Annotated in this window: 187 protein-coding genes and 13 pseudogenes (2 of these 200 cut by a window edge); 126 read left to right on the top strand and 74 right to left on the bottom strand. The window is 67.3% G+C overall.

The window, feature by feature from the left end:
• From Atro_RS13040 to Atro_RS13120, 17 genes are all read left to right on the top strand, one after another.
• Positions 1–868, top strand: partial view of a DUF6402 family protein gene (locus tag Atro_RS13040; RefSeq protein ID WP_497922871.1) — the 3' portion only. 41 nt of this gene lie to the left of the window's left edge; 868 of the gene's 909 nt are visible here — the last part of the coding sequence; the start codon falls outside the window, past its left edge; its stop codon occupies positions 866–868.
• Complete coding sequence (locus tag Atro_RS13045) at positions 852–1,265, top strand: hypothetical protein (protein WP_497922873.1); 414 nt, start codon at positions 852–854, stop codon at positions 1,263–1,265. The genes Atro_RS13040 and Atro_RS13045 overlap by 17 nt, the downstream gene beginning before the upstream one ends.
• Positions 1,266–1,299: 34 nt before the next feature.
• On the top strand, positions 1,300–3,105 hold the full coding sequence (tssF, locus tag Atro_RS13050; RefSeq protein ID WP_497922875.1) for a type VI secretion system baseplate subunit TssF: 1,806 nt from the start codon (positions 1,300–1,302) through the stop codon (positions 3,103–3,105).
• Positions 3,069–4,088: a type VI secretion system baseplate subunit TssG gene (tssG, locus tag Atro_RS13055; protein ID WP_497922877.1), complete on the top strand. Its 1,020-nt coding sequence runs from the start codon at positions 3,069–3,071 to the stop codon at positions 4,086–4,088. The genes tssF and tssG overlap by 37 nt, the downstream gene beginning before the upstream one ends.
• 5 nt (positions 4,089–4,093) lie before the next feature.
• Positions 4,094–6,646: a type VI secretion system ATPase TssH gene (gene tssH, locus Atro_RS13060; protein ID WP_497922879.1), complete on the top strand. Its 2,553-nt coding sequence runs from the start codon at positions 4,094–4,096 to the stop codon at positions 6,644–6,646.
• Between the two features lie 10 nt (positions 6,647–6,656).
• On the top strand, positions 6,657–8,171 hold the full coding sequence (locus tag Atro_RS13065; protein WP_497927678.1) for a sigma-54 interaction domain-containing protein: 1,515 nt from the start codon (positions 6,657–6,659) through the stop codon (positions 8,169–8,171).
• Positions 8,172–8,235: 64 nt separating this feature from the next.
• A complete protein-coding gene (locus tag Atro_RS13070; protein WP_497922880.1) occupies positions 8,236–8,373 on the top strand; it encodes a type VI secretion protein in 138 nt (45 codons plus the stop codon).
• A 22-nt stretch (positions 8,374–8,395) separates the two neighbouring features.
• Complete coding sequence (tagH, locus tag Atro_RS13075; RefSeq protein WP_497922881.1) at positions 8,396–9,580, top strand: type VI secretion system-associated FHA domain protein TagH; 1,185 nt, start codon at positions 8,396–8,398, stop codon at positions 9,578–9,580.
• Positions 9,577–10,047, top strand: a complete 471-nt coding sequence (gene tssJ / locus Atro_RS13080; protein ID WP_497922883.1) for a type VI secretion system lipoprotein TssJ — start codon at positions 9,577–9,579, stop codon at positions 10,045–10,047. The genes tagH and tssJ overlap by 4 nt, the downstream gene beginning before the upstream one ends.
• Before the next feature lie 3 nt (positions 10,048–10,050).
• On the top strand, positions 10,051–11,382 hold the full coding sequence (gene tssK, locus Atro_RS13085; RefSeq protein ID WP_497922885.1) for a type VI secretion system baseplate subunit TssK: 1,332 nt from the start codon (positions 10,051–10,053) through the stop codon (positions 11,380–11,382).
• A 3-nt stretch (positions 11,383–11,385) separates the two neighbouring features.
• Positions 11,386–12,246 (top strand): type IVB secretion system protein IcmH/DotU, encoded by an 861-nt coding sequence (gene icmH / locus Atro_RS13090; protein ID WP_497922887.1) that lies wholly within the window; start codon positions 11,386–11,388, stop codon positions 12,244–12,246.
• Positions 12,243–15,689: a type VI secretion system membrane subunit TssM gene (gene tssM / locus Atro_RS13095; protein ID WP_497922889.1), complete on the top strand. Its 3,447-nt coding sequence runs from the start codon at positions 12,243–12,245 to the stop codon at positions 15,687–15,689. The genes icmH and tssM overlap by 4 nt, the downstream gene beginning before the upstream one ends.
• Positions 15,689–16,408 carry a PP2C family protein-serine/threonine phosphatase gene (locus Atro_RS13100; protein ID WP_497922890.1) on the top strand — a complete coding sequence of 240 codons (720 nt, stop codon included), beginning with the start codon at positions 15,689–15,691 and terminating at the stop codon, positions 16,406–16,408. The genes tssM and Atro_RS13100 overlap by 1 nt, the downstream gene beginning before the upstream one ends.
• Entirely contained in the window at positions 16,405–17,325 is a 921-nt protein-coding gene (locus tag Atro_RS13105; protein WP_497922892.1) for a serine/threonine-protein kinase, read from the top strand. The genes Atro_RS13100 and Atro_RS13105 overlap by 4 nt, the downstream gene beginning before the upstream one ends.
• Positions 17,326–17,335: 10 nt before the next feature.
• A complete protein-coding gene (locus Atro_RS13110) occupies positions 17,336–19,363 on the top strand; it encodes a type VI secretion system Vgr family protein (protein ID WP_497922894.1) in 2,028 nt (675 codons plus the stop codon).
• Positions 19,364–19,508: 145 nt separating this feature from the next.
• Positions 19,509–21,884 (top strand): hypothetical protein, encoded by a 2,376-nt coding sequence (locus Atro_RS13115; protein WP_497922896.1) that lies wholly within the window; start codon positions 19,509–19,511, stop codon positions 21,882–21,884.
• On the top strand, positions 21,881–22,390 hold the full coding sequence (locus Atro_RS13120; RefSeq protein ID WP_497922898.1) for a hypothetical protein: 510 nt from the start codon (positions 21,881–21,883) through the stop codon (positions 22,388–22,390). The genes Atro_RS13115 and Atro_RS13120 overlap by 4 nt, the downstream gene beginning before the upstream one ends.
• 119 nt (positions 22,391–22,509) lie before the next feature.
• Here the strand turns inward: Atro_RS13120 and Atro_RS13125 are convergent, their stop codons facing one another.
• From Atro_RS13125 to Atro_RS13140, 4 genes are all read right to left on the bottom strand, one after another.
• Positions 22,510–23,289: a hypothetical protein gene (locus Atro_RS13125; RefSeq protein ID WP_497922900.1), complete on the bottom strand. Its 780-nt coding sequence runs from the start codon at positions 23,287–23,289 to the stop codon at positions 22,510–22,512.
• Between the two features lie 639 nt (positions 23,290–23,928).
• Complete coding sequence (locus Atro_RS13130; RefSeq protein WP_497922901.1) at positions 23,929–25,092, bottom strand: polysaccharide deacetylase family protein; 1,164 nt, start codon at positions 25,090–25,092, stop codon at positions 23,929–23,931.
• A gap of 16 nt (positions 25,093–25,108) precedes the next feature.
• A complete protein-coding gene (locus tag Atro_RS13135; protein ID WP_497922903.1) occupies positions 25,109–26,842 on the bottom strand; it encodes an NADase-type glycan-binding domain-containing protein in 1,734 nt (577 codons plus the stop codon).
• Between the two features lie 136 nt (positions 26,843–26,978).
• The gene (locus tag Atro_RS13140) at positions 26,979–27,365 is read right to left on the bottom strand and encodes a bacteriohemerythrin (RefSeq protein ID WP_497922905.1); all 387 of its coding nucleotides are present in this window, start codon (positions 27,363–27,365) and stop codon (positions 26,979–26,981) included.
• Between the two features lie 675 nt (positions 27,366–28,040).
• On the opposite strand from Atro_RS13140, the gene Atro_RS13145 reads away from it, so the two are divergent.
• Positions 28,041–29,393, top strand: coding sequence for an OprD family porin (locus Atro_RS13145; protein WP_497922907.1), 1,353 nt, complete (start codon positions 28,041–28,043; stop codon positions 29,391–29,393).
• A gap of 81 nt (positions 29,394–29,474) precedes the next feature.
• Here Atro_RS13145 and Atro_RS13150 read toward each other — a convergent pair whose 3' ends face one another.
• Positions 29,475–30,014 (bottom strand): DUF3299 domain-containing protein, encoded by a 540-nt coding sequence (locus tag Atro_RS13150; RefSeq protein ID WP_497922909.1) that lies wholly within the window; start codon positions 30,012–30,014, stop codon positions 29,475–29,477.
• Between the two features lie 216 nt (positions 30,015–30,230).
• On the opposite strand from Atro_RS13150, the gene pbpG reads away from it, so the two are divergent.
• On the top strand, positions 30,231–31,181 hold the full coding sequence (gene pbpG / locus Atro_RS13155; RefSeq protein ID WP_497922911.1) for a D-alanyl-D-alanine endopeptidase: 951 nt from the start codon (positions 30,231–30,233) through the stop codon (positions 31,179–31,181).
• Here pbpG and Atro_RS13160 read toward each other — a convergent pair.
• The 3 genes from Atro_RS13160 to purE all read right to left on the bottom strand — a co-directional run bounded on the left by Atro_RS13160 (position 31,163) and on the right by purE (position 33,091).
• On the bottom strand, positions 31,163–31,408 hold the full coding sequence (locus tag Atro_RS13160; RefSeq protein ID WP_497922913.1) for a GlsB/YeaQ/YmgE family stress response membrane protein: 246 nt from the start codon (positions 31,406–31,408) through the stop codon (positions 31,163–31,165). The two genes, pbpG and Atro_RS13160, sit on opposite strands and share 19 nt — an antisense overlap.
• 88 nt (positions 31,409–31,496) lie before the next feature.
• On the bottom strand, positions 31,497–32,582 hold the full coding sequence (locus tag Atro_RS13165) for a 5-(carboxyamino)imidazole ribonucleotide synthase (RefSeq protein ID WP_497927679.1): 1,086 nt from the start codon (positions 32,580–32,582) through the stop codon (positions 31,497–31,499).
• 17 nt (positions 32,583–32,599) lie between these two features.
• Positions 32,600–33,091 (bottom strand): 5-(carboxyamino)imidazole ribonucleotide mutase, encoded by a 492-nt coding sequence (purE, locus tag Atro_RS13170; protein WP_497922914.1) that lies wholly within the window; start codon positions 33,089–33,091, stop codon positions 32,600–32,602.
• Positions 33,092–33,305: 214 nt separating this feature from the next.
• On the opposite strand from purE, the gene Atro_RS13175 reads away from it, so the two are divergent.
• Positions 33,306–34,298: an asparaginase gene (locus Atro_RS13175; RefSeq protein ID WP_497922916.1), complete on the top strand. Its 993-nt coding sequence runs from the start codon at positions 33,306–33,308 to the stop codon at positions 34,296–34,298.
• Between the two features lie 13 nt (positions 34,299–34,311).
• Here the strand turns inward: Atro_RS13175 and Atro_RS13180 are convergent, their stop codons facing one another.
• Together Atro_RS13180 and Atro_RS13185 are read right to left on the bottom strand one after the other, a co-directional pair.
• On the bottom strand, positions 34,312–34,728 hold the full coding sequence (locus Atro_RS13180; RefSeq protein ID WP_497922918.1) for a PA0061/PA0062 family lipoprotein: 417 nt from the start codon (positions 34,726–34,728) through the stop codon (positions 34,312–34,314).
• 32 nt (positions 34,729–34,760) lie between these two features.
• Positions 34,761–35,180, bottom strand: coding sequence for a PA0061/PA0062 family lipoprotein (locus Atro_RS13185; protein WP_497922920.1), 420 nt, complete (start codon positions 35,178–35,180; stop codon positions 34,761–34,763).
• 177 nt (positions 35,181–35,357) lie between these two features.
• On the opposite strand from Atro_RS13185, the gene Atro_RS13190 reads away from it, so the two are divergent.
• Both Atro_RS13190 and Atro_RS13195 read left to right on the top strand, forming a co-directional pair.
• The gene (locus Atro_RS13190; RefSeq protein ID WP_497922922.1) at positions 35,358–36,458 is read left to right on the top strand and encodes an aminopeptidase; all 1,101 of its coding nucleotides are present in this window, start codon (positions 35,358–35,360) and stop codon (positions 36,456–36,458) included.
• Positions 36,455–36,742 carry a DUF1161 domain-containing protein gene (locus Atro_RS13195; RefSeq protein WP_497922924.1) on the top strand — a complete coding sequence of 96 codons (288 nt, stop codon included), beginning with the start codon at positions 36,455–36,457 and terminating at the stop codon, positions 36,740–36,742. Before Atro_RS13190 ends, Atro_RS13195 begins: the two co-directional genes overlap by 4 nt.
• A 9-nt stretch (positions 36,743–36,751) precedes the next feature.
• Here Atro_RS13195 and Atro_RS13200 read toward each other — a convergent pair whose 3' ends face one another.
• From Atro_RS13200 to Atro_RS13215, 4 genes are all read right to left on the bottom strand, one after another.
• A complete protein-coding gene (locus tag Atro_RS13200) occupies positions 36,752–37,330 on the bottom strand; it encodes a gamma carbonic anhydrase family protein (RefSeq protein ID WP_497922926.1) in 579 nt (192 codons plus the stop codon).
• A 72-nt stretch (positions 37,331–37,402) separates the two neighbouring features.
• The gene (locus Atro_RS13205; RefSeq protein ID WP_497922928.1) at positions 37,403–39,757 is read right to left on the bottom strand and encodes a TonB-dependent siderophore receptor; all 2,355 of its coding nucleotides are present in this window, start codon (positions 39,755–39,757) and stop codon (positions 37,403–37,405) included.
• A gap of 173 nt (positions 39,758–39,930) precedes the next feature.
• Entirely contained in the window at positions 39,931–40,923 is a 993-nt protein-coding gene (locus Atro_RS13210; RefSeq protein WP_497922930.1) for a FecR domain-containing protein, read from the bottom strand.
• Positions 40,907–41,437, bottom strand: a complete 531-nt coding sequence (locus Atro_RS13215) for a sigma-70 family RNA polymerase sigma factor (protein ID WP_497922932.1) — start codon at positions 41,435–41,437, stop codon at positions 40,907–40,909. The genes Atro_RS13210 and Atro_RS13215 overlap by 17 nt, the downstream gene beginning before the upstream one ends.
• 202 nt (positions 41,438–41,639) lie before the next feature.
• Between Atro_RS13215 and prlC the strand changes: the two genes are divergently transcribed.
• The 5 genes from prlC (at position 41,640) to Atro_RS13240 (ending at position 47,718) form a co-directional block, all read left to right on the top strand.
• Positions 41,640–43,721 carry an oligopeptidase A gene (prlC, locus tag Atro_RS13220; RefSeq protein ID WP_497922934.1) on the top strand — a complete coding sequence of 694 codons (2,082 nt, stop codon included), beginning with the start codon at positions 41,640–41,642 and terminating at the stop codon, positions 43,719–43,721.
• A gap of 9 nt (positions 43,722–43,730) precedes the next feature.
• Positions 43,731–44,012 (top strand): YheV family putative zinc ribbon protein, encoded by a 282-nt coding sequence (locus Atro_RS13225; RefSeq protein ID WP_497922936.1) that lies wholly within the window; start codon positions 43,731–43,733, stop codon positions 44,010–44,012.
• Positions 44,005–44,784 (top strand): DUF1835 domain-containing protein, encoded by a 780-nt coding sequence (locus Atro_RS13230; protein WP_497922937.1) that lies wholly within the window; start codon positions 44,005–44,007, stop codon positions 44,782–44,784. The genes Atro_RS13225 and Atro_RS13230 overlap by 8 nt, the downstream gene beginning before the upstream one ends.
• Positions 44,785–45,297: 513 nt before the next feature.
• Entirely contained in the window at positions 45,298–46,041 is a 744-nt protein-coding gene (locus Atro_RS13235) for a carbonic anhydrase (protein ID WP_497922939.1), read from the top strand.
• A 132-nt stretch (positions 46,042–46,173) separates the two neighbouring features.
• Positions 46,174–47,718, top strand: a complete 1,545-nt coding sequence (locus Atro_RS13240; RefSeq protein ID WP_497922941.1) for a SulP family inorganic anion transporter — start codon at positions 46,174–46,176, stop codon at positions 47,716–47,718.
• A 73-nt stretch (positions 47,719–47,791) separates the two neighbouring features.
• On the opposite strand, the gene Atro_RS13245 is transcribed toward Atro_RS13240, so the two are convergent.
• The gene (locus Atro_RS13245; protein ID WP_497922943.1) at positions 47,792–48,442 is read right to left on the bottom strand and encodes a hypothetical protein; all 651 of its coding nucleotides are present in this window, start codon (positions 48,440–48,442) and stop codon (positions 47,792–47,794) included.
• 444 nt (positions 48,443–48,886) lie between these two features.
• On the opposite strand from Atro_RS13245, the gene coxB reads away from it, so the two are divergent.
• The 4 genes from coxB to Atro_RS13265 are packed head-to-tail and all read left to right on the top strand — an operon-like array spanning position 48,887 to position 53,120.
• Positions 48,887–50,062: a cytochrome c oxidase subunit II gene (gene coxB, locus Atro_RS13250; protein ID WP_497922945.1), complete on the top strand. Its 1,176-nt coding sequence runs from the start codon at positions 48,887–48,889 to the stop codon at positions 50,060–50,062.
• A 13-nt stretch (positions 50,063–50,075) separates the two neighbouring features.
• Complete coding sequence (gene ctaD / locus Atro_RS13255; RefSeq protein ID WP_497922947.1) at positions 50,076–51,668, top strand: cytochrome c oxidase subunit I; 1,593 nt, start codon at positions 50,076–50,078, stop codon at positions 51,666–51,668.
• A gap of 1 nt (position 51,669) precedes the next feature.
• Positions 51,670–52,218, top strand: a complete 549-nt coding sequence (locus Atro_RS13260; protein ID WP_497922949.1) for a cytochrome c oxidase assembly protein — start codon at positions 51,670–51,672, stop codon at positions 52,216–52,218.
• An 11-nt stretch (positions 52,219–52,229) separates the two neighbouring features.
• Positions 52,230–53,120 carry a cytochrome c oxidase subunit 3 gene (locus Atro_RS13265; RefSeq protein ID WP_497922951.1) on the top strand — a complete coding sequence of 297 codons (891 nt, stop codon included), beginning with the start codon at positions 52,230–52,232 and terminating at the stop codon, positions 53,118–53,120.
• A 177-nt stretch (positions 53,121–53,297) separates the two neighbouring features.
• Here Atro_RS13265 and Atro_RS13270 read toward each other — a convergent pair whose 3' ends face one another.
• On the bottom strand, positions 53,298–53,501 hold the full coding sequence (locus Atro_RS13270; protein ID WP_497927680.1) for a twin transmembrane helix small protein: 204 nt from the start codon (positions 53,499–53,501) through the stop codon (positions 53,298–53,300).
• A gap of 31 nt (positions 53,502–53,532) precedes the next feature.
• On the opposite strand from Atro_RS13270, the gene Atro_RS13275 reads away from it, so the two are divergent.
• The 5 genes from Atro_RS13275 to Atro_RS13295 all read left to right on the top strand — a co-directional run bounded on the left by Atro_RS13275 (position 53,533) and on the right by Atro_RS13295 (position 57,628).
• Complete coding sequence (locus Atro_RS13275; RefSeq protein ID WP_497922953.1) at positions 53,533–54,300, top strand: SURF1 family protein; 768 nt, start codon at positions 53,533–53,535, stop codon at positions 54,298–54,300.
• Positions 54,275–54,862, top strand: coding sequence for a PA_0111/PP_0108 family redox-active disulfide protein (locus tag Atro_RS13280; RefSeq protein ID WP_497922955.1), 588 nt, complete (start codon positions 54,275–54,277; stop codon positions 54,860–54,862). The genes Atro_RS13275 and Atro_RS13280 overlap by 26 nt, the downstream gene beginning before the upstream one ends.
• A 41-nt stretch (positions 54,863–54,903) precedes the next feature.
• Complete coding sequence (locus Atro_RS13285) at positions 54,904–55,974, top strand: COX15/CtaA family protein (protein WP_497922956.1); 1,071 nt, start codon at positions 54,904–54,906, stop codon at positions 55,972–55,974.
• Positions 55,975–56,076: 102 nt separating this feature from the next.
• Positions 56,077–56,976, top strand: coding sequence for a heme o synthase (gene cyoE, locus Atro_RS13290; protein ID WP_497922958.1), 900 nt, complete (start codon positions 56,077–56,079; stop codon positions 56,974–56,976).
• Between the two features lie 19 nt (positions 56,977–56,995).
• On the top strand, positions 56,996–57,628 hold the full coding sequence (locus tag Atro_RS13295; RefSeq protein WP_497922960.1) for an SCO family protein: 633 nt from the start codon (positions 56,996–56,998) through the stop codon (positions 57,626–57,628).
• Between the two features lie 30 nt (positions 57,629–57,658).
• Here Atro_RS13295 and Atro_RS13300 read toward each other — a convergent pair whose 3' ends face one another.
• From Atro_RS13300 to Atro_RS13315, 4 genes and pseudogenes are all read right to left on the bottom strand, one after another.
• Positions 57,659–58,933: an OprD family porin gene (locus Atro_RS13300; RefSeq protein ID WP_497922962.1), complete on the bottom strand. Its 1,275-nt coding sequence runs from the start codon at positions 58,931–58,933 to the stop codon at positions 57,659–57,661.
• Positions 58,934–59,096: 163 nt separating this feature from the next.
• Positions 59,097–60,442: pseudogene (locus Atro_RS13305) on the bottom strand (c-type cytochrome).
• Between the two features lie 11 nt (positions 60,443–60,453).
• Positions 60,454–62,228: pseudogene (locus Atro_RS13310) on the bottom strand (GMC family oxidoreductase).
• A gap of 2 nt (positions 62,229–62,230) precedes the next feature.
• On the bottom strand, positions 62,231–62,941 hold the full coding sequence (locus tag Atro_RS13315) for a gluconate 2-dehydrogenase subunit 3 family protein (protein ID WP_497922964.1): 711 nt from the start codon (positions 62,939–62,941) through the stop codon (positions 62,231–62,233).
• Positions 62,942–63,433: 492 nt separating this feature from the next.
• Here Atro_RS13315 and Atro_RS13320 point away from each other — a divergent pair, with 492 nt between their 5' ends.
• Both Atro_RS13320 and Atro_RS13325 read left to right on the top strand, forming a co-directional pair.
• Positions 63,434–64,417 carry a zinc-dependent alcohol dehydrogenase family protein gene (locus Atro_RS13320; RefSeq protein ID WP_497922966.1) on the top strand — a complete coding sequence of 328 codons (984 nt, stop codon included), beginning with the start codon at positions 63,434–63,436 and terminating at the stop codon, positions 64,415–64,417.
• A gap of 62 nt (positions 64,418–64,479) precedes the next feature.
• Complete coding sequence (locus Atro_RS13325; RefSeq protein ID WP_497922967.1) at positions 64,480–66,192, top strand: bifunctional metallophosphatase/5'-nucleotidase; 1,713 nt, start codon at positions 64,480–64,482, stop codon at positions 66,190–66,192.
• Between the two features lie 57 nt (positions 66,193–66,249).
• Here the strand turns inward: Atro_RS13325 and Atro_RS13330 are convergent, their stop codons facing one another.
• The 4 genes from Atro_RS13330 to Atro_RS13345 form a co-directional block, all read right to left on the bottom strand.
• Complete coding sequence (locus Atro_RS13330; protein WP_497922969.1) at positions 66,250–66,636, bottom strand: hypothetical protein; 387 nt, start codon at positions 66,634–66,636, stop codon at positions 66,250–66,252.
• 85 nt (positions 66,637–66,721) lie between these two features.
• Complete coding sequence (gene znuB, locus Atro_RS13335) at positions 66,722–67,510, bottom strand: zinc ABC transporter permease subunit ZnuB (RefSeq protein ID WP_497922971.1); 789 nt, start codon at positions 67,508–67,510, stop codon at positions 66,722–66,724.
• Entirely contained in the window at positions 67,503–68,276 is a 774-nt protein-coding gene (gene znuC / locus Atro_RS13340; protein WP_497922973.1) for a zinc ABC transporter ATP-binding protein ZnuC, read from the bottom strand. The genes znuB and znuC overlap by 8 nt, the downstream gene beginning before the upstream one ends.
• The gene (locus Atro_RS13345) at positions 68,273–68,758 is read right to left on the bottom strand and encodes a Fur family transcriptional regulator (protein ID WP_497922975.1); all 486 of its coding nucleotides are present in this window, start codon (positions 68,756–68,758) and stop codon (positions 68,273–68,275) included. The genes znuC and Atro_RS13345 overlap by 4 nt, the downstream gene beginning before the upstream one ends.
• 62 nt (positions 68,759–68,820) lie before the next feature.
• On the opposite strand from Atro_RS13345, the gene Atro_RS13350 reads away from it, so the two are divergent.
• The 4 genes from Atro_RS13350 (at position 68,821) to Atro_RS13365 (ending at position 76,092) form a co-directional block, all read left to right on the top strand.
• Positions 68,821–69,720 carry a zinc ABC transporter substrate-binding protein gene (locus tag Atro_RS13350; protein WP_497922977.1) on the top strand — a complete coding sequence of 300 codons (900 nt, stop codon included), beginning with the start codon at positions 68,821–68,823 and terminating at the stop codon, positions 69,718–69,720.
• Between the two features lie 99 nt (positions 69,721–69,819).
• Positions 69,820–70,755 carry a transglutaminase family protein gene (locus tag Atro_RS13355; protein ID WP_497922979.1) on the top strand — a complete coding sequence of 312 codons (936 nt, stop codon included), beginning with the start codon at positions 69,820–69,822 and terminating at the stop codon, positions 70,753–70,755.
• A gap of 22 nt (positions 70,756–70,777) precedes the next feature.
• Positions 70,778–75,352: a ribonucleotide reductase barrel domain-containing protein gene (locus Atro_RS13360; protein WP_497922981.1), complete on the top strand. Its 4,575-nt coding sequence runs from the start codon at positions 70,778–70,780 to the stop codon at positions 75,350–75,352.
• 56 nt (positions 75,353–75,408) lie between these two features.
• Entirely contained in the window at positions 75,409–76,092 is a 684-nt protein-coding gene (locus Atro_RS13365; protein WP_497922983.1) for a TSCPD domain-containing protein, read from the top strand.
• A gap of 61 nt (positions 76,093–76,153) precedes the next feature.
• Here Atro_RS13365 and Atro_RS13370 read toward each other — a convergent pair.
• Positions 76,154–77,119 (bottom strand): annotated as a pseudogene (locus tag Atro_RS13370) (integron integrase).
• A gap of 158 nt (positions 77,120–77,277) precedes the next feature.
• Here Atro_RS13370 and Atro_RS13375 point away from each other — a divergent pair.
• From Atro_RS13375 to Atro_RS13415, 9 genes are all read left to right on the top strand, one after another.
• Positions 77,278–77,589: a hypothetical protein gene (locus Atro_RS13375; RefSeq protein ID WP_497922987.1), complete on the top strand. Its 312-nt coding sequence runs from the start codon at positions 77,278–77,280 to the stop codon at positions 77,587–77,589.
• A gap of 93 nt (positions 77,590–77,682) precedes the next feature.
• On the top strand, positions 77,683–77,955 hold the full coding sequence (locus Atro_RS13380; RefSeq protein WP_497922989.1) for a hypothetical protein: 273 nt from the start codon (positions 77,683–77,685) through the stop codon (positions 77,953–77,955).
• A gap of 641 nt (positions 77,956–78,596) precedes the next feature.
• Positions 78,597–78,893 (top strand): hypothetical protein, encoded by a 297-nt coding sequence (locus tag Atro_RS13385; RefSeq protein ID WP_497922991.1) that lies wholly within the window; start codon positions 78,597–78,599, stop codon positions 78,891–78,893.
• Positions 78,894–78,980: 87 nt separating this feature from the next.
• Positions 78,981–79,271: a hypothetical protein gene (locus tag Atro_RS13390; protein WP_497922992.1), complete on the top strand. Its 291-nt coding sequence runs from the start codon at positions 78,981–78,983 to the stop codon at positions 79,269–79,271.
• A 468-nt stretch (positions 79,272–79,739) separates the two neighbouring features.
• Positions 79,740–80,933, top strand: coding sequence for an IS4 family transposase (locus tag Atro_RS13395; RefSeq protein ID WP_497922994.1), 1,194 nt, complete (start codon positions 79,740–79,742; stop codon positions 80,931–80,933).
• A 280-nt stretch (positions 80,934–81,213) separates the two neighbouring features.
• Complete coding sequence (locus Atro_RS13400; protein ID WP_497922996.1) at positions 81,214–81,732, top strand: metal-dependent hydrolase; 519 nt, start codon at positions 81,214–81,216, stop codon at positions 81,730–81,732.
• A 43-nt stretch (positions 81,733–81,775) separates the two neighbouring features.
• Entirely contained in the window at positions 81,776–82,255 is a 480-nt protein-coding gene (locus Atro_RS13405; RefSeq protein WP_497922998.1) for an HNH endonuclease, read from the top strand.
• Positions 82,256–82,347: 92 nt separating this feature from the next.
• Positions 82,348–82,713, top strand: a complete 366-nt coding sequence (locus Atro_RS13410; protein WP_497923000.1) for a hypothetical protein — start codon at positions 82,348–82,350, stop codon at positions 82,711–82,713.
• Positions 82,706–83,134 (top strand): hypothetical protein, encoded by a 429-nt coding sequence (locus tag Atro_RS13415; RefSeq protein ID WP_497923002.1) that lies wholly within the window; start codon positions 82,706–82,708, stop codon positions 83,132–83,134. Before Atro_RS13410 ends, Atro_RS13415 begins: the two co-directional genes overlap by 8 nt.
• Before the next feature lie 32 nt (positions 83,135–83,166).
• Here Atro_RS13415 and Atro_RS13420 read toward each other — a convergent pair whose 3' ends face one another.
• From Atro_RS13420 to Atro_RS13430, 3 genes are all read right to left on the bottom strand, one after another.
• Positions 83,167–84,360 carry an IS4 family transposase gene (locus Atro_RS13420; protein ID WP_497922994.1) on the bottom strand — a complete coding sequence of 398 codons (1,194 nt, stop codon included), beginning with the start codon at positions 84,358–84,360 and terminating at the stop codon, positions 83,167–83,169.
• 202 nt (positions 84,361–84,562) lie between these two features.
• Complete coding sequence (locus tag Atro_RS13425) at positions 84,563–84,964, bottom strand: helix-turn-helix domain-containing protein (protein ID WP_497923003.1); 402 nt, start codon at positions 84,962–84,964, stop codon at positions 84,563–84,565.
• A gap of 2 nt (positions 84,965–84,966) precedes the next feature.
• Positions 84,967–85,254 (bottom strand): type II toxin-antitoxin system HigB family toxin, encoded by a 288-nt coding sequence (locus Atro_RS13430; protein ID WP_497923008.1) that lies wholly within the window; start codon positions 85,252–85,254, stop codon positions 84,967–84,969.
• A 284-nt stretch (positions 85,255–85,538) separates the two neighbouring features.
• On the opposite strand from Atro_RS13430, the gene Atro_RS13435 reads away from it, so the two are divergent.
• The gene (locus Atro_RS13435) at positions 85,539–86,381 is read left to right on the top strand and encodes an alpha/beta fold hydrolase (protein WP_497923011.1); all 843 of its coding nucleotides are present in this window, start codon (positions 85,539–85,541) and stop codon (positions 86,379–86,381) included.
• 81 nt (positions 86,382–86,462) lie between these two features.
• On the opposite strand, the gene Atro_RS13440 is transcribed toward Atro_RS13435, so the two are convergent.
• Positions 86,463–87,413 (bottom strand): homoserine kinase, encoded by a 951-nt coding sequence (locus Atro_RS13440; RefSeq protein WP_497923013.1) that lies wholly within the window; start codon positions 87,411–87,413, stop codon positions 86,463–86,465.
• Between the two features lie 16 nt (positions 87,414–87,429).
• Complete coding sequence (locus Atro_RS13445; protein WP_497923015.1) at positions 87,430–87,714, bottom strand: DUF2782 domain-containing protein; 285 nt, start codon at positions 87,712–87,714, stop codon at positions 87,430–87,432.
• Positions 87,715–87,779: 65 nt separating this feature from the next.
• On the opposite strand from Atro_RS13445, the gene polA reads away from it, so the two are divergent.
• Positions 87,780–90,524 (top strand): DNA polymerase I, encoded by a 2,745-nt coding sequence (gene polA, locus Atro_RS13450; RefSeq protein WP_497927681.1) that lies wholly within the window; start codon positions 87,780–87,782, stop codon positions 90,522–90,524.
• Positions 90,525–91,001: 477 nt separating this feature from the next.
• Here the strand turns inward: polA and Atro_RS13455 are convergent, their stop codons facing one another.
• Both Atro_RS13455 and Atro_RS13460 read right to left on the bottom strand, forming a co-directional pair.
• Positions 91,002–91,400, bottom strand: coding sequence for a hypothetical protein (locus Atro_RS13455; RefSeq protein ID WP_497923017.1), 399 nt, complete (start codon positions 91,398–91,400; stop codon positions 91,002–91,004).
• A 378-nt stretch (positions 91,401–91,778) separates the two neighbouring features.
• Positions 91,779–92,072: a hypothetical protein gene (locus tag Atro_RS13460; RefSeq protein WP_497923019.1), complete on the bottom strand. Its 294-nt coding sequence runs from the start codon at positions 92,070–92,072 to the stop codon at positions 91,779–91,781.
• Between the two features lie 389 nt (positions 92,073–92,461).
• Here Atro_RS13460 and trhP point away from each other — a divergent pair, with 389 nt between their 5' ends.
• Positions 92,462–93,823, top strand: coding sequence for a prephenate-dependent tRNA uridine(34) hydroxylase TrhP (trhP, locus tag Atro_RS13465; protein ID WP_497923021.1), 1,362 nt, complete (start codon positions 92,462–92,464; stop codon positions 93,821–93,823).
• A 1-nt stretch (position 93,824) separates the two neighbouring features.
• Here trhP and Atro_RS13470 read toward each other — a convergent pair whose 3' ends face one another.
• The gene (locus Atro_RS13470; protein ID WP_497923023.1) at positions 93,825–95,993 is read right to left on the bottom strand and encodes a putative bifunctional diguanylate cyclase/phosphodiesterase; all 2,169 of its coding nucleotides are present in this window, start codon (positions 95,991–95,993) and stop codon (positions 93,825–93,827) included.
• A gap of 123 nt (positions 95,994–96,116) precedes the next feature.
• Between Atro_RS13470 and uvrD the strand changes: the two genes are divergently transcribed.
• The 3 genes from uvrD (at position 96,117) to Atro_RS13485 (ending at position 100,292) form a co-directional block, all read left to right on the top strand.
• The gene (uvrD, locus tag Atro_RS13475; protein WP_497923025.1) at positions 96,117–98,294 is read left to right on the top strand and encodes a DNA helicase II; all 2,178 of its coding nucleotides are present in this window, start codon (positions 96,117–96,119) and stop codon (positions 98,292–98,294) included.
• A 438-nt stretch (positions 98,295–98,732) separates the two neighbouring features.
• A complete protein-coding gene (locus Atro_RS13480; RefSeq protein ID WP_497923027.1) occupies positions 98,733–99,299 on the top strand; it encodes a TetR/AcrR family transcriptional regulator in 567 nt (188 codons plus the stop codon).
• A gap of 147 nt (positions 99,300–99,446) precedes the next feature.
• Positions 99,447–100,292, top strand: a complete 846-nt coding sequence (locus Atro_RS13485) for a Tim44 domain-containing protein (protein ID WP_497923029.1) — start codon at positions 99,447–99,449, stop codon at positions 100,290–100,292.
• 46 nt (positions 100,293–100,338) lie between these two features.
• On the opposite strand, the gene Atro_RS13490 is transcribed toward Atro_RS13485, so the two are convergent.
• Together Atro_RS13490 and Atro_RS13495 are read right to left on the bottom strand one after the other, a co-directional pair.
• On the bottom strand, positions 100,339–101,733 hold the full coding sequence (locus tag Atro_RS13490) for a diguanylate cyclase (protein ID WP_497923031.1): 1,395 nt from the start codon (positions 101,731–101,733) through the stop codon (positions 100,339–100,341).
• Positions 101,734–102,099: 366 nt separating this feature from the next.
• Entirely contained in the window at positions 102,100–102,429 is a 330-nt protein-coding gene (locus tag Atro_RS13495) for a four-helix bundle copper-binding protein (RefSeq protein WP_497923033.1), read from the bottom strand.
• A gap of 199 nt (positions 102,430–102,628) precedes the next feature.
• Between Atro_RS13495 and Atro_RS13500 the strand changes: the two genes are divergently transcribed.
• Entirely contained in the window at positions 102,629–103,036 is a 408-nt protein-coding gene (locus Atro_RS13500; protein WP_497923035.1) for an SMI1/KNR4 family protein, read from the top strand.
• 17 nt (positions 103,037–103,053) lie between these two features.
• On the opposite strand, the gene Atro_RS13505 is transcribed toward Atro_RS13500, so the two are convergent.
• Entirely contained in the window at positions 103,054–104,283 is a 1,230-nt protein-coding gene (locus tag Atro_RS13505; RefSeq protein WP_497927682.1) for a nucleoside recognition domain-containing protein, read from the bottom strand.
• A gap of 122 nt (positions 104,284–104,405) precedes the next feature.
• On the opposite strand from Atro_RS13505, the gene wrbA reads away from it, so the two are divergent.
• From wrbA to Atro_RS13520, 3 genes are all read left to right on the top strand, one after another.
• Positions 104,406–105,002, top strand: a complete 597-nt coding sequence (wrbA, locus tag Atro_RS13510) for an NAD(P)H:quinone oxidoreductase (protein WP_497923037.1) — start codon at positions 104,406–104,408, stop codon at positions 105,000–105,002.
• 233 nt (positions 105,003–105,235) lie between these two features.
• Entirely contained in the window at positions 105,236–106,624 is a 1,389-nt protein-coding gene (locus Atro_RS13515; protein ID WP_497923039.1) for a diguanylate cyclase, read from the top strand.
• Positions 106,624–106,824 carry a diguanylate cyclase domain-containing protein gene (locus Atro_RS13520; protein ID WP_497927683.1) on the top strand — a complete coding sequence of 67 codons (201 nt, stop codon included), beginning with the start codon at positions 106,624–106,626 and terminating at the stop codon, positions 106,822–106,824. Before Atro_RS13515 ends, Atro_RS13520 begins: the two co-directional genes overlap by 1 nt.
• Before the next feature lie 57 nt (positions 106,825–106,881).
• Here Atro_RS13520 and Atro_RS13525 read toward each other — a convergent pair whose 3' ends face one another.
• Positions 106,882–107,196: a c-type cytochrome gene (locus Atro_RS13525; protein WP_497923041.1), complete on the bottom strand. Its 315-nt coding sequence runs from the start codon at positions 107,194–107,196 to the stop codon at positions 106,882–106,884.
• Between the two features lie 269 nt (positions 107,197–107,465).
• Here Atro_RS13525 and Atro_RS13530 point away from each other — a divergent pair, with 269 nt between their 5' ends.
• Entirely contained in the window at positions 107,466–107,900 is a 435-nt protein-coding gene (locus Atro_RS13530) for a hypothetical protein (protein WP_497923043.1), read from the top strand.
• A 33-nt stretch (positions 107,901–107,933) separates the two neighbouring features.
• Here Atro_RS13530 and Atro_RS13535 read toward each other — a convergent pair whose 3' ends face one another.
• Positions 107,934–108,689, bottom strand: a complete 756-nt coding sequence (locus tag Atro_RS13535; RefSeq protein WP_497923045.1) for an alpha/beta hydrolase family protein — start codon at positions 108,687–108,689, stop codon at positions 107,934–107,936.
• Positions 108,676–109,790: pseudogene (locus Atro_RS13540) on the bottom strand (DUF3182 family protein). The gene Atro_RS13535 and the pseudogene Atro_RS13540 overlap by 14 nt, the downstream one beginning before the upstream one ends.
• 202 nt (positions 109,791–109,992) lie before the next feature.
• Between Atro_RS13540 and Atro_RS13545 the strand changes: the two are divergent.
• Positions 109,993–110,466 carry a PA2171 family ribosome-binding persister protein gene (locus Atro_RS13545; RefSeq protein ID WP_497923046.1) on the top strand — a complete coding sequence of 158 codons (474 nt, stop codon included), beginning with the start codon at positions 109,993–109,995 and terminating at the stop codon, positions 110,464–110,466.
• A 69-nt stretch (positions 110,467–110,535) separates the two neighbouring features.
• Here the strand turns inward: Atro_RS13545 and Atro_RS13550 are convergent, their stop codons facing one another.
• On the bottom strand, positions 110,536–110,760 hold the full coding sequence (locus tag Atro_RS13550; protein ID WP_497923048.1) for a hypothetical protein: 225 nt from the start codon (positions 110,758–110,760) through the stop codon (positions 110,536–110,538).
• 144 nt (positions 110,761–110,904) lie between these two features.
• On the opposite strand from Atro_RS13550, the gene Atro_RS13555 reads away from it, so the two are divergent.
• Positions 110,905–111,402, top strand: coding sequence for an MgtC/SapB family protein (locus Atro_RS13555; RefSeq protein ID WP_497923050.1), 498 nt, complete (start codon positions 110,905–110,907; stop codon positions 111,400–111,402).
• A gap of 2 nt (positions 111,403–111,404) precedes the next feature.
• Here the strand turns inward: Atro_RS13555 and Atro_RS13560 are convergent, their stop codons facing one another.
• Complete coding sequence (locus Atro_RS13560) at positions 111,405–112,337, bottom strand: copper resistance protein B (protein WP_497923052.1); 933 nt, start codon at positions 112,335–112,337, stop codon at positions 111,405–111,407.
• The gene (locus Atro_RS13565; RefSeq protein WP_497923054.1) at positions 112,334–114,205 is read right to left on the bottom strand and encodes a copper resistance system multicopper oxidase; all 1,872 of its coding nucleotides are present in this window, start codon (positions 114,203–114,205) and stop codon (positions 112,334–112,336) included. Before Atro_RS13565 ends, Atro_RS13560 begins: the two co-directional genes overlap by 4 nt.
• A 227-nt stretch (positions 114,206–114,432) precedes the next feature.
• On the opposite strand from Atro_RS13565, the gene Atro_RS13570 reads away from it, so the two are divergent.
• Positions 114,433–114,765 (top strand): ElaB/YgaM/YqjD family protein, encoded by a 333-nt coding sequence (locus Atro_RS13570; protein WP_497923055.1) that lies wholly within the window; start codon positions 114,433–114,435, stop codon positions 114,763–114,765.
• Between the two features lie 13 nt (positions 114,766–114,778).
• On the opposite strand, the gene aroE is transcribed toward Atro_RS13570, so the two are convergent.
• Positions 114,779–115,591: a shikimate dehydrogenase gene (gene aroE, locus Atro_RS13575; RefSeq protein ID WP_497923057.1), complete on the bottom strand. Its 813-nt coding sequence runs from the start codon at positions 115,589–115,591 to the stop codon at positions 114,779–114,781.
• A gap of 203 nt (positions 115,592–115,794) precedes the next feature.
• Positions 115,795–116,709, bottom strand: coding sequence for an oxygen-dependent coproporphyrinogen oxidase (gene hemF / locus Atro_RS13580; protein WP_497923058.1), 915 nt, complete (start codon positions 116,707–116,709; stop codon positions 115,795–115,797).
• A gap of 195 nt (positions 116,710–116,904) precedes the next feature.
• Between hemF and Atro_RS13585 the strand changes: the two genes are divergently transcribed.
• The gene (locus tag Atro_RS13585; RefSeq protein WP_497923060.1) at positions 116,905–117,882 is read left to right on the top strand and encodes an NADPH:quinone reductase; all 978 of its coding nucleotides are present in this window, start codon (positions 116,905–116,907) and stop codon (positions 117,880–117,882) included.
• Positions 117,883–118,147: 265 nt separating this feature from the next.
• On the opposite strand, the gene tsaC is transcribed toward Atro_RS13585, so the two are convergent.
• Positions 118,148–118,705: an L-threonylcarbamoyladenylate synthase type 1 TsaC gene (gene tsaC, locus Atro_RS13590; protein ID WP_497923061.1), complete on the bottom strand. Its 558-nt coding sequence runs from the start codon at positions 118,703–118,705 to the stop codon at positions 118,148–118,150.
• A 339-nt stretch (positions 118,706–119,044) separates the two neighbouring features.
• On the opposite strand from tsaC, the gene Atro_RS13595 reads away from it, so the two are divergent.
• Both Atro_RS13595 and Atro_RS13600 read left to right on the top strand, forming a co-directional pair.
• Positions 119,045–119,857 carry an IS5 family transposase gene (locus tag Atro_RS13595; RefSeq protein ID WP_497923063.1) on the top strand — a complete coding sequence of 271 codons (813 nt, stop codon included), beginning with the start codon at positions 119,045–119,047 and terminating at the stop codon, positions 119,855–119,857.
• Positions 119,858–119,963: 106 nt separating this feature from the next.
• The gene (locus tag Atro_RS13600; protein WP_497922317.1) at positions 119,964–121,064 is read left to right on the top strand and encodes an IS630 family transposase; all 1,101 of its coding nucleotides are present in this window, start codon (positions 119,964–119,966) and stop codon (positions 121,062–121,064) included.
• Between the two features lie 38 nt (positions 121,065–121,102).
• Here Atro_RS13600 and dprA read toward each other — a convergent pair whose 3' ends face one another.
• Both dprA and Atro_RS13610 read right to left on the bottom strand, forming a co-directional pair.
• The gene (gene dprA, locus Atro_RS13605; RefSeq protein WP_497923064.1) at positions 121,103–122,197 is read right to left on the bottom strand and encodes a DNA-processing protein DprA; all 1,095 of its coding nucleotides are present in this window, start codon (positions 122,195–122,197) and stop codon (positions 121,103–121,105) included.
• Between the two features lie 91 nt (positions 122,198–122,288).
• Positions 122,289–123,317, bottom strand: a complete 1,029-nt coding sequence (locus Atro_RS13610) for a LysM peptidoglycan-binding domain-containing protein (protein WP_497923066.1) — start codon at positions 123,315–123,317, stop codon at positions 122,289–122,291.
• A 153-nt stretch (positions 123,318–123,470) separates the two neighbouring features.
• Between Atro_RS13610 and def the strand changes: the two genes are divergently transcribed.
• The 4 genes and pseudogenes from def to trkA all read left to right on the top strand — a co-directional run bounded on the left by def (position 123,471) and on the right by trkA (position 127,693).
• Positions 123,471–123,977, top strand: a complete 507-nt coding sequence (def, locus tag Atro_RS13615) for a peptide deformylase (protein WP_497923068.1) — start codon at positions 123,471–123,473, stop codon at positions 123,975–123,977.
• Between the two features lie 57 nt (positions 123,978–124,034).
• Positions 124,035–124,979 (top strand): methionyl-tRNA formyltransferase, encoded by a 945-nt coding sequence (gene fmt / locus Atro_RS13620; RefSeq protein WP_497923069.1) that lies wholly within the window; start codon positions 124,035–124,037, stop codon positions 124,977–124,979.
• Between the two features lie 2 nt (positions 124,980–124,981).
• A pseudogene (rsmB, locus tag Atro_RS13625) lies at positions 124,982–126,306 on the top strand (16S rRNA (cytosine(967)-C(5))-methyltransferase RsmB).
• A gap of 13 nt (positions 126,307–126,319) precedes the next feature.
• On the top strand, positions 126,320–127,693 hold the full coding sequence (gene trkA, locus Atro_RS13630) for a Trk system potassium transporter TrkA (protein WP_497923071.1): 1,374 nt from the start codon (positions 126,320–126,322) through the stop codon (positions 127,691–127,693).
• Between the two features lie 49 nt (positions 127,694–127,742).
• Here trkA and Atro_RS13635 read toward each other — a convergent pair whose 3' ends face one another.
• The 3 genes from Atro_RS13635 to Atro_RS13645 all read right to left on the bottom strand — a co-directional run bounded on the left by Atro_RS13635 (position 127,743) and on the right by Atro_RS13645 (position 130,261).
• Positions 127,743–128,555: an IS5 family transposase gene (locus tag Atro_RS13635; protein WP_497923063.1), complete on the bottom strand. Its 813-nt coding sequence runs from the start codon at positions 128,553–128,555 to the stop codon at positions 127,743–127,745.
• A 127-nt stretch (positions 128,556–128,682) separates the two neighbouring features.
• On the bottom strand, positions 128,683–129,570 hold the full coding sequence (locus tag Atro_RS13640) for a lysophospholipid acyltransferase (RefSeq protein WP_497923073.1): 888 nt from the start codon (positions 129,568–129,570) through the stop codon (positions 128,683–128,685).
• A gap of 106 nt (positions 129,571–129,676) precedes the next feature.
• Entirely contained in the window at positions 129,677–130,261 is a 585-nt protein-coding gene (locus tag Atro_RS13645) for a DNA-3-methyladenine glycosylase I (protein ID WP_497923075.1), read from the bottom strand.
• Between the two features lie 85 nt (positions 130,262–130,346).
• Between Atro_RS13645 and glyQ the strand changes: the two are divergent.
• The 5 genes and pseudogenes from glyQ to Atro_RS13670 all read left to right on the top strand — a co-directional run bounded on the left by glyQ (position 130,347) and on the right by Atro_RS13670 (position 135,891).
• Positions 130,347–131,293, top strand: a pseudogene (gene glyQ, locus Atro_RS13650) (glycine--tRNA ligase subunit alpha).
• A complete protein-coding gene (gene glyS / locus Atro_RS13655; RefSeq protein ID WP_497923077.1) occupies positions 131,290–133,347 on the top strand; it encodes a glycine--tRNA ligase subunit beta in 2,058 nt (685 codons plus the stop codon). The pseudogene glyQ and the gene glyS overlap by 4 nt, the downstream one beginning before the upstream one ends.
• A 3-nt stretch (positions 133,348–133,350) precedes the next feature.
• Entirely contained in the window at positions 133,351–133,893 is a 543-nt protein-coding gene (gmhB, locus tag Atro_RS13660) for a D-glycero-beta-D-manno-heptose 1,7-bisphosphate 7-phosphatase (RefSeq protein WP_497923079.1), read from the top strand.
• A 4-nt stretch (positions 133,894–133,897) separates the two neighbouring features.
• Positions 133,898–134,659: a lysophospholipid acyltransferase family protein gene (locus tag Atro_RS13665; protein WP_497923081.1), complete on the top strand. Its 762-nt coding sequence runs from the start codon at positions 133,898–133,900 to the stop codon at positions 134,657–134,659.
• A 233-nt stretch (positions 134,660–134,892) separates the two neighbouring features.
• A complete protein-coding gene (locus Atro_RS13670) occupies positions 134,893–135,891 on the top strand; it encodes a hypothetical protein (protein ID WP_497923083.1) in 999 nt (332 codons plus the stop codon).
• A 108-nt stretch (positions 135,892–135,999) separates the two neighbouring features.
• Here the strand turns inward: Atro_RS13670 and hmuQ are convergent, their stop codons facing one another.
• From hmuQ to dnaA, 5 genes are all read right to left on the bottom strand, one after another.
• On the bottom strand, positions 136,000–136,305 hold the full coding sequence (gene hmuQ, locus Atro_RS13675) for a heme-degrading protein HmuQ (protein ID WP_497923085.1): 306 nt from the start codon (positions 136,303–136,305) through the stop codon (positions 136,000–136,002).
• Positions 136,306–136,457: 152 nt separating this feature from the next.
• Positions 136,458–138,878: a DNA topoisomerase (ATP-hydrolyzing) subunit B gene (gyrB, locus tag Atro_RS13680; protein WP_497923087.1), complete on the bottom strand. Its 2,421-nt coding sequence runs from the start codon at positions 138,876–138,878 to the stop codon at positions 136,458–136,460.
• Between the two features lie 5 nt (positions 138,879–138,883).
• Positions 138,884–139,984 (bottom strand): DNA replication/repair protein RecF, encoded by a 1,101-nt coding sequence (recF, locus tag Atro_RS13685; protein ID WP_497923089.1) that lies wholly within the window; start codon positions 139,982–139,984, stop codon positions 138,884–138,886.
• Positions 139,985–140,002: 18 nt separating this feature from the next.
• On the bottom strand, positions 140,003–141,106 hold the full coding sequence (gene dnaN, locus Atro_RS13690) for a DNA polymerase III subunit beta (protein WP_497923091.1): 1,104 nt from the start codon (positions 141,104–141,106) through the stop codon (positions 140,003–140,005).
• A gap of 31 nt (positions 141,107–141,137) precedes the next feature.
• A complete protein-coding gene (gene dnaA / locus Atro_RS13695) occupies positions 141,138–142,577 on the bottom strand; it encodes a chromosomal replication initiator protein DnaA (protein ID WP_497923093.1) in 1,440 nt (479 codons plus the stop codon).
• Between the two features lie 571 nt (positions 142,578–143,148).
• Between dnaA and rpmH the strand changes: the two genes are divergently transcribed.
• The 33 genes and pseudogenes from rpmH to Atro_RS13860 all read left to right on the top strand — a co-directional run bounded on the left by rpmH (position 143,149) and on the right by Atro_RS13860 (position 182,718).
• Entirely contained in the window at positions 143,149–143,283 is a 135-nt protein-coding gene (gene rpmH, locus Atro_RS13700) for a 50S ribosomal protein L34 (RefSeq protein WP_003458028.1), read from the top strand.
• Between the two features lie 14 nt (positions 143,284–143,297).
• Positions 143,298–143,690: a ribonuclease P protein component gene (rnpA, locus tag Atro_RS13705; RefSeq protein ID WP_497923097.1), complete on the top strand. Its 393-nt coding sequence runs from the start codon at positions 143,298–143,300 to the stop codon at positions 143,688–143,690.
• Positions 143,683–143,928: a membrane protein insertion efficiency factor YidD gene (gene yidD, locus Atro_RS13710; RefSeq protein ID WP_497923099.1), complete on the top strand. Its 246-nt coding sequence runs from the start codon at positions 143,683–143,685 to the stop codon at positions 143,926–143,928. Before rnpA ends, yidD begins: the two co-directional genes overlap by 8 nt.
• A 2-nt stretch (positions 143,929–143,930) precedes the next feature.
• The gene (gene yidC, locus Atro_RS13715; protein ID WP_497923101.1) at positions 143,931–145,604 is read left to right on the top strand and encodes a membrane protein insertase YidC; all 1,674 of its coding nucleotides are present in this window, start codon (positions 143,931–143,933) and stop codon (positions 145,602–145,604) included.
• Positions 145,605–145,670: 66 nt separating this feature from the next.
• The gene (gene mnmE, locus Atro_RS13720) at positions 145,671–147,038 is read left to right on the top strand and encodes a tRNA uridine-5-carboxymethylaminomethyl(34) synthesis GTPase MnmE (protein WP_497923103.1); all 1,368 of its coding nucleotides are present in this window, start codon (positions 145,671–145,673) and stop codon (positions 147,036–147,038) included.
• Positions 147,039–147,542: 504 nt separating this feature from the next.
• Positions 147,543–149,434, top strand: a pseudogene (mnmG, locus tag Atro_RS13725) (tRNA uridine-5-carboxymethylaminomethyl(34) synthesis enzyme MnmG).
• Positions 149,434–150,081: a 16S rRNA (guanine(527)-N(7))-methyltransferase RsmG gene (rsmG, locus tag Atro_RS13730; RefSeq protein ID WP_497923105.1), complete on the top strand. Its 648-nt coding sequence runs from the start codon at positions 149,434–149,436 to the stop codon at positions 150,079–150,081. Before mnmG ends, rsmG begins: the two are co-directional and overlap by 1 nt.
• Before the next feature lie 18 nt (positions 150,082–150,099).
• On the top strand, positions 150,100–150,888 hold the full coding sequence (locus tag Atro_RS13735) for a ParA family protein (RefSeq protein ID WP_497923107.1): 789 nt from the start codon (positions 150,100–150,102) through the stop codon (positions 150,886–150,888).
• 9 nt (positions 150,889–150,897) lie between these two features.
• A complete protein-coding gene (locus tag Atro_RS13740; RefSeq protein ID WP_497923109.1) occupies positions 150,898–151,782 on the top strand; it encodes a ParB/RepB/Spo0J family partition protein in 885 nt (294 codons plus the stop codon).
• A 132-nt stretch (positions 151,783–151,914) separates the two neighbouring features.
• Positions 151,915–152,313, top strand: coding sequence for a F0F1 ATP synthase subunit I (locus Atro_RS13745; RefSeq protein ID WP_497927684.1), 399 nt, complete (start codon positions 151,915–151,917; stop codon positions 152,311–152,313).
• 15 nt (positions 152,314–152,328) lie between these two features.
• Positions 152,329–153,146: pseudogene (gene atpB, locus Atro_RS13750) on the top strand (F0F1 ATP synthase subunit A).
• Between the two features lie 57 nt (positions 153,147–153,203).
• Positions 153,204–153,440 (top strand): F0F1 ATP synthase subunit C, encoded by a 237-nt coding sequence (gene atpE, locus Atro_RS13755; RefSeq protein WP_460428875.1) that lies wholly within the window; start codon positions 153,204–153,206, stop codon positions 153,438–153,440.
• A gap of 93 nt (positions 153,441–153,533) precedes the next feature.
• Positions 153,534–154,004 (top strand): F0F1 ATP synthase subunit B, encoded by a 471-nt coding sequence (locus tag Atro_RS13760; RefSeq protein WP_497923111.1) that lies wholly within the window; start codon positions 153,534–153,536, stop codon positions 154,002–154,004.
• A 12-nt stretch (positions 154,005–154,016) separates the two neighbouring features.
• Positions 154,017–154,553 carry a F0F1 ATP synthase subunit delta gene (locus tag Atro_RS13765; RefSeq protein WP_497923113.1) on the top strand — a complete coding sequence of 179 codons (537 nt, stop codon included), beginning with the start codon at positions 154,017–154,019 and terminating at the stop codon, positions 154,551–154,553.
• 15 nt (positions 154,554–154,568) lie between these two features.
• A complete protein-coding gene (gene atpA, locus Atro_RS13770; protein WP_497923115.1) occupies positions 154,569–156,113 on the top strand; it encodes a F0F1 ATP synthase subunit alpha in 1,545 nt (514 codons plus the stop codon).
• A 50-nt stretch (positions 156,114–156,163) separates the two neighbouring features.
• A complete protein-coding gene (gene atpG / locus Atro_RS13775) occupies positions 156,164–157,027 on the top strand; it encodes a F0F1 ATP synthase subunit gamma (protein WP_497923117.1) in 864 nt (287 codons plus the stop codon).
• Positions 157,028–157,058: 31 nt separating this feature from the next.
• On the top strand, positions 157,059–158,435 hold the full coding sequence (atpD, locus tag Atro_RS13780) for a F0F1 ATP synthase subunit beta (protein WP_497923119.1): 1,377 nt from the start codon (positions 157,059–157,061) through the stop codon (positions 158,433–158,435).
• 78 nt (positions 158,436–158,513) lie between these two features.
• A complete protein-coding gene (locus Atro_RS13785) occupies positions 158,514–158,942 on the top strand; it encodes a F0F1 ATP synthase subunit epsilon (RefSeq protein WP_497923121.1) in 429 nt (142 codons plus the stop codon).
• Between the two features lie 505 nt (positions 158,943–159,447).
• Positions 159,448–160,911, top strand: coding sequence for an SrfA family protein (locus tag Atro_RS13790; RefSeq protein WP_497923123.1), 1,464 nt, complete (start codon positions 159,448–159,450; stop codon positions 160,909–160,911).
• A 16-nt stretch (positions 160,912–160,927) separates the two neighbouring features.
• On the top strand, positions 160,928–163,906 hold the full coding sequence (locus Atro_RS13795; protein WP_497923125.1) for a virulence factor SrfB: 2,979 nt from the start codon (positions 160,928–160,930) through the stop codon (positions 163,904–163,906).
• A gap of 790 nt (positions 163,907–164,696) precedes the next feature.
• Positions 164,697–167,426, top strand: coding sequence for a putative virulence factor (locus tag Atro_RS13800; protein ID WP_497923127.1), 2,730 nt, complete (start codon positions 164,697–164,699; stop codon positions 167,424–167,426).
• Positions 167,427–167,429: 3 nt separating this feature from the next.
• Positions 167,430–168,461: a hypothetical protein gene (locus tag Atro_RS13805; RefSeq protein ID WP_497923129.1), complete on the top strand. Its 1,032-nt coding sequence runs from the start codon at positions 167,430–167,432 to the stop codon at positions 168,459–168,461.
• A 17-nt stretch (positions 168,462–168,478) separates the two neighbouring features.
• Positions 168,479–170,461 carry a vWA domain-containing protein gene (locus Atro_RS13810; RefSeq protein WP_497923131.1) on the top strand — a complete coding sequence of 661 codons (1,983 nt, stop codon included), beginning with the start codon at positions 168,479–168,481 and terminating at the stop codon, positions 170,459–170,461.
• A gap of 820 nt (positions 170,462–171,281) precedes the next feature.
• Entirely contained in the window at positions 171,282–171,989 is a 708-nt protein-coding gene (locus Atro_RS13815) for an ABC transporter ATP-binding protein (RefSeq protein ID WP_497923133.1), read from the top strand.
• Complete coding sequence (locus Atro_RS13820) at positions 171,979–173,202, top strand: ABC transporter permease (RefSeq protein ID WP_497923135.1); 1,224 nt, start codon at positions 171,979–171,981, stop codon at positions 173,200–173,202. The genes Atro_RS13815 and Atro_RS13820 overlap by 11 nt, the downstream gene beginning before the upstream one ends.
• Positions 173,195–174,766 carry a formylglycine-generating enzyme family protein gene (locus Atro_RS13825; RefSeq protein ID WP_497927685.1) on the top strand — a complete coding sequence of 524 codons (1,572 nt, stop codon included), beginning with the start codon at positions 173,195–173,197 and terminating at the stop codon, positions 174,764–174,766. Before Atro_RS13820 ends, Atro_RS13825 begins: the two co-directional genes overlap by 8 nt.
• Before the next feature lie 21 nt (positions 174,767–174,787).
• Positions 174,788–175,510 (top strand): hypothetical protein, encoded by a 723-nt coding sequence (locus Atro_RS13830; protein WP_497923137.1) that lies wholly within the window; start codon positions 174,788–174,790, stop codon positions 175,508–175,510.
• A 3-nt stretch (positions 175,511–175,513) separates the two neighbouring features.
• Positions 175,514–176,011: a hypothetical protein gene (locus tag Atro_RS13835; protein ID WP_497923138.1), complete on the top strand. Its 498-nt coding sequence runs from the start codon at positions 175,514–175,516 to the stop codon at positions 176,009–176,011.
• Between the two features lie 18 nt (positions 176,012–176,029).
• Positions 176,030–177,835 carry a VWA domain-containing protein gene (locus Atro_RS13840; RefSeq protein WP_497923140.1) on the top strand — a complete coding sequence of 602 codons (1,806 nt, stop codon included), beginning with the start codon at positions 176,030–176,032 and terminating at the stop codon, positions 177,833–177,835.
• Between the two features lie 168 nt (positions 177,836–178,003).
• Positions 178,004–179,368 (top strand): bifunctional UDP-N-acetylglucosamine diphosphorylase/glucosamine-1-phosphate N-acetyltransferase GlmU, encoded by a 1,365-nt coding sequence (glmU, locus tag Atro_RS13845; RefSeq protein WP_497923142.1) that lies wholly within the window; start codon positions 178,004–178,006, stop codon positions 179,366–179,368.
• A gap of 173 nt (positions 179,369–179,541) precedes the next feature.
• Complete coding sequence (locus Atro_RS13850; protein ID WP_497923144.1) at positions 179,542–180,306, top strand: DeoR/GlpR family DNA-binding transcription regulator; 765 nt, start codon at positions 179,542–179,544, stop codon at positions 180,304–180,306.
• Between the two features lie 13 nt (positions 180,307–180,319).
• Complete coding sequence (gene glmS, locus Atro_RS13855) at positions 180,320–182,155, top strand: glutamine--fructose-6-phosphate transaminase (isomerizing) (RefSeq protein WP_497923145.1); 1,836 nt, start codon at positions 180,320–180,322, stop codon at positions 182,153–182,155.
• Between the two features lie 120 nt (positions 182,156–182,275).
• A pseudogene (locus Atro_RS13860) lies at positions 182,276–182,718 on the top strand (YqaA family protein).
• Between the two features lie 17 nt (positions 182,719–182,735).
• On the opposite strand, the gene Atro_RS13865 reads toward Atro_RS13860, so the two are convergent.
• Positions 182,736–184,496, bottom strand: coding sequence for a fatty acyl-AMP ligase (locus Atro_RS13865; RefSeq protein WP_497923147.1), 1,761 nt, complete (start codon positions 184,494–184,496; stop codon positions 182,736–182,738).
• Between the two features lie 970 nt (positions 184,497–185,466).
• On the opposite strand from Atro_RS13865, the pseudogene Atro_RS13870 reads away from it, so the two are divergent.
• The 5 genes and pseudogenes from Atro_RS13870 to Atro_RS13890 all read left to right on the top strand — a co-directional run bounded on the left by Atro_RS13870 (position 185,467) and on the right by Atro_RS13890 (position 190,861).
• A pseudogene (locus tag Atro_RS13870) lies at positions 185,467–186,986 on the top strand (TolC family protein).
• Positions 186,979–188,112: an HlyD family secretion protein gene (locus Atro_RS13875; protein ID WP_497923148.1), complete on the top strand. Its 1,134-nt coding sequence runs from the start codon at positions 186,979–186,981 to the stop codon at positions 188,110–188,112. The pseudogene Atro_RS13870 and the gene Atro_RS13875 overlap by 8 nt, the downstream one beginning before the upstream one ends.
• Positions 188,102–189,144 (top strand): annotated as a pseudogene (locus Atro_RS13880) (DUF2955 domain-containing protein). Before Atro_RS13875 ends, Atro_RS13880 begins: the two are co-directional and overlap by 11 nt.
• Positions 189,145–189,156: 12 nt before the next feature.
• Positions 189,157–189,600 carry an ion channel gene (locus Atro_RS13885; protein ID WP_497923150.1) on the top strand — a complete coding sequence of 148 codons (444 nt, stop codon included), beginning with the start codon at positions 189,157–189,159 and terminating at the stop codon, positions 189,598–189,600.
• A gap of 151 nt (positions 189,601–189,751) precedes the next feature.
• A complete protein-coding gene (locus tag Atro_RS13890; protein WP_497923151.1) occupies positions 189,752–190,861 on the top strand; it encodes an AI-2E family transporter in 1,110 nt (369 codons plus the stop codon).
• A gap of 13 nt (positions 190,862–190,874) precedes the next feature.
• Here Atro_RS13890 and Atro_RS13895 read toward each other — a convergent pair whose 3' ends face one another.
• The 10 genes from Atro_RS13895 to Atro_RS13940 all read right to left on the bottom strand — a co-directional run bounded on the left by Atro_RS13895 (position 190,875) and on the right by Atro_RS13940 (position 204,133).
• A complete protein-coding gene (locus Atro_RS13895) occupies positions 190,875–191,462 on the bottom strand; it encodes a PqiC family protein (protein WP_497923153.1) in 588 nt (195 codons plus the stop codon).
• Positions 191,459–193,075 (bottom strand): PqiB family protein, encoded by a 1,617-nt coding sequence (locus Atro_RS13900; RefSeq protein ID WP_497923155.1) that lies wholly within the window; start codon positions 193,073–193,075, stop codon positions 191,459–191,461. The genes Atro_RS13895 and Atro_RS13900 overlap by 4 nt, the downstream gene beginning before the upstream one ends.
• Positions 193,068–193,694 (bottom strand): paraquat-inducible protein A, encoded by a 627-nt coding sequence (locus tag Atro_RS13905; RefSeq protein ID WP_497923156.1) that lies wholly within the window; start codon positions 193,692–193,694, stop codon positions 193,068–193,070. Before Atro_RS13905 ends, Atro_RS13900 begins: the two co-directional genes overlap by 8 nt.
• Positions 193,691–194,305, bottom strand: a complete 615-nt coding sequence (locus tag Atro_RS13910) for a paraquat-inducible protein A (RefSeq protein ID WP_497923158.1) — start codon at positions 194,303–194,305, stop codon at positions 193,691–193,693. Before Atro_RS13910 ends, Atro_RS13905 begins: the two co-directional genes overlap by 4 nt.
• 1 nt (position 194,306) lies before the next feature.
• Positions 194,307–197,516, bottom strand: a complete 3,210-nt coding sequence (locus Atro_RS13915; protein WP_497923160.1) for an efflux RND transporter permease subunit — start codon at positions 197,514–197,516, stop codon at positions 194,307–194,309.
• Positions 197,513–198,808 (bottom strand): efflux RND transporter periplasmic adaptor subunit, encoded by a 1,296-nt coding sequence (locus Atro_RS13920; protein ID WP_497923162.1) that lies wholly within the window; start codon positions 198,806–198,808, stop codon positions 197,513–197,515. Before Atro_RS13920 ends, Atro_RS13915 begins: the two co-directional genes overlap by 4 nt.
• 14 nt (positions 198,809–198,822) lie before the next feature.
• Positions 198,823–199,605: an enoyl-ACP reductase FabI gene (fabI, locus tag Atro_RS13925; RefSeq protein WP_497923163.1), complete on the bottom strand. Its 783-nt coding sequence runs from the start codon at positions 199,603–199,605 to the stop codon at positions 198,823–198,825.
• Between the two features lie 18 nt (positions 199,606–199,623).
• A complete protein-coding gene (locus tag Atro_RS13930; protein WP_497923165.1) occupies positions 199,624–200,808 on the bottom strand; it encodes an acetate/propionate family kinase in 1,185 nt (394 codons plus the stop codon).
• 4 nt (positions 200,809–200,812) lie between these two features.
• Positions 200,813–201,766 carry a phosphate acetyltransferase gene (locus tag Atro_RS13935; RefSeq protein WP_497923166.1) on the bottom strand — a complete coding sequence of 318 codons (954 nt, stop codon included), beginning with the start codon at positions 201,764–201,766 and terminating at the stop codon, positions 200,813–200,815.
• Positions 201,767–201,967: 201 nt separating this feature from the next.
• Positions 201,968–204,133, bottom strand: coding sequence for a DUF3141 domain-containing protein (locus tag Atro_RS13940; RefSeq protein WP_497923168.1), 2,166 nt, complete (start codon positions 204,131–204,133; stop codon positions 201,968–201,970).
• Positions 204,134–204,375: 242 nt separating this feature from the next.
• Between Atro_RS13940 and Atro_RS13945 the strand changes: the two genes are divergently transcribed.
• Complete coding sequence (locus Atro_RS13945) at positions 204,376–204,735, top strand: DUF5064 family protein (RefSeq protein WP_497923170.1); 360 nt, start codon at positions 204,376–204,378, stop codon at positions 204,733–204,735.
• 2 nt (positions 204,736–204,737) lie between these two features.
• On the opposite strand, the gene Atro_RS13950 is transcribed toward Atro_RS13945, so the two are convergent.
• Together Atro_RS13950 and Atro_RS13955 are read right to left on the bottom strand one after the other, a co-directional pair.
• On the bottom strand, positions 204,738–205,430 hold the full coding sequence (locus tag Atro_RS13950; protein ID WP_497923171.1) for a DUF3313 domain-containing protein: 693 nt from the start codon (positions 205,428–205,430) through the stop codon (positions 204,738–204,740).
• A 132-nt stretch (positions 205,431–205,562) separates the two neighbouring features.
• Positions 205,563–206,219 (bottom strand): glutathione S-transferase family protein, encoded by a 657-nt coding sequence (locus Atro_RS13955; RefSeq protein ID WP_497923173.1) that lies wholly within the window; start codon positions 206,217–206,219, stop codon positions 205,563–205,565.
• A gap of 119 nt (positions 206,220–206,338) precedes the next feature.
• Between Atro_RS13955 and Atro_RS13960 the strand changes: the two genes are divergently transcribed.
• Together Atro_RS13960 and Atro_RS13965 are read left to right on the top strand one after the other, a co-directional pair.
• On the top strand, positions 206,339–206,653 hold the full coding sequence (locus Atro_RS13960; RefSeq protein ID WP_497923175.1) for a TetR/AcrR family transcriptional regulator: 315 nt from the start codon (positions 206,339–206,341) through the stop codon (positions 206,651–206,653).
• A complete protein-coding gene (locus Atro_RS13965; RefSeq protein WP_497923177.1) occupies positions 206,626–206,889 on the top strand; it encodes a hypothetical protein in 264 nt (87 codons plus the stop codon). The genes Atro_RS13960 and Atro_RS13965 overlap by 28 nt, the downstream gene beginning before the upstream one ends.
• Before the next feature lie 64 nt (positions 206,890–206,953).
• Here Atro_RS13965 and Atro_RS13970 read toward each other — a convergent pair whose 3' ends face one another.
• The 5 genes and pseudogenes from Atro_RS13970 to Atro_RS13990 form a co-directional block, all read right to left on the bottom strand.
• Complete coding sequence (locus Atro_RS13970) at positions 206,954–207,925, bottom strand: tripartite tricarboxylate transporter substrate binding protein (RefSeq protein ID WP_497923180.1); 972 nt, start codon at positions 207,923–207,925, stop codon at positions 206,954–206,956.
• Positions 207,926–208,152: 227 nt separating this feature from the next.
• Positions 208,153–209,124: a tripartite tricarboxylate transporter substrate binding protein gene (locus Atro_RS13975; RefSeq protein ID WP_497923182.1), complete on the bottom strand. Its 972-nt coding sequence runs from the start codon at positions 209,122–209,124 to the stop codon at positions 208,153–208,155.
• 233 nt (positions 209,125–209,357) lie between these two features.
• Positions 209,358–210,356, bottom strand: a complete 999-nt coding sequence (locus Atro_RS13980; RefSeq protein ID WP_497923184.1) for a LacI family DNA-binding transcriptional regulator — start codon at positions 210,354–210,356, stop codon at positions 209,358–209,360.
• A gap of 98 nt (positions 210,357–210,454) precedes the next feature.
• Positions 210,455–211,932, bottom strand: a pseudogene (locus Atro_RS13985) (glycoside hydrolase family 32 protein).
• A 98-nt stretch (positions 211,933–212,030) separates the two neighbouring features.
• A complete protein-coding gene (locus Atro_RS13990; RefSeq protein WP_497923186.1) occupies positions 212,031–213,314 on the bottom strand; it encodes an MFS transporter in 1,284 nt (427 codons plus the stop codon).
• Between the two features lie 262 nt (positions 213,315–213,576).
• Between Atro_RS13990 and Atro_RS13995 the strand changes: the two genes are divergently transcribed.
• On the top strand, positions 213,577–215,199 hold the full coding sequence (locus Atro_RS13995; protein ID WP_497923187.1) for a carbohydrate porin: 1,623 nt from the start codon (positions 213,577–213,579) through the stop codon (positions 215,197–215,199).
• 572 nt (positions 215,200–215,771) lie between these two features.
• A complete protein-coding gene (locus Atro_RS14000; protein ID WP_497923188.1) occupies positions 215,772–217,793 on the top strand; it encodes a glycoside hydrolase family 97 protein in 2,022 nt (673 codons plus the stop codon).
• Positions 217,794–217,883: 90 nt separating this feature from the next.
• On the opposite strand, the gene trhA is transcribed toward Atro_RS14000, so the two are convergent.
• A complete protein-coding gene (gene trhA, locus Atro_RS14005; protein ID WP_497923190.1) occupies positions 217,884–218,501 on the bottom strand; it encodes a PAQR family membrane homeostasis protein TrhA in 618 nt (205 codons plus the stop codon).
• Between the two features lie 276 nt (positions 218,502–218,777).
• Here trhA and Atro_RS14010 point away from each other — a divergent pair, with 276 nt between their 5' ends.
• The 6 genes and pseudogenes from Atro_RS14010 to Atro_RS14035 form a co-directional block, all read left to right on the top strand.
• Positions 218,778–219,101: an Arc family DNA-binding protein gene (locus Atro_RS14010; protein ID WP_497923192.1), complete on the top strand. Its 324-nt coding sequence runs from the start codon at positions 218,778–218,780 to the stop codon at positions 219,099–219,101.
• A 183-nt stretch (positions 219,102–219,284) separates the two neighbouring features.
• Positions 219,285–220,618 (top strand): annotated as a pseudogene (gene nhaA, locus Atro_RS14015) (Na+/H+ antiporter NhaA).
• 133 nt (positions 220,619–220,751) lie between these two features.
• On the top strand, positions 220,752–224,210 hold the full coding sequence (recC, locus tag Atro_RS14020) for an exodeoxyribonuclease V subunit gamma (protein ID WP_497923194.1): 3,459 nt from the start codon (positions 220,752–220,754) through the stop codon (positions 224,208–224,210).
• Positions 224,207–227,914 carry an exodeoxyribonuclease V subunit beta gene (gene recB / locus Atro_RS14025; protein WP_497923196.1) on the top strand — a complete coding sequence of 1,236 codons (3,708 nt, stop codon included), beginning with the start codon at positions 224,207–224,209 and terminating at the stop codon, positions 227,912–227,914. Before recC ends, recB begins: the two co-directional genes overlap by 4 nt.
• The gene (gene recD, locus Atro_RS14030; RefSeq protein WP_497923198.1) at positions 227,911–229,983 is read left to right on the top strand and encodes an exodeoxyribonuclease V subunit alpha; all 2,073 of its coding nucleotides are present in this window, start codon (positions 227,911–227,913) and stop codon (positions 229,981–229,983) included. Before recB ends, recD begins: the two co-directional genes overlap by 4 nt.
• Before the next feature lie 120 nt (positions 229,984–230,103).
• Positions 230,104–230,686 carry the 5' portion of a LysR substrate-binding domain-containing protein gene (locus Atro_RS14035; RefSeq protein WP_497923199.1) on the top strand. 125 nt of this gene lie beyond the right edge of the window, so 583 of the gene's 708 nt are visible here — the first part of the coding sequence; the start codon lies at positions 230,104–230,106; its stop codon lies off the right edge, out of view.

Genomic DNA, 230,686 nt, shown 5'->3' on the forward strand with positions numbered 1-230,686 from the left:
TCATATGCAGTGGACGCAGAGTGCGCGCCTGATGCGCAAGTGGTTTGCAGCCCCAGCTCATGAAATGCCAAAAGCAGTCAAATTAGGGGACATACGAGCGAATACCTTGCCCCCTGCACAGTTGCTGACAGACCTGCCCTTCGACTGGTTGCTGAGTGCTTCGAATCGCGTGAAGCCCCTTGTAGAAGAGCATGTGGCCCAACTGACGTCTGTCACGGAGTTCAGCCCCCTGGTCGGACGCCTGAAAACCCCGCTCGATCAGCTCTCCAAGGGCCTGATGATGCTAATGACGCGCCTGAGGCGACTTGGCTTGCTGGACCCGCAAAAACGCACCCTGAAGAGCTACTACCTCGACCTGGGCGATTACAACGCAATGCAGTTGGAGGACGCGATCCAGTTCAATCTCTTCAAGGTTGGCTCGACCACTTGGGAGAAGGCGACGGATACGCTGGATGATGTTTACGGTGCCCTCGGCAGCTTCATCATCAAGATTGCCGCTACCAAGCTCAGGACCATAGCCAGCGATTACGGATACGCGGCCATCAAGATCGAGGAGATTGGCCTGTACGTACGCGATACCTACGACTTCCTCAACGTTGGCAAAGACCAATTGCTGGGCTACTGGAGCAAGAGAGGCGTGATCCGGCCAAGTCCCATCGATTACTTCGCCGAGCCCAGCTATATCGACATGAATGACGTTCGTCACTTCAAGGTTACCAACGGCAGCTTCAACAGCTACCGCAAAAAGTACAACAAGGGTGGCGACTTCCTCGTCTTCTCCACCATCAAACGCTATCCCGTCTCCATCATCGTGCATTTGAGCATCACCGATTTCGACGAATACAGAGCCCGTGCAGGGCTGGCCTGAGGACAACATGCCACGAAGGACTCTCTACAAGGCGTTTGCCATCCTCATGGCAATCTTGGCGCTGGTTCCTACTACCGCCTGGCTGTACGTGAAGCTCACTCTGAGCAGGACCACGATGCCCTATCACTCGGTATGGAGCGATACGGGCGCCTGCCGCATCGATGCCTATATCCCCAACTACGCCAGCCTTGGCGTGCCAGGCCGGTTGATCCAGTTGTTCAGCAGTGAGGCCTTCTTCCGGGTGTACCGCCAGGATGGCGCCCTATTGAAAAGCTCGGAATGGCTTCTCTGGCAGCGTGAATTCGCAGAAGACGAAGCGGCGAAATGGATTTACGGCCATGCCATCTACCCGACAGGCGATGGCTACCGGGGCTGGACCCTGCCGGCGTGCGGCTGAGCCCGATTCCGGCACATCAATCAAGGACCGATGCATGTCGTTCAACCACTACTACCAGAGCGAACTCAGCGCCCTGCGCCAGCTCGGCAAGCGTTTCGCCGAGCGCAACCCCGCGCTGGCGCCGTTTCTCGGGCAGGGCGCGCGCGATCCGGATGTGGAGCGCCTGCTGGAGGGATTCGCCTTTCTCACCGGACGGCTGCGGCAGAAGCTCGACGACGAGCTGCCGGAGCTGACCCATTCGCTGATGCACCTGCTCTGGCCAAACTGCATGCGCCCGCTGCCGGCCTTCGCCATGCTGCAGTTCGAGCCCTTGCAGCGCCCGGGTCCGGCGCTGGTAGTCCCGCGCGGCACACCGGTGGAGGCGAAGCCGGTGCAGGGGGTGAGCTGCCGCTTCCGCACCGCCACCCCCTGCGAGGTGCTGCCGCTGGCGCCGAGCGGACTGGATTATGCCGTGCAGGGCGACGGCGCGCTGCTCGTCCTGCGCCTGGGCATGACCGCCGATGGCCACCTCGGCGAACTGGATCTCGAACGCCTGCGCCTGCACCTGGCCGGCGAGCCTTACATCGGCCAGTCGCTCTACCTCGACCTGCTGCGCCATCTGGACGGCATCCGCCTGAGCCTGCTCGACGGTGCCGGGCAGCCCCTCGCCGACGCCCAAGGGCAGCCGCTCGGCGTGCTGCAGCTCGGCGCCGACTGCCTGCGGCCGGTCGGTTTCGCCGAGGACGAGGCGCTGATCCCCTATCCGCTGAACAGCTTCCGCGGTTACCGCCACCTGCAGGAGTTCTTCGCCTTCCAGGACAAGTTCCTGTTCGTCGGGCTGCACGGCCTGGAGGCCATCGGCCGTCTGCCGGCGGAGCTGCTCCGGCAGGCCCGCGGCCTGGAGCTACGCTTCGCGATCCGCCAGGGCGGTGCCCGGCGTAGCGACGCCCGGCGCATCCATCCGACGCTGGACAACCTGCGCCTGTACTGCACCCCGGTGGTCAACCTGTTCGCCCACGACGCCATCCCGATCCGCCTGGACGGCCGCCAGGACCAGTACCTGCTGCGCCCGGCCGAGTTCGAGCCACAGCACGGCGAGGTATTCTCGGTGGACCGGGTCACCGGCTGGCAGCCGGGCGGCATGGGCTACGTCGACTACGTGCCCTTCGAATCCTTCGAGCACGATCCAAGCTTCGACGTGCCGCAGGCCCGCCCGCACTACAGCGTGCGCCAGCAGCCGTCGCTGCTCGGCGATGGCCTGGAAACCTGGCTGAGCTTCGGCGCGCGCTCCTTCGAGCGTCAGGAGACGCTGTCCGTCGAGCTGACCTGCAGCAACCGCAACCTGCCGCTGCAACTGGCCGCCGGCGACATCTGCCGGCCCGCCGAGGGCACGCCACAGGCCCTGCGCTTTCGCAACCTCGGCACGCCGACGCCGAGCTATGCGCCGCCGCTGGATCGCGACCTCCTCTGGAAGCTGATCAGCAACCTGTCGCTCAACTACCTGTCGCTGGCCAACGTCGAGGCGCTCAAGGCGATCCTCGAAACCTACGACCTGCCGCGCCACCACGACCAGCAGGCGGCGAGGGTCGGCCGGCGTCGCCTCGACGGCCTCAGGCGCATCGCCCACCGCCACGTCGACCGCCTGCATCGCGGCCTGCCGGTGCGCGGGGTGCGCACCGAACTGGTCATGGACCCCGACTGCTACCTGGGCGAGGGCGAGCTGTTCCTGTTCGCCTCGGTGCTCGACGAATTCTTCGCCCTGTATGCCAGCCTCAATTCCTACCACGAGCTGCTGGTGCAAAGTACCCAAGGAGAGGTGTACCGATGGACGCCACGCATGGGCCGGCAGCCCCTGCTCTGAGCCTGAACCGCCTCGGCCAGGGCATTCGCGAGTACCGCCTGTTCCAGGGCGTGCTGCTGGTGCTGGAGCGCCTGCGGGCCGCGCATCCTGGGCTGGACGAAGAGGCCCTGTACCGGCGCCTGGAGTTCCGCGCCAACCCGAGCCTGGGCTTTCCCGGCAGCGATCTTGAGCGCGTCGAGTTCTTCGAGGAGCGGGGCGAGCTGCGCGCACGGCTGTACCTCAACCTGGTCGGCCTGTCTGGCGCCGGCTCGCCGCTGCCGGCCTTCTACGGCGAGCAGGCCCTCGGCGACGGCAGGGCCGGCAATCCGACCCGCGACTTTCTCGACCTGTTCAACGACCGCCTGCAGCGCCTGCTGCTACCGATCTGGCGCAAGTACCGCTACCGCGCACGCTTCTCCAGCGGCGCCGCCGACCCCTTCTCCGCCCAGCTGTTCGCCCTGCTCGGCCTGGGCGGCGAGACCATCCGCCAGGCCGAGGACCTCAACTGGAAGCGCCTCCTGCCCTACCTCGGCCTGCTCAGCCTGCGCGCCCATTCGGCGGCGCTGATCGAGGCGGTGCTGCGCTACTACTTCAAGCACACCGAACTCGGCATCGAGCAGTGCCTGGAGCGCCGCGTGGAGATCCTCGCCGAGCAGCAGAACCGCCTCGGCCTGGCCAACAGCCGTCTCGGCGACAGCCTGGTGCTCGGCGAGCGGGTACGCGATCGCAGCGGCAAATTCCGCATCCACATCCGCGCGCTCTCCTGGACGCGCTTCCACGACTTCCTGCCGATCGGCGACGGCCATGCGCCGCTGCGCGCCCTGGTGCGCTTCACCCTGCGCGATCCGCTGGACTACGACATCCGCCTGCAGCTGCGCCGCGACGAACTCCGCGCGCTGCGCATCGGCGCCGGCAACCCCTGCCGCCTGGGCTGGACCAGTTGGCTCGGTCACGAGCGGGCCGACGGCCTGGTGACCCTGGGCGGCGCGACTCATCAAGGATAGAGAGAATGCTCAACGTCGACTTGCAACAGCTGGTACGGACCCTCGACGCCGACAGCCGCCGCGACCTGGAAGGTGCCGCCGAACGCTGCGTGGCCCGCGGCGGCAGCCAGGTACTGGTGGAGGACCTGCTGCTCGGCCTGCTCGAGCGCCCGGACGGCCTGCTCGGTCGCGCCCTCGCGGACGCCGGGATCGAGCCCGGCGAGCTGGCCCTGGCACTGCAGCCGCGCAGCGAGGCCGGCGCCTCGCGCAATCCGGTGTTCGCCGCCGCCCTGCTGCAGTGGTTGCAGGCTGCCCTGCTGCAGGCCAGCCTGGAGCTCGGCCAGAGCCGGATCGACGATGCCGCGCTGCTTCTCGCCCTGCTGCGCAACCCGTTGCAGCATGCCGGCACCCGCTACCAGGCGCTGCTCGCCCGGATCGACGCGGATCGCCTGCGCGACTTCGCCCTCGCCCGCCAGGCGCCGGGTGGCGCAGCGGTCACGGAGTCGATGCTGGCGCGTTTCACCCACGACTACACCGCCCAGGCCCGCGAAGGCCGGCTCGACCCGGTGCTGTGCCGCGACGGGGCGATCCGCCAGCTGATCGACATCCTCGCCCGGCGGCGCAAGAACAACCCCATCGTGGTCGGCGAGGCCGGGGTCGGCAAGACCGCACTGGTCGAGGGCCTGGCCCTGCGCATCGCCGCCGGCGAGGTGCCGCCGGCGCTCCAGGGCGTCGAGCTGCGTGGCCTGGACCTGGGCCTGCTGCAGGCCGGCGCCGGGCTCAAGGGCGAGTTCGAGCGGCGCCTGCAGGGGCTGATCGACGAAGTGCAGGCCGCGCCACAGCCGGTCATCCTGTTCATCGACGAGGCCCATACCCTGATCGGCGCCGGCGGCCAGGCCGGCACCGCGGATGCTGCCAACCTGCTGAAGCCGGCGTTGGCCCGCGGCGCGCTGCGCACCATCGCCGCCACCACCTGGGGCGAATACCGCCGCTACTTCGAGAAGGACCCGGCGCTGGCGCGGCGCTTCCAGCCGGTCTATCTGCACGAGCCGACGCTGGACGAGGCGGTGACCATTCTGCGCGGCCTGGCACCGGTCTACGCACAGAGCCACGGCCTCTACCTGCGCGACGACGCGGTGGTCGCCGCCGCCGAGCTGTCGGCGCGCTACCTGCCCGGCCGCCAGTTGCCGGACAAGGCGCTGGACGTGCTGGACACCGCCTGCGCGCGGGTGCGCATCGGCCTGGCCGCGGCACCCGGAGCCATCGAGCGGCGGCGCGGCGAGCTCGCCGAGGGCGAACGCCGCCGGCAGGCCCTGTGCCACGACCGGGACGCCGGGCTGACGATCGACGCCGAAGCCCTGGTCGCGCTGGAGGAGCACCTGGCCAGGCTGCGCAACGAACTGCAGGCGCTGGAGAATGACTGGGGCGTCCAGCGCGCGCTGGCCGAACGGCTGCTCGAACGGCGCCGGCAATATACCGGGGCGGACGACGCGGAGCGGGCCGTGCGCCAGGACGAGCTGCACCAGGTCCAGGCCGAGCTGGCCGCCGCCCAGGCCGGGCAGCGGCTGGTCAGCTTCGAGGTCTGCCCGCGGCTGGTCGCCGAGGTGATCGCCCAGTGGACCGGCGTGCCGCTGGAGCAACTGGCCGGCGAGCACAGCCAGCGCATCGCCCGCTTCGCCGACGACCTGCGTCGGCGCCTGCGCGGACAGGATCAGGCAGTGCAGGTCCTCGACCGCGCGCTGCGCGCCGGCGCCGCCGGGCTGAAGCGCGCCGACGCGCCGCTCGGCGTGTTCCTCTTGGTCGGCCCGAGCGGCGTCGGCAAGACCGAGACCGCCCTGGCCCTGGCCGACCTGCTCTACGGCGGCGAGCGTTTCCTCGCCACGCTCAACATGGGCGAGTTCCAGGAAAAGCACAGCGTCGCCCGGCTGATCGGCGCACCGCCCGGCTACGTCGGCTACGGCGAGGGCGGCCTGCTCACCGAGGCGGTGCGCCAGCGGCCCTACTCGGTAATCCTCCTCGACGAGGTGGAGAAGGCTGACCCCGAAGTGCTCAACCTCTTCTACCAGATCTTCGACAAGGGCCTGGTCACCGACAGCGAAGGGCGGCAGATCGACTTTCGCAACTGCCTGATCCTGCTCACCTCCAACCTCGCTGGCGAGCGCATCGTCGAACTCTGCGCCGAAGGCCGGCCCGCCGTCGAGACGCTCGAGCAGGCCATCCGCCCGCTGCTCGCCCGGCACTTCAAGCCGGCGCTGCTGGCGCGCATGCAGGTGGTGCCCTACTACCCGCTGGACGCCGAACGGCTGCGCGAGCTGGTCGAGGTCCAGCTGGCGCGCCTCGGCGAACGCTTGCAGCGCCGCGGCCTCGCCTTCAGCCACAGTCCGGCGCTGGTCGGCTACCTGGCAGAGCGCTGCGCCCGGGATGACGGCGGCGCCCGCACGATCGAGCGACTGATCGAGCGCCACTTGCAGCCCTTGGTGGTCGACCGCCTGCTGGCGGCGATGGCCGGCGGCGAACTGCTCGAGCGCGTGCATGCCACCCTTGACGGCCAGGGAGGGCTGGTCTGTGAATTCGCCTGAACTGTCGCCGTTGTTCGCCTGCATCCCGCAGCCCTTGCGCTACGCCGAAGCCCTGCTCGGGCACTACGCCCGCCTGGCCCGCGCCGGCGGTACCGCCGCCCTGCAGGACGGTCTGGTGCGGGCGGCGGCCCAGCTGTCCGCCTGCGAGCTGGGCCAGCTGTACCTGCTCGATGCCGGCCACAGCCGTCTGGAGCTCGTCGCCCAGTGGCTGGATGGCCTCCTGCAGGCACTGGAGAGGCCCGCTCTGTCCAGCGACTACGCCGGCGGACAGCTGCTGCAATACTGCCTGTGCCAGAACCGTAGGCTCTGCCTGGACGAGCTGGACGCCGGCCTCTACCCGAGCGACTTCCTGCCCGAAGGCCTCCAGCCCTGGCGCAGCCTCATGTGTCTGCCGCTGACCGGCGGCCAGGGAACGGCCGCCGGCCTGCTGCTGGTTGCCAGCCGGCGGCCCCGCGAGCTGCAGGGCTTCGCCGACTCCCTGGCGCAACTCGGAGCCTTCGCCCTCGCCCAGCGCCGGCTGCTCGGCCAGTTGCACGCCCCTCGGAGCGAGCCGGCTACGCAGCGCCCGGACGCGCTGCCGTCCAGCGCCGACTACGGACTGATCGGCGACAGCCGGGCGATGCGCGATGTCTACCGGCTGATCGGCAAGGTGCTGCACAACCCGGTCGGCGTGCTGCTCACCGGCGAGACCGGCACCGGCAAGGAGCTGGTGGCCCGCGCCATCCACGACTGCGGCCTGCGCCGCAGCAAGGCCTTCGTCGCGCAGAACTGCGCCGCGCTGCCGGAGAGCCTGCTGGAGAGCGAGCTGTTCGGCTACCGCAAGGGCGCCTTCAGCGGCGCCGACCGCGACCGGCCGGGGCTGTTCGACGCCGCCGACGGCGGCACCCTGTTCCTCGACGAGGTCGGCGACCTGCCGCCGCTCCTGCAGGCCAAGCTGCTGCGCGTGCTGCAGGAGGGCGAGGTACGCCCGCTGGGCGCCACCGCGGCCCACCGGGTCGACGTGCGCATCGTCGCGGCCACCCACCGCGACCTGCGCGCCCTGGTCGAGCAGGGACGCTTTCGCGAGGACCTGTTCTACCGCCTGGCGCATTTCCCCATCGCGCTGCCGCCGCTGCGCGCGCGCGACCAGGACATCCTGCGCCTGGCCCGCCACTTCGCCGCCAAGGCCTGCGCCTTCCTCGGCCGCGACGCCTGCCGCTGGTCCGATGCCGCGCTGGAGCAGTTGGCCGCCTACGCCTTCCCCGGCAACGTGCGCGAGCTCAAGGGCCTGGTGGAGCGCGCCGTACTGCTCTGCGAGGGCGGCGAGCTGCTGCCCGAGCACTTCGACCTGCAGCGTGGCCCCGAGGACCAGGACAGCACCCTGAACCTGCGCCAGCGCCTGGAGCGCGTCGAGCGCAACCTGCTGCTCGACAGCCTGCGCAAGAACGGCGGCAACCAGAGCCAGGCCGCCCGCGAGCTGGGCCTGCCGCGGCGCACCCTGTTGTACCGCATGGAGCGGCTGAGCATCCGCGCAGCGGACATATGAGCCCATGCCCGTCTGCCTGTTCCACGTGAAACAACCATCACGTGTCACCGCTGGAGAATTGCCCATGAAACACCGCTACAGGTCCGTCGCCCTGCTGGTCCTGGCCCTCGGCCTCGCCGGCTGCGGCGGCAACTACCGCTTCGACGACCACCAGTACCGTCCGCTGGGCGATCCGCAGGCGCTCGAGCGCGGTCGGCGCTAGAAGCAAAGAAGGAAGACAGACCATGGAACTGGTTCTCGAAGTGGTCGGCGCAGCGGAACGGGCGCCGGATATCCCAAGCAGCAAGACCTTCGGCCGGGCCGGCGGCACCATCGGCCGGGCCGCGGACTGCGACTGGATGATCCCCGACCGCCGGCGCATCCTCTCCGCCCACCACGCTGCGGTGAGCTGGCGCGACGGCGCCTTCTACCTGACCGACACCAGCAGCAACGGCATCCGCCTCAAGGCCGGCGGCGCCAGCCTGGACAAGGGCTGCCCGCAGCGCATCGAGCACGGCTGCATCTACTGCCTGGGCGATGTCGAGATCCGCGCACGGCTGCTGCAGGACACGACCTTCGAGGCCGAGGTCGGCCGTCCGCAGCCGGCCGGCAGCCTGATCCCCGACGATGCCTTTCTCGAGCTCGATCCGCTCACCGCGCTAGCGGAGCCGGTGCCGTTCTCCGGCGCGGAGGACGACTTCGCCCTGCTCGTTCCGCTGCCCGCATCGCCCGGCCAGCCCCATGACGCAGCGCGCATCGAGCGGGAAAGCCTGCTGCTGCCGGAGCTGGTGGCGGCGGAAAGCCAAGCGTTGCCGGAGTCGCCTGCGACACGACACTCGGCCGACTTCTGGACGCGCTACGGCGCGGCCCTCGGTATCGACCTCGGCGAGTTCGACGAAGACGCCCGCCAGGCACTGGCACTGGAAGCTGCGCGCCTGCTGCGGCACAGCGTCGGCCAGCTGCAGCAGGCCCTGCGCACCCGCAGCGAGCTGAAGAACGAGCTGCGCCTGGCGCAGACCACCCTCCAGAATGCCGGGCACAACCCGCTCAAGCACGGCGCCGACAGCGCCGAGGCGCTGAACCTGCTGCTGCGCGACCGGCGGCCCGGCCAGCTGCCCGCGGCACAGGCGGTCAGCCGCGCCTTCCGCGACCTGCAGGCGCATCAGGTGGCGCTGCTCGCTGCCAGCCGCGCGGCGCTCGGCGGCCTGCTCGACCAGTTCGCCCCGGAGCGGCTGATCCCGCGCTTCGAGCGCGAGCGCAAGCCGTTCATCGCCACCGCCGGCGGCCGCTGGCGCGCCTACTGCCGTCTGCACCGGAGCCTGGCGCGCGACGACGAATGGCGCGAGCGGCTGCTCGCCCGCGATTTCGCCCGGACCTACGAAGAACAGGTGCGCCTGATCGCCACCCTCGACACCGACCTGCAAGGATGACCCCCATGCTTCGCCCCCTCCTTCCCGCCCTGCTGCTAGCGCTCGGCGGCTGCTCGGCGCTGTCGCCCCATTCCGGGCTGACCAAGCTGGACCTGGATCTCGCCGCCGGCGACGGGCTCAATCCCGACCTGCACGGCCGGCCCTCGCCCATCGTGCTGCGCCTGGTGGAGCTGCGCCATCCGGTGGCCTTCGAGAACGCCGATTTCTTCAGCCTCTACCAGCGGCCGAAGGAGACCCTGGCGCCGGACCTGGCGGCCCTGGAGGAGCTGGAGCTGCGCCCCGGCGAACGTCGCGAGCTGAAGCTCTCGGTGCAGCCGGGCAGCCGCTATCTCGGCGTGCTCGCCGCCTACCGCGACCTGCCGGACAGCGCATGGCGCTACGTCGTCCCTCTCGCGGAACGGGAGCGCAACCGCATCGCGCTGGCGCTCGGCACGCACGGCATCGAACGGCAGCCGGCGGAGGACTGACCCATGCCCCAGCACAAGGTGATCTGGCAGGAGGGCATGCTCCTGCGTCCCCAGCACTTCCAGCAGAGCGACCGCTACCACGACGAGCAGCTCAGGACCCGCACCCGCCTGCTGAGCGGCCATGCCTGGGGCTTCTCCGCCCTGGAGATCGACCGCCAGTTCCTCGCCCTCGGCAAGCTGGTGGTGAGCGCCGCCAGCGGCATCCTGCCCGACGGCAGCCTGTTCGAGATCGACGCCGCCGGCGAGCCGCTGGCCGTCGACGTGCCGCCGAACAGCGCCGGGACCCCGGTGTACCTGGCGCTGCCGCTGGTCACCGGCAACCGCATCGAGATCCGCCGCGCCGAGCAGCAGGACGTGCAGGCGCGTTACGTCGCCCACGACCAGGAGGTCGCCGACTGCAATGCCGGCGACGACGCCAGCAGCGCGGTCGCCACCGCCCGCCCGGACCTGCGCCTGCTGCTCGGCGAGGCCCGCGGCGAGCAGGCCTGGGTGCGCCTCAAGCTCGGCGAGATCCAGGACAGCGGCCCGGACGGGGCCATCGTTCTCGATCCGCGGTTCGTGCCCACGGTCCTCGACGTACAGGCCTCGCCCTGGCTGCAGGCCTGTCTCAAGGAGGTGATCGGCATGCTCGCCCAGCGCGGCGACGTCCTCGCCGAGCGCATCCGCGCCACCGGCAGCGTCGGCGGCGCCGAGGTCGGCGACTTCCTGATGCTGCAGCTGATCAACCGCCACGAACCCGTGCTGCGCCACCTTCTCGGCCTCGAGCGGGTACATCCGGAGCTGCTCTACCGCGAGTTGCTCGGCCTGCTCGGCGAGCTGGCGACCTTCTCCAGCGAAAGCAAGCGCCCGCGTCTGGACGGCCGCTACCTGCATGCCGACCAGGGCGCCTGCTTCCGCCAACTGCTGGAGGCGCTGCGCCAGGTGCTGTCGATGGTGCTCGAACAGCACGCCATCGAGCTGCCGCTGCAGCAGCGCCAGTACGGCGTGCGCGTCTCGCCGCTGCACGACCACCGGCTGCTCGGCACGGCCACCTTCGTGCTCGCCGCCAGCGCCCAATGCGATCCGGAAGAGTTGCGCACGCGCCTGCCGGCGCACCTCAAGGCCGGCGCCGTGGAGCGCATCCGCCAGCTGGTCAACCTGCACCTGCCGGGCATCCGCGTCCGGCCGCTGCCGGTGGCGCCGCGGCAGATCCCCTTCCATGCCGGCAAGACCTACTTCGCCCTGGAGCCCGCGGCCGAGGAGCTGGCGCAGCTGGAGCACTCCGGCGGCTTCGCCTTCCACGTCTCCGGCGAACTGCCCGGGCTGGAACTGAAATTCTGGGCGATCAGGAGCTGACCGATGATGCGCGACATGGACCACGCCGGGGACGACCGCACGGTGATCCTCGACCGCCGGGGCGAGGCCCCGGCGCACAGCCCGCTGACCGACTTCGCCGCGCCGCCGCGCTACGAGGAGCTGGAAGAGCGGATGATCTACGCCGCCCGCCTGCGTCCGGCGGAGCCTTTCAACCCCGGCCTCAATCCGCTGGCCGGCGCCGCCGCCGAGCTGCTCGCCGAGACGGTGCGCCTGCGCCACGCCGAACAGGCCGAGGACCTGCACGCGCTCAACCGGCGCCTCGGCGACGAACTCAAGCTGTTCGAGCAGCGCGCCCTGGAGGCCGGCGTCGAGAACAGCGCGGTGATGGCCGCCCGCTACGTGCTCTGCACCCTGCTCGACGAGGCGGTGGTGAGCACACCCTGGGGCGACGAAAGCGAGTGGTCGCAGATGAGCCTGCTGAGCCGCTTCCACAACGAGACCTTCGGCGGCGAGAAAGTCTTCCGCCTGCTCGAGCGCCTCGGCCGCAACCCGGTCAAGCACCTGGCGCTGCTCGAACTGATCTACCTGTGCCTGGCGCTCGGCTTCGAGGGCCAGTACCGCGTGCTGCCGCGCGGCATGCTCGAACTGGAGGCGATCCGCGACGCCCTGTACCGGCAGATCCGCCAGCTGCGCGGCGACGTGCCGCGGGACATCTCGCCGCACTGGCAGGGCCTGGAGGACGGTCGCCGGCGTCTGGTGCGCCTCGTCCCCGGCTGGCTGCTGGCGCTGTCCACCCTGCTCTGCCTGACGCTGCTCTACGGCGGCTTCGCCTGGGTGCTCGGCGAGCAGCGCGAACGCGTGCTGCAGCCGTTCCAGGCATTCGCGGGGGAGCAGAAGCCATGAGGAAGCTCTTCGCCACGCTCGTCGCCGGTCTCCGCCGCACCTGGGTGTGGAGTCTCTGCCTGCTGCTGCTCGCGGCCCTTCTCGTCTGGCACGCCGGCCCGCTACTGGCCGTCGCCGACTACAAGGTCTGGGCGTCGCCGACCAGCCGGCTGTCGAGCATCGCCCTGCTCTGCCTGGCCTGGGGGCTGTCGCTGGTCTTCGCCGGCTGGCGCGCCCGCCGCCGCCAACTGGCCGCGGAGGCCGACGACGAGGCCCGCGAGCGCCTGCGCCGCGAGGGGCTGATCGGCGAGGAACAGGCCGCCCTGCAGCAGAATTTCCACGACGCCCTGCGTACCCTCAGGGGCGCCGGACTGCCCTGGTACCTGCTGCTCGGCCCCCAGGGCAGCGGCAAAACCAGCCTCCTGGATTTCTCCGGGCTGGAGTTCCCGCTCAACCGCGGCGACGTCGGGCGCCTGACCCACGAGATCGCCGGCACCCGCCACGCCCAGTGGTACTTCGGCGAGCGCGCCGTACTGATCGACAGCCCCGGCCGCTACCTGACCCAGCCCGAGCCATCGGTCGACGGCGCGGCCTGGCACGCCCTGCTCGAACTGCTGCGCCGGCGCCGTGCCCGTCCGCTCGACGGCGTGCTGGTCAATGTTCCCCTGGCCTGGCTGGGCGAGGCCAGCGAGACCGAACTGGAAAGCCTGGCCCGGCAGATCCGCCAGCGCCTGCACGAGCTGCACCGCCGCCTGGGCGTCGAGCTGCCGGTCTACCTGGTGCTCGGCAAAGCCGACCGGCTGCCCGGCTTCGACGAGTGCTTCGATGCGCTGTCGCGCGAGGAGAGCGAGCAGGTGTTCGGTGCCAGCTTCCGCCGCGAGCAGGACGGCACCGCCGCCGCGGTGGTGCGCGGGGAGTTCGAGGCGCTGCTGCGCCGGCTCAACGACCAGCTGATCGCCCGCCTGCATCAAGAGCGCGACAGCCGCCGGCGCGGGCGCATCCTCGACTTCCCCCGCCGGCTCGGCCGGCTCGGCGAGCGCCTGTGCCTGTTCGTCGAGCTGGCCTTCGCCGGCAACCGCTACCAGCGCGCCAGCCGGCTGCGCGGCTTCTACCTGACCAGCGCGCCGCACCTCGACCTGCAGCTCGACCCGCTGACCGCCGGCATCGGCCGCCAACTGGGCCTGTCCGGCAACCTGCCGAGCCTGCGCCACGGCCGTGCGCGCTTCATCCGCCGGCTGCTGGAGCGGGTGATCTTCGCCGAAGCCGGACTGGCCGGGCTCGACCCGCGCCGGCAGAGGCGCCTCGATTGGGGCCAGCGCGGCCTCTACGCCGGCGCCCTCGCCTGCCTGGCGCTGGTCGGCGCCTTCTGGGCCAACGGTTTTGCCGCCAACCACCAGCGCCTCGAACAGCTGCGCGCCGGCGCCGAACGCCTCGAACGCGCACGCCAGACGCTCGGCGCCCGCGACGAGGCCCGCGAGAGCCTGGCGGCGCTGGATGCCAGCCATGCCGCGACCCGGGTGTTCCCGCCGGCCGGCGAGCTGGCCTGGCTGCAGCGCGGCGGCCTGTACCAGGGCGGCGCGGTCGCGCCGATCCTGCAGCGTGCCTACCGCCGTCAGTTGGAGGAGCTGCTGCTGCCGCGCGTCGCCCACCAGCTGGAGGCGCAGATCCGCGCCGGCCTCGGCGACCGCGAGCGCCTGCTGGGCAGCCTGCGCGCCTACCTGATGCTGAATCTGGAGGAGCGCCGCGACGCTGACTACCTCAAGGACTGGCTGGCCGCCGACTGGTCGCAACGCCATCCGGGCGATGCCAGCGCCCAGCGCGGCCTGAACGAGCACCTCGCCCGCCTGCTCGCCGAACCCTTCGCCGCCTACCCGCTCGATCAGCGCCTGCTCGCCCAGGCCCGCGAGGCGCTGCGCCGCGAGTCGCTGGCGGCGGTGGTCTACCGCATGCTCGGCGAACAGGCACGCCGCCTGCCCGACTACCGCCTGGCCGCGAAGCTCGGCCCGCAGGGCGCGCTGATCCGCGGTGCCGACCAGCCGATCCCCGGCTTCTACACGCAAAGCGGCTACCGGCAGTTCTTCGTCGCCCAGGGCGCCGGGCTGGTGCGCGGCCTGCTGCGCGACAACTGGGTGCTCGGCGAGAGCGAGGAGCTGAGCGGCAAGGACTTCGAGCGCCTGCTGACCGAGCTGGAGCAGCTGTATCTGCGCGACTACGCCAACCACTGGGGCGAGATCCTGGCACGGCTGTCGCTGGAGCCCTTCGACGACCTGGCGCAGGGCGCCGGGCAGCTGGCCGGGCTGGGCGCGGCCAGCTCGCCGCTGCTCGCCCTGCTCCAGGAGGTGCGCGACAACACCCGCCTGGACGGTCCTGCGCCGCTCGCCGAGGCACTGGAGAAGATCCCGGCAGTGCCCGGCAAGACCGCCGCGGAGCTGGCGCCGCACCCTGCGGACAGCGCGCGCCAGACTCTGGAGCGGCGCTTCGAGCCCCTGCACCGGCTGCTCGACGACGCCGGCAGCGCCGCGCCCGAGCTGGCCGCCACCCTGCAGGCGCTGGACGCCCTGCAACTGCAGCTGGCCGGCCTGGTCCAGGCCGGTGCGCCCGAGCAGGCCGCCTTCGAACAGGCCAGGGCGCGCCTGGGCGGCCGGCGCGACGCCATCGACCGGCTGCAGGACGGTGCCGCGCGTCTGCCGCAACCGCTCGGCAATGCGCTGGCGCTGCTCGCCGGAGACGCCTGGCGGCTGATCCTCGCCGGCGCCCACCAGCACCTCGAGCAGCGCTACCGCAGCGAGCTGTACGCCGTCTACCGCGACTCGCTGCGCGAGCGCTACCCGTTCGACGCGGCCAGCGAGAGCGAGGTGGCGCTGGCCGACTTCCGCGCCTTCTTCAAGGTCCGCGGCGTCGCCGACAGCTTCTTCGAGCGCTATCTGGAGCCTTTCCTCAGCGGCAGTCCCGGCCAGTACCGCCTGCGCCAGGTCGACGGCCGCGGCCTGCCGCTGTCCGCCGAGTTCCTCGCCCAGCTGGGCCGGCTGCGCGGCATCCAGCGCAGCTTCTTCGCCGAGAACCCCGAGGAGCCCACGGTGCCGTTCCGCCTGGAACCCTACGCGCTGGATGCGAGCCTGGGCCGCGCCGAATTCCGCCTCGGCGACCGCCAGCTGGAATACCGCCACGGCCCCATCGTACCGGAAGTCTTCCGCTGGCCGGTGGAAGCCGGCGACGGACGCGCCAGCCTGGTGGTCGAGGAACTCGGCGGGCGGCGCGTGGGCATCGAGCGCAGCGGCGGCCCCTGGGCGCTGTTCCGCCTGCTCGAGCTGCTGGAGGTCGACCACCACCAGGGCCGCGACGTGCTGCTGCTCAAGGCCGACCTGGAGGGCCGCCAGGCGCGCTACCTGCTGCACAGCCAGCGCTCGCCGAACCCCTTCGATCTCGCCCTGCTGCGCGACTTCCAGCTGCCGGCGGCGCTGTGATGACGGCGCTCGCATCCCCCTGGCGCAGCGCCGCCCGCAGCGAGACCGGCAAGGTCCGCGCCTGCAACGAGGATGCCGTGCTGGAACGGCCCGGCGCCGGCCTGTGGGCGGTCGCCGACGGCATGGGCGGGCACGCCGGCGGCGCCCTGGCCAGCCGGCTGATCGTCGACCGCCTGACCGGCCTGGCCCTGGAAGGCGGCCTGCCGACGCGCCTGGCGCAGGTCCGCCAGTGCCTGCAGCAGGCCAACCGCCAGCTGTTCCAGGCGGCGACCCATGCCGGCGGACCGACCGGCAGCACCCTGGTCGCCCTGCTGGCCGCCGGCCCGCGCGCCGTCTGCCTGTGGGCCGGCGACAGCCGCTGCTACCTGTGGCGCGGCGGCCGCCTCTACCAGCTGTCGCGGGACCATTCCCTCGAACGGCAGCTGATCGACCGCCAGGGTCTGCGCCCGCAGCAGGCGGCCCGCCATCCGGATGCCCAGGCGCTTACCCGTGCGGTCGGCGCCAGCGAGCGTTTGGTGCTGGACAGCCTGGAGCTGGAGACGCTGCCCGGCGACCGCTTCCTGCTCTGCAGCGACGGCCTGCATCGCAGCCTGAAGCCTGTGGATCTCGGCACCGCCCTCGATTTGCCCCTCGCCACGCTGGCCATCGAGCGCCTGTTCGCGCAGGTGCTGGCCGGGCCGGCGCGGGACAACCTCAGCGCCGTGGTGATCCGCCGATGAGCCTGCCGCCCTCCTTCGCTGTCCGCCCGGCCTGCGGCGAACTGCCCGCGCTGGTCGCCGGCCGCTACCGCATCGAGCGGCTGCTCGGCGTCGGCGGCATGGGCGCGGTATATCGCGCCCGCGACCTGCTGCGCGAGCAGTTCGGCGATCCGGAACCCGTGGTGGCGCTGAAGACCCTCGCCGCGGACTTCGCCGAGCATCCCGACGCCGACGCCCTGCTCCACGCCGAGTTCGCCCTGACCAGCCGGCTGCATCACCCGCATGTGGTGCGCGCCCACGCCTTCGACCTCGACCCGGCCAGCGGGCGCGCCTTCTTCACCCTGGAACTGCTGCGCGGTCCCTGCCTCGACCGGTTGCTCGACGAGCGCCCCGAGGGCCTGCCCTGGGCCGAGCTGGGCGAAATCGCCGTGGCGCTGGCCGGAGCCGTGGCGCATTCCCACCGCCGCGGCGTGCTGCACGGCGACCTCAAGCCGGGCAACGCGATCCTCGCCGAGGACGGCCTGCGCCTGATCGACTACGGCCTCGGCCAGCCGCTGCCCGGCGCGCTGCCCGGCCTGCCGCGCCTCGACCGCGAGCGCTTCGCCGCCTGGACGCCGTGCTACGCCGCCCCGGAGCTGCTCGACGGCGCGCCGCTCAGTGCCGCCGCGGACGTCTTCGCCCTCGCCTGCCTGCTCTACGAGCTCGCCGCCGGCCGCCATCCCTTCGCCCGTCTCGATGCCCGCCAGGCCCGCGAGCAGGGGCTGGACCGCCGGCTCGTCTGTCCGCCAAGACTGCCGCCGCACTGCTGGCCGGCCCTGCGTACCGCCCTGGCCTTCGACCCGGCCAAGCGGCGCATCGACGCCGCCGCCCTGCAGGCCGCCTTCCGCACGCCCGCCTCCGGCCGCCTGCGCCGCTGGCTGCGCCTCGGCCACCGATAAGGAAACCGCCATGTTCGCCCCGGCCAACCAACCCCGTTTCATCCTGACCATCGACGGCCTCGACCACGACTTGCAGGTGCTCGAATTCAGCGCCCGCGAGGCCATCGGCCAGCCCTACCGCGTCGACCTCGAACTGATCGGCGAACGCCCCGACCTCGACCTGGAAAGCCTGCTGCACCGCCCGGCCTTCCTCGCCTTCGCCCCGCACGGCGGCGGACTCCACGGCCTGGTCCACGCCGCCGCCCAGGGCGAGTCCGGCCGCCGCCTGACCCGCTACCGCCTGAGCCTGGTGCCGCGCCTCGCCTACCTCGCCCAGCGGATCAACCAGCGCATCTTCCAGCAGCTTTCCGTGCCGCAGATCCTCGCCCGGCTGCTGGCGGAGCACGGCATCCTCGACGGCGACGCCTGCGCTTTCCGGCTCGGCGCCCAGTACCCGGCGCGCGACTACTGCGTGCAGTACGACGAATCCGACCTGCACTTCCTGCAGCGCCTGTGCGAGGAGGAAGGCATCCACTACCACTTCGAACACCGTCCGGACGGTCATCTGCTGGTGTTCGGCGACGACCAGACCGCCTTTCCGACGCTCGCCCCGACCGCCTATCGGCAGGACAGCGGACTGGTCGCCGATGCGCCGGCGATCAAGCGCTTCGGCGTCCGCCTGGAAACCCGCCCCTCGCGGGTGACCCGCCGCGATTACGACTTCGAACAGCCGCGCCTGCGTCTGGAAAGCGCCTTTTCCAGCGAACTCCAGCCAGACCTGGAAGACTACGACTACCCCGGCCGCTTCACCGACCGCACGCGCGGCAAGCAGCTGTCCCGCCGCGCCCTGGAACGCCACCGCTGTGACTACCGGCTCGCCGAGGGCCAAAGCGACCAGCCCCTGCTGGCCAGCGGGCACTTCCTCGAGCTGAGCGGTCATCCCCGCGCCGACTGGAACCGGCTCTGGCTGCTCGACGCGATCCACCATGAGGGCAAGCAGCCGCAGGTGCTGGAGGAATCCGTCAGCTACGACACCGATGCCGAGGGCGGCTTCCAGCAGGGCTACCGCAACCGCTTCACCGCCACCCCCTGGGACGCGCCGTACCGCCCGCCGCTGCGCCATCCCAAGCCGCGCATCCTCGGCAGCCAGACCGCGGTGGTCACCGGACCGGCCGGCGAAGAAATCCATTGCGATCAATACGGCCGGGTCAAGGTGCAGTTCCACTGGGACCGCGAGGGCCAGGCCGACGACGCCACCAGCTGCTGGCTGCGGGTGTCGTCGAGCTGGGCCGGCGACCACTACGGTGGCATCGCCATCCCGCGCGTCGGCATGGAGGTGCTGGTGACCTTCCTCGAGGGCGACCCGGACCAGCCGCTGATCGCCGGCTGCCTCTATCACGCCGAGCACCCAACGCCCTACGAACTGCCGGCGCACAAGACCCGCAGCCTGTTCAAGACTCTCAGCAGTCCCGGCGGCGAGGGCTACAACGAGCTGCGCATCGAGGACCGCAAGGGCGCCGAGCAGATCTACATCCATGCCCAGCGCGACTGGGACCAGCACATCGAGCACGACCAGAAGATCCGCGTCGGGAACGAGCGCCACGACACCGTCGAGGCCAGCCGCTACACCGAGCTGAAGGCCGAGGAACACCTGACCGTGCATGGCGAGCGCCGCATCGAGCTCAAGGCCGACGACCACCTCTGCATCCACCGGGACCAGCACCTCAAGCTCGGCAACGGCCAGTTCGTCGAGGCCGGCCAGGAAATCCACCTCAAGGCCGGCACGAAGATCGTCCTCGAAGCCGGCAGCGAACTGACCCTGCAGGCCGGCGGCAGCTTCATCAGGCTCGACGCCGGCGGCATCACCCTGGTCGGCCCGCTGGTGAGGATCAACTCGGGCGGCAGCCCTGGCCGCGGCGCGGGCATCGCCCTCGAGCTGCCGCTGACGCCCGGCGCGGCGGACCGGGATCGGGCGGGCAGTCCGCTCGACAGTGCGCTGGCCAACCCGCCCGCCAGCGACCCGGCGAAAGGCCCGCGCATGCTGAACTTCTCCGGCTGAATGCCGATACGGAAAACCCTGCCAAGCAAGGACTGCCATGAGCGACACCCCCGCAATCGGCAACTGGAGCCTGCCCTTCCCCGGCGACGCCAGTGCCTTCGACTACCTCGCCGCCCTGGCCGACGCCGGCAGCGGCAGCTACCCCATGGGCCGCAACGGCCTGTGGCACGGCGGCATCCACTTCGACGGCCATACCGCCGCGCACCTGGACCAGTCCGGCGTGCGCTGCATCGCCGACGGCGAGGTGATCGCCTACCGCATCGACGCGCGCTATCCGCACAGCGAATACGGAGCCGGCGACGGCGGCACGCCGGCGCCCTTCTCCACCGGCTTCGTGCTGGTCAGGCACCGCCTGCAGGCGCCCGCCATCGGCGAAGACAGGCCGCCGGCGCTGACCCTCTACAGCCTCTACATGCACCTCAAGGACTGGGAAGGCTATCGGGCGGAGGGCGCGGCCGCCCCGCCGCCCTTCCTTGGCGAGCCCCTCTACCGGATCAAGGCGGACAAGGCCTGCGACCCCATCCGCGGCCTGCGCGTGCGCGCCGGGCGCAAGGGCACGGCGGAGCATGCGACCGTTCTGGCCCTGCTGCCCAAGGGCTGCCAGGTGCGGCTCGGCGAGGCCGACCGCGAGCGGCCGCAATGGCGCAAGCTGATCGCCCTTCTCGAAGGACGCGCCCTGCCCGACCTGCCGGCAGGCCGCGAGGGCTGGGTGTTCGGCGGCGAACTGCAGGGCACCGACGATCCCGATGTGTTCCTGGTCGGCGAACGGGCCAACGACATCGAAACCGGCCTCGCCCCCGGCAAGGGCCTGAACCTGCGCCGCGACGGCAGCGGCGAGCGCGACGACCCGATCGTCGCCGTGCTGCCCGCAGGCGCGGTGTTCACCCTCGGCGCGGGCAGCGGTGCCTATCGTCCGCTCGGGACCGTCGTCGAGGGCGGCGACGGCCTGTGCAACCTGCACGGCCATGTGCATTTCGCCTCGCTGGAGCCGGCCGGAACCAGCACGCCCACGCTCGATCGCGTGCAGGTGCTGGAGCGCCCCTGGCCGATCAAAGCCGGCGAGCCGATCGGCCACCTCGGCCTCTATCGGGATCACGACGGCAGCGCCCAGCCCCGGCTGCACCTGGAAGTGTTCAGCTGCGACGACGTGCCGGCCTTCGTCCACCGAAGCCGCGCCTGGGCCGCCCGCCTGCCGGACACGGAAAAGACCCTGCTCAAGGTACACAAGGGCGCCAGCAAGCTGATCCCCCACCGTGCCGGCATCGACGCCGACCATCCGCCCAGGCCTAGCGACGAGGGCGTGACGGTCGGCGTCGACCTGATCCTGCCGCAACGCCTGCTGGACAGCCTGCCGGCCGAACGCAGGATTCGTGTCGACAGCGCCGCGGCGGGCTCGGTCAGCCACTGGTGGTGCCTCGACAACCTGCTGGCCGACACGGACGGCAAGCCCATCGACGGCTGGCTGGCCGAGCAGGAGCTGATCACCACCCGCCACAGCCCCTGGGAGTGGGAAGGCTTCGACTTCATCGAGGAAACCGGCCGCCCCCTCGGCGAACTGGCCCACCGGCTCGACGCCGACGGCCGCCTGAGCGACGAGGAAAAACCGAACTACCAGGCGCAGATCGACCTGGCCGACCAGGGCCCGATCAGGAGCCGCCTCCACGACCTGATCGACCGTGACGGCGACGGCAAACTCGCCCCCCACGAAATCGCCACCGCCCTGCGCAAACCCTGGATCGCCCAATCCCTCGCGCAACTGATCATCCGCCATGAAAGCGAGTGGTTCTGGAATCCGGGGAAGTGGGACGAACTCGATCCGTTGATGGAGCACTCGCCGAAAACGCGCAACCCGAACTGGGAAAGCGAGAAGCGGCGGATCGAGAAGCTGGCGTGGTGGAGTGAGCTGGCGGGGAGGTATGGGATTGGGGCGGACGGAGTGGGGTGGAATTTTCATCCAATTGCCGTCATATCCTCAACTACTGTCGATATAAGAGAAGCGAGAATTCGTGCCTTTCTGCGGATGATCCGAGTAGGAGAAGGAACTGTAGGAAACCGTGGCTATGAAAAACTTTTTGGTGGTAGCTCATTTATCAAAGACCATGGGAAGACCTTTGATGATCACCCTCAAATAAAAATAAAGAAAAGTGGCTATAACTCCTCGGCCGCAGGGGCATATCAGGTAATGGGGTATACTTGGGCAGATAATAAAATGATAAATGTAAGAAGAAAATTAGAAATCAAAGATTTCACACCAGAATCCCAAGATAAATTTTGTGTCGCCCTTTTGAAATATAAAGTTAGAGGCAAGACGCTTGATGCAATAATTAATGACAATACTAAAGAGGCAATTGAAAACAGTAGCTGGGAGTGGGCAAGCTTGCCACCGGGACGCTATGGACAACCTATCGAGAGCATGTCGCAAGCTCTATCTAACTACGAGAGTTTTTTTAAAGAAGAGCTTTTAGGGCGTTCTGACCTCCATTTAAAGTCGGGCTTTTTGAGAGAATTCATTGACAGATGAAAGAATGTAATATAAAGACACTAACACCCCATGTACTGCTAACTTTGGCAATATATGGTTGTGCCAACGTAGTTGTGGCCTTAGAGGCCATATCAAGCGGGGCAATGGCAGAAAAAACTACCGAGGTACCTCCGCTCTCTGTGTTCACGGGAAGATGGTCGCCTGATTGCGAAAAAGTTGGCGGAATAAATATATATCACGAAAGCCTCATATTGATTGAGGTTAACTCAAATCAGATATATATAAAATCGCATGGTGAGCAAAGTCAAAAAATATTATCAATTTTTCTTGACGAGCCTGATGATCTTGGAAGGGGAGGAATGATGCTGCCTTGGGATGAATTTTCGAATGAAAAACCTATCGCCAATATGGCCCTAAGCTCCAAAAATCACGTACAAGTTGATTGGCATGGCTTCTACAACAAGAAAACCAATGTCTATGAGTGGATTACAGAGCCAGATTTTGCAGGAGATAATTTATCAACCACATTTAACAAGTGCGAATAGAGAAGTGGCGTAACTACTAAGTGTGGCTTCTCAGCTAAATGTGCTGCATTCGGAATTTGTAGTCGATCGGCCAATAAAATTGGTGCCCTGAGCAGTTTCACTCAGGGCAATAAGGTAAACTAAAATCCGTATTCAATCACATCAATAAGGCAGACCAATTTTCGAAAGTAAGTTGCATATGCAGAAACATCTGATCTTAAATTTTCTTTATTTGCCACAAGAAAATCCTTAACAGCAGAAATATCGATATTTTGATCATCTTGAAACGGAATAATCAGCGGGGCTTTTTCTGCTGTGGTACCTGCAATGATTTCTATGGTTGTCTTACCTTTGAATTGATTCTCAAATTGCTTTCTGTATTGCCCAATGCGGTAGTCTTTTCTTTCGGTCTTGCTGAGGATGGCCTCAATTTCTGAAAACTCTGAAGTTCTGAGTTCATCCAGAGATTTAATTCCTACTGCTCTTAGATATTTGTATCCAGGGATATACTTATTTGGCCTCTTTAAGAATGTTGGGTAAACCTCTCTCAGTAGTTCGGCTGCATCATATTTGCTTTTATCATTTATTATGTCTGAGAATACATCATCGATTGTAACGCCTTTATATCCTTGTTTGGATAGCCCCTCTTGCTCTTTGGCAACTCCAACCCCAACAACAAACTCTACGTCATCTTTATTGTCAATTTGATCAATATTTAAAACTGCAAGCTTTGTTTCTGGGTTGTTTGATTTTACGAGATCATACATTTGCTCTTTACAGTAGCGCAGTATACGAGCTGGAATTTTTCTTTTTGTACTCTCAATGGCCTCGTAAACATCTAGAAAATTAGATGTTCGTATGACTGTTATGTTTAGACGAGTTTCCCCGATTGCAATAAGTGAGCCTTGAAAGGAGTCCACCATATCTCATTGAAGTCTCGCGCCATCTCGCTTGCAGCTTTCGGTAGGTCCTGATTATGTTGAGATGAATAGTAGCCAAACTCCTTTATTGCTTTACAGAACCTTTTTAATAGTTCATCCCATTGTTCAAGCCCAATATATCTACGTGAGAACCCTGATCCAATAAATAGAAAAGGAGCTCCACTGCTTTGAGCTAATAATCGGGTTAAGCTTAAAGTTATATGTGAGGCCATTGATCAATCACCCCTGGAAGCCGTATTTCAATTAGCCATTCTCAAGTAGAAGAGGGCTGTTCATTGATATTTAGCAATAAAGATTATTGTGTTATAAACAAAATTCTCTTGTTTTAGTGAGTGTACATATAGCTCGACATGGTAGGGCCTATATTTTTACTCTGCAAGCCACAGCAATTTTATAGTTTGTATTTCGATTTTATGCAATTCAGCAACTTACTTTGCTTATATAAAATTTTCATCCTTAGGCGTTTTTATTTCGGTCGCGGAGCAGGTTCTTGTACTTTTCAAGTAGAACTTTATGAAGGTGCCACACAGAACTTTCTAGAGCAGAGCTCATGATCTAATCGTTTATTCTCGCAATAATTAGATCACCAGTAATGCTAGTCAAGTGCGGCTCCGGCCGTCAGATTTTGGCCTTGGTATCCACCTCCCCACACCCCACCATCGCCAACCCGCTCTTCTCCATGAATGCCCCGATCCCCGGCAGAGCCGCGCGGGCCTTGGGGTGGATGTCGTGGAACAGCAGGATGCCGCGGCGCCAGAGCAGCATCAGGGTGATCAGGCGGTCCTGCATGGCGGCGGGCTGCAGTTTGGCGTTCCAGTCCTGGGAGTCGATGTTCCACAGCACCACGCGGCCGTCGCGGGCCTTCAGATAGGCGACCTGCTCCGCGTTGCGCTGTCCGTAGGGCGGGCGGAACCAGGCGCCGCCGGCCGGGCCGGCGGGCTGGACGCGGGCGATCAGGCGGGCGGTCTTGTCCAGCGAGTCCTGCCAGCCGGCCAGTTTCTGGTGGGGTACGTGGCTGTAGCCGTGGGAGGCCAGGCACTGGCCCTGGTAGCGCTCGCCCAGGCTGGCGGCGGATTCCCTGGCCAAGCGCCGTTCGAGGTTTTCGCCGAGGACGAAGAAGAAGGCGCCGGCGCCGCGTTCGCGCAGCCAGTGCAGCAGCCGCTCGGTCTCGTCGTTGCCCGAGGGGCCGTCGTCGAAGCTCAGGGCGAACTGCCGGTCGGGCAGTTCGAAGCCGTTCAGCTCGCTGCCGTCCAGCCGGGCGATCTCGCTGGTGATGCGCGGGAACAGTGCGGCCAGGCGGACCTGCTCGTAGAGATAGGTGGCGTGGAAGCCTTCGGCGGCCTGCCGCCAGGCCTGGGTCGTCGCGTCCCCCGTGGCCTGGCCGGCCAGTTGCACCAGCGCCGGCCAGTCCGCGGCCGGCGGGCAGGTCGCCTCGCCGTCGCAGCCGCGGCTCGCCGCCCGGTAGTTGGCCAGCAGGCGCCGGCGGGTTTCCTCCAGCCAGCGGGCGACGCCCTCGGCGTTGGGCGTCTTCACCCCGGTGAAGGTCTGGATGGCCGCCGTGTCGGCCAGCGGCGTGCGCTCGATGACCCGCACCAGGGCGAGGATCTCCTGGCGCGAAGCCCGGTCGAAGCGCTGCGGGCTGTCGATGCTTTCCGGCCAGAGCGTGCGGTCGTAGCTAGCGAGCTTCGCCGGTCCCGCCGCCGAGGCTCCGGTACAGAGCAGCGCCAGCAGGGTGCCGGCCAGCCAGGGCCCGAGCGGCCGGGTTGTGCGCGAACGGCTCATGCGCTTCCCTCCCCGCTCAGCGGCCGAGTCTTTCGTTCATGCGGGCGATGGCCTTGTCGTACACCGGGTTGGCCTTGTAGTTCTGCGCCCACAGGAAGTTCTGCAGCGCCTGCTCGAACTTGTTCTGCGCCTCGAAGATCCGCGCGATGTTGTAGTGCGAGCTGGCCAGCACGCTGTCGCGGGTGGTGCCGCGCGCCAGGGCGATCGCCTGGCGGTTGGCCCAGATGGCGTCGGCGAACTGGTTCTGCCGCTGGTAGGCCAGGCCGAGGTTGCTGAAGGCCTGGGCGTAGGTGGGGTCGTTCTTCAGCGCTTCCTTGTAGTAGAACACCGCGTCGTCGTATTTCTTCGCGTGGTAGAGCGTCTCGCCCTGCTTGTTCTGTTCCTGCGCGAGCTTGGCGGTGCGGCGGATGTCGTGGGCGCGGGCGATGGGCTCGACGAGCGCGGCGCCGTTGAACAGCTCGATCTCGGCCAGGCCGTTGTCGCCGCTCTGCGCGTCCTCCAGCACGACCTTGAAGCGCGACACCTGCAGCGGCGCCTCGAGGGCGAAGGCCTGCGCGGTCTGGCCCGGCTTGAGGTCGTAGAAGCGCTTGTCCTCGTCGTTGATCAGCACGCCGACGCGGCGGAGCGTGCTGCCGGCCGGCAGGGTCAGGGCGAAGCGGTCGATGCTCTGCGGCGCGGCGAAGTTCAGCGCCACCCATTCGCCGACGCCGGCGCCGGACACGCCCTCGGCCCAGGCGCTGGCCGGGTTGCCGTCGATCGCGTTGTGCGGCGCGAAGCGGCTGTCGATGCCCTGGAAACCGTCGACCCGCGAGGAGGCGCTGACCCAGCTCGGCGCCTGGTACTGGGAGACGCCGCTGCCCTCGCTGGCGCCTTTCACGGCGACTTCCAGCGCCCGCCAAGTGTTGTCGTAGTCCGGGCGGCTGGTGGTCAGGGTCAGGCGGTAGTTGCTGGCCGAGCCGCCGGCGATCTGCTCGACGATCCGCTTGAACTGCCCGGAATCCTTATCGTAGAAGCTGCCGGCCAGGGCATCGGCCATCCAGCGGTACTGGTCGAGGTTCGGGCCGACCACGTTGAGCACGGCGCCGAGCTTCTTCAGGTCGGCGAGCACTTCCTGAGTCGTCAGCGGGGTGACGACATCGGCGCTGTGGAAGGAGGCGTCGGTGATCAGCACGAACACCTTGCGCCGCGCCGGGTCGTGGCTCAGCGCGGTGACGCCGTAGCGCAGGGCCTCCAGGGCGTTTTCCGGCTCGTCGCCGCCGCCGTCGGCGCGCAGGGCCGCCACCGCGGCCTTGAAGTCGCCGGCCGAGGCGGTGAAGTCCACCTTGTGGCGCAGTTCGTCGCCGAAGGAGATCAGCGCGAAGCGGTAGTCGAACCCGGAGGTCTGGACGATGTTGGCGAATTCCAGAGTGCGCTGGATCAGCCCGTCGATCTCCTCGGCCATGCTGCCGGTGTCGTCGAACGCGAAGACGAAGTCCACGCCGCGCGCGTCCGCCGTCTCCGGGGTCAGGCTCTCGACGCCGACGATCACCGTCTCGCGCAGATCCTCGGTGACGCTGAAGTGCTCCTTGGTCAGCCCCTGGATCGGCGCGCCGGTTTTGGCGTCGCGGACGTTCACGTCGACGCTGAGGGTCGGGAAGCGGCTGGCGACCGGCTGGATAAGGACCTCCGCCGTGCCGGCGGCCTGGGCGACGCCGGCGGCGAGCAGGGCCAGGACGAAGACGGATCGATGGAGGGTGCGAGACGGGAACATGACGGCTCCTTGTCGGGGGAAGAGGTAAAGGGACGATGCTTGAAGGCCGCCCGGGAGCGGGCGGCGGCAGGCGGCAATTATCTGGTCCCGGCGTGGGCAGCGTTGCCGGGCAGCCGGCGGATTTGTGCGCGGGGTCTCAGCCGTGCTGGCGGAGATGGACCACCAGGGCGCTGTCCATGGTCTTGGCGTGCAGGTCGAACCACGCGGGCAGGCTGTCGTTCAGCCAGGCGCGGGCCATCTGCGCGCGGCCGGCCGCGGCGCGCTGGCAGAAGCGGTCCATGTCGCCGAGGATGCGCTGGTGATTGGCGCGGTGCTCGCCGAAGGCGGGATAGGCGGAGGCCTGCATCTTCGCCTCCTCGTCGGCGAAGTGGCGGCTGGTGTGCTCGAACAGCGCCTTGAAGGCATCGGCGAACGCCGCTCCCTGGGCATTCGCGGCGGCCAGGCAGAGTGCGAGAAATTCGCGGTGGGTGTGGTCGATCGCCTCGTCGCCCAGGGCGTAGCTGTCCTGGAAGCGCTCCAGCATTTCTTGGGGGTCGGCATGGCGGAGGGTCCTTGTGTGGCAGGGCGCACGCAGGATACGGCAAGCCCGCGACCGGCGCACGGCGCCATCCGCCGAGCCCGGATAACCAAGGGCGCGGCGTCTTTTCCTCGGCCTCGTCAGGCCGCCGGGCGGTTCAGTGTCGTATTGCCATCATCGGCCGACACGCTTTGTCGCGTTGTATACAAACGAACATATCGCCTACGAGATCGGCGTATACGCGACATGCCGATACCCTTCCTAAAACGACATACATTGTTGATTTTAATGAACTAAATATTTAAAATTTATTTCAGGCATATGTATTGCATAAATGCGCCAAACAGGAATGGCATAGCCGGATATATAAAAAAGGGATGCCGGCTTCGCAGCGGTGGCGGGAAGGACGCAGTCGCCCGGAGCCTCCTGGCAGGCAGGCTGTAGCGAAGGAATCAGCGCGAGCATATCGCTCGCGATGCATTTTGCTTGCCGCTTGCGCCGCATCGGCGCGGAGCGTTCGTGATCCACATCAAGAGAATGATTTATTTTCGCCAGAAAATATCAATCTCAATTTTCAAATTGAAACACAAATGTCATTTTCAGCCGCCGGCGCGCAGCACTCGCCCGGATGGGGCCGGCCCATGGACAACGTGCATTTATTCATCGGAGAACAAGGAACACATGAACAAGTCCACCCTGACCCTGGCCGTGACGGCGGCCGTCCTGAGTCAGACCTTGCCGCAACAGGCCGGCGCCGCGGGATTCTTCGAAGACAGCAAAGCCACGCTCAGCACGCGTAACTTCTACTTCAATCAGGACATCCGCAACGAAGATCGCGCCGGTTCCGAGGAATGGGGCCAGGGCTTCGTGCTCGACTACCAGTCCGGCTTCACCGAAGGCCCCGTCGGCTTCGGCCTCGACCTGCTGGGTTCCTACGGCCTGCGCCTGGATGCCGGTGGCGATGCCGACAAGAGGAATGCGCTCACCGAGTCCGATCGCGTTCCGGGACAGGTCTTCCCGCTGGAAAGCAACGGCAAGGCCAAGCGCGACTTCGGCCGTCTTGGCGTGACCGGCAAGATGCGCTTCTCCAAGACCCTGGTGCAGTACGGCACCCTGCGCCCGCGCCTGCCGGTGGTGATCGCCAACGACGGCCGCCTGCTGCCGCAGACCTACGAGGGCGGGCAGGTCACCGTCAACGAGCTGAAGGACTTCACCTTCGTCGCCGGCAAGCTGGAGCACTCCACCGAGCGTAACTCCAGCAACAGCGACAGCCTGTCCATCGAGGGCTCGAACAGCGGCAGCGTTGCCCAGGCCAGCAACGAGTTCTACTACGGCGGCGCCGACTACCGGGTCAACAAGGACCTGACGCTGCAGTACTACTACGGCAACCTGCGCGACTTCTACAAGCAGCACTTCTTCGGCCTGCTGCACAACTGGGCGCTGCCGGTGGGCTCGCTGAAGACCGACCTGCGCTATTTCAGCAGCGATTCCGACGGCGAGAACGGCAGCGCCTCCGGTCGCGCCGAGGGCTACCGCGCCAACGGTTACTGGAGTGCCAACTCCTCCAACCGCTACGAAGTGGACAACCACCTGTGGAGCGCCCTGTTCACCTACAGCCTGGGTGGCCACTCGCTGGGCGCCGGCTATCAGAAGATCACCGGCAACAGCGACTTCCCGCACCTCAACCAGGGCGCGGGCCGGGTGCTCTACCTGATCACCGACGCCCAGGTGCACAAGTTCCACAACGCCGGCGAGAACACCTGGGTGGTCAAATACGCCTACGACTTCGCCAAGGTCGGCGTGCCGGGCCTGAAGGCCGGCCTGAACTACTTCAGCGGCGACGACATCGACGCCGCCGGCAGCGACCGCCGCGAATGGGAACGCGACTTCCGCCTGGATTACACGGTGCAGTCCGGGGCGCTCAAGGGTCTGGGTCTCACCTGGATGAGCGCCGCCTGGCGCGGCAACGACGTCAACCAGCGGGACATTGACGAGAACCGCCTGATCGTCAACTACAGCATCCCGCTGCTCTGATCCCGTCCCCGCCGAGATCGCAGGGACGCGATTTCATCCCGGGTGTCCGCCGGCGCAACGCCGGCTCGCCGCCCGTCTCCGCTACAGCGCCTCTTCCTCGACTGGCTGCACTCCGCTCGCCTCGATGGCATAGGCGGCGTCCGCCAGGTCGTTACTGACCTTCTCCACCCGCAGCTTGCCGTCCACCCACAACGGGATCGAGATGTCCTCCACGCGGATGCCCTTCGGATAACGGACCAGGACGATCTGGTTCGGCGGCGGCGGCGGCAGGTGGATGCAGGCGCCGGGATAGGGCACCAGGAAGAAGGTGGTGCTGCGCCCCTGGCCGTCGTTCTCCAGCGGCACCGGATAGCCGCCCAGGCGGATCTCCCGGCCGTTCAGCGCCGGCACCGTCTTCGCCGAGTACATCACCGCCGGCAGATCCCTGGCCTTCTGCTTGAGACCGCCCTTGGCGGTGAAGTCGCCGTCGGCTTCCGGGGTGTCGTGGCTGATGTCCGGCATGTCCTCCAGAGCCTGGCGGTCGTCGGCGGGCATCAGCTCCAGCCAGTCCAGCTCGGGCGGCTCGGCATGCGACAGGGAGCTGGCGAGAAGCAGGGTGAAAAGGAACGATGATCGGCGCATGGAATCGAATCGGCGAGTGATAATGATGAGAAGGAGGGAACTGCAGCGGCATCATGGCATCGAGCGAAGCGCCGATAAAGGGCAGCGCCGCGGAAACTGCCAGAGAGCCGCCGGCCTTTTCGTCTGCTGGCGTTGAAAAGCAGCGGCGTTTGGCTATACCGCATAAAATGACGTCCAGGCGTCAGTTCCCACGCATCCCACCGGCGAGTCATGCGCATGAAAACCCATTCCCCGATCCTAGCCCTCCTGCTGGCCTGTGCCTGCGTGCTCGTCATGCCCACTGCCCGGGCCGTCGACAAGACCCCGCCGACCCGCACGCCACCGCCCCTGGAACTGGCCTCCGCCAGCGCCCTGATCGTCGACCTGGACAATGGCAAGGAGTTGTTCGCCAGCCATCCAGACGTGGTCGTGCCGATCGCCTCGATCAGCAAGCTGATGACCGCCGTGGTGACCCTGGATGCCGCACAGCCGCTCGACGAAGTGATCCCGGTCCTCATCCACGACACCCGCGAGCTGCGCGGCGTCTACTCGCGGGTGCGGGTCAACAGCCACATCAGCCGCCGGGAGATGCTGCGCCTGGCCCTGATGTCCTCGGAGAACCGCGCCGCGGCGAGCCTGGCGCACAACTATCCGGGCGGCCACGCGCGCTTCGTCGCGGCGATGAACGCCAAGGCGCGCGCGCTGGGCATGCGCAGCACGCGCTTCGTCGAGCCGACCGGCCTGTCGGAGCTGAACGTCTCCACCGCCCGCGATCTGGTGCGGCTGCTCAGGGCCGCGCGCCAGTACCCGCTAATCCGCGAGCTGAGCACCACGGCGAGCCGCAGCGCGTATTTCCAGAAGCCGAACTACGTGCAGAACTTCAACAACACCAACCCCCTGGTGCGCAATCCCGCCTGGCGCATCGAGGTCACCAAGACCGGCTTCATCAACGAGGCGGGCCACTGCCTAGCCATGCTCGCGGTGGTGCAGAACCGGCCCGTGGCCATGGTGCTGCTGAACACTCTCGGCAAGCACTCCCATGTCGGCGATGCCACCCGCGTGCGGCGCTGGCTGGAAACCGGCAAGACCACGCCGGTTCCCCTGGTGGCCCAGCGTCACAAGCAGCGGAAGCTGCTGGAATGGCAGAAAACCCAGGCCACCGCCACCGCTCAGGACTTGCGCAGATAGCCGTAGATCACCAGCAGGAGAATGGCGCCGATCACCGCGCCGATGAAGCCGGCGGCCTCGCCGGCGCGGTAGATGCCCAGCGCCTGGCCGCCGTAGGTAGCCAGGAGCGAGCCGCCGATGCCGAGCAGGATGGTCATGATCCAGCCCATGGCCTGCCTGCCCGGCATGAGGAAACGTGCAACCACGCCGACCAGCAGGCCGATGAGGATGGTGCCGAGGATGCCCATCGCAGAGCCCTCCCAGAAGTCCGTACCCCCCTCAGCCTAGTCAGGCTCCGGCACGCCCGCCATCAAGGCAGCTGGCCATGGGTGCGGCTCAGTCCCTGGCGATCAGCGCCTCGACGTCCTCGATACGCGCCTCGAGGGTCGCCAGGTCCTTGCTGCGCAGGGTGGCGTGGCCGACCTTGCGCCCGGCCTTGAAGGCCTTGCCGTAGTGGTGCAGGTGGCAGTCGGCGATGGCCGCCACCCGGTCCACCGGCGGCACCGTGCCGATGAAGTTGAGCATGGCGCTCTCGCCGACCTTGGCGGTCGAGCCCAGCGGCAGGCCGGCCACCGCGCGCAGGTGGTTCTCGAACTGGCTGCACTCGGCGCCTTCGATGGTCCAGTGCCCGGAATTGTGCACCCTAGGAGCGATCTCGTTGGCCTTCAGGCCGCCGTCGACCTCGAAGAACTCGAAGGCCAGCACGCCGACGTAGTCGAGCTTCTCCAGCACGCGGCCGACGTAGTCCTCGGCCAGCGCCTGCAGCGGGTGCCCGCTGCTGGCCACCGACAGGCGCAGGATGCCGCTCTCGTGGCTGTTGTGCACCAGCGGGTAGAAGCGCGTCTCGCCGTCGCGGCCGCGCACGGCGATCAGCGACACCTCGCCGCTGAAGGGCACGAAGCCTTCGAGGATGCACGGCACGCTGCCCAGCTCGGCGAAGGCGCCGGCGACATCCGCAGGCTGGCGCAGGACCTTCTGGCCCTTGCCGTCGTAGCCCAGGGTGCGGGTCTTGAGCACCGCCGGCAGACCGATCTCGGCCACCGCGGCATCGAGGTCGACCTGCGAATGGATGTTGGCGAATTCCGGGGTGGGGATGCCCAGGCTCCTGAACAGGCTTTTCTCGAACCAGCGGTCGCGGGCGATGCGCAGCGACTCGGCGGAGGGGTAGACGGGGACGAACTGGGAGAGGAAGGCCACGGTTTCGGCCGGCACGCTCTCGAACTCGAAGGTGACCAGATCGACCTCGTCGGCCAGCTGGCGCAGGTGGTCCTGGTCGCCGTAGTCGGCGCGGATGTGCTCGCCGAGGGCGGCCGCGCAGGCGTCCGGCGCCGGGTCGAGGAAGGCGAAGTTCATACCCAGCGGGGTGCCCGCCAGGGCCAGCATGCGACCCAGCTGGCCGCCACCGATCACGCCGATCTTCATCTTGAGGCTCCCCTTGCTCACGCGTCGCGCGGATCCGGATTGTCGAGCACGGTACGGGTCTGCTCGTCGCGGAAACGCTTGAGCGCCTCGTGGTACTGCGGGTGCTTGGCGCCGAGGATGCTGGCGGCGAGCAGCGCGGCGTTGATCGCGCCGGCCCGGCCGATGGCCAGGGTGGCGACCGGCACGCCGGCCGGCATCTGCACGATGGAGAGCAGCGAGTCGACCCCGGAGAGCATCGACGACTGCACCGGTACGCCGAGCACCGGCAGGTGGGTCTTGGCCGCGCACATGCCCGGCAGGTGGGCGGCGCCGCCGGCGCCGGCGATGATCACCTGGATGCCGCGCGACTCGGCCTGCTCGGCGTACTGGAAGAGCAGATCCGGAGTGCGGTGGGCGGAAACCACCTTGACCTCGTTGGGGATGCCCAGCTTGTCCAGCATCTCCACGGTGTGACAGAGGGTGCTCCAGTCCGACTTGGACCCCATGATCACGCCTACCAGTGCGCTCATCGTCGTGCCTCTTCGTTGGCGCCCGCAGGCGCGTCAAAAAACAACAAGCCACGCTGGCAGGGCGTGGCTTGGCGGGGGACGAACCTTTCCGGATTTGAGAGAGGCTCGCATTATCAAGCGGCGGAGTATAACCCAAAGGAGAGCGCGGAAGTGCAGACGCGTGGACCTCCCGTCCGGGTTACCATGCCCGTTCCACCTTTTCCGAGATCAGGCCATGTCCACCATCAACCGACTCATGGTCCTCTACAGCGGCGGCACCATCGGCATGCAGGCCAGCGCCCGCGGTCTGGTGCCGGCCGCCGGTTTCGACGCGCGCCTCAACGAACGGCTGGCCGCCGAGCCGCAGCGACGCATGCCGCCCTGGCGCTACCGCGAGCTGAGCCCGCCGATCGACAGCGCCAACATGAACCAGCACCACTGGCTGGCCCTGCGCGATGCCGTCGTCGCCGCGGTCGAGGAGGACGGCTGCGACGCCGTGCTGCTGCTGCACGGCACCGACACCCTGGCCTACAGCGCCGCGGCGCTGAGCTTCCTGCTGCTCGGCCTGGGCGTGCCGGTTGTATTGACCGGCGCCATGCTGCCATCGGACGCCTCGGGCAGCGACGCCTGGGACAACCTGTTCGGCGCCGTGGAGGCCCTCGCGCAAGGCGTGGCGCCCGGCGTGCACCTCTACTTCGGCGGCCGTCTGCTGCACGGTGCCCGCGCCACCAAGCTGGGCAGCGCGACCTTCGGCGCGTTCGCCGAGCTGCCGCGCCAACGCCACGGCAGCCGCGCCGCCGTCCTGCCCGCCACACTTGACTACCGGCGAATTCGCCAGCCGGTGAGCCTCGCCGTGCTGCCGCTGTTCCCCGGCCTGCAGGCGGCGCAGCTGCGCGCCCTGCTCGGCAGCGGCGTGCAGGGCCTGCTGCTGGAGTGCTACGGCAGCGGCACCGGTCCCTCGGACGACGCCGACCTGCTCGCCGCGCTGCGCGAGGCCCGCCGGCGCGGCACGCTGCTGCTCGGCATCAGCCAGTGCCCGCACGGCCACGTGGCGTTCGGCACCTATGCCGCCGGCAACGCCCTGCACGAGGCCGGACTGGTCGGTGGCGATGGCATGACCCGCGAGGCGGCGCTCGGCAAGCTGTTCGCCCTGCTCGGCGCCGGCCTCTCGGCGGACGAGGCGGAATACTGGCTGGCACAGGACCTGTGCGGCGAGTGCGCCGACTAGCGGAGTGCGCCCCTCAGTAGAACCCGCAGTGGAGCACCTCGGCCTCGGCCAGCTCCCGCCCGCTGCTGTCGTAGAGCACGGCGTAGACCTGGGTCGCCATGGCCCAGGCTTCCAGCCGGTAACGCTGTCCGGCGGCGAAGCTCGGATAGCGCAGGCGCAGCCAGCAGCTGGTGGCCTGCGGATTGCGGCCCGTCGGGGTGCCTTGGTAGTAGTAGCGGTAGATCGCCTCCAGCTCGCGGGCGCCGGGGCCGACCTGGAAATAGCGGCCATCGCTCAGCCGCCGGCCGTCCAGCCGCTCGGCCATCAGCAGGCTGGTCACCTCGCGGGCCTCCAGCTCGACCCAGGCCATCCGCGGGTCCGGCTCGGGCAGCGGACTGGCACAGCCGGCCAGCAGCAAGGGCAGGATCAGCCAGAGGAGTCGTCCGGACATGGGCAGCCTCGCGGGAAAGACGCGGCCAGACGTCAGGCGCCGTTGCCGCAGCCACTCTCCCGACCGCTCGCCACCATCCGGCGCTGGTCGTCGTAGAGTCTGGCCCAGGCGCGGAAACCGACGTCGCCGACCTCCAGACTATACCGCTGGCCGGCGATGAATTCCTTGTAGTTCAGGCGAATCAGGCAATTGCGCTCGTAAGACGCGCTGCCCGGGCCGATGTTGCTGCCCGCCACCTCGAAGCGATAGCGCATGCCCAGCTCGTGGGCGCCGGGGCTGACCTGGAAGAAGCGGTGATCGTCCAGCGCCTTGCGGTCCACCTCGGCGGCGCGCAGCGAATGGGGCTCCGGCGGATTCAGCTCGATCCAGGCCTGGCCGGGATCGTGTCGCGGCAGCAGCAGGTTGCAGCCGCCGAGCGTCAGCAGACAGGGAAGCAGGAGGAGAACGCGCATGATGAAGCTCCGGGATGTCGTGATTATGGAACCGGTGGGCACTGGAAAAACCGGACCGGCTCCCGCCACATCGAAGCCCGGATTGTCCGTCTGCTGCCTGTACACTCCCTTGTGCACGGACGAGCGAAACGCTCGCCTCTCCTTCTTGAACGCCTGCAGGGCCACCGGGTTCACCGGATGAAATTTTTCAGCTCACTCGACAACCTTACCCTGCGCGGGGTTCCCCTGGTGCTAGCCGTCTGTCTGAACGGCTGTTCCACTTTCGACTATTACCGTCACCTGGCCAGTGGCCAGCTCGAACTACTGCGCCGCCGCGAGCCGGTCGCCACGCTGGTCGCCGACCAGGCCCGCGACCCCGTGCTGCGCCAGCGCCTCGCCCAGGCCCAGGCCGCGCGCACCTTCGCCAGTGCGCGGCTCGGCCTGCCGGACAATGCCAGCTACCGCCTCTATGCCGATCTCGGCCGGCCCTATGTGGTGTGGAATCTCTTCGCCACCGAGGAGTTCTCAGTCGAGCCGCAGCGCCACTGCTACCCGATCGCCGGCTGCGTCGCCTATCGCGGCTTCTACCAGCTCGGCCGGGCGCGCGGCGCGGCGGCGCTGCTGCGCCAGCAAGGCCTGGACACCTACGTCGGCCCGGTGGAGGCCTACTCGACCCTCGGCTGGTTCGCCGACCCGATCCTCGCCGGCATGCTGCGCCACGGCGACGACGAACTGGCCGCGCTGATCTTCCACGAGCTGGCCCACCAGCGGCTCTACGCGGCGGGCGACACCGCCTTCAACGAATCCTTCGCCAGCTTCGTCGAGCGCGAGGGGCTGCGCCAGTGGCGCGCCAGCCGCGGCCTGCCGCCGCCGGACGAGCGCCGCGCGCGGTACGGCGAACAGTTCGCCCGCCTGGTGCTGGACAGCCGCGAACGTCTGCGGAAGCTCTATGCCAGCGGCCGGCCGGCGGACGAGCTGCGCCGGGGCAAGGCGGCCGAATTCGACGCGCTGCGCCGGCGCTACCGGAGCCTGCGCGACGGCGAATGGCAGGGCGAGCGTCGCTACGACGCCTGGATCGAAGGCCCGCTGAACAACGCCAAGCTGCTGCCGTTCGGCCTGTACGACGGCTGGGTGCCGGCCTTCGCGGAAATATTCCGCCGCGCCGGCGAAGATTGGCCACGCTTCTATGTCGAAGCCGAACGCCTGGCGCAGCTGCCCGCCGCCGCGCGCGAGCGACGCCTGGCCGAACTGCAGGCCGGCGCGCCATCCTCCCTCGCCACCCAGGAGAGCACACCATGAACAGATACTGCCTTGCCCTCGCACTGCTCCTGCCGAGCGCCCCGCTGCTGGCGGCGACCAAGCCCTGCGCGGAGCTCAAGGAGGAGATCGAGGTGAAGATCCAGGCCGCCGGCGTGACCTCCTACACCCTGGAGATCGTGCCCAACGCCGAAGTGACCGACCGCAACCTGGTGGTCGGCAGCTGCGAGGGCGGCAGCAAGAAGATCATCTACCAGCGCAACGACGGCAGCCGCCGGCGCAGCGAAACGCCGGCGCCCGCGCCGGCGGATATTCCGGCCGATTGAGGCGGCGCCTCAGTCCTCGTGGTCGGCGAGCAGGTGCGGCTCCTTCACCGGCAGGTACTGTTCCGCCAGGTGCTGGTCCTTCAGCCGCACGTAGTTGTCGGCGCTGTAGCGGAAGAAGCCGCGCTCCTTGTCGTTCAGCGGGCGCGCCTGCTTGACCGGGCTGCCGACGTACAGGAAGCCGCTCTCCAGGGTCTTGCCCGGCGGCACCAGGCTGCCGGCGCCGATGATCACCTCGTCCTCGACCACCGCGCCGTCCAGCACGATGGCGCCCATGCCGACCAGCACGCGGTTGCCGATGCGGCAGCCGTGCAGGGTCACCTGGTGGCCGACGGTGACGTCGTCGCCGATCTCCAGCGGGTAGCCGTCCGGGTTGAACGGCCCGGCATGGGTCACGTGCAGCACGCTGCAGTCCTGGATGCTGGTGCGCGCGCCGATGCGGATGCGGTGCACGTCGCCGCGGATCGCCACCTGCGGCCAGACCGAGCTGTCGGCGCCGATCGCCACGTCGCCGAGTACCACAGCGGTGGGGTCGACGAAAACCCGCTCGTCCAGCGTCGGGGTGATGCCCTGGAAGGTTCTGATGCTCATGCCGAAGACTCCATGTGGGGAAGCCGTATCGTCCCGAACTGGCCCGGCGGGCGCAATAGCGCGGGCCGCCGCTCAGAAGTCCACGGTCGCCGACAGCGTCGCGGTGCGCGCCGCGCCCCAGGACACCCGGTTGCTGGTGCCGCCGCTGGAGATGAAGTATTTCTTGTCGGTCAGGTTGTCGACGTTCAGCTGCAGCTCGGTCTTCTTGCCGATCACGTCCGGCAGCGTCCAGGTGACGAAGGCGTCGTAGGTGGTGTAGCCGGGCAGCTCGAAGCTGTTCGCCGAGTCGCCCTCGCGCGAGCCGACGTAGCGGGCGCCGCCGCCGAGCCGTAAGGCGCCGGGCAGCAGGCTCTGCGGCAGGTCGTAGGAGAGGAACAGGCCGGCGACGTTGTGGGCGACGTTGACCAGCTCGTTGCCCTCGTTGGCCGGCGAATCCTCGAGCACCTCGGTATCGGTGTAGGCGTAGTTGGCGACCAGGTTCCAGCGCTCGCCCAGCTGCCCGTTGAGGCTGGCCTCCAGGCCCCGCGAGCGGGCCTCGCCGATCGCCCGGGTGACCTGCTCGCCGTTGATGGTCTCGGTGGTCTGGATGTTTTCCTTGCGGATGTCGAACAGCGCGACCAGGCCCGACAGCCAGCCGTTGTCGTAGCGCAGGCCGATCTCGTACTGGCGGCCCTCTTCCGGGTCGCTGCCGCTTTTCACCAGCGTGCCGGAGGCGATGACGTTCGGCTTGTAGGATTCGCTGTAGTTGGCGTACAGCGAGAACTCGTCGTCCAGCTTGTAGACCAGGCCGACGAAGGGCAGGTTCTTGCTCTTGTTCAGGTTGGTGCCCATCTGGCTGGGAATGCCCGACCAGTCCCGCTGCCGGAAGCGCTGGTGGCGCAGGCCCAGGGACAGGACCCAGCGCTCGCCGACATGGATGTTGTCCTTGACGTAGGCGGACAGCATGCGCACCCGCGAGCGCTGCTGGCTGTTGCTCGGGTTGACCACCTCGTCCTGTTTCAGGTTGCCGTAGTGCGGCGCATCCGGGTCGAAGCCCCAGGTGTTGGGGCCCTGGTAGAAGAAGCCGTTCGACTCGTCGTGACGCTCGTGGTCGGCGCCCAGGGCCAGTTCGTGGCGCAGTCCGCCCAGCTCCAGGTCGTTGAGCCAGTCGAGGGACGCATAGTTGCGGGTCCGCTCGACGTCCGGATTGCTGCGAAAACGCCGGCGCAGCTCGCCGGTCGCCGGGTTGTAGGCGTTCGGATCGGCCTGGTAGTCGCTGTAGGCGTTCTCGTTCCAGCCATAGTTGAAGCGCAGCCGCGAGGTATCGGAAAAGCGGTACTCCATGGCCAGGCTGGCGTATTGGCGCTGGCCGTCGATCCGCGTCCAGTGCTCGTCGAGCCGGTGCTGGCGGTCGCCGACCGCATGGCCGTTATAGAAGAAGGCGCCGCGGTCGAGGACCGAGGTGTAGTCGGAATACTCGTAGGACAGGTTGGCCGAGAACGCCTCGCTCTCGAAGGCCAGCGACGGCGCGACCAGCTTGTCGCGGTTGACGCCGTAGTTGCGCCAGTAGTCCTCGTCCTTGTGCTGGCCGATCAGGCGAAAGGCGAAGCCGCTCTCGCCCAGGGGGCCGGACAGATCGAAATAGCCGCTGCCGCCGCCTTCGCCGGACAGCTGCCCGCCCAGGGTGCTGCGCCACTGGTAGGTCGGCTTCTTGCTGATGACGTTGATCACCCCGCCCGGCTCCTGCATGCCGTAGAGCAGCGAGGCCGGCCCCTTGAGCACCTCGACCCGTTCGGTGGTGACGCTGTTGTAGTTGCGCCCTTCGCTGGTGCGGATGCCGTCGCGCAGGACCCCGCCGTCGCTGCCGTTGCCGAAGCCGCGCTTGACCAGTGAGTCCTGGGTGCCGCCGAAGCTGTTGCCGACGGTGATGCCGGGGACGAACTTGATGGTCTCCTCCAGATCGCTCACCGCGAAGTCGTCCAATACCTGCCGGTTGACGCTGTAGGCGGTCTGCGTCTGCTCCAGGAAGGGCGTCTCGAACTTGTCGCCGATGGCGCTCTCCGCGGCCCGGTAACTGCTGTCCTCGCCGGCCTCGCTGACGCTGATCGCCTCCAGCGCCATGCCGCCGCCGGTTTCCGCCAGGGGCTGCACCTCGTAGTGGCCGGCGCGGGTCGGCACGGCCTGCAGCCCGCTGCCGCCGAGCAGGATGGCCAGCGCCTGCTCGACCGTATGGCGGCCCTCGAGCGGCTGGCTCCGCTTGCCGGCGGTGAGCGTGGCGTCGCCGGCCAAGTAGATGCCGGCCTGGGCGGCGAACTGGGTGAGCCGCTCGGCCAGCGGGCCGGCGGGAATGGCGTAGTGCTGCAGCTGTTCCTGCTCGGCGGCCTGTGCGGCGCCGGCGCCGAGCAGGGCCGGCACCGCGGCCAGGGCGAGGGGAAGGGCCAGCGTCAACGGGGCGAGGGGAAGCGGGAGCGGAGGGCGTGGCGTGGTGACATGGGATTTCCCTTACTGCATTCGGTCGGCGCGAGGCCGTTGTCACCAACCAATTCGGACGAGCCGGCAAAACCGGAAGGGAAAATGAGAATTTTTATTAATTTCTTCGAAGGACGGGACGATGAGGCGGCTCACCGCCGCGCGTCGAGGCTCGTCCACCAGGGCAGCGGGCGGTGGATGGCGATCGGCAGGGCGCTTTCCAGCATGGCCAGGACCTGCTCGCTGTCGTGCAGCGGATAGGTGCCCATGACGCGCAGGCCGGCGACTTCCGGGGCGACCCCCAGGTGCCCGCGGTGGTGGCGGGACAGCTCCTCGACGAACTCCGCCAGGGGGAGGTCGTCGGCCACCAGGAGGCCGAGGGTCCAGGCCTGGCGGGCCGCCGCCGCCGGCTCGCCGGCACCGATGGTCCGGCGGTCGAAGCGCAGTTGCTGCCCGGCTTCGACGATGCGCGTGGCACCGCTGTCGGCGGCGCGCACCTTCACCGCGCCCTCGAAGACCGCCATCCGGGTGAAGCCGTCCTGCTGGGTCACGCTGAAGCGCGTGCCCAGCGCCCGCAGGCTGCCCTGCGCGGTGTCGACGACGAAGGGCCGGGGCTGCGCAGCGGTGTCGATCAGCACTTCCCCGGCGAACAGGTGCAGGCGCCGCCGCTCGGGCCGGTAGTCGGCGTCCAGGGCCGTGGCGCCGTTGAGCCACAGGTGGGTGCCGTCGGCGAGGACGAAGTCGCGCAGCTCGCCGGTCGCCGTGCGGTAGTCCGCCTGCCAGGCCATCAGCAGCTGCGGCAGAGGCGTGGCGCGCCAGCCCAGCCAGCCGAGCAGGGCGCCGCCCGACAGCACGCCCAGGGTGCGCAGCGCCTGGCGGCGGGAGAGATCCGTGCGGCGCGCCGCGCGCAGGGTCCGCGCGGCCGCGTCGCCGTCCTCCTGCAGGGTCGCGAAGCGCCGGGCGACGCGCTCCACGTACTGCCAGGCCTGGCGGTGCGCCTCGCTTTGCCCGTGCCAGCGCCGCCAGGCCTCGCCGGCGGCGGCGTCGTGCGGATCGGCGTGCAGCCGGGCGTACCAGTCGGCGGCCTGCTGGAGGATGGCGTGACTGGGTTTCGGCCCGGACAAGGGGTCAGACGAGTGCTTCATCGAGTTCGGCCTCGAGCAGCAGGCACTGGTACATCGCCTGGGCCATGTAGGTGGTCACGGTGCGCTCGGACACCCCCAGGCGCTCGCCGATGGCCTTGTAGCCGAGGCCTTCGAGCTGGGCCAGGAGGAAGGCCTCGGCGACCTTCTCCGGCAGGCGGGCGAGCATCGCATGCACCTGCTGCAGGGCTTCCAGCACCAGGGCACGGTGTTCCTCCGAGGGCGCCACGGCCTCGGGGCGGCCGGCCAGCACCTCCAGCCAGGCCTGCTCGACCTGCCGGCGCCGCCAGAAATCCACGCAGGCGTTGCGGGACATGGTATGCAGGCAGGCGCGGGCATGGCTGTCGCTGTCGAAGCGCCGCGGCCGGGCCAGCAGGCGCAGGAACACGTCGTGGGCCAGATCGGCGGAATCGCAGGCATCGCCCAGCCGCCGGTACAGCCAGGCGCGTATCCAGCCGTGGTGCTCGGCATAGTAGTGCGCCACCTGTTGCCGATAGGTCGTGTCGAGGGTCGACATGGCCGCTTACCGTCCGCTTGTCTGGGGATACAAATAAGATGAATTCTCATCTTATGCGGCCAATGCTTAGCAAGCAATGCATATACCGACATCCGGACATACGGTACGGAGCGATCCGCCGGCCAATCCGGAGTCCCCGCCACGGAGCGGCGATGCGCCAACAGTAGTATCCTTGCTGCGCTGTCGGGAATTTCTCATTACCATGGCTGGCGAACCTACCGATTCAGGGGCACCTGCCGTGACTGCCAGCAATCCTCTTCTGCAAGCTTTCGACCTGCCGCCCTATTCCGCCATCCGTCCGGAACACGTCGAGCCGGCCATCGACCAGATCCTCGCCGACAACCGCGCGGCCCTCGCGCAGATCCTCGCCGAGCAAGGCGGCGCGCCGAGCTGGAACGGCCTGGTGCTGGCGCTCGACGAGCTGGGCGAGCGCCTCGGCCGGGCCTGGAGCCCGGTCAGCCACCTCAACGCGGTGCGCAACAGCCCCGAGCTGCGTGCCGCCTACGAGGCCTGCCTGCCCAAGCTGTCCGCCTACTGGACCGAACTGGGCCAGAACCGCGCCCTCTGCGACGCCTACAAGGCCCTGGCCGCCAGCCCCGCGGCCGAAGGCTTCGACGTGGCGCAGCAGACCATCCTCGACCACGCCCTGCGCGACTTCCATCTGTCCGGCATCGACCTGCCCGAGGAACAGCAGAAGCGCTACGGCGAGATCCAGATGCGCCTGTCCGAGCTGACCAGCCGCTTCTCCAACCAGCTGCTCGACGCCACCCAGGCCTGGACCAAGCACATCACCGACGAGGCCGCGCTGGCCGGCCTGACCGACTCGGCCAGGGCGCAGATGGCCCAGGCCGCCCAGGCCAAGGGGCTCGACGGCTGGCTGATCAGCCTGGAGTTCCCCAGCTACTACGCGGTGCTGACCTACGCCGACGACCGCGCCCTGCGCGAGGAGCTCTACGCCGCCTACTGCACCCGCGCTTCCGACCAGGGGCCGAATGCCGGGCAGTTCGACAACGGCCCGCTGATGGAGCAGATCCTCGACCTGCGTCGCGAGCTGGCCCAGTTGCTCGGCTACCCGAACTACGCCGAGCTGTCGCTGGCGACCAAGATGGCCGACTCCGGCGAGCAGGTACTGACCTTCCTGCGCGACCTGGCCGCGCGCAGCCGGCCGTTCGCCGAGAAGGACCTGGCCGAACTGCGCGCCTTCGCCGCCGAACAGGGCTGCGCCGATCTTTCCAGCTGGGACGTCGGCTACTACAGCGAGAGGCTGCGCCAGGCCCGCTACAGCATCTCCCAGGAGCAGCTGCGCGCCTACTTCCCGATCGACAAGGTGCTCGGCGGCCTGTTCGCCATGGTCCAGCGCCTCTACGGCATCGAGATCCAGGAGCTTGCGGATTTCGACACCTGGCATCCGGACGTGCGCCTGTTCGAGATCCGCGAGAACGGCGAGCACGTCGGGCGCTTCTTCTTCGACCTCTACGCGCGGGCCAACAAGCGCGGCGGTGCCTGGATGGACGGCGCCCGCGACAAGCGCCGCAACGCCGCCGGCGAGCTGATCAGCCCGGTGGCCAACCTGGTCTGCAACTTCACCCCGGCGGTGGAAGGCAAGCCGGCGCTTCTCACCCACGACGAGGTGACCACCCTGTTCCACGAGTTCGGCCATGGCCTGCACCACCTGCTGACGCGCATCGAGCACGCCGGCGCCTCCGGCATCAGCGGGGTGCCCTGGGATGCGGTGGAGCTGCCCAGCCAGTTCATGGAGAACTGGTGCTGGGAGCCGGAAGGCCTGGCGCTGATCTCCGGGCACTACGAGAGCGGCGAAGCCCTGCCCGCCGACCTGCTGGAGAAGATGCTGGCGGCGAAGAACTTCCAGTCCGGCATGATGATGGCGCGCCAGCTGGAGTTCTCGCTGTTCGACTTCGAGCTGCACGTCCACCACGGCGACGGCCGCGGCGTGCTCGAGGTGCTCAAGGGCATCCGCGACGAGGTTTCGGTGATGCAGCCGCCGGCCTACAACCGCTTCCCCAACAGCTTCTCGCACATCTTCGCCGGCGGCTACGCGGCCGGTTACTACAGCTACAAGTGGGCGGAAGTGCTCTCCGCCGACGCCTTCTCGCGCTTCGAGGAGGACGGCGTGTTCAACCCCGTCACCGGCAGCGCCTTCCGCGAGGCGATTCTGGCCCGTGGCGGCTCGCAGGACCCCATGGTGCTGTTCGTCGACTTCCGCGGCCGCGAGCCGTCGATCGACGCCCTGCTCCGTCACCTTGGCCTGGGCGCGGCGGCCTAAGAGGAAATCATGAGCGGACACAAGAAGCAGTTCATCGCCGGCGCCGTGTGCCCGGCCTGCGAAACCATGGACACCGTGCGGATGTGGAACGTCGACGGCGTGCCGCACCGCGAGTGCGTGTCCTGTTCCTTCGCCGACATCCTCAACGCCGAGGGCCTGTCGGTGCCCCTCGAGCTGGGCACCCGGGTGAACCAGGCCGAGGCGGCGCCGGCCGACCCCGGCCCCGCCGCGCCCAAGGTGCACACCGCGCAGTTCTTCCCCAATCCGAAGCTGAAGAAGCCCCATGACTGACGGCTGGCACCTGGTCTGCGGCGACCTCGCCGCCGAGGCCGTCCGGCCTCTGCTCGGCGCGGCGGCGCGGATCGAGGTGCTGCACGACGACCTGGCGGTCGGCCCGCTGCTGGATGTCGACGAGCCGCCCTGCGCGCTGCGGGCGGCCTTCTGGGAAAGTGTCTGGCCGCCCGGCTCGCCGCCGCCGGCCTTCGCCGTGCAGCTCGCCGAAGAAGCCGAATGGCTGGCCGCCCTGGCCCGCCAAGCCGAGCCTGTGACGGTCTGGCACGGCGACAGCGCGTCCGAGCAGCTGCTGCTGGCGCGGGTCGCCGCACTGCTCGAGCGCGCGCCGCTGCCCCTGCGCGAAGCCGCCTGCGGCACCGGCGACAGCGGGGTACGCCGGCGCCGCGCGGTATCCCAGTGCGCGCCGCAGCAGCTGCGCGACGCCCAGCGTCAGAGCCGCCCGCTGTCCGCCAAACGCCGCGCCGCGCTGGCCGGACAGTGGCGCCAGGCGACGGCGGAGAACGGCGGCGTGCGCCGCTGGCGTGACGGCGCCTTCCACTCCGAGGACTACCGGCTGGTCGATGGCATGCTGCTGTGCCTGTGCAGCCGCGACTGGCAGCCATTGCCGCCGCTGCTCTCCCAGGCGATGCGCTGCTGCAGCGGCTTCTTCGCCACCGACCTGTTGCTCGCCTGGCGCCTGCGCGAGCTGGCCCGCCAGGGCCGCGTCGAGTTCGCCGGAACGCCGCAAACTGACTTCGCCCATCTGCGCGTGCGTCGGCTGGCCGATTGACTTGGCCTTTTATCCCGATAACGGGAAATAACTTCCCGCCAAGTTGTAAATATTCGCAACTAGTCAATAAGCCGTTCTGTAAGAAAATATTTAAACGGCTCGACCCGATGCGCCGGCAGAAAGTTGCCTATATGTAAGAAAATGTAAGCCGCGTTTTTATTGTTCGCCGCCGTACAAAGCATGGCGGCACGCCCGAGTGCCTCCCTGGAGGACAGGCACCATGCGGGTTATGGCTGAACGCCAGTACCATTAAGCAGTGCCTGTCTCTAAAGTCGGCGGGATGCCGCTCGGTTGCATTCAGTTTCATTTAAGTTGTGTAGCCGGCTATTCAGTTTCACTTAATTTATGGGCCTGCGCATTCAGCTTTATTTAAGTGCGATGACGCAGGCTGCTTCCATGGAGGGCACCCGAGTGCCCCACACCCGAGCTGTGCCGAGTCCGTCGTGTCGATTCGTCATATGCAAGAGTGAATACGAGCCTTGCCCCTTTTCCGCTACCCAGGGAGGTTATGCCATGAACCACTTCTCAGGACAGAGCCCGTCGCAGGGAGCGACCGAGGCCCGCACCGAATCCGAAAACGCCGACGTGGCGCTGCGGAACATCGTCGAGGGCTTCCACCGTTTCCGTACCGAAGTCTTCCCGCAGCAGGCGGAGTTCTATCGCGTCCTGGCCAACGGCCAGCGTCCGCGGGCCATGTTCATCACCTGCGCCGACTCGCGCATCGTCCCCGAACTGATCACCCAGAGCTCGCCCGGCGACCTGTTCGTCACCCGCAACGTCGGTAACGTGGTGCCGCCCTACGGGCAGATCAACGGCGGCGTGTCCACCGCCATCGAATATGCGGTGGCGGCGCTCGGCGTGCACCACATCATCGTCTGCGGCCATTCCGACTGCGGCGCCATGAAGGCAGTGCTCGATCCGCCGACGCTGAAGAGCATGCCCACCGTCAAGGCCTGGCTGCGCCATGCCGAGGTGGCCAAGACCGTGATGCAGGAGAACCTCTGCAGCTGCGCCGGCCGCGAGCCGCTGGAGGTGCTCACCGAGGAGAACGTGGTCGCCCAGCTCGACCACCTGCGCACCCACCCCTCGGTGGCGGCGCGCCTGGCCAGCGGCCAGTTGTTCATCCACGGCTGGGTCTATTCCATCGAGACCGCCGAAATCAAGGCCTACGATGCCGAGCAGGGCTGCTTCCGGCCCCTCGACAGCGAGGGTTCGATCCCCATGGCTACCCCGCGCCCGCGCTTCCACCAGCGCTGACGCCAGCGGAAGTCCGCCAGGCCGATCCTTGCCGATCGGCCTTGTTTTTTATCTCGTCCGTTCCCCGGTGCCGGGCCGCCGCCCTGCGCCGCGGGAGAGTCATGTCCCGCCCTTATACGGAAGGAGCCCCCCATGAACCTCGAAACCCTGAAATCCACCCTGCCACGGGACGCCATGGCCTCCGTGGTGGTCTTCCTGGTCGCCCTGCCGCTGTGCATGGGCGTCGCCATCGCCTCCGGCATGCCGCCGGCCAAGGGCCTGATCACCGGCATCATCGGCGGCCTGGTGGTCGGCGCCCTGGCCGGCGCGCCGCTGCAGGTCAGCGGCCCGGCGGCGGGCCTCGCCGTGCTGGTCTTCGAGCTGGTGCGCCAGCACGGCATCGCCATGCTCGGGCCGATCCTGCTGCTCGCCGGGCTGATCCAGCTCGTCGCCGGGCGCCTGCGCCTGGGCTGCTGGTTCCGCGTCACCGCCCCGGCGGTGGTCTACGGCATGCTGGCGGGGATCGGCATCCTGATCATCCTGTCGCAGCTGCACGTGATGCTCGACGCCTCGCCGCAGGCCTCCGGCCTGAACAACCTGCAGGCCTTCCCGGCGGCGCTGGTCGATGCCCTGCCGTTCGGCGACGGCGACGGCTGGGCCGCCGGCCTGCTCGGCCTGTTGACCATCGGCAGCATGTGGCTGTGGGACAAGCGCAAGCCGGCCAAGCTGCGCTTTCTGCCCGGCGCGCTGATCGGCGTGAGCCTGGCGACCCTGCTCAGCCTGATCTTCTCGATGGACGTGCGGCGGGTCGAGGTGCCGGCCAACCTGGGCGATGCCATCGACTGGGTGCAGCCGGCCGACCTGCTGCAGCTGCTGACCGACCCGACCCTGCTGATCGCGGCGCTGACCCTGGCCTTCATCGCCAGCGCCGAGACCCTGCTCTCCGCCGCCGCGGTGGACCGCATGCACCAGGGCCCGCGCGCCGACTTCGACCGCGAGCTGACCTCCCAGGGCGTCGGCAACATGCTCTGCGGCCTGCTCGGCGCCCTGCCGATGACCGGGGTGATCGTACGCAGCTCGGCCAACGTGCAGGCCGGCGCCGTCACCCGGATGTCCGCCATCCTCCACGGCCTCTGGCTGCTGGCCTTCGTCCTGCTGCTGACCGCGGTGCTGCAGAGCATTCCGGTGGCCAGCCTGGCCGGCGTGCTGGTCTACACCGGGGTCAAGCTGGTCGACCTCAAGGCCCTGCGCGGCCTCGGCCGCTACGGCCGGATGCCGATGTTCATCTACGGCGCCACGGCCCTGGCGATCGTCTTCACCGACCTGCTGACCGGGGTGATGATCGGTTTCGCCCTGACCCTGGCCAAGCTCGCCTGGCGCGCCTCGCGGCTGAAGATCAACCTGGTCTACGACGAGGACGGGCGCACCGCGGAGCTGCGCATGGTCGGCTCGGCGACCTTCCTCAAGGTGCCGGAGCTGTCCCGCGTGCTGGCCTCGGTGCGTCCGGGCACCCAGCTGCACGTGCCGCTGGAGCACCTGAACTACATCGACCACGCCTGCATGGAACTGCTCGACGAGTGGCGCGCCGCCAGTGCGGCCAACGGCTCCGAGCTGGTGCTCGAGTCGCGCGCGGTGAAACGCCGTCTGGAAGGCCGGGTGCGCACCACGGTCGGCATCGGCAGCGCCGGCACGGCCTGAGTGGACCGGCCGCTCCCCACCGGGAGCGGCCCCGGCCACCCGGCAATCCTCTCCTCCCCTCCGCTCCTGCGCCTCAGCCAGCCACCCGGCTCAGCTGCAACTCCACCCCGAACTGCCGCGACAGGCAGGGCCAGGCCTGCCAGGCGGCGACGGTCTTGGGATTGCTCAGGCGGGCGCGGTAAGAGTCCAAGGACACCTGCTCGAACAGGGTATTGCCGAGCAGGCCGTTCACCGCCAGGTGCACGGCCTCGTCCAGCCGGTTGGCGAAGTCCTCGCCGATCAGCCGGTGGGCGATCAGGTTGGCCACCGTGGTGTCCAGGGGGATCAGCGGCTGGCCGATGAAGCCGATGTAGCGGTCGTTGATCTCCTCGACCAGGCGGTGCGCCAGATAGGCCTCGTCGAGCAGGCCGGCGAGGCCTTCCTGCCCTTCCAGCATCTCCGGCGGACTGAGGAAGAAGTGCTCGGCCACCTTCAGCACCGGCTTGATCTGCGCCTCGATGCCGGCTTCGCAGGCGACCGCATGGGCCGCTTCGAGCAGCTCCGGCACCTGCTCCAGATAACCATCGACGAACTGGGTCAGCACAGCCAGCGCGTTCTCCTCGGGCAGGCAGATCGCGGGGTGCAGACACTGCATCCGGCTTTCCAGCTGGCGGGCGAGCAGGCCGTGACGGGCTTCGTGCTGGCGGGCTTGCTCGATCAGCTGGCGCAAGGCTGGAATATTCAAGGGCAGGACTCCTCGGGCTTCTGCGGTAGGGCAGCCTCCCTGGCCATTGGATAGATGAGCTTAGGGGACGTTGGCGTTTTGCCGTGAGCCTGGGCCGAAACGCCAACACCCCCTAGGTTAGACGCCCGTTCCGATCGCCGCTATTGGCCAATGGCCGTCTCGGGCCGCAAAAAATCCTCGCCAAGCCGGCGCTGTCTATACTCGACTCGAAACATGCTTACCGGAGTAAGGCCCGACTGCACCGCAGGCCGGGGTTCTGCGGTAGCGGGTCGCGGGAAAGGGAAGGCCGGCACTACGGACGACATGGAAACCTGGCGCACCAGTTTCCAGGCGCCCCGACGCCGGCGGTTTCCGGCGGCCCGTCCAGGTCGAAAGGCCTGGCAGCAGCACCCTGCGTCGACGGTTCCGCCAGCGGGATTAAAAGAACGATAAGGGGAACCCGCAATGATGCGACATCCACGACTCTGGATGGGTCTTCTGTCGTGCTCGGCCCTGTCCCAGGCACAGGCCGCCTGGGATGTGAACATGCGGCCGGGAGTCACGGAAGTCAGCCGTTCCGTCTTCGATCTGCACATGACCATCTTCTGGATCTGCGTGGTCATCGGCCTGCTGGTGTTCGGCGCGATGTTCTGGTCGATGTTCGCGCACCGCCGCTCGCGCCATCCGCAGCCCGCCCACTTCCACGAGAACACCCGGGTCGAAGTGCTGTGGACGGTAATCCCGCTGCTGATTCTGATCGCCATGGCGGTACCGGCGACCCGCACCCTGCTGCACATCTACGACCCCTCCGAGCCCGACCTGGACATCCAGGTCACCGGCTACCAGTGGAAATGGCACTACAAGTACCTGGGCGAGGACGTGGAGTTCTTCAGCAACCTGGCCACCGACCGCAACGCCATCGGCGGCCAGGCGCCCAAGGACGACCACTACCTGCTGGAGGTCGACCAGCCGCTGGTGATCCCGGCCGGGGCCAAGGTGCGCTTTTTGGTCACCGCGGCGGACGTCATCCATTCCTGGTGGGTGCCGGAGCTGGCGGTGAAGAAGGACGCCATCCCCGGCTTCATCAACGAGGCCTGGACCCGCGTCGTCGAGCCGGGCCTCTACCGCGGCCAGTGCACCGAGCTGTGCGGCAAGGACCACGGCTTCATGCCGGTGGTGGTGGAGGTCAAGGCCCCCGCCGACTACGCCGCCTGGCTGGCTGCCCGCAAGGCTGCCGCCGCCGAGCAGAAGGCGGCGGCCGGCAAGGTCTGGACCCTGGAGGAGCTGGTCGCCCACGGCGAGCAGGTCTACAAGACCAGCTGCGCCGCCTGCCACCAGTTGACCGGCGAGGGCCTACCGCCGGCGTTCCCGGCCCTCAAGGGCTCGAAGATCGCCACCGGGCCGAAGGAAGGCCACATGAACATCGTCATCAACGGCAAGCCGGGCACCGCCATGGCCGCCTTCGGCAAGCAGCTGTCCGACGTCGACCTGGCCGCGGTGATCAGCTACGAGCGCAACGCCTTCGGCAACGCGGTCGGCGACAGCGTCACCCCGCAGGACATTCTCGCCTTCCGCCAGGCCCAGGAGGCCGGCCAGGGCATGCAACCCGGCCAACCCCAGCCCCAGTCCCAGCCCCAGTAGAGGAGAGGCCACGATGAGCGCAGTGATCGAGCCGGGCCACGCCGGCCATGACGAACACCCGCACGGTCCGGCCCCGGGCCTGATGCGCTGGGTGCTGACCACCAACCACAAGGACATCGGCACCCTGTACCTGTGGTTCAGCTTCACCGCCTTCCTGCTCGGCGGCAGCATGGCCATGGTGATCCGCGCCGAGCTGTTCCAGCCGGGACTGCAGATCGTCCAGCCGGAATTCTTCAACCAGATGACCACCATGCACGGCCTGATCATGGTCTTCGGCGCGGTGATGCCGGCCTTCGTCGGCCTGGCCAACTGGATGATCCCGCTGATGATCGGCGCGCCGGACATGGCCCTGCCGCGGATGAACAACTTCAGCTTCTGGCTGCTGCCGGCGGCCTTCGGCCTGTTGGTCAGCACCCTGTTCATGGAGGGCGGCGGGCCGAACTTCGGCTGGACCTTCTACGCGCCGCTGTCGACCACCTACGCGCCGGAGAGCGTGACCTTCTTCATCTTCGCCATCCACCTGATGGGCATCAGCTCGATCATGGGCGCGATCAACGTGATCGCCACCGTGCTCAACCTGCGCGCGCCGGGCATGACCCTGATGAAGATGCCGCTGTTCGTCTGGACCTGGCTGATCACCGCCTTCCTCCTGATCGCGGTGATGCCGGTGCTGGCCGGGGTGGTGACCATGATGCTGATGGACATCCACTTCGGCACCAGCTTCTTCAGCGCCGCCGGCGGCGGCGACCCGGTGCTGTTCCAGCACGTGTTCTGGTTCTTCGGCCACCCCGAGGTGTACATCATGATCCTGCCGGCGTTCGGCGCGGTCAGCTCGATCATCCCGACCTTCAGCCGCAAGCCGCTGTTCGGCTACACCTCGATGGTCTACGCCACCGGCGCCATCGCCTTCCTGTCGTTCATCGTCTGGGCGCACCACATGTTCGTGGTCGGCATCCCGGTGACCGGCGAGCTGTTCTTCATGTACGCCACCATGCTGATCGCCGTGCCCACCGGGGTGAAGGTGTTCAACTGGGTGTCGACCATGTGGCGCGGCTCGCTGACCTTCGAGGCGCCGATGCTGTTCGCCGTGGCCTTCGTCATCCTGTTCACCATCGGCGGCTTCTCCGGGCTGATGCTGGCCATCGCCCCGGCCGACTTCCAGTACCACGACACCTACTTCGTGGTGGCGCACTTCCACTACGTGCTGGTGCCGGGGGCGATCTTCGGCATCTTCGCCTCGGCCTACTACTGGCTGCCCAAGTGGACCGGGCACCTGTACGACGAAACCCTGGCCAAGTGGCATTTCTGGCTGTCCTTCGTCGGCATGAACCTGGCCTTCTTCCCCATGCACTTCGTCGGCCTGGCCGGGATGCCGCGGCGCATCCCCGACTACAACCTGATGTTCGCCAACTTCAACATGCTCTCCAGCCTCGGCGCCTTCCTGTTCGGCGCCACCCAGCTGTTGTTCCTGTACATCGTCATCAAGTGCATCCGCGGCGGCGAGCCGGCTCCGGCCAAACCCTGGGACGGCGCCCACGGCCTGGAATGGTCGGTGCCCTCCCCTGCCCCGTACCACACCTTCAGCACCCCGCCGGAGGTGAAGTGACATGGACGACGGCCTGCCCACCGGCCGGCTGGTCCGCCGCCTGCTGCTGGTGGCGGCGGCGATGTTCGCCTTCGGCTTCGCCCTGGTGCCGCTGTACGACGTGATGTGCCAAGCCTTCGGCATCAACGGCAAGACCGCCGGCGCCTGGCAGGGCGCGCAGGCGGCGGACGACTCGCGCACCGTGCGCGTGCAGTTCCTCGCCAGCAATGCCGCCGGCATGAGCTGGGAATTCCACCCGCTGCAGGACGAGCTGGAGGTGCATCCCGGCGCCAGCAACCAGATGCTGTTCGTCGCCCGCAATCCGAGCGACCGGCCGATGACCGCCCAGGCCATTCCCAGCGTCGCCCCGGCGCGGGCGGCGGCCTGGTTCCACAAGACCGAGTGCTTCTGCTTCACCCAGCAGGTTCTCGCGCCGGGCGAGCGCATCGAGATGCCGGTGCGCTTCGTCATCGACCGCGACCTGCCGGCCGACGTGCGGCACCTGACCCTCGGCTACACGCTGTTCGACATCACCGGACGCCACGGCCTGCAGGCCCCCGACGCCCGCTAAGGAGAACGACCATGTCGACGACCCACGAGCACTACTACGTTCCCGCCCAGAGCAAGTGGCCGATCATCGCCAGCCTCGGCCTGCTGACCACCGTCTTCGGCCTCGGCAGCTGGTTCAACGACCTCAAGGCCGGCCGCGACGAGCTGTCCGGCCCGCTGATCTTCTTCGTCGGCGCCCTGCTGATCGCCTGGATGCTGTTCGGCTGGTTCGGCAACGTGGTGAAGGAAGGCCGCGCCGGCCTCTACAGCGCGCAGATGGACCGCTCGTTCCGCTGGGGCATGAGCTGGTTCATCTTCTCCGAAGTGATGTTCTTCCTGGCCTTCTTCGGCGCGCTCTTCTACATCCGCTACTGGACCGGCCCCTGGCTCGCCGGCGAGGGCGACAAGGGCGTCAGCCACATGCTCTGGCCGAACTTCCAGTACACCTGGCCGCTCCTGGAGAACCCCGATCCCAAGCAGTTCCCGGCGCCGAAGGGGACCATCAGCGCCTGGTCGCTGCCGCTGGTCAACACCGTCCTGCTGGTGTCCTCCAGCTTCACCGTGACCTTCGCCCACCATGCGCTGAAGGACGGCCACCGCCAGAAGCTGAAGCTCTGGCTGGCGCTGACCATCCTGCTCGGGGTGACCTTCCTGATCCTGCAGGCCGAGGAATACATGCACGCCTACCAGGAGTTGGGGCTGACCCTGGGCTCGGGGATCTACGGCGCGACCTTCTTCATGCTCACCGGCTTCCACGGCGCCCACGTGACCATCGGCGCAATCATCCTCACGGTGATGCTGTTCCGCGTGCTGCGCGGCCACTTCACCGCCGAGGAGCATTTCGGCTTCGAGGCGGCGAGCTGGTACTGGCACTTCGTCGACGTGGTGTGGATCTGCCTGTTCGTCTTCGTCTACGTGCTGTGAGCATGAGATGGGACGGGACGTAGGGTGGGTAACGGCGCAGCCTTACCCACCAGAACCAAGGTGCTTGGTGGAAAACTCGCACAGCGATTTTCCACCGAACGGAACCTCCACGGTGGGAAAGACCTACGGTCGTTTCCCACCCTACGAAACTGCAACGTTTGGCGGGTTGCAGCCGTCCTACCAGGTCACATGGGACACCAGCTGGCCGCTGTAGAGGCCCCAGGCGGCCAGCGCCAGGGTCAGCGCGGCCAGGCCGACCCGCAGGTACAGGGCGTGCAGCAGCCGGCGGGTGTGGCCGGCGTCGCGGACCAGGAAGAACAGGCCGCCGAACAGGCTGGCCAGCGTCGCCAGCAGCGACAGGACAATCGCCACCTTGAGCAGCATGGATGGCTCCGGGAGGTAAGGGGGATGCGTGCAGTATAGTTCGCCGTCGAAAGCGACCGGCCGCCTGCCGTGGCGCCGCTTCCGGCCCGGCTGGGCGCCGAGCCTGCTGGTCGCGCTGCTGTTGCCGGCGCTGCTCGGCCTGGGCGTCTGGCAGCTGTCGCGGGCCGAGGGCAAGCGCGCCCTGCTCGCCCAGTTCGAGGCCCGCCGCCAGGCCGCACCGGTCGCCTTGATCGAGCTGGAAGCCGCCGGCACGCCGACCTGGCAGCGGGTGCGCCTGCACGGCCGCTTCGACGCGCAGCACAGCCTGCTGCTGGACAACCGCATCCGCGCCGGCCGGCCCGGCGTCGAGCTGCTGCAGTCCTTCCGCGACGACAGCGGCCAGTGGCTGCTGATCAACCGCGGCTGGCTGCCCTGGCCCGACCGGCGCGTCCCGCCGGCCTTCGCCACCCCGGACGAGCCGCTGGCGCTGACCGCCTGGGTCTACCGCTCGCCCGGCAACCCGTTTCTGCCGGAAGGCCGCGCCGGCGACGCCTGGCCGCGGCTGATCAATCGGGTCGATGCCGACACGCTCTGGCGCGAACTGGGCCGCGCCGGCCTGCCCGTCGAGCTGCGCCTGGAGCCTGGCCCCGCGGCCTACGCCGTGGACTGGCCGGTGCTCGCCATGGGCCCGGAGAAGCACCTGGGCTATGCGGTGCAGTGGTTCGCCCTGGCCGCCGCCCTGCTCGTCCTGTTCGTCTATCTCGGCATCCACAACGCACGGGAGACCTCGCATGCCGTCACTCGCCACCCGGACTGAATCATTAGCCTCGCCCCGCCGCGGCCGCCTGCAGCTGCTCGCGCTCCTCGCCGTGGTGCTCGGCCCCATGCTGCTGGCCGGCGCCATGTACCACTGGCGCTTCTGGGTGCCGGAGGGGCGCACCTACCACGGCACGCTGATCGGCACCGGCCAGAGCCGCGCCGAGCTGGGCGTGGTGCCGGCCGAGGCCGGCGCGCCGCGCTGGGAGTTGCTGGTCACCGCCCCGGCCGAATGCGCCGAAGACTGCCGGCAGCTGGTCTACCTGGCCCGGCAGATCCATATCGGCCTCGGCCGCGAGGCCGACCGCGGCGCGCATGCCTTGGCCGTAGGCCAGCCGCTGGACGCTGCGGAGGCGGCGCGGCTGGCGCGCGAATACCCGCAGCTCGGCCACTACCGCCTGGAGCGCGCGGCCTACGAACAGGCCGCACCGGGGCTGCCCGGCGCGCAGCTGTGGATCGTCGACCCGCTCGGCAACCTGGTGCTGCGCTACCCCGCCGGCGCCGACGGCAAGGGCGTGCTGGAGGACCTGCGCCTGCTGCTCAAGCTGTCGAAGATCGGCTGAGCGGAACGACGCAACGGATCGACGATGAAAGGGAGATCGCCATGGACACAGCTCGCAAGCCGGGCTTTCGCCTGGCCCTGTTCGCCACCCTGCTGGCCTTCGCGGTGGTGCTGCTCGGTGCCTACACGCGCCTGACCCACGCCGGGCTCGGCTGCCCGGACTGGCCGGGCTGCTACGGCTTTCTCGCCGTGCCGAGCAGCGAGGCGCAGCTGGCGCATGCCGAGCGGCACTTTCCCGACGCGCCGGTGGAGGCGGAAAAGGGCTGGAATGAGATGATCCACCGCTACTGCGCCGGCACCCTGGGCCTGCTGATCCTCGCCCTGGCGCTGCAGGCGCTGCGCCGCCGGGCCGACCCCGGACAGCCGCGCGGCCTGCCGCTGGCGCTGCTCGGGGTGGTGGTCGCCCAGGCGCTGTTCGGCATGTGGACCGTGACCCTCAAGCTCTGGCCGCAGGTGGTGGTCGCCCACCTGCTCGGCGGCATGACCACCCTCGCCCTGCTCTTTCTGCTCGGCCTGCGCCTCTCCGGCAGCGTCCCCGCCCTGCCCTCCCCGGCGCTGGGGCTGCGCGCCCTGGCCGGCGCCGCGCTGGCGCTGGTCGTCGGGCAGATCGCCCTGGGCGGCTGGGTCAGCAGCAACTACGCGGCGGTGGCCTGCCTCGATCTGCCCACCTGCCACGGCCAGTGGTGGCCGGCAGAAGCGGACTTCGCCAACGCCTTCCACCTGACCCAGGCCATCGGTCCCAACTACCTGGGCGGCATGCTCGACGGTCCGGCGCGCACCGCCATCCACCTGAGCCACCGCCTCGGCGCCCTGGCCGTCGCCCTGACGCTCATGGTGCTGGCCTGGCGGCTGTGCCGCCACGGCCTCGGTTGGCTCGCCGCCCTGCTGCTCGCCGCGCTGCTGCTGCAGATCGGGCTGGGCATCGGCAACGTGCTCTGGCGCCTGCCGCTGCCGCTGGCGGTCGCCCACAACGGCGGCGCCGCCCTGCTGCTGCTGAGCCTGGTGCTGGTCAACTACCGGCTGCGCGTGCAGCCGGTGCGCGATTTCGCTGGCTCCCGCGCTCCGGCGTGGGCGCCCCGGACAGGACGCTCCGCCTCTGCAGACCTGAGGTGAGAAGCGCGGAGCGTCCCGGGTTGCGGGTTCCCGTCCGGGAGCGTGGGAACGATCCACGCCGCCGGCTTTGCAGGACAAGAACGACAACAAGGAGAAACGACCATGGCCATCCTACTCGCCACCCGCAGCCCGCGGGCCACCTGGCGCGACTACCTGGAGCTGACCAAACCCAAGGTGGTGCTGCTGATGCTGATCACCTCGCTGGTCGGCATGTTCCTCGCCTCCCGCGCCGGCGTGCCCTGGACGGTGCTGATCTTCGGCAATCTCGGCATCGGCCTCTGCGCCGGCGCGGCGGCGGCGGTCAACCATGTGGTCGACCGGCGCATCGACGCGCTGATGGCGCGCACCCGCCGCCGGCCGCTGGCCGAGGGCCGCGTCGCGCCGGCCGCCGCGCTGGGCTTCGCGCTGGCGCTGGCCGTCGCCGGGATGGCCCTGCTGCTGACCTTCACCAACCCGCTGGCGGCCTGGCTGACCCTGGCCTCGCTGCTTGGCTACGCGGTGATCTACACCGGCTTTCTCAAGCGCGCCACGCCGCAGAACATCGTCATCGGCGGCCTGGCCGGCGCCGCCCCGCCGCTGCTCGGCTGGGTCGTGGTGAGCGGCCAGCTGTCCGCCGAGCCGCTGCTGCTGATGCTGATCGTCTTCACCTGGACCCCGCCGCACTTCTGGGCGCTGGCCATCCACCGCAAGGCCGAGTACGCCAAGGCCGAGATCCCCATGCTGCCGGTGACCCACGGCGAGGCCTACACCAAGCTGCATATCCTGCTCTACACCCTGGCGCTGCTGGCGGTGAGCCTGCTGCCCTACGCCATCCACATGAGCGGCCCGCTGTATCTGGCCGGCGCGCTGCTCCTGGGCCTGCGCTTTTTGCACTGGGCCTGGGCGCTGTACCGGGACAGCAAGCCCCATGCGGCGATCCTCACCTTCAAGTTCAGTATCAAGTACCTGTTCCTGCTGTTCATCGTCCTGCTGGTGGATCACTATCTGCCGCTGACGCTCTGACCTGCCCAGGATTGCCCCTATGACCCGCCTCCAGAAGACCGTGCTCATCCTCGTCGCCGTGATTGCCGCAGTGATCGGTCTGACCTTCTCCAAGGTGCTGAACAGCCCGCGTTCGGCCGATCCGGCACAGTTGCTGGAGGCCGGCATCGTCCTGCTGCCGCAGGGCCGCAAGCTGCCGCCGGTCAGCCTGACCGACCAGGACGGCCAGCCGTTCCGGGTCGACGGCCTCGCCGGCAAGTGGAGCCTGGTGTTCTTCGGCTACACCTTCTGCCCGGACATCTGTCCGACCACCCTCGCCCAGCTGCGCCAGCTCGAAGACCGGCTGCCGGAGGCGACCCGCGAGCGCCTGCAGGTGGCGATGGTCAGCGTCGACCCGCAGCGCGACACCCCGGCGCAGCTCAAGCAGTACCTGGCCTTCTTCGACCCGGACTACCGCGGCCTGACCGGCGAGCTGGCGAACATCCAGCAGCTCGCCAACGCCCTGGGCATCCCCTTCATTCCCGGCGACACCGGCCGCGAGAACTACACGGTGGACCACAGCGGCAACCTCGCCCTGCTCGGCCCGGACGGCACCCAGCGCGGCTTCGTCCGCGCCCCGCTGAACGTCGCCAAGCTGGCCGAGCGCCTGCCGCAGCTGGTCGAGCAGCCCTGAGGGCCGGCGCCCGCGGGCGAATCCCACGCTTCAGAACAGCGACAGCGGGTACTGGACGATCAGCCGGTTGTCGTCGAACCGGTTGTTCGCCCCCCAGTCGCGGCGCACCGTCGAGTTCCGCCAGCGCAGGGTCAGGTTCTTCGCCGGGCCGCTCTGCACCACGTAGCTGAGCTGGGTCTCGCGGTTCCACTCCTCGCCGTCGTCGACCGTGCCGGCATGCACGTTGGTGCCCTTGATGTAGCGGGTCATCAGGGTCAGGCCGGGGACGCCCAGGGTGGCGAAGTCGTAGTCGTAGCGCGCCTGCCAGGAGCGTTCGCGGGCGTTGTCGAAGCTGCCGTTGTAGCTGTCGTTGGCCGCCGTGCCGCCGCTGGTGCCGTTGACCCGCAGCCAGCGGTCGTCGCCGGTGACCCGCTGCAGGCCCAGGTAGAAGACGTGCGCGCCGTGCTTGAGCGAGAACAGCCCGGAGAGCAGCGTGTTGTCCAGGTCGCCGGCCTGGGCGCTGCCGTCCTCCTCGCCGTCGAAGTAGCCGATATTGGCGCCGAGGCTCCAGTCCTTGCCCAGCGGCTGGGTGTGCACGAGCTGGAAGTAGCGCTGCTTGTAGATGTCCTCCAGCTGGCCGAACCAGGCGCCGACGGTGGTGCGGTTGTCGTTGAAGGCGTATTCGGCGCCGGCGAAGCTGAAGCGGTCGGAGGTGACCGTGGCGTTGCCGACCCAGCTCATGTCGTTGAGGCTGCTGTCGTCGCGCGGGCTGTTGCCGCGAAAGCGCCCGCCGTAGACCGTCAGGTTCCTGATCTCCTTCGAGGTGAGCATGCCGCCCTGGAAGGTCTGCGGCAGCGAGCGGCCGTCGTCGGAGCGCAGGATCGGCAGAATGGGCGACCATTCGCCGGCTTTCACCTCGGTCTTCGAGAAGCGCAGCTTGCCGGCCACTGCCAGGCGGCCGAACTGGTCGGCCGGGTCGCCGTCCTTGCCGACGGGGAGCAGCTGGGTGCCGCCGGTGCCCTTGCCGCCGTCGAGCTTGACCGACCAGAGGCCGAGGACGTCGATGCCGAAGCCGACGGGGCCTTCGGTGTAGCCGGACTGCAGGTCGAGGATGAAGCTCTGGGTCCATTCCTCGGCCTTGCTTCGGGTAGCGCTGTCTTTGACGAAATTACGATGAATGTAGAAGTTGCGCAGGGTCAGGACGCCCTGGCCGTCTTCCAGGAAGTCGGCCAGGACGGGTTCGCCGGGAAGCAGGCCGGCGAAAACCAGGGGCAGCGCGGAAGCGAGGGGGCCGGAGCGCAAGGAGTCATTCCTGTTCTTCAGCATTGTTGTGATGTTCCAGTGCGGGTTCGATGACGAAAAAAATTCGCACCTTCCCCTCCGCGGCGGCGGATGAGTCGTGCGGCAAGGAAAGGCCCGGCAGTTGCTGCCGGAGCCGTGGTCGAGCGCGAAGCGCTCCGGGCGTCCGGCCGGACGCCCGGAGGCCGCCTCAGTGCTGCGGCGCCAGCGCCGTATGGGGATCGGGGATCTGCCCCAGGGCCGGCACGTCGAGCTCCGCGCGCAGGTGCCCGACCTGCTCGGCGCTCACCGGTGGCGCCTGGTTACCCCAACTGGTGCGGATGAAGTTCACCACGTCGGCGACCTGGTGGTCGTTCAGGCGCCAGCTGAACGGCGGCATGGTGAAGGTCGAGGGCGCCTGGTGGGTGGCTGGCAGGGTGTCACCCTTGAGCACGATGTGGATCAGCGAGGTGGCATCGTCGCCGTTGACCACCGGGTTGCCGGCCAGCGCCGGGAACACCCGGGCGTAGCCCTGGCCGTCGGTACGGTGGCAGGCGGCGCAGTTGTCGATGTAGAGCGCGGCGCCGGTCTTGCTGTCGTCGCCGTGGTACAGCGCCTTGCTCACCTTCTCGTCGTAGGCGTACGCCTTGTCGCCGGGGTTGGCCGCCGGCAGCGACTTCAGGTAGCGGGCGATGGCGGTGAGGTCGGCGTCGCTCATGTACTGCATGCTGTGCACCACCACCTCGGACATGCCGCCGAACACCGCCGTGCGGTCGGTGCGTCCGGTGCGCAGGAACTGCACCAGCTCGGCCTCGCTCCAGCTGCCGATGCCGGTCAGCTGGTCGCCGCGCAGGCTCTTGGCGATCCAGCCTTCCAGCGGCGCGCTGCCGGCCAGGAAGTCCGGCCCCTCGCCGGCGCTCAGGGCCTTCTCCTGCATGCCGATGCCGCGCGGGTGTGGCAGGCACCGCAGTGGCCGAGCCCGTCGACCAGGTAGGCGCCGCGCGCCAGCAGTGGGTCCTGGCCCTTGGCAGGCGCCGCGTCCTGGCCTCCGGCCGGCGCGAAGTCCTTCACCGCGGGCGCGAAGGTCCAGCGCCAGAAGGTCAGCGGCAGGCGCATCGACAGCGGCCATGGGATAGCGCTGTCTTTGTTGGCCTGCTGAACCGGCGCGACGCCCTGCATGAAGTAGGCGTAGAGCGCGCGCATGTCCGGCTCGGTGACCCGCGCGTAGGACGGATAGGGCATGGCCGGATAGAGGGTATAGCCCTGCTTGGCGATGCCGTGGCGTACCGCCAAGTCGAAGTCCTCGAAGCTGTAGTCGCCGATGCCGGTTTCCCGGTCCGGGGTGATGTTGGTGGAGAACAGGGTGCCGATCGGCGTTTCCATCGGCAGGCCGCCGGCGAACGGCTGGCCGCCCTTGGCGGTGTGGCAGGCCACGCAGTCGCCGGCGCGGGCCAGGTATTCGCCTTTCTTCAGCAGCTCCGGGTCGGCCGTTTCGGCAGCCGCGGCGCCGAGCGCGAACAGGGCCGACAGGCCGAACAGGTAGGGGGTCAGTTTCATCGTCGCGCTCCTCACGCCTGGACCAGCGGGCCGGGGTTCTTCAGGTACTGCTCGCGGATCGCCTTGGCCGACCAGTAGGCCAGCGCCGCCACCAGGCCGGTGGGGTTGTAGCCGGTGCCCTGGGGGAACGCGGAAGCGCCGATGACAAAGACGTTGTGCACGTCCCAGCTCTGCAGGTAGCGGTTGACGGCGCTGGTCTTCGGGTCGCTGCCCATGATCGCGCCGCCGAGCAGGTGGGTGGTCTGGTAGGCACGGGTGTTGAAGTGGTCGCCGAAGTTCTTGACATGGACGGCGACGGCCTTGGGACTCATCGCGTCGGCGATCTTGCGCATCTGCTCGGTGACGTAGCGCGTCATCTTGTATTCGTTTTCCTTCCAGTCGAAGGTCATGCGCAGCAGCGGCTGGCCGTAGGCGTCCTTGTAGGTGGGGTCGAGGTCCAAGTAGTTGTCGCGGTAACTCATGTTGCTGCCGTGGGCATCCATCGACAGGGTGTGGGTGTAGGCGTCCTTCGCCGCCTGCTTCCAGCCGCTGCCCCAGGTCGGCGCGCCAGGCGGCAGGGCCAGGCCGCGGATCGGCTTGCTGCCGGCCTGGTTGACCCAGAACGGCGAGCCGCCGACAAAGCCCAGCGGGCCGTGGTCGAAGTTGTCGGCGTTGAAGTCGTCCACCGCCACGCCGCCGCCGCCGGTGCCGATGAAGGGGTTGGTGTGCACGTCGCGGTCGAAGAAGGCCTTGATGGTGGCCATGTTCTGGTAGGCGAAGTTCTTGCCCACCACGCCTTCGCCGGTGCGCGGGTCGTACGGCTTGCCGATCCCGGACAGCAGCATCAGGTGCACGTTGTGGAACTGGAAGGCGCTGACGATCACCAGGTCGGCCGGCTGGACGATCTCGCGGCCCTGGGCGTCGACGTAGGTGACGCCGGTGGCGCGCTTGCCGTCGCTGTCCAGATTGACCCGGAGCACGTTGCTGTTGGCGCGCAGCTCGAACAGCTCGCTCTGCTTCAGCGCCGGCAGGATGTTCAGGTTCGGCGAGGCCTTGGAGTACATGTAGCAGGCGTAGCCGCTGCAGAAGCCGCAGAAGTTGCACGGCCCCATCTGCACGCCGTAGGGGTTGGTCCAGGGCCGGAGGCGTTGGCCGCGGGCATGGCGTAGGGATGCATGCCGACTTCCTCGGCCGCCTTGCGGAACAGGTGGGCGGAGTGGACGTCCTTCAGCGCGGGCAGCGGGAAGTTGTCGGAGCGGTCCGGGGCGAAGGGGTTGCCGTCGCCGACCACCTGGCCCTTGACCTTGTAGGCGCTGCCGGAGGTGCCGAAGACCTTCTCGGCGAAATCGAAGTGCGGCTCCAGTTCCTCGTAGCTGACGCCGTAGTCCTGGATGGTCATGCCCTCGGGGATGAAGCCCTTGCCGTAGCGCTCCTCGTAGTGACTGCGCAGGCGCAGCTCCTCGGGCATGATCCGGAAATGCACGCCGGACCAGTGAAGGCCGGCGCCGCCGACGCCGTTGCCGGGCAGGAAGGCGGAGAGCTGGCGGTAGGGCAGCGCGGTGCCGTCGATGCCGTGGCGGATGGTCACGGTGCTCTTCGACAGATCTTGGAACAGCTTGCCGCGGCTGTTGTAGGTCAGCTCGTCGAGGGTGTTGGGGTAGGCGCCGTCGGGATAGGTGTCCTGGTGCGGGCCGCGCTCCAGGGCGACCACCTGCAGGCCCGCCTCGGTCAGCTCCTTGGCGAGGATCGAGCCGGCCCAGCCGAAGCCGACCACCACGGCGTTCACGGGTTTGAGTGTCGTTGCCATGTTCAGCCTCGTTCTCCGGAAATCGAAACCGGCGGGAAGGGATATTTCTCGTTGCGGTCCACCCAGTCCATGAAGTCGGCGCGGGCGCCGGGGAAGCCCACCAGCTTCCAGCCGGCCAGGCCGCGGTTGCCGCCGTGGATCGGGTCGGCGAAGAAGCCCTCGCGGGTGTTCTGCCAGAGCTGGCCGAACAGCAGGGCGGACGGCAGGTCCTGCAGATCGATCCGGCCGCCTTCCAGCTGGTGCAGCAGGTCGTCCTGGGCGGCCGGCTCCAGCTCGGCGAAGGCCTTGCCGTGCTGGCTCTGGCACCAGCGATCCAGCGCGGCGATGCCGATGCGGTAGATGTCGCGCGGCACCAGCTTCAGCTGGTGGCCGAACTCCGGCGCGGCGTCGGCGGCGAAGGGCGCCTGCATGTACCAGAGGTTGCCGTGGCCGTAGGCGGTTTCCAGCTGGCGGTCGATGAACTCCGGCACGCCGGCCTCGACTGCGCCGGGGCCGTTGGCGTCGCTGGGGATCAGGCGGGCCACGGCGGCATTGACGAAGGCCCACTCGGCCGCCGTGAAAAAGCGCGGCCGGTAGGGATTCTGCAGGGTGGGGGCGGCCTGGCTGGCGACCGTCGTCGCTACGCCGTAGCCGGCCACGGTGATCGCCGGAATCACCGCCAGGGTTTTACGCAGGAAGTCGCGTCGGCCATTGAAGGCCTTGTCGTCGGGCATGGGACACCTCATTGCTCGCGGTACATCCCAGTCGCGGTCTGGACTGGTCGAGTTGAACGAACTTGTCGCGCGTCCCTGCATGACGAAAGGTTTCAGCCAGGAAAGGGCCTGCCGGCCGCGTACGGGCTTTTTCCGATGACGCGCCCTGAGATTCCCGCTGCAAGACCACCGGCAGGCGGAAGCGAAGGCGGACGTTCCAGAAGGGCCGTATGGGAGCGAGTCATGGCGCCGGCCGCGTCGCCGAGAAGGCTCCGGCCGTGGACGAACAGGGGGGATCGTGCGTGGATCTGGGCCTCTTCTTAGCGGCGGAGGCTTCTTCCAGGATTGAAACCGGTTTCATTGAACAATAAAAAACGTCGCAAAGATAGCGCTATCTTTGAAAAAATCGTCGGAAATGCGCCCTTCGGAGCACCGCCTCGGTGAATAGCGCTGCCACGCGGCCTGTCGATATCCCTATGCTGAGGGGAACCCACAGCAAGAAGGAGATCGCGGATGCGCGCCATGGTGCTCGAAGCGGTCGGCCAACCCCTGGTGCTGCGCGAGCTGCCCGCCCCGCAGCCGGGACCGGGCGAGCTGCGCGTGCGGGTCGGCGCCTGCGGGGTGTGCCGCACCGACCTGCACGTGGTCGATGGCGAGCTGCCGGCGGTGCGCCCGCCGGTCATTCCCGGCCATGAGATCGTCGGCCGGGTGGACGCCCTCGGCCCGGGCGTCGAGGGCTTCGCGCTCGGCCAGCGGGTCGGCATTCCCTGGCTGGGGCACACCTGCGGGCAGTGCTGGTACTGCCGGCACGAGGCGGAAAACCTCTGCGACGCGCCGCAGCTCACCGGCTACACCCGCCCCGGCGGCTACGCCGAGCAGGTGATGGCCGACGCCCGCTTCGCCTTCGCCCTGGGCGAGGACGGCGATGACGTGGCCCTGGCGCCCTTGCTCTGCGCCGGGCTGATCGGCTGGCGCTCGCTGGTCAAGGCCGGCCCGGCCCGGCGCTTGGGCCTCTACGGCTTCGGCGCCGCGGCGCACATCGTCATGCAGGTGGCGCGCTGGCAGGGCCGCGCGGTGTACGCCTTCAGCCGGCCGGGCGATACCGCCGCCCAGGATTTCGCCCGCGCGCTCGGCGCAGTCTGGGCCGGCGGCTCGGACCAGTTGCCGCCCGAGCCGCTGGATGCGGCGATCCTCTACGCGCCGGCCGGCGAGCTGGTGCCCGCCGCCCTGCGCGCGCTGCGCAAGGGCGGCCGGGTGGTCTGCGCCGGCATCCACATGAGCGACATCCCGAGCTTTCCCTACGACATCCTCTGGGAGGAGCGCGAGGTGATCTCGGTGGCCAACCTGACTCGCCGGGACGGCCTCGACTTCTTCGCCGTCGCCGCGCAGGCCGGCATCCGCACGGAAACCCACCGCTACGCCCTGGAGGATGCCAACCGGGCACTGGACGACCTGCGCCACGGGCGTTTCCAGGGCGCGGCGGTGCTGGTGCCCTGAGCGGCAGGCGAAGCGAACCAAGCCCAGGCATACTGCGGCGACACCGTCCGCGAGTCCAAGGCATGCCGATCTCCCTTTCCCTCGTCCGCGCCGTCGGCCTGCCGCTCGCCCTGGCCCTCGGCGGCTGCAGCCAGCTCCCCGCGCCCGCCGCGGCGCCGCTCGAAGTCAATCTGGCGGTGATCAACGACCTGCACGGCCATCTCCAGAGCGGCCCCTTCCGCTACCCGCAGCCGGCCGGCGGCGAAACCACCCGCGAGGCCGGCGGCATCGATGCCCTGAGCGGCCTGCTCGCCGAGCTGCGCCGCCAGGACCCGGAGCTGCTGTTCGTCGGCGCTGGCGATCTGATCGGCGGCAGCCCGCCGGTCTCCGACCTGTGGGCCGACGAGCCGACCCTGCAGGCACTGGACCTCATGGGCCTGGATGTCTCCGCGGTCGGCAACCACGAGCTGGACAACGGCCGGCAGGAGCTGCTGCGGCAGGTCCACGGCGGCTGCGCCTCGCCGCGTCCGGACAGGGCCTGCCGCTTCGATGGCGAACATCGCGGCACGCGCTTTTCCTACATCGCCGCCAACCTGATCGACAGCGCCAGCGGCCAACCGCTGTTCGCCCCCTACCGCATCGAGGAGGTGCGCGGCCTGAAGATCGCCTTCGTCGGTGCGGTGACCGCCGACCTGGCCTCCCTGGTTCGCCGCAGCAGCATGCAAGGGCTGCACACCCTGGACGAGGCCGAGGCGATCAACGCGCAGATTCCCGCGCTCGAGCGGCAGGGCGTCGCGGCCATCGTCGCCGTGGTGCACAGCGGCGGGCACACGGCCGAAGCCTTCGACCGGCCGGACTGCGCCGACCTGCGCGGCGACATCGTCGAAGTGGCCCGGCGGCTCGATCCGCGGGTCGATCTGCTGATCAGCGCCCATACCCATCAGGGCTATCTCTGCCGGGTCGACGGCCTGCCGGTGACCCAGGCGGCCTCCTATGGCCACCTGCTCACCCACCTGACCCTGCGCATCGACCCGGCCAGCCGGCAGCTGCTCGGAGTGGAGGCGCGCAATCTGCTGGTCGATCCGCAGCGTTACCCGGGCAGCGCCGAGGTGACGGCGCTGAAGCAGGCGGTCGAGCAACGCGGCCGGGACATCCTCGCGCGGCCGATGGCCCGCCTGGGTGCCAGGCGCGTGCCCCGCACGTTCGACGCCGCCGGCGAGTCGCCCATGGGCGATCTCATCGCCGATGCGCAGCTGGCGGCCACCCGGCACCTGGGCGCCCGGGCGGCGCTGACCAACCCGGGCGGCATTCGCGGCGAGCTGGCGCTGGGGCCGGGCCAGAGCCGGGTCAGCTTCAGCCAACTGGTCACGGCACAGCCGTTCGACAACCCTCTGGTCGTGCTGACGCTGCGCGGCGCCCAGCTGCGCGAGCTGCTCGAGCAGCAGTGGCACGGCGGCGAATTCCGTCCCTTGCAGGTATCCGCCTCGCTGAGCTACCGCTGGGACGCCGCGCGTCCCCCCGGCCAGCGCGTGCTGCCCGGCAGCCTGCGGATCGACGGCCGGCCGGTTCGCGATTCCGCGCCGTACCGCATCACGGTGAATGCCTTCCTGGCCGACGGCGGCGATCATTTCGAGGCGCTGACCCGCGCCACGGAGCGGCTGGACACCTCGATCAAGGATCGGCAGGCGCTGATCGACTACCTCCAGGCGCGCGACCGCAGCGGCGAGCCGGCCGGGCGCGGCGAGTCGGCCCGGCGCATCGACAAGGTCGGCACGGCCGTCGCTACGGGGCGGTAGGGGGGACTGATGCTTGCGCCGGCCCGCCTGAAGCACGGGCCGGCACGGGGTCCTGCGTCAGGGCTTGCCGCTGGCGCCGTTCTGGCGCGGCAGGTTCAGCGACGGGGCCTTGGGCATCAAGGCGCGGGCATTGCCCAAGGCAGTGGCGGCGCCACTCATGTCGCCGCGCTCGATGGCCTGTTCGCCGCGCTTCAGCCAGGCTTCGGACAGGCGCCGCTGGTAGGTCTCCACGGCAGGGCCGGGCTGCTCGGCCTGCAGGCGCTTGAAGCTGGCGGTGGCGGCGGGCAGGTCGCCTGCGCCCAGCTGCCGCTCGAACTCCTGGCTGAGACTCGGCGGCTGCGGCGGCGGCGCGGTGTCGGCGGGCTCCGTCGTCCCACGCTGGCAAGCGGCAAGCACGAGCGGCAGCAACAGCGGGGCAAGGTAGCGAAGGAGCGGCGCGGGCATGACAGGGTTCTCTGGCCATTTTTCCCGCCCACTCTACACCTGCCGCCGGCACATCAGGAAGCAGACCCTACCAAGGCCGCGAAGTTCAGCCGGCGCGCCGCGGCAGGGCGAGGCTGGCGAGGAACAGCGCGGCCGCGGAAACCACGATCGACGGCCCGGCCGGGGTGTCCTGGAACCACGACAGCGACAGGCCGGCGCAGACCGCGACCACCCCCAGGACACTGGCGCCGGCGGCCATCTGCTCGGGGCTGCGGGCGTGGCGCTGGGCCGCCGCAGCGGGGATGATCAGCAGCGAAGTGATCAGCAGCACGCCGACGATCTTCATCGCCACCGCGATCACCAGGGCGATCAGCAGCATCAGCGCCAGGCGGATGCCGGCCACCGGCAAGCCCTCCACCCGCGCCAGCTCCTCGTGCACGGTGATCGCCAGGAGCGGCCGCCACAGCGGCACCAGCAGCAGCAGGACCGCCGAGCTGCCGCCGAGAATCCAGGCCAGATCGGCCGGGCCGACTGCCAGCAGGTCGCCGAACAGGTAGCTCATCAGGTCGATGCGCACGTCGTCCATGAAGCTCAGCACCACCAGGCCGAGCGACAGGGTGCTCGGCGCGAGGATGCCGAGCAGGGTGTCCGAGGCCAGCGCCTGGCGCTGCTGCAGGGCTACCAGCAGCACGGCGAGCAGCAGGCAGCCGGCGATCACCGCCAGGGTCGGGCTGACGTCGAGCAGCAGGCCGACGGCCACGCCGAGCAGCGCGGCGTGCGACAGGGTGTCGCCGAAGTAGGCCATGCGCCGCCAGACCACGAAGGAGCCGAGCGGCCCGGCGACCAGCGCCAGGGCCAGCCCGGCGAGCAGGGCGTTGAGCAAAAAATCAGCCATGGTTGCAGTCGGGACCGTGTACGTGGGGTTTCTTCAGCACCACGCCGCCGTGCAGGTCGTGGGCGTGGTCGTGATGGTGCTGGTAGAGCGCCAGGCTGCGCGCCGCCTGGCCGAACAGGGCGACGAAGGCCGGGTCGCCGCTGACCTGCTCGGGCCTTCCGGAGCAGCAGATGTGGTGGTTCAGGCAGACCACCTGGTCGGTGGTGCTCATCACCACGTTGAGGTCGTGGGAAACCATCAGCACGCCGCAGCCGTGGCGCTCGCGCAGCCGGGTGATCAGCCGGTACAGCTCGGCCTGGCCGGCCACGTCGACGCCCTGCACCGGCTCGTCGAGGACCAGCAGCTCGGGCTCGCGCAGCAGCGCGCGGGCCAGCAGCACGCGCTGCAGCTCGCCGCCGGAGATGCTCTGCAGCGGGCTGTCGACGACCTGCGCCGCGCCCACCTCGAGGAGCGCGGCCAGCGCGGCGGCGCGGTCGACGCCGGGCACCAGGCGCAAAAAGCGCAGCACCGTCAGCGGCAGGCTGGGATTGACCTGCAGCTTCTGCGGCATGTAGCCGATGCGCAGCTGCGGGCGGCGCCAGAGCGTGCCGGCGTCGGGCTTCAGCAGGCCGAGCACGACGCGCACCAGGGTGGTCTTGCCGGCGCCGTTGGGGCCGATCAGGGTGACGATCTCGCCGGGCTGCACGCACAGGTGCACGTCGCGCAGCATGTCCCGGCCGGCGAAGGCGACGCGCACGCCGTCGAGGCGGATCAGGCTGTCGCTCATGGCGCGCCCTGGCAGCGGGCGCAGAGGCCGACCACTTCCACGGTCTGTCCCTCGACGCGGAAACCCAGGCCCCGGGCGCTGTCGAGGATGCTGTCGCTGATCGTCGAGCGCTCCAGCTCGATGGCCGCGTGGCACTGCCGGCAGATGAAGAACTGACCCTGGTGGGCGTGAGCCGGGTGGTCGCAGCCGACGAAGGCGTTGAGCGAGGCGATGCGGTGCACCAGACCGTGCTCGAGGAGGAAGTCCAGCGCCCGGTAGACGGTCGGCGGCGCCGCGCGGCGGCCGTCCTGCTCGCTCAGCACGGCGAGGATGTCGTAGGCGCCGAGCGGCCGGTGGCTCTGCCAGACCAGCTCCAGCACGCGCCGGCGCAGGGCGGTCAGGCGCAGACCGTGACGGGTGCAGAGCGTTTCGGCCTCGGCCAGGGCCTGCTCGATGCAGTGACGATGGTCGTGGGGCTGACAGGCCAGCGGCGGAGTGGTCATGGGCGACGTCCGGTTATGGGGACGTTATTCTATTACATTTTAGACTTGGGGGATCGCCCGCCATGTTCCGTCCACTCGTCGCCCTGCTGTTCGCCGGCTGCATGGCCTCGGCAGCGGCCGAAGTGCGCCTGCTGACCAGCGTCAAACCCCTGCAGCTGATCGCCGCCGCCGTACAGGACGGTGCCGGCAGCCCCGAAGCATTGCTGCCGCCCGGCGCCTCGCCGCACCACTACGCGCTGCGGCCCTCCGACGTGCGCGCGCTGCGCGAGGCGACGCTGTTCTACTGGATCGGCCCGGACCTGGAAGGCTTCCTGCCCAAGGTGCTGGACGGGCGCAGCCAGCCGAGCCTGGCCGTGCAGGCGCTGCCCGGCCTGCAGCTGCGCCATTTCGCCAGCGAGCCGGCGGCCGGCCAGGACGAACACGATCACGCCCACCGCCCCGGCAGCCTGGACGCCCACCTCTGGCTGCTGCCGGCCAACGCCCGGCTGATCGCCGCGCGGATGGCGAGCGACCTGGCCGCCGCCGACCCGGCCAACGCCGCGCGCTACCAGGCCAACCTGGCGGCCTTCGAGACGCGCCTGGACGAGCTCGACCGGCGCCTCAGGGCACGTCTGGAAAAGCTCGCCGGCAAGCCCTACTTCGTCTTCCACGAAGCCTACGACTACTTCGAGGCCGCCTACGGTCTCGCCCATGCCGGGGTGTTCAGCGTTTCCCCGGACGTGCAGCCCGGTGCCCGCCAGGTCGCCCAGATGCGCCAGCGCCTGCAGGACGCCGGGCCGACCTGCGTGTTCAGCGAACCGCCGCTGCAGCCGCGCCTGGCGCAGACCCTGAGCGCCGGCCTGCCGGTACGCCTGGCCGAACTCGATCCGCTGGGCAGCGGCGTGGCGGTCGGGCCGCAGGGCTACGAGCAGCTGCTCGAGCGTCTCGGCGAAGGGCTGGCCGGCTGCCTGGAGACGCTGTAGCCGTTCGCGCCGTGCCGGTCGCAGCACCGGAACCGCGACGCCCCCCGGCAGTCCCACTCAGAATGGCAGGCCGCCGCCCGCGGCGAAAAGGAGGGGGACATGCAGCGCTACAAGATCGTTCATCGCACCCATTACGGCTTCACCGCGCCCGTCGAACTGGGGCCGCACTCGCTACTGCTGCGCCCGCGCGAGGGCCACGAGCTGCGCATCGAGTCCTCGAAGCTGGACATCGCGCCCACCCCGGCCAGCCTGAGCTGGTACCGCGACGTGGAGGACAATTCGGTGGCCATCGTCACCTTCGAGGAGCCCACCGAGCAGCTGACCATCGAGAGCGAGATCGTCATCCAGCAGTACAACGAGTCGCCGCTGGACTTCATGGTCGCCGACTATGCGGTGAACTACCCGTTCGTCTACAAGCCTGAGGACCGGCTGGTGCTCTCGCCCTACATGAATTCCGCCGAACACACCGGCAGCGACCAGCTCACCGAGTGGCTCGGCCAGATCTGGCAGCCCGGCGAGCCGATCCAGACCTACGCCCTGCTGCAGCGGATCAACGAGCACATCCCCAAGGCGCTGACCTACCAGATGCGCGAGGAGCCCGGCGTGCAGGGCGCGGTGGAAACGCTCGCGCTGGGCACAGGCTCGTGCCGCGACTTCGCCAACCTGTTCATGGAGGCGGCCCGGCTGCTCGGCCTGCCGGCGCGCTTCGTCAGCGGCTACCTGCATGTCGAGCCGGACGGCCTGCAGGGCGGCTCGACCCACGCCTGGGCCGAGGTCTACCTGCCGGGCGCCGGCTGGAAGGGCTTCGACCCGACCCACGGGGAAGTGGTGGGCACCAACTACATCGCCGTGGCCATGGCGCACCTGCCCGAATCGGTGCCGCCGGTGGCCGGCTCCTTCGTCGGCCCGCTGGGCGCGGGGCGGCTCGAAGTGGGCGTCTGGGTGACCCGCGAGCCGCTGTCCGAAGCGCAGGCGCAGGAGCTGGAGAAAGCCGAACCGCCCGAGCTCAAGGACGTGAAACCGGCGAAAAAATAAGGGAATCCCCGCGAGGCCGAGCATGGCGAAGCACGGCGAACCCCTGGCGCAGGGCCTGGACGGCATTCCCCTGCAAGCCGCTGCCGAAGACATCTGGGCGCAGAAGTACCGGCTGGTCGAGCCGGACGGCACGCCGGTCGACGCCGACCTCGACGCCACCTGGCAGCGGGTCGCCCGCGCCCTCGCCGACATCGAGGCCGAAGACCTTCGCGAGCACTGGTACGGACAGTTCCTCTGGGCCCTGCGCAACGGCGCCATCCCCGCCGGGCGGATCGTCGCCAACGCCGGCGCCCAAGGCCGCAAGCCGGCCACCTCGACGATCAACTGCACCGTCTCCGGCATCGTCCACGACGCCATGGACGACATCCTCGCCAAGGTCCGGGAGGCCGGGCTGACGCTGAAGGCCGGTTGCGTTGCCCCGGACACCTGGGTCGTCACCGAGCACGGCGTGGTGTCGGCCCGGCGTGCCGCCGAAGAGCGCCATGCCCGCATGCTCTGCTACGACCGCGCTGTCGGGCGCTTCGAGATGCGCCCCGTCGAACGGCACCTGATCACCCGGGTAGCACCTTCGGAGCAAATCGAAATCGTCTCGAACGGGGTTCACCTCAAGACCTCCGTCCGGCATCCGGTCCTGGTCTACCGCAATGATCGGCTGAGCTACGTGCGAGCCGACGAGGTCCGTGCGGGCGATGCCCTGGTTCACCACCGCTTCGCCTGGGAGGCCGACCGCAGCCATGCGCTGCACGCCTGGTTCGCGGGCGCTCATCTGGGCGACGGCTGGGCTCATGAAAAGCGCTTCCACTACCGGGAAAACCGTCGGGCATGGTTGGAGAAGGCCCGGAGCGCTGGCCGCCGCCTGATTTTCAAGATACTGGCCGCGGAGCGCGAGGTGATCGAGCGCTATGCCGCTTTCTTCCAGACCTTCTGCGGCTCGCGAGCCAAGGTCGTGGCCACGGCCACGCCGAAGGGGACCCCGGTCTGGTGTTATACCGTGGCCAGCTTCGAGGCCGGCAAGGCCGTCGCGCTGATCGACGGCAAGATCGGCAGGAAAAGTGCCGCCCTGCGCGTACCGGCCTGGGTGTCGGTCCATCCCGAACGACATTTCCTGCCGTTCCTCGCCGGCCTGATCGATACCGACGGAACGGTCGGCACCGAGCACGGCAGCGTGATCATCGCCATGCAGAGCCCTGCCTTTGCCGAACAATTGAAAGGCCTGCTGGGGCTGTTCGGCGTACAGGCCTGCATCAGGCTGCGCAAGCCGCGTGAACACCTCTACGACGGCAATCTCATTCGCGACGGCGGCGGTGCCATGCTGAAGATCAGCGATTCGACCTTTCTCGCCAGGGTGGCCGAGTTCATGGCCGACAGCGGCAAGCGCAGGCGTATCGCCGAACATGCCAGCCAGTCGGGGCAATACGACCACTACTGCCTGCCCGCCCGGCTCGCCCAGGCGCTGAGCGCGGAAGCGGAATGCCTTGGCCATCGCGAGCGGCAGGCGCTCGGCTTCTATCACGGCTACCACCGCAAGGGTGCCATCAGCCGCATCTGGCTCGATCGCTGGAGCCTGCGCTTTCCGCACCTGCGCGCACTCATCGACTTCGCCCGCACCTTGCGCCCGGTGAGCGCCGTTCGCCACAACCTGGACATCGGCGAAACCTTCTACGACTTCACCGTTGAAAAGCACCACAACTATCTGGCCGGCGAGAACGGCCTGATGGTCATCCACAACTGCGGCATCGGCTACGAATTCTCCACCCTGCGCCCGCGCGGCGCCTTCGTCTCCGGCGCCGGGGCGCACACCAGCGGGCCGCTGTCGTTCATGGATATCTTCGACAAGATGTGTTTCACGGTCAGCTCGGCGGGCGGGCGGCGCGGCGCGCAGATGGCCACCTTCGACGTGGCCCACCCGGATGTGCGCGAGTTCATCTGCGCCAAGCGCGAGGACGGCCGCCTGCGCCAGTTCAACCTGAGCCTCTTGATCACCGACGAATTCATGCAGGCGGTGGAGAGCGACGCCGAGTGGCCGCTGGTGTTCCCGGCGCACCCCCGCGAGGCCGAGGCGCTGGACTTCGACGACCCGCAACAGGTCCTGTGGCGCGACTGGCCGACCCACGAGGACTACCGCGTGCGCGACGACGGCAAGGTGGCCTGCAGGGTCTACGGCAAGGTCCGCGCCCGCCACCTGTGGGACATGCTGATGGCCTCCACCTACGACTTCGCGGAACCCGGCTTCATCCTCGTCGACCGGGTCAATCAGATGAACAACAACTGGTGGTGCGAGGAGATACGGGCGACCAACCCGTGCGTGACCGGCGAGACCCGGCTGGCGACGCAGTACGGCCTGGTGCCCATCGCCGAACTCGAGCGCCGCGGCGTCGCGCTGGAGGTGGCCGTGGACCGCCGCTGCCTGGCCGAGAACGCCCGCGGCGTCACCTGCCGCCCGGCCAGGCCGGCCTTCCTCAGCGCTGGCTGCGCCCCGGTCTGGCGGGTGGTCACCGCGGACGGCTACGCGATCCGGGCCACCGAATGGCACGACTTCTATACCGAGCGCGGCAAGCTGAAACTGCGCGACCTCAAGGTCGGCGACCGGCTGCTGATCCAGTCCGGCAAGGGCCTGTTCGGGCAGGAAGGCAGCGAGGAACTGGGCATCCTGCTCGGCCTGATCGCCGGCAACGGGCACTTCACCCAGCGCGGCAAGGGCCAGCGGGCCGCCATCGTCAGCCTGTGGGGCGAGGAGCGGGCGCTCGGCGAGCCGGTGGCGGCCTGGGTGAATGCGCTGACCGCCAGTCTCGGCGGCCGTCGCCGGGTGTCGGCCATCGCCGTTCCCCAGCGCAATCAGGTGTTCGTCCGCTCGAACCTGCTGGCGCACCTGCTGGAGCATTACGGCTTCACTGCGGCGACCAAGCTGCGCGTGCCCGAGGTGGTCTGGCGCGGCAGCGAGGCCTGCGTGCGCGGCTACCTGCGGGCGCTGTTTCAGTGCGACGGCACAGTCAATGTTTCCAGTGCTCGGCAGAGCTGCTCGATACGCCTGGCCTCCAGCTGCGAGGTGCTGCTCAAGGAGGCCCAGCAACTGCTGGCCAACTTCGGCATCTACTGCTGCGTCCGCCAGCGGCGGGCCGCCAGCCGGCGCCGCTTGCCGGACGGTCGTGGCGGACAACGGGAATACGCCTGTCAGGCCGACTTCGAGCTGATCGTCGACGGCGAGTCGCGCGAGCGCTTCATGGCCGAGATCGGCTTTCTGCTGCCGAACAAGACCGAACGCTACCGCACCTGGGCGCAGGGCCGGCCGCTGCGCAAGACCCAGCGCTTCAGCTCGCCGATCGCCGCCATCGAGTGCGCCGGCATCGAGCCGGTCTACGACACCACCCAGCCCGATGGCAACGCGGTGATCTTCAACGGCCTGGTAACCGGACAGTGCGGCGAACAACCGCTGCCGCCCTACGGCGCCTGCCTGCTCGGCTCGGTCAACCTCACCCGGTTCGTCGAGCATCCGTTCACGGTCAGGGCGCGCTTCGACTGGGAACGCTTCCGCCAGGTGGTGCGCATCTTCACCCGCCTCCTGGACAACGTGGTGGAGATCAACAACCTGCCGCTGGCGGCGCAGCGCCGCGAGATCCTCGACAAGCGCCGCCATGGCATGGGCTTTCTCGGCCTCGGCTCGGCGCTGGCGATGCTCCGGCTGCGCTACGGCAGCCCCGAGTCCTGCGCGCTCACCGAGCAGGTGGCCCGCGAGCTGGCGCTGGCCGGCTGGCAGGTGGCGCTGGAGCTGGCCAGGGAGAAGGGCCCGGCGCCGCTCTTGGCGCAGGACTTCGAGGTCACGGCGAAGATGCTCCGCCAGCGCCCGGAAATGGCCGCCGACGGCTACCAGGTCGGCGACCGGGTGCCCGGCCGCGTGCTGCACGCGCGCTACTCGCGCTACATGCAGCGCCTGGCCGAGATCGCCCCCGAACTGGTCGCCGCGCTGGCCGAGCAGGGCGCGCGCTTCACCCACCACAGCTCCATCGCGCCGACCGGCACCATCAGCCTGAGCCTGGCCAACAACGCTTCCAACGGCATCGAGCCGAGCTTCGCCCAGCAGTACTCGCGCAACCTGATCCGCCCCGGGCGCAAGGCCAAGGAAAAGGTCGAGGTGCTGAGCTACGAGCTGCTCGCCTACCGCGCCCTGGTCGACCCGCAGGCGCAGCCGGGCGGCGACGATCCGGCGCACCGGCTCCCCGAGTACTTCGTCAGCGCCGACGACATCGGTCCGACCCAGCACGTGGACATCCAGGCGGCGGCGCAGAAGTGGGTGGACTCGTCGATCTCCAAGACCGCCAACGTGCCCACCGACTACCCCTTCGAGGCGTTCAAGGACATCTACCGCTACGCCTGGCGCCAGGGCCTCAAGGGCTGCACCACCTTCCGCTTCAACCCGGCGGCCTTCCAGGGCGTGCTGGTCCGCGAGGCCGACCTGGAGAACACCCTGTACCGCTTCGAGCTGGAGGACGGCAGCGTAGTCGAACTCCGGGGCAACGAGCTGGTGGAGTACGACGGCGAGGTGAACACCGCCGCCAACCTGTTCGACGCGCTGAAGGAAGGCTATTACGGCAAGTATTGAAGGCGTTTCCGCACCCGTGCCGGGGCGGCGCCTCCGTGGGGAGGCTGGAGAACACCATGACCGTCAGGATCACGCAGCGCATCAAGAGCTTCCAGGTGGTCGACGAGCGCCTGCGGCCCGCCGCGGAAACCGAGGCCGGCAAGCCGCCCGAGCAGCTCGACGAGCATCTGGAACGCCCGGAGGTGCTGATCGGCGTCACCTACAAGATCAAGTCGCCGCTGTTCGAGCACGCCCTCTACGTGACCATCAACGACATCCTGCTCAACGCCGGCACCCGCTTCGAACAGCGCCGGCCCTTCGAGATCTTCATCAACTCCAAGGGCATGGAGCATTTCCAGTGGATCGTCGCGCTCACCCGGATCATGTCCGCGGTATTTCGCAAGGGCGGCGACTGCACCTTCCTGGTCGAGGAACTCAAGGCGGTGTTCGACCCGCGCGGCGGCTACCTGAAGAAGGGCGGCCTCTACATGCCCTCGATCGTCGCCGAGATCGGCGCCGTGCTGGAGCGTCACCTGATCGCCATCGGCCTGCTGCGCGGCCACGCGCCGGACGAGGCCCAGCGCCGCTACCTGGCCGAAAAGCGCGCCGCCTACGAAGCCAGCCAGGGCGCCGCCGCCCTGGAGCCCGGCGAAGGCTTTCCGCCCGGCGCGCAACTCTGCGGGCAGTGCCATACCCAGTCGGTGGTGCAACTGGAAGGGTGCACGACCTGCCTGAATTGCGGGCATTCGAAGTGCGGGTGAGGGAAATCGAGGGGTAGGGTGGATGACGCTCTGCTCATCCACCGAGAGGAAGGCGGAAAGCTCAAGGCCGATCCAGCGGACTCAGCACACCCAGACCGCCCCGGTTGAGCACATGGGTGTAGATCATGGTGGTCTTCACGTCCGCATGGCCGAGCAGCTCCTGCACGGTACGAATGTCCTGCCCGCTCTCCAGCAGATGGGTGGCGAAGCAGTGACGCAGGGTGTGCGGCGTGGCCGGCTTGACGATTCCCATCTCCCGCACGGCGCTCTTGAAGGCCCGCTGCACCCGCTTCTCGTCCATATAGTGACGGCGCTTGATGCCGGAACGAGGATCGACCGAGCGGCCGGGAGCCGGAAAAACGTATTGCCAGCCCCATTCCTTCGCGGCGTTCGGATACTTGCGCGCCAGGGCGAACGGCAGATAGACCTCGCCGAAACCCTCGGCAAGATCGCGCTCGTGCAAGGCCTTCACACAGTCGAGATGCCGTTTCAGCGGCTGACTCAACCGGCTCGGCAGCAAGGTGAGGCGGTCCTTCATGCCCTTGCCGTCCCGGCCCAGAATCTCGCCGCGCGCGAAATCCACGTCCTTCACCCGTAGACGCATCGCCTCCATGAGGCGCAGACCTGAGCCGTACAGCAACCCCGTGACCAAGGCCAGCTCGCCCTCGAAACAGGCCAGCAGCCGCTGCGTTTCCTCGCGGGACAGGACGACCGGCAAGCGCTCGGGCCGCCTGGCGCGAACCACGTCGTTCAGCTAGGGAAGATCGATGGCCAGGACATGCCTGTAGAGAAACAACAGAACAGCCAGCGCCTGATTCTGCGTGGATACCGCCACATTCAAATCCACCGCGAGATGCGACAGAAATCGCTCCACCTCAGGAGCGCCCATTTCCGTCGGATGACGCAAGTTATAGTAACGGATAAAATCCTGCACCTACTTAATATAAGCGGTTTCAGTACGGATTGAATAATGACGAATACGGATTTGTTCGCGCAGCCGGTCCAACAACTTGGGCTTGCCGTCCATGGTGTATAACTCCCTGAAAGAACACCAGCCTCCTGCTGGAGGCCGCAGGCTACAAGGGAGCTGCCAGCAGCGGCAAGGGAATGTTATGCACCAGATGGTGTGTTTGTTCACACCATTTGGTGTCGAATAGTAGTTAGGGTTATATAAAGGTGCAGCAAATGGAAATCACTAGGCGCGGCTCTACATATAACTACGGAAAGCGCACGGCATCACTCAGCAATGCCCGCTTTTCATGCGACAAAACTCTGGCATCAGTAATCATTGAGTCAAGCAACGTAAAGGACTTTACCGGCGAATCGCATCATGACTACACCGTGGTATTAAGTGCTGATGAGCTAGTGGAAATTTTCAATGTGCTAGCTGCATCAGCAATGGCTGCCCCGGAAAAATTTGAAAGTATTTTGTCTCCTGCTCTAAAGTCTCTAATTAAACTTGGCCATGTTGCTTCTGGCACAGTGAGAAATCCCTAACTAGCGGTTCAAGTCGTTCGCTGCGCTCACTGGGACGCCCGCGTACCGCGGTCGCCCCTTAACCAAACGTTGTACACCTAAAAGGAGCAAGCAGTGCTGCCACAGCCAGAATTGACATGGATACACTTCATTGCTGTCTCAGGCGCAGTACTGGTCATGCTGTACGGCTTGAATATTGTTTACAAGCGCATAAAAGCCAAAGGCCAGGGTTTCGGCCCTAACTCTCTCAAGGCAATTGGTGTTGTGCTGTTCATTCCAACAGTTTTGATTCTTGCAATACTGGCAAAGTTTCAGACCGAAACACTTGCGGCTCTTCTTGGCACCGTTGCCGGGTACGTGCTCTCAAACAGTAAACCCGAGGAGTAGGCGTACAACAATGCGCTCAAATCGCTCACTTCGTTCGCTGGGACGGGCTAAAGCCCGCCCTTTAGCTTAATCGTTAGAGTTCACTAGACGCATGTGCCATATTCAAAGGTCTAAAGGAGCAAAGGTTGCCTTTGTCTTTGCCTGTCCAGGGCGGTATGAAGAAAGTGCCGGCCATCCATGCGCGGGGGCAACTGGAGATAACTTGGATTCTGCAATCAGCAGTCTGCATGCGTTGAGGAGTGATATCTTTACATCACCAGATCGCAAGGGGTATCTGATTACGAATGCGTGGAGCACTGTCGAATACAAAAAAAGACGCAGCGTTCATTGCCTACGCTTCTAGAGGTTCTTGCTCGCAGTAATATCGAAAGGCTGGCAGGAGAGCTTGCCGGCATAGAGCTAGTAATCGCTTGTGGGGAGCACGCAAAAATCTCGGTAGCTATATGCCAAGAATATCTTGATCTTGCCGCGGCAAGCATATATGTATGCCATTTGGGACAGCGCGCAATAAATGGCCTTGGCGTTGATAATTCTGCAAGAATTAATAGGTGGGTTCAGGATGTCGTGTGTGAACTCTAACAACTCGTCCCAGCCGACGCCCGGCTCGCCGGCCGCGGCTGAACTCCACCGTTAGGAGTCATATGTCTTTCGCGATTCTCAACTCTGATGGAGATCATTTAGGCTTTCTGCTCCTTGCGGGCGAAGGCGACTCCGGAGACTGTATTTTTAGGTCGCTTCCTGCTAAATCTGAGTTATTCGATTCGGAGCCAAGCGAAGTGCTTTATTACTTACAGGAGCAAGGCGAATTCTCTTGGCGCAGACATGCCGAACAAATTGAAGTTTCAGGCCCCAGCCAAGTAGTCGTTGTTTCAATAAATGATCAAGTGCTCTTGGTAGGCAGGGTTGCATTCAAGGTGGTGCCTCTCAATGCCTCCTAACATCCCGGTCAAAGTCGCTCCCTCCAGTCGCTGGACGCGCCGCGAGCGGCGCGCCCTTTACCTTCAACGTTATAAGGCTAGAGAAGCATGAGTGACGAATATAAGTTCGTTGAGTGCTACACACACGGCAAACAACAAGCAACATACGTTTGCCAACACATCTTGCAAACCCTGAAAGATGGGAAGCCCAGAGGCTTTTGGTCAGCAGAACCGGAGCCGGGAGACGAGCGACCAGATTCATGGTGCACTGCCTGCGAAGAAAAGGTTAATAGCTTCGGCGGGGAATGGAATGATGAGTCGGAAGCATTTGCTGGTGTAACGTTGCTGTGTGGCGCCTGCTACGATCGCGCAAAAGAATTAAATAGGAAAATATCATAATCGTGCAAAAGCCTTATAACAAATCGCTCAACCTCGTTCGCTGCGCTCACTGGACTCGCAAAAGCTACGCTTTTGCTCGCCGGTTAGCTTAATCGTTATGTGGGCAAAAATGGAGAGTAATCTATGCATGGATTTCGCGCACTAAGACATCCTCGCTACTGGGCTAAATTTTTCGCAATCGCCATATGGAGCGTAGTTATCTGTACCTATATCTGGTTTTTCTCTTACCTCGGCGGCAGTGATCCCACTCCAGGGGAAAAATGAATTCAAATATCTATATCCGTGATTATTGGTGGAGTAGGTCTTAGCTATCTAGAAAAGCTTTATATAGTGCCCTATGAGAGATTTAGCTTTGAGCCTGAGTAATCCCCAGAAATTTTCCCGGAAAATCAATTAGGTAGGGCTTGAAGAGGCCTGCATGGACGGGCACGTTGGTTGTCGCCAAACAAAAACAGCGTCCCCAGCCCCATGCAGACCGTCCAATTCTTGCACGATGCCTTCGCCAAGGCACTCCTCACGATCCATGCCCGCCGTCTCGAAGCCCTGATGGCCGCGGTGGCCGCCCTGCTGCAAGGCCGCTGCCTGAACCTGACCGCGCTGGGGCGCTTCCTGCCCGGCTCTGCCTATCCCAGGCATGCCATCAAGCGGGTCGACCGCCTGCTCGGCAATCGGCAACTGCAGGCCGAGCGGGGGTTGTTCTACTGGGCCATGCTCCGCGCCCTGCTGGGCTCGCTCAAGCATCCGTCGATCCTGGTGGACTGGTCGCCGATCGATGCCGCCGGCAAGCTGTTCCTGCTGCGCGCCGCGATCCCGCTGGCCGGACGTTCGCTGCCGGTCTGCGAAGTCGTCCATCCGCACGAGGGCTGCCCGCGTTGCCAGAAACGCCTGCTCGAGGCCCTCGCGGCGATGCTGCCGGCCGGCTGCACGCCCATCCTGGTCACCGATGCCGGTTTCCGGCGGCCCTGGTTCCGGGCCGTCGAAGCCATGGGCTGGCATTACGTCGGCCGTGTGCGCAATCGCGACCTGTGCCGATTCGGCGAGCAGCCCTGGCAGCCGGTGAAAAGCCTGTACGCCCTGGCCTCGGCATCGCCTAAACGGCTCGGTTGCCTCGAGATGACGCGCTCGGCGCCTTGGTCCACCCCACTCTACGCGGTGAAGCAGGCGCCGCGGGGGCGCAAGCACCGGCGCGTCACCGGAACCGTGGCCCGGGACAAGCGCAGCCGGCAAAACGCGCAGCGCGAAAGCGAGCCCTGGCTGCTGGCCAGCAACCTGCCCGGGACGCAGTGGAATGCCGCACAGGTCGTGGCGATCTACAAGCGGCGCATGCAGGTCGAGGAAGGCTTCCGCGACCTGAAGAGCCATCGGCTGGGGTTCGGCCTGGAGCTGCATCGAAGTCGCTGCCCGCGGCGCATCGAGATCCTGCTGCTGATTGCCGTGCTGGCCAACTACGCACTGTGCCTGCTGGGCCTGCAAGCCCGGGAGGCAGGGCACGAGCGGCGCTTTCAGAGCAACAGCGTCAAGGACAGGCACGTGCTGTCGCTGTGGCGGCTGGGACTGGAGTATGCACGCACTTATGCGGGAGACATTTCCCGGGAGAGGCTGCGGGAGCTGGAGTTGGCTCTGCGGCGGGAGGTCCACCGGCAAACGCAGGAACGGGGGTGATTTTGTGGGGATCACTCAGGCTTTGAGCCTATTTTTTCGATCCTAATGATTGTATTTGGCGCTGTAGGAATCATCATAGGACTTGGAATATATGAGGGGTTCAAAGAAACTTTCGCTTGGCAGGTAGTAGGCGCGGCTTACACGATGTTTTGTTTTGCAGCTTTTGTCTACGGATTTAGCCAAGACAAACGGGAATTACCACATAACCAGTAGGTGAAGCCGACCGGTACTACTATGCTGTACTTCGCACCGGCGGCTTACCATGGCGTTAGAGCGCCCTATGATCATAGCGCATGCTCCTTCTGGCTACATTTTGGCGGCCTCAATCATGAGATGTATAGCCAGCGCTCCGGTCACTGCAAAGGCAGTGGTTGCCGCCGGAATCGTTGGCGCGTTGGCACCAGACTTCGACATGGTGTACTTCCATTTCATCGACAACAGGCAGACCCACCATCACAAGTACATCTCGCATTGGCCAATAGTTTGGTTAACCCTAGCCGCGGCCTCTGCGTTATGGTTCAGCTACGCTAGGCAGTCTAAGGCCGCCGCGCTATCGCTGGTCCTTTGCCTGGGCGGTGTGTTGCATGTTGCCCTAGACTCCTTTGTTGGAGACATCTGGTGGTTCGCCCCTTTCATCGACCAGCCGTATGCAATGTTTACGGTGCCAGCGAGATTCAAACCATGGTGGCTGAGCTTTATCCTGCATTGGTCGTTTGCAGTGGAGCTGGCCATCTGCATATGGGCGCTTCTTACATACCGGGGGCGCTCTAACCCTTCGCTGCAGGCGCGACGGCCCTGACGGGCCGCGGCTTGAGCTCAAACGTTAGGTATCACAGCAGCTCATGGCTAAAAATACACCATCAATAGCAAAAAATATGATCAAAAGATCGTTGCTTGCCATCATTGATCCGTATCCATCTAAAGCAGAAATTGATCTGTTGTGGAAGTATTTTCAGTCTTCATGCGCCTATTGCGGAGTTGAGATTCAACGCGAATCACGTACAGGTCACATGGATCATGTTGTCTCGTCAGCGCTTGGTGGCAGCAACAGTATCTATAATCATGTTCTTTCTTGCTCTCGCTGCAATGGTGACGAAAAAAGAGAGGAGTCATGGCAGTCTTTTCTCACACGAAAAGCAACCAGCCAAAACCTACTAACAGAGCGGCACGGTAGAATTTCGCAATGGTTAGCACAGCTGCCAGCGACAGCACCCGAAATGCAGAGCATCCAACCTCAAATAGATGCCATAATTAATGGTGCGCTAAGTGACTTCGATACAGCAGTAAAAGAGCTTAGAGCCCTGCGTGCAGGTGGCACCTAACAATGCCCTTAACTATCGCTCACTTTGTTCGCTGGACAGTCAAAAGCTTCGCTTTTGCCTGCCCGTTAGCTTAATCGTTATGCGAACAACAAATGAGCTTAAGTAAAACTCAAATAGCAAAGTATTTTCTTATAGCTAATGCAGTTCTTGTAAGTGTAGGATATGGAGCACTAGCGGGCTTGGTGGCCTTTGTGTACGACTCAGGACCAGGACCGCACTTGAAAGAAGCGACAATCGCCTTCTCTATTACCTTTCTTGCACTTTCAATATTTTGGTCGCTGTTCTGTTATGGGGCCTACAAGGGCATAAAAAGCAATGTGCTATACCTCAAAGCCATTTTCTGGTTGTTTGTGGTGTGTAGCATGGTCATAGTGGTTTTTCCGGTCGGTATAATGTCGGCTGTTGCTTTGATTTACCTTTGGCGATCCATTAAGAAAGAAGAAACTACCCATGCATAACAAGTCGTTCATGGCGCTGCTCGGCCTTCTGGCCCTCTGTTCCACCGTCGAGGCGAAGCCCGATTTCACCGGACCCGACTTCAGCGGAACCTACGATTGCACTGGCGATGACAGCCACGAAGGCAAATACACCGGGACCGTGACGCTCGATCTGGTTCGCGAGCAGAGCTTCGGCCAGTACGGCGCCTACGGTTTCACACTGGAAGTGCCCGGTTACGGCATCTATCTCGGGCAGGCGGCTGCGCAGGGAACTCAGTTAGCCGTCCACTTCGCCCTGACGGATCAGAGCACCAGGGACTACGGCACAGGCATAGCGTCTTTCGCCAAAAACGACGCTGGGAAATGGACCTTCGACAAGTACTACTATGAGCCCGAATTCAAGGGCGGTAACTTCGGAACCGAAAATTGCGTACAACGCTGAAACGGGCCTGAACCTGAGTGATCCCCACAAAATCACCCCCGTTCCTGCGTTTGCCGGTGGACCTCCCGCCGCAGAGCCAACTCCAGCTCCCGCAGCCTCTCCCGGGAAATGTCTCCCGCATAAGTGCGTGCATACTCCAGTCCCAGCCGCCACAGCGACAGCACGTGCCTGTCCTTGACGCTGTTGCTCTGAAAGCGCCGCTCGTGCCCTGCCTCCCGGGCTTGCAGGCCCAGCAGGCACAGTGCGTAGTTGGCCAGCACGGCAATCAGCAGCAGGATCTCGATGCGCCGCGGGCAGCGACTTCGATGCAGCTCCAGGCCGAACCCCAGCCGATGGCTCTTCAGGTCGCGGAAGCCTTCCTCGACCTGCATGCGCCGCTTGTAGATCGCCACGACCTGTGCGGCATTCCACTGCGTCCCGGGCAGGTTGCTGGCCAGCAGCCAGGGCTCGCTTTCGCGCTGCGCGTTTTGCCGGCTGCGCTTGTCCCGGGCCACGGTTCCGGTGACGCGCCGGTGCTTGCGCCCCCGCGGCGCCTGCTTCACCGCGTAGAGTGGGGTGGACCAAGGCGCCGAGCGCGTCATCTCGAGGCAACCGAGCCGTTTAGGCGATGCCGAGGCCAGGGCGTACAGGCTTTTCACCGGCTGCCAGGGCTGCTCGCCGAATCGGCACAGGTCGCGATTGCGCACACGGCCGACGTAATGCCAGCCCATGGCTTCGACGGCCCGGAACCAGGGCCGCCGGAAACCGGCATCGGTGACCAGGATGGGCGTGCAGCCGGCCGGCAGCATCGCCGCGAGGGCCTCGAGCAGGCGTTTCTGGCAACGCGGGCAGCCCTCGTGCGGATGGACGACTTCGCAGACCGGCAGCGAACGTCCGGCCAGCGGGATCGCGGCGCGCAGCAGGAACAGCTTGCCGGCGGCATCGATCGGCGACCAGTCCACCAGGATCGACGGATGCTTGAGCGAGCCCAGCAGGGCGCGGAGCATGGCCCAGTAGAACAACCCCCGCTCGGCCTGCAGTTGCCGATTGCCGAGCAGGCGGTCGACCCGCTTGATGGCATGCCTGGGATAGGCAGAGCCGGGCAGGAAGCGCCCCAGCGCGGTCAGGTTCAGGCAGCGGCCTTGCAGCAGGGCGGCCACCGCGGCCATCAGGGCTTCGAGACGGCGGGCATGGATCGTGAGGAGTGCCTTGGCGAAGGCATCGTGCAAGAATTGGACGGTCTGCATGGGGCTGGGGACGCTGTTTTTGTTTGGCGACAACCAACGTGCCCGTCCATGCAGGCCTCTTCAAGCCCTACCTAATTGATTTTCCGGGAAAATTTCTGGGATTACTCAGGGCCTGAACCTCTTGAGCCTGTATTGAAATAACGCCTGACATCGCCTTTTCGAGCAAGGCATCGGCATTCGGCCAGAGGCGGGCTCATCTACCTCAAAAGAAAACATCCGCCGGAACACCGAAGCGCTCGGACAGCGCGCGGATATGGCGCACATTGAGGCGGCGCTTGCCGCTGAGCAGCTCGGAAACGACGGACTGTGCGCCGACCTCCGGCAGATCGGCCTGAGTCAGGCCGTGCTCCTGCATCAGGTAGCGCAGCATCTCCACGCCGCTCACCTTCGGCATGGGGCGGTGGGCTTCGTCGTAGGCTTCGATCAGATCGCCCATGTGCGAGGCCAGGGTGGCAAGGGGGTGGTCTTCGTCGTCGCCGACGATAACCAGCAACTCGTCCAGGGCTTCGACCAAGGCGTCGTAGTCGTCTTCGTTGGCCGGCCTGGTGAGCAAGGGGGCCACATAGCGCCAGTGTTCGCTGGCTTGTTTGATCAGCGCGGACATGGTTATTCCCTCCACTTACCTTGGTCGTATTCGCCATGATCCAGCACATGCTGGATATAGACCTTCTGCGCCCGGTACTGCACAACGGCGATCAGGCGAAGCTTGTTGCCGCCGATGTCGAACACATGCTGCGGCCCCACCTTGTCTGTTGCCGGAAACAGACGCCTCATCTCCGCGAAGTCCTGTGGAGCACTGGCCTTGATCAGGCGATACCAAGCCTCCAGGGCAGTGGCCGCATGCGGCCACTTGGCCTTGGCTTCCCAGATGCGTTTCTGAGTAATGACGTGCATATCGAGCGGTTTATCGCATTTTGCTATTGGCTGCAGGGTAACGCAGCAGCCTGAATATAGCAAATTGCGATAATCCTGGATTCAGCCTGAGATGCCGCTGGCTTATCGACAACACTTCGGATGACTCTCGGACCGAGCTGCAGGGGCTCAAATGAGGATGCTTGGCTTCGTGCGATTGCCCTGGTTTCGGATCCCATGAATCGCCCAGCTATCCTCTGAACAGCGAAGGCGAGCCGTTCCGGCAGCCTTCATCCGTCACTGCCCGTCATCGGAGGAAGCAACTCATGGAGCGGTTCGTACAGACCAACGGCATCCAATTGCACTGTCTGGATCACCCCGGCGGCGAGCCGCCGCTGCTGCTGATGCCTGGCCTGACCGCCAATGCCCATGCCTTCGACGGTCTGATCGCGGCGGGGCTGAGTCCGGCGCTGCGGGTGCTGGCCGTGGATCTGCGCGGGCGCGGGCTGAGCGACAAGCCGGAGCGCGGCTACGGCATGGCCGAGCATGCCGCCGACGTGGTCGGCCTGCTGGATGCGCTGGGCCTGGAGCGGGTGGTGCTGGGCGGGCATTCGTTCGGCGGCCTGCTGGCCCTGTACATGGCGGCGCATTACCCGGAGCGGGTCGCCCGGCTGGTGGTACTCGATGCGGCCTGTTCCTTCCATCCGCAGGTGCGCGAGCTGATCCAGCCGTCCCTGGACCGGCTGGGCACGGTGCATCCTTCGTGGGAGGCGTTTCTGGCGACCATCAAGCGGATGCCGTTCTACGCGAACTGGTGGGACCCGGCCATCGAGAGCGCCTACCGCGCCGACGTGGAAACCCGCGCCGACGGCACGCTCAGGCCGCGCTCGCGTCCCGAGGCGATCGGCGAAGCGATGGACAGGCTGCTCGCCGAGGACTGGCCGGGCCATCTGGCCGCGGTCCGCCAGCCGATGCTGCTGGTCAACGCTCCGGGCGCCTACGGGCCGCCGGGCACGCCGCCGGTGCTGCCGCGCGAGCAGGCGCTGGAGACGGTCGCGGCGGTCGCCGACGGGCGCTACGTCGAGGTGCCCGGCAACCACATGACCATGCTCTTCGGGGAGGGCGCCGCGCGGACGGTCGAGGCGATTCTGGATTTCGTGCGCTCATAGCCGAGCCCCGGGCGTAGGGTGGAAAAGCGCGGTGCGCGTTTTCCACCCTACGCAGGGAGCGGGGGCTTTACGGCAGAGGTTTTACAGGGCGAAGGGCAGGGCGACCTGGACGTGGCGGCGCGCCTGCAGGCGGCAGCGGAACACTTCGGGGTCGTGGATCAGCACCTGCTGGCCGGCGAAGGCCTGGGCGGCGATCAGCCGGGACAGCCAGAAGCGCAGGCAGGCGATGCGCAGCATGGCCGGCCAGAGTTCGGCCTCGCCGGCGCGGAACGGGCGCTTGGCCGAATAGGCGGCGAGCATGGCCTGGGTGAGCTGCGGGTCGAGGCTGCCGTCTTCCCTGGAGCACCAGTCGTTCACGGCGATCGCCAGGTCGTAGAGCATCGGGCCGGAGAAGGCGTTGTAGAAGTCGATCACCCCGGTCAGGTGCGCACCGTCGAACAGCACGTTGTCGCGGAACAGGTCGGCGTGCAGGTTGGCCGAGGGCAGGGCGAGCAGGCGGGCCTTCAGCCGGGCGACCTCGGCCAGCGCCTCGCGCAGCAGCGGCAGTTGCTCGTCCGGCAGCTGCAGGGCGAGTTCCGGGCCCTTCTCCAGCATCCATTCGAATCCGCGGTCGCTGGGCCGCGGCAGCGGGTTCTTGCAGGTCGCCAGGTGCAGGCCGGCGAGCAGGGTGCCGACCTCGCGGCAGTGGTGCGCGTTGGGCTCCTGCACGTGCTTGCCGGGCAGCCGCGGCTGCAGCAGCGCCGGCTTCTCGGCCAGCTTGCGCAAGGCTTTGCCGTCCGTGGTGCGCAGGGCGTAGGGCACCGGCAGGTCGGCCGCGTGCAGCACGTCGAGCAGGTCGATGAAGAACGACAGATCGCCCAGCGGGCCGCGTTCGACCAGGGTCAGGACGTATTCGCCCCGTTCCAGGGTGACGAAGAAGTTGCTGTTCTCGCTGCCTTCGGCAATGCCCTGGAAATCCAGCAGCCGGCCGAGCCCGTAAGGCGCGACGAAGGTTTCCAGCTCGTGGCGTTCGAGAGGGGTAAAGACCGACATGTTCAGAGGGACTCGCTTACCATTTGAAGATTTCCCAGGCGGGGATCCGCATGGTCGGCTCGTCGGAACGGACAAAGTTGGCGTCGTTACCGTCGGAGCGTACCAGGAAGTAGGGTTTGCCGAATTTCGGGGTGACCTTGACGGCATAGAGGAACCCATTGACGCGGTACTCCTCGATGGTCTTGTCGCCTTCCTTGCGGATGGTCACGTCCGGCTCGCCGGACGGCGCATCCTGGGCGAAGACGCCGACCGCGCCGAACGCCAGCAGACCGGCCAGCAGCAGGCGAGGGAAGGTGTGCATGATAACCTTGTCCTTTCGTCGTCGATTGTCCCGTCATTCTAGCGCCGCACCCGCGGAAAAGGTTGATTCTTCGTCATGGCCCAGACCCCCTCGTCCTGGTGGACGGCTCCTCCTACCTGTACCGCGCCTTCCACGCGCTGCCGCCGCTGACCACCTCCAGCGGCCTGCCCACCGGGGCGGTGAAGGGCGTGCTGAACATGCTGCTCAGCCTGCGCAAGCAGTATCCGGACAGCCCCTTCGCGGTGGTGTTCGACGCCAAGGGACCGACCTTCCGCGACGAACTGTTCGAGCACTACAAGTCGCACCGCCCGCCGATGCCCGACGACCTGCGGGTGCAGATCGAACCGCTGCACGCCTGCGTGCGGGCGCTGGGCCTGCCGCTGCTGTGCATCGAGGGGGTGGAGGCCGACGACGTGATCGGCACCCTGGCCTGCTCGAGCGCCACGGCAGGCCGCCCGGTGGTGATCTCCACCGGCGACAAGGACATGGCGCAACTGGTCGACGGCCACATCAGCCTGGTCAACACCATGACCGGCAGCCGGCTGGACCGCGCCGGGGTGGTGGAGAAGTTCGGCATCGGCCCAGAGCTGATCGTCGACTACCTGGCGCTAATGGGCGACAAGGTGGACAACATCCCCGGCGTGCCGGGGGTCGGCGAGAAGACCGCGCTCGGCCTGCTGCAGGGCCTGGGCGGCGGCCTCGACACCATCTATGCCAGCCTCGACCGGGTGGCGGAACTGCCGATCCGCGGCGCCAAGTCGCTGGCCGCCAAGCTCGAGGAACACCGCGAGATGGCCTACCTGTCCTACCAGCTGGCGACCATCAAGACCGACGTGGCGCTGGACATCGAGGTCGAGGCGCTGCACCCGGCGGCGGCGGACCGCGAGGCGCTGATCGAGCTGTACCGCGAACTGGAGTTCAAGAACTGGCTGGACGAGCTGCTGCGCGAGGCCCACGCCGCCGGTGCCGGCAGTCCCGCGGCGGACCCGGCGGCGCCCGGGGCGCACTACGAGACCGTGCTTGACCGGGAGCGCTTCGCCGCCTGGCTGGACAAGCTCGGGCAGGCCGCGCTGATCGCCTTCGACAGCGAAACCACCAGCCTGGACGCCCAGCAGGCGGAACTGGTCGGCCTGTCCTTCGCCGTCGCTCCCCATGAGGCGGCCTACATTCCGCTGGCGCACCGCTACATGGGCGTGCCCGAGCAGCTCGACCGCGACACGGTGCTGGCCGCGCTCAAGCCGCTGCTGGAGGACCCGGCCAGGGCCAAGGTCGGCCAGCACGCCAAGTACGACATGAACGTGCTGGCGCACTACGGCATCGAGGTGCGCGGCGTGGACTACGACACCATGCTGGAATCCTACGTGCTGGACTCCACGGCGACCCGTCACGACATGGACAGCCTGGCGCTGAAGTACCTCGGCCACGGCACCATCCGCTTCGAGGACATCGCCGGCAAGGGCGCCAAGCAGCTGACCTTCGACCAGATCGCCCTGGAACAGGCCGGCCCCTATGCGGCCGAGGACGCCGACGTGACCCTGCGCCTGCACCAGTGCCTGTGGCCGAAGCTCGAAGAGGTGCCGGGGCTGGCGAAGGTGCTGAAAGAGATCGAGATGCCGCTGGTGCCGGTGCTGGCGCGCATCGAGCGCCACGGCGCGCTGGTCGACGCCAAGCTGCTTGGCGAGCAGAGCCTGGAACTGGGCGGGCAGCTGCAGCAGCTGGAGCGCGAGGCCCATGAGCTGGCCGGCGAGGCCTTCAACCTGGCCTCGCCCAAGCAGCTCTGCGCCATTCTCTACGAAAAGCTCGGCCTGCCGGTCCTGTCCAAGACCGCCAAGGGCCAGCCGTCCACCGCCGAGAGCGTGCTCGCCGAGCTGGCCGAGCAGGGCTATCCGCTGCCCCAGGTGATCATGCAGCACCGCAGCCTGAGCAAGCTCAAGGGCACCTACACCGACAAGCTGCCGCAGCAGATCAACCCGCGTACCGGACGCATCCACACCAGCTACCACCAGGCGGTGACCGCCACCGGGCGGCTGTCCTCCTCGGACCCGAACCTGCAGAACATCCCGATCCGCACCCCCGAGGGCCGGCGTATCCGCCAGGCCTTCGTCGCGCCCGAGGGCTACCGGCTGGTGGCCGCCGACTATTCGCAGATCGAGCTGCGCATCATGGCCCACCTGGCCCAGGATGCGAGCCTCCTGCACGCCTTCCAGAACGACCTGGACGTGCACCGGGCGACCGCCGCCGAGGTGTTCGGCGTCGCCCCGGAGGTGGTCAGCGCGGACCAGCGGCGCAGCGCCAAGGCGATCAACTTCGGGCTGATCTACGGCATGAGCGCCTTCGGCCTGGCCAAGCAGATCGGCGTCGAGCGCAAGGAGGCGCAGGCCTACATCGACCGCTACTTCGCCCGCTATCCCGGCGTGCTCGCCTACATGGAGCGCACCCGGGCGCAGGCCGCCGAGCAGGGCTACGTGGAAACCCTGTTCGGCCGCCGCCTGTACCTGCCGGAAATCCAGTCGAAGAACGGCGCCCTGCGCAAGGCCGCCGAGCGCACCGCGATCAACGCACCGATGCAGGGCAGCGCGGCGGACATCATCAAACGCGCCATGGTGGCGGTGGACGCCTGGCTGCTGGAGAGCGGGCTGGATGCGCGGATGATTTTGCAGGTGCACGACGAACTGGTGCTGGAGGTGCGCGAGGATCAGGTCGAGGCGCTCAAGGCCGGCCTGCTGCCGCGCATGAGCGGCGCCGCCGCTCTGGACGTGCCGCTGCTGGTGGAAGCCGGGGTGGGCGGCAACTGGGACGAGGCGCACTGAGCGAGTCGCGGGAAACCCTTCGAGAAAGCGGAATTTCTCCCTGAGAAGCTGCATTTTCAACTGAAAATGTTTTGCGATACGGCTGAACTTTTGGAGCGATCGTACAGTCAGACCGGTACGACTGGCTGAAAAGCCTTTCGATGCTCCTTGTTGTGTTAAGTGTTGGCAGATATTCGGACTCCCAGCGAGTCCGAAGTTGGACCCCGAACTTCTTCCTCCCCCACATGAAGTTCGGGGTTTTTTTTGGTCCGCTGTCTGTTTCTGCAGCAGCGTGCTGGCGGGCGATAGGGGGCGGCGGAAGGACAGAAACCGCGAACGCGCCGGTACGGCCCCGATTGCGCGGGAGAAGCCGACGGCGTGACATTGAGCTGAGGAGGTAAGGGTGGCTCTCCCGCCGCTTCGATCGCCAGGGGGAGGCAGGGGAGCGGGAGAGCCAGACGCGCTGCGGCCCGGTCGGAGGTCCGGGCCGCGAAACTCTTAACGGATGAAGCGCATGCTGTCGCTGGCGTCGGCCAGGGCAGTGGTCTTGGGCTTCTTCGGATACGGACGGTTGCCGCGGATCTCGACCTTGTCGCCGGCGGCGAAGACCCGGTTCGGCGAGCGCACCGTCTTCAGTTCGCCGCTGTCGGTGCGGACCACGTAGGCGCGATCGCTGCCACCGGCGGCATCCTGGGCGGAGCCGCCGAACAGCGCACCGACGCCGGCACCCACCAGAGCGCCGATCGGGCCACCGACGGCGCCGACCATCATGCCGGTCATGCCGCCCGTTGCCTTGCCGGAGGTCTGGTCGTTCACTTCCCGGACGATTTCGTCTGCGTGAACGCTACCGATGGCCAGCAGGCCGAGGGTCAGAGCCAGAGTGCCGAGCTTTTTCATGGCGGTTCCTCCGAGGAACTTTCAGTGGGCTACATCAGGGTTATTCCACGAAACATGCCAAACACATTGGCACGCAGAATCAATGACTTAGCCTCCATTACCCGGCTCGGTTCGCGACAAAATGTCACGTCACAGACAAACGCCTGTCGGAATCCCTCCAAAAAAATGAACTTTCATTGATCCACATCAAGAAATCTTAGCCGTATTCGTGCTTGCAGACCCGGCGACCGACGGGTGGAGCAGCGCAATGAGATGAACAGGGGAAGGCAGGCCGCGGGAAGGGCTTGCCTGTAACGCCCGGTCAGAGAGGGGAGCTGCGGAAGAAGCCGGACGCGCCCGGTACGGGCGCAGGGGGATGGAGCCGCCGGGAACGGCGGCTCAGTTGGGCGCGTGCAGCGCGTTGCGTTCGCCGGACGCGCCGTCGTCCTCGCGGACACGCTCGCTGAGGCCGCTGGCCTCCTGGGCCTCGCCGCCGAACAGGGCACCGACGCCCGCCCCGATCAGCATGCCGAGCGGACCGCCGATGGCGCCGACCATCATACCGTTCATGCCGCCCAGCGACTTGCCGGTGGTCTGTTCCTCGACCTCCTTGGGAGTTTCGGCGGCACGGGTGCTACCGAAGGTCAACAGGCCGAGGGTCAGGGACAAGGCCAGTGCGCCGAAGTTTTTCATGGCTGTTCCTCCGAGGAACATGTCAGGTTTCTGCTGCTTCCTGGGTCGGCACTCGGGCGGTTCGTCGGGAACAGAGGAGGGAGTGGTCGACAGGAATCGGTTGGTCGGGACGCACGGCAGGCAAAAACGCTCTTTGAAATAAAAAGTAACAATTTTATTGAACAAGAGCAATGCAAGGCCGGCGAATGCCTGCCTTCGTATCGCCAGCGACACCTTATGGAGCCTCGCGAAGCCCCGTCATACACGGCTTGCAGCTTATTATGCAGAAGACGTACCGCATAAAAACAGGGGAGATCGGCGACGGCCCACACCCATCGGAAAGAACGCACGCCCCGGCAAAGCGCAGTAAAATCCTCCGCCCTTTTTTCGCCCCCGCGAGTCGCTGCGCCATGACCGCTTCCGTCTTCCGTCCCGAACTGCTGTCCCCCGCCGGCACCCTCAAGTCCATGCGCTACGCCTTCGCCTACGGCGCCGATGCGGTGTACGCCGGACAACCGCGCTACAGCCTGCGGGTGCGCAACAACGAGTTCGACCACGCGCACCTGGCGCTCGGCATCGCGGAGGCCCATGCCCAGGGCAAGCAGTTCTACGTGGTGGTCAACATCGCCCCGCACAACGCCAAGCTGAAGACCTTCCTCAAGGACCTGCAGCCGGTGATCGACATGCAGCCGGACGCGCTGATTATGTCCGACCCCGGACTGATCATGCTGGTGCGCGAGCACTTCCCGGAAATGGCCATCCACCTCTCGGTGCAGGCCAACGCGGTGAACTGGGCCAGCGTGGAATTCTGGCGCCGCCAGGGACTGACCCGGACGATCCTTTCCCGCGAGCTGTCGCTGGAGGAGATCGGCGAGATGCGCGAGCAGGTGCCGGGGATGGAACTGGAGGTGTTCGTTCACGGTGCGCTGTGCATGGCCTATTCCGGCCGCTGCCTGCTGTCCGGCTACATCAATCACCGCGATCCCAACCAGGGCACCTGCACCAACGCCTGCCGCTGGGAGTACAAGGCCCACGAAGGCAAGGAGGACGAGCTGGGCAACATCGTCCACGTCCAGGAGCCGGTCCCGGTGCCGCCGGTCGAGCCGACCCTCGGCAGCGGCGCGCCCACCGAGCGGCTGATGCTGCTCGAGGAGAGCAAGCGGCCGGGCGAGTACATGGAAGCCTTCGAGGACGAACACGGCACCTACATCATGAACTCCAAGGACCTGCGCGCCGTGCAGCATGTCGAGCGGCTGGTGCAGATGGGCGTGCATTCGCTGAAGATCGAGGGCCGCACCAAGAGCCACTACTACGTGGCGCGCACCGCCCAGGTGTATCGCAAGGCGATCGACGACGCGGTGGCCGGCCGGCCGTTCGACCGGTCCTTGATGGATACCCTGGAGTCGCTGGCCCATCGCGGCTACACCGAGGGCTTCCTGCGCCGCCACGTGCACGACGAGTATCAGAACTACGGCTACGGCTATTCGCTGTCCGAACGCCAGCAGTTCGTCGGCGAGCTGACCGGCGAGCGCCGCAACGGCCTGGCCGAGGTGCAGGTGAAGAACCGTTTCGCCTTGGGCGACCGCCTTGAGCTGATGACCCCCCAGGGCAACCTGAACTTCCGTCTGGAGGCCCTGGAGAACAAGCGCGGCGAGCGCGCCGAGGTGGCCCCGGGCGACGGCCACACCCTCTACCTGCCGGTGCCCGAGGGAGTGGACCTCGCTCATGCCCTGCTGATGCGCGAGCTGGACGGCACCACCACCCGCGGCTGAGTCAGTCGCAGACTGCGCAGGCCAGCTGCGCGGTCTGCTCGCGCAACTGATCCGTCAGGGTCGCCGCCTCCACCGGCCGGCCGATCAGGTAACCCTGGATCTCGTCGCAACCGTGCTCGCGCAGGAACTCCAGCTGCGCCGGCTCTTCGACCCCCTCGGCGACCACCTCCAGGTTCAGGCTATGCGCCATGACGATGATCGCCCGGGTGATCGCCGCATCGCCGCCGCGCCCGGAGGCATCCAGGCTGCGGATGAAGGTCTGGTCGATCTTCACCACATCGACCGGCAGGTGCTTGAGGTAGCCGAGCGACGAATAACCGGTGCCGAAATCGTCGATCGCCAGACGCACGCCCAGCGCGCGCAGCCGGCCGAACACCTCGGCCAGGTGCTCGACGTCATCCGATAGCTGGCTTTCGGTCAGCTCCAGCTCCAGCAGGTGCGCCGGCAGGCCGGTCCTCGCCAGCACGGCGCCGACCCGCTCGACGAAATCGTCTTGGCGCAGCTGGCCCATGGAAATGTTCACCGCCACGCGCAATTCGGCGACCCCCGCCTGCTGCCAGGCGCGCGCCTGGGCGCAGGCCTCGCGCAGCACGAAGTCGCCGATGGCGTCGATCTGTCCGGTTTCCTCGGCCAGGGGAATGAATTGCATCGGCGGCACCAGGCCGCGCTCCGGGTGGCGCCAGCGCACCAGCGCCTCGGCGCCCTGCAGACGGTTCGCCGCGAAATTCAGCTTCGGCTGGTAGAACACCTCCAGTTCGCCGCGCACCAGCGCCTTGTCCAGCTGCGCCTCGAGCAGCAGGCGCTCGCGGCTGCTGCTCTGCAGGCTATCGCGGTAGAACTGCAGGGTATTGCTGCCGAACTGCTTGGCATGACGCATGGCCATGGCCGCCTGGCAGAGCAGGATGGCCGGATCGCCGCCGGCCGCGGACAGCAGACCGATTCCCAGCGAAGCGCTGACTACCACCTCGTGCTCACCGACCGGCACGCCGTGGCGCAGCACGGTGAGCAGGCGGCGGCCGAGCTGCTCCAGCTCCTCCAGGGATTTGTCGCTCTCCAGCAGCACGGCGAACTCGTCGACGGCGATCCGTGCGACGGTGTCGGCCTGGCGCAGGCTGTCGCCGAGGCGCCGGGCCAGCGCGCAGATGATCTCGTCGGCGAGCTGATGACCGAGGCTCTCGTTGAGCCGCTTGAAGCGATCCAGGTTGAAGTGCAGCAACACCAGTTCGCGGCCAGGAGGCAGCGGCCGTCTGGTCAGGATCTTCAGGCGGCGCAGCAGCAGGCTGCGGTTGGCCAGGCCGGTCATCGGGTCGTGGCTGGCCAGATAGCGGCGCAGTGCCTGTTCCTCACGGCGCGCCCGCTCGCTGGCGGTGAGCGCCCGGGTGCGCTCGTCGACCCGCGCCTCCAGCGCCCGCTGTGCGTTACGCAATTCCCGCTCGACCTGCCGGCGCAGGCGTACCTCGCGGGCGAGCTCGTCGTTCAGCCGGGCGGTGGCCCGCCGCGCCTGCTTCTCGAACTCGAGCAGCGAGCTGTTCTGGAAACGCTGCAGCAGGTTGTGGCAGGTCGCCCGGTTGATCTGCCAGGCGCTGAGCACCAGGGCCGCCAGCAGGATCAGGCCGAGGATGCCCCAGCCCTGCAGCGGGCTGTGGTCGAGGCCGAGCAGGAACAGGCTGGACGGCAGCAGGGCGGGCAAGGCGAAGGCGAGGAAGGCGCCCAGGCTGGCGGCATAGGCCATGCTGGCGCAGATGGTCGCCGCCGCCAGCAGACCGTGGATCAGCGCCTGCTCCAGCGGCGTGGCCAGCGGCATGAGGAAGATGCCGATCTGGCTCAGGGTCGCCCCCGAAACCACAGCGCCGAGCAGGAAGCTGTGCCGCCAGACCGCATCGGCCTGGCGTTCCGCCGGCGTGCGGTGGAACGCCAGGATCCGCCAGACGCTCAGCCCGAGCAGCAGACCCAACCAGATCGACAGCCAGCCCAGGGTGGACAGCGAGTGCTGCTCCCAGAGCAGCACCATGCAGCTCAGGCCACCACTCAGCATCAGCAGGATCGGCAGGGGTGCGGCACGGTACAGCAGGCGGTTCAGAGCCGCCTCCATCTGAACGCCGTAGCGTTCCCTGATGCTCTCCGGCGCGATGGCCGGCGGCACGACAGAAGGAGAGAAAAGAAAGTTCATATCCATAATTCGAGTTATCGGCATCCAGTCCCAAGGTGAGCGGCCAGACATGCTCCCCCAGTGTAAGTATCACAAGGCACCCCGAGTTTGCCCCGTCTTCGCAGCGGCCGCTAGAATGCCGCGATGCGCGACGACCTATCCTTTCTGCTAAGTACCCTCAACGCCGCCCAGCGCCAGGCCGTGGCCGCTCCGCTGGGCCCATGCCTGGTGCTGGCCGGCGCCGGCTCGGGCAAGACCCGCGTGCTGGTGCACCGCATCGCCTGGCTGATCGAGGTGGAGAACGCCTCGCCCCACTCGATTCTCGCCGTGACCTTCACCAACAAGGCCGCCGCCGAGATGCGCGCGCGCATCGAGCAGTTGCTCGGCCACAGCCCGATGGGCATGTGGATCGGCACCTTCCACGGCCTGGCCCATCGCCTGCTGCGCGCCCACTGGCAGGAGGCGGGGCTGGCCGAGAACTTCCAGATCCTCGATGCCGACGACCAGCAGCGGCTGGTCAAGCGGGTGATCCGCGAGCTGGGCCTCGACGAGCAGCGCTGGCCGGCGCGCCAGGCGCAGTGGTTCATCAACGCCAAGAAGGACGAAGGCCTGCGCCCGCAGCACATCCAGCCGGGCGGCGACCTGTTCCTCGCCACCCAGCTGAAGATCTACGCGGCTTACGAGGCGGCCTGCGCCCGCGCCGGGGTGATCGACTTCGCCGAGTTGCTGCTGCGCGCCCTCGACCTGTGGCGCGACCGGCCAGGCCTGCTGGAGCACTACCAGCGGCGCTTCCGCCATGTGCTGGTCGACGAATTCCAGGACACCAACGCCGTGCAGTACGCCTGGCTGCGCCTCCTGGCACAGGGCGGCGCCAGCCTGATGGCGGTCGGCGACGACGACCAGTCGATCTACGGCTGGCGCGGCGCGCGGATCGAGAACATCCAGCAGTTCTGCCAGGACTTCCCCGCCGCCGAGACCATCCGCCTGGAGCAGAACTACCGCTCCACCGGCAGCATCCTCAAGGCCGCCAACGCGCTGATCGCCAACAACCAGGGCCGCCTCGGCAAGGAGCTGTGGACCGAGGGCGCGGACGGCGAGCCGATCGGCCTGTACGCCGCCTTCAACGAGCACGACGAGGCCCGCTACGTGGTGGAGAGCATCCGCCAGGCGCTCAAAGACGGCCTGGCGCACAGCGAGATCGCCATCCTCTACCGCTCCAACGCCCAGTCGCGGGTGCTCGAGGAAGCGTTGCTGCGGGAAAAGATCCCCTACCGCATCTACGGCGGCCAGCGCTTCTTCGAGCGCGCCGAGATCAAGAACGCGGTGGCCTACCTGCGCCTGCTCCACACCCGCCACAACGACGCGGCGCTGGAGCGGGTCATCAACCTGCCGGCCCGCGGTATCGGCGAGAAGACCGTCGAGACCCTGCGCCAGCTGGCCCGCGAGGCCGACCTCTCGCTGTGGGGCGCGCTGCACCAGGCGGTCGGCAGCAAGCTGGTCAGCGGCCGCGCCGCCAGCGCGCTGAACGCCTTCGTCGAGCTGATCGACACCCTGGCCCTGAAGGTCGAGCAGCTGCCGCTGGCGCAGACGATCCAGGTGGTGATTGAGGACTCCGGGCTGCGCGCCTACCACGGTGCGGAAAAGGGCGAGAAGGCCCAAGCCCGGGTGGAGAACCTCGAGGAGCTGGTCAGTGCCGCCCGCGCCTTCGAGAACGAGGACGAGAGCCTGCAGACCCCGCTGGCGGCGTTCCTCGACCACGCCTCGCTGGAGGCCGGCGAGCAGCAGGCCGGCGACTTCGAGGACAGCGTGCAGTTGATGACCCTACACAGCGCCAAGGGCCTGGAGTTCCCGCTGGTGTTCCTGGTCGGCATGGAGGAGGGCCTTTTTCCCCACAAAATGAGCCTGGAGGAACCCGGCCGCCTGGAGGAGGAGCGCCGCCTGGCCTACGTCGGCATCACCCGCGCCATGCAGCGCCTGGTGGTCAGCTACGCCGAGACCCGCCGGCTGTACGGCAGCGAAACCTACAACAAGATCTCGCGCTTCGTCCGCGAGCTGCCGCCGGCGCTGCTGCGCGAGGTGCGCCTGTCCAGCAGCGTCGGCCGCTCCTTCGGCACGCGCCCGGACAACAGCGCGGTGCTCGCCGGCGCCGCCGTGCCGGACACCCCCTTCGCCCTCGGCCAGCGCGTGCGCCATCCGCTGTTCGGCGAGGGCACCATCCTCAACTTCGAAGGCGCCGGCGCCCAGGCGCGGGTGCAGGTGAACTTCGAGGACGAAGGCAGCAAGTGGCTGATGCTCGGCTACGCCAAGCTGGAGGCGGTGTAGGGCGGGCACGGGGCGCGGCGACCGTTTTTGCCGCGCGCACAAAAACGGCGAGGGGGTTAGCCTCGCCGTTGTTGTCTCACTTCATCCCTGGGTTCATCATCCTGATGAAGTCGCCGCATCCTGCGACTGTCCCACTGGCCGCCGTCCGTGGTCGGCCTGCGTCGATCCTTCGACGTCTTGGTGGGATTCAATCTACTCCGATAGCCGTTCCGAGCCCATTGGCAGAACGCCTGACCTGCTGTAAGCAATGGCTTACAGCACGGGCGAAGCCGAAGCGTCCCGGCTTTCCCGCGGGCCTCCAACTCGGGAGCGGACGGAGCCATGAAGGCAGCAACGAAGTATTCCCTCCCCTGAAGTCCGATTCGGCCGCCCCGCCACCGGTCGCCCCTGCCGGCGGCCGCCGTGGAAGCGGCCATACTGAAAGGCGGAGGTGAGTCCATGACCGATGCCGCGCAGATCCTCGATACCGCCCTGCAGATCGCCGAGCGCAGCGGTTGGGAGCGGCTGCGCCTGTTCGACGTGGCTGCCACGCTGGATGTCGGGCTGGACGAGATCGCCCGCCACTACCGGGACAAGGACGCCCTGGTGGAAGCCTGGTTCGACCGCGCCGACGCGGCCCTGCTGGCCCGTGCCCGGCATGCCGACCTGGTGGCGCTGACGCCGGCCGGGCGGCTGGAGGAGCTGCTGGTCGCCTGGCTCGCGGCGCTGGCCCCGCATCGGCGGCTGACCGGGGAGATGCTCTGCTACAAGCTCGAACCCGGCCACCTCCATCTACAGGCGCGGGGGCTGATGCGCATCAGCCGTACCGTGCAGTGGTGGCGCGAGGCGGCCGGGCGGGGCAATGTCTATTTCTCGCGCATCGGCGAGGAATGCGCGCTCAGCGCCGTCTACCTGTGCACCTTCGGCCACTGGCTGCGCCAGCGCCGGGACGACGAGGTGGCGCTGCGCGCCTACCTGCGCCGGCGCCTGTACGGCTTGCCGCTGGCCTGCCTGCTGCGGCCCTGAGCCGGCCAGCGAGCAAAAGCCCGAAACAGTTTTTCTCCGACGCGGCCCGGCGTCCGGCCGCCATCGCTCTCAGGTTGGGAAATAATGAATGACAGGTCCCGGAACCACTGGGCAACATAATCCGATATCAACCACGGGAATCCCCACATGCGTCGTTTTCTCAGTCTTTGCATGGCCTGTTGCGTGGCCATGACCCTCAGCCTCGACGCCAACGCCAAGCGTTTCGGCGGTGGCCAGTCGTCCGGCAGCGCACCGATCCACCAGAGCCGCCAGGCCCAGCCGCAGCAGCCGGCCGGCAGCACCGCCACGGCGCCGAACGCCGCCCCGGCTCCCGCCCGTCCGGCCAGCGGCGCCTCGCGCTGGCTCGGCCCGCTGGCCGGCATCGCCGCCGGTGGCCTGCTGGCCTCGCTGTTCATGGGCGACGGCTTCGACGGCATCCAGCTGCTCGACATCCTGATCCTCGCGCTGATCGCCTTCCTGGTGTACCGCCTGATCGCCGCCCGCCGGCGCAAGCAGCATCCGGCCATGGCCGGCCACGCGCCGATGCAGCGGGAAATGCCCGCTCAGCCGCGCCCGGTCGCCAGCGGTGCAGCTAGCGCCCAGCGCGCGCCGATCCGGGCGCCGGCCTGGTTCAACGAGCAGCGTTTCCTGGAGGCCGCCCGCCAGCACTTCACGGCCCTGCAGCAGCACTGGGACGCCAATGAGATGGACAAGATCGCCGAGTTCGTCACCCCGCAGATGCTCGACTTCATCCGCAAGGAGCGCGCCGAGCTGGGCGACGGCTTCCAGTCCACCTACATCGACAACCTGCAGGTGCAGCTGGACGGCGTGGACGACCAGGCCGACAAGACCATCGCCACCCTGACCTTCAGCGGCGTGTCGAAGAACTCCCGCTTCGAGCAGGGCGAAACCTTCAGCGAGAGCTGGCGCATGGAGCGCCGCCATGGCGAGAACCAGCCCTGGCTGATCGCCGGCATCCGCCAGAACGGCTGAGCCGGACCCAGCGACGAAAACCCGGGCTTGCCCGGGTTTTCCTTTTTCAGGCCGGTGTTTCCCTGGCCAGCACCACCCGGTTGCGGCCGCCATGCTTGGCCTCGTACAGCGCCCGGTCGGCCTGGCGCAGCAGGCGCTGATAATCCGGATGGCCATCGTGCAGGGCCACGCCGATGCTCACGGTCAGTTGCAGTTCCTGCCCGCCCGGCAGACGGAAACGCTCCTGCCCGGCCTGCTGGCGCAGCTTCTCGGCCACGCCGAGCGCCTGCCCCTGGTTGATATCGACCAGCAACACGAGAAACTCCTCGCCGCCCATGCGGAACACGTAGTCGCCGCCGCGGCAATGGTTGCTGAGCAGGGTGGCGAGCTGCTGCAGGACCAGATCGCCGGCCTCGTGGCCGCATTCGTCGTTGATCTGCTTGAAGTGGTCGATATCCACCGCCAGCACGGCGAAAGAGCGTTCGCTCTGCCGCGCGTAGGCCACCTCCTTGGACAGGATCACCGGCAGGAACTTGCGGTTGAGCATGCGCGTCAGCACGTCGCGGCCGCTTTCCAGGACGTTGACCTGCTCGAACAGGTGGTCCAGGTGGAAGAGGAGGCCCTTGGCCTGCTCGCGCAGCGCGCGCAGGTTGTGCAGGCGCCGTTCGGCATCTCCCTCCGCCATGGCCTGTGCGAACCCCGGCAGCAGCGTCTCGTCGATACAACGCATGCCCTGCAGGATCAGCTCGGTTTCCCGCGAGCCCTGGAAGGCATGGGCACCCTTGTGGCGGAACCACAGGCCGAACTCCGAATCCGACAGCCGCGGCAATTGCGGCAGGGCATGGCCGACCGCCAGGTCGAACATCAGCTGATTCTCCCAGTCGAGCAGGGCGGTGCGCTGGCGCTCCTGCTCGATGCCGACGTTCTGCGCCACCGAGAACAGCCGGTAGCCCTCCTCGCTGCGCGAGTTGCGGTCGTGGGCGTCGGAAAAGGCGCGGCTCATGATCTCCATGGCCAGGTCGATGGTTTCGCCGATCAGGTGCCGGCCAAAGAGCTTGTGCTCGGGGTCGAGCGGCTGTTCGCAGAGCAGCACGAACAGCCGCTCGCGCAGATGCCGCGCGCCACGCAGCACCAGGTGGATGGGAATGTCGATACGCGCGTGGATCTCGCCGATCTGCTGCTGCTGGGCGATCAGCGCCGCCAGTGCGGCGTGGTCGCCGCTGACCGAGAACAGCGAGGCGATCCATTGCTGCAAGGTGCCCTGCAGGCGGCTCTTCACCTGCTCGTGGGTGAGGAAGAGCGTGGCCTGCTCGTCCTGCAGCATCTGTGCGTAGAAATACTCCGCCAGCGCCGCCTGGTGGGTGATGGCCAGCGCCTTGACCTGGTCAGCGACGGCTGCCGGAAATTGCGTGAGCAACAGCTTCCACTGGGCGACCTGCTGTTCGGAGGAAGTACTGGACATAGAGGATCCTGCTCTGTTCGCCATCGGGAATGCCGCGCTGGATGCCCGTGCCACGGGCGGAGGCCGAAGCCTCTTCGAGCGGATGCGGGACCTCGGGCGGCAACCGCCGGCCCCCGGAACGTCGCCCTGATCCGTCTGCGCCATCCGGCGGAAAGCGCGCGAGCGGCGAATCGGGCTCAGATGGCTGAACGGGCGTTCCGATTGTCGTCGACCGCTCGGGGCGCTTCCAAGCCGGTCCGGTGCGACATTCCGGCGCAGGCCTTGACAAGCGCTGGAGCACAGGCAAGAGAAAGCGACACGCCTTCGCTCGCCGTCGGCCTGCAACGACCGTCCTGCCACGTCAGGCCGGTCTTCCGGAGCCGGATACTAGGCGGCCATCCGCTCGCACTCCTCGGCGCAGGCCCGGCAGGCCTGGGCGCAGCGCTGGCAATGCTCGGCCTCGTGCCGGGCGCACTCCTCGCCGCAGGCGCGGCAAACCTGCGCGCATTGCCGGCAGAAGTCCCGGGCATGATCGCTGCCGCGCGCCATCAGGCTGGCGGCCAGCTTGCAGACGTCGGCGCAATCCATGTCCAGCGCGATGCAGCGCGCCATCATCTGCACGTCGTTCTCGCGCAGGCAGGACGCCGCACAGGTTTCGCAGGCCCAGGCGCAACTGCTGCAGGCCTGGATGCAGGATTCGTACGGGGAAGCATGCATGTTCGTTCTCCTTCGCGGGCTGAGGGGCCGAAACGGCTGCGAGAACCGCAGTCTTCCGGTGGACGTGGCCGCGCCGGGAGAGGTTTCCCCGAAGGGACGAATGGCCGGGCATACGCTGGCCGGATGCGACGAACCACGATTCTGCTCGGCGGGGCGCTGGGGTATAAAGCGCGCATCATTGCCTGAGGACCAACGAGCCGTGGAAGACGTCATCGAACAATTGCGCGAGCTGAACGAGCCGGTGCCGGTGCCCCTGGAGCTACCCGACGAAGACCTGCTGGTGGAAATCGAGGAACAGCTGTTGATCAACCTGCCCTTCGAGCTGCGCGAGTTCCTGCTCAAGGTCAGCGACGTGGTCTACGGCAGCCTGGAGCCGGTGACCGCCAGCGATCCGCAGTCGCATACCTACCTGCCGGAGGTCGCCGCGGTCGCCTGGGACCAGGGCGTGCCGCGCGATCTGGTGCCGCTGTGCCAGACCGGCCGCGACTACTACGTGGTGGACATCGAGGGCCAGGTGCTGCTGTGGAGCGGCGACAGCGGCGACCTGACCGACGAGAGCTGGGACTCGGTGTGGCACTGGGTCAAGGACGTCTGGCTCGAAAGCTGAGCCCCGGCCCGGGCGGCTCAGCCGAAGAACCAGTAGCACACCGCGATCGAGGCCAGCACGCCGCACAGATCCGCCAGCAGGGCGCAGCCCACCGCGTGGCGGGCGCGCTGGATACCGACCGCGCCGAAGTACACGGCGAGCACGTAGAAGGTGGTCTCGGTGCTGCCCTGCACGGTGGCGGCGAGCAGCGCGGGGAAGCTGTCCACCCCGTGGGTCTGCATGGTCTCGATCAGCAGGGCGCGCGCCGCGCTGCCGGAGAACGGCTTGACCAGCGCGGTGGGCAGCGCGTCGATGAAGCGCACGTCCCAACCAGCCACCCCGGCCAGCCAGCGCAGGGCCTCCAGTGCGTAGTCGAGCGCCCCGGAGGCGCGCAGCACGCCCACCGCGCAGAGCATGGCGACCAGGTAGGGCAGGAGGTTCTTCGCCACCTCGAAGCCCTCCTTGGCGCCCTCGACGAAATGCTCGTAGACCGCCACCTTGCGCAACGCGCCCATCACCAGGAACAGCAGGATCAGGCTAAACAGCACCAGGTTGCCGAGCAGCGAGGACAGCGCCGCCAGCGCCGTCGCCGAGAGGCCGGCGAGCAACGCCATGAAGGCGCCGAGCAGCAGCGCGCCGGGCAGCAGGTAGGCGAGCACCACCGGGTCCCAGAGCCGCAGGCGCTGCATGACGGCGACGCCGAGCAACCCGGCGAGGGTCGAGGCGCTGGTCGCCAGGAGGATCGGCAGGAACACCAGGGTCGGGTCGTCGGCGCCCTGCTGGGCGCGGTACATGAAGATTGACACCGGCAGCAGGGTCAGCGAGGAGGCGTTGAGCACCAGGAAGAGGATCTGCGCATTGCTCGCCGTGGTGCTGCCCGGATTGAGTTCCTGCAGGGCGCGCATCGCCTTGAGGCCGATCGGGGTGGCGGCGTTGTCCAGGCCCAGGCCGTTGGCGGCGAAGTTGAGGGTGATCAGCCCGAGCGCCGGATGGCCGGGCGGCACCTCCGGCATCAGCCGGCGGAACAGCGGGCCGAGCAGGCGCGCCAGCAGCTCCACCAGCCCGGCCTGCTCGGCGATGCGCAGGAAGCCCAGCCACAGGGTGAGGGTGCCGAACAGCAGGACCATCACCTCCACCGCCAGCTTGGCCATGCCGAACAGGCCGTCGACCATCGCGGCGAACACCGCCGGCTCGCCGCCCAGCAGCCAGCGGCCGAAGGCGGTCAGCGCGGCGATCAGGAAAAAACCCAGCCAGAGGCCGTTGAGCATGTCGATCTCCCGGAAAGCGTGACCGCGCATGATAGCGAGTCCGTCGCCAACAGGTACGCCGCCGCGTTGCCCGGGCACTGCTGCTATACCTGTCTGATCCGACACAGCCAGGAGGCAATGCCATGAAGAAGATCCTCGTCCTTTACTACTCCATGTACGGCCATATCGAACGCATGGCCGAAGCGGTAGCCGAGGGCGCGCGCAGCGTGCCGGGCGTGGAGGTGACCCTCAAGCGGGTGCCCGAGACCATGCCCGAGGAGGTGGCGCGCAAGGCCGGCGCCAAGCTCGACCAGGCGGCGCCGGTGGCCGAGCCGAAGGAGCTGGCCGACTACGACGCCATCCTGTTCGGCACGCCGACGCGCTTCGGCAACATGGCCGCGCAGATGCGCAATTTCCTCGACCAGACCGGCGGGCTGTGGGTGAGCGGCGCACTGGTCGGCAAGTTCGCCAGCGTGTTCACCAGCACCGGCACCGGCGGCGGCTCGGAAACCACCATCACCTCGTTCTGGCATACCCTGGCGCACCAGGGCATGGTGATCGTCGGCCTGCCCTACAGCGTGCCGGAGCTGAGCGACATCAGCGAACTGCGCGGCGGCTCGCCCTACGGCGCGGCGACCATCGCCGGGGCGGACGGCTCGCGCCGGCCGAGCGAGAAGGAGCTGATCCTGGCCAGCTTCCAGGGCGCCCACGTGGCCCGCCTGACGGCGCGCATGCAATAGGGGCACGACTTTGCGCCGGCAGTTTCCGACCATCGGGCCGGCGGCAGGTCCCGAAAGGCTTTTCCAGGGAGACTTTTTGCCACCAAAATTTGCACATGTTCGACGGCGTCCGCCGCGAGGCCGGGCGCCATCGCCCCCCTCGGCCGGCGGAAGGCTTGAGTGGGACGGCCCGACGCCGGAGCGAGACAGGCGTCCAGGAGCCTTCCGGTAGTTCTCTTTCCCGCTGAGATCCTATGCATCATCTCGATCTGCGCCGCCTGATCCTGCTGTTGACGATCGCCGCCACGCTGCTGACCTTCGCCAACAGCTTCCATGCCAGCTACCAGACCCTGCATCGCCAGCTGATCGCCCAGGCGCTGGAGTCCAACCGCGCCTATGCCGCCAAGCTGGCCCACAGCACCGACAGTTTCCTCCAGGCGGCGCAGCGGCAGCTCGCCTACAGCGCCGCCCTGCTGCCGGAACTCCTCGACCAGCCGGAGCGGCTCGACACCGAGGTCGCGCGCCTGAAGGAGCAGACCGGCACCTTCAACGGGGTCTTCGTCGTGCGCGCCGACAGCCGGGTGCTGGCCGCCGCGCCCTGGGGGGTCGGGGTGGTCGGCAGCGCATTGCAGACCGAAGGCGCGCAGATGGCGCTGGCCGCGCGCCGGCCCCTGATCAGCACGCCCCATGTCGGTATGCGCGGGCATCTGCTGGTCCTCCTCACGCAGCCGATCCTCGCCCCGGACGGCCGCTACCTGGGCTACGTCGGCGGCGCCATCCACCTGGGCAAGCACGACAGCAGCCTGCAGGCGCTGCTCGGCAACCACTATTACCAGGACGGCTCGCAGCTGTACGTGGTGGACGGCACCCGGCACCTGCTGCATCACCAGGATGCCGCGCGGACCGGCGAAATGGTCAGCGGCGATCCGGCGGTCGAGGCCGTGCTGCGCGGCGAGGAGGGCAGCCGGCGGCTGCTCGACGCCAAGGGCGTCGACATGCTCGCCGGCTACGCTCCGGTGAGCAGCACCGGCTGGGGCGTCGTCGCCCAGCGGCCCAGCGCCGCCACCCTGGCCGCCCTGGACGGGCTGATGCTGGAGATCCTGCTCGGCGCGCTGCCGTTCTTCATCCCCATGCTGATAACCCTCTGGTGGCTGTCGAAGCTGATCGCGCGCCCGCTGCGGCAACTGGCGATAACCGCCCGGCACTGGGAGTTCGTCAGCGCCCGCGAACGGGTCCGCCAGGTACGCGCCTGGTACTTCGAGGCCGAACAGCTCCGGCTCGCCATGCTCGGCGGCCTGGCCTTGCTGCACGGCAAGCTCGGCCGGCTCAACCAGGAAAACATCACCGACCCGCTGACCGGGCTGACCAACCGGCGCGGCCTGCAACTGGCCCTGGAGCGCTGGCAGGCGCAGCGGCGGCCGTTCGCCGTGGTCGCCGTGGACATCGACCACTTCAAGCAGGTCAACGACACCTATGGCCACGATATCGGCGACCAGGTGCTGCAGCACGTCAGCCGGTTGCTGGTCAGCGTCTCGCGCAGCAGCGACCTGGTCTGCCGGGGCGGCGGCGAGGAGTTCACCCTGCTGCTGCCGGAAACCGACCTGCAGGGGCCGCGCAGGTCGCCGACCGGCTGCGCGGTCTGATCAGCCATGCACAGAGTCCGACCGGCTCCTTCGTCACCGTCTCCGCCGGAATCGCCCACTGGCCGGGCAGCGCCGCATCGGTGGCGGCGGCACTCAAGCTGGCCGACGAGGCGCTGTACCGCGCCAAGCGGAACGGACGCAACCGCATCGCGGTGACCGAGCAGACGGAAGTGGGCAGCGAGGATGCGCCGGTCAACTGACGGCGGCGCGGGGACAGGCGGAGAAGGGGCGCCGGCGCGGCCGGCGTCCCGGGACGCTTACTTCTGCTCCAGGACCCACTGGGCGAGGGCCTTGGCTTCTTCGTCGGTGACCGCGTTCGGCGGCATCGGGATCTGCCCCCAGTTGCCCGAGCCGCCGTTCTTGATCTTGGCGGCGAGCATGTCGACGGCACCTTCCTGGCCGGCATACTTGGCGGCGACGTCCTTGTAGGCCGGGCCGACCAGCTTGGCGTCGACGGCATGGCAAACCGGGCAGCCCTTGGTCTTGTACAGCTCGCCGCCGTCCGCGGCCAGGGCCGGCTGCAGGGCCAGCGCGCCGCCGAGGGCGAGCAACGGAATCAGGATTTTCTTCATATTTTTGACTTCCTCAAGGCTAACGAAGACAGGGTGACGCACGCTCGGCTCGAATCAGGCTGGGAACATACCGAGCGCCCCCTTCTTCACGTTAGAGGCAGGGGATGGGCAAATCAATCCAGCGGCTCGCATTCCGGCTGCGGCGCCGCGCTGCAGGGCCAAGCCGGGCGCCGCCGGTCCCGCGGCGCCGAACTCTCGTCCGGCAACGCCAGTCCCACCGAAAGGGCGGCCTCGCGCCGCGACGTTCACGCTTCCTTCAGGAGGCCTCCATGAAGCGCCTGTTTTCCCTCGGAGTGTTTCTCTTCACCGCTCTGCTCAGTCCGCTGCTGCCGGCCGAGTCCTGCCATGTGACGGAGCAGCTGGCGGTGGCCGGTACCGCGAACGACGTCATGGAGTCCTGCTTCGAGCATCGCGGCATGCCGGCCGGCTCGCTGGACTGGTCCTGCAATACCGAGAAGAGCCCCGTGGCCGGGGTGCACAAGGAGAAGCGCGCGAACTGCCCGGGCGGCTATTTCGGCAAGTGCACCGCGGCCCTGACCCAGGAGACCCTGGCCAACGAGGACGCCCGCGGCCAGTACGTCCAGGGCACCTGGCCGGACCCGCTGCCGGACGATGCGCAGATCGTCACCTACTACTACCGTGTGCAGGACCGGGAGCAGACCCGCACCGACTGCGAGAACGGCGGCGGGACATGGTCGCAGTAGCGACCGCCCGGAGCGCCGCCGCCGGCCGGACGGCTATTCCCGGTAGATGTTGCCGACCCGCGACTTGACCACCATCTCGGTCACCCAGTGCAGCAGGATCGAGGTGTAGGCCTGCTGGCAGAGATCCTGGCTCAGCGCGTGGTCGGCGCCGTCGATGATCCGGTGGGTCAGCGAGTGGGCGCGGACGAAGGCGCTGCGGTAGTTCATGATCGTGGTGTGCGGGATCAGGTGGTCGTTCTCCGACTCGACGATCAGCACGTCGCCGCGAAACGCCGCGCAGGCGCCCAGCGCGCGGTTGTCGGCGGGCGTCAGCGGCGAGTGCCGGTATAGCTGCAGATCCTGGCGGTCGAGCTCGCGCTTGGGCCGGCCCCACTCGGCGTCCCGGTACAGCGCCGGCACGCGCAGGCCGAGCCAGCGCACCGGGCGCAGCGAGGTGAGGATCGCGGCCAGGTAGCCGCCGTAGCTGCTGCCGACCACCGCGATGGCCTCGCGGTCGATGGCCGGGTGCCGGGCCAGCAGGTCGTAGGCGGCGATCAGGTCGCGCAGGTTGTCCTCGCGGGTGACGCCCTGCTGCCGCGCCAGGGTGCCGCCGTGGCCGCGCATGTCGAAGGTCAGGCAGACGCAGCCGAGCCCGGCGATGCCGCGCGCGCGCTTCAGGTCGCGCTCCTGGCTGCCGCCCCAGCCGTGCACGAACAGCAGGCCCGGCATCTGGGTGTCCGGCGTGAGAAAGGTGCCGGCGAGCCGCTCGCTCTCCACCGGCAGTTCGATGCTTTCGCTACGGGTTGCCATGGTCCGTTACCACCACGCATTTGGTCATGTAGCCGAGTTCCGGGTCCTCGCCGCGAAACAGCACGCAGGCCCCGGGGGCGCGGCCCGCTCCTCGCCGAACAGCTCCAGGGACGACGCCCGGACCGCCTGCGCCCCGGCGCGGAACGCCTCCAGCGCGGCGATCTCCGCGCTGCTGGCGCCGCCGATGCGCCAGGACTGCTCGAGCACCCCGGAGCGGGTACGGCCCCGGCTGTCCCGGCCGCGGGCGATGTCGTAGTTGCGCCGCGAGGCGAAGAAGCCGACGAAGCAGTCGAGCGCGGCGGCGTCGTAGACGCGCGCCTGCTGCACGGCCAGGCGCACCGGCTCGTCCAGGCCGAGGGCGAGCAGCGCCTCGAAGTCGCCGGCCACCACCAGCAGGTCCGAACCGCCGTAGACCTCCTCGTCCTGGTTGTCGCGGGTCAGCCGCTGGGTGCCGCAGTAGGTCGCCAGCAGATCGCCGACCTGCACCTGGCCGACGCTGTAGGTCGACACCTCTTCCAGCTGCTCCTCCAGCACCAGGCCGAAGCGGCCCAGCTCGTCCTCGTCCAGTGCCGCCAGCTGGCGGTCCAGTTCGGCAACGTCCTCGACCAGGCACTGCCCGCGGCCGCCGGTGGCCAGCACCGGCTTGATCCGCAGCGGCCCCTCGGCCAGCAGCCGGCGGCCGGCCGCGCCGGCCTCCTCGCGGCTGAACACGGTGAAGCCGCGCAGCACCGCGTCCGCCACCTGGCGGACGAAGCGCCGCGACCAGCCGGGCGGGGCCTGGGCGGTGCTGTGCAGCAGCCCGTGGGTGATCGCCTTGGTGGCCATGAAGGGCTGCGGCACCACCCCGCCGAACAGGTCCGCGGCGCTGCGCAGGCCGAGGCGCTGGGCGTTCGGCCGGCCGATCACCGTGCCGGTGGGCACGAAATACAGCGCCCCCGGATAGGCGACCGCCGGGTCGTACTCGCCGCCGAACTCCAGGCCCTGCAGCTGTGCCAGGCGGTTCCCCAGAGCCAGGTGCACGGCACGCTCGTGCAGGGCCTCGCGGCCGCGGTTGCTGTAGATCACCACCGTGCCGGGGCCGCGCCGCCCTGCCGGCTGCATGTCTGTCTGCATCGCTGTTCTCCTGCCTGTGCGGGAGCGATCGAGACGCCGACGCTCATAACGGTATGGACTGCCGGCATGCCGGGAACATTCCCCGCCGCGGGCAAACCAGCGGAGAGACGAACGGAGGCACGGAAACATCGAACCCATGGACCGGCGAGGGGGTCAGCTTAAAAGCAACACCACTGCGAGGAGACTGACGATGAACGCTGTCGAACTGCTGAAACACGATCATGAAATGGTCAAGCAACTCTTCGAACGCCTGTGCAAGACCACCGAGCGCGGCGTCAAGACCCGCGAAGAGCTGATGCGCCACCTGCACGAGGAGCTGATGGCCCACACCCGGGTCGAGGAGGAGATCTTCTACCCCGCGTTCCGGGCGGCGGGCGGCAAGCAAGGCGAGATCCTGTTCCACGAGGCGCAGGAGGAGCACCGGGCGGTGGAGGTGCTGATCCTGCCCGATCTGGAGAAGACCGACCCGTCCAGCAGCGAATTCGCCGGCCGGGTGAAGGTGCTCAAGGACATGGTCGAGCACCATATCGAGGAGGAGGAGCAGGAGATGCTGCCCAAGGCCAGCGAGCTGCTCGGCGAGGACCGCCTCGAGGAGCTGGGCACGCAGATGGAAAGCCGCAAGAAGGAACTCAAGCGCCAGCTGTCCGGGGAACGCGCCGCCTGATCCGTTCGGCCTGCGCCGCCGCCGGCGGGCAGGCCCCTTTCCGCACTGTTCCGCTCTGCAGACCCGCGGTCACGGCTGCTGGTAATGCCCCGGCGTGCTGCCCCGTTCATGGGGGTGGGAAATCTTGGTCACCTGCACGTCGGTGATGTCGGCCGGTACGTCGGAGGTGTGCAAGGTGGCGACATGAAAGCGCGCCTGGTCGACGGAGAGGGTTTCCGCATCCGACTCGACCTCGGTCGACTGCGGCTGGTTGTTGAGGATGTAGCTGACGAGGAAGTGGTGCTTCTTGGCCATGGGGATTCCTCTGCACGAAGCGGGTTCAGGAATTAGAACCCGCGCATCGCGGCAGAGGTTCCCGCGCCGGCGACCGCAGGTCCGCCGTGGCGAACCTGCTTTACTGAGAGCGTTGCATCCCTGTCCCGATCCCGGAGCAAGCGCATGCGTGCATGGGACGTATTCATCGCGACCCTGGCCCAGGAGTTTTCCGACCTTTCCCAACTCGAGCAGACCATCCGGGTCGGCCTGCGCCTGCTGCTGGCGGCCGTGCTCGGCGGCCTGCTGGGCTTCGAGCGCGAGCACCACGGGCATGCCGCCGGCGTGCGCACCCACATGCTGGTGGCCCTGGGCGCCGCGCTGTTCGTGCTGATCCCCGAGCGGGACGGCGCCGGGGACGACGCCCTGAGCCGGGTGATCCAGGGCATCGTGGCCGGGATCGGCTTCCTCTGCGCCGGCACCATCCTGAAAAGCCGCGACCAGGCCCAGGTGAAGGGCCTGACCACCTCGGCCGGCCTCTGGCTCACCACCGCCATCGGCGTGGCGGTCGGCCTCGGCCATCAGGCCACCGCCGTGCTCGGCACCCTGCTGGGCTTGTTCATCCTCAACGTCGTCTCCTGGTTCCTCAACCGGCTGGAGAAGAACCGCAACGAAGAGGTCTAGCCTCAGAACCACAGGCGGATGCCGGCGACCAGGCGTGCCTCCTCCTCGTCCTCGCCCTCGTCGCGGGCCAGATCCTCGCTGTTGCCGTACAGACGGCCCCAGCTGACGCCGAGGTAGGGGGCGAACTGGCGGGTGATCTCGTAGCGCAGGCGCAGGCCGGCCTCGATGTCGCCGAGGCCGGAACCGACGCCGCGCTCGCGGTCGTTGCGGCCGTAGAGGTTGGCCTCCACGGTCGGCTGGAGGATCAGCCGGTTGGTCAGCAGGATCTCGTAGTCGCCCTCCAGGCGCAGGGAGGTCTGGCCACCCTCGCCGAGGTAGGCGGTGATTTCCGTTTCCAGGCCGTAGAAGGGCACGCCCTGGATGCCGAAGGCGCCCCAGGTCTGTGCCGAGCCGGGCTTGAAGTCCTGGCGCAAGCCGCCGACCAGGTCCCACCAGGGGCCGATGGCATGTCCCCAGAGCGCCTGGAGTTCGGCCTGTTCGGTGCGCCCGTTGGTGCGCTCGCCTTCCGAGCGCAGCCACAGCCGGTCGACATTGCCGCCGATCCAGGCGTTGGCGTCCCAGACCAGAGCGCTGCCGTCGTCGGCGTCCTGGTATTCGAGCTTGTCGAACAGCAGCAGGCTGTTGAACGAGCGGCCGTGCGGCGCATGGGCGGTCAGCGTGGGAAAGGCGGCGGCGCGGTCGGCGTCGGTGAGGACCGGGATGTTCGGCGGCAGGGGCGCGCCGGCCGGGGCGTGGTGCATGCCGGCATGTCCGCCGTGCGCGCCATGGCCATGGTCCATGCTGCCGTGCTCCATCGCGCCCTGCTCCATGGACTCCGTCTGCGCCGCCGCGTGTCCGGCATGCCCGTCGGCGGCCGGCGCGCCCAGGGGGAATCCGGCCAGGGCGATGGCCAGCGCGACGGTGCGGGGTGGCAAGCCGTGCAATGCACTCATCATTCCTCCACCCGCACTTCGCGGAACATGCCCGTCTCCATGTGGAACATCAGGTGGCAGTGGTAGGCCCAGCGGCCCAGGGCGTCGGCGGTGACGCGGTAGCTGCGCCGCGAGCCGGGCGGCATGTCGATAGTGTGCTTGCGCACCTGGAAGCTGCCCTGTTCGTCCTCCAGGTCGCTCCACATGCCGTGCAGGTGGATGGGATGGGTCATCATGGTGTCGTTGACCAGTACGATGCGCAGCCTTTCGCCGTACTTCAGCCGCAGCGGCTCGGCATCGGCGAAAGGGATGCCGTCGAACGACCAGGCGAACTTCTCCATGTGGCCGGTCAGGTGCAGTTCGAGGGTGCGGCTCGGCTCGCGGCCGTCCGGGTCGGCGAAGGCGCTTCTGAGGTCGGCGTAGGTCAGCACCCGGCGGCCGTTGTCGCGCAGGCCGAGGCCGGGATCGTCCAGCTTGGCGGTGGGCGTCATGGTCTGCATGTCGACCAGCGGACTGCCGGTTTCCGAAGCCGGATGGGCCTGCATATCTCCGCCCGGCGCGGCGTGCTCCGCGCCGGCGTGGCCGCCGTGGCCCATGGCCGTGTGGTCCATGCCGGCCATGTCGTCGTGACTCATGCCCCCGTGCTCCATGCCCGCCATGCCGTCATGGCCGGCATGCGTCAGGCTCCCGTGTCCGCTGTGATCCATGCCGGCATGCCCGTCCGGCGTGCTGCTGGCCGGTGCCGCGCCGCCGTGCGCGCCGTGCTCCATGCCGCCGTGGCCCATGTCGGCCATGCTCAGACGCGGGCGCGGATCGGGCGACGGCACCGGTGCGCTCAGCCCCTCGCGCAGCGCCAGGGTGCCGCGGGCGTAGCCGCTGCGGTCGAGGGACTGCGCGAACAGGGTATAGGCCTCGGCATCCTGCGGCTCGACGATCACGTCGTAGGTCTCGGCTACGGCGATGCGCAGCTCGTCGACGCTCACCGGCTCGACGTACTGCCCGTCGGCGGCAACCACGGTCATCTTCAGGCCGGGGATGCGCACGTCGAAGTAGGTCATCGCCGAGGCGTTGATCAGCCGCAGGCGGACCCGCTCGCCGCGGCGGAACAGGCCGGTCCAGTTGCCGGCCGGGGACTGGCCGTTCAGCAGGTAGGTGTAGGTGTAGGCACTGACGTCGGCCAGATCGGTGGGGGTCATGCGCATCGCCGCCCAGGCCTTGCGCTCGGCGACGGTCGCCGCCCAGCCGTGCTCGCCGACGTCGGCGATGAAGTCGCCGAGGGTGCGCTTGTGGAAGTTGTAGTAGTCCGACTGCTTCTTGAGCTTCTTGAGGACCCGCGCGGGATTCTCGTCGGTCCAGTCGCTGAGCATCACCACGTAGTCGCGCTCGTATGGGAAGGGCTCGGGCTCGCGCGGCTCGATGACCAGCGCGCCGTACACGCCGGTCTGCTCCTGGAAGCCCGAGTGGCTGTGGTACCAGTAGGTGCCGCTCTGCTTCACCCTGAAGCGGTATTCGTACAGGTCGCCCGGCGCGATGCCGTCGAAGCTCAGGCCCGGCACGCCGTCCATGTTGGCCGGCAGGAGGATGCCGTGCCAGTGGATCGAGGTGTCCTCGTCCAGGCGGTTGCGCACCCGCAGGGTGACGGTGTCGCCCTCGCGCCAGTGCAGGGTCGGGCCGGGCAGGGAGCCGTTGATGACGGTGGCGGTGCGCGGCGTGCCGGTGAGGTTCACCGGGACTTCGCCGATGTCGAGATCGAAGGTGCTGCCGGAGAGCCGCGCGGGCCGGCCCGGACCGCCCAGCGCCCAGACGGGCGGGCGCCAGAGGCCGAAGCCGGCGAGGAGGCCGCCGGCGGCCAGTCCCTTGACGAAGGTCCGTCGCGAGGTTTTGCAATGCATGCCGTTGATGTCCAGTCTTGCGGAAAACGGGGCCGCACGGAGCGGCGTTCCGGAAAACTGCCATATCCGGCCGGGGCGGGTGATTACATTTCTGTAAGGCGGGGCGGAGCCGATAGCCGGGCGGCCCGCGGTCGAGGCCCTCGGCACCCTGGACTATGCTTGCTCGACAGCGCGGCACGCCGGAGCCTGCCGCGGCACATCCATGACCCCTGGACTGGAGCTGCCCCATGTCGCTGTTCAAGACCCCCCGCACGTCCCTGGCCGAGGAACGCCTCGAGAAGGAAATCCACGACCTGATGCATGCCCTGGAGCATCTCAGGACCAGCGCTTCGCACGATACCCGGAGCAACTACGAGCGGCTCCGGGCGCGCGCCGAGGACCTGCTGCAGCACTCCCGCCCTCACTGCCACGACACCGGCCACAGCCTGGGCCGGCATTGTCACCAGCTCGGCCAGTGCGCCTGCGACAGTGTCCGCGCCCATCCCTGGGCCAGCCTGGCGGTGGGTGTCGGCGCCGCCGCGCTGTTCGGGATGCTGTTCTCCCGCGGCCGCCACCACTAGCGTCGGCGCGCCTTCAGAGCGCCTGGCGCAGCGCGGTCAGCACGCTGGCGGTGTCCGGGCGGATGCCGCGCCACAGCTGGAAGGACTCGGCGGCCTGCTCGACCAGCATGCCCAGGCCGTCGCGGGTCCGCGCCGCGCCCTGCTGCTGGGCCCAGTGGCAGAAGGGCGTGGCCTCGCGGCCGTACATCATGTCGTAGCAGAAGCCACGGCCCGGCTGGATCAGTCCGGCGGGCAGCGGCGGCAGCTCGCCGGCCAGGCTCGCCGAGGTGCCGTTGACGATCAGGTCGAACGGCCCCTGCAGCGCGGCGAAGGCGCAGGCGCTCAGCGGGCCGAGTTCGGCGAACTCGTCGACCAGCTGCTCGGCCTTGTCCTCGCTGCGGTTGGCGATCACCAGCGCGGCCGGGCGCTCCGCCAGCAGCGGCTCGAGCACCCCGCGCACCGCGCCGCCGGCACCGAGCAGCAGAATGCGCAGCCCCGCCAGGTTCAGGCCGGCCTGCTTGAGGTCGCGCACCAGCCCGGCGCCATCGGTGTTGTCGCCGAGCAGCGCACCGTCTTCGAGCTTCATCAGGGTGTTCACCGCGCCGGCGCGCCGGGCGCGCGGGGTGAGCTCGTCGGCCAGGCGGAAGGCGTCTTCCTTGAAGGGCACGGTGACGTTGGCGCCCTTGCCGACGGCGAAGAAGGCACGGGCCGCCCCGGCGAAGTCCTCCAAAGGCGCCAGCAGGGGCTCGTAGCTGAGCGACTGGCCGATCTGCTCGGCGAACAGGCGATGGATCTGCGGCGACTTGCTGTGGCCGATGGGATTGCCGAACACGGCGTAGCGGTCCATGGGAAGAAGGTCCTCCGGCAACGAGGGAGCGCCCGCGGCGCCCGCCTCAAAGAGTGGGTGGTCTGTCCATGCTGAAGGGCTCGTCCTGGGTGGGAGCGCTCGCGCCGCGAGGCTCCACCTTTGCTGCAGCGCCGGGAAGCGCGGGCCGGCGGCCCTTTTCTCCCCGGCGAGGGGTCCTGTATCGACCCGCGCCGACTCAGGACTCAGGCCTGGGCCAGCCAGTCGCGGTCGGTGAGGAAGTACTCGGTCAGGCGCGCCTCGGGCGTGCCCGGCGCGGGTTTCCAGTCGTAGCCCCAGCGTACCTCGGCCGGCAGCGACATGAGGATCGACTCGGTGCGCCCGCCGGACTGCAGTCCGAACAGGGTGCCGCGGTCGTAGACCAGGTTGAACTCCACGTAGCGGCCGCGGCGATAGGCCTGGAACTCGCGCTCGCGCTCGCCGTAGGGGATGTCCTTGCGCTTCTGCACGATCGGCAGGTAGGCCTGGATGTAGGCATCGCCGACGGCGCGCAGGAAGGCGAAGCTGGTGTCGAAATCCCACGCGTTGAGGTCGTCGAAGAACAGGCCGCCGATGCCGCGCGGCTCGTTGCGGTGCTTGAGGTGGAAGTAGCGGTCGCACCATTCCTTGAAGCGCGGGTAGACGTCGGCGCCGAAGGGCGCGCAGGCGTCGCGGGCGACCTGGTGCCAGAACACGCAGTCTTCCTCGAAGGCGTAGTAGGGCGTCAGGTCGAAGCCGCCGCCGAACCACCAGACCGGCGCCTCGCCCTCCTTCTCGGCGACGAACAGTCGCACGTTGGCGTGGGAGGTCGGCACGTAGGGGTTGCGCGGGTGGATCACCAGGGACACGCCGAGGGCCTGGAAGCCGCGTCCGGCCAGTTCCGGACGGTGCGCGCTGGCCGACGGCGGCAGGCCGGCGCCGTGGACGTGGGAGAAGTTGACGCCGCCCTTCTCGATCAGCGCACCGTTCTCCAGCACCCGGGTACGCCCGCCGCCGCCGCCCTCGCGCAGCCAGGCGTCCTCGCGAAAGCGCGCGCCGCCGTCCTCGGTTTCGAGGGCGGCGCAGATGCGGTCTTGCAGGTCGAGCAGGTAGGCCTTCACGGCCTCGATTTGATCGTTCACGGCATTTCCCATGTTGAAAACGGCACTGGACAAGGCGGCCGATGGATGGTCCTTAACGGCCCGGCTGGGCGGCTAGCATAACATCGTGCAATTCCTTGCCGAAGTTGACGGGACGGAGGGCTTGACGCTTGGATAGCGGCCTCGCCGCGGCACGCGGCATGGACACAGCAGCGATCCCGCAAAGGAGCAGAGCACATGGCCAAGCGCATCCAGATCAGCCGCCACGGCGGTCCCGAGGTCCTCGAATGGGTCGACTGCACGCCGCCGGAGCCCGGGCCGCACGAGGTCCGGGTGCGCAACCGGGCGATCGGCCTGAACTTCATCGACACCTATTACCGCAGCGGCCTCTATGCCCCGCCGCAGCTGCCCTCCGGCCTTGGCCTGGAGGGCGCCGGGGAAGTCGAGGCGGTGGGCAGCGAAGTCGGGCGCTTCCGGGTCGGCGACCGGGTGGCCTATGCCCACGGTCCGCTGGGCGCCTATGCCGAGCTGCACGTGCTGCCGGCGGACAAGCTGGTCGGGCTGCCGGATGCGATCGATTTCGAGCAGGCCGCCGCGGTGATGCTCAAGGGTCTCACCGTGCAGTACCTGCTGCGCCAGATCGGCCGTTTCCAGGGCGGCGAGACGATCCTCTTTCACGCCGCAGCCGGTGGCGTCGGCAGCCTCGCCTGCCAGTGGGCCAGGGCGCTCGGCCTCCGGCTGATCGGCACCGTCGGCTCGCCGGAGAAGGCCGAGCGGGCCAGGGCCCTGGGCGCCTGGGCGACCATCGACTACAGCCGCGAGAACGTAGCGCAGCGGGTGCTGGAGCTGACCGACGGGCGCAAGTGCCCGGTGGTCTACGACTCGGTCGGCAAGGATACCTGGGACACCTCGCTGGACTGCGTCGCCCCGCGCGGTCTGCTGGTCAGCTTCGGCAACGCCTCCGGACCGGTGACCGGAGTCAATCTCGGGGTGCTGGCGCAGAAGGGCTCGCTGTTCGTCACCCGTCCGACCCTGGCCGGTTACGCCGACACGCCGGAGCGCCTGCAGGCGATGGCCGCCGAGCTGTTCGCCGTGCTTGCCAGCGGCCAGGTGCGGGTCGAGATCGGCCAGCGCTTCCCCCTCGCCGAGGCCGGCCGGGCCCAGGAGGCGCTGGTCTCGCGCCAGACCGTCGGCTCGACCGTCCTGCTGCCCTAGGGCCTGTTAACACTACTCCGCGCGGCCGCGACGGAGCCTGTTTTTGCGCGGAGTTAGGCGCGAGGAGAGAGGTTTGGTCATTCCAAACGAACGACGAGCAACGACGCACCGCGCAAAAACAGGCCCGTCCCTGCGGGTTGCGCGGCAAATGGCGCCATGCGTCGTTGCGGGCCTTGGCAAGGGAATGCCATTCCCTGCGTCCCGCGCCTCGCCTGGCGCCATTTGGCGCAGCAACGCGGCTCGCGGAGAGTAGTGTTAACAGGCCCTAGGCGGGGCGGATCACCTGGCCGCTGGCCAGGTCGCGGATCAGGCTCGGGTTGCGCCGCCCGCCCAGGGCGCCGCCGAGTACGGCATCCAGCCGGCGCGGGAAGTACTGTTCGACGCGCAGCCGCGAGCGCGCGGCCGGACGGCCGGCGGGGTTGGCCGAGGTGGACACCAGCGGGCCGGCGAGGGCGCACAGCGCGCGCACCAGCGGATGGTCGCTGACCCGCAGGGCGACGCTCGCGTGGCGGCCGGTGATCCACGCCGGCAGACGGCCGCGGTGCGGCACCAGCCAGGTGTTCGGCCCCGGCCAGGTGGCGGCCAGGCGTTCGAGCCAGGCCGGCGGCAGGTCCTCGAGCAGAAAATCGAACTGGCCGATGTCGGCGGCGACCAGGATCAGCCCCTTCGCCTGCGGCCGCTGCTTGAGCGCCAGCAGACGGCGCACCGCGGCCGCGTTCCACGGGTCGCAGCCCAGGCCCCAGACGGCCTCGGTCGGATAGGCGATCACCCCGCCCCGGCGCACCACCCGCGCCACCTGTCGCACCCGCCAACTGCCGTGCATCGCTTGCCTCCGGAAAAAAGATTCGGCGCAGTGTAGGGCCTGTTGAGGTTTTGGCGTAGGCCGCGACGAAGGCCCGTCTGGCGCAGAACAAGGAACAAGGAGAGAAGTTTGGTCATTCCAAACGAACGACGAGCGACGCCGTGCTGCGCCAAACGGGCCCCGTGCGCGGCAAATGCCGCCATGCGGCGTTGCGGGGCTTGGCAAGGGAATGACCATTGCCGGCGACCCGCGCCTTGCCGAACGCGGCCCGACCTGGCGGCATTTGGCGCGGCAACGCGGCTCACGCCAAAACCTCAACAGGCCCTAGAGCCTGTTATTAACCACTGCTTTGGTTATCGTTTGCAGTTAACCCGAAAACCCTACCCCACCGATGTCAGCGATGAGGAGTGGGCCTTCGTGGCGCCCTATCTGGCGCTGATGCCCGAATCCTCCGCCCATCGCGTCCACAGCCTGCGCGAGGTCTTCAATGCCCTGCGCTACATCGTCCGCGGCGGCCTGCTCTGGCGGCAGATGCCGCATGATCTGCCGCCGTGGCAGGTGGTGTATCAGCAGACCCGACGCTGGATCGAGGCCGGCGTCTTCGAGGAACTGCTGCATGATGTGCGCGAGTTGATCCGGGTGGCGGACAAGCGCAAGGCTCAGCCCAGCGCCGTGATCCTCGACAGCCGCACCCTGCAGTCGACGCCGGAAAGCGGCGCACGGGCCGGCTATGACGGGGCCAAACGCCGCAAGGGCTCGAAGGTGCATATGGCCGTGGATACGCTGGGGCAGTTGCTCGCCCTGCGGGTGACGCCCGCCAACGAACAGGACCGCGCCCAGGTGGCCGCCCTCGCCGAGCAGGTGCAGCGGGTGACCGGTGAGGCGGTGGAGGTTGCCTTCGCCGACCAGGGCTACAGCGGCGAGTCGGCGGCCCGACAGGCAGAGGCGCATGGCATCCAGCTGGAAGTGATCAAGCACACGGAAGCGAAGAAGGGCTTCATCCTGCTGTCTCGGCGCTGGGTGGTCGAGCGCAGCTTCGGCTGGATGGCCCGCTTTCGAAGACTGAGTCGGGATTACGAGCGCCTGGCCTCGACGCTGGCGGGCTTTCACTTCATAGCCTTTGTTTGCCTGATGTTGCCGACTGCTCTCAAGGCCTTGGCAGCACCAGGCTGATCAAGAAACGAACGGGTTAATAACAGGCTCTAGTGTGGTGAATCACAACTACTCAGGATAAATCTTGTCTACCGCGGAGCTGACAGAGTTTTTCGGAGGGCATGCGATGAAAACAGGCCGCCCAGCCGTTCGGATCGAACTGACCGAACAAGAGCATGCCGAACTCACCCGCCGCCGAGCCAGGCACAAGGGGCCTGCCGATATGCAGCTGCGCGCCGAGATCATTCTGTCCTGCGCTCGAGGCGAGTCCGGCTCTTCCATTGCTCGACGGCTTGGCATTACGGCGCAAACCGTTTCGAGGTGGCGCCTTCGCTTCGCCCGTTTGGGCCTGCAAGGCCTCAATGACGAGCCGCGCTCAGGCCGCCCACGCAGCATCAGTGATGAAAAGGTCCAGGAAGTGGTCGACCGGGTGCGGCAGACCAGGCCCGACGATGCCAGTCATTGGAGCTCGCGCCGGATGAGCAAGGCCACCCATATTTCACCGGCGAGCGTACAGCGTATCTGGCGAGCCTTCGGGCTCAAGCCCCACCTGGAGCACACCTTCAAGCTGTCCACCGATCCTGCCTTTGTCGACAAGGTGCAGGATATCGTCGGGCTCTATCTAAATCCCCCTGATAAAGCGCTGGTACTGTGTGTCGATGAGAAAAGCCAGATCCAGGCGCTCAATCGAACACAGCCGGGGCTGCCGCTGGAGCCTGGGTATCCGGCGACCCGTACCCATGATTATCAGCGCCATGGCACGACGTCCTTGTTTGCCGCCCTGGATGTGGCCACCGGCGAGGTGATCGGACGTCTCAAGCGCCGTCACCGCAGCGCAGAATTCCTGGAGTTTCTCAGGGCCATCGAGGAAACGGTCAAGAGCGACAAGGCCATCCACCTGATCATGGATAACTATGCCGTGCACAAGACCGACAAGGTGCGTGCCTGGCTTGTCGCGCACCCGCGTTATCACGTGCATTTCACCCCGACGTCTGCGTCATGGCTGAATCGGGTGGAGCGCTTTTTCTCGATGCTCACCCAGAAGTGGATAAAGCGCCAGGCCCATACCAGCGTGAAGGATCTCGAGCAGTCCATCGAGTATTACCTGGCGACCTACAACCAGAATCCAAGGCCTTTCCGCTGGAGTAAGGGAGCAGGTGAAATCCTGGCCTCTGTCGGCAGGGCTGCTCGAGCCTTGCAAAGAAATAATAATGAAGCGAACTTGTGATTCACCACACTAGCAAGCCCCGGCGGCGACCAAGCACGTCAGCCGGCGCCTCCCAGCCAGCGGCCGCCCTCGCAGGCGACCAGGCCGTCCAGCTCCAGCTCGGTGAGCGCCGCCAGCACCCGAGCGAGCGGCCAGCCGCTGGCCAGGGCCAGTTCTTCACTGGTCTGCGGCGCGGCATGCAGCAACGCCAGCAGCGGATGCCGCTCGCCGCTCGAGCCCGGCGGGACTGGCTGGGGCGGGGCGATGTTCTGCCAGCCGCGCAGCGCTTCGAGGATGTGCTCGATGCTTTCCACCAAGGTCGCACCGTCGCGGATCAGCTGGTGGCAGCCGCGGGCACCGGGGTGGTGGATGGAGCCGGGAATCGCGTAAACCTCGCGACCCTGCTCGGCGGCCAGTCGGGCGGTGATCAGCGAACCGCTGGAGGGACTGGCTTCGACCACCAGCACGCCGAGCGACAGGCCGCTGATGATGCGATTGCGGCGCGGGAAATTGGCCGCCTGAGGCGGGCAGTCCAGCGGCAGTTCGGAGACCAGCGCGCCGCCGCTGGCGAGGAGGTCCGCGGCCAGGGATGCGTGCCGTGCCGGATAGAGGCGCTGCAGGCCGGTGCCGAGCACCGCCACGGTCTGGCCGGGTGCCTCCAGCGCGCCCCGGTGGGCAGCGCCGTCGATGCCCAGAGCCAGTCCGCTGGTGATCACGAAGCCGGCGCTGGCGAGCTGCCGGGCGAAGGCCCGGGCGGTATCCAGCCCGGGCTTCGAGGCGCGGCGGCTGCCGACCATGGCCAGTTGCGGCTGTTCGAGGAGAGCCGCGTCGCCCTCGACGAAAAGCAGCGGCGGAGCGTCGTCCAGCTCGGCGAGCAGGGCCGGATAGCCGGACTCGCCGAGCGAGAGCAGATGGCGCTGCGGCTGCTCCAGCCAGGCCAGAGCCTGCGCCGCCTGCTGGCGAACTTCGGCGCTGCGCCGCGCCTCGGCGCAGCCGGCCGGCAGCCCCAGCGCACGCCAGGCGGAAGCCGGGGCGCTGAGCGCCGCCGAGGCACTGGCGAAGGCCTCGAGCAGGCGGCGATGGCGGCGCGGTCCGAAGCCGGGCAGGGCGTGCAGGCGCAGGCGCGCCTCCAGTTCGGCGGGCGAGAGGGACATGGGGGCGATCATCCTTGATCTACGGAACGAAAAGGTGGGGCCGGCACTCGGTCCGGCGCCCCCTCCGGCGGAAGGGGACCTGCAGCGGGGGTTACGGGTTGCGCACCTTGTCCATTACCGCCAGCTGGCGGCTGGCGGTGAGGATCAGGCCATAGCTGAGCCGCTCGTAGGTGCGGAATACCATCAGCAGGCCCGAGCGCTCGTCGGGGATCTTCACCGGCTCGCCGGTGATGCGGTCGCGCACGGTTTCGCCGGTCTTGTATACCGCCAGCACGTGGCCTTCGGCCAGGCCGTCGCGGCGGCCCTTGTTCAGGGTGACCACGTCGAAGTTGCCGACCTGGGTCACGCCGCGCGGTACGTCGAGGATCACTCCATCGATGCGGGCGGCCGGCTCGCTGGGCATGAAGGTGGAATTGACGGCCCGCTCCTCGGTGGGGAACAGCCGGTCGCCGAGGCGCACTTCCTGGGTCGAGCGCTTGAGTGCCAGGGTGGCGACGTCGCCTTCCTCGGCGACCATCTCGCCGGTGCCGATGTCGTCGGCGTTGATGCCGAGGAATTCCTGGGTCTGCGGATCGGTGTAGGTCTTGCCTTGGCGGAAGATGCCGTAGGCCGCCTCGCCGGAAGAGAAATCGCCGCGCGCGTAGACCCGGTCGCCGGCGCCGCTGATCACCCGCTCGGCGTTGCCGGCGACCACGTAGGGCGCGTCCTGGAACTGCACGGCGTCGTCGACGATGCGGTTGCTGAGCAGGAAGCTGTTGATCTTCTCCAGCGGAATGGTCGGGATGGCCTGGACCATCGGCGTGCTGCGGACCTTCGGCGACAGCTTGATGGTGCCGCGGCTGGCGCCGCGGTTGAGCATCAGGCGCGGCTGGCCGTCGACGTAAACCAAGCTCAGCACGTCGCCCGGATAGATCAGGTGGGGATTCTCGATCTGCGGGTTGACGTGCCAGAGCTGCGGCCATTGCCAGGGCGCGCGGAGGAATTTGCCGGAGATATCCCACAGGGTATCGCCCCGGACGACCGTGTAGCTCTGCGGATGGCCCTCGCGGAGCTGCACCTCGGCCTGCGCCAGAGAGCTGCCGGCAGCCAGCAGCAGCAGGGCGAGTAGTGATTTCCTCATGCGGTGAATCCCTTTATGATGTGCCTTCGCGTGAAACGCCGAGCGCCGCCGGATTTCCCCTCGGGATCGCGGCGTAAAGCCGTTTTTTCAATGCTGCTCAGCATCTTAGCAGCAGCCGTTTTGAACAATTCCCCAAGTGCATCACAAACGCATATGGCGATACTGAACATCCTCGAATTTCCCGACCCGCGCCTGCGCACCATCGCCAAACCGATCGAATCGGTGGACGACGACCTCCGCCGGCTGATCGACGACATGTTCGAGACCATGTACGCCGCGCCCGGCATCGGCCTGGCGGCGACCCAGGTGAACGTGCACAAGCGCCTGGTGGTGATGGACCTGTCCGAGGACAAGAGCGAGCCGCAGGTGTTCATCAACCCGGAATTCGAGCCGCTCACCACGGAGCAGGGGCCGTACCAGGAAGGTTGCCTGTCGGTGCCCGGCTTCTACGAGAACGTCGAACGCCCGCTGCAGGTCCGCATCCGTGCCCTAGACCGCGACGGCCAGCCCTTCGAGCTGATCGCCGAGGGCCTGCTGGCGGTGTGCATCCAGCACGAGTGCGATCACCTGAACGGCAAGCTGTTCGTCGACTACCTGTCGACGCTCAAGCGCGATCGCATCCGCAAGAAGCTGGAGAAGCAGCATCGCCAGCACGGCTGAGCCCGTCCCTGCGCAGGCTTGCCGCGGCAAGCCTTTTTCTTTCTTGAGCGAGCGACCATGACCCAGCCTTTGCGCATCGTCTTCGCCGGCACCCCCGAATTCGCCGCCGAACACCTCAAGGCCCTGCTGGATGCCGGACAGCGGCCGATGGCCGTCTACACCCAGCCGGACCGCCCTGCCGGACGCGGCCAGAAACTGATGCCCAGCCCGGTGAAGCAGCTCGCCCTGCAGCACGCCATCCCCGTCCTGCAGCCTGCGAGCCTGCGCGATGCCGCCGCCCAGGCGGAGCTGGCGGCGCTCGAGCCCGACCTGCTGCTGGTGGTCGCCTACGGGCTGATCCTGCCGCAGGCGGTGCTGGACATCCCGCGTCTCGGCTGCATCAACAGCCATGCCTCGCTGCTGCCGCGCTGGCGCGGCGCGGCGCCGATCCAGCGCGCCATCGAGGCCGGCGATGACCAGTCCGGGGTCACCGTGATGCGCATGGAAGCCGGCCTGGATACCGGGCCGATGCTGCTCAAGGTCGCCACGCCGATCCGCCCCGACGAGACCGGCGGCAGCCTGCACGACCGCCTGGCCGGGCTGGGTGCGCAGGCCCTGGTCGAGGCCGTCGGCGCTCTGGCCGCCGGCGGACTCGCCGGCGAGGTGCAGGACGATGCCCAGGCCACCTATGCGCACAAGCTGAACAAGGACGAGGCGCGGCTCGACTGGAGCCGCCCGGCGGACGAGCTGGAGCGGCGGATCCGCGCCTTCGACCCCTGGCCGGTCTGCCACAGCAGCCTGAACGGCACGCCGCTGAAGGTGTTCGGCGCGGTCGTCGAGCAGGGCAGGGGGACGCCGGGAACCATCCTCGCCGCCAGCCGCGACGGCCTGACCGTGGCCTGCGGGTCAGGCGCTCTGCGCCTGACCCGCCTGCAGCTGCCGGGCGGCAAGCCGCTGGCCTTCGCCGAGCTGTACAACAGCCGCCGCGAGCAGTTCGCCGTCGGTCAGGTGCTGGCGTCATGAGCCTGAATCCGCGCCTGGCCGCCGCGCGCGCCCTGGCGGCGGTACTGGCCGGCAAGGCCTCGCTCGCCGCCCTGCCGGTGCAGCTGGAGCAGGTCGAGCCGCGCGACCGCGCCCTGGCCCAGGAATTGGCGTTCGGTGCAGCCCGCTGGCAGCCGCGCCTGGCGCTGCTCGCCGAGAAGCTGCTGCGCAAGCCGTTCAAGGCCGCCGACCGGGATATCGAGGCGCTACTGCTGGTCGGCCTTTATCAACTGCTGCATACCCGCATTCCCGCCCATGCGGCGATCGGCGAAACCGTGGCCTGTGCCGAGCAGTTGAAGAAGCCCTGGGCCAAGGCCCTGCTGAACGCCGTGCTGCGCCGCGTGCAGCGCGAGGGCGAGACGCTGCTCGCCGCCCTGGACAACGATCCGGTGGCGCGCACCGCCCATCCGCGCTGGCTGCAGCAGGCCCTGAAGGCGCATTGGCCGGAGCACTGGGAAGCCATCTGCGCGGCCAACAACGAGCACCCGCCGCTGACCCTGCGGGTCAACCGCCGACAGACCTCGCGTGATATCTACCTCGCCGAGCTGGAAGCCGCCGGCATCCCGGCCAGCGCCTGTCGTTTCAGCCGCGACGGCATCCTGCTCGGCGAGCCGCGCGACGTGCGTAGCCTGCCGGGCTTCGCCGAGGGCCGCATCAGCGTGCAGGACGAGGCCGCCCAGCTGGCCGCCTACCTGCTCGAACCGATGCCCGGCCAGCGCGTGCTCGATGCCTGCTGCGCCCCCGGCGGCAAGACCTGCCACCTGCTGGAAAGCGAGCCGCGGCTGGCCGAGCTGGTCGCCATCGACGCGGAAGAAAAACGCCTGGCGCGGGTCCGCGAGAACCTCGACCGGCTGGGCCTGGCGGCCCGGCTGGTCGCCGCCGATGCACGGGCCACCGACGCCTGGTGGGACGGTCGGCGCTTCCAGCGTATCCTGCTCGATGCGCCTTGCTCCGCCACCGGGGTGATTCGCCGCCATCCGGACATCAAGCTGACCCGCCAGGCCAGCGACATCCCCCCCTGGTCGCGCTGCAGGGCGAGCTTCTGGATGCCTTGTGGCCGACCCTGGAGGTCGGCGGCATCCTGCTCTACGCCACCTGCTCGATCCTGCCGGCGGAGAACAGCGACACCATCGCCGCCTTTCTCGCCCGCACCCCCGGCGCCCGCGAACTGGACATCGCCGCCGGCTTCGTCGGCGCCAAGCCGGGCCTGGCCCAGCGCCACGGCCGCCAGCTGCTGCCGCAGCCGCACGGCCACGACGGCTTCTACTACGCCAAGCTGATCAAGATCGCCGCCGGTCCGCGCGGCTGAGGAACGCAGTCCGATGAAGATCATCATTCTCGGCGCCGGCCAGGTCGGCGGCACCCTGGCCGAGCACCTGGCCAGCGAGGCCAACGACATCACCGTGGTGGACACCGATACCGAACGCCTGCGCGACCTCGGCGACCGCCTGGACATCCGCACCATCGCCGGCAAGGGCTCCTTCCCCACCGTGCTGCGCCAGGCCGGCGCGGACGACGCCGACATGCTGGTGGCGGTGACCAACAGCGACGAGACCAACATGGTCGCCTGCCAGGTCGCCTACACCCTGTTCCACACCCCGACGCGGATCGCCCGGGTACGCGAATCGGCCTACCTGACCCGCGCCGGGCTGTTCAGCAACGAGGCGATCCCGGTGGATGTGCTGATCAGCCCGGAGCAGGTGGTGACCAACCACATCAAGCGCCTGATCGAATATCCCGGCGCCCTGCAGGTGATCGACTTCGCCGACGGCAAGGCCCAGCTGGTGGCGGTGCGCGCCTACTACGGCGGCCCGCTGGTCGGCCAGCAGCTCCGCCAGATCCGCGAGCACATGCCGACCGTGGACGCCCGGGTGGCGGCGATCTTCCGCCGCAACCGGGCGATCCTGCCCAAGGGCGACACGGTGATCGAGGCCGACGACGAGGTGTTCTTCATCGCCGCCAGGACCCACATCCGCGCGGTGATGAGCGAGCTGCGGCGCCTCGAGATCAGCAACAAGCGCATCGTCATCGCCGGCGGCGGGCATATCGGCGAGCGCCTGGCCGAGGCCATCGAGAGCCGCTACCAGGTGAAGATCATCGAGGCCAACCCGGCGCGCTGCCGCTACCTCTCGGACACCCTGGACAGCAGCATCGTGCTGCAGGGCAATGCCTCGGACAAGGACCTGCTGGTCGAGGAGAACATCAACGAGGCGGACATCTTCCTCGCCCTGACCAACGACGACGAGGCCAACATCATGTCCTCGCTGCTGGCCAAGCGCCTCGGCGCGCGCAAGGTGATGAGCATCATCAACAACCCGGCCTACGTCGACCTGGTGCAGGGCGGCGAGATCGACATCGCCATCAGCCCGCAGCTGGCCACCATCGGCACCCTGCTGACCCACGTGCGCCGCGGCGATATCGTCAGCGTGCACTCGCTGCGCCGCGGCGCAGCGGAGGCCATCGAGGCGATCGCCCACGGCGACGCGAAGTCGAGCAAGGTGGTCGGACGCATGATCGGCGAGATCGAGCTGCCCCAGGGCACCACCATCGGCGCGGTGATCCGCGACGAGCAGGTGCTGATCGCCCACGACGACACCCTGATCGAGTCCGGCGATCACGTGATCCTTTTTCTGGTCGACAAGAAGCACATCCGCGACGTGGAGCGGCTGTTCCAGGTGGGGCTGACCTTTTTCTGAGCCTTTCCACGCCCTGCTAGAGCCTGTTATTAACCTGTTCGTTTCTTGATCAGCCTGGTGCTGCCAAGGCCTTGAGAGCAGTCGGCAACATCAGGCAAACAAAGGCTATGAAGTGAAAGCCCGCCAGCGTCGAGGCCAGGCGCTCGTAATCCCGACTCAGTCTTCGAAAGCGGGCCATCCAGCCGAAGCTGCGCTCGACCACCCAGCGCCGAGACAGCAGGATGAAGCCCTTCTTCGCTTCCGTGTGCTTGATCACTTCCAGCTGGATGCCATGCGCCTCTGCCTGTCGGGCCGCCGACTCGCCGCTGTAGCCCTGGTCGGCGAAGGCAACCTCCACCGCCTCACCGGTCACCCGCTGCACCTGCTCGGCGAGGGCGGCCACCTGGGCGCGGTCCTGTTCGTTGGCGGGCGTCACCCGCAGGGCGAGCAACTGCCCCAGCGTATCCACGGCCATATGCACCTTCGAGCCCTTGCGGCGTTTGGCCCCGTCATAGCCGGCCCGTGCGCCGCTTTCCGGCGTCGACTGCAGGGTGCGGCTGTCGAGGATCACGGCGCTGGGCTGAGCCTTGCGCTTGTCCGCCACCCGGATCAACTCGCGCACATCATGCAGCAGTTCCTCGAAGACGCCGGCCTCGATCCAGCGTCGGGTCTGCTGATACACCACCTGCCACGGCGGCAGATCATGCGGCATCTGCCGCCAGAGCAGGCCGCCGCGGACGATGTAGCGCAGGGCATTGAAGACCTCGCGCAGGCTGTGGACGCGATGGGCGGAGGATTCGGGCATCAGCGCCAGATAGGGCGCCACGAAGGCCCACTCCTCATCGCTGACATCGGTGGGGTAGGGTTTTCGGGTTAACTGCAAACGATAACCAAAGCAGTGGTTAATAACAGGCTCTAGGCGTCGGCCATGGGTTGAAAGCGGGTCCGGAGCGCTCGTTTACCGCCCGGAAACTCCGCTTCCTCGGCCGCTCGGGCGCCGCGCAGCGCCCTCAATACCACGCCGGCTCGCCCGGCGGACGCCGCTTGAAGCGCTTCATGGTCCACATGTACTGGCTGGGATAGGCGCGCACGTACTTGCCGATCATCGAACTCATCGCCGCCACGGCGGTTTCCGTGTCCGCGCTGTACATCTCCGGCGGCGCGGCCTCGAGGATCACCCGGTAGCCCGAGCCGTCGTCCAGACGCACGGCATGCAGGAAGACGCCGATCGCCTTGCCGCCGGCCAGCATGTTCGGCACGAACTTGCTGGTCAGCGCCCGGGTACCGAGGAAGGGCACGAAGAGGCCGCTGCCCTGGCTGGGCTCCGGATCGGCCGGAATGCCCACCGCACCGCCCCGGCGCACTTCGTGGAGGACGCTGAGGATGCCTTCGCGGGTCGAGGGCGCGACGCGGTTGCCCAGCTGCACGCGTTGGCGCTGCAGCAGCTCGTCCACGGCACGCAGCTTCGGCGGCCGGTAGAAGATGATCGGCTTGCATTGGCTGCAGTAGAAGTGGTTGAGCACTTCCCAGTTGCCCAGGTGGCTGGTGATGCCGACCACCCCCTTGCCGGAGGCCAGCGCCTGCTCGAGCACTTCCAGGCCTTCCACCTCGCGCACCCGGGCGAGGGACTTGCGCGCCGGCCAGATCCAGGCGCAGGCGCTTTCGGTGAGGGTTCTGCCGATGTCCCGCAGGCTCTGCCGTACCAGGTGCTCGCGCGCCCCGACGTCGAGTTCTGGGAAACATTGACTGATGTTGATGCGCACGACCTCGAGCGAACGGTTGGGCACATGCGCCATCAACCAGCCGAGGGTTGCCCCGACCCCCTGTACGGCACGCCAGGGCAGCAGAGCGAAGAGGCGCAGGGAAGTGACCACCACTGCACCCTTGAGCTTTTCCACAAATGGACTCCCGGATTGAAAACGGCTCATATTGTAATGCAGCCCACAGGCAGGACAGGGGCTTTCCGGCATGAACGGGACCGGTCTTTGGTCGAGTGGGGAACGCTCAGCGACGTACGGCAGGCCCCAGGCGGACGGGCAGCCCCGCCAGTTCGGCATGGCGATCGCAATCGATCGTGTGGTCCATGACCATGCCGCAGGCCTGCATGAATGCATAGCAGATGGTCGGTCCGACGAAAGCGAAGCCGGCCTTCTTCAGCGCCCGGCTGAGCGCCTCGGCCTCGGGCGTCGTCGCCGGCACCTCGGCATGGCTGCGAAAGCGGTTGATCCGCGGCACGCCGCCGACGAAGGACCACAGCCAGCCGGCCGGATCCTCGAGCCGCAGCCAGGCGCGGGCGTTCTGTCGCGCCGCCTCGAGCTTGCGACGGTTGCGGATGATGCCGGGGTCCTGCTGCAGGCGCTCGATCCCGGCGTCGTCAAGGAGGGCCAGGCGCCCGGCATCGAAACCGAACAGCACCCGCCGGTAATGCTCGCGCTTCTTCAGCACGGTGAACCAGGACAATCCGGCCTGGAACCCCTCCAGGAGCAACAGCTCGAACAGGCGCTGCGGATCGTGCAGGGGAACGCCCCATTCCGCGTCGTGATAGGCCTGATACAGCGGGTCGTCGGAGCACCAGAAGCAGCGTGGCATGGGCGTTCGCATCACGGTGGAGGCCGCCGCGAATCGGGTATACTCGCAGCCTTTTACGTCGCAGCCTCAGGACAGGGTGATTTTTGTGAGCCAGACTACGCCTGCCGTGCGCACCTTCCAAGACCTGATTCTCGCCCTGCAGAACTACTGGGCCGAACAGGGTTGCGTGGTGCTGCAGCCCTACGATATGGAAGTGGGCGCCGGCACCTTCCACACCGCCACCTTTCTGCGCGCCATCGGCCCGGAAACCTGGAACGCCGCCTACGTGCAGCCCTCGCGCCGGCCGGCCGACGGCCGCTACGGCGAAAACCCCAACCGCCTGCAGCACTACTACCAGTTCCAGGTGGTCCTGAAACCCAACCCGGACGACATCCAGGACCTCTACCTGGAATCCCTGCGGCGCATCGGCATCGACACCCGGGTGCACGACGTGCGCTTCGTCGAGGACAACTGGGAGTCGCCGACCCTGGGCGCCTGGGGCCTGGGCTGGGAAGTCTGGCTGAACGGCATGGAGGTCACCCAGTTCACCTACTTCCAGCAGGTCGGCGGCGTCGAGTGCTACCCGGTCACCGGCGAGATCACCTACGGCCTGGAACGTCTGGCCATGTACCTGCAGGGCGTGGATTCGGTGTACGACCTGGTGTGGACCGACGGTCCGTTCGGCAAGGTTACCTACGGCGATGTGTTCCACCAGAACGAGGTGGAGCAGTCCACCTACAACTTCGAGCACGCCAATGTAGCCAAGCTGTTCGAGCTGTTCGACTTCTACGAGTCCGAGGCCAACCGCCTGATCGAGCTGGAACTGCCGCTGCCGACCTACGAGATGGTCCTCAAGGCCTCGCACACCTTCAACCTGCTGGACGCCCGCCGTGCCATCTCGGTGACCGAGCGCCAGCGCTACATCCTGCGTGTACGCACCCTGGCCCGCGCCGTGGCGCAGAGCTACCTGCAGGCACGCGCCAAGCTCGGCTTTCCCATGGCCCCCCCGAACTGCGTGACGAAGTCCTGGCCAAGCTGGAGGCTGCAGAATGAGTGCACAAGATTTCCTGGTCGAACTGGGCAGCGAAGAGCTGCCGCCGAAAGCCCTGAAGAGCCTGGCCGCCGCCTTCCTCGCCAGCATCGAGAAGGGCCTGGCCAACGCCGGCCTCGAGTACCGGGTTGCCCGCGTCTATGCCGCGCCGCGCCGCCTGGCGGTGCAGGTCGAGCAGCTGGCCACCCAGCAGCCGGACCGCAGCCAGAGCCTCGACGGCCCGCCGCTGGCGGCCGCCTTCGACGCCGAAGGCAACCCGACCCAGGCCGCCCTCGGCTTCGCCCGCAAGTGCGGCGTGGAGCTGCACGAGATCGACAGCAGCGGCGCCAAGCTGCGCTACAGCCGCCAGATTCCCGGCCAACCGACCGCCGCACTGCTGCCGGCGATCGTCCAGGCCGCTCTCGACGAGCTGCCGATTCCCAAGCGCATGCGCTGGGGCGCGCGCAAGGAGGAGTTCGTCCGCCCGAGCCAGTGGCTGGTGATGCTGTTCGGCAACCAGGTGGTCGACTGCGAGATCCTCGCCCAGAAGGCCGGCCGCGAATCCATGGGCCACCGCTTCCACCACCCGGACGCGGTGCGCATCAGCCAGCCGTCCAGCTATCTGGAGGACCTGCGCAGCGCCTACGTGCTAGCCGACTTCGCCGAGCGCCGCGCGCTGATCGCCGGCTGCGTCGCCGAGCTGGCAGGGCAGCAGCAGGGCAGCGCCATCGTTCCCGAGGAACTGCTCGACGAGGTGACCGCGCTGGTCGAATGGCCCGTGCCGCTGGTCTGCTCCTTCGAGGAACGCTTCCTCGCCGTTCCCCAGGAGGCGCTGATCTCCACCATGCAGGACAACCAGAAATACTTCTGCCTGCTGGATGCCGACGGCAAGCTGCTGCCGCGCTTCATCACCGTGGCCAACATCGAGAGCAAGGATCCGGCGCAGATCGTCGCCGGCAACGAGAAGGTGGTGCGCCCGCGCCTCACCGACGCCGAGTTCTTCTTCAACCAGGACAAGCGTCAACGCCTGGAAAGCTTCAACCAGCGCCTGGCCAACGTGGTCTTTCAGGCCCAACTCGGCAGCGTGCTGGACAAGGCCGAGCGGGTCTCGCGGCTGGCCGGCTTCATCGCCGAGCGCATCGGCGGCAATCCGGAGCACGCGATCCGCGCCGGCCTCCTGTCGAAGGCCGACCTGGCCAGCGAGATGGTCGGCGAATTCCCCGAACTGCAGGGCGTCGCCGGCTACCACTATGCGCTCAACGACGGCGAGCCGGAGGACGTCGCCCGCGCCCTCGACGAGCAGTACATGCCGCGCGGCGCCGGTGCCCCGCTGCCGTCGACGCTGACCGGCGCCGCCGTGGCGATGGCTGACAAGCTCGACACCCTGGTCGGCATCTTCGGCATCGGCATGCCGCCCACCGGCAGCAAGGACCCCTATGCCCTGCGCCGGGCCGCCCTGGGCATCCTGCGCATCCTCATCGAGAAGCAGCTGGACCTGAAGCTCGAGGAGGCCAGCCACTTCGCGGTCGCCCAGTACGGCGCCAAGGTCAAGGCCGCCGGCCTGGCCGAACAGGTCAGCGAGTTCGTCTTCGACCGCCTGCGCGCGCGCTACGAGGACGAGGGCATCGACGTTTCCAGTTACCTGTCGGTGCGCACCTTGCAGCCGGCCTCGGCCTACGACCTGGACCTGCGCGTGCAGGCGGTGCAGGCCTTCCGCCGCTTGCCGGAAGCCGAGTCGCTGGCCGCGGTGAACAAGCGCGTCTCCAACCTGCTCGGCAGGTACGAGGGCAAGCTGCCGACGACCATCGAAGCCCGCTACTTCGACAATGCCTGCGAGTTCTCCCTGTACTCGGCACTGCAGCAGGCCCAGCACGCAGTCAGACCGCTGGCTGCCGAGCGCCGCTACCGCGAGGCGCTGGAGCGTCTGGCCAGCCTGCGCGATCCGGTGGACGCCTACTTCGAGGCGGTGCTGGTCAATGCCGAAGACCCGGCGATCCGCGCCAACCGCCACGCCATGCTGGCGCAGCTGCGCGGCCTGTTCCTCTGTGTCGCCGACATCTCCGTGCTGGGACAGTGAGCAATGAAGCTGATCGTGCTCGATCGCGACGGGGTCATCAATGAGGACTCCGACGCCTTCGTCAAATCCGCGGAAGAATGGATTCCCATCCCCGGTTCCATCGAGGCGATCGCTCGTCTGAGCAAGGCCGGCTGGACGGTGGCAATCGCCACCAACCAGTCGGGCCTGGCCCGCGGCCTGTTCGACATGACCGCCCTCACCGACATGCACCTGAAGATGCAGCAGCTGGTGATGGAGCAGGGCGGGCGGATCGACCTGATCGTGCACTGCCCGCACGGCCCGCAGGACGGCTGTAGTTGCCGCAAGCCGCTGCCTGGCATGTTCCGCAGCATCGCCGAGCACTTCCGGCTGTCCGACTTGAAGGGCGTGCCGGTGGTCGGCGACAGCCACCGCGACCTGCACGCCGGCCTGGTGCTCGGCGGCAGCCCCTATCTGGTGAAGACCGGCAAGGGACAGCGCACCCTGCAAAACATCCTGCCGCCCGGCACCCAGGTGTTCGATGACCTGGCGGCCGTCGCCGACCATCTTCTCAAGGCCGATGGCTGAGCCCATGCAATTCCTTCGTATTCCGACCTTCTATCTGCTGCTGTCCCTCAGCACCGTGATCTGGTGCCTGATCAGTCTGGTGGTCGCAGTCTTCCTGCCGTTCCGCGCCCGCTACCGTTTCGTCGTGCAGACCTGGTGCCGCTGTGCCGTCTGGCTGAGCTGGCACATCCTCGACATTCGCTATGAACTGCACGGCGTGGAGAACATTCCGCAGCGCCCCTGCGTGATCCTCGCCAAGCACCAGAGCACCTGGGAAACCTTCTTCCTCTCCGCCCACTTCGAGCCGCTCAGCCAAGTGCTCAAGCGCGAACTGCTGCATGTCCCGTTCTTCGGTTGGGCTATCGCTCTGCTAAAACCGATCGCCATCGACCGCGGCAACCCCAAGGCGGCGCTCAAGCAACTGGCCGAGCAGGGCCACAAGCGGCTGGAACAGGGCGCTTGGGTGCTGATCTTCCCCGAGGGCACCCGCGTACCGGTCGGGCAGATCGGCAAATTTTCACGCGGCGGTGCCGCCCTCGCAGTGAATGCAGGCTTGCCGGTGCTACCGGTTGCCCACGATGCCGGCCGCTACTGGCCCAAGGAAGGCTGGGGCAAGACCCCCGGTACCGTTCGGGTGGTCTTTGGTCCGCCGCTGCAGGCCGAAGGCGAAGGTCCACGCGCCATCGCCGACCTCAACGATCGTGCCTTCGCCTGGGTCGCGCAAACCCAGCAGGAACTCGGCGTACTGGCCGACAACCCGGTGGTGGCTGAATCGGCCAAGGTTTAACATCCCGGTATGCACTCCAGACGAAGCCGGTCCCGCATGCCGGCTTCCCTGTGGACGAGGTCCGGTGCGTCGGGCCATGTTCCACGTGGAACCCATGCACGACATGCCGCTCCATAGATTTCTCGCCCAGACGTAGCTGGAACCTTTTCCATGGATTACACCGCCCAATGCCGTCGTTACCGCTTCTGCCACCGCCGAACCGGCAGGAAGCCCGTGAGCGGGATGTCCTTGTCATGACTGCCGATGGAACCCTCCCGCTGCAACAGGCGGGACTCGAAAGCACGTTGTTCTTTTTGCCCTTACCGCAGCTACTGGGACTGCTCAACCTACCGGCAAAAGCGCCGCCCGACGACACCGCTTGTGAGACTGTCCATACGCAGTGGCAGCGTCTGCTCGCCGACGGCCTGTTCGCACATCCGGCTGCCCGTGACTACTGGTGGTTGCGTTTGGAGGAGGAGCGCAAGCTAGTCTGTCAGATTCTGCCGCAGCAGGACTCCCTTGAGCGGCTGCGCTGCTTGGCCCATAGCCCTCTGGCCAGCGAACTCGGCTGCCCGCAGGCCGGCGAGCGTTTGCGCCGTTACTTGGAGGAGCCCTCGGAAACCGACATCCTGCTGGAAAGCGAACTGCTCCTCGAAACGCGACTCGCCGACGTGTTCGCCGCGGCACTGCGCCTGGCGGCCTGGCGAGTGGTCGACCTCAGCCTGCAGCACTGGGAACTGCTGAGCGAGGACGACGAGCAGGACGAGATACTGCTCGACTGCTTTCTGCCGGCCTTCGATGCCGGAAACGGGCAGTGGAGCAATCCCCTGGAAGACTACCTCGTCCATCTCGCCAGCCTCGCCGGCTGTCCAGAGCCGCATTCCGACTGCAGCAGTCTTGCCAAACTCTGGGCAGGGGAGAGGAGCGATGCCCAGGCCAGGGAACAACTGCTCGGCGCCTGGCGGCAGGGTCGCCGTCGAGCGGATGCCCGTGCGGTCACCGGGCTGATGAACGCCGTTCTGCGCAGCCTGTTCGGCTCCGCCGCCGGCGGAGCGGGCGATATCGCCCTCAACCGCCAGCTGCTCTGCGAATCCTTCCATTTTGTAGAAAGCTGCGCCTACCTGCAGAGAACCCTGAGTCGACTGGGCATGACGGACGGAACGATCAGCGAAATCTTTGCCGTCTACCGCGATGAATACTGCCGGGCACGGTCTGCGCTGGGCAGACCCTTGGCGAGAGACAGAAAATTCTGAGGGCGGCAGCGTGGGTGTCAGCAAGAGTGGAAAACGCTGCGCCCCTCCCTCGGCACAGACTTACGGCAAAACGCTGTGCAAGGCGCTCGAAATGAATGCAGTCGCCTGCTACAGCACCGCTTCAAAGAGTTCCAGTTGCGGTGGCCCCAGGTAAAGTTCGCGCGGACTATTGCCGGCGTTGGCATGCGCCTTCCTGAAAGCTTCGGAGTGCGTCCAATCTTCAAAGGCCTGGGCGGACTCCCACTCGGTGAAGGAGCTGAACAAGGTGCCTTCTTCGGTCTCCGGGCCTTGCAGAAGATGGAAGCGGATGAAACCGGGAACCTCATGGAGATAGCTATCACGCTCGCGCCAATGGGTAATGAAGGCCTCTTCATGACCTCGGGCGATTTTGAAACGGTTCATGGCAAGGAACATGTCTTGGCCTCCGCGTTGTCGATAAGCGGTTATTCTAGGCAAGAAAGCCTACCTCCACAGAAGAGGCACAAGCATCCGAAAAGAAAATCCCCGACAGGCTACGCCTGTCGGGGATTTTCACTTGTGGATAAGGTCCTTATCCACAGTTTTTCTCATACATCCAAGTTTGCTACCGACAACGCATTGCTTTCAATGAATTCACGACGCGGTTCAACGGCATCCCCCATCAGGGTGTTGAAGATCTGGTCGGTGGCGATGGCGTCCTCGATAGTGACCTTGAGCATGCGCCGTACACTGGGGTCCATGGTGGTTTCCCACAACTGCTCGGGGTTCATTTCGCCGAGGCCCTTGTAGCGCTGGATGCTGTGACGCTTGGTACTTTCCGCCATCAGCCAGGCAAGGGCCTCCTTGAAGCTGGATACCGGCTTCTTGCGTTCGCCGCGCTGCACGTAGGCACCGTCTTCCAGGAGGCTGTTCAGCTGCTCGCCGAGGGCGGTGACGGTACGGTAGTCGTTGCTGGCAAAGAAATCGCGGTTGAAGGTGACATAGCTGGAGAGCCCGTGGGCGATCATCTCCACCTCGGGCAGCCACAGATGGCGCTCGCGGTCCTCGCGTAGGCTAGCCCGGTAAGCCAGGCCGGACTTCTCGCTGGCCTTCAGACGGGCCTGGAATCGCTCCAGCCAGGCCTGCATAGCCGCCTGGTCGCCGAGCTGTTCAAGACCAACACGCGGCAGGTAGACGAAGTGCTCGGTGATTTCCTGGGGATAAAGACGCGACAGGCGAGCCAGAGTCTTCATCACCGTGCGATAGTCGTTGACTAGCCTCTCCAGCGCCAGCCCGGCGAGCCCAGGAGCACTCTCGTTGACGTGCAGGCTGGCGTCCTCGAGGGCCGACTGGGTCATGTATTCCTCCATGGCCTCGTCATCCTTGATGTACTGTTCCTGCTTGCCTTTCTTCACCTTGTACAACGGCGGCTGGGCGATGTAGACGTAGCCGCGCTCGATCAGCTCGGGCATCTGCCGGAAGAAGAAGGTCAGCAGTAGGGTACGGATGTGCGAGCCGTCGACGTCGGCATCGGTCATGATGATGATGTTGTGATAGCGCAGCTTGTCGATGTTGTATTCCTCACGGCCGATACCGCAGCCCAGCGCGGTGATCAGAGTGCCGACTTCGGCGGAGGAGAGCATCTTGTCGAAGCGCGCTTTCTCGACGTTGAGGATCTTGCCCTTGAGCGGCAGGATCGCCTGGGTTCGCCGGTTACGGCCCTGCTTGGCCGAGCCGCCGGCGGAGTCGCCCTCGACGATGTAGAGTTCGGAGAGGGCCGGGTCCTTTTCCTGGCAGTCGGCCAGCTTGCCGGGCAGGCCGGCGATGTCCAGTGCGCCCTTGCGGCGGGTCATCTCGCGGGCCTTGCGGGCGGCCTCGCGGGCGCGGGCGGCGTCGATCATCTTGCCAACCACCGCCTTGGCCTCGTTGGGATTCTCCAGCAGGAAGTCACCGAAGTACTTGCCCATTTCCTGCTCGACGGCGGTCTTCACTTCGCTGGAGACCAGTTTGTCCTTGGTCTGCGAACTGAACTTGGGATCCGGCACCTTGACCGAAATGATCGCGGTCAGACCTTCGCGGGCGTCGTCGCCGGTGGTCGCCACCTTGTACTTCTTGGCCAGGCCTTCCTGCTCGATGTAGGCGTTCAGGTTGCGGGTCAGCGCCGAGCGGAAACCAGCCAGATGAGTGCCACCGTCGCGCTGCGGAATGTTGTTAGTGAAGCAGAGGATGTTCTCGTTGAAGCCGTCGTTCCACTGCAGGGCAATCTCCACGCCGACCCCGTCCTCCTCACGCTGCATGTTGAAGTGGAACACCTGGCTGACCGCGTTCTTGTTGGTATTCAGGTAGTCGACGAACGCCTTCAGACCACCTTCGTACTTGAACAGCTCCTCCTTGCCACTGCGCTCGTCCTTGAGGAAGATGCCAACGCCGGAATTGAGGAAAGACAGCTCGCGAAGGCGCTTGGCAAGGATGTCCCAGCTGAAATGGATATTCTGGAAGGTTTCCGCGGAAGGCTTGAAATGGATCTGCGTGCCGGTGCCCTCGGTGTCGCCGACCGCGGCCAGCGGTGCCTGCGGTACGCCGTGCACGTAGGTCTGCTCCCACACCTTACCATCGCGGCGGATGGTCAGCACCAGCTCCTCGGAGAGTGCATTGACCACCGAAACCCCGACGCCATGCAGGCCGCCGGACACCTTGTAGCTGTTGTCGTCGAATTTACCCCCGGCATGCAGCACGGTCATGATGACTTCGGCGGCGGAGACGCCTTCCTCCTTGTGCAGATCAACCGGGATGCCCCGTCCGTTATCGCGCACGGTGATGGATTCGTCGGTGTGAATGGTGATGCTGATGTCATTGCAGTAACCGGCCAGCGCCTCGTCGATCGAATTGTCGACCACTTCGAACACCATATGATGCAGACCGGTGCCGTCGTCGGTGTCGCCGATGTACATGCCGGGGCGTTTGCGTACGGCATCCAGCCCCTTCAGGACTTTGATGCTGGACGAGTCGTACGTCTGGTTTTCGCTCATTACCTTCACTCCCGATCGTGGGTCTGGGTGATACGGCCCTGTTCCACGTGGAACAAGGCAACTGGCGTGTCCGTGCGCCAGCCTTCACGCAATGCTTCAAGGTCTACGCAGGTGATAAACACCTGGCAGTGCAGTTCTTCGAGCAACCGGCAGAGTGCTCGGCGATGCTGCTCGTCCAGTTCGGAGGGCAGGTCGTCGACCAAATAGATGCACTGGCCACGTCGGACACGGTCGACGAGATGACCCTGGGCGATCTTCAGCGCACAGACCACCAGCTTCTGCTGGCCGCGCGAAAGAAGATCCGCGGCGTTGTGCACCGCCAGGCGTAGACGCAGATCGGCTCGCTGGGGGCCGGACTGGGTATGCCCCAGCTGTTGATCGCGCGGCAGCGAAGCAGCAAGAACCTCGCCGAGCGAACGTTCCCGGTCCCAGCCGCGGTAATAGCTCAGGGTCAGACCGTCCAGCTCCACCAGCTCGCGCAGGACGCTCTCGAAAACCGGTTTCAGTGCCTGAATGTAACTGCGTCGATAACTGTCGATTTCTTCGCTCGCCAAGCACAGTTCCCGGTCCCAGGCGGCTTGCGAAACAGCGTCGATTCTACCATGGCGCAGCCAGGAGTTCCGCTGACGCAAGGCCGTCTGCAGGCGCTGCCAGGCCGGCAGGAAGCGAGGTTCCACGTGGAACACACCCCAGTCGAGGAACTGCCGGCGCACCTTGGGCGCGCCTTCCAGCAACCGAAAACTGTCCGGATTGATCAGCTGCAGCGGCAGGACCTCGGCGAGTTGCGCGGCGCTACGCACGTTTTGTCCGTCGATCCGAATCTGCAGCTCGCCCAGCCGGTTGCGGGCCACGCCCAGATTGCACACACGCCCGTCGCTTCCCTGCACCTGACCGAAGACCGTGCAGCTCGGCTGCTCGTGCTGGATCACCGGCGACAGGCGCTGGCTGCGGAAGGAGCGCGCCAGACCGAGCAGGTGGATCGCCTCCAGCAAGCTGGTCTTGCCGCTGCCGTTGGCGCCGTAGAGGATGTTGATGCCGGGCGAGGGAGCGAGAGTCACCAGGTGCAGGTTACGCACCGCGGTGACGGTCACGCGGCAAAGAGACATCGAGGCGGGACGACAGGCTTACAGGCGCATAGGCATGACGACGTAGGCGGAGTCGTCGTTGTCGGCTTCTTGGAGTAGAGCACTGCTGTTGGAGTCGGACAGGGTCAGGCACACCTGCTCGGCGCTCATCACTCCCAGTACGTCGAGCAGATAGCTGACGTTGAAGCCGATCTCCAGGCCATCGCCGCTGTAGTCGACCGCCACTTCCTCCTCGGCTTCTTCCTGTTCCGGGTTGTTGGCCTGGATCTTCAAGAGGCCGCTGGCCAGTTGCAGACGGATGCCGCGATACTTCTCGTTGGAGAGGATTGCCGTACGGCTGAAAGCCTCACGCAACAGCTGGCGGTCGCCGAGCACCTTCTTGTCTCCACCACGCGGCAGCACCCGCTCGTAATCGGGGAACTTGCCGTCGACCAGCTTGGAGGTGAAGGTGAACTCGCCGGTAGTGGCACGAATGTGATGCTGGCCGAGGACGATACTGACTTCGCCGTCCTGGTCGGTGAGCAGACGCGCCAGCTCCAGAATGCCCTTGCGCGGCACTATGACCTGATGGCGGTCGGCATGCTCGATGCCGGCCTGCATGGCGCACAGCGCCAGGCGGTGGCCATCGGTGGCGACCGCGCGCAGCACGCCGCCGTTCATCTCCAGCAGCATGCCGTTCAGGTAGTAGCGCACGTCCTGCTGGGCCATGGCGAAGCTGGTGCGCTCGATCAGCCGGCGCAGCTTGCTCTGCACCAGGGAGAAGGTCAGCGACCCTTGGCCTTCCTCGGCGGTGGGAAAATCGCCGGCCGGCAGAGTGGAGAGGGTGAAGCGGCTGCGGCCGGCCTTGATCAACAGCTTCTGCTCGTCGAGGCGGATGTCGATCAGCGTATCGTTCGGCAGGCTCTTGCAGATGTCCATCAGCTTGCGCGCCGGCACGGTGATCTCGCCGGGCTCGGCGTTTTCTTCCAGCGGCACGCGGCCGACCAGCTCGACCTCCAGGTCGGTGCCGGTGAGCGACAGTTGTTGTCTTTCGACGACCAGCAGCACGTTGGAGAGCACCGGCAGGGTCTGCCGGCGTTCGACGACGCCGGCGACCAGTTGTAGCGGTTTCAGCAGGGCTTCGCGTTGAATGGTGAAATACATGGTGTCCAGTCCCCAGTCGGTTGCGCCTGGCTCAGGTGGTCAGGGTACGCAGCAGGTTCTTGTAGTCCTCGCGAATATCCGCATCGGATTCGCGCAGTTCGGCAATCTTGCGGCAAGCATGGAGGACGGTGGTGTGATCACGACCGCCAAAGGAGTTGCCGATCTCCAGCAGACTGTGGTTGGTCAGCTCCTTGGACAGCGCCATGGCGACCTGTCGCGGGCGGGCCACCGAACGCGAGCGGCGCTTGGAAAGCAGATCGGCGATCTTGATCTTGTAGTACTCGGCGACGGTGCGCTGGATGTTGTCCACACTGACCAGCTTGTCCTGCAGCGCCAGCAGATCCTTCAGCGATTCACGGATCAGTTCAATGGTGATCGGATGATTGGTGAAGTGCGAGTGGGCGATGACCCTTTTGAGCGCTCCCTCCAGTTCGCGCACGTTGGAGCGGATGCGCTGGGCGATAAAGAAAGCGGCGTCGTGGGGTAGCTCGACCTTGGTCTGCTCGGCCTTTTTCATCAGGATCGCCACTCGGGTTTCCAGCTCCGGCGGTTCCACGGCCACCGTCAGACCCCAGCCAAAACGCGACTTCAGACGTTCCTCGAGCCCCTCGATTTCCTTTGGATAGCGGTCGCTGGTAAGGATCACCTGCTGGCCACCCTCGAGCAGGGCATTGAAGGTGTGGAAAAACTCCTCCTGGGAGCGCTCCTTCTTGGCGAAGAACTGGATATCGTCGATCAGCAAGGCGTCCAGCGAACGATAGAAACGCTTGAACTCGTTGATCGCATTGAGTTGCAGGGCCTTCACCATGTCGGCGACGAAGCGCTCCGAATGCAGATAGATCACCTTGGCATTGGGATTCTTCTTCAGGAGGTGGTTGCCGACCGCATGCATCAGGTGAGTCTTGCCCAAGCCGACGCCACCATACAGAAAGAGCGGGTTGTAGCCATGCTTGGGATTATCCGCCACCTGCCAGGCAGCAGCACGCGCCAGCTGGTTCGATTTGCCCTCGACGAAATTTTCGAAGGTAAAGGCACGATTCAGATAACTGGTATGTTTAAGGGCGCCCTCGACCTGTACCGAACGCTCGGTGCGCACCGTAGCCGGATTCGCCACCGGCTGTGCCACCACCGGCGGTGCACTCGGAGTTTCGTCGACCACCGCCGGCACAGGAGTTTGTAGTACCGGCGGAGATGAAGCAGGCTGCGCTGCGCGAGGAGCAGGGCTGCGCTTACTGCCGATCAGCAGGGAAACGGAGGGGGTGATGTCCTCACTACGTTCGCCGAGTAGCTCAAGCAGCCGGCCAAGATACTTTTCATTGACCCAGTCGAGAACGAAGCGATTAGGGGCATAAACACGCAGTTCATCGCCATCTGCCTCTACCTGCAGAGGACGAATCCAGGTGTTGAATTGCTGGGCGGGCAGTTCGTCACGCAACAGCTCGACGCACTGTTGCCAAAGTTCCACGGACACGTATCCCCCCTGCCGCCTGAACGGCTGGCCAAAAACAGTCTGCCATTGTATCCGTCCGGAATAAGGTTATCCACATAGATCCAGTAAGTCCGCCCTTCGAACACACCCAGAAGGCCGAAAATGGATCCCGATGTTCCAAGAGAACCTGTTGATAACTTTCCACAAGCCCAGTGAACAACTGGAGAGTCAGGCTTGTGGATAACGTCCCTGTGCATAAGCAGCCAATCCATACCCAGCTTATTCGCCAGCCCTGCACAGGCAAGTCACTTGGAATCGACAGGTTTGTTCATTGCTACAAGGTTGATATCTCCTGGCTTTGGATAAGTTTTCCACAGGTTAACCCTTAGCCAATTAACATAAAAAAAACAGTCTTTTAAAGATTTCTTCATTCTAATTTTTTCTGTTGAAATCTTTTCCACCGCCCCGCCAGAATCAGCTACCTGTTCCCTCCAAGCGCTGTCTTGGGCCAGCTGGTTGGAAATTGACCTGCCTTGCGGCTTTCTCTAGAATCGCCGGTCTCTTTAAAACGGGGGCCACTTCCGGCCCGTTAGTGACCACCAGGTAGAGCATCATGAAACGCACTTTCCAACCCAGTACCCTCAAGCGCGCTCGCACCCACGGTTTCCGTGCCCGCATGGCTACCAAGAACGGCCGTCAAGTCCTGTCGCGTCGTCGCGCCAAGGGCCGTAAGCGCCTGACCGTCTGATTCAGCCGGAACGGATGGTGAGTCGAGACTTCGGCCGGGAAAAGCGCCTGCTGATTCCCCGCCAGTTCAAGGCCGTCTTCGACTCCCCGACCGCCAAGGTTCCGGGCAAGCACGTCCTGCTCCTCGCGCGTCCCAACGATCTGGAACATCCCCGCCTGGGGTTGGTGATCGGCAAGAAGAGTGTCAAGCTCTCCGTCGGGCGCAACCGCCTGAAACGCCTGATACGCGATTCCTTCCGCCTAAACCAAGATAGCCTGGCCGGCTGGGACATCGTGGTGGTAGCCCGCAAGGGCCTCGGCGAGCTGGAAAACGCCGAAGTGACACAGCAATTCGGCAAGCTCTGGAAACGACTCGCTCGCAACCGGCCGCAGGCCGCTGTCGAGGCGACTGGAAACTCCCATGCGTAAACTGGCCCTCGCCGCGATCCAGTTCTACCGCTACGCGATCAGTCCGCTGATGGCCAGTCACTGCCGTTTCCACCCCAGTTGCTCCTGCTATGCACACGAAGCGATCGCCAGCTATGGTCTGCTGCGCGGCGGCTGGCTGAGCCTGCGCCGTCTCGGGCGTTGCCATCCCTGGAATCCGGGTGGTTACGATCCCGTTCCCCCGATCAAAACCTCCCGCCCCCCTTCGATGGCCGAGTAACCATGGATATCAAACGCTCGATCCTGCTCGTCGCCTTGGCAGTCGTGTCCTACCTGCTGGTTTTGCAGTGGAACCAGGATTACGGCCAGGCAGCGCTACCGCCTCAGAATGCAGCCACCCAAAGCGCCGCTCCGGCACTACCGGAAGCTGCATCAACCGCTCCGTCAGTCAGTGTGGATGTTCCCACGGCCGGCAGCGAGAACCGGCTGCCGGACAGTGCAGCGAGCCCTGCCGGCCTTGAGCTGATCCAAGTCCGCACCGATGTGCTGGAGGTGGCCATCGATCCGCGCGGTGGCGACATCGTCCAGCTCAAGCTGCCCAAGTTTCCCCGTCGTCAAGATCATCCGGAGATTCCCTTTCAGTTGTTCGATAACGGCAGCGAACGCCTTTACTTGGCGCAAAGCGGTCTGACCGGCACCAACGGCCCGGATGCCCGCGCCAGTGGCCGTCCCTTGTACGCCAGCGAGCAGCGCAGCTACCAATTGGCCGAGGGGCAAGACAGCCTAGTGGTCGAGCTGAAATTCACCGAAGCAGGCGTCGACTACGTCAAGCGCTTCACCTTCAAGCGCGGCGCCTATGATCTTGAAGTCCGCCACCTGATCGCCAACCACAGCGAGCAGCCTTGGACGGGCAACCTGTTCGCCCAGCTCAAGCGTGACTCGAGCGCCGATCCCTCGTCGACCACCGCGACCGGTACCGCCACCTATCTGGGGGCTGCCCTGGGGACCGCCGACGAACCGTACAAGAAGGTGTCCATGGGCGATATGGACGACAAGAGCCTGCGCGAAACCGTGCAGGGCGGCTGGATCGCCTGGCTGCAGCACTACTTCGTGACCGCCTGGGTGCCGAACAAGGATGACAGCAACCTAGTCGCCACTCGCAAGGACAGCCAGGGCAACTACATCATTGGCTTCACCGGCCCGACACTGAACATCCCGGCTGGTGCCAGTGGTGAAACCGTTACCCGTCTGTATGCCGGTCCAAAGGATCAGGACAAGCTAGGCGCTCTCTCGCCCGGTTTGGAACTGACCGTCGACTACGGCTTCCTGTGGTTCATTGCCCAGCCGATCTTCTGGCTGCTGGGTCTTATTCATGCGCTATTGGGCAATTGGGGCTGGTCGATCATCATCCTCACCGTCATCATCAAGCTGGCCTTCTTCCCGCTCTCGGCGGCCAGCTACCGCTCGATGGGCCGCATGCGTGCAGTCGCGCCCAAGCTGCAGGCCCTGAAGGAACAGCACGGCGAGGATCGCCAGAAGATGTCCCAGGCGATGATGGAGCTGTACAAGAAGGAGAAGATCAACCCGCTGGGCGGCTGCCTGCCGATTCTGGTGCAGATGCCGGTGTTTCTCGCCCTCTACTGGGTACTGCTGGAAAGCGTGGAAATGCGCCAAGCGCCCTGGCTGGGCTGGATCACTGACCTGTCGGTCAAGGATCCGTACTTCATCCTGCCGATCATCATGGGCGCGACTATGTTCTTCCAGCAGACGCTCAATCCGACGCCGCCGGATCCCATGCAGGCCAGGGTGATGAAGCTGATGCCGATCATTTTCACCTTCTTCTTCCTCTGGTTCCCGGCCGGCCTGGTGCTGTACTGGGTGGTCAACAACGTCCTCTCCATCGGTCAGCAGTGGTACATTACCCGACAGATCGAGAAAGCCGCACAGCCGGCTTGATCCTCACCACTGCCAGCCAGACCCGGACGCCCCCAGAGTGGGGCGTCTTGCTATCCGGAGCCCGCCATGCACAGCGCACGCGAAACCATTGCTGCCATCGCCACCGCCCAGGGCCGCGGCGGGGTGGGCATCGTGCGGATCTCGGGTCCCATGGCCGGGGCGGTCGCCGCGGGCATCTGCGAACGTCCGCTCAAGCCGCGGCATGCCCATTACGGCGCCTTCCGCGACGGCACGGGCCAGGTGCTCGACGAGGGCATTGCGCTGTTCTTCCCCGGCCCGCATTCCTTTACCGGCGAGGACGTGCTCGAGCTGCAGGGACACGGCGGCCCGCTGGTGCTCGACCTGCTACTGCGCCGTTGCCTGGAACTGGGCGCGCGCCTGGCCCGACCGGGCGAGTTCAGCGAGCAGGCTTTTCTCAACGACAAGCTGGACCTGGCCCAGGCCGAGGCGATTGCCGACCTGATCGAGGCCAGTTCGGCGCAGGCGGCGCGCAATGCGCTGCGCTCGCTGCAGGGCGAGTTTTCCCGCCGCGTGCATGCACTCACCGAGCGGCTGATCGAACTGCGCCTCTACGTCGAGGCCGCCATCGACTTTCCCGAGGAGGAGATCGACTTCCTCGCCGATGGCCGCGTCCTCGAGCTGCTTGACGGCCTGCGTGCCGAGTTGTCCACAGTACTGCGTGAGGCAGGGCAAGGCGCACTCCTGCGTGACGGCATGACGGTGGTCATCGCCGGCCGGCCAAATGCCGGAAAGTCCAGTTTGCTCAACGCCCTGGCGGGACGTGAGTCGGCGATCGTCACTGACATCGCCGGCACCACCCGGGATCTGCTGCGCGAACATATCCACATCGACGGTATGCCGCTGCACGTAGTGGATACCGCCGGCCTCAGGGAAACCGCCGACCAAGTCGAGCGAATTGGCGTCGAACGCGCCCTGCAGGCTATTCGTGAGGCCGATCGGGTACTGCTGGTGGTGGATGCCAGTGCCCCGGAAGCGGCCGATCCCTTTGCTCTCTGGCCGGAATTCTTCGACCTGCATCCAGAGCCAGGCAAGGTCACCCTAATCCGCAACAAGGTCGATTTGTCCGGCGAGCCGGTCGTTCAGGAACAGGGCTGCGACGGGCACGTTATTCTCGGCCTTTCGGCTCGTACTGGCGAAGGCCTGGAGTTGCTGCGCGAACATCTCAAGGCCTGCATGGGCTTCGAACAGACCATCGAGAGCAGCTTCAGCGCTCGCCGCCGGCATCTGGAGGCCCTGGGCCAGGCCGCTGCCTGTCTCGACCATGGGCACGCCCAGCTCATCGGCTGCGGTGCCGGCGAGCTGCTTGCCGAAGACTTGCGCCAAGCCCAGCAGGCACTTGGGGAAATCACCGGAGCCTTCACGCCGGACGATCTGCTCGGACGCATCTTCTCCAGCTTCTGCATTGGCAAATAGCCGACCCCTTTCTTCCAGACCTACTTTCACTCTCGCCCGAGAGTGATAGGCTGCTTCCCACATCGTGTTGTCCCCACGCTTGCTCTGTCCGTAGCCCGGTGTGTCCGCCGAATGTCATCCAGCCCTGTGGAAAACCTCCAGTGTGCTCCGTCGATAAGCTGGCGACAGCAGAGTAGGTAATTTCGTCTGTGGATAAAGTTCAATTTCATATACAGGGCATCTACAGCCGACACACTATGCACAGGCAGGCTTGTCACAGTCTTATCCTGACTGAAAAAATCGACAGCTAAAGGCGCTCGATAAGTTATCCACAAAAACGGCATGCTCTAGACACATAAGAACAAGCTTTTTAAAGATTTCATCCTGCTTGTCTTTGTTAGAACCTGTAGATCAGCAGTACAAGATGTACTGGTTATTTTTTGTTCAGGAGTTTCATTCGCCCCACCTAACTCTCTATACTTGCCGCCCTTTCTTTTCCCCCTACGAACAGGCACGAGGTGCGTGGTGGACTTCCCTTCCCGTTTTGACGTGATCGTGATCGGCGGTGGTCATGCCGGTACCGAGGCCGCACTCGCGGCTGCGCGCATGGGTACGAAGACCCTGCTGCTTTCCCACAATGTGGAAACCCTCGGGCACATGAGCTGCAACCCGGCCATCGGTGGGATCGGCAAGAGCCATCTGGTCAAGGAAATCGATGCACTCGGTGGCGCCATGGCCCAGGCCACCGACGTGGCCGGTATCCAGTTCCGCGTCCTCAACAGCCGCAAGGGGCCGGCAGTACGCGCCACGCGCGCGCAGGCCGACCGTGCGCTGTATAAGGCGGAGATCCGGCGCATCCTGGAAAACCAGCCCAACCTGTGGATATTCCAGCAGGCCGCCGACGACTTGATCGTCGAGGGCGAGCAGGTGTGCGGCGTGGTCACTCAGATGGGCCTGAAATTCCGGGCCGACAACGTGGTGCTCACTACAGGCACCTTCCTCGGCGGACTTATCCACATCGGTCTGCAGAATTACTCCGGCGGTCGCGCCGGCGACCCGCCTTCGATCGCTCTGGCCCAGCGCCTACGCGAGCTGCTGTTGCGCGTCGGTCGGCTGAAGACCGGCACACCGCCGCGCATCGACGGCCGCTCCGTAGACTTTTCGGCGATGAGCGAACAGCCAGGCGACACGCCCGTGCCGGTGATGTCCTTCCTCGGCTCGCGCGAGCAGCACCCGCGACAGGTCAGCTGCTGGATCACTCACACCAATGCGCGCACCCATGAAATCATCGCCGCCAACCTGGACCGCTCGCCGATGTACTCGGGGTGATCGAGGGCATCGGCCCGCGCTACTGCCCGTCGATCGAGGACAAGATCCACCGCTTCGCCGACAAGGACAGCCATCAGGTGTTCCTTGAGCCGGAAGGCCTGTCGACCCATGAGATTTATCCCAACGGTATCTCCACCTCACTGCCGTTCGACGTGCAGCTTGAAATCGTCCGCTCGATCCGCGGCTTGGAGAACGCCCATATCGTGCGACCCGGCTACGCCATCGAATACGATTTCTTCGATCCGCGTGACTTGAAATATTCGCTGGAAACCAAGGCGATCAGCGGGCTGTTCTTCGCCGGGCAGATCAACGGCACTACTGGCTACGAGGAGGCCGGCGCCCAGGGCCTGCTCGCCGGCGCCAACGCCGCGTTGCGCGCCCAGGGCCGCGAAGCCTGGTGTCCGCGCCGCGACGAGGCCTACCTTGGTGTGCTGGTCGACGACCTGATCACCCTCGGCACCCAGGAGCCGTACCGCATGTTCACCTCGCGCGCCGAGTACCGACTGATCCTGCGCGAGGACAACGCCGACCTGCGCCTGACCGAGAAAGGTCGCGAACTGGGCCTGGTCGATGACGCCCGCTGGGCGATGTTCTGTGCCAAGCGCGAAGGCATCGAGCGTGAGGAGCAGCGCCTGAAGAGTACCTGGGTGCGCCCCGGCACCTCGGAAGGCGAAGCGGTCGCCGCACGTTTCGGCAGCCCCTTGACCCGCGAGTACAGCCTACTCAACCTGCTGGCCCGACCGGAAATCGATTATGCCAGCCTGGTCGAGCTGACCGGTGGTGGCGCCGAGGACGAGCAGGTTGCCGAGCAGGTGGAGATCAAGACCAAGTATGCCGGCTATATCGATCGCCAGCAGGATGAGATCGCCCGCCTGCGCGCCAGTGAAAACACTCGTCTGCCGGATGATCTGGATTACACATCGATTTCCGGACTGTCCAAGGAGATCCAGCACAAGCTCGATCAGGCCCGCCCGCAGACGCTCGGCCAGGCGTCGCGGATTCCGGGAGTCACCCCGGCGGCGATTTCTCTGCTGCTGATCCATCTGAAGAAGCGCGCTGCTGGCCGGAACTTGGAGCAGAGTGCCTGATGTCCGCCGTCACCTCCCGCCACGCCGAGGAACTGGCGTACGGCGCCCGCGAGCTGGGCATCGAACTGTCCGAGCGCCAGCAGGAACAGCTGCTCGCTTATCTGGCGCTGTTGATCAAGTGGAACAAAGCCTACAATCTCACCGCCGTGCGCGATCCGGACGAGATGGTCTCGCGCCATTTGCTCGACAGCCTTAGCGTCGCGCCGCAGGTTGCCGGGGCTGGGGATAACTGGCTGGATGTCGGCAGCGGCGGTGGCATGCCGGGGGTTCCGCTGGCCATCCTGTTTCCCGGGCGACGCTTTACCCTGCTGGATTCCAACGGCAAGAAGACCCGTTTCCTTACCCAGGTGAAACTGGAACTGCAATTGCAAAACCTGGAAGTTGTTCACAGTCGGGTCGAGACATTCACGCCCGTGCAGCCGTTCTCCGGTATCTGTTCGCGGGCGTTCAGCTCGCTGGCGGATTTCGCCAACTGGACCCGTCATCTCGGCGACGGCGAAACCCGTTGGCTGGCGATGAAGGGCGTGCAGTCGGATGACGAGCTGCAGGTCTTGCCGAACGATTTTCGACTGGAACATACCTATGAGCTCAAGGTTCCCGGTTGTCAGGGTCAGCGCCATCTGCTGATACTGCGCCGCACTCCATGACCCGGACAGACGCTGACCATGGCTAAAGTACTCGCCATCGCCAACCAGAAGGGTGGTGTGGCCAAGACCACCACTTGCATCAACCTGGCCGCTTCGCTGGTAGCCACGCGCAGGCGTGTGCTGCTGATCGATCTCGATCCCCAGGGCAACGCCACCACCGGCAGCGGGGTGGACAAGCTGAATCTGGAGCATTCGGTTTACGATGTGCTGACCGGCGACTGCAGTTTCGCCGAGGCCATGCACTTCTCCGAGCACGGCGGTTACCAGCTGCTGCCGGCTAACCGCGATCTGACCGCAGCGGAAGTCGTTCTGCTCGACAAGCCGGGCAAGGAGCATCGGCTGCGCGAAGCGCTGGCGCCGATTCGCGAAAACTACGACTACATCCTCATCGACTGTCCGCCCTCGCTGTCGATGCTGACGGTCAATGCCTTGGCCGCCGCTGACGGGGTGATCATCCCCATGCAGTGCGAATACTATGCCTTGGAAGGACTGAGCGATCTGGTCAATTCGATCCAGCGCATCGGCCAAGCGCTCAATCCAAACCTGCAGATCGAGGGCCTGCTGCGCACCATGTATGATCCGCGCATCAGCCTGACCAACGAAGTCTCCGATCAACTTCAGGCGCATTTCGGCGACAAGCTCTACGAAACCGTCATCCCGCGCAACGTGCGACTTGCCGAAGCGCCCAGCCACGGTGTGCCGGCGCTGGTCTACGACAAGCAATCCAAGGGTGCACAGGCCTATCTGGCACTGGCCAGCGAACTGTCGCGCCGTCAGCGTCAGGCCTCGCGCGGCGCCCGAGCATAAGGAGCTTCCATGGCGATCAAGAAACGAGGCCTGGGCCGCGGGCTGGATGCCTTGCTGGGCGGTACCGGTGGCGTGGCCGCCCTGCAGCAGAAGGGGGTCGAACAGCAGCAGATCGATGGCCACGAACTGCAGCACCTGCCACTGGAACTGATCCAGCGCGGCAAATATCAGCCGCGTCGCGACATGGATCCGGTAGCGCTGGAAGAGCTGGCACAGTCGATTCAGGCCCAGGGGGTGATGCAGCCGATCGTGGTGCGGCCGATCGACGGCCAGCGCTACGAGATCATCGCCGGCGAGCGGCGTTGGCGGGCCAGCCAGCAGGCCGGATTGGAGAAGATTCCGGCCATCGTCCGCGAGGTACCGGATGACGCCGCTATCGCCATGGCGCTGATCGAGAACATCCAGCGCGAGAACCTCAATCCAATTGAGGAGGCCATCGCCCTGCAACGCCTTCAGCTGGAGTTCCAGCTGACTCAGCAGCAGGTTGCCGATGCGGTGGGCAAGTCGCGGGTCAGCATCAGCAACCTGCTACGGTTGATTGCTTTGCCGGAGGAGATCAAGACCCTGCTCTCCCATGGCGACCTGGAGATGGGCCATGCCCGTGCACTGCTGGGGCTTCCCGCCGAACGGCAGGTGGAGGGCGCGCGACACGTTGTCGCACGCGGTCTGACCGTTCGGCAGACTGAGGCGTTGGTTCGTCAGTGGTTGAACGACCGGCCGCAACCCGAGAAAGCCCACACGGCAGATCCGGACATAACCCGTCTGGAACAGCGGCTGGCTGAGCGTTTGGGCTCTCCGGTGCAGATCAAGCACGGTCAGAAAGGCAAGGGCCAACTTGTGATCTGCTACAACTCTCTGGACGAACTGCAGGGCGTCTTGGCGCACATACGCTGATATTCCACGGTGTAGCGGGCAGTCGGAAAAGACTACCGGATGGTTGAACCGATGTGTAACCCCCCTATACTCGCCGCGCATTTTGAAGGCGGCAGCACTCGTTGGGGGCTCCGCCAAGGCGGCGGGAATCGTGTGAACATACGTAATCGAACACCTCTCCATCGCCTTCCCGTGTTTCGCATATTGGTCGTGCAGTCCCTGGTAGGACTTGTCGCGGCCTGCGTGTGCGGGGTGTTTTTTGGGTTGGTCGCAGGGTATTCAACCTTGCTCGGAGGCCTGATTGCCTGGCTGGCCAATCTGTATTTCGCCCATAAGGCCTTTCGCTATTTCGGCGCGCGTTCGGTCAAGGCCGTGGTCCAGTCTCTTTGGTCCGGTGAAATGGGAAAACTGATTCTGACAGCGGCGCTCTTTGCGCTGGTGTTTGTGGGGGTGCAGCCTCTCGAGCCGCTGGCATTGTTCGGTGGCTACCTACTGGTGCTCGGCACCGGAGCGAGCTCACTCCTGCTGATGAGGAACAATCCGAAGCATTGAGTATTTGAGGCGTCTATGGCGAACACCCCAGTCGAATATATACAGCATCACCTACAGAATCTGGTCTTCGGCTCGCACCCGGAAAAGGGCTGGATCATCGCTCATACGCCAGAAGAGGCAAGGGAGATGGGGTTCTGGGCCATCCATCTGGACACCATCGGTTGGTCGGTCGCCATGGGCGTGCTGTTCCTGTGGCTGTTCCGCAAGGCTGCGCTCAGTGCTTCCACCAAGGTTCCTGGTCCCCTGCAGAACCTGGCCGAAATGTGCATCGAGTTCGTCGAAGGCATGGTGCGGGACACCTTCCATGGCCGTAATCCGGTGATTGCCCCTTGGCCATGACCATCTTCGTCTGGGTGTTCCTGATGAACAGCCTGAAGTGGGTGCCGGTCGACTTCATTCCCGGCCTGGCGCATCTTTTGGGCGCGCCCTACTTCAAGATCGTGCCGACCGCCGATCCCAACGGCACCTTCGGCCTGGCGCTCGGCGTGTTCATCCTGATCCTGTTCTACAGCATCAAGATCAAAGGCTTTGCTGGCTTCGGCAAGGAACTGGCGTTCACCCCGTTCAATCACTGGGCGCTGATCCCGTTCAACCTGTTCCTCGAGATCCTCGGCCTGTTGGCAAAGCCGCTGAGTCTCGCTCTGCGTCTGTTCGGCAACATGTATGCCGGTGAGGTGGTGTTCATCCTTATCGCCCTGCTGCCGTTCTGGGCTCAGTGGGTGCTGAATGTGCCTTGGGCGATTTTCCATATTCTGGTGATTCCGCTGCAGGCCTTCATCTTCATGGTGCTGACGGTGGTGTACCTGAGCGCCGCTCATGAAGATCATCACTGACCGGCAATAAAACGCTTCCCCCCAACCAAAACCTACCCTTAGCTTCAGGAGCTTTACATGGAACTTGTCATCATCGCCGCCTCCATCATGATCGGTCTGGGTGCCCTGGGCACCGGTATTGGCTTCTCCCTGCTGGGTGGCAAGCTGCTGGAATCCACCGCTCGTCAACCCGAGCTGGCTCCTCAGCTGCAAACCAAGACCTTCCTGATGGCCGGCCTGCTCGACGCCGTGCCGATGATCGGTGTTGGTATCGCGATGTACCTCATCTTCGTTGTCGCTCCCTCTGCTGCTTGAGCATTTCCCGGTTCAAGAAGGGGTTCGCTTGGCGAGCCCCTTCGTTGAGGAAATGGCAAGCACGCCGAACGAGATAGCACGAGGTAAATCGCTGTGAACATGAACTTGACGCTATTTGGTCAAACGATCGCCTTCGCTATTTTCGTCTGGTTCTGCATGAAGTACGTTTGGCCGCCACTCACCCAGGCCATGCAGGAACGCCAGAAGAAAATCGCCGAGGGTCTGGATGCTGCAGGCCGTGCTCAGCAAGATCTGAAGCTGGCTCAGGAAAAGGTTTCCAATACTCTCCGTGAAACCCGCGAGCAGGCTGCCGAGATCATCGAGCAGGCTAATAAGCAGGCCAATGCGATCGTGGAAGACGCCAAGCAGCAGGCACGTGCCGAAAGCGAGCGACTGATCGCCGGGGCCCAGGCCGAGATCGAGCAGGAAGTGAACCGTGCCAGGGACGAACTGCGCACTCAGGTGGCGGCTCTGGCCATCCTGGGCGCGGAGAAAATCCTGGAGTCCAAAGTGGACACCAAGGCGCACAACAAGCTGGTCGAAAAACTGGCCTCCCAACTCTAAGCGAGGCAAGCGATGATCAATAACCAGACGCTTGCTCGGCCTTACGCAAAAGCCGCTTTCGAGTATGCCAGCGCGGCCAGCAGCAGCGACGCCTGGTCGGGTATGTTGAGCCTGGCTGCCGCTATCGTTGAAGCCCCCGAAGTCGCCGAACTGCTGCGCAACCCGCGCCTGACCCGCGAAAGCAAGGTCGAGGCCGTGCTGCGTCTGTTCGCCGCCGACGTCGATGAAGCGTTCCGCAACTTCATCGCCAACATGGGCGAGCACGATCGCCTGGCCGTGTTGCCGACTGTGCGCGAACAGTTCGATGCGTACAAGGCGGAAGCCGAAAAGACGATCGACGTCGAACTTGAGACGGCTTACGAGCTTTCCGCCGAGCAACTCGAAACCTTGTCTGCCGCCCTGTCGAAGCGGCTAGATCGTTCCGTCAACCCCAGGCAGGTAGTGAATCCTGCTCTGATCGGTGGCCTGGTCATCCGCGCCGGCGACGTGGTTGTCGACGGTTCGGTCCGCGGCAAACTGAGCCAGTTGGCCGAATCGTTGAAATCCTGATTTGAGGGTCATGGCATGCAGCAACTGAATCCTGCTGAGATTAGTGAAATCATCAAGCAGCGCATCGCGAATACCGATGTGACTGCCCAAGCCCGCAACGAGGGCACCGTCGTCAGCGTATCTGACGGTATCGTTCGCATCTATGGTCTGGCCGACGTCATGTACGGCGAGATGATCGAGTTCCCCGGCGGCATTTATGGCATGGCGCTGAACCTGGAGCAAGATTCCGTCGGTGCAGTGGTACTGGGTAACTACCTGGGCCTGACCGAAGGCATGAGCGCCAAGTGCACCGGCCGCATCCTGGAAGTCCCGGTCGGTCCGGAACTGCTGGGCCGCGTCGTGGACGCGCTGGGCAATCCGATCGACGGCAAGGGTCCGATCGGCGCCAAGCTCACCGATGCGGTCGAGAAAGTGGCACCGGGCGTGATCTGGCGTAAGTCGGTCGACCAGCCGGTGCAGACTGGCTACAAGTCGGTCGATGCCATGATTCCGGTCGGCCGTGGCCAGCGCGAGCTGATCATCGGTGACCGCCAGATCGGCAAGACCGCGCTGGCTATCGACGCCATCATCAACCAGAAGAACAGCGGCATTAAGTGCGTCTATGTGGCTATCGGTCAGAAGCAGTCGACCATCGCCAACGTGGTACGCAAGCTGGAAGAGCACGGTGCGCTGGCCAACACCATCGTGGTAGCTGCTTCCGCTTCCGAATCCGCTGCCCTGCAGTATCTGGCTCCCTACGCCGGCTGCACCATGGGCGAGTACTTCCGTGACCGCGGTGAAGACGCGCTGATCGTCTATGATGACCTGTCCAAGCAGGCCGTCGCCTATCGTCAGATCTCCCTGCTGCTGCGTCGTCCGCCGGGCCGCGAAGCTTACCCGGGCGACGTGTTCTATCTCCACAGCCGTCTGCTGGAGCGCGCCTCTCGCGTTTCCGAAGAGTACGTGGAGCAGTTCACCAAGGGCGCCGTGAAAGGCCAGACCGGTTCGCTGACCGCGCTGCCGATCATCGAAACCCAGGCTGGTGACGTGTCCGCCTTCGTTCCGACCAACGTGATCTCCATCACCGACGGTCAGATCTTCCTGGAATCCTCCATGTTCAACTCGGGTATCCGTCCGGCCGTCAACGCCGGTATCTCGGTATCCCGCGTCGGTGGTGCGGCCCAGACCAAGATCATCAAGAAGCTGTCCGGCGGTATCCGTACCGCTCTGGCCCAGTACCGTGAACTGGCGGCCTTCGCCCAGTTCGCCTCGGACCTCGACGAAGCTACCCGTAAGCAGCTCGAGCACGGTCAGCGCGTGACCGAGCTGATGAAGCAGAAGCAGTATGCGCCGATGTCCATCGCCGAGATGGCCGTTTCCCTGTATGCCGCCGAGCGCGGTTTTCTGCAGGACGTCGCCGTGGCCAAAATTGGCGCCTTCGAGCAGGCGTTGATCGGTTACTTCCAGCGTGAGAAAGCAGATCTGCTGGCGAAGATCAACGAGAAGGGTGACTTCAACGACGAAATCGACGCAGGCATCAAGGCCGGCATCGAGAAGTTCAAGGCCACCCAGTCCTGGTAAGCCGCAGCGGGAGCCGCAAGGCTCCCGCCTGCTAACCCGAAAGGTGTCAAATGGCAGGCGCAAAAGAGATTCGCAGCAAGATTGCGAGCATCAAGAGCACGCAGAAGATCACCAGCGCCATGGAAAAGGTGGCGGTCAGCAAGATGCGCAAGGCCCAGATGCGCATGGCTGCCAGCCGTCCCTATGCGGAGCGGATCCGTCAGGTCATCGGCCATCTGGCCAAGGCCAACCCGGAATACAAGCACCCGTTCATGGTCGAGCGTCCGGTCAAGCGCGTCGGTTACATCCTTGTCTCCACCGACCGCGGTCTGTGCGGTGGCCTGAACATCAACCTGTTCAAGGCCCTGATCAAGAACATGAAGGAATGGCACGACAAGGGTGTCGAGGCCGACTTCTGCGTGATCGGCAACAAAGGGGCCAGTTTCTTCCGCAGCTACGGCGGCAATGTGGTCGCGGCGATCGGCAACCTGGGTGAAGAGCCCTCGATCAACAGTCTGATCGGCAGCATCAAGGTGATGCTGGATGCCTTCCACGAAGGCCGTGTGGACCGTCTGTACCTGGCGTCGAACAAGTTCATCAACACCATGACCCAGAAGCCCGTCGTCGAGCAGTTGCTGCCGCTGGCCGCCAGCGATGACGAAGGTGTTCAGAAGGGGTCCTGGGACTACCTGTACGAACCCAACGCCCAGCAGTTGCTGGATGCTCTGCTGGTTCGCTACATCGAGTCGCAGGTCTACCAGGCCGTGGTGGAGAACGGCGCAGCCGAGCAGGCGGCGCGGATGATCGCGATGAAGAACGCGACCGACAACGCCGGCGAGCTGATCAGCGATCTGCAGCTGGTCTACAACAAGGCCCGTCAGGCGGCGATCACCCAGGAAATTTCGGAAATCGTCGGCGGCGCTGCCGCGGTTTAAGAACGGTTCATAAGGTTAGAGGAACCAAGTAATGAGTAGCGGACGTATCGTTCAAATCATCGGCGCCGTTATCGACGTGGAATTCCCGCGCGATCAAGTGCCGAACGTTTATGACGCGCTGAAAGTCGAAGGCGCGGCCACCACCCTGGAGGTCCAGCAGCAGCTGGGCGACGGCATCGTTCGTTCGATCGCCATGGGTTCCACCGAAGGCCTCAAGCGTGGCCTGAACGTGAGCAACACCGGTACTGCCATTTCCGTCCCGGTCGGCACCGCCACTCTGGGCCGAATCATGGACGTGCTGGGCAACCCGATCGACGAAGCCGGTCCCATCGGCGAGGAAGAGCGTTGGGCTATTCACCGCGCTGCTCCGAGCTATGCCGAGCAGGCTGGCGGCAACGATCTGCTGGAAACCGGCATCAAGGTGATCGACCTGGTGTGCCCGTTCGCCAAGGGCGGTAAGGTCGGCCTGTTCGGCGGCGCCGGCGTGGGCAAGACCGTGAACATGATGGAGCTGATCCGCAACATCGCCATGGAGCACAGCGGTTACTCCGTGTTCGCCGGCGTGGGTGAGCGTACTCGTGAAGGCAACGACTTCTATCACGAGATGAAGGACTCCAACGTTCTCGACAAGGTAGCCCTGGTTTACGGCCAGATGAACGAGCCGCCGGGCAACCGTCTGCGCGTTGCCCTGACCGGTCTGACCATGGCCGAGAAGTTCCGCGACGAAGGCCGCGACGTGCTGCTGTTCGTCGACAACATCTACCGCTACACCCTGGCCGGTACCGAAGTGTCCGCACTGCTGGGTCGTATGCCGTCCGCCGTGGGCTACCAGCCGACCCTCGCCGAGGAAATGGGCGTTCTGCAAGAGCGCATCACCTCCACCAAGGTTGGCTCCATCACCTCCGTACAGGCTGTGTACGTTCCCGCGGACGACCTGACCGACCCGTCCCCGGCGACCACCTTCGCCCACCTGGATGCCACCGTGGTACTGTCCCGCGACATCGCCTCCCTGGGTATCTACCCAGCCGTCGATCCGCTGGACTCCACCTCCCGCCAGCTGGATCCGCTGGTGATCGGCCAGGAGCACTACGACACCGCCCGCGGCGTGCAGTACGTGCTGCAGCGCTACAAGGAACTGAAGGACATCATCGCCATCCTCGGTATGGACGAGCTGTCGGAAGCCGACAAGCAGCTGGTATCCCGCGCTCGTAAGATCCAGCGTTTCCTGTCCCAGCCGTTCTTCGTGGCCGAGGTGTTCACCGGTTCTCCGGGCAAGTACGTGCCGCTGAAGGAAACCATCCGCGGCTTCGCCGGCATCCTCAAGGGTGACTACGACCATCTGCCGGAGCAGGCGTTCTACATGGTTGGCGGCATCGACGAAGCCATCGAGAAGGCCAAGAAACTGTAACCTGGCGCGCCCGCTAGCCGGGCGCTCGACCCAGGCGGTGCCACCTTGGTGGCGCCGCCTGCTAACCGAGGCATGAATATGGCTATGTCAGTCCATTGCGACATCGTCAGCGCGGAAGAAGAGCTGTTCTCGGGTCTGGTGGAAATGGTCATCGCCCACGCCAACATGGGCGACGTCGGTATCCTTCCGGGTCACATGCCGCTGCTGACCGATCTCAAGCCCGGTCCGGTGCGTGTGATCAAGCAGGGTGGCGAAGAGGAAATCTTCTACATCTCCGGCGGCTTCCTCGAAGTGCAGCCGAGCATGGTGAAGGTCCTCGCCGATACCGCGACCCGCGCCAAGGATCTGGACGAGGTCGCCGCCCAGGAAGCCGTCAAGGCTGCCGAGAAGGCGCTCAACGAGAAGGGCGCGGAGTTCGACTACAGTTCCGCCGCTGCCCGTCTGGCAGAAGCTGCCGCACAACTGCGCACCATCAATGAGATGCGCAAGAAGTACGGCCGCCACTGAGTTCGACGCTTCTTCGCTCGACGACGAAAGGGTAGCTTTGGCTACCCTTTTTTCTTTTCCGACCAGTCAGGCCGAATGGCCATTGCCCGGCTGCCAGGGCTTCCCTCCGCTTCGACAGGACCGTTCTCCATCAAGGCAGCGTACGGACTGCTCCGAAAAGGCGCCTGATCCGACGTTTCTGCCAGCCTTCTCCATGTTGTTCTTCAGCGCTACCCATTGTCCGGCAGGTTGCGGGGCAGACCGGGCGGGTTTGCTTCCGAAGCGGCGACCGGGCGAAAATGAGCGATGCCGCACGCTTTCCGGACACCATGCCTGCCGTGGCTTCCTGACCCGCAGCGGCTCGTTCTCTGCCCGAACGCCATACTGCAAGCATGGCCGATCGGCCGGCCAAAACGCCACCGGGCTGCGGGCAGTGATAAACGGGCAAGCCCGAGGGGTTGCCTGTGCCGAAAGCGTCGACATCATTCAGCAAGGCCGTGACCGGCCGGGAAAAAGGATAACCAGGATGCCGGGTGCATTGCTTCGTACCGGAACGCTGCGGGAATTCAGGGCGCTCGGCGTCGACGGGCAGCCAGTGCATGGCGTGGCGCTGCAACTGCGTGAGGCCATCCGCCTGAAGGTACGCCGCGAGGTGGCCGACTGCCTGGCCATCCCGCAGACCAACGAGGCGGGCGACCGCATCGACTGGTACGCGCCGATCGAAGGCGACGTGGTGCCCTGGTCGGCGGCGACCCCCGAAGAGCGCGAACAGGCCCATGCCCGGCTCGAGGCGATGCAGGCCCAGTTGCGTGCCACCGGCGAGAGCATGCGCAATGATGCGCAGAACCGGGAAAAGCAGGTCTTCGGCCGCCTGCTGGAAAAGGCCCTGCATTTCCCCGATGCCAACCACGTCTATCTGGTCGACGGCAAACCGGTGATCACCTTCTGGGGGTTCACCCAGCAACAAGCCAGCCAGCTGTCCGACCCTCTGGCCTGCCTGCAGACCGCCAGGCAGGCTTCGGCCGCGGTGGCGGACACCGCCTTGCCGCCGCCTGTGGCGTCTGCGGTCGCGGCAAGACCCGCTTGGCGGCGCTGGCTGTGGCTGCTGCTTCTGCCGCTGCTCCTGCTGTTGCTGCTGTTCGTCATGCGCGCCTGCGTGCCGAGTGTCGAACTGCCGTTCGAGTTGTCCCATGTCGACCTGCCCGGCCTACCGGCCGAGGAAACGCCTCCGGAGGATGTCCGCTTGCGCGAAGAGGTGGTGACGGTGGACAGGACTCTCGGCCGTGCCGGAGTCGTCGAGGGAGAGGCCGAGCCTTTGCAAGGCGTGCAAGTGCCGGGCAAGGAGACGGCTGTCGAGGACGTTCCGATCGAGGAGGCCTTGTCGAGCGAGCCCGGCGCGAGCGAGCTGCCGGCCGATGAGCCGGCGGCCGACGAAGCCGCTACGGAAGAACCCGCCGCGGATGGAGCCCCGGTCGAGCCCGCGGCGGGAACGGAACCCGAAGCGAAGCCCGAAGACGCACAGAAGCCGCCGGTTCCGCCGCAACTCGACGAGGAGAAGGCGGCCGAAGCACCGAAGACCGCGCCGGAAGATGCGGCCAAGGCACCGGAGGCGGCCAAGCCCATGAGCATCCCGCCCGAGGCGCAGAAGAGCGGTTCGACCCGCTTCCTTAACGGCAACTGGCAGGCCGGCGCCGGCATCCAGGACGCCAAGACCGGCAAGCCGCTGCAACTGGGCTACGACTTCAAGGACGGCCAGGGGCGGGTCAGTATCCGCCGTGACGACGGCGTGCAATGCTCGGGCGCGGTGAACGCCTCGATGCAGGGCGGCAACCTGGCGATTGCCAGCCAGGGACAGGCCAACTGCAGCGACGGCAGCCGCTATCGTCTGCCGGAGGTGACTTGCAAGCCGGATGCGCGCAGCGCGGCGGACTGCACCGGCCGTTACGGCGACCAGGAATTCCCCATGTCGATCCGCCAGGGCGGCAACTGAGGCGAGCACAGGCAGCATGTTTCCGGAAAAGACCGATTACGAAGACAGGATCACCCTGATCATGGGCAGCGGCATCCAGTTTCTGGATTTCGCCGTCAAGCTGGAGCTGCGCCGCGAGCCGGCCGGCGAGTTCGTCCGGCCGCGCAGCGACGGGCCTCTGGTCCGCCTGCTGTTCGATCCACGCAGCAACGCCTTTCACCATCCGGGCGAGCCGGGCAGGGCGGTGACGCCGGCCTTCAGCGTGGCGCCCGAGGATTCGCTGCGCCTGCTCAAGGGGATCTGGCTGCCCCTGCCGTTCTTCCGCTGCAGCCCGCCGCGGCGTTTCGACGACGGCCCGAGCAACTGGTCGCGGGTGCGCATCGTCGAACTCGCCGACGGCGAGGACCCGGACGGCAATACCCACCGCGTCACCTTCGCCTTCGATACCAAGGTCTTCGACAGCCGCGAAGCCACCACCTACCTGGCGCCGACCCGCGAGGACGTCCGCGCCGGGGCCAGCTTCGCGCTGGCCCACCGGGCCGACGAGATGGGCTGGTTCCTCGACCTCGGCTGGATCGACGGCTGGCTGTGCGAGGTGTTCAGCGAGCAGGCGCGGCTGCCGCCGCTGCGCATGCAGCCCGACGACATCCAGGCCGAGTGCGAGCAGCTTCACCACCAGGCCCACTACCTCAACCTGCTGCACCTGCTGGGCAGCCACCTGCCGGTGCCGGAGCTCAAGGTGGTGTCCAACCGCGACAGCGACGTGCACAAGGCGATCCCGGTGGACATGGTGCTGGACGTCGGCAACTCGCGCACCTGTGGCATCCTGATCGAGGATCATCCGCAGGAGAACGACGGCCTGAGCAAGCGCTACGAGCTGGAGCTGCGCGACCTGACCCGCCCCGAGCAAGTCTATCCGGAGCCCTTCGAGAGCCGCGTCGAGTTCGCCCAGGCGATGTTCGGCAAGGACCACTTCTCGGTGCAGAGCGGCCGCCGCGAGGCCTTCCTCTGGCCGACCATCGCCCGCGTCGGCCGCGAGGCCGGGCGCCTGGCCGGGCGCCGGCGCGGCACCGAGGGCTCGACCGGGCTGTCGAGTCCCAAGCGCTACCTGTGGGACGAGGACGGCTACGAGCCGGGCTGGCGCTTCAACTGCGCCGCGCTGCGCACCGAGAGCGAGCCGCACGCCACCGCCGCGCCGGTGGCCGGGCTGATCAACGAGAAGGGCCAGGCGCTCTACACGCTGCCCTTCGACGAGCGCATGCCGGTGTTCCATCCGCACTATTCGCGCAGCTCGCTGATGACCTTCATGCTCTCCGAGGTCCTCGGCCAGGCGCTGATGCAGATCAACAGCCCCTCGCAGCGCCTGCGCATGAGCCACTCGCGGGTGCCACGCCACCTGCGCTCGATCATCCTCACCGTGCCGCCGTCGATGCCCAAGCCGGAGCGCGAGATCTTCGCCAAGTGCATGGAGCAGGCCATCGGCCTGGTCTGGAAGAGCCTCGGCTGGCATCCCGAGGACGACCCCGTCGACCTCAAGGACCCGAAGAGCCGCGAGAGCGCCTGGCCCTGGTTCCCCGAAGTCCACGTGCAGTGGGACGAGGCCACCTGCGGGCAGGTGGTCTACCTGTTCAACGAGACCCAGAACAACTTCGCCGGACGCTCGGAGGAGTTCTTCGCCGCCATGGCGCGGCCGGACCAGCCGCACCGGGACCGCCTGACCATCGCCTCGATCGACATCGGCGGCGGCACCACGGACCTGGTGATCACCGAATACCGCCTCGACGGCGGGGTCGGCGGCAACGTCTACATCAGCCCGGAACAGCGCTTTCGCGACGGCTTCAAGGTCGCCGGCGACGACATCCTGCTCGACGTGATCCGCCAGTTCGTCCTGCCGGCGCTGCGCGAGGCGCTGTCCCGCGCCGGCATCGCGGTGCCCGAGGCGCTGCTGTCGCGGCTGATCGGCAGCGAACCCTTGGCCGTGCAGGAGGCTGTACTGCGCCAGCAGTTGAGCCTGCAGGTGTTCGGCCCCATCGGCCTGCGCCTGCTCAAGGCCTACGAGCAGTACGATCCGCTGGAGCCGGGCAGCCGGGTCAGCGCCACCTTTGACGAGTTGCTCGGCGAGCGTCCGACCGAGGACGTGCTCGACTACGTTGCCGGCGCCGTGCGCCGCCAGCTGGGCAACGAGGCCGCACCCTTCGACATCCTCGCCACCCCGCTGGACGTCAGCCTGCGGCGCATCCACGAAGCCTTCATCGGCGACCGCATGAGCATCGGCAAGACCATCCAGGCGCTCTGCGAGGTGGTGCACGCCTATCCCTGCGACGTGCTCCTGCTCACCGGCCGGCCCTCCTGCCTGCCCGGCGTGCAGGCGCTGTTCCGCGAACTCTTGCCGCTGCCGCCGGGACGCATCCTGTCGCTCAACCAGTACCGCACCGGCGGCTGGTACCCGTTCAACAAGCTCGACCGCATCGAGGACCCGAAGACCACCGCGGCGGTCGGCGCCATGCTCTGCCTGCTGAGCCGCAGCCTGCGCCTGCCGAACTTCTACTTCCGCGTGGCGGCCTTCAAGTCTTACTCGACGCTCCGGCACTTGGGACTGATCGACAACAACAACGTCCTCAAGGACAGCAACGTCTACTATCGGGACATCGATCTGGACGACCCCGATTACCGCCTGCCGGACACCGCCTTCGACATGCGCGGCACCATGCGCCTGGGTTTCCGCCAGCTGGCCTGCGAACGCTGGTCGGCCGCGCCGCTGTACATCCTCGGTATCGAGAGTCCGAAACTGCGCGAGGAAATGGCCTCCAAGGGACTGGTGCTCAAGGTGCGCCTGGGCATCAAGTCCTCGCGCAACCCGGCCGAGGGCAGCGAGCGTTTCGAACTGCTCGGTGTGGAGTCGGACAGCGGTGCGGTCAGCCGTGCGCATGTGCGTCTGAAGCTCAACACCCTGCCCGATGCGGGGCTGGGCGAGTCGCAGTACTGGCTCGACAGTGGGAGTGTGTTTCGGAAATGACCAGTGGGGTGCTAGCAGCAAGGTGTTTGATGGGGACTGGCGAGGAGGTCTTAGTGCCAAGCCGGGCATTTTCCTCGGCCCGGCCTACAGATTTCGCCCTGCACGGCGAGTCACTTTCTCTTTGCTCGTGCAAAGAGAAAGTGACCAAAGAGAAAGCACGCCCGATCATCCGGCCCTGCGCTTCGCTCCGGGTTCCCTCGCTCCGGCGCCGCTCCGAGGACCGCCGTACAAGGGGCATCCATGCCCCTTTACGGCTCTCGCCGCATCCATGCGGCTCGTCCCTCTACGCGACGCCTGCGCTCGGCCTCCTGAACGGGACGGGGGAGTTGCCTGCAGGTACGGGGTCAATTCTGAAAAAGGCTTTTTCGCTCTTCGCTTTACTTTTCGCGGAGGTGAGGAGTGCACCCATTCCCCCTTCGTCAGGCCGAACGGAATCGCCGTGCAAGGGGTTGAGCCGCAGGGATGCGGCGAAAGGCCCGTGGGCCATGGATGGCCCTTCGGGCCGTGCCTCTGGAGCGGCGATGGAGGGCGGGAACCCGGAGCGAAGCGCAGGGCCTGACGACGGGGGTGGCCTTCTTTTGGGTTACTTTTTCTTGGCCAGGCAAGAAAAAGTGACTCGCCGTGCAAGGCGAAACCTGTCGCATCAGCCGAGGAAAGTGCCTCGGTTTGACACCAAACCTTCCCGCCAGCATCCCAGAACACCCCTGCTCCAGGCCCGGAAAGCGTATCGGTCTTGCACCGAAGCCCCAGACCACCAACGCCTCGCCCGCCCCACAGGGAACCCCGATCGATGACCTACCCTGACCAATCCCCCGAACGCCTGTCCCAGCGCTGGTCCGCCGTCCACGGCGGGGCGGGCGAGGCGATCCGCTGGATCGACGAGGTGCGCCGCAGCGCGCCGCGCCTGGACAACGAGGCGGACGACCTGATCCTCAGCCTGCGCCGCGTGCGCAACACCGCGCGGCGCCTCGGCGCGGTCTCCGCGCTGCCGATGACCGTGGGCTTCTTCGGCCTGTCCCAGGCCGGCAAGTCCTACCTGATCTCCACCCTGGCGGCCGGCGCCAACGGCAAGCTGGAAACCGACCTGGGCGGCGACCGCCTGGACTTCCTCACCCACGTCAACCCGCCGGGCGGCGGCAAGGAGGCCACCGGTCTGGTGACGCGCTTCAGCCGCACCGCCCGCTCGGGGCCGGCGGAATTCCCGCTGGAGCTCAAGCTGTTCGCCGAGATCGAGCTGGCCAAGGTCCTGGCCAACTCCTTCTTCAACGACTTCAACACCGAGAAGGTGCGCTACCGCTTCGACGAAGCGGCGATCCGCCAGCTGCTCCGCGACCTGGAGCGCCGCCGCCAGCCGTACCCGGTGCCGGGCGTCGACGCTGACGCCGTGGTGGACCTGTGGGACTACCTGCAGGGCAGCTTTCCGGGTTCGCTGGGCGCGCTGGCCGCCTACTACTGGCCGGCCGCGGTCGCGCTGGCGCCGAACCTGGCGGCGGAGGACCGCGCCCGGCTGTTCTCGATCTTCTGGGGCGAGATCCCCGAGCTGACGGAAACCTACCTGGCCTTCGCCCGCGCCCTGGCCAGCCTGGGCCATGCCGAGCGGGTCTTCGCGCCGCTGAGCGCGCTGGTGCGGCCGACGGCGCAGGGCGGCCTGTCGCAGGCCGACAGCATCATGAACGTGGACATGCTCGAACGCCTCGGCAAGGACAGCGACGGGCGCATCGCCGTGCGGCCCTGGCGCGACGGCGCGCTGCGCGGCGAGGTCGAGCTGAGCCTGGCGCAGCTGGCGGCGCTCACCGCCGAGCTGGTCTTCCCGCTGGTCGAGCCGACCAGCGAGCCGCTGTTCGAAGAGGTCGACCTGCTCGACTTCCCCGGCTATCGCGGCCGTCTCGGCGTCGAGTCGCTGGACGAGGTGCGCCGCGCGGTGAACAGCGAGGACAGCAACCCGGTGGCGCAGCTCATCCTGCGCGGCAAGGTCGCCTACCTGTTCGAGCGCTACACCGACAGCCAGGAAATGAACGTGCTGATCGTCTGCACGCCGTCCAACAAGCAGTCCGACGTCACCAGCGTCGGCCCGGTGCTGAGCCGCTGGATCGACCGCACCCAGGGCGAGACGCCGGCCGAGCGGGCGCGGCGCAAGCCGGGCCTGTTGTGGGCGATCACCATGTTCGACATGCGCATCGGCAGCGACCTGGACAAGGGCGAGGACCTCCTGCGCCTAGGTTGGGGCAGCGGCGGCATGATGAAGATGACCATGCTCGAGCGCTTCGGCCAGTACGCCTGGCTGCAGGACTGGACCGGCGGCCGGCCGTTCGACAACAGCTTCCTGGTGCGCAAGCCGCGCCTCAAGGTGACCTTCCTCGACCTCGAGGACGGCCAGGAGGTGGCGATCCACGAAGCCGCCCGCGAACCGCTGGCGCTGATGCGCCGCACCTTCTGCGAGGACGAGACGGTCAACCGCCATATCCACGCTCCGGAAGACGCCTGGGACGCCATGCTGGCGCTGAACGACGGCGGCATGGGGCGGATCGGCCGCTACCTGCGCCAGGTCGCCCTGCGCGAGGTCAAGCTGGGGCGTATCCGCGAGCAGCTGGACGCCGTCCTGCACCTGCTGGAAAACCGCCTCGGCCACTGGTTCCAGGCCGAGGGCGCCGGCGAGCTGGAGCGCAAGCGGCGGATCGCCCGGCAGATCTCCGATGCCCTGTGGCCGCGGCGCCTGCTGCTCGGCGAGCTGCTGCAGCGCATGCAGCTGCCCGACGACCTGCTGCGCGCGCTCTACCTGCGCGCCGGCGACGAGGACGACACGCCGGCGCCGGCCGGCAGCCCCCGGCTGCCCGGCAGTACGCCGCCGGCCGGGGCGCTCAACCTCGGCCTCGATCTGGACCGCGACGACACCTTCGACCCCTTTGGCGACAGCGAGCCGCCGGCCGTCAGCGCGGCGCCGCCGGCGCGCCAGCCGCGCGGCAGCGATGCGCGCTTCGCCCAGGCGGTGCTGCGCGAGTGGATCGGCCACCTGCGCCACCTGCCCGAGGACGTGCGGCTGATGACCTACCTGGGCTTCGCCAAGCCGGCGGTCGAGGCCCTGGTCGACGAGCTGGTCACCGGCGCCAGCCGGCTCGGCCTGGAACAGCGCCTGCTGCAGGCCATCGTCAGTACCGAGCAGGTCGGCACCAAGCGCGAGCAGCTCGCTGGCCGCCAGGTGCTCACCGCCAAGACGGTGCTCGGCGACTTCATCGGCTGGCTGGGCTGCATCGAACAGCCCCTCGAGCAGCGTCCGGACAGCCGCATCGAGCGCGGCGCCAGGCTGTTCCAGCCGCCGGCGCCGATCGCCTACGGCCAGTTGCCGCGCCTGGCGGAGCAGCCCCAGGACTACACCCGGCGTTACGTCGGCGACTGGCTGGTGGCCCTGGCGCGGATCGCCGAGGAAAATGCCGGGCACAGCGCCGGCCGGGAAATCACCCTGGAACAGAACGAAGCGCTGGGGCGGATCCTCGCCACCTTCCAATCGGCACGGGCAGACTGACGCATGCTGAGAATCGAACTGACGGCCGCCGCCGGCGGCCAACCCGGCTATGGCGAACTGACCGTGCGCGGCTGGCCGGGCGGCACCGACGGCCTGGAGCTGAGCGTGCTGCGCAACCAGGACAGCCTCTACCTGGATGCCGGCGGCGGCTGGGACAGCCTGCCGATCTGGCACGCCATCGACGGTCTGGAGCGGCGCGGCGAGCTGCTGGCCGGCCGCGTCGGCCCCTGGCTGGTCGATCCGCTGGTCCGCGACCCGAAGATGGTCTACCGCTTGCAACTGCGCGATGCCGAACAGAGCGACGGCGGCGTGCTGCGCATCGTCGGCAACCTGCTGTCCTCGCCGGCGGTCGGCCACCCGCCGCCGGAGGAGCCGCCGCCCAGGCCGGTGGTCGCGCCGCCCGAACCGCAAGCCGAGCCGGAGCCCGAACCCGTGATCGTCGAGCCGGCGCCGATCGAGACGCCGCGCGCCGACCGGCCGCTGGTCGCCGAGCGCGACGAGGAGTTCCGCGCCGCGCCGGCGCCGCAGCCGCGCAAGCCGGTACGCTGGCTGCCGCTGGCCCTCGGCCTGCTGCTGCTGCTCGGCATCGGGTTGGGGGCCTACTGGTACTTCGTGCTGCGCCCGCAGACGCAAACGCCCGTGGCGGCCGCCCCGACGCCGGCGCCTGCCGCCGCGGCCGGCGGCGAGAATCCCTGCGGCGAGGCCGCCCTGGAAGGCGCTGGCGACGACCTGGCGTTCATCCAGGCCTGTCTGCGCTCGAATCCCGCCACGGCTCAGGTGCTGGAGGTGATCGACGCCGCCAAGCAGTCCAGGCGCTGCGGCGTGGTCCAGCGCCTCTACGCGCACAAGGCCCAGGCCGGCGACGCCGCCATCGCGCTCGCCTACGCCCGCGAGTACGACCCGCAGACCTTCAAGGCCGGCGGCTGCGTGCCGTCCGCCGATGCCGAAACCGCCGCCTACTGGTACGAGATCGCCCTGGCCAACGATCCCGCCAACGCCGACGCCAAGCAGCGCCTGGAGGCCCTGAAACCATGAACCCGTGCGGAAGGAAGATGACGATGATGGCCCTGCTCGGCGGCCTGCTGCTGGCGGCCGGCGCGGTCCCGGCGCTGGCCGCCGACGACAAGCCCCTGCTGCAGGCCGGCAAGAAGAGCCTCTACCAGCGCGTGCTGACCACCCCCAGCTGCCGCCTCGGCGACCAGCCCGGCGCGGCCGGCGGCAAGCCGCAACCGGCCTTCACCCGCTTCTACGTATACCAGCGGCAGCAGGTCGGCGGCGCCGAATGGCTGAAGGTCGGCCCGGACAGCTACGGCAAGACCCTCGGCTGGATCGACGCCGGCTGCGCGGTGGAGTGGAAGATGCAGATGACCCTGGCGCTGACCAACCCGGCCGGGCGCGAACCGCTGCTGTTCTTCCGCCAGCGGGAAACCCTCGACAAGCTGTTCGCCGCGGGCGATCCGGGCAAGCTGCTCAAGCCGATCCGCGCCAACCTGGCCAGCCAGGGCCGCGATCCCGCCGTGGTCGCCCGCGAGCCGGACTACGCCGTCGACCTGGCCAAGCGCTTCTACCTGCTGCCGGTGCTGAACGCCCGGGAAATCATGACCGAGAAGGGCTTCCAGGTGCGCGAGCTGGAAGTCGCCTCGGTGACTGCCGCCGAGCCGAAGAGCGCCGAGCAGACCGCCCAGGACAAGGCCGGCGAGGTGAACACCCTGAAGGGCTTCAGCGCCGCGGTGGTGTTCGTCATCGACTCGACCATCTCCATGGGCCCGTACATCGACCGCACCCGCGAAGCGATCAGGAAGATCTACCAGCGCATCGAGCAGGAAAAGCTGCTCGACCAGGTCAAGTTCGGCCTGGTCGCCTACCGCTCCAACATCAAGGCCGTGCCGGCGCTGGAGTACGTCAGCAAGCTGTACGTCGATCCGACCCAGGTGAAGGGCGGCGAGGACTTCCTCGCCAGGATGGCGGCGCTGAAGCCGGCCACGGTGTCCAGCAGCCGCTTCGACGAGGACGCCTACGCCGGGGTCATGAAGGCCCTCGACGGCATCGACTGGACCCGGTTCGGCGCCCGCTACATCGTGCTGGTCAGCGATGCCGGCGCGCTGGACGGCAGCGACCCGCTGTCCGCCACCGGCCTCGACGCCGCCCAGGTGCGCCTGGAGGCCAAGCACCGCGGCGTGGCCATCTACAGCCTGCACCTGAAGACCCCGAGCGGAGCGAGCAACCATGCCTCCGCCGAGGCGCAGTACCGCGACCTGTCGAACAACCCGATCCTCAACAAGCCGCTGTACTACCCGGTGGACGCCGGCGATGTGGATAACTTCGGCCGCAAGATCGACGGTCTGGCCGCCGCCATCACCGGCCAGGTCAAGGCCGCCTACCGCGGCGAAATGGCCGCCGGCAGCGCCCTCGGCGCCGACGCCGACTACGGCAAGAAGGCCAACGGCAAGCCGGCCGACGACGCCCTGCTGGCGGACACTGCCAAGCTCAGCCACGCCATGCGCCTGGCCTACCTCGGCGAAGTCACCGGGGCCAGCGCGCCGCCGGTGTTCCACGCCTGGATCAGCGACCGCGACTTCGCCAAGCAGAACGTGCCGACCACCGAGGTCCGCGTGCTGCTGACCAAGGCCCAGCTCAGCGACCTCGCCGAGGTGGTCAAGAAGATCGCCGACGCCGCCAACGAGGGCCTGATCTCGCCCAACGAGATGTTCGAGCGTCTGCGCTCGGTGGCCGCGACCATGGGCAAGGACCCCAACCAGCTGCAGAAGGGCGGCAAGTCCGCCACCTTGGCGGAGATGGGCCTGATGGCCGAGTACCTGGAGGGCCTGCCGTACCTCAGCGAAGTGCTCAGCCTCGACGAGGAGACCTGGAAGGGCATGGAGGGGCTGGAGCAGGAGAAATTCATCCGCCGGCTGAACACCAAGCTCAAGTACTACCAGAAGTACAACGCCGATGCCGATCGCTGGGTGTCGTTGGCCGAGGGGAGCGATCCGCGGGATCATGTGTATCCGGTGCCTCTGGAGGCGTTGCCTTGAGGGGTTGTGGCGTTTGGCTTGGGTGTGGGGACGAGGCGCTTTCCTTGTGGCCTGATGCGGCGGGGTGTTTGGTGAGTGCTGGCGAGGGAGGCTTGGTGCCGGGCCGGGCACTTTCCTCGGCCCGGTCTACAGATTTCGCCTTGCACGGCGAGTCACTTTCTCTTTGCTTGTGCAAAGAGAAAGTAACCAAAGAGAAAGCACACCCGGTCATCCGGCCCCGGCTGCGCCGGGGTTCCCTCGCTCCGACGCCGCTCCGGGGGCACGTCACGAAGGGACGTCCCTGTCCCTTCGTGACTCGCTCGGCGTCCTGCCTCACGTCCCCCTCTGCGGCGCCTGCGCTCGGCCTTCTGAACGGGACCGGGGTGTTGCCTGCAGGTTCGGGGGCAATCCTGAAAAAAGCTTTTGGCTTTGCTTTTCATTCGCGGAGGTGGGAACTGCACCCATTCCCCCTTCGTCAGGCCAAGCGGAGTCGGCATGTAAGGGGTCGAGCGGCATGGATGCCGCGAGAGCCGCGAGGGCCATGGATGGCCCTTCGCGGCGTGCCCCTGGAATGGCGACGGAGCGAGGGAACCCCGGCGCAGCCGGGGCCTGATGACGGGGGTGGCCTTCTTTTTGGTTACTTTTTCTTGGCCAGGCAAGAAAAAGTGACTCGCCGTGCAAGGCGAAACCTGTCGCATCAGCCGAGGAAAGTACTTCGTTCTGACACCAAATCTCCCTGCCAGCACCCCAAAACCCCCTCGCTTTCAGGCAGGGAAAGCGCTCCAGTTCGGCACCAAGGCCAGGGGCTCGCGCGGAGCATGCACAGACCATGACTCCCCCCATGCTCCACATCGAAAACCTCGCCATCCACCGCGGCACCTACCGCATCCTCCTGCCGCGCCTGTCGCTGGCGCGCGGCGAGGTGGCGGCGATCACCGGCGCCAGCGGCTGCGGCAAGAGCACCCTGCTGGAGATGATCGGCCTGATCCTGCGCCCCGAACGCCTCGACCGCTACGAACTGAGCGGTGGGGAAGGCGCCGCGCCGCTGGACGTCGCAGCCCTGCTGCGCGAGGACCGTCAGGCGAACCTCGCCGACCTGCGCGCCCAGCGTCTCGGCTTCGTCCCGCAGAGCGGCGGGCTGCTGCCGTTTCTCGACGTGCGCCGCAACATCGAACTGCCGCGGCGCATGCTCGGCCTGCCGGCCACGGGCGAGCGAGTGGAGGAGGCCATCGAGCGCCTGGGGTTGCAGCCGCTGCTGCACAAGAAGCCCGCCCAGCTGTCGATCGGCGAGCGCCAGCGCGCCTCCTTCGTCCGCGCCATCGCCCACGAGCCGGACCTGCTCCTGGCCGACGAGCCCACCGCCGCGCTGGACCCGCTGCAGGCGCGCCGGCTGTTCGAGCTGATCGTCGAGACCAGCCAGCGCCTGCGCATCGCCACCCTCTTGGTCAGCCACGACTGGGGCCTGCTGCGCGCCTGTGCGATCCGCCGGCTGGTCGGCGTGCCGGACGCCGACAACCACGGCGGCACGGTGTTCCGCGATGCGGCCTGAGGCGCGCCCCGGCTGGGGCCTGCTCGCCGCGCTGGCGACCCGCGACCTGTGGCACGACCGCCAGGTTTCGCTGTGCATCGTCGCCGCGCTGGTGGCGGTGATCGCGCCGCTGCTGCTGCTGTTCGGCCTCAAGCACGGGGTGGTCTCGCAGCTGCGCGGGGAATTGCTCGACGATCCGCGCAACCTGGAGATCCGCCTGCTCGGCAACCACGACCTGGACCGCGCCTGGCTCGCGCAGCTGGCCGCGCAGCCGGGGGTCGGCTTCGTCATGCCGCTGACCCGTTCGTTGAACACCCAGGCCGATCTGGCGCGCGACGGCCAGCGCTTCGTCGCCGATGCCGAGGTTATCCCCAGCGGCCCCGGCGATCCCCTGCTCGGTGGGCATCTCGCGCCGCCGCAGGGCGACCGGGTGCTGCTCAGCGCCAGCGCGGCGCGCCGGCTGGAGGTGGGCGCCGGCGAGCGCATCCGCCTCTCGGTGCTGCGCAAGCTGGACGGCAACAGCGAGCGCGGCCGGCGCGAGCTGACGGTCGCCGCGGTGCTGCCCGAGACCGCCTTCCCACGCCCGGCGCTGCTGGTGCCGCTGGAGCTCTTGGTGGCCATGGAGGATTTTCGCGACGGCTTCGCGGTGCCCGCGCTCGGCTTCGCCGGCAGCCATGCGGCGCCGCCGCGCGAACGCTATGCCCGCGCCCGGGTCTACGCCAGCAGCCTGGACGCGGTCGCCCCGCTCGCCGCCTGGCTGGAAGGGCAGCGCATCGAGACCAATACCCGGCTGCGCGAGATCGAGTCGGTGAAGGCCATCGACCGGGTGCTCGGGCTGATCTTTGCGGTGATCGCCTGGACCGCGGCGATCGGCTGCATCGCCTCGCTGGCCGGCGCCTTCCTCGCCAACATCGACCGCAAGCGCAAGGACCTGGCCCTGCTGCGCCTGCTCGGCTTTCGCCGCGCCGCGGTCGGCGTCTACGTGATGGTCCAGGCGGCGCTGCTCACCTGCCTGGCCTTCGCCCTGGGCTATGCGGCCTATCTGGCCGGCAGCACGGTGTTCAACCGCGCCCTGGGCGCCAACCTGGCCGCCGACGCCTTCGTCTGCCGGCTGGAAAACCTGCATATTCTGCTGGCCTTCGCCAGTGCGTTGCTGATCGCCATCCTGGTGGCGGCGGTAGGAGGGTATCGTGCGATTCACATTCAACCGGCGGAAAGCCTGCGGGATCTCTGAGCGGCGCCGCGCGCCGGCCGCGGCGCTGGGACTGGCGGCGGCGCTGGCCAGCCTGCCGGTTGCCGCGGCCTGGGAGGAGAAGTACTACAACCCCCAGCCGCAGAAGGACGACGTGCTGCTGCCGATGCCCTGCGGCGGCTTCATGGCCTGGCGCCAGGTGCGCGTGCCGATGGCCAGCCCGCTGGACGACTACGCCGTCACCCTGGGCCAGGACAGCGAGGAGTGGGGCTACTTGGAACAGGCGCGGCCGACCCACATCGCCGGCAGCTTCAGCGTCGGCAAGCCGGAGCCGGGGCGCTACTACCTGCTGGCCAAGTACGAGGTCAACGAGCTGCAGTACCGCGCGGTGATGGACGGCCAGTGCCCCGAGCCCGCGGCCCAGCTGCGCCTGCCGAAGACCGGGCTGAGCTGGTTCGACGCCGTCGCCTTCACCGACCGCTACAACCTCTGGCTGCGCCAGAACGCCCCGGACAAGCTGCCGAAAGAGGACGGCGTGGCCGGCTTCCTGCGCCTGCCCACCGAGGTCGAGTGGGAGTTCGCCGCGCGCGGCGGCCTGGCGGTGTCCCAGGCGGAATTCCGCGACACCCGCTTCCCCATGCCCGAGGGCATCGAGGCCTACGCCTGGTTCGCCGGCGCGCAGTCGGCCAACGGCAAGCTGCAGCTGGCCGGCCTGCTCAAGCCCAACCCGCTCGGCCTGCACGACGTGCTCGGCAACGTCGACGAGATGCTCTTCGAGCCTTTCCACCTGAACAAGCTGGACCGCCAGCACGGCCAGGCCGGCGGCTACATCCTGCGCGGCGGCAACTACCTGACCCCGCAGGCCGAGCTGCGCACCGCGCTGCGCCAGGAGCAGCCCTACTACGCCGCCGACGGCAGCGCGCAGAACCGCCTGAAGACCGGCGGCTTCCGCCCGGCCCTGGTGGCGCCGGCGCTGACCTCCCGCGAGCGGATCAAGCAGGTCGAGGCCGACTGGAAGAGGCTCGGCGTGACTCGCCCCGAAACCCAGGACGAATCCGGCGCACGGCCGGCCGGCCAGGACCCGGCGAGCGAGATCGCCAGCATCGCCAAAGATGTGCAGGACGACGCGCTCAGGCAGCAGCTGGAGAAGCTGCGCAGCGACCTGCGCGCCAACACCCAGGCGCGCGACGAACAGCGCGACCAGGCGATCCGCTCCGAGCTGCAGCTGGGCGCTTTCCTCTGCACCAAGCTCAAGGACGACGGGCTGTTCCTCGACACCCTCGAAGGCAATTACAGTCGCAGCTGCGGCGCCGGCGGCACGGAGCCCAAGACCCGCTGCGAGGCGCGCCGGGAGCAGCTGGACGGTCATCGCAAGGTGCTCGATTTCATGCTCAACTACTACGCCGACAGCGTGGTCGGCACGGCCCTGAACTATAGCCAGGCGAGCGTCGAACCGCAGATCGGCCTGGTCGCGCAGCAGCTGGCCGCACGCGGCAAGAGCAACCTGCGCGGCTACCTCGACACCCATTGGAACAACCTGCGCACCTACCTGAAAGACGGCAAGGTGGCGCGTGCCCACTGGCTGCAATCCTGCAAATCCCTCTGATCGGAGACAGCGAGACTAGACATGAAGGTGGCCTCGTTCACGGCTAAACGGATCGCTTGGGCGGCGCTCGCCCTGTTGCTGGCGGGCTGCGAGACCCTGGACGGTCCCGGCATGGGCATGGGACAACAGACCGACCCGCGGCTGTCCAACAGCAGCTCGGCGCGTTTCTTCAGCAAGTCCGGTTGGCAGGCCTGCGCCGGCGGCGCGGTGGTCGGCGTGCTGGCCTGTCAGCTGGCCAACCCGGACAAGAAGGGCGAGTGCATGGCCGCCGCGGCGGTGGTCGGCTGCGGCGCCGGCATGGGCGCCAACTACTACCTCGACCAGCGCCGCAGCCAGTACGCCAACGCCGAGCAGCGCCTCGACGTGGCCATCGCCGACGTGCGCAAGGACAACCGCGAGCTGCAGGACCTGAGCCGCACCGCACGCAACGTGATCGCCGACGACCGCCAGAGCATCGCGATGATCAAGCGCGACATCGCCGCCAACCGGGTGCAGAAGGCCCATGCCCAGCAGCGCCTGGCCAAGGTCGACGCCAACCTGGGGTTCCTGCGCGACAAGCTGGCCAACGCCCGCACCCGGCAGCAGGAATGGCGCAAGGTGGCCGCCGCCGAACGCGGCACCGCCAGCGCCGCGCGCATCGACACCCTGAACGCCGAGATCAACAGCATGCAGCGGCAGATCAACGCCCTCGAAGCCGAGATCGACCAGCTCTACAGACAACGTTCCGCCATCCGCCTGGGTTGAGCCATGCCCCGATTTTCCCGACTGCTGTCCCTTCTTGCCTTCACCTTGCCGCTCGGCGCCTGCGCGGTGAGCCCGCAGGAATGCGATCCGCGCAACGCCGACGCCGGCTTCGCCACCAAATTCGGCTGCAACGTGCACGGCGGCTACGCCCAGCGCATCGAGCAGAAGGAGAAGATCCTGCTCGACGAGCGCCGGACCAACCAGCTGTTCCGCGACACCTATGCCGCCCTCGACAAGGAGCGCAGCGAAGTCGGCCGCGAGCTGGACCGCCAGCGCAGCGAATACGCCGCGCTCAACAAGGCGATGAACGCGCTGCTCGCCGAGCTCAAGCAGAAGGGCCGCAACAACCAGCGCCTGCAGAACGAGATCGCCGCGCTGGAAAAGGACATGGCCAGCATCAACCGCCAGAACGACAACGCGGCCGTGGCGCAGAAGCAGTACGAATTGCAGAAGTTGCGCACCCGGCTGGCCGGCCTGGAAAGCGACCTGGGCCTGCGCTAGGGCTGGATAGAGGCGACCATGAAGCGAATCACCCGTTTATCCAGCGCCGGGCGCAGCGCGGCCGATGCCCTGGCCGGTCACGCGGAACTGGCGGCTATCCTGCGCCGCCACCTGCCGCCGAGCACGGCGGCTCTGTTCGCCAAGCCCAGGCAGGCCGAAGGCGACGTCGTCGAATGGTATTCGGACCTCGGCGGCCAGCCGGTGCCCTTTGAGGAACTGGCGCTGCAGGAGGCGCGGCAGGTCCGCCAGCTGCTGGAGGAGCGTCTGGCCTCCATCACGGAACTGGCCGGGCGTCTCGAAGGACAGGGCGAGGAGGGCCGTCGCCAGGCCGAACTGCTGCGCCAGGCCGCGCGCTATCCGGATACCGCCACCCTCTATGCGCTGAACGGCCAGCCGCTGGTGACCTTCTGGGGCGGCGGCGAGCCGCCCGCACCGCCACCTCCGCCGGCCGCCGCCGGTCTGCCGGGTCCGGCGCCGCTCGCCGCGGCCGGCGGCGCGGCGCCCCTGCTGGCCGCTGCCGCACCGCAGCGCCGCTGGTGGCCCTGGCTGCTCCTTCTGCTGCTGCTCCTGGCCCTGCTCGCCGGCCTCTGGTGGTGGCTGCTCGGCCGCGAAGAACCGCCGCTCGAGCCGATCGCCGCGACCGAGCCGCCGGCCGTTCAGGAGGAGCCCAAGCCGCCGGTCGAGGAGCCGAAGAAGCCCGAGGAGCCGCCCGCGCCGGAAGTCCCGCCGCCGGCCGAAGAGCCCGAGCCCGAGGAGCCGCCGGTCGAGGAAAAACCGGAGCCCGCGCCCGTGGTCCCGCCGGTACCCGTGGTGAAGCCCGAGCCCAAGGTCGAGGCGGTGGCGCCGCCCAAGCCCGAACCCAAGGTGGAGCCCAAGCCCGAGCCGAAGCCGGTACCCAAGCCGGAGCCGAAACCGGAGCCCAAGCCCGAGCCGAAGCCCGAGCCCAAGCCGGACCCGGTCGAGCTGGCGCACAAGCGCATCGTCGCCGCGGGCAGCAACTGCAACGCCCTGCAGCAGCTGCTCAGCCAGGACCCGCAGGTCAAGCAGAACCCGACGCTGCGCGCCGAGGTCGAGGCGAAGCTCAAGCAGCAGTGCCGCCAGCAACTGATCACCAACGCCAAGAACCTCTGCCCGGAGGAGCGGCCCAAGGAGTTGGCGCCGGAGCTGGCCATCGTCTTCGACGCCTCCGGCTCGATGGATATCAGCCTGCTGGCGAGCAAGCAGGAGATCGACCGGGCGGTGATGATGCAGGGCATGACCGACATCGCCGCGCGCGTGCTGCTGGGCGGCAATCCGGGGATCGACACCACCGGCCACCTGTACCGCGAGCCCAAGCGCATCACCGCGGCCAAGCAGGCGACCACCGCGGTGGTGCAGCGCCTGCCCAGCGACGTCAGCGCCGGCCTGGTGCTGATCGAGCGCTGCCCCAGCTCGCGCAGCATGGGCTTCTTCACCCCGGCCCAGCGCGGCGGCCTGCTGTCGCGGCTGAACTCCATCGAGCCGGTGGAGGGCACGCCGCTGGCCGACGGCGTCGCCAAGGCCGGACAGATGCTCGACGGCGTCAACCGCGAGTCGGTGATGGTGGTGGTCTCCGACGGCGAGGAGAGCTGCCACCAGGACCCCTGCGCGGTGGCCCGCGACCTGGCGCGGCGCAAGCCGCACCTGAAGATCAACGTGGTCGACATCGCCGGCACCGGCGCCGGCAACTGCCTGGCCCAGGCCACCGGCGGCCGGGTTTTCAACGCCCGCAATGCCGGCGAACTGGCCGCGATGACTCGCCAGGCCGCCCAGGACGTGCTGCCGCCGGCGCACTGCCGGCCGTGACCGCTGTCTGAGCCGCGAGCGCCGCGCTTTGCGCGGTGTTCGCGGCTTTGCGCCCGGGTGCCTTGAAAGCGCCGGCCGCACTGGGCACAGTCGGAGCCCGGCCGCACTTGCCCGTGCGCCGGGTTTCGCCGAGGCTTCATTCACTCCGTCCATGTCAGGATCCTTTCCATGTCCCTCGATATCGTCATCCTCGCCGCCGGCCAGGGCACGCGCATGCGTTCCGCCCTGCCGAAAGTCCTGCACCCGGTCGCCGGCAACTCGATGCTCGGCCATGTCGTCGCCACGGCCCGCCAGCTGGCGCCGCAGGGTATCCACGTGGTGATCGGGCACGGCGCCGAGCTGGTGCGCGAGCGGCTGGCGGCGGACGATCTGAACTTCGTCCTGCAGGCCGAGCAGTTGGGCACCGGGCACGCCGTGGCCCAGGCGCTGCCGGCGCTGTCCGCCGAGCGGGTGCTGATTCTCTACGGCGACGTGCCGCTGATCGAGGCGGACACCCTACAGCGCCTGCTGGCGCAGGTCGGCCCCGAGCGCTTGGCCCTGCTCACCGTGGACCTGGTCGACCCCACCGGCTACGGGCGGATCGTCCGCGATGAGGCCGGGCAGGTCGTCGCCATCGTCGAGCACAAGGACGCCAGCCCCGAGCAGCGCGCCATCTGCGAAGGCAACACCGGCATCCTCGCGGTGCCCGGCGCGCGCCTGGCCGACTGGCTGGGGCGGCTGTCCAACGACAACGCCCAGGGCGAGTACTACCTCACCGACGTGATCGCCATGGCGGTGGCCGACGGCCTGACGATCGCCACCGAGCAGCCGCAGGACGCCATGGAGGTGCAGGGCGCCAACGACCGCATCCAGCTCGCCCAGCTGGAGCGCCACTACCAGCTGCGCGCCGCGCGCCGGCTGATGGCCCAGGGCGTGACCCTGCGCGACCCGGCGCGTTTCGATCTGCGCGGCGAGGTCAGCGTCGGCCGCGACGTGCTGATCGATGTCAACGTGATCCTCGAGGGCCGGGTGACGATCGAGGACGGCGTGGAGATCGGCCCGAACTGCACGATCAAGGACAGCACCCTGCGCCGCGGCGCCCAGGTCAAGGCCAACAGCCACCTGGAGGGCGCCGAGCTGGGCGAGGGCGCCGACTGCGGCCCCTTCGCCCGCCTGCGCCCAGGCGCGGTGCTGAAGGCCAAGGCCCACGTCGGCAACTTCGTCGAGCTGAAGAACGCCGTGCTGGGCGAGGGCGCCAAGGCCGGGCACCTGTCCTACCTGGGCGATGCCGAGATCGGCGCGCGCAGCAACATCGGCGCCGGCACCATCACCTGCAACTACGACGGCGCCAACAAGTTCAGGACGGTGATGGGCGAGGACGTGTTCATCGGCTCGAACAGCGCCCTGGTCGCGCCGGTCACCCTGGGCGACGGCGCCACCACCGGCGCCGGCTCGGTGATCACCGAGGACGTGCCGGCCGGCAACCTGGCCCTCGGCCGCGGTCGCCAGCGCAACATCGAAGGCTGGAAGCGCCCGGAAAAGATCAAGAAGTAAGGTTCCCGTCCCCCTGCCGTGCGGGTCCTCGCGCGCCGGTGCGCGAACCCGCGATGGTCCCGCCGCTCTCATTTCCCCTGCCGCACGCCGTTCCGCTTGGCGGTTTCCGCTTGACCTGCAGGCGCTGGCGGGCTTTCATTCGATCACTTGTTATTTCGAATCGAAACTTATAGATGTCGAAACGAAACACTCCGCAACGCCGCCACGCCATCCTCGCCCTGCTCGGCGAACGGGGCGAGGTCAGCGTCGACGACCTGTCCCGGCGTTTCGAGACCTCGGAGGTGACCATCCGCAAGGACCTCGCCGCCCTGGAGAAGAACGGCCTCTTGCTGCGCCGCTACGGCGGCGCGGTGCCGCTGCCGCAGGAGCTGGCCGGGGAGCGGCCGCTGTCCGCCTGCAAGCAGGCGATCGCCCGGGCCGCCGCGGCGCGGATTCGCGAGCACGCGCGGATCGTCGTCGACAGCGGCAGCACCACGGCGGCGCTGATTCCCGAGCTGGCCCACAAGCGCGGCCTGGTGGTGATGACCAATTCCCTCGACGTGGCCAACGCCCTGCGCGAGCTGGAGAACGAGCCGGTGCTGCTGATGACCGGCGGCACCTGGGACCCGCATTCGGAGTCCTTCCAGGGCCAGGTCGCCGAGCAGGTGCTGCGCTCCTACGACTTCGACCAGCTGTTCGTCGGCGCCGACGGCATCGACCTGGCGCGCGGCACCACCACCTTCAACGAACTGCTCGGCCTGTCCAGGGTCATGGCCGAGGTCGCCCGGGAAGTCGTCGTCATGCTCGAGTCCGACAAGGTCGGCCGGCGGATGCCCAACCTGGAGCTGCCCTGGCGCAGCATCCACACCCTGATCACCGACGAGCGCCTCCCGTCCGAGGCGCGCGAACAGATTGCGGCGCATGGCGTGGAGCTGGTCTGCGTCGCCGTACCCGCCTGAAGGAGAACCGACCATGTGCGGAATCGTTGGCGCCATCGCCGAACGCAACATCACCCCCATCCTGCTGGAAGGCCTCAAGCGCCTGGAGTACCGGGGCTACGACAGCGCCGGTGTGGCGGTGATCGACGGTGCGGGCAAGCTCGCCCGCTGCCGGCGTTCGGGCAAGATCGCCGGGCTGGAGCAGGCCCTGCAGGACGAGCCGCTGACCGGCCGCCTGGGCATCGCCCACACCCGCTGGGCTACCCACGGCGCGCCGCTGGAGCGCAACGCCCACCCGCACTGTTCCGCCGACGAGGTGGCGGTGGTGCACAACGGCATCATCGAGAACTACCTGCAGCTGCGCGAGCGCCTGCAGGGCCTCGGCTACCGCTTCGAGTCGGATACCGACACCGAGGTCATCGTCCATCTGCTGCACCACAAGCTGCAGGAAACCGCCGACCTCACCGCCGCGCTCAAGGCCGTCATTCCCGAGCTGCACGGCGCCTACGGCCTGGCGGTGGTCGGCGCCGGCCAGCCGGACCGCCTGCTCGCCGCGCGCAGCGGCAGCCCGCTGGTGATCGGCCTCGGCCACGGCGAGAACTTCCTCGCCTCCGACCAGCTCGCCCTGCGCCAGGTGACCGACCGCTTCGTCTATCTGGAGGAGGGCGACGTCGCCGAGATCCGCCGCGACGGCGTGCGGATCTGGGACGTGCACGGCAATCCCGTGCAGCGCGAGGCGGTGCAGTACCGCGACGGCGCCGAGGCCGCCGACAAGGGCGAGTTCCGCCACTTCATGCTCAAGGAGATCCATGAGCAGCCGACCGTGGTGCGCCGCACCCTGGAGAACCGCCTGGCGGCCAGCCACGTGCTGGTCGAGGCCTTCGGCCCGCAGGCCGCCGAGCTGTTCGGCCGGGTGAGGAACGTGCAGATCGTCGCCTGCGGCACCAGCTTCCATGCCGGCATGGTCGCCCGCTACTGGCTGGAGGGACTGGCCGGGATTCCCTGCCAGGTCGAGGTGGCCAGCGAGTTCCGCTACCGCAAGGTGGTGGTGCAGCCGGACAGCCTGTTCGTCACCATCTCCCAGTCCGGCGAGACCGCCGACACCCTGGCCGCCCTGCGCACGGCGAAAGAGCTCGGCTATCTGGCCAGCCTGGCGATCTGCAACGTCGGCACCAGCTCGCTGGTGCGCGAGTCCGACCTCTGCCTGCTGACCCAGGCCGGCCCGGAGATCGGCGTCGCCTCGACCAAGGCCTTCACCACCCAGCTGGTCGCCCTGCTGCTCCTGACCCTGGCCCTCGGCCAGGCGCGCAGCAGCCTCGCCGCCGGGCTCGAGGCCGAGCTGGTCGAGGAGCTGCGCCGCCTGCCGGCGCGCCTCGACGAGGCGCTGGCGATGGACGCCACCATCCAGCAGATCGCCGAATTCTTCGCCGACAAGAACAACTGCCTGTTCCTCGGCCGCGGCGCCCAGTATCCGGTGGCGATGGAGGGCGCGCTCAAGCTCAAGGAGATCTCCTACATCCACGCCGAGGCCTACCCGGCCGGCGAGCTCAAGCACGGCCCGCTGGCGCTGGTCGACGCGAGCATGCCGGTGGTCACCGTGGCGCCGAACAACGAGCTGCTGGAGAAGCTCAAGTCCAACCTGCAGGAAGTCCGCGCCCGCGGCGGCGAGCTGATCGTCTTCGCCGACGGCGAGGCCGGCATCCACAACGGCGAGGGCACCCGCCTGGTGAAGATGCCGCACATCCACCACCAACTGGCGCCGATCCTCTACACCCTGCCGCTGCAGCTGCTCTCCTATCACGTCGCGGTGCTCAAGGGCACCGACGTCGACCAGCCGCGCAACCTGGCCAAGAGCGTGACGGTGGAATAAGCGCCGCGCTCATCGGCAACCGGGGGTGAGTGTTCGCATGGCCGGCGCATTCGAGGAGCTCGGCCGGGCCCACCCCGGCTGCCGGAGGATGCTTACTACAGTGATTCAACGGGCTGCCTGATGGCATTCATGGCGTTTGCGGGGCTGTTCCTCTCCGCTTTCGGCGCAGCGACCCTGCTGCCTCTCCAATCCGAAGCGGTGCTGGTCGGCCTGCTCGTTCAGGCCGAGTACCCGGTTGCCGCCCTGCTGGTCGCCGCGACCTTGGGAAATGTGCTCGGATCGGCCGTCAACTGGTGGCTGGGCACCTGCATCGATCGCTGGCGCCAGCGACGCTGGTTTCCCGTGAGTTCCGCACAGCTGGCCAAGGCTCAGGCGGGCTATCACCGCTATGGGCGCTGGTCCCTGCTGCTGAGCTGGGTGCCTGTCATCGGTGATCCACTGACGCTGATGGCGGGGTCATGAAGGAGCCGTTCTGGAGCTTTCTCGCCATCGTTACTGTGGCCAAGGCCGGCCGCTACCTGGCCCTGGCAGGAATGACGCTCGGTGGGTTGCAGTGGTTATGAGGCGTGCAAGGCGGGCTCTAAGCCGTAGCCGTGCGGGTATCGGCCGCCACCGGCTCGGCTGACGGCGGCGTCCGGGCGAGGAAACGCTTGCGCGCCTCGGCGCGCGAGGGCTTGCCCGACGAGGTGCGCGGCAGGGAGTGCGGCGGGACCGGCTCCACCTGGGCGACGAAGCCGAACTCGCTGTTGATCAGCCCGCTCAGGGTGCGGACCAGCTGCTCGCGCTTCTGCGCATCGGTGAGCCGGCACTGCACCTGCACCACGACGCGGGGCTCGGGGTCCGCCGGCACCAGGAAGGCGATCACGTCGCCGGGCCGCATGTCGGGCTGCGACTCGACTAGGGCCTCGATGTCCTGGGGCCAGATGTTGCGTCCGCGGACGATGAGCAGATCCTTCTGCCGCCCGGTGATGAACAGCTCGCCGCCATGCAGGTAGCCGAGGTCGCCGGTATCCAGCCAGCCGTCCTCCAGCACGGCCTGGGTCGACTCCTCGTCGCGGAAATAGCCCGACATCAGGCTGGGCCCCTGCACCATCACCCGGCCGATCTGGCGCTCGGCCAGCGGCCGTCCGGTCGCGTCGCGGATTTCCAGCCGATGGCCGGGCAGGGCGGCGCCGCAATTGACGAAGGTGCAGGCCTTGCCGTCCTCGCCGTCGAAGGGCACGGCCTTCGACTGGTGCTCCAGGGCCTGGCGCTCGACCCGGTCGACCTGCAGGCCGACGCCGCGGCGGGCGAAGCTGACGCTCAGGGTGCATTCCGCCAGGCCGTAACCGGGCACGAAGGCCTTGGGATCGAAGCCCGCCGGCGCGAACTGCTCGGCGAAACGCTGCAGCACCTCGGCACGGATCGGTTCGGCGCCGGTTCCGGCGACACGCCAGCTGGAAAGGTCGAAGCGGGCGGCTTCGCCTTCCCGGGTGCGGCGCGAGCAGAGGTCGTAGCCGAAGGGCGGGGCGGAGGTGACGGTGCCGCGGTTTTGGCTGATCAGCTGCAGCCACTGCCGCGGCCGCATGGCGAAATCCTGGGTGCGCAGGTAGTCCACCGACAGCTGCGAGGCCATCGGGCTGAGGACGAAGCCGACCAGCCCGAGGTCGTGATAGAACGGCAGCCAGGAGACGCAGCGGTCGCCCGGGCGCAGGCCGATGCCGTACCGGGCGATGACCTGCAGGTTGGCCATGGCCGCCCGCTGGGTGACGGCCACGCCGCGGGGAAAGCGGGTGCTGCCCGAGGTGTACTGCAGATAGGCGACCTCGTCCGGCTGCGAAGGCTCCAGTTCCACGGACGGAACTGCGTGGCTCCTGAGCTCCTGGAGCGTGCCGACGAAACGCGGACCGTACGGGGCGGCGGCTTCGCGGGCGAACGGCAGCCAGCCGGCAGGCGCCAGGACGGCACTCGGCGCGCAACTGTCCAGCAGGCCCCCGAGCTTCTCCACATAGGCGGCATGGCTGCCCATGCCAGACGGGATGGGCAGGGGCACCGCGATGAAACCGGCATACTGGCAGGCGTAGAACGCCTCCACGAAGTCCGGATCGGTGTCGGCGATCAAGGCGACCCGGTCGCCCCGCTGCAGACCCAGCCCGTGCAGGCGCCGGGCGGTGGCCAGCGCCTCTCGTCGCAGGGTGGCGTACTGGACGACGGCCGTCAGCCGGCAGCGGCCGTCGTAGAAGTTCAGGCCGGTATGCCCGAGCGCGGCGTAATCGAGGGCTGCCGCCAGGGTCGGAAAATCGGCCAGACGCTGGGGCAGGGCGTGCTGGGAAAGCGTCGCGGACATATAGAGATCGGCCATTCGTTCGGTTCCTGGTGTGCTGTCTCGGAAATGACTTTTCGCGGTCCGTGCGCTCATGGCTTCCCGGCCGCCGTGTTGCGTGCGGGGCCGGAAAGTCGTGGCTCGCGGATCGAACCGAAGCTGGCCTCGCGAAGGCGGGTGGCCGCTTCGCGCAAGGAGGGTTCCAGCCTTGTCCGTCCAGGAACTGGGCGTCGCTGCGAAGTGCAAATAAAACCCTTGATGAAGCATCAAGCGTGCCCGGCGCGTGCCGTGTCGGCTGGTCGCAGCCGATTCCGGGGCCGACCCATATCGCCAGCTAGAGCTGCTGCATGCCCCTCGTAGCGAGACGCCGTAAAGCTTATTAACAAAGATTTCGTCAAAAAATCGTCAACGCGACTTGAAAAAACAGCGAGGCAAGCGCAGCGCATGGTGGCCGTGCCGGGCCGTCGCGCTTGCATAGGCAGGCTCTGCACGGCATTGGCGAGGCGGTTCGGTGACGCCCGAGCCGGCCGCCGGATTCGCCGGGCCGGTGGTTGGTCGACGAGAATCATCGAGACAACCGGGGGTATCGCCGCTTATCGGGGCTCTTGCCGACATCCGGCACGGAGCGCATCCGCCATGGCGCTGCCGTTGCCGAAAGCGCTTTTCGCCGTCGCCGGGACCTCGACCGGAAACCGAACGCCCGCGCTGCCGCGCGTGCGTATCGATGGTCGTATTGTTGGAGCCCTGTCGTTCGGGAGCGGAACCGTCGCGCACCTTGCCGGATGCCGCACAGCCGGCTCGCTGGCTGGACTATGCTCTATCGGCGCCCGGTTTTCTCAGTGGAAGCATTCGGCCCGACCTTCGCGCGTGTGGAGCGTCGCCAGACCGCCCGGACAGGACGCGCCGCGCAGCCACGAAAGGGATCCTTCATGCCGCCGACCCTCCCCGCCGACCGGCGATGCGCCGGAAACCGGCCCTAGGCGCCCGCCGCTCGCCCGACCCCGCCGACATGAGACTCTGGCGCATTTCCTCGCTGCCGCTCGCGGCCTGTGTCCTGGGCGGCTGCATCCGCCTGGGGCCGGACTTCCAGTCGCCCCGCGAAGCTTGGGTCGATCACTGGGACAGCGGGATGCTGGCCCAGGCCAGCGCCATGCGCGTGCAGCCGGACAACCGCCAGTGGTGGACGGGCCTCGGCGACCCGCTGCTCGACCGGCTGATCGCCCACGCCGACCAGCACAATCCGGACCTGCGCATCGCCGGCCTACGCATCCTGGAAGCCCGGGCGCGGCTCGGCATCGCCCTCAGCGGCCTCAGCCCCCAGCTGCGCCAGGTCACCGCCGAGGCGCTCTACCTCGACCGGAACCAGTACGGCGGCCGCTTTCCGCAGGACCGCCATGCCTGGCAGTACGACGCCGCCTTCAGCATCGGCTGGGAGCTCGACTTCTGGGCCGCTACAGCCGTGCCATCGAGTCCGCCGACGCCGCCTACTTCGCCGCCCAGGCCGACTATCAGAACGTCCTCGTGCTGCTGCGCGCCCAGGTCGCGCAAACCTATTTCGCCCTGCGCACCGCCGAGGCCCGCCTGCGCATCGCCCGGGAAAACACCGAGCGGCAGAAGCGCAGCTTCGAGATCACCGAGCGCCTGTTCCTGAGCGGCAACAGCGACGAGCTCGACCTGCAGCAGGCCAAGACCCAGTACCTCGGCACCCTGAGCACGGTGCCGGAGTTCGAGGCCCTGGTGCGGCAGACGCGCAATGCCCTCTCGGTACTGGTCGGCGAGCCGCCCGAGACGCTGCCGGAACTCACCCGGCAGACCGGACTGGTGCCCCTGCTCGACCGCGCCCTGCTCGACGACGTGCCCGCCAACCTGCTGCTGCGCCGCCCGGACGTGCGCGCCGCCGAACTGCAGGTGGCCGCGCAATCCGCCCAGGTCGGCCTCGCCGAAACCGACCTCTACCCGTCCCTGAGCCTGCTGGGCGGCATCGGCTGGTCGGCCAGCTCGCTGGACGGCAGCTCGGATAGCCGCGATCTCATCGGCGGCCCCAGCCTGCTGTGGAACGTCTTCGACAACGGCCGCATGCGCAACAACGTGCGCGTCCAGGATGCCCGCCTGCAGCAGCTGATCGAGGTCTACCGCGACCGGGTGCGCCAGGCCGCGCGCGAAGCCGACGACGCGGCCACCGGACTGGTCAAGGCGCTGGAGCGCGAGCGCATCCTGCGCGAGGCGTCGATCAGCGCCCAGCGCGCCCTGACCCTGGCCAGCGCGCAGTACCGCGAGGGATACACCGACTTCCAGCGCGTCCTGGATGCCCAGCGCGCCCTGCTGGCCCAGCAAGACAGCTACCTGGTCACCCGCAACGCCGCGATCAACAGCCTGATCGACCTCTACAAGGCCCTCGGCGGCGGCTGGTACAGCGAGCACCCGCCCATCGACGCGGCCAGCCGCGAACAGATGGCCGAACGCACCGACTGGGGCGACCTGCTGGACGAGGTCAGCCCCTCTTCCGACAAGGCGGACAGCCATGACTGAAGCCCCGCAGCCCCCCATCGAGACGCCCGCGCCGCCGCCCGCCGCCCCCGCGCCGGCCGATCCCAGCCGCCGTGGCGTACGCTGGACCCTCGTGCTGATCGTCCTCAGCCTGCTCTGGTATCTGTTCGCCGACCGCTACACCCCCTACACCCAGCAGGCCCGGGTGGAAGCGCTGGTGGTCGGGGTCGCGCCCGAAGTGGCCGGCCGTGTGATCCAGGTCGCGGTGCGCAACAACCAGCGCGTGGAAGCCGGACAACTGCTCTTCGAACTGGACGCGGAACCCTACCGGATCGCCGTCGAACGGGCGCGCGCCGAGCTGGAGAACGTGCGCCGGCAGGTCGGCGCCGGCACCGCCGGCATCGACGCCGCGCTGGCCGGGCTGCGCGCCGCGCAGGCCAACGAGGTCAAGGCCCGGCAGGACAGCGAGCGCCTGGAACGGCTCTACCGCGAGGACCCGGGCACCATCTCCATTCGCCGCCTGGAGGTCGCCCGGGCGACCCTGGAACAAGCCGTCAGCCAGGTCGCCGCCGCCCGCGCCGAGGTCCAGCGCGCCCGCGAGCAGGAAGGCGGCAGCGGCGCGGACAACGCCAAGCTGCGCAGCGCCGCCGGCGCCCTGGAGCAGGCCGAGCGCGACCTGGCCAATACCCGCGTGCGCGCCAGCTCCGCGGGCCTGATCACCGACCTGCGCGCCGAGGTCGGCCAGTACGCCGGCGCCGGCAAGGCGGTGCTGACCCTGATCGCCATCGACGACCTGTGGATCAGCGCCGAGATGACCGAGAACAACCTCGGTCATCTCGAACCCGGCACGCCGGTGGCGATCGTCCTCGACGCCCTGCCCGGAACCCTGTTCGAGGGCCGCGTGCGCAGCATCGGCTTCGGCATCGGCGTCGGCCAGGAAAATCCGCCCGGCAGCCTGCCGACGGTGCAGAATAGCCGCGACTGGCTGCGCGCCGCCCAGCGCTTCCCGGTGATCGTCGAGTTCGCGCCGGGCGAGCTGAGTGAGCGTCGGGCGCTGCGCGTCGGCGGCCAGGCCGAGGTGATGGCCTTCCCGCGCCGCGGCAATCCGCTCAACCCGCTCGGCCGCGCCTTCCTGCGCCTGATGAGCTGGCTGTCCTATGCCTACTGAAGCGCCCGTCCGCCGTATCGACCCGCGCCCGCGGCGCGCCCTGCGCCTGGCCTTCGGCACGGCCGCCTGCCTGGCCGCGAGCTTCGGCCTGGCCCTGCCGATTCCCTTCCTGCCGCCCGTGCTGACGCTGTTCCTGCTGGCCATGCGCAACCAGCCGCTGTCCCTCAAGGCCGGTCTGGCCCTGGCCGCGCTGGCCGCCGTCACCACCGGCGGCGGCCTGCTGCTGATCCCGCTGCTGCGCTACTACCCGGCCAGCGGCGTGCTGCTGGTCGCCTTGTGCCTGTTCCTCAGCTTTCGCCAGGCGCTGCGCGGCGGCAATCCCCTGGTGACGACCTTCCTGACCATCGGCCTGACCCTGGTCTCCGCCACCGGGGCCACGGACTTCGCCCTCGCCCTGACGGTCATCGAGGCGCTGGTCAAGGGCCTGCTGCTGAGCAGCCTCGCCGTGGTCCTCGGCCACTGGCTGTTTCCCGAGCCCGCCGGGGCCGGCGGGGCGCCCCCCGGCCATTGCCGGCCCCGGACGAGGCGGCCTGGATCGCCCTGCGCGCCACCCTGGTGGTGATCCCGGCCTTCCTGCTCGCGCTGATCGATCCGGCCAGCTACCTGCCGCTGGTGATGAAGGCGGTGAGCCTCGGCCAGCAGCTGTGCGCCACCCGCGCCCGCGACGCCGGCCGCGAGCTGCTCGGCTCGACCCTGCTCGGCGGCCTGCTGGCGGTGGGGTTCTGGTCGGCGCTGAGCCTGTTCCCGCACCTGTGGATGTTCTTCCTGTGGACGCTGCTGTTCGTCCTGCTGCTGGCGCGCCGCCTCTACCGCCTGGGCGCCACCCGGCAGACCCCGGGCTTCTGGCTGAACGGCGCCGTCACCCTGATCATCCTGCTCGGCCAGTCGGTGCAGGACAGCGCGGCCGGCAAGGACGTCTACACCGCCTTCGCGGTGCGCATGGGGCTGTTCGTCGCCGTCACCCTGTACGCCTGCGCGGCGGTCCGCCTGATCGACCGGCGGCAGCCGCGCCGGCCGCTCGCCAGCCCCTGAAAGGAGCCCGCCATGCTGCTCAACCTGTCGATCGGAATCGCCGCCATGCTGGTCTGCCTGCTGTTCCAGGCGATCTTCGTGGGCATCTGCGTGCGCCAGTACGTGCGCTTTCACCGGCGCCACGGGCTGCTGCTCGGGCCGCTGCAGGAGATCGCCCTGCTCGCCGTGGTGATGCTGCTGGCGATGTTCGGCAACTTCCTGCAGATGGCCGCCTGGGCCTGGGTGTTCGTGCTGGTCGGCGAGTTCGCCGATTTCGCCACCGCGCTGTACCACTCGGCGGTGAACTTCGCCACCCTGGGCTACGGCGACATCGTCATGTCCGAGCGCTGGCGGCTGCTCGGCGCGCTGGAGGCGGCCAACGGCATCCTCATGTTCGGCGTCTCCACGGCAATGATGACCGCGGTGCTGAGCCGGCTGATCCGGCCCGCCAGGCACGAACCGCCCGACGAGGCATGAGCCGCGGCGGAGCGGATGCCGGTGCCTGGACTATGCTCTAGCGGCGCCCGGTTTCCTCAGTGGAAGCATTCGGCCCGACTTTCCGCGTGTTGAAGAGTCGCCCAGACCGCTCGGACAGGACGCGCCGTGCAGCCACAAAAGGGACTTTTCCATGTCGCCCAAACTTTCTTCCGACCTACAGTTCTCCAGAAACCTGCTCGATGTACTGATCCGTGCCGGCCTGGTCGCCGTGCTGACCATCTACTGCTACCTGGTCTTCCGGCCCTTTCTCGAGCTGATGCTCTGGTCGATGATCCTCGCCGTCATGCTCTATCCGCTGCAGCGCCGGCTCGCCGCCCGCCTGGGCCACCACGAAGGCCGGACGGCCACCCTTATCGTGGTGGTCGGCCTGCTGATCCTGATGGTGCCGATCTACCTGCTCGGCACCTCGCTCGTCGACTCGGCGCAACAGGTGATGGAAACCGTCAGGAGCGGCTCCCTGCACATTCCGCCGCCGTCCGAGTCGGTGGCCAGCTGGCCGGTGATCGGCCAGCCCGTGCACGACTTCTGGCAGCAGGCGGCTTCCGACCTGTCCGGTTCGATAGAGAAGTACAGGCCGCAGCTCCGCGAGCTGCTGCTCGGCCTGCTGGGCAAGATCGCCGGCATCGGCACCGGCTTTCTGCTCTTCATCGCCGCGCTGATCATCGCCGGCATCATCATGGCGTTCGGCGAGCTCGGCCATCGCAGCGCCCATCGCATCGCCGTGCGGATCGTCGGCCCGGAACGGGGCGAGCCGCTCGTCGAGCTGTGCACCGCTACCATCCGCACCGTGGCCCAGGGGGTGCTCGGCATTGCCTTCATCCAGATGCTGCTGGTCGGCGTCGGCTTCGTGCTCATGGGCGTGCCGGGCGCCGGTCTGCTCGCCCTGGCGGTCCTGTTGCTCGGCATCATCCAGGTGCCAGCGACCCTGATCACCGTGCCGGTGATCGTCTATGTCTTCTCCAGCGAAGGCGCCAGCCTGACCACCATCGTGTTCGCCGTCTACAGCATCCTCGCCGGCCTGGTGGACAACGTGCTCAAACCGCTGCTGCTCGGCCGCGGCGTGGACGTGCCGATGCCGGTGGTGCTGATCGGCGCGCTCGGCGGCATGGTGGCCAGCGGCATCCTCGGCCTGTTCATCGGGCCGATCGTCCTGGCCGTGGGCTACCGCCTGTTCTGGCAGTGGGTGGACAGCCAGCCTGCCGAGGTCGAAGTCGGCGGGCCGGGCGCCCCTTCCCTTTGATGGCGGCTCCCGTTCAGGGGGAAGGGCCCGGGCGGGCCGCCGGCAGGGCACGGGCGATGTCCCGGCTCAGTGCCGCCAGGGCCCGGTCGTGGGCCGCCACCAGGGCTTCGGTGTCGCCACCCCTGGCCGGCTCGGCGATCGTCGAACGGCCGGCCTTGACCAGCACGCCCTTGGTGCTGCGGATCGTCCACAGGGCATCGAGGCTGGCCGCGGCGCCGGGCGCCGATTCGAAGCGCTGCACGTCCACCGCCACCCGGTAGTCGGGATCGGCCACGGCGCTCTGCGGATAGGCGGCCACCCGGGCGCCACCCAGCAGCTGTGCCAGATTGGCGGCGACGACCTGGCCGATGCCGCTCGGCAGCGGGGCGGCCCAGCGCGCCTGCTCGGCGATCTCCACCCGGTTGGCGGCGCGCCGCAGGACCAGCTGCGGCCGGTCCACCTCCTCGGGCACGCTGACCGGGCCCACGCTCACCGTATAGGCCCGCGTGGCCGTCGACGGCTCGGCCACGGCGCTGAGGGTATAGAAGCGCTCCTCGGGAGCGCTGGCGCAGCCGCCGAGGGCTGCCAGGGCACCGGCCAGGAACAGGACATGGGGTTTCATCGCTCGACCTCCTTCTTGCCCCAGAGCAGCGCCTCGGGATGCCGCTCGAGATAGTCGGACAGGGCGCGCAGGGATTTGGCGGTGCGCCCCAGCTCGCGGATCGCCTCGCGGGTGTCCTGCTGCAGAGGGTCGTCGGCGGCCATCATGCCCTGGGCGGTGTCCACGGCCTTGCGCGCCTCGCCCAGGGTGGCCACCAGCTCCGGAGCCACCTGGGTGTCCAGGCGGTGCAGCAGGCGGCTGGTGGTCTGCAGGGTCTGGCGCAGGTCGGCGCCGATCTGTTCCAGCGGCAGCTTTTCCAGCCGGCCGGCGACGCGCTGCAGGGACGCCTGCAGTTCGCCCAGACTGCCCACCGTGGTGGGCAGCTGCGGCGGATCGCTGCTCCAGTCGATCCGGGCGGTGGTCGCCTGGGGAAAGAAGTCGAGGCTGATGTAGAGCTGGCCGGTGAGCAGGTTGCCGGAGCGCAACTGGGCGCGCAGGCCCTTGGCGACCAGCTCTTCGAGAAAGCGCTTGCGCTCCTCGTCGGAAAGCCGGGGCTGCTCCTTTTCCCGGGAGCGCAGGCGCAGCCGCTCCGGATAGAGGCTGACCTCGACCGGCATGACGATGCGCCGGCTGCCCGGCTCCAGCTCCACGTGGATGGCCGACACCTCGCCGAGGGCGATGCCGCGGAAGTCCACCGGCGCGCCGACTTCCAGGCCGCGCAGGGACTCGTCGAAGAGCAGGACCATCTTCAGCACGTCGCGCTCGGGATTGCGCAGGGCCTGGGTACGGCTGGCGAACAGCTCGAAGCGCGTGTCGGGCGCGGCGGCTGGCAAGGCGATGGATTCCTCCGGCGTCTCGAAGGCCACCCCGCCCAAGAGGAGCGAGGCCAGCGACTGGGTGTCCACCTCGATGCCGCCGGCGCCGAGCCGGATGTCTACCCCACTGGCGTTCCAGAAACGGCTGTTGTCGGTGACGAAGCGGTCGTAGGGCGCGTTGACGAAGATCTGCAGGCTCACCCCCCGGCCGTTCTCGTCGAGCTGGTAGCCGACCACCTGGCCGACCTGCAGGCGCCGGAAGAACACCGGCGACCCCATCGCCAGGGAGCCCAGGTCGGTGCTGCGCAGGACGAATTCCCGGCCGGGCGTGTCGAGCTGGACGATCGGCGGCACCTCCAGGGCGGTGAAGGTCTGCTGCGCGCTGTCCGACTTGCCCACGCCGACCCCGATGTACGAGCCGGACAGCACGGTGCCGAGCCCCGAGACGCTGCCGCCGGAGATGCGCGGCTTGACCAGCCAGAAGCGGGTGTCCTCGACCAGATGGGGCTGGAAGTCCTTGACCAGCTCCGCGGTGGCCACCACCTGCTTGAGGTCCTGGGACAGGGTCACGGCGGTGACCAGGCCGATGTCCACGTCCTTGTACTTGACCTTGGTCTTGCCCGCCTCCAGGCCTTCGGCGTTCTTGAAGACGATGTCGATGACCGGGCCCTGCTCGAGGATCGACTTCACCGCCAGCCAGCCGCCGATGAGGGCCGCCACCAGCGGCACCAGCCAGACCAGTTGCGGCTTCCAGCGCGAGCGGGGCACCGTTTCGGCTTCCGGCAGCGCGGCGAGGTCGGGGGCGGGCGCGTCAGGCATCGTCTTTCTCCAAGGAATCCCAGATCAGGCGCGGATCGAAGCTCATCGCCGCGAACATGGTCAGCACCACCACGGCGCCGAAGGCCAGCGCGCCGCTGCCGGGGCGGATGGTCGCCAGGGCCTCGAGCTGCACCAGGGCCACCAGCAGGGTCACCACGTAGACGTCGAGCATCGACCAGCGCCCGACCAGCTCCACCAGGCGGTAGAGGCGGGTGCGCTGCACCGGCTGCCAGCGGGCATGCAGCTGCACCGACAGCACCAGGACGATCAGGGCGAAGAGCTTGGCCATCGGCACCAGGATGCTGGCGATGAACACCACCAGGGCCAGGTGCCAGGAGCCGGACACCCACAGGTACACCACGCCGCTCATGATGGTGTCGTTCTGGGCGCCGAACAGGGAGCTGGTCTCCATGATCGGCAGCAGGTTGGCCGGGATGTAGAGGATCGCCGCGGCGACGATGAAGGCCCAGGTGCGGGCGATGCTGTCCGGCTTGCGCGTGTGCAGGGGCGTGCCGCAGCGCGGGCAGCGGGCGGCATGGCTCGCGCCTGCGCGGCTCAGCAGGCCGCAGCCATGGCAGGTCGCCAGGTGCCAGCGGGCGGCGCTAGCCGCGCCCTTCATCGCGCCGCTTCCAGCCGCGCCCAGAGGTCGCGGGTGTCGAAGGCGGCGGTCGCCGCGGCCATCAGCAGCATCACCCCGCCGAACGACCAGAGGGCGATCCCCGGCACCACGGCGGCGAGGTGGGCGAGCTTGACCAGCGAGACCAGGATGCCGAGCACGAACACCTCCAGCATGCCCCAGGGCTGGACCAGGGTCATGCCGCGGAACACCCACCGGGCCAGGGGCGGGCGGCGTCCGAGGCAGGCCGGCAGCAGCAGGTAGGTCATGGCCAGCATCTGCGCCAGGGGTGCGGCGAAGGTGGTGACCAGCACCAGTCCGGCGACCAGGCGCATGTCGTTGGCGTACATGACCTGCGCCGCGCCGAGCAGGCTGGTCTGGATGTAGTCGCCGCTGAGCTTGAGGCCGACGATGGGAAACAGGTTGGCGATCAGGAAGAGGAGGAGGGCACCAAGGGTGAAGGCCAGGGCGCGCTCGCTGCTCCGCGGGTGGCGGCGCAGCAGGGTCGCTCCGCAGCGCCGGCAGCGGACCACGCCGCCTCCGGGCAGGCGCGGCTCGCGCTGCAGCAGGTCGCAGTCGTGGCAGGCGAGCAGCGGTCGTTCGGCCACGCCCATCTCAGTCCTCCCCGCGGCGCTGCTGCGGCGCGTCGCCCAGCGTCCCGCCCGGCAGCGCCGGTTCGGCAGGCGCCGCCGCCGGTTTCTTGCTCGCGGCCTTCTCGGAAAGCCGCTCGATCAGGTAGTAGAACAGCGGGATGAAGAACACCGCGATCACCGTCGCCGCCAGCATGCCGCCGATCACCCCGGTGCCGATCGAGTGGCGGCTGTTCTCCGAGGCGCCGACGGCGATGGCCAGGGGCACGCAGCCGAGGATGAAGGCCAGCGAGGTCATCACGATGGGCCGCAGGCGCTCGCGTGCCGCGGTCATCGCCGCGTCGAACACCGACATGCCCTTCTCCCGGTTCAGCACGGCGAACTCGAAGATCAGGATGGCGTTCTTCGCCGCCAGGGCCACCAGCATGGTCAGGCCGATCTGGAAGTACACGTCGTTGACCAGGCCGCGCAAGAGGATCGCCAGCAGGGCGCCGAACAGCGCGAAGGGCACCGCCAGCAGCACGCCGACCGGCAGCGACCACTTCTCGTACTGGGCGGCGAGAATCAGGAACACCATGACCAGGCCGAAGACGAACACCTGGGCGCTGGTGCCGCCGGCCTTCTTCTCCTCGAAGGCCTCGCCGCTCAGGGCCAGGGCGTAGTCGCTGGACATGAGCTCCGCGGCCAGCGCCTCGAGGGCCGCCAGCGCCTGCCCGGAGCTGAAGCCCGGCGCCGCGCTGGCGGTGATCTTCACCGCCGGGAAGTTGTTGAAGCGGGTCAACAGGTCCGGGCCGGTGACGTAGCGGGTGGTCAGCAGGGCCTTGAGCGGGACCATCTCGCCGCTGCGGCTGCGCACGTAGATCTGCTGCAGGTCCTCGACCTTGAGGCGGTAGGCCGGCTCGGCCTGCAGGATCACCTGCCACAGGCGGCTGTACTTGTTGAACTGCGAGACGTACAGCGAGCCGAACATGGTCTGCATGGTGCTGTACACGTCCTCCACCGGCACGCCCAGGGTTTCGGCCTTTTCCCGGTCCACGTCGGCGAGCAGTTGCTGGGAGAAGGCGTTGAAGGTGGAGGTGATGGCGCCGAATTCCGGGCGCTGCCTGGCCTTGGCCACGAAGTCGTTCACCAGCTCGGCGAGCTGGGCGACGCTGCCGTCGCCCTTGCTCTGGATCCATACCTCCATGCCGCCGGTGGTGCCCAGGCCGGGGATGGACGGCGGGTTGACCGGCACCACGAGGCCCTCGCGTATCCGGGAGAAGCTCTGGCCGGCGGCCTTGATGACCGCCGGGGCGCTCTGCGCCCGGATGCTTTCCTCGTCCTGATAGCGCTCTTCGAAATCCTTGAAGCCGATGAAGAAGGCCCCGGCGTTGTTCTTGTTCTGGCTGTCCAGCAGGCTGTAGCCGCTGACCACCGCCACCCCTTCGACGGCTTCGTCGGCCATGAAGTAGTCGCTGACCGCCTGGCCCACCTCGCCGGTGCGGTCCAGGCTGGCGGCATCGGGCATGATCATCGCGCCGAGCAGGTAGCCCTGGTCCTCCGGTGGCAGGAAGGCGCCGGGGATGCGCTGCGCCATCAGTACCGTCAGCACGATCATCCCGACGAACAGCAGCAGGGCGAGCAGAAAGCGCCTGATCAGGAAGGCCACCGCGCGGGAGTAGCCCTCGGTCATGCGCGCGAAGCTGCGCTCGAACCAGCGGAAGAAGCCGCGCTTCTGCCCGTGGGCGGGCTTGATGAGCAGGGCGGCCAAGGCCGGCGACAGGGTCAGGGCGACCAGGCCGGAGATCACCACGGAGATGGCGATAGTAATGGCGAACTGCTTGTAGAGCTGGCCGGTGATGCCGCTCATGAAGGCCACCGGGACGAACACCGCGCAGAGCACCAGGACGATGGCCACCACCGGGCCGGCCACCTCGTCCATCGCCTGCTTGGCGGCGTCCTTGGGGTTCATCTTGTGGACCTGCATGTTGCGCTCGACGTTCTCGATCACCACGATGGCGTCGTCCACCACGATGCCGATCGCCAGCACCATGCCGAACAGGGTCAGCATGTTGATCGAGAAGCCCAGGGCGGTCATGCCGACGAAGGTGCCGACGATCGACACCGGCACCGCCAGCACCGGGATCAGGGTGGCGCGCAGGCTCTGCAGGAACACGTAGACCACCACCACCACCAGCACCAGGGCCTCGAAGAAGGTGTGCACCACCTCGCTGATCGAGGCGCGCGTGAAGGCCGTGGTGTCCATCACGATCTTGTATTGGATGCCGGCCGGAAAACTCTGCTCCATCTCCGCCAGGGTCGCCCGCACGGCGCCGGACACGTCCAGGGCGTTGGCGCCGGGCTGCTGGTAGACCGCCAGCAGCGTCGCCGGCTTGCCCTGGTAGGTACTGCGCAGCGAGTAGTCCTTCTGGCCCAGCTCGGCGCGGCCGACGTCGCGCAGGCGGACGATGGCCGCCCCGCCGCTGGCGGCGCGGATGATGATGTTTTCGAACTCCGCCGGTTCGGTCAGCCGGCCCTTGGTGGTGACGGCGAAGGACTGCTCCACCGCCTCGCCGGTCGGCGACTGGCCGATGCGGCCCACGGCGAACTGCTGGTTCTGGTTGGCCACCGCCTGCTGCACGTCGGCGGCGGTGATCTTCAGTTGGGCCATGCGGTCGGGCTTGAGCCAGATGCGCATGGCGTAGTCGGGGGTGCCGAAGATGCTCGCCTGGTTGGCGCCGGGGATGCGCTTGATCGCGTCGAGGATGTACAGGTTGGTGTAGTTGGCGATGTAGGTGCTGTCGTAGCGCTCGTCCGGGGAATACACCGCGATGACCATCATGAACGCCGAGGACTTCTTCTGCACCTGGATGCCCTGGCTCTGCACCGCCGAGGGCAGCTGCGGCAGGGCCAGGTTGACCCGGTTCTGCACGTCCACCTGGGCCAGCGAGGGGTCGGTGCCGATCTCGAAGAACACGTTGAGGGTCATGTTGCCGGTCGCCGAGCTCGACGAGTTCATGTAGATCATGGCGTCGGCGCCGTTGACCTGCTGCTCGATGGGCGCGGCCACGTTGTTGGCCACCACCTCGGCGTCGGCGCCGGGATAGGTGGCCGAGACGGTGATCTGCGGCGGGGTGATGTCCGGGTACTGGGCCACCGGCAGGTTGAGCATCGCCACCGCGCCGGCCAGGGTGATGACGATGGAGATCACCGAGGCGAAGATCGGCCGGTCGATGCAGTAGTGGGAGATGCTCACGGCGCCTGTCTCCCGGCGGACGGATCGGTCTTCATCCGTTCCTGCTGGCCGGGCCAGGCCTCGGCCGCCTTCGGCCGTTGCGGGCGCTGCGCTTCCCCGGCGGCCGGGCGGGCGTCGACGATCTGCAGCGGGACCCCCGGCGCCACCCGCATCGCGCCGTCGACCACGATGCGCTCGCCGGCGCGCAGGCCCTGGGCGACGAACCAGTCGTCGCCGTGCCAGTCGCCCATCTCCACGATGCGCTGCTCGGGCTTGCCGCCGTCGCCGATCACCCACAGGTAATGGCTCTTGGAGCCCTGCAGGACCGCCCGCTGGGGCACCAGCAGGGCATTGGGCCGGACCGCGCCCTTGAGGTGGGCGCGCACGAACTGGCCGGGGCGCAGCAGGCCCTTCGGGTTGACCACCGCCGCGCGGATCAGGAAGGTGCCGGTCTCCTCGCTGAAAGAGAAGTCGGCGAAGTCGAGGCGGCCGCGATCGGGCACCAGCGTGCCGTCGGCCAGCACCACCTCGACCTCGAAGTCGTTGTGCGGAGGGAACCTGAGCTGGCCGGCGGCGATCTCGCTGCGGAACTTCAGCATCTCGTTCTCCGAGAGGCTGAAGTTGATGTAGATGGGGTCCACCTGCGACACGTAGGTCAGCAGGCCGGCCGCGCCCGGCGTCACGTAGCTGCCTTCCTGCAGCTTGGCGAAGCTCGACACCCCGGTGAGCGGCGAGGTGATGGTGGTGTAGCCGAGGTTGAGCTGCGCGGTGCGCACCGCGCCCTCGGCGGAGAGCACGGCGGCCTGGGCCTGCCGTTCGTTGCCGATGGCGTCGTCGAGGTTCTTCTTGCTCAGCGCGCCGATCTTCACCAGCGGGCGGATACGCACCAGGTCGGCCCGGGTCATCTCCAGGCGCGCCTGCTGCTGGGCGAGCTGGCCGCGGGCCGACTGCAGCGCCGCCTCGAACGGCTTGGGGTCCATCTGGAACAGGACCTGTCCGGCTTTCACCAGGTCGCCTTCGGTGTACAGCCGTTTCTCCAGGAAGCCCTCGACCCGGGCGCGGATTTCCACTTCCCGGGAGCTCTGGGTCTGGGCGACGAATTCGAAGGTCACCGGGGTGTCCTGGGCGGCCACCGTCTGGGCGGTCACTTCGATGGGCGGACGCGCCGGCGGGGCGGGGGTTTCGCCGCAGGCGGCGAGCAGTCCCAGGCCGGCGGCCAGCCAGACGAGGTTTCGAAGCGCCGCTCCGCCTGCTTGCAGGCCAGCGACTGCGGGGCCACGCAACGGGCGCGGCCAGCCCTTCAGGATGCCCATGGCTCGTGTACGGCTCAGGCCATGATGTTCACTCCGCCGTCCACGTACAGCGTCTCGCCGGACAGGCGGCGGGCATAGGGAGTGGCCAGGTAAGCGCAGGTGAAGCCGACGTCCATGATGTCCACCAGCTCGCCCAGGGGCGCGCGCTGGGCGGCCTCGTTGAGCATCAGGTCGAAATCCTTGAGGCCGGAGGCGGCGCGGGTCTTGAGCGGGCCGGGGGAAATGGCGTGCACGCGGATGCCCTTCGGCCCCAGCTCGTAGGCCAGGTAGCGGCAGGACGCCTCCAGCGCGGCCTTCACCGGGCCCATCAGGTTGTAGTTGGGCACCACCTTGTTGGCGCCGTAGTAGCTCATGGCGAACAGGGTGCCGCCGTTGCTCATCAGCGGCGTGGCCAGGCGCGCCATGCGCACGAAGGAATGGCAGGAGATGTCCATGGCCAGGCCGAAGCCTTCCGCCGAGGAGTCGAGCAGGCCGCCCTGCAGGTCTTCCTTGGGCGCCCAGGCGATGGAGTGCACCAGGATGTCCAGGCGCCCCCATTGCCGCTCGATCGCCTCGAACACCGCTTCGAGCTGGCCCGGCTGGGTGACGTCCAGCGGCAGGAAGATCGGCGCCTTCAAGGCCTGGGCCAGCGGCTCGACGTAGCCGCGGGTCTTGTCGTTGGCGTAGGTGATGGCCACCTCGGCGCCCAGTTCGGCGAAGGCCTTGGCGCAGCCGTAGGCGATCGAGTGCTCGTTGGCCACGCCGACCACCAGCGCCTTGGCGCCCGTGAGCAGCGGGCGGGGAGTCTCCTGAGTCATGTCCTTTTTCCTCGGCTTTCAGGTGGGCGAAATCGTCTGCCGGGTGTGGCGGGCGATCATCAGTTCCTCGTTGGTGGCGAGCGTCCAGGCCGACACCTTGCTGGAGGCCGCGCTGATCCGCGGGCCGCCGTTCTCGTTGGCGGCTTCGTCCAGCTCCACGCCCAGCCAGGCGGCGTCGCGGCAGACGCGCGCGCGGATCGGTGCGGCGTGCTCGCCGATGCCGCCGGTGAACACCAGGGCGTCGAGCCCGCCGAGGGCCGCGGCCAGGGAGCCGATCTCGCGGCCGATGCGGTAGACGAACAGGTCCACGGCGAGAGCGGCGCGCGGCGCGTCGCTGGCCAGCAGCTCGCGCATGTCGCTGGAAATTCCCGACACGCCGAGCAGCCCGGACTCCTTGTAGATCAGCGTCTCGATGGCGCGGGCGTTCATCTTCAGCTCGTCCAGCAGGTAGAGGATCACCCCCGGGTCGAGGTTGCCGCAGCGAGTGCCCATGGGCAGGCCGTCCACGGCGGTGAAGCCCATGGTGCTGGCTAGGCTCCGCCCGGCGGCCATGGCGCACAGGCTGGCGCCGTTACCCAGGTGGGCGACCACCACCCGGCCGGCCGCCGCCTCGGGGGCCAGCGTCGGCAGCACGCTGGCGATGTATTCGTAGGACAACCCGTGGAAGCCGTAACGCCGCACGCCGCGCTCGGTGATGGCCGACGGCAGGGCGAACAGCTGGGCGAGCTCGGGCTGGCGGCGGTGGAAGGCAGTGTCGAAGCAGGCGACCTGGGGCAGCTGCGGCGCCCGTTCGAGCAGCGCGCGGATCGGCGCCAGGTTGTGCGGCTGGTGCAGGGGCGCCAGGGAGACGAGCTTTTCCAGCTCCTTCAGCCGCTCGCCGTCCAGCCGTACCGGCTGGGCGAACGCCTGGCCGCCGTGGACCACCCGGTGGCCCACGGCCAGCAACTGATAGCGGTCCCGGTAATCCTGCAGGAACTCGACCAGATGGTGCGCCGCGCCGTCGTGGCCGAGGCGGGTGCCGTCGGCCCAGCGCCGCTCGTCGAGGATGGCGCCCGCGGCGTCCCTGGCGATGAAGTGCGGCGCGCTGTTGAGCCCCTCGATCTGCCCGCGCAGCAGGAGTTCCGGCTCGCCGGGCTGGTCGGCGAAGAGCGAGAATTTGAGGCTGGACGAGCCGGCGTTGAGAACCAGGATCACCTGCTGCATGGCTTCACCCGATCGCCTTGCCGGCGCTCTCGCGCCGGGCCTTGGCCACCAGGGTCGCCACCGCGCAGGAGGCGAGGCGGGTGGTCAGCGAGTCGGCGCGGCTGGTCAGGATGATCGGCACCCGCGCGCCCAGCACGATGCCGGCGGCATCCGCGCCGGCGAGAAAGGACAGGCTCTTGGCCAGCATGTTGCCCGCTTCCAGGTCGGGGACCACCAGCACGTTGGCGCGGCCCGCCACCGGCGAGTCGATCTTCTTGATCTGCGCCGCCTCCAGGCTGATGGCGTTGTCCAGGGCCAGCGGGCCGTCGAGGACGGCGCCGGTGATCTGCCGGCGGTCGGCCATCTTGCACAGGGCGGCTGCCTCGATGGTGGAGGGCACCGCGGGGTTGACGGTCTCCATCGCCGAGAGGACCGCCACCCGCACTTCCTTCTGCTCCGGGCCGACCTGCAGCGCATGGGCCAGGTCGATGGCGTTCTGGGTGATGTCCATCTTCTCGGCCAGGGTCGGCGCGATGTTCACCGCGGCGTCGGTGATGATCAGGGCGTCCTCGTGTCCCGGCACGTCCATCACGAAGCAGTGGCTGACCCGGCGCGCGGTGCGCAGTCCGGTGTCGCGCTTGACCACCGCGCCCATCAGTTCGTCGGTGTGCAGGCTGCCCTTCATCAGCGCCTCGGCCCGGCCCTCGCGGACCAGCGCCACGGCGCGGGCGGCGGCGGCCTGGCTGTAGGGGGCCTCTTCGATCGGCAGGCCGGCGATGTCGAGGCCGTGCTGGGCGGCCAGCGCCTCGATGCGCTCCCGCGGGCCGACCAGGATCGGCGCGATGAGGTCGCTTTTCGCCGCATCCACCACGCCCTCGAGGGCGCTCTGGTCGCAGGGCCAGGCCACCGCCGTCGGCATCGGCGGCAGGGCGCTGCAGTAGTCGATCAGGCGCCGGTATTTTTCGTGGGGAGCGGTCATCGGAAACTCTCCAAAGCGGGAAAGATCAGGCTCTTTTCGCGGCAGCGACGCGCTTGCGGGCGGCCGGCTCGCGGCCCAGCACGCCACGGATGCGTTCGAGCATGGCGTGCTGTTCGGCGTTGGGCTCGGAGCGCTGGACGCGCTCGTCCTTGATCAGCCGTTCCAGCAGGGTCAGCAGCCGGTCGCGGTCGGCCGGCTCGTTCAGCAGCGCCGGCAGGGTGGCGAGAGCCTGCTCGGGGCGTAGTTCGCGATGATCTCCTGTTCGCCGCGGATGCGCCGCCAGGTCTCGGGTGGCAACTGGGGCAGCAGGTCGGCATGGTCGCGGGCGACTTCCTGTTTCGCCGCCAGTCGCGCCAGGGGCAGCTCGCCCTTGCGCGACAGCAGGACCATCACCCGGGCGCAGGCCTCGTCGTAGCCGCCTTCGCCGATCGCGGCCAGGACCTCCTGGACGAAGGGCAGCTCCTGCGCCTCGGTGGCCCCGCCGGCTGCGATCGGTCGCTCCATATCAGGGCGCTCGGACAGGTACAGGGCGAACAGGGTGCCGTAGATCTGGAAGAACAGCGCCTCGCTGAGGGCGTCGCGCATCGCCCGGTGATAGTCCAGGGAGGCGCTGATCAGCTCGGAGGCCAGCCGCTCGCTGCGGTGCGGCAGGTCGTCCGTGTCCGTCGCCCGGCGCTGCGCTTCGACCGCGCGGGCGGCGGGGGCCAGCCACCACAGCCACGGATTGCGCGTCGAACAGCTCCAGTGCTGCACGCGCAGGGGATGGAGCTGCCGCATCAGGCGGGCGGAGGTCTCGCTGGACAGGGCCTGCACCAGCGGCTGGGCGAAGATCTGGTAGGCGCGCTGGTTGAACTCGGACAGCGCGGCCACCGCCTCGAAGGGCTTCTCGTCGGCACGCTGCAGGCGGTTGAGGCGGGCGCTGACATCCTCCAGGCGGTGCTCCTGGAACGTCACCTCGTACTCCACCGCTCCGCCGCTGCCGGGGCGCTCGTGGATGTCCATGCCGTACAGGCCGGGCGGCAGCATCTCGATGGATTTCAGCACCTCGACGATCTGCGCGTGCTCCTTGCGCGCGACCCGGCCCGACACGAAGATCCCCAGGTGGCCGATGTCCCGGTGCAGCAGGCCGACGATGACCTGGCCGCGCGCCTTGATCTCCTCGGTGCTGCCATAGACGTCGGCCACCCAGTTGAAGGCCTGCTGGGGCGGGGTGATGTTGTCGCCCAGGGAGGCGAACAGGACGATCGGCGACTTGATGTCGCGCAGGTCGAAGGCCTGGCCGTTGCCGCTGCGGGTCTCGCCGTCCCAGAGCTTGTTGCCGACGAACAGGTTGCGGGTGATCCACTCGATCTCCTCGCGGTTCATCAGGAAGTAGCCGCCCCACCAGCGCTCGAACTCCAGGAAGCGCGGCGGCTCGCTGTCGATGTTGGCGAACAGGTGGTAGTACTTGTCCCAGAAGGTGTTGGCGGGATTCAGATTCTCGAAGTTCTGCACCAGCCAGGCGCCGTCGAAACGGCCGTTGCCCAGGTCGGAGGCGAAGGAGGCCAGCCAGCTGCCGCCGAGCAGCCCGCCGGCATAGCGCATCGGGTTGTCGCCTTCGCCCTGCTGCCAGGCGCCGCCCCAGTAGGACATCGGCGCGCCGTTGATCACCACCGGGCCCGCGGTGTTCGGGTCCGAGGCGGCCAGCATCATGGTCGCCCAGCCGCCCTGGCAGTTGCCGACCAGCACCGGCTTGGGGCTGTCCGGGTGCAGCTCGCGCACCTTGCGCACGAAGCGCTGCTCGGCGGCGGATACGTCGAGCAGGGTCTGGCCCGGCTCCGGTTCGCGGAAGAAGATCACGAAGTACACCGGATGCCCGGCGCGCAGGGCCACCCCCACCTGGGAGTCGTCCTTGAAGCCGCCGATCCCCGGGCCGTGCCCGGCGCGCGGGTCGATGATCAGGTAGGGGCGCAGCTTGGGGTCCACCTGCACCCCGGCCGGCGGCAGGATGCGCAGCAGGGCGTAGTTGACCGGGCGTTCGAAGGTGCGCGCGTCCAGCACCGGCTCGTGGTCGAAATGCAGCAGCGGCGGCTGACCCTGCTGCAGGTGCTCCAGATAGTCGTCGCCGCGCTGGCGCAGCGTGTCCCAGAACAGCACCGAACGCTGGGCGGCGTCCACGCCGTAGCGATACCAGGCGTTCCACAGGCTCCAGGGTGCGAAGGGAGCGAAGGGTTTGGCCGTCGGACCGGCCATTTCCTTTTCCCAGGCCTTGCGCATCCGCTCTTGGAACTGCTCCCGGGCAAACCGGGTGCGTTTCTCGAAGAGCTTCCCGGCCTTGCCGGAAATGTCCTGGCTGCGTGCCAGCCGGGCTGCGATGTCCATGCTCATGCCCCAAATGTCGTGATCCGAGACTGAGTCTAGGCAGCGTCACCCGCTTGGCCATACCGCTCGTCGGGGTTTTCCCGGGCGTTTCCCGGCCGCTGCCGCCCGTGGTCCGGTCCGGCCTGCGCCGGATGTCATCCTGCCGGCGCAGGCGATGACCGAGTGCCTACACTGAGTCCGGGCGGAACCCGCCGGCCGGCAGTGGGAGGGTTCCCCGGATCGCGTTTTCACACTGCAAGGAGACTCCCATGTTCACACCCGGTCATGTCCATCGCGAGCAGAAGGTGGACAAGCTCAACCGCCAGGCCTTCACCTGCGATGTCTATTACGAGGTGCGCGAAGATCCCAAGCAGGGGCCGATGCTGCACCTGCGCATGGAGGGCGAGATCGACGGCCGGTCCTTTGCGGATGAGTGCGAGCTGCACCGCGACATGGCCTTCGACTTCCTCAACGCGCTGACCCAGATCGCCGTGCGCAACGGCTTCCAGCCGCGCTTCGGGCCGGTCCTGCGCGAGCATGGCGAGTACGACGCCATGTTCCAGGACATCCGCAACAAGCTGGGGCTGCATCCGGGCGATCCGGTCGACCTCGACCATCTCCCTCATTAGGGTCAGCGCGAGGCCTGGCCCTTGGTTTCGGCATAGGCCCGGTCCAGGCGCTCGCGCACCTGCCTGGCCCAGTCGTCCAGGGCCTGGTAGGTGTCGCTGGCGCTGGCCTTGGCCGAGGGCGAAACCTCGTTGCCGCTGGCGGCGCTGACCGACTGGCCGAGGATTTCCCCGGTCCTGGCGTTGCGGATCTCGGTTTCGAAGAAGATCCGTACCTGCTGGTCGCGCACGCCGGAGAGCTGCATGCCGGCGCCGATCAGAAAGCCGATCGGCAGGTATTCGCCGACCTTCATGTCGCGGGCGTTGCGGATCAGCCCGGTGATCGCCGGGCGCACGCGCAGGCTGCGCACGTCGGCGGAGGTCACCAGCTGGTAGCCGCCGGCCTGCAGCTCGCGGCGGATGGCCTGGTCGAGATGGGCCAGGACCTTGGCGGTTTCCTCGGGGCGCTCGCGGATCACCGCCTGGGTGGCGGCATCCACGTAGTAGCGGGCCGGATCGAGGACGATCTTCTTGTCGTAGTCCCGGCGCAGGTTCAGGTCCGGCTTGACCCAGTACTCGCTGTTGTCCCAGTACGGGTCCTTGACCAGCCGGCTGTAGTCGCCGAGAAAGCCCGAATGGCGGGTTTCCGAGGAGGGGATGTTGCTGCAGGCGGCGCTGACGAGCGCCAGGGCGACAACCGTGAGTTTCCAGAAACGCATGATCGGTCTCCCGCGAGCTTTCCATGTGTATGAAACCACTGCCTTTGGGTGATCGAGTCTAGAACGTCCCGGCTCGGCGTCCGGCGATTCCGACGGACTGCAAGCCGGGCACGGGCGCGTGCCGCCGGCCGCTCAGGCGCCGCCTGGCGCGTCCGGTCGGCCGAGGACCTTCTGCCCCGACGGACGCTGACGCATGCGCTGCAGGTAGTCGTGCAGGCCGGGCTGCCGTTCCAGCCAGGCCGCCGAGGCGGGTAGCTGCTGCAGGTAGTCGAGCATGGGAGTGAGCAGGGCGTCGGCCATGCTGTAGCGCGCACCGCAGAAGAACGCCCGGTCGCCGAGCTGGCCGGCGAGCAGCTGCAGGGTCTCGACGACCGCCGGCTCGGCGGCGGCCACGGCCGCCGGATCGACGGGGGACGCCGGGCGGACCGGCGAGGCGACCAGCAGCAGGTAGCGGCGGATCAGCCGCTCGTCGACGTAGAGGGCGAGGGCGGCGGACCACTGGTCGACCTCGGCGCGCTGCGCCGCGTCCTGCGGCTGTAGCGAGGATTGCGGGAAGACCGCGTCGAGATAGCGGCAGATGCTCGCGGTTTCGAAGATCCGCCGTTCGCCGTGCAGCAGCACGGGCAGCTTGCCGAAGGGATGCAGAGCCAGGTGCTCGGCACTGTGCAGGGCAACGGGCTTGCCGTCCACCTGCAGGCCGTAGGTGTAGTCCAGCGCCTTTTCCTCGCAGTACAGGCGGACGCTGCGGACGAAGGTGCTGAAGCCCGGGCCGACTATGTGCAGTGACATGGAGTGCTCCGAAGGGGTGGGAAGACTCGCATACTGAGCGTCGCGACCTTATGTTCAAGAACATAAAGTGCGTCTTTGGCAGACTGCCGTTCGGCGCCCCACACCGAGGAGAAAAGCCTATGTCCTGGCCTGCCACCCAGCGTGCCGCGACCCGCCAGCGGATTCTGGACAGTGCGGCGCGGCTGTTCGCCCTGGAAGGCTTCGAGCAGACCAGCATCGAGGCGATCGTGCGGGACGCCGGCCTGACCCGCGGCGCCTTCTATCACCACTTCGCCTCCAAGGCCGAGCTGTACCGGGAGGCGATCCAGGTGGCGGCCCGCCGCGGCGGCCTGCTGTTCGAGCGGGCCGGGGCCTGGCGCAACTGGTCGAGAGCTACCTGCATCCGGACCACCGGGACGGCAGCCGCATGCAGTGCCCGCTGGCCTTCATGGTGAGCGACGCCGCCCGCCAGGACGCCGCGATCCGCGACAGCTACACCCGTCTGCTCGCGGCGTTCGTGGCCCGCCTGGAGAGCGGGCTGCCGGCGGCGGGCGATACGCGGCGGCGCGCCCTGCAGGTCGCGGTGGGCATGATCGGCGGGCTGGCCCTGGCCCGCGCGGTCGACGACCTCGAGCTGGCCGAGGAAATCCTGGCGGCCTGCCAGAGCGGTTGTCTGGCCTTGCTGGAGTAGGACCGGCCAGGCGTTGTGCACGGCGGCCCGCCGCCGCAGACCGGCGCCGGGCAGCCGCCGGGCGTCACTGCTGGGCGACGGCCGCCGTTCCGCTCGCCAGCTCCGCCCAGGCCTCCTGGGTGTCGGCGTAGGCGGCGGCGCTCTCCTGCGGCGACCGGTAGGTCCAGGCCATGCCGAGCGCCTCGATCTCCTTCCGATAGGCCGGATTGGCGGTCACCTGCTGGGCGATTCCGGTCCAGGTGTCGACGACCTCCTGGGGCGTGTTCTGGCTGAAGAACAGAGTCCACTGGTAGGCCGGGAAGGTGAAGTCGACCCCCTGTTCCCGGTAGGTCGGCACGTTCGGGGCGTTCGGCGCGCGCGTGCCGGTCGGCTCGCCGAGCAGCACGAAGTCGCCCGACTGGAGGTATTCCGGGGTGCCCGAATAGATCTTGGCCATGACGTCGACGGTGCCGCCGATCAGCGCGGCGAGCCGGGCGGCGTCCCCGCCGGTGTCCATCAGCCGGAACTGCACGTCCTGCTCCTTCTGCAGCTTGAGGAACATGAAATGGCTGATGGTGCCGTATTCGGTGGCGGCCTTGAGCTTGCCCGGCTTGGCCCTGGCCCTGGCGAGCAGGTCGCCGATCGAGGCGATCCCCGACTTGCCGGACACGTAGAGCCCGAGGGTGGCGTCCTCGACGACCGTGGGGCCGACCTTGAAGCCGTCGTAGGAGTAGGGCGCCACCTTGGTTAGGTAGTTGGCGACGAGGCCCTGGTGGGTATAGAGCAGCTTGTAGCCCTTGGACTGGTCCTCGTGGACTTCGCGCGAGCCCTTGTAGCCGCCTTCGCCGTCGATCCGGACGACCACCATCGGTTTGCCGAGCAGCTTTTCGGCGTACTTGGCGAAGACCCGGGCGCTCAGGTCGGAAGCGCCGGTGGCGGCGGCCGGCACCACCAGCTCGACCGGTTTGCTCGGATAGTCGGCGGCCTGGACCGCGCCCTGGAGCGCAAGGCCGATGGCGGCTGCCAGGGTGGCACGCAAGAGTGTGGTTTTTTTCATGTGTTTCACCTTCTTGTTATTGGATGTAGGTGTGTTGCAGGCGTCATGGCCGCCCCGGCCTAAGGCCGGGGCCGGCGGATGGCGATGGCTGGCCGAGCCGCGGGTCGCGGAGGCTCAGCCGCGGTAGGGAGCCGTTTTCGAGGTCTCCGGTGGCAGATTCAGGTCAGGGGGGCTGGCCGTCCCGGGTGCCCGAGCCCGGGAGCGCGCCGCTGCGGGCGCGTCCGGCGTCAGTGCTGGGCGAAGGACTCCGCCCCGCTGGCCAGTTCCGCCATGGTCTTCTGGATGGCGCCATAGGCAGCGGTGCTTTCCTGCGGCGACTTGTAGGCGACGGCCATGCCCAGCGCCGCGATCTCTTTCTGGTAGGCCGGGTCCGCGGTCACTTCCTCGGCGACCTCCGCCCACTGCTCCACGACGTCGTCGGGGGTGCCCTGGTTGAAGAACAGGGTGAACAGGTAGGGCGCGAAGGTGAAGTCGACGCCCTGTTCCCGGTAGGTCGGCACGTTCGGCGCGTTCGGCGCGCGCTTGCCGGTCGGCTCGCCGAGCAGCACGAAGTCGCCCGACTTGAGGTAGTCCTCGGTGCCCGAATAGATCTTGGCGATGACGTCGACGGTGCCGCCGAGCAGCGCGGGAATCCTGCCGGCGTCGCCGGGGATTTCAACCATCTGGAACTTCACGCCCTGTTCCTTCTGCAGCTTGAGGAACATGAAGTGGTTGTAGGTGCCGTACTCGGTGGCGGCCTTGACCTTGCCCGGTTCGGCCCTGGCCTTGGCGAGCAGGTCGTTGATCGACTTGATCTTCGACTTGCCGGACACGTAGAGCCCCACGGTGGCGTCTTCGGCGACCACCGGGCCGACCTTGAAGCCGTCGTAGGAGTAGGGCGCCATCTTGGTCAGGTAGTTGGCGATGAGGCCCTGGTGGGTCAGCAGCACCTTGTAGCCCTTGGATTGATCCTCGCGAACCGCGCGCGAGCCGTTGTAGCCGCCCGCGCCGGTGATCCTGACGATCACCACCGGCTTGCCGATCCGCTTCTCGGCGTACTTGGCGAACGTCCGGGCGACCATGTCCGTGCTGCCGGTGGCGATGTTCGGCACCACCAGCTCGATCGGCTTGCTGGGATAGCCGGCGGCCTGGGCCGTGCCCTGGAGAGCGAGGCTGGCAGGGACGGCCAGGGTAGCGAGCAGGAGTGTTCTTCTTTTCATGGGGTTGCCTTCTTTTCGTTCCGTGAGGGCATGTGGGGCAGGTCAGCAGGGGGAGGAATGCCGAGCATGCAAGGCGGGTCAAAAAAATGATGTCAAAAAAATATCACACTCTCGGGGAGCGGCAAGGGAGGCGGACAGACTTGTGTCCATAATTGCGAAACCAGGCGCTGCCGGCCTGGCGCGAGTCTTGGGCGTACCGATCCGGAGCCAGCGTGCCGCGGCGGCGGCTCGCATCACCAGGACTGGCGATCCACGACGGGGCAGGGCACCCAGTGGACGAAGGGTTCGTCGCGCGCCTCGATCAGGTGCAGCGCGGCGCGGCGGCCCAGCTCGTAGTAGGGGAGCTGCACGGTGCTCAACGGCGGATAGAACAGCTCGGCGACGCCCACCATGTTGTCGTAGCCGAGCACCGCCACGTCGGCCGGGATGCGCAGGCCGCGGCTGAGCAGGTACTGGTAGGCGACCAGGGCGATGCGGTCGTTGCCGCAGACCAGCAGGTCGAAGGCCGGCCTGCCGTGCGATTCGTTCAGCTGGCGCTCCAGCTCGGCGATGGTTTCCCCGTAGGCGTCGTCGGTCGACAGGTCGTACTGGCGGACGCTGTCCGGCGCGATGCCGGCCTCCGCAAGGGCGCGCGACAGGCCTTGCTGGCGCAGCTTCCAGGCCAGGCTGTGGCGCGGCAGGTTGATGCACAGCGGGCGGCGATAGCCGCGCCCGAGCGCCTGGCGCACGGCCTGGTACTGGCCGTCCGTGTCGTCGGGAACGTAGCAGGCGACGTCGGGCCCGGTGCTCATGCAGCCGCTCAGCACCAGCGGCTTGCTGCGCAGCGCCGGGGGAATCTCCAGTTCGCGCAGCTGCATGGCGCTGAACACGATGCCGTCCGGCCGGTGCGACAGCATCAGCTCGATGGTTTGCGGGTTCAGCGGGATTTCGAAGACGTTGAGGATGAAGACGTTCCAGCCGTGTTCCCGGGCGGTGCGTTCCACCGAGAGCAGCATTTCCACGGCGAAGGGGGTCGTCGCCGTGTCGAGCGCGAAGACGCCGATGGTCTTGCCGCTGGAATGGCCGCCGCGGATCTTGCGGGCGGAAAGACTGGGCACGTAGCCCAGGGCTTCGATGGCCTGGCGGATCTTCGCCAGGGTTTCCGGGTTGAGCTTTTCCGGGGTGTTGATCGCTCGGGACACGCTCATCGGGGAAACCCCCGCCAACCGTGCGACATCTTTGACCGAAGCCATGTGCGGGTGCCATTGCCTGTATGGCCGGGCATGATGTCATGCCCGGCGAAAGCATGACAACACGGCGGCAGGCGGCACCAATGGCGCAATGAGATCGCTCAGAGCTTCAGGTCGGCCAGGCTCCAGGCCGCCCCCGCGCCGAACGTCCCGCGCCCGTTCACGGCGAAGGCGCTCACCCCCAGGCTGTCGGGGCGCGGGTAGATGCGGCTGCTCAGGCTGTAGGCGCCGTCGTCGACGAACACCTCGATGGACGAGCGATCCAAGAAGATGCGCAGGGCGATCCGCGTCTGCCCCGGCGCCACCGGCACGCTGCGCACGCCGCTCACGCCGGCGCCCGAGTGCTGGCGGTCGAGCACCAGACGGCGGGCCATGGCGTCGAAATACAGCAGGGTCCGCTCCCGTCCGTCGTTGCTGCAGCGCAGGGCCAGACCGAAGCGCTCGGCGGTGCTGCCGGCCAGTTCCAGCTCCACTTCGAGCTCCAGCAGGGCGCCGCGCACCTCGAGCTGGCGGCTCTGCGCCTCGAGCGTGCCGATCGCCAGCGCCTGCCGGGACTGGCGCAGCGCCGTCAGTTCGCGGGCCGGACGCATGCGCAGCCGGTCGCCGTCGCGGCTCAGCTCGCGCGGCAGGGTCAGCGCGCCGCACCAGTGGTGGGCCTGGCTCGGCATCGGACTGTTCCACATGTCCATCCACGCCCAGAGCAGGCGGCGTCCGTCCGGCGCCAGCAGGGTCTGTGCCGCGTAGAAGTCGTGGCCGTGGTCGATCTCGTGCAGTTCGGTTTCCGCGACGAAGCGGGCGTTCTCGTCCAGCCGGCCGAGAAGATAGCCGTTCTGGAACAGGTTCCAGCGTTCGTAGCCCTCGGGCTCCAGGCCCTGCGGCGAGAACAGGAAGACGTCGCGCCCCTCCAGCTCGAACAGGTCCGGACACTCCCACATGTAGCCGTCGGGCTGGCGCCGACCCTCCAGGGCACGACCGAGGCATTGCCACTGGCGCAGATCCCGGGAGCGGTAGAGCAGCAATTGCGGATCGTCGCCCTGGCGGGCGCCGAGCGCCATCCACCAGTGATCGCCACACCGCCAGACCTTGGGGTCGCGGAAGTGCATGATGTCGGGGTGCGGCGCCGTTTCGATCACTGCCCCGTGCTTGGTGAAGGTGATGCCGTCCGTGCTGCTGGCCAGGCACTGGACCTGCTGCATGCCCTGTTCGTCGTTGCCCGGCTCGCCGAGCCAGCGGTGCCCGGTGTAGATCAGGTACAGCGTGTCGCCTTCCACCACGGCCGACCCGGAAAAACAACCATCCCGGTCATAGGCATCGCCGGGCGCCAGGGCGATGGGCAGATGTTCCCAGTGGACCAGGTCCGCGCTCCTGGCGTGTCCCCAGTGCATCGGCCCCCACTTGGGTGAGTACGGATGGTGCTGGTAGAAGACATGGTACTCGCCGCGGAAATACACCAGTCCGTTCGGGTCGTTCATCCAGCCGGCGGGGGCGACAGGTGGTAGCCGAGGCGGTAGTCGTCGCCGCGCTCGGGCAGGGTTGCTTCAAGGGCGCGCTGCGCCTCGTCCAGTAGATCAACCGGCATGTCGTGATCCTTGAGGGTGCGTGGGAAGGTCTTGAGCGGGCCTCCTCCCCGCCGGGACGGGGACGAGGCGAAGTGGCTTTTTCGGAAGCCTTTCCCCACTAGGGTTCGTAATGGTTGGCCGCCTGGGCGATGGCCGGCAGCTCCAGGGCGCTGTCTACCGTCCGGGAAGTCTTGCGCGACGGATCGGCGCGCAGCAGCGACCAGGACAGCAGCAGGCAGACGCCGACCAGGCCGGCCAGCAGCAGGTAGACGCTGGCGAAGCCGATCCTGTCGTAGCCGTAGCCCACCGCCGGCGACAGCAGCATGGCGGTCAGCTGCTGGGCGAACTGGAAACTGACCAGATAGAGCGTGGCCGACAGCCGCGCGTCGAAGTTGACGCAGATGTACTTGAACACCGCGACCAGCAGGATCGGCACCTCGATGGCATGCAGCATCTTGCAGGCGCCGACGGTCCAGGCCTCGGTGGCCAGCCCGGAGCCGAGGATGCGCACGAACATGATGGCGCCGGCCAGCAGCAGGCCGTATTTGGCGCCGGTGCGGGCGACCACCCAGGGCGCGAACAGCATGAGCACGGCCTCGACCAGCACCTGCGAGGAGTTCAGGTAGCCGTAGGCGCGGGTGCCTTCCTCCGGGGTGGGGAAGAAGGAGGCGAAGTACACCGGGAACTGCTGCTCATAGATCATGTAGATCCCGGCGACTCCGGTCAGGAACAGGCTGAACGCCCAGAAGCGCGGCAGGCGCAGCAGCTGCAGGATGTCGGTGGTGCATACCGGCGTGGACTCGCTGCCCTGCGCCTCATGGTTCCGGAAGGCGTCCATGTCCAGCCGGGAGAGGATCAGCAGGAACGCCAGGCCGGCGGCGCTGCTCATGTAGAAGGCGATGTCCGGGTCGATGTTGAACACCACGCCGACCACGCCCGTCGCGGCCGCCCAGCCCAGCGAGCCCCACATCCGGGTGGTGCCGAACTCGAAGCCGGCATGCCGCGACAGCCGCTCGGTGTAGGACTCGATGACGCCCACGCCGGCGAGCATGGCGAAGGCCAGGAAGGCGGCGCCGACCAGGGCGCCGAGCATCACGTTGTGCGCCAGCAGTCCGGCATAGACGTGGATCGCGAAGGGCGCGGCGCAGGCGAGCAGCACGCCGATCCAGACCAGCAGCTTGCGGGACAGGCCCAGGCGATCCTGCAGGGCGCCGTAGAACGGCTGGATGAGCAGCGCGGCGATGGCGTTGGCGGCGAAGATGAAGCCGGTTTCCGTGCCGCTCAGGCCGATGACCCGGTGCAGCCAGATCGAGAACAGCGAATAGCTCGACGACCAGGCGAAGAAGAAGAAGAACAGCAGACCACTGACCAGCCAGTACTCGCGCTTGAAGGGGAGATGCATGGAAAAACCCTCTTGTTTTTATTTGAGGTAACGTTAACATCGAAGCGTATTACGCTACTCCCGCCGGCTTGCTGTCAAGCGTAATCGTTCGGTCGGGGAGTGTGAGCAGGCGTTGAGGATGTCGCCAAGGGCCGCTTTCCGTTGCCCAGTGCGCAGCAGGGACTTGCCGATCCGGGCCTTCCGGGTCGCCCGCGGTGCGCGAGGGAACGGCCGGTTCGCAGGCGTCCTGGCAGTACCTACTACAAGAACAAGAGGTTGACCCATGCATTCCGCGGCCTGTCGCCCCTGGGCGGGCTTGTCCCTGCTTTTTCTCTCCACCCATCTACTTGCCGCACCGGCGCCGAGCGTCGAGGAGCGTCTCGCCCGGCTCGAGGCCAGGGCCGCCGTCGCCGAGGCGCGGGCCGTGGCGGCCGAAGCCGAAGCGGGTCGGCTGCGCAGGGAGGTCGAGCAGCTCAATCGGCAGTTCGCCCTCGGCGGTCTTCCGGCAGACATGCAGTCGTCGCTGTCGCTCAGCGCGCGCGTGGCCCAGATCGAGGCGCGCCAGCAGTCCCTGGAGACCCGCACCTCGACGCTGGCGTCTTCGCTGGACTCGATCGAGGACCTGACGGAGGGCTTCTCCTTTGGCGCTTATGCCCGTTCCGGCATGATGACCAATGGAAGCGGCGGCGGTCGTGGCGGCCCCAACGTGACCCCCGCCGGCTCGATAGGTGGTTCCGTCGGCCGGCTCGGCAATGAGGTCGACACCTACGTGGAGGCGAAATTCTCGAAGGAAACCCAGGCCAGCAACGGTACGCGCTCGAAGTACATGTTTGCGATCGCCGACGGGGTGGAAACCCCCAATGACTGGACCTCGGGCGACAGTTCGCTCAACGTGCGTCAGGTATATGCCGAGCTCAGCCATCTGGCGTCGTTCCAGGATATTCCCATGCTGCGCGACGCCACCATCTGGGCCGGCAAGCGTTTCGACCGGGACAACTACGATATCCACTGGCTCGACCGGGGCATCGTGTTTCTGGCCGGAACCGGTGGCGGCATCTACGACGTGCGGCCGACCGACGGCTGGCGCCTCAATGCCTCGCTGATGAGTCGCTCCTACGGCGATTTCGGCACGGAGACGAACAAGGACATCAGGACTTATGTCGCCACCCTCAACCAGTATTTCGATGACGATCGCTGGCAACTCATGCTGAGCGCGATTTCTTCGGGCCAGAACAATGACAAGCTGAACGGCGACAAGCGGAAGCTATCCGACGAGGACAGCCGGGTGAACAAGGCGGGGTTCAGTCCCGGTGAAAAGGGCTGGCATGGCATGTTCGCCTATCACCGGCCGGATTTTTTCGGTGGTGAAGGCTTCTTCAAGACCGCGCTGCTGTACGGCAAGGGGCTGGGAGGGGAGGTCAATACCATCGGCGGCGATGGCGAACTGCTCGATGAAGCCGAAACGCTGCGCCTGGCGATCTATGGCCATACTCGTCTGAACGGCGATTGGCGAATCGCACCGGCCCTGATTGCCGAAAAGAGCAAGAACCGCTATGTGCCCGACGACGATTACAATTATCTGACCTTCAATGTACGGCTGGCCAACGAGCTGAGCAGCAACTTCGAAATGCTCTACGAGTTTACCTGGCAGACCATGGACCTCGATGCGCGTGGTTACGATGGCCGGCAAACGGCCAACGGCGACTTCTGGAAGATCACCTTCGCGCCGACCTTCAAGGCGGAAACCGGAGACTTCTTCACGCGCCCGGAACTGCGCCTGTTCGCCACCTATATGAATTGGGCCAAGGATCTTGACGATTTCAGCACCAAGGACGATTTCGGGCAGAAAGGTTTCAAATCCGGTGGTGTTTGGCAGCTTGGGGTGCAAATGGAAACCTGGTTCTAAGCATGCGAATTGAAAGTTCGATTTGTGGTGCCACGACTCTGCAGTGTGGCATGGCTGGCCTTTTCCCTACTCAGGAAGCAAGTCTGGCACGGGTGCCCTATGAAAACCGGTTGGCAAACAAATTTGCAGGTGCTAAGTTAACGTTAACTTAGTTGATGAAAAGTTATGCTGGCCACAGCCTCATCAAGGCCTCTATGGCCGGTAAGGTTCAAAAATAACAAGAAGCGGCGACAGATCAGACTTTTGAAAATTATAAACCCTACAGCTGAACGCGCTGTCTCCGCGCCGAGATTCCACGGTTTTACGTACCGGTGCTTGCAGAGTCAGGGGAAATTTCACTTCTAGCTTCCACTCTAGAAGTATTCGCGCGCTCTCGCTTCGCTCCAGAAAGAAGGGCAATGGCGCACCGGTCGGCAAAGCTAGCCCTAACTTGCAAGTTCGGTTTCTGACGCTCGGCTTGCAATTTCTGTTTTTCGGTTTGTTTCGGTTCTGAGATTGAATTCTGCGTTGGAGAGTAATGCGAAAGGAAGCAGGCATATTGCAACCAATAATGTTAACAATAGGAAGCCAAGATGTTTTCACGCCATAAGCTGTTAGCCTTTTTCTTGTTGTCCACTACGTTTGGTGCCTTTGCCGAACAGGTTGATCAGCAACAATTGTCGTCGCCGGATGGTCGCATCCGGGTGAGTGTGAATAACCAGCCTGCTGGCCTGGAGTACTCCATCAGCTTTAAGGATAAGGTTATTATCAAACCCTCCAAACTTGGCTTTGCGATAAAGGGCCAGCCCGCTCTGGCAGGTGATTTGGAGCTTGTAAAAGCAGACCAGGAGACAGTGCGAAAGCAGTGGCAACCAGTCTGGGGCGAGCGTGCCGCCGTGAGCGACGAGCACAATGAGCTACACCTCTACTTGGCTGAAAAAACAGGGCTGAAGCGCAAATTTGAAGTGGTTTTTCGCGCGTTTGATGACGGTGTCGGTTTCCGGTATGTCATACCCAAGCAAGAGCAGCTGGATAAATTTTCCATTGAGGACGAATTGACCGAATTCGCCTTTGCACGGAATTACCATGCCTGGTGGATCCCTGCATACCGTGAGCAGGACTATGAGTATCAATATCTGAACTCTGCGCTCAGCAGTATCGATGTGGCGCATACACCGTTAACTCTGACCGGCGTCGAAGACAATGTCGCTATCGCTGTGCACGAAGCAGCGCTTATCGACTACGCCGGCATGACACTGCGCAATACCGCCGAAAATCACATTACCCTCAAGGCGGATCTGGTTCCTTGGGCTGATGGAACCCGTGTCTATGCGCAAACACCGCTGGAGACGCCATGGCGCACGATTCAAATCGCCGATAGCGCGGCTGACTTGCTCGATTCTGATTTGGTATTGAACCTGAACGAGCCGAACAAGCTCGGTGACGTTTCATCCTATGTGAAGCCGGGCAAATACATGGGGGTTTGGTGGGAGATGCACATCGGTAACAAATCGTGGAGTCCGGGTGAGGATCAAGGTGCGACCACGGAGCGTGTCAAGCAGTATATAGACTTTGCCGCCAAACATGATATCGACGGCGTGCTGGTCGAAGGCTGGAATAAGGGCTGGGAAGGCGAGTGGTGGAAGCGCAAACCAACCTTCGTGTTTGATGAGCCTGTGGTCGGCTTCGATATCGACGCTGCGACCGAGTATGCCCAGTCAAAGGGTTTGCGCTTGATTGGTCATCATGAAACTGCAGCGGGTGTAGCGCATTACGAGGCGCAGATGGAACGAGCCTTTGCCTACTATAAAAAACAGGGAATTCAATCGGTGAAAATGGGCTATGTAGGTCCTCGCTTGGATGGCAAGGAATCGCATCAAGGGCAATTTATGGTGCGCCACTTCCAGAAAGTTGTCGAGACGGCAGCCAAATACAACATCATGGTGAATGCGCACGAAACCGTTAAAGATACCGGGCTGCGTCGTACCTACCCCAACCTGATGACACGCGAAGGCGTGCGCGGTATGGAATACAACGGCGGTAGCCCCGATACGGGCAACCTGCCAAATCACACGGTGATTATTCCCTTTACCCGCGGTCTGTCTGGTCCTACCGACTTTACCCCGGGCATTTTCAATTTCGACTACAAAAAACATCGACCCAACAACCGCGTGCCCAGCACTTTGGCTAATCAGCTGGCCTTGTATGTCACCCTTTACAGCCCATTGCAGATGGCCGCAGACCTGCCAGAAAATTATGAAGGCAAACCTGCTTTCAAATTTATCGATGATGTACCAACGGACTGGTCAGACAGTAAAACGCTCGCCGGTGAGATCGGCCAGTACTTGGTTATGGCACGTCAGGATAAACACAGCAGCGATTGGTACTTGGGCGCGATTACCAATGAAGACGCGAGAATGTTGCCGGTGGATCTATCGTTCCTGGAACCTGCTGTGCAATATCGCGCCGAGATCTACTGCGACGCTGCCAACGCCGATTGGCGCGATAATCCCGAAGCGATCGAAATCGTTTCCCAGACCGTTAGTCGAGAGACTGTGCTCAGCCTGGATCTGAAACCTGGCGGTGGTGCCGCTATCCGGTTTATCAAACTTTAATTCTTCATATAAGCAAGCCCGGGATGACTCGGGCTTGCAACTCTCTCCTAATTACCAGTTCGCGGAACTGCCCGGGCTTCCCTCTTCGCTTCACACCACATAAAAGAAGATCGTCACGAAGTGCAGCAGACTGCCCGCCAGGACGAACAGGTGCCAGATGCCGTGCCAGTGCCGGAAGCGTTCGTCGAAGGCGAAGAAGACGATGCCCACGGTGTAGACGATTCCGCCCGCCAGCAGCCAGGCGAAGCCTGCACTGCCCAGGCTGGCGAGCAGCGGCTTGACCGCCACCAGGATCAGCCAGCCCATCACCGCGTAGATCACCAGCGAGAGAATTCGCGCCTCGGACTGCGGTTTGAACTCCTGCAGCATGCCGAACAGCGCCAGGCTCCAGATGGCCGCCAGCAGCGACCAGCCCCAGGCATCGGGCAGGGTTACCAGGCAGAAGGGCGTGTAGCTGCCGGCGATCAAGAGGTAGATGGAGAGGTGATCGAGCTTGCGCAGGATCGCCTTCGCCCGCCCGCGCAGGCTGTGGTAGATGGTCGAGATGCTGTAGAGCGCGAGCAGGGTGACGCCGTAGATCGCGCTGGCGACGATCTTCTGCGGCGCGCCGTCGAGGCTCGCCACCACCAGCAGGCAGATCATGCCGACCAGGGCCAGGACCGCGCCGACCAAATGGGTCCAGGCGTTGAATCTTTCACCGTGATACATACCGTGCACCTCAGTGGCGATGCATTCAGCAATCGGTATCCGCTTGGGTTGGACATCCGCCGTGGCTGTTATGCACAGGATAGTGCAGCCACCGGCCTTGGGCCTCGTCTGATTGCCAGTCCGGCGGCACTGCACTGCCCCGTGGCCCGGACCGCGGGTCAGCCGGGGCACATTTCCTCGAGCGGCTTGCCATACTGAATTGGACAGCCAGGGACGCGAGGTGGCGGCCAACTCCAGGAAATAGTCCCACAAACACCATCCAGATCGAGGCCCCGCATGAGCCACACAGATTCGCACTTCAATCTCCGTCTTCCGGACGGGCTGAAAGCCAAACTCACGGCGGCTGCCAGAGAGAACCATCGATCAGCCACGGCCGAGCTCATCGCCCGGCTGGAAGAAACCTTCGCCCGCCAGGATATCGTCGAAGCCAAGGCCACCCGCGACGCGCTGATGGTCGAGCTGAGCACCGTGCTGCAAGCCGGCCTTAGCGCTGCCGAAAATCTCAACCAGGTGCAGAACGCCCTTCAGGATGCGCAAAAGATCCTGGAGGCGAAGCTGGCTGCACCTCGCCCATCGGAAGAAAGCAAGTCCAGGCACTGACCCTCGCCTGGATCGGCGTCTTGGCGATGGCAGCAACCGCCGGGTTGGCAGCAATCCGTATCGCCTTGAGATGCCGTCGGTTCAAGCCCGAAAGCCATGCCCGAGCCGGTTGTCCCTTTCCTGGCAAACGAAAGACGCCGACGGACTCCCGACGGCCTGAGCCAACATCCGAGGACGCACGCCATGCCCGAAGCGCAGCAGGGAAGCTCCGATTCCGCCCAACTGCCGCATGAGTCCGTACAACGACTGACCAGACCGCTGGCTCGCTTCCTGCGCATCGAGGCCGTCGCCGCTGCCATTCTGTTGTTCTTCACGATCAGCGCCGTGGGGCTTGCCAATTCGCCCTGGGCCGAGGCCTTTCTGGGCGTGTGGGAAACTCCGCTGGGACTCCGGATCGGCTCGCTGGAGCTGGTCCGCTCCATAAAAGACTGGATCAGCGACGGGCTGATGACGCTGTTCTTCTTCCTCGTCGCCGTGGAGCTCAAGCGGGAGCTGGTCCTGGGCGAGTTGCGCCATCCGCGCATGGCTGCCTTGTCGGTTTCGGCGGCGCTGGGGGCATGGCGGTACCGGCAGCGCTGTACCTGCTCCTGCAGTCGGGGCAGCCCGGCGAGGCGGGCTGGGGTGCGGTCATGGCCACCGATACCGCCTTCGTGATCGGCTGCCTGGCGCTCTTGAAATCCCGGATTCCGCAAAGCCTGCGGATCTTCATGCTGTCGCTGGCGATCGTCGACGACATCGGCGCCATCCTGGTGGTCGCCATCGGCTATGGCCACAACCTGGTCTGGAGTGCGCTGGCTGCCGCGGCCGTGGGACTCGCGGTGGTCCGCCTGATGGCTCGCGTCGGCATCCGCAGCATGCCGCTCTACATCCTGGCCGGCGTTTTCATCTGGTTCGCCGTCGACCACTCCGGAATCCATGCGACCATCACCGGCGTGCTTCTCGGGCTGATGACGCCCACTGGCCGCTGGGTCAGCGACGAGCGCCTGTACCGTATTCTCGAGCGGGTCGTCGCCCATCCGGCCGGCAACGAGGGGAGTGGCGCAACCCGGGACCGGCAGTCCTTGCGCCTGGCGGAAACCGCGGCGCGCGAAACCCTGGCACCGGCCGAGCGGATCCAGATCGTCCTGCATCCATGGATCGCCTATCTGGTCATGCCGCTCTTCGCCTTCGCCAATGCCGGGGTGCCGCTGTCCCCGGGCGATCTCGGCAGCTCCGTCACCGTTGCGGTGTTCGTCGGCTTCGCGCTCGGCAAGCCCGTCGGCATCCTGGCCTTCACCTGGCTGGCGCTGCGCCTGGGCGCGCTGAAGCCCGCGGAACTTGACTGGAGGCTGCTGGCCGGTGGCGGCATCCTCGCCGGGATCGGCTTCACCATGGCGCTGTTCATCAGCAACCTGGCGTTCGACGAAAGCCTGATCAATCAAGCCAAGCTGGGGATTTTCCTCGCCTCGCTCTTCTCCGCCGCCGCAGGCCTCATACTCCTGTTCCGAGTGACCCGCCCGAAAAACCCAGCCCTGTAACGCACCCGGAGAACGGTCGCGGACTTGGCGCGCGGCTGCCTGCTTGCCATCTCGCCGGCGGCGGTCGGACGCGACACCCGCTGTCGCCCTCGAGTGGCACAATGGCGCCCTTCTTTGCGCAAGGGAGCAGGGCATGCAGGGTGACGAGGGGCTGACTGCGGGGCTGATGGTAGTGCACGGCAACCGCCTGGAGGAGCTGCGCGAGCTGGCAGTGGCATGGATGCAGCGCCATCCGCTGGCGCCGCTGGAGAACGAGGTGGTGCTGGTGCAGAGCAACGGCATCGCCCAGTGGCTGAAGCTGGCGCTGGCCGGGCAGGACAGCTGCGGCATCGCCGCGGCGATCCAGGTCGAGCTGCCGGCGCGCTTTCTCTGGCAGAGCTACCGCACGGTGCTGGGCAGCGCCGGCATTCCCCAGGAGTCGCCGCTCGACAAGGCGCCGCTGACCTGGCGGCTGATGCGCCTGCTGCCGGATCTCCTGGAGGGCGAGGCGTTCGCCCCGCTGCGCCGCTTCCTCGCCGACGATGCCGACCTGCGCAAGCGCCACCAGCTGGCCGAGCGCCTGGCCGACCTGTTCGACCAGTACCAGGTGTACCGCGCCGACTGGCTGGCCGACTGGGCCGAGGGCCGCGACCAGCTGCGCACCTCGCGGCAGGGCGCGAGGCCCCTGGACGCGGCGGCGCGCTGGCAGCCGGCGCTGTGGCGCGCGCTGCTCGAGGACGTCGGCCGGGACGCGGTGGCGGCCAGCCGCGCCGGCGTGCATCTGCGCTTCGTCGAGCGCCTGCGCGGCCTTGACGCGCCGCCGCCCGGCCTGCCGCGGCGGGTCATCGTGTTCGGCATCTCCGCGCTGCCGGCACAGGCCCTCGAGGCGCTGGCCACCCTGGCGCGCTTCAGCCAGGTGCTGCTCTGCGTGCACAACCCCTGCCGCTACCACTGGGGCGACATCGTTCCCGACCAGGACCTGCTGCGCCATCAGTACCGCCGCCAGCAGCGCAAGGGCGGCATGGCGCTGGGGCTGTCCGCCGAGGACCTGCACCAGCACGCCCATCCGCTGCTGGCCGCCTGGGGCAAGCAGGGCCGCGACTACATCAACCTGCTGGACATGTACGACGATCCCGAGCACTACCGCGAGCGCTTCGCCATCCTCGGCGGGCGCATCGACCTGTTCGACGAGGAGGATTGCCCCAAGCCCGAGCACCTGCTCGGCCAGCTGCAGGACGATATCCTCCACCTGCGCACCCGGGAGGAAACCCGCAAAGAGTGGCCGCCGGTCGATCCGAAGGCCGACCGCTCGCTGCGCTTCCACATCGCCCACAGCGCCCAGCGCGAGGTGGAGATCCTCCACGACCAGCTGCTGGCGCGCTTCGCCGCCGACCCGGGCCTGCGCCCGCGCGAGGTGATTGTCATGGTCCCGGACGTCAACGCCTACGCGCCGCACATCCAGGCGGTGTTCGGCCAGTACGCCCAGGACGACGACCGCTACATCCCCTTCACCCTGGCCGACCAGGGGCAGCGCGGCTGCGATCCGCTGCCGATCGCCGTCGAACAGCTGCTGAAACTGCCGGAAGGCCGGCTGACCGTCAGCGAGGTGCTCGACCTGCTCGACGTGCCGGCGCTGCGCGCGCGCTTCGCCATCAAGGCGAGCGAGCTGCCGACCCTGCGCCGCTGGATCGAGGGCGCCGGCATCCGCTGGGGCCTGGACGCCGAGCGCCGCGCCGGCCTCGGCCTGCCGGCCGATCTGGAGCAGAACACCTGGCGTTTCGGCCTGCGCCGCATGCTGCTCGGCTACGCGGTGGGCCGCGGCGCGCCCTGCGCCGGGATCGAGCCCTACGACGAGATCGGCGGCCTGGACGCCGCGCTGATCGGCCCGCTGGTGCGGCTGCTCGACGCCCTCGACGCCCTGCACCGGCGCCTGGCCCGGCCCGCCGCGCCGGCCGAGTGGGGGCGCATCCTGCAGGCCATGCTTGGCGATTTCTTCCTGGCGCAGAGCGAGCGCGACGAGACCCTGCTCGGCCAGCTCGGCGAGGCGCTGGAGGAATGGCTGGAGCTGTGCGCCGGGGTCGCTCTGACTGAGCCGCTGCCGCTCGGCGTGGTGCGCGAGGCCTGGCTCGGCCTGCTGGACCAGGGCCGCCTGAGCCAGCGCTTTCTCGCCGGCGCGGTGAACTTCTGCACCCTGATGCCGATGCGCGCCATCCCGTTCCGCGTGGTCTGCCTGCTCGGCATGAACGACGGCGACTACCCGCGCAGCGTGACGCCGCTGGACTTCGACCTGATGGCCGGCGACTACCGCCCGGGCGACCGCTCGCGCCGCGAGGACGACCGCTACCTGCTGCTCGAGGCGCTGCTCGCCGCCCGCGAGCAGCTCTACGTCAGCTGGGTGGGGCGCAGCATCCGCGACAACGCCGAACGTCCGGCCTCGGTGCTGCTCGGCCAGCTGCGCGACCATCTCGCCAGCGGCTGGAGCCTCGCCGGCGGCGGCGACCTGCTCGCCGCGCTGACCACCGAGCACCCGCTGCAGCCGTTCAGCCGCCGCTACTTCGCGGGCGACGGCGCGCTGTTCAGCTACGCCCGCGAATGGGCCGCGCTGCACCGCCAGGACGGCCAGGCCGCGGCGGCGCAGGCGCTGCCGCCGTTCGAGCCGGACGGCGCGCTGGCCCTGGAAACCCTGCAGAACTTCCTGCGCGACCCGGTCAAGCACTTCTTCACCCAGCGCCTCAAGGTGCACCTGGACGAGGAGCTGCAGGCGCAGCTCGACGAGGAGCCCTTCGGCCTCGCCGGCCTGGAGCTGCACCAGCTGCGCCAGACCCTGCTGGATGCCGCCAGCCTGGCCCTGGAGGACGACCCGGCGCAGGTCGGGCCGGCGCTCGAGGCCGCCGCCCTGCGCCTGCAGCGCAGCGGTCGGCTGCCGCTGGCCGGTTTCGGCGAGCGCCTGCGCGAGCAGCTGCTGAATCCGCTGCCGGCGCAGATGCAGCGCTATCGGGACCTCTGCGCCCGCTGGCCCACGCGGCTGGAATCGCCCAAAGCGCTGCAGCCCGAGCCCCATAAGGGCGTCGAGCTGGCCGGCTGGCTCGGCGGCCTGCGCGAAGACGCCGGCGGTACGCTGGCGCGCATCGAGCTGCAGCCCGGCGACCTCCGGCGCGGCAAGGACGGCTGGAAATGGCACCGCCTGCTGCGGCCCTGGGTGGCGCATGTCGCCGCCGCGGCCTGCGCCGTGCCGCTGACCACCCTGCTGGTCGGCGAGGATGCCAGCCTGGAGTTCGCTCCCCTCGAGCAGGCGAAGGCGCAGGCGATCCTCCGCCTGTGGCTGGAAGGCTGGCGCGCCGGGCTGGAGGCGCCGCTGCCGGTGGCGCTGAACACCGCCATCGCCTGGCTGGGCGCGGGCGACGAGAACAAGGCCGCGGAGGCCGCGCGCAAGGCCTACGAGGGCGGCTACAACCACGGCGGCGAGGCGGCCGGCAGCGCCAGCCTGGCGCGCCAGTACCCGACCTTCGACGATCTGGTCGCCGATGGCGATTTCTACGAATGGAGCCGCGACCTCTATCAGTCGCTGCTCGATCACCCGCCCGCAGAACTCACGGAGGAGGCCCGCGCATGAACCTGCCGATGACCGCCGCACGCCCGCTGGCGCTGCGTTTCCCGCTGCACGGCAGCCGGCTGATCGAGGCCAGCGCCGGCACCGGCAAGACCTTCACCATCTCCGCCCTGTACCTGCGCCTGGTGCTCGGCCATGGCGGCGAGGCGGGTTTTGCCCGTGAGCTGCTGCCGCCGGAGATCCTCGTGGTGACCTTCACCGACGCCGCCACCCGCGAGCTGCGCGACCGCATCCGCGCGCGGCTGGTCGAGGCGGCCGGGGTGTTCCGCGAGGAGGCGCCGGGCGACGAACTGCTCCGGCAGCTGCGCGGCGACTTCGCCCCCGAACGCTGGCCGGCCTGCGCGCGGCGCCTGGACATCGCCGCGCAGTGGATGGACGAGGCAGCGGTATCGACCATCCACGGCTGGTGCCAGCGCATGCTGCGCGAGCACGCCTTCGACAGCGGCAGCCTGTTCACCCAGACCCTGGAGACCGACCACGGCGAGCTGATGGCCGAGGTGGTGCGCGACTACTGGCGCCGGCACTGCTACCCGCTCTCCGGCGCGGCGCTGGGCTGGGTGATGGAGCACTGGCAGCATCCCGATACGCTGCTCAAGGACAAGCTGCGCCCGCTGCTCGGCGAGGCGCAGCCGCTGCCGGCCGAGCCGCTCGGCGCGCTGCTGGAAAGCACATTGGCTGCCAGGCAGGCCGATCTGGAGCGCATCAAGCAGCCTTGGCGTAGCTGGCTGAATGAGCTGCAAGCCATGTTCGACGAGGCCTATAGCGCCGGCAAATTCAATGGCAACAAGCTGAAGCCGGGTATCTACAACCCGCGGCTCGATATGCTGCGCAACTGGTGCAGCGAGGCGGGCGAGTTGTCTTTCAAAGATGACTATTTCAAACGCTTCAAGATTGAAGGTTTGCGTGATGCCTGTAAGAAAGGCGTCGAATTGGTGCTCAGCGATTCGGTGCTGCAGGCCTTGCAGGATATGGAGACCCTGGAGCAGCGGTTGAAGGCGCTGCCCGATCCCGACGCGCCGGCCCGCCGCCACGCCGCCGCCTGGGTCTGCCGGCGCTTCGAGCAGGAAAAGCGCCGCCGCGCCGAGATGGGCTTCGACGACATGCTCACCCGCCTCGATGACGCCCTGCAGGGCGACAACGGCGAGCGCCTGGCCGAGGTGATCCGCGGCCAGTTCCCGGTGGCGCTGATCGACGAGTTCCAGGACACCGACCCGCTGCAGTACCGCATCTTCGACCGCATCTACGCCATCGAGAGCAACCGCGCCGACGGCGGCCTGTTCCTGATCGGCGACCCCAAGCAGGCGATCTACGCCTTCCGCGGCGCCGACATCCACACCTACCTGCGCGCCCGCCAGGCCACCGCCGGCCGCCACTACGACCTGGACACCAACTTCCGCTCCAGCCATGCGCTGGTCGCCGCGGTCAACCGGGTGTTCCGCCTGGCCGAGCAGCGCGAGGCCGGGCATGGCGCCTTCCTGTTCCGCGACGGCGCGGCCAATCCGCTGCCGTTTTTCGAAGTGGGCGCCAAGGGCCGCGAGGAAATCTGGCAGGTCGAGGGCAGCGCGCCGCCGGCGCTGAACCTCTGGCATCTGGCGAGCGAGGCGCCGCTGCCCGGCGGCGCCTACCGCACGCAGATGGCCGAACGCGCCGCCGGCGAGATCGCCCGGCTGCTGACCCTCGGCCAGCAGGGCCAGGCGGGCTTCGCCCGGGACGGGCGGCTGCAGCCGCTGTGCCCCAGCGACATCGCCATCCTGGTGCGCGACTTCAAGGAAGCCGAGGCGATCCGCAGCGCGCTGGCCGCGCGCGGGGTGCGCAGCGTCTACCTGTCGGACAAGGATTCGGTGTTCGCCAGCCCCGAGGCGCGCGACCTGCTGCTCTGGCTGCGCGCCTGCGCCGAGCCGGACGTCGACCGCCCGCTGCGCGCCGCGCTGGCCAGCCGCAGCCTGGGCCTCGCGCTGGCCGAGCTGGAACAGCTCAACCAGGACGAGCGCATCTGGGAGCGGCGCGTCATGCAGTTCCGCGGCTACCGCCAGCGCTGGCAGCGCCAGGGCGTGCTGCCGATGCTCCATCAGCTGTTGCACGACTTCGACCTGCCGCAGCGGCTGATGGCGCGCCCCGACGGCGAGCGCGCGCTGACCAACCTGTTGCACCTGGCCGAGCTGCTGCAGCGCGCCGCCGCCGAGCTGGACGGCGAGCAGGCGCTGATCCGCCACCTGTCCGAGCTGCTGGCCGGCGAGATCCAGGCCGCCGAGGAACAGATCCTGCGCCTGGAGAGCGACGCGGCGCTGGTGCGGGTGGTGACCATCCACAAGTCCAAGGGCCTGGAATACCCGCTGGTGTTCCTGCCGTTCGTCTGCGCCTTCCGCGCGGTGGAGGGCGGCGGGCCGCTGCAGGTGCACGACGGCGAACGCCGCCGGCTGGTGCTGAACCCGGGCGAGGCGGAGGTGGCGTGCGCCGACCGCGAACGCCTCGGCGAGGAGCTGCGCCTGCTCTACGTGGCCCTGACCCGTGCGCGCCACGCCTGCTGGCTGGGCATCGCCGACCTCTGCGTCGGCACTGCCAAGAAATCGCGGCTGCACGACTCGGCGCTCGGCTACCTGCTCGGCGGCGGTGCGCCGCTGGCCGACAGCGCCGCGCTGGAGCAGTGGCTGGCGCCGCTCGACGTGGCCGGCGAAAGCGCGGTGCTGAAAGTGCCCGAGGCCAGTCACGAGCGCTTCGTCGAGCAGGCCGCCGGCCACAGCAAGCCGCACTGGCGCACGCCCGGACGGCGCGCCGCCGAGCACTGGTGGATCGCCTCCTACAGCGCCCTGCGCACCGACGCCGGCGAGGAGGCGATCGCCGTACCGGCCGGTCAGGCGCCGGCCAGCCGCTTCGACGACGCCGCGCCGGACAGCCCGGCGGCGCAGAAGGCCGCCGACGACGAGCGGGTGAGCGTCTTCGTGCCGTTGCGTGCGGGCGAAACGCCGACCCTGCACCGCTTCCCGCGCGGCCCCAACCCCGGCACCTTTCTCCACGGCCTGCTAGAAATGGCCGGGCGCGAGGGCTTCGCCGCACTGGCCGAAAAACCCGCGCGGCTGCGCGAGCTGATCGCTCGGCGCTGCCAGCTGCGCGGCATGCCCGAATGGATCGAGCCCTTGGCCGACTGGCTGCTCGAGCTGCTGACCACGCCCCTGGCGCTCGGCGGGGAGGCCCGCGCAGCGCTGGCCGGGCTCGGCCAGTACCAGCCGGAGCTGGAGTTCTGGTTCGAGGCGCGCGGCGTCGACGTGCGCCGCCTCGACGCGCTGGTCCAGCATCAGGTGCTGCCCGGCCTGCCGCGCCCGGCGCTGGCCAAGGACCGGCTCAACGGCATGTTCAAGGGCTTCATCGACCTGGTGTTCGAGCACGCCGGGCGCTACTACCTGCTCGACTACAAGTCCAACTGGCTGGGCGAGGGCGATGCCGCCTACACCGCCGAGGCGATGGCGGCGGCGGTCGCCGGCCAGCGCTACGACCTGCAGTCGGTGCTCTACCTGCTGGCGCTGCATCGCCAGCTGCAGGCGCGCCTGCCCGGCTACGACTACGACGAGCACCTGGGCGGCGCGCTCTATCTGTTCCTGCGCGGCAGCCGCACGGCGGGGCAGGGCATCCACCACGTGCGCCCGCCGCGCGCACTGATCGAGACGCTGGATGCGCTGTTCAAGGGGAAGAACGTGGAGGTTCCGGCATGAGCGAGCAACTGTCCCTGGGACTGGATAGCGCGGCACCGCCGGCCGCCCTGCAGGATGCCGCCAGCCTGCTGGCGCTGCTCGACGCCTGGGTCGAGCGCGGCTGGCTGCGCGCCCTGGACCGCGCCCTGGCCGGCTTCTTCGGCGAGCTGGACGAGGGCTGCCCGCCGCTGGCGCTGCTCGCTGCCGCCCTGGCCAGCCACCAGCTCGGCCACGGCCACGTCTGCCTTGACCTGGCGGCGACCCTGGCCAATCCGGACTTCGCCCTGTCGCTGCCGCCGGAAGGCGAGGACGCCGCGCGCGCCAGCCTCTTGCCCTCGGAGATCCTCGCCGGCATCGGGCTGGCCCCGTGGCAGGCGGCGCTGGCCGCCAGCCGCCTGGTGGCCGTCGACGGGGTCGGCGAGGAGGCGCCGCTGGTACTCGCCGGCGAACGCCTCTACCTGCGCCGCTACTGGAACTACGAGCGCGCGGTGGCGGCGGCGATCGGTGCGCGGCTGCAGGATGCGCCGGCCTTGCCGGCGGACCTTCCCGCCCGGCTGGGCCAGCTCTTCCCCGCGCCGCTCGCGGTCGACGGCGTGCGCCAGACCGACTGGCAGAAGCTCGCCTGCGCCCTGGCCGCGCGCGGCAGCTTCAGCCTGATCACCGGCGGCCCCGGCACCGGCAAGACCACCACCGTGGTGCGCCTGCTGGCGCTGCTGCAGGCCTCGGCGCTGGCCGCCGGCCAGACCCTGCGCATCCGCCTCGCCGCGCCGACCGGCAAGGCCGCCGCGCGGCTGACCGAATCCATCGGCGCCCAGATCGCCTCGCTGAATGTGGATAACTCGGTGAAAAAGGCCATTCCCAGCGAGGTCACCACCCTGCACCGGCTGCTCGGCAGCCTGCCGGACAGCCGCCACTTCCGCCATCACGCCGGCAACCTGTTGCCACTGGACGTGCTGGTGGTGGACGAGGCGTCGATGATCGACCTGGAGATGATGGCCTGCCTGCTCGACGCCCTGCCGCGCCATGCCCGGCTGATCCTTCTGGGCGACAAGGACCAGCTCGCCTCGGTGGAGGCCGGCGCGCTGCTCGGCGATCTGTGCCGCGACGCCGAGGGCGGTTTCTACAGTGTGGAAACCCGCGCGTGGCTGGAGGCGGTCGGTGGAGAAGTCCTCGCCGATCCGGCGCTTCAGGAAGGCGACGCCGGGTGCCGGCCGCTGGCCCAGCGCACCGTGATGCTGCGCCACTCGCGGCGCTTCGGCAGCGGCTCGGGAATCGGCCGCCTGGCCCGCGCGGTCAATGCCCGCGATGCGGCTGCTGCGCGGACCATCCTCGCCGAAGGCAGCCGCGACCTGCAGGTGCTGCGCCTGCGCGGCGAGCCGGACCGGGCCTTCGAGCGCCTGGTGCTCGACGGCCTGCCGGCGCAGGACGAGGGCAAGCCGCAGGGCTACGCCCATTACCTGAGGGTGCTGCGCGAGTCGCGCCCGGCCGACGATTGCCCGCCCGACCATGATGACTGGAAGCACTGGGCCGCAGCGGTGCTCAAGGCTTTCGACGAATTCCAGCTGCTCTGCGCCGTGCGCAAGGGGCCCTGGGGCGTGGAAGGGCTCAACCCGCGCATCGCCGCGGCGCTGCGCCAGCGCGGCCTGCTCGAGGGCGACCAGGGCTGGTACGAAGGCCGTCCGGTGCTGATGACCCGCAACGACTACAGCCTGGGCCTGATGAACGGCGACATCGGCATCGCCCTGCGCCTGCCCGAGCCCGACGCGCCGGAGCAGAAGGTGCTGCGCGTGGTCTTTCCGCGCAACGACGGCTCGGACGGGCTGCGCTACATCCTGCCCAGCCGGCTGAGCGCGGTGGAGACGGTGTTCGCCATGACCGTGCACAAGTCCCAGGGCTCGGAGTTCGCCCACACCGCGCTGATCCTGCCCGACACCCTCAACCCGGTGTTGACCAAGGAGCTGGTCTACACCGGCATCACCCGCGCGCGGCACTGGTTCAGCCTGATCGAAACCCGGCGTGGCGTGTTCGACGAGGCGGTCAGGCGGCAGGTGGAGCGCAGAAGCGGGCTGGTCGAGGCGTTGCAGGGGTAGGCGCGTTCGGTGCGGGGAGCAACCGCCGGAAGCGGACCCGGCGGTTGCTTTTTCTAGCGGAAGGATCAGGCGCCCGTCGTCACCGCCGCCGGTCAGCACTTTTTCCGCGACGCCCGCCGCGTGCTGGAGTTCGCCGAGCAGGCCGGGCATTCGGCGCGGCGCATGGCCAGTGGCGAGGCGGGCCGGCTGAGCCTCGGCTTCACCGCCGTCAGCGGCTACAACATGATCCCCGAGTTGCTGGCCCATGCCGCGCAGAGCCTGCCGGACGTCGAGGTGGTGCTGCAGGAGATGGTCTCGGTGGCGCAGGTCGAGGCCCTGGCGGCCAACATGATCGACCTGGGGTTCGTGCGCCAGGCGGCCGTCCGTCCCGGCCTGGAGTACGAGCTGGTCTGCCGCGAGCCCCTGGTCGTGGCGGTGCCGGTGACCCACCCCCTGGCAGGGCAGGCCGCGGTTTCGCTCCGCGACCTCCATCAGCAGCGGTTCATCATGTATTCCCCGCTGGAGGGGCGCTATTTCTACGACTGCATCGCCGGCCTGTTCGCCATGGCCGGCGTCGCGCCCCACTACATCCATTATCTGGGGCAGACCCACTCGATGCTGGGCCTGGTGCGGGCCGGGCTCGGCCTGGCGATCGTCCCGGCCTCGGCGAGCGAGCTGCACATGGGGCACCTGGCGTTCCGTCCCCTGCGCGATGCCCGGGCCC

It is taken from the genome of Azotobacter tropicalis, assembly GCF_059739045.1.

Coding starts and splice junctions, on each gene's coding strand:
- Atro_RS13365 (WP_497922983.1), top strand. CDS start 75,409: ATGACCGTCAGGATCACGCAGCGCATCAAGAGCTTCCAGGTGGTCGAC.
- Atro_RS13235 (WP_497922939.1), top strand. CDS start 45,298: ATGAACCACTTCTCAGGACAGAGCCCGTCGCAGGGAGCGACCGAGGCC.
- def (WP_497923068.1), top strand. CDS start 123,471: ATGGCGATACTGAACATCCTCGAATTTCCCGACCCGCGCCTGCGCACC.
- Atro_RS13215 (WP_497922932.1), bottom strand. CDS start 41,437: ATGTCGACCCTCGACACGACCTATCGGCAACAGGTGGCGCACTACTAT.
- Atro_RS13835 (WP_497923138.1), top strand. CDS start 175,514: ATGCCCCGATTTTCCCGACTGCTGTCCCTTCTTGCCTTCACCTTGCCG.
- Atro_RS13185 (WP_497922920.1), bottom strand. CDS start 35,180: ATGCGCGTTCTCCTCCTGCTTCCCTGTCTGCTGACGCTCGGCGGCTGC.
- Atro_RS13415 (WP_497923002.1), top strand. CDS start 82,706: ATGCATAACAAGTCGTTCATGGCGCTGCTCGGCCTTCTGGCCCTCTGT.
- Atro_RS13315 (WP_497922964.1), bottom strand. CDS start 62,941: ATGCCCGACGACAAGGCCTTCAATGGCCGACGCGACTTCCTGCGTAAA.
- tsaC (WP_497923061.1), bottom strand. CDS start 118,705: ATGCACGGCAGTTGGCGGGTGCGACAGGTGGCGCGGGTGGTGCGCCGG.
- Atro_RS13190 (WP_497922922.1), top strand. CDS start 35,358: ATGAAATTTTTCAGCTCACTCGACAACCTTACCCTGCGCGGGGTTCCC.
- Atro_RS13960 (WP_497923175.1), top strand. CDS start 206,339: ATGTCCTGGCCTGCCACCCAGCGTGCCGCGACCCGCCAGCGGATTCTG.
- Atro_RS13260 (WP_497922949.1), top strand. CDS start 51,670: ATGGACGACGGCCTGCCCACCGGCCGGCTGGTCCGCCGCCTGCTGCTG.
- Atro_RS13505 (WP_497927682.1), bottom strand. CDS start 104,283: ATGCTCAACGGCCTCTGGCTGGGTTTTTTCCTGATCGCCGCGCTGACC.
- Atro_RS13905 (WP_497923156.1), bottom strand. CDS start 193,694: ATGAAGGGCGCGGCTAGCGCCGCCCGCTGGCACCTGGCGACCTGCCAT.
- prlC (WP_497922934.1), top strand. CDS start 41,640: ATGGCTGGCGAACCTACCGATTCAGGGGCACCTGCCGTGACTGCCAGC.
- Atro_RS13990 (WP_497923186.1), bottom strand. CDS start 213,314: ATGCATCTCCCCTTCAAGCGCGAGTACTGGCTGGTCAGTGGTCTGCTG.
- recF (WP_497923089.1), bottom strand. CDS start 139,984: ATGTCTCTTTGCCGCGTGACCGTCACCGCGGTGCGTAACCTGCACCTG.
- Atro_RS13550 (WP_497923048.1), bottom strand. CDS start 110,760: ATGGCCAAGAAGCACCACTTCCTCGTCAGCTACATCCTCAACAACCAG.
- Atro_RS13545 (WP_497923046.1), top strand. CDS start 109,993: ATGAACGCTGTCGAACTGCTGAAACACGATCATGAAATGGTCAAGCAA.
- Atro_RS13785 (WP_497923121.1), top strand. CDS start 158,514: ATGGCTATGTCAGTCCATTGCGACATCGTCAGCGCGGAAGAAGAGCTG.
- Atro_RS13470 (WP_497923023.1), bottom strand. CDS start 95,993: ATGAACTTTCTTTTCTCTCCTTCTGTCGTGCCGCCGGCCATCGCGCCG.
- Atro_RS13210 (WP_497922930.1), bottom strand. CDS start 40,923: ATGAAGCACTCGTCTGACCCCTTGTCCGGGCCGAAACCCAGTCACGCC.
- Atro_RS13195 (WP_497922924.1), top strand. CDS start 36,455: ATGAACAGATACTGCCTTGCCCTCGCACTGCTCCTGCCGAGCGCCCCG.
- Atro_RS13230 (WP_497922937.1), top strand. CDS start 44,005: ATGACTGACGGCTGGCACCTGGTCTGCGGCGACCTCGCCGCCGAGGCC.
- Atro_RS13830 (WP_497923137.1), top strand. CDS start 174,788: ATGAAGGTGGCCTCGTTCACGGCTAAACGGATCGCTTGGGCGGCGCTC.
- Atro_RS13420 (WP_497922994.1), bottom strand. CDS start 84,360: ATGCAGACCGTCCAATTCTTGCACGATGCCTTCGCCAAGGCACTCCTC.
- Atro_RS13930 (WP_497923165.1), bottom strand. CDS start 200,808: ATGCAGCAGGTGATCCTGGTTCTCAACGCCGGCTCGTCCAGCCTCAAA.
- Atro_RS13530 (WP_497923043.1), top strand. CDS start 107,466: ATGAAGCGCCTGTTTTCCCTCGGAGTGTTTCTCTTCACCGCTCTGCTC.
- Atro_RS13390 (WP_497922992.1), top strand. CDS start 78,981: ATGAGTGACGAATATAAGTTCGTTGAGTGCTACACACACGGCAAACAA.
- dprA (WP_497923064.1), bottom strand. CDS start 122,197: ATGTCCCTCTCGCCCGCCGAACTGGAGGCGCGCCTGCGCCTGCACGCC.
- Atro_RS13555 (WP_497923050.1), top strand. CDS start 110,905: ATGCGTGCATGGGACGTATTCATCGCGACCCTGGCCCAGGAGTTTTCC.
- tagH (WP_497922881.1), top strand. CDS start 8,396: ATGGAACTGGTTCTCGAAGTGGTCGGCGCAGCGGAACGGGCGCCGGAT.
- Atro_RS13610 (WP_497923066.1), bottom strand. CDS start 123,317: ATGAGGAAATCACTACTCGCCCTGCTGCTGCTGGCTGCCGGCAGCTCT.
- Atro_RS13400 (WP_497922996.1), top strand. CDS start 81,214: ATGATCATAGCGCATGCTCCTTCTGGCTACATTTTGGCGGCCTCAATC.
- Atro_RS13445 (WP_497923015.1), bottom strand. CDS start 87,714: ATGCACACCTTCCCTCGCCTGCTGCTGGCCGGTCTGCTGGCGTTCGGC.
- Atro_RS13360 (WP_497922981.1), top strand. CDS start 70,778: ATGGCGAAGCACGGCGAACCCCTGGCGCAGGGCCTGGACGGCATTCCC.
- fabI (WP_497923163.1), bottom strand. CDS start 199,605: ATGACTCAGGAGACTCCCCGCCCGCTGCTCACGGGCGCCAAGGCGCTG.
- znuC (WP_497922973.1), bottom strand. CDS start 68,276: ATGAGCGACAGCCTGATCCGCCTCGACGGCGTGCGCGTCGCCTTCGCC.
- Atro_RS13850 (WP_497923144.1), top strand. CDS start 179,542: ATGTCGAAACGAAACACTCCGCAACGCCGCCACGCCATCCTCGCCCTG.
- Atro_RS13820 (WP_497923135.1), top strand. CDS start 171,979: ATGCGGCCTGAGGCGCGCCCCGGCTGGGGCCTGCTCGCCGCGCTGGCG.
- coxB (WP_497922945.1), top strand. CDS start 48,887: ATGATGCGACATCCACGACTCTGGATGGGTCTTCTGTCGTGCTCGGCC.
- icmH (WP_497922887.1), top strand. CDS start 11,386: ATGATGCGCGACATGGACCACGCCGGGGACGACCGCACGGTGATCCTC.
- uvrD (WP_497923025.1), top strand. CDS start 96,117: ATGCGCGACGACCTATCCTTTCTGCTAAGTACCCTCAACGCCGCCCAG.
- Atro_RS13935 (WP_497923166.1), bottom strand. CDS start 201,766: ATGACCGCTCCCCACGAAAAATACCGGCGCCTGATCGACTACTGCAGC.
- Atro_RS13145 (WP_497922907.1), top strand. CDS start 28,041: ATGAACAAGTCCACCCTGACCCTGGCCGTGACGGCGGCCGTCCTGAGT.
- Atro_RS13140 (WP_497922905.1), bottom strand. CDS start 27,365: ATGCTGGAGCGCTTCCAGGACAGCTACGCCCTGGGCGACGAGGCGATC.
- Atro_RS13435 (WP_497923011.1), top strand. CDS start 85,539: ATGGAGCGGTTCGTACAGACCAACGGCATCCAATTGCACTGTCTGGAT.
- Atro_RS13865 (WP_497923147.1), bottom strand. CDS start 184,496: ATGGCCGATCTCTATATGTCCGCGACGCTTTCCCAGCACGCCCTGCCC.
- cyoE (WP_497922958.1), top strand. CDS start 56,077: ATGGCCATCCTACTCGCCACCCGCAGCCCGCGGGCCACCTGGCGCGAC.
- Atro_RS13120 (WP_497922898.1), top strand. CDS start 21,881: ATGAAAGAATGTAATATAAAGACACTAACACCCCATGTACTGCTAACT.
- trkA (WP_497923071.1), top strand. CDS start 126,320: ATGAAGATCATCATTCTCGGCGCCGGCCAGGTCGGCGGCACCCTGGCC.
- Atro_RS13515 (WP_497923039.1), top strand. CDS start 105,236: ATGCATCATCTCGATCTGCGCCGCCTGATCCTGCTGTTGACGATCGCC.
- Atro_RS13600 (WP_497922317.1), top strand. CDS start 119,964: ATGAAAACAGGCCGCCCAGCCGTTCGGATCGAACTGACCGAACAAGAG.
- atpE (WP_460428875.1), top strand. CDS start 153,204: ATGGAACTTGTCATCATCGCCGCCTCCATCATGATCGGTCTGGGTGCC.
- Atro_RS13325 (WP_497922967.1), top strand. CDS start 64,480: ATGCCGATCTCCCTTTCCCTCGTCCGCGCCGTCGGCCTGCCGCTCGCC.
- ctaD (WP_497922947.1), top strand. CDS start 50,076: ATGAGCGCAGTGATCGAGCCGGGCCACGCCGGCCATGACGAACACCCG.
- hmuQ (WP_497923085.1), bottom strand. CDS start 136,305: ATGTTCCTTGCCATGAACCGTTTCAAAATCGCCCGAGGTCATGAAGAG.
- Atro_RS13480 (WP_497923027.1), top strand. CDS start 98,733: ATGACCGATGCCGCGCAGATCCTCGATACCGCCCTGCAGATCGCCGAG.
- Atro_RS13375 (WP_497922987.1), top strand. CDS start 77,278: ATGGAAATCACTAGGCGCGGCTCTACATATAACTACGGAAAGCGCACG.
- Atro_RS13875 (WP_497923148.1), top strand. CDS start 186,979: ATGACTGAAGCCCCGCAGCCCCCCATCGAGACGCCCGCGCCGCCGCCC.
- mnmE (WP_497923103.1), top strand. CDS start 145,671: ATGCACAGCGCACGCGAAACCATTGCTGCCATCGCCACCGCCCAGGGC.
- dnaN (WP_497923091.1), bottom strand. CDS start 141,106: ATGTATTTCACCATTCAACGCGAAGCCCTGCTGAAACCGCTACAACTG.
- Atro_RS13200 (WP_497922926.1), bottom strand. CDS start 37,330: ATGAGCATCAGAACCTTCCAGGGCATCACCCCGACGCTGGACGAGCGG.
- tssJ (WP_497922883.1), top strand. CDS start 9,577: ATGACCCCCATGCTTCGCCCCCTCCTTCCCGCCCTGCTGCTAGCGCTC.
- aroE (WP_497923057.1), bottom strand. CDS start 115,591: ATGGACCGCTACGCCGTGTTCGGCAATCCCATCGGCCACAGCAAGTCG.
- Atro_RS13955 (WP_497923173.1), bottom strand. CDS start 206,219: ATGTCACTGCACATAGTCGGCCCGGGCTTCAGCACCTTCGTCCGCAGC.
- atpD (WP_497923119.1), top strand. CDS start 157,059: ATGAGTAGCGGACGTATCGTTCAAATCATCGGCGCCGTTATCGACGTG.
- Atro_RS13405 (WP_497922998.1), top strand. CDS start 81,776: ATGGCTAAAAATACACCATCAATAGCAAAAAATATGATCAAAAGATCG.
- Atro_RS13560 (WP_497923052.1), bottom strand. CDS start 112,337: ATGATGAGTGCATTGCACGGCTTGCCACCCCGCACCGTCGCGCTGGCC.
- Atro_RS13970 (WP_497923180.1), bottom strand. CDS start 207,925: ATGAAAAAAACCACACTCTTGCGTGCCACCCTGGCAGCCGCCATCGGC.
- Atro_RS13100 (WP_497922890.1), top strand. CDS start 15,689: ATGACGGCGCTCGCATCCCCCTGGCGCAGCGCCGCCCGCAGCGAGACC.
- Atro_RS13920 (WP_497923162.1), bottom strand. CDS start 198,808: ATGGGCATCCTGAAGGGCTGGCCGCGCCCGTTGCGTGGCCCCGCAGTC.
- Atro_RS13645 (WP_497923075.1), bottom strand. CDS start 130,261: ATGCCACGCTGCTTCTGGTGCTCCGACGACCCGCTGTATCAGGCCTAT.
- Atro_RS14010 (WP_497923192.1), top strand. CDS start 218,778: ATGAGCCACACAGATTCGCACTTCAATCTCCGTCTTCCGGACGGGCTG.
- Atro_RS13105 (WP_497922892.1), top strand. CDS start 16,405: ATGAGCCTGCCGCCCTCCTTCGCTGTCCGCCCGGCCTGCGGCGAACTG.
- rsmG (WP_497923105.1), top strand. CDS start 149,434: ATGTCCGCCGTCACCTCCCGCCACGCCGAGGAACTGGCGTACGGCGCC.
- Atro_RS13570 (WP_497923055.1), top strand. CDS start 114,433: ATGTCGCTGTTCAAGACCCCCCGCACGTCCCTGGCCGAGGAACGCCTC.
- Atro_RS13945 (WP_497923170.1), top strand. CDS start 204,376: ATGTTCACACCCGGTCATGTCCATCGCGAGCAGAAGGTGGACAAGCTC.
- Atro_RS13225 (WP_497922936.1), top strand. CDS start 43,731: ATGAGCGGACACAAGAAGCAGTTCATCGCCGGCGCCGTGTGCCCGGCC.
- Atro_RS13765 (WP_497923113.1), top strand. CDS start 154,017: ATGATCAATAACCAGACGCTTGCTCGGCCTTACGCAAAAGCCGCTTTC.
- Atro_RS13455 (WP_497923017.1), bottom strand. CDS start 91,400: ATGAAAAAGCTCGGCACTCTGGCTCTGACCCTCGGCCTGCTGGCCATC.
- purE (WP_497922914.1), bottom strand. CDS start 33,091: ATGAGCGCACTGGTAGGCGTGATCATGGGGTCCAAGTCGGACTGGAGC.
- tssH (WP_497922879.1), top strand. CDS start 4,094: ATGCTCAACGTCGACTTGCAACAGCTGGTACGGACCCTCGACGCCGAC.
- recC (WP_497923194.1), top strand. CDS start 220,752: ATGCAGGGTGACGAGGGGCTGACTGCGGGGCTGATGGTAGTGCACGGC.
- Atro_RS13805 (WP_497923129.1), top strand. CDS start 167,430: ATGCTGAGAATCGAACTGACGGCCGCCGCCGGCGGCCAACCCGGCTAT.
- Atro_RS13800 (WP_497923127.1), top strand. CDS start 164,697: ATGACCTACCCTGACCAATCCCCCGAACGCCTGTCCCAGCGCTGGTCC.
- Atro_RS13885 (WP_497923150.1), top strand. CDS start 189,157: ATGCTGCTCAACCTGTCGATCGGAATCGCCGCCATGCTGGTCTGCCTG.
- Atro_RS13740 (WP_497923109.1), top strand. CDS start 150,898: ATGGCGATCAAGAAACGAGGCCTGGGCCGCGGGCTGGATGCCTTGCTG.
- Atro_RS13535 (WP_497923045.1), bottom strand. CDS start 108,689: ATGGCAACCCGTAGCGAAAGCATCGAACTGCCGGTGGAGAGCGAGCGG.
- Atro_RS13495 (WP_497923033.1), bottom strand. CDS start 102,429: ATGCATGCTTCCCCGTACGAATCCTGCATCCAGGCCTGCAGCAGTTGC.
- Atro_RS13320 (WP_497922966.1), top strand. CDS start 63,434: ATGCGCGCCATGGTGCTCGAAGCGGTCGGCCAACCCCTGGTGCTGCGC.
- Atro_RS13485 (WP_497923029.1), top strand. CDS start 99,447: ATGCGTCGTTTTCTCAGTCTTTGCATGGCCTGTTGCGTGGCCATGACC.
- Atro_RS13165 (WP_497927679.1), bottom strand. CDS start 32,582: ATGAAGATCGGCGTGATCGGTGGCGGCCAGCTGGGTCGCATGCTGGCC.
- Atro_RS13965 (WP_497923177.1), top strand. CDS start 206,626: ATGCAGTGCCCGCTGGCCTTCATGGTGAGCGACGCCGCCCGCCAGGAC.
- Atro_RS13425 (WP_497923003.1), bottom strand. CDS start 84,964: ATGTCCGCGCTGATCAAACAAGCCAGCGAACACTGGCGCTATGTGGCC.
- Atro_RS13910 (WP_497923158.1), bottom strand. CDS start 194,305: ATGGGCGTGGCCGAACGACCGCTGCTCGCCTGCCACGACTGCGACCTG.
- gyrB (WP_497923087.1), bottom strand. CDS start 138,878: ATGAGCGAAAACCAGACGTACGACTCGTCCAGCATCAAAGTCCTGAAG.
- wrbA (WP_497923037.1), top strand. CDS start 104,406: ATGAAGAAGATCCTCGTCCTTTACTACTCCATGTACGGCCATATCGAA.
- Atro_RS13940 (WP_497923168.1), bottom strand. CDS start 204,133: ATGAGCATGGACATCGCAGCCCGGCTGGCACGCAGCCAGGACATTTCC.
- Atro_RS13995 (WP_497923187.1), top strand. CDS start 213,577: ATGCATTCCGCGGCCTGTCGCCCCTGGGCGGGCTTGTCCCTGCTTTTT.
- Atro_RS13285 (WP_497922956.1), top strand. CDS start 54,904: ATGGACACAGCTCGCAAGCCGGGCTTTCGCCTGGCCCTGTTCGCCACC.
- fmt (WP_497923069.1), top strand. CDS start 124,035: ATGACCCAGCCTTTGCGCATCGTCTTCGCCGGCACCCCCGAATTCGCC.
- Atro_RS13430 (WP_497923008.1), bottom strand. CDS start 85,254: ATGCACGTCATTACTCAGAAACGCATCTGGGAAGCCAAGGCCAAGTGG.
- Atro_RS13265 (WP_497922951.1), top strand. CDS start 52,230: ATGTCGACGACCCACGAGCACTACTACGTTCCCGCCCAGAGCAAGTGG.
- Atro_RS13280 (WP_497922955.1), top strand. CDS start 54,275: ATGCCGTCACTCGCCACCCGGACTGAATCATTAGCCTCGCCCCGCCGC.
- Atro_RS13395 (WP_497922994.1), top strand. CDS start 79,740: ATGCAGACCGTCCAATTCTTGCACGATGCCTTCGCCAAGGCACTCCTC.
- Atro_RS13670 (WP_497923083.1), top strand. CDS start 134,893: ATGACTGCCGATGGAACCCTCCCGCTGCAACAGGCGGGACTCGAAAGC.
- Atro_RS13795 (WP_497923125.1), top strand. CDS start 160,928: ATGTTTCCGGAAAAGACCGATTACGAAGACAGGATCACCCTGATCATG.
- znuB (WP_497922971.1), bottom strand. CDS start 67,510: ATGGCTGATTTTTTGCTCAACGCCCTGCTCGCCGGGCTGGCCCTGGCG.
- Atro_RS13900 (WP_497923155.1), bottom strand. CDS start 193,075: ATGCCTGACGCGCCCGCCCCCGACCTCGCCGCGCTGCCGGAAGCCGAA.
- Atro_RS13345 (WP_497922975.1), bottom strand. CDS start 68,758: ATGACCACTCCGCCGCTGGCCTGTCAGCCCCACGACCATCGTCACTGC.
- Atro_RS13150 (WP_497922909.1), bottom strand. CDS start 30,014: ATGCGCCGATCATCGTTCCTTTTCACCCTGCTTCTCGCCAGCTCCCTG.
- tssG (WP_497922877.1), top strand. CDS start 3,069: ATGGACGCCACGCATGGGCCGGCAGCCCCTGCTCTGAGCCTGAACCGC.
- trhP (WP_497923021.1), top strand. CDS start 92,462: ATGACCGCTTCCGTCTTCCGTCCCGAACTGCTGTCCCCCGCCGGCACC.
- atpA (WP_497923115.1), top strand. CDS start 154,569: ATGCAGCAACTGAATCCTGCTGAGATTAGTGAAATCATCAAGCAGCGC.
- yidC (WP_497923101.1), top strand. CDS start 143,931: ATGGATATCAAACGCTCGATCCTGCTCGTCGCCTTGGCAGTCGTGTCC.
- Atro_RS13410 (WP_497923000.1), top strand. CDS start 82,348: ATGAGCTTAAGTAAAACTCAAATAGCAAAGTATTTTCTTATAGCTAAT.
- Atro_RS13240 (WP_497922941.1), top strand. CDS start 46,174: ATGAACCTCGAAACCCTGAAATCCACCCTGCCACGGGACGCCATGGCC.
- Atro_RS13980 (WP_497923184.1), bottom strand. CDS start 210,356: ATGGCTTCGGTCAAAGATGTCGCACGGTTGGCGGGGGTTTCCCCGATG.
- Atro_RS13355 (WP_497922979.1), top strand. CDS start 69,820: ATGCAGCGCTACAAGATCGTTCATCGCACCCATTACGGCTTCACCGCG.
- Atro_RS13070 (WP_497922880.1), top strand. CDS start 8,236: ATGAAACACCGCTACAGGTCCGTCGCCCTGCTGGTCCTGGCCCTCGGC.
- Atro_RS13330 (WP_497922969.1), bottom strand. CDS start 66,636: ATGCCCGCGCCGCTCCTTCGCTACCTTGCCCCGCTGTTGCTGCCGCTC.
- Atro_RS13440 (WP_497923013.1), bottom strand. CDS start 87,413: ATGTCGGTCTTTACCCCTCTCGAACGCCACGAGCTGGAAACCTTCGTC.
- Atro_RS13790 (WP_497923123.1), top strand. CDS start 159,448: ATGCCGGGTGCATTGCTTCGTACCGGAACGCTGCGGGAATTCAGGGCG.
- recD (WP_497923198.1), top strand. CDS start 227,911: ATGAGCGAGCAACTGTCCCTGGGACTGGATAGCGCGGCACCGCCGGCC.
- Atro_RS13460 (WP_497923019.1), bottom strand. CDS start 92,072: ATGAAAAACTTCGGCGCACTGGCCTTGTCCCTGACCCTCGGCCTGTTG.
- tssF (WP_497922875.1), top strand. CDS start 1,300: ATGTCGTTCAACCACTACTACCAGAGCGAACTCAGCGCCCTGCGCCAG.
- trhA (WP_497923190.1), bottom strand. CDS start 218,501: ATGTATCACGGTGAAAGATTCAACGCCTGGACCCATTTGGTCGGCGCG.
- Atro_RS13895 (WP_497923153.1), bottom strand. CDS start 191,462: ATGAAACCCCATGTCCTGTTCCTGGCCGGTGCCCTGGCAGCCCTCGGC.
- rpmH (WP_003458028.1), top strand. CDS start 143,149: ATGAAACGCACTTTCCAACCCAGTACCCTCAAGCGCGCTCGCACCCAC.
- Atro_RS14000 (WP_497923188.1), top strand. CDS start 215,772: ATGTTTTCACGCCATAAGCTGTTAGCCTTTTTCTTGTTGTCCACTACG.
- Atro_RS13975 (WP_497923182.1), bottom strand. CDS start 209,124: ATGAAAAGAAGAACACTCCTGCTCGCTACCCTGGCCGTCCCTGCCAGC.
- Atro_RS13815 (WP_497923133.1), top strand. CDS start 171,282: ATGCTCCACATCGAAAACCTCGCCATCCACCGCGGCACCTACCGCATC.
- Atro_RS13350 (WP_497922977.1), top strand. CDS start 68,821: ATGTTCCGTCCACTCGTCGCCCTGCTGTTCGCCGGCTGCATGGCCTCG.
- Atro_RS13490 (WP_497923031.1), bottom strand. CDS start 101,733: ATGTCCAGTACTTCCTCCGAACAGCAGGTCGCCCAGTGGAAGCTGTTG.
- Atro_RS13665 (WP_497923081.1), top strand. CDS start 133,898: ATGCAATTCCTTCGTATTCCGACCTTCTATCTGCTGCTGTCCCTCAGC.
- atpG (WP_497923117.1), top strand. CDS start 156,164: ATGGCAGGCGCAAAAGAGATTCGCAGCAAGATTGCGAGCATCAAGAGC.
- Atro_RS13175 (WP_497922916.1), top strand. CDS start 33,306: ATGTCCACCATCAACCGACTCATGGTCCTCTACAGCGGCGGCACCATC.
- gmhB (WP_497923079.1), top strand. CDS start 133,351: ATGAAGCTGATCGTGCTCGATCGCGACGGGGTCATCAATGAGGACTCC.
- Atro_RS13840 (WP_497923140.1), top strand. CDS start 176,030: ATGAAGCGAATCACCCGTTTATCCAGCGCCGGGCGCAGCGCGGCCGAT.
- Atro_RS13180 (WP_497922918.1), bottom strand. CDS start 34,728: ATGTCCGGACGACTCCTCTGGCTGATCCTGCCCTTGCTGCTGGCCGGC.
- Atro_RS13300 (WP_497922962.1), bottom strand. CDS start 58,933: ATGCTGAAGAACAGGAATGACTCCTTGCGCTCCGGCCCCCTCGCTTCC.
- pbpG (WP_497922911.1), top strand. CDS start 30,231: ATGAAAACCCATTCCCCGATCCTAGCCCTCCTGCTGGCCTGTGCCTGC.
- glyS (WP_497923077.1), top strand. CDS start 131,290: ATGAGTGCACAAGATTTCCTGGTCGAACTGGGCAGCGAAGAGCTGCCG.
- yidD (WP_497923099.1), top strand. CDS start 143,683: ATGCGTAAACTGGCCCTCGCCGCGATCCAGTTCTACCGCTACGCGATC.
- Atro_RS13160 (WP_497922913.1), bottom strand. CDS start 31,408: ATGGGCATCCTCGGCACCATCCTCATCGGCCTGCTGGTCGGCGTGGTT.
- Atro_RS13565 (WP_497923054.1), bottom strand. CDS start 114,205: ATGCATTGCAAAACCTCGCGACGGACCTTCGTCAAGGGACTGGCCGCC.
- Atro_RS13525 (WP_497923041.1), bottom strand. CDS start 107,196: ATGAAGAAAATCCTGATTCCGTTGCTCGCCCTCGGCGGCGCGCTGGCC.
- glmS (WP_497923145.1), top strand. CDS start 180,320: ATGTGCGGAATCGTTGGCGCCATCGCCGAACGCAACATCACCCCCATC.
- Atro_RS13585 (WP_497923060.1), top strand. CDS start 116,905: ATGGCCAAGCGCATCCAGATCAGCCGCCACGGCGGTCCCGAGGTCCTC.
- tssK (WP_497922885.1), top strand. CDS start 10,051: ATGCCCCAGCACAAGGTGATCTGGCAGGAGGGCATGCTCCTGCGTCCC.
- Atro_RS13115 (WP_497922896.1), top strand. CDS start 19,509: ATGGGCCGCAACGGCCTGTGGCACGGCGGCATCCACTTCGACGGCCAT.
- Atro_RS13810 (WP_497923131.1), top strand. CDS start 168,479: ATGACGATGATGGCCCTGCTCGGCGGCCTGCTGCTGGCGGCCGGCGCG.
- Atro_RS13735 (WP_497923107.1), top strand. CDS start 150,100: ATGGCTAAAGTACTCGCCATCGCCAACCAGAAGGGTGGTGTGGCCAAG.
- Atro_RS13385 (WP_497922991.1), top strand. CDS start 78,597: ATGTCTTTCGCGATTCTCAACTCTGATGGAGATCATTTAGGCTTTCTG.
- recB (WP_497923196.1), top strand. CDS start 224,207: ATGAACCTGCCGATGACCGCCGCACGCCCGCTGGCGCTGCGTTTCCCG.
- Atro_RS13295 (WP_497922960.1), top strand. CDS start 56,996: ATGACCCGCCTCCAGAAGACCGTGCTCATCCTCGTCGCCGTGATTGCC.
- glmU (WP_497923142.1), top strand. CDS start 178,004: ATGTCCCTCGATATCGTCATCCTCGCCGCCGGCCAGGGCACGCGCATG.
- Atro_RS13135 (WP_497922903.1), bottom strand. CDS start 26,842: ATGTTCCCGTCTCGCACCCTCCATCGATCCGTCTTCGTCCTGGCCCTG.
- rnpA (WP_497923097.1), top strand. CDS start 143,298: ATGGTGAGTCGAGACTTCGGCCGGGAAAAGCGCCTGCTGATTCCCCGC.
- Atro_RS13890 (WP_497923151.1), top strand. CDS start 189,752: ATGTCGCCCAAACTTTCTTCCGACCTACAGTTCTCCAGAAACCTGCTC.
- Atro_RS13110 (WP_497922894.1), top strand. CDS start 17,336: ATGTTCGCCCCGGCCAACCAACCCCGTTTCATCCTGACCATCGACGGC.
- Atro_RS13130 (WP_497922901.1), bottom strand. CDS start 25,092: ATGAGCCGTTCGCGCACAACCCGGCCGCTCGGGCCCTGGCTGGCCGGC.
- tssM (WP_497922889.1), top strand. CDS start 12,243: ATGAGGAAGCTCTTCGCCACGCTCGTCGCCGGTCTCCGCCGCACCTGG.
- Atro_RS13950 (WP_497923171.1), bottom strand. CDS start 205,430: ATGCGTTTCTGGAAACTCACGGTTGTCGCCCTGGCGCTCGTCAGCGCC.